210 protein-coding genes, 1 pseudogene and 2 riboswitches (2 of these 213 only partly in view) are annotated in these 225,163 nt (G+C 74.2%); of the genes and pseudogenes, 96 read left to right on the top strand and 115 right to left on the bottom strand.

Annotation, left to right across the window (positions count from 1 at the left end):
• The 7 genes from V5D56_RS03580 to V5D56_RS03550 form a co-directional block, all read right to left on the bottom strand.
• On the bottom strand, positions 1–2,072 hold the 5' portion of the coding sequence (locus tag V5D56_RS03580) for a heavy metal translocating P-type ATPase (protein WP_435737697.1). Its footprint begins 286 nt before the window's first position; only the first 2,072 of its 2,358 coding nucleotides appear in the window; the start codon lies at positions 2,070–2,072; its stop codon lies beyond the left edge, outside the window.
• Positions 2,073–2,182: 110 nt separating this feature from the next.
• Positions 2,183–2,980 (bottom strand): C40 family peptidase, encoded by a 798-nt coding sequence (locus V5D56_RS03575; RefSeq protein WP_435737696.1) that lies wholly within the window; start codon positions 2,978–2,980, stop codon positions 2,183–2,185.
• A riboswitch (cyclic di-AMP (ydaO/yuaA leader) is annotated at positions 2,980–3,138 on the bottom strand. Its footprint overlaps the gene before it by 1 nt.
• A gap of 149 nt (positions 3,139–3,287) precedes the next feature.
• Positions 3,288–4,175: a F510_1955 family glycosylhydrolase gene (locus V5D56_RS03570; RefSeq protein WP_435737695.1), complete on the bottom strand. Its 888-nt coding sequence runs from the start codon at positions 4,173–4,175 to the stop codon at positions 3,288–3,290.
• A 118-nt stretch (positions 4,176–4,293) separates the two neighbouring features.
• Complete coding sequence (locus V5D56_RS03565; RefSeq protein ID WP_435737694.1) at positions 4,294–4,917, bottom strand: DUF305 domain-containing protein; 624 nt, start codon at positions 4,915–4,917, stop codon at positions 4,294–4,296.
• 98 nt (positions 4,918–5,015) lie between these two features.
• Positions 5,016–5,456: a DUF6153 family protein gene (locus V5D56_RS03560; RefSeq protein ID WP_435737693.1), complete on the bottom strand. Its 441-nt coding sequence runs from the start codon at positions 5,454–5,456 to the stop codon at positions 5,016–5,018.
• Positions 5,457–5,516: 60 nt separating this feature from the next.
• Positions 5,517–5,921: a four-helix bundle copper-binding protein gene (locus tag V5D56_RS03555; protein WP_435738943.1), complete on the bottom strand. Its 405-nt coding sequence runs from the start codon at positions 5,919–5,921 to the stop codon at positions 5,517–5,519.
• 209 nt (positions 5,922–6,130) lie between these two features.
• Positions 6,131–7,315 carry an FAD-dependent oxidoreductase gene (locus V5D56_RS03550; RefSeq protein ID WP_435737692.1) on the bottom strand — a complete coding sequence of 395 codons (1,185 nt, stop codon included), beginning with the start codon at positions 7,313–7,315 and terminating at the stop codon, positions 6,131–6,133.
• A 97-nt stretch (positions 7,316–7,412) separates the two neighbouring features.
• Here V5D56_RS03550 and V5D56_RS03545 point away from each other — a divergent pair, with 97 nt between their 5' ends.
• The 7 genes from V5D56_RS03545 (at position 7,413) to V5D56_RS03515 (ending at position 13,869) form a co-directional block, all read left to right on the top strand.
• A complete protein-coding gene (locus tag V5D56_RS03545; RefSeq protein WP_435737691.1) occupies positions 7,413–7,631 on the top strand; it encodes a heavy-metal-associated domain-containing protein in 219 nt (72 codons plus the stop codon).
• Positions 7,628–8,596, top strand: coding sequence for a heavy-metal-associated domain-containing protein (locus tag V5D56_RS03540; protein WP_435737690.1), 969 nt, complete (start codon positions 7,628–7,630; stop codon positions 8,594–8,596). Before V5D56_RS03545 ends, V5D56_RS03540 begins: the two co-directional genes overlap by 4 nt.
• Before the next feature lie 47 nt (positions 8,597–8,643).
• Complete coding sequence (locus V5D56_RS03535) at positions 8,644–10,962, top strand: heavy metal translocating P-type ATPase (protein WP_435737689.1); 2,319 nt, start codon at positions 8,644–8,646, stop codon at positions 10,960–10,962.
• 207 nt (positions 10,963–11,169) lie between these two features.
• Positions 11,170–11,313: a hypothetical protein gene (locus V5D56_RS03530; protein ID WP_435737688.1), complete on the top strand. Its 144-nt coding sequence runs from the start codon at positions 11,170–11,172 to the stop codon at positions 11,311–11,313.
• Between the two features lie 87 nt (positions 11,314–11,400).
• On the top strand, positions 11,401–11,721 hold the full coding sequence (locus V5D56_RS03525; RefSeq protein ID WP_435737687.1) for a metal-sensitive transcriptional regulator: 321 nt from the start codon (positions 11,401–11,403) through the stop codon (positions 11,719–11,721).
• 198 nt (positions 11,722–11,919) lie between these two features.
• Complete coding sequence (locus V5D56_RS03520; RefSeq protein ID WP_435737686.1) at positions 11,920–12,471, top strand: hypothetical protein; 552 nt, start codon at positions 11,920–11,922, stop codon at positions 12,469–12,471.
• A 120-nt stretch (positions 12,472–12,591) separates the two neighbouring features.
• Positions 12,592–13,869 carry a glycosyltransferase gene (locus tag V5D56_RS03515; protein ID WP_435737685.1) on the top strand — a complete coding sequence of 426 codons (1,278 nt, stop codon included), beginning with the start codon at positions 12,592–12,594 and terminating at the stop codon, positions 13,867–13,869.
• A gap of 44 nt (positions 13,870–13,913) precedes the next feature.
• Here the strand turns inward: V5D56_RS03515 and V5D56_RS03510 are convergent, their stop codons facing one another.
• Positions 13,914–14,540: a TetR/AcrR family transcriptional regulator gene (locus tag V5D56_RS03510; RefSeq protein ID WP_435737684.1), complete on the bottom strand. Its 627-nt coding sequence runs from the start codon at positions 14,538–14,540 to the stop codon at positions 13,914–13,916.
• A 337-nt stretch (positions 14,541–14,877) separates the two neighbouring features.
• Between V5D56_RS03510 and V5D56_RS03505 the strand changes: the two genes are divergently transcribed.
• Positions 14,878–15,282, top strand: a complete 405-nt coding sequence (locus V5D56_RS03505; RefSeq protein WP_435737683.1) for a hypothetical protein — start codon at positions 14,878–14,880, stop codon at positions 15,280–15,282.
• A gap of 6 nt (positions 15,283–15,288) precedes the next feature.
• Here the strand turns inward: V5D56_RS03505 and V5D56_RS03500 are convergent, their stop codons facing one another.
• Positions 15,289–15,984, bottom strand: a complete 696-nt coding sequence (locus V5D56_RS03500) for a M23 family metallopeptidase (protein WP_435737682.1) — start codon at positions 15,982–15,984, stop codon at positions 15,289–15,291.
• Positions 15,985–16,116: 132 nt separating this feature from the next.
• Between V5D56_RS03500 and V5D56_RS03495 the strand changes: the two genes are divergently transcribed.
• Positions 16,117–16,734 (top strand): dihydrofolate reductase family protein, encoded by a 618-nt coding sequence (locus V5D56_RS03495; RefSeq protein ID WP_435737681.1) that lies wholly within the window; start codon positions 16,117–16,119, stop codon positions 16,732–16,734.
• Between the two features lie 159 nt (positions 16,735–16,893).
• Here the strand turns inward: V5D56_RS03495 and V5D56_RS03490 are convergent, their stop codons facing one another.
• The gene (locus V5D56_RS03490; protein ID WP_435737680.1) at positions 16,894–17,556 is read right to left on the bottom strand and encodes a fasciclin domain-containing protein; all 663 of its coding nucleotides are present in this window, start codon (positions 17,554–17,556) and stop codon (positions 16,894–16,896) included.
• Between the two features lie 300 nt (positions 17,557–17,856).
• Between V5D56_RS03490 and V5D56_RS03485 the strand changes: the two genes are divergently transcribed.
• Complete coding sequence (locus tag V5D56_RS03485) at positions 17,857–18,408, top strand: hypothetical protein (protein ID WP_435737679.1); 552 nt, start codon at positions 17,857–17,859, stop codon at positions 18,406–18,408.
• On the opposite strand, the gene V5D56_RS03480 is transcribed toward V5D56_RS03485, so the two are convergent.
• Positions 18,405–19,205, bottom strand: coding sequence for an NADPH-dependent F420 reductase (locus tag V5D56_RS03480; protein ID WP_435737678.1), 801 nt, complete (start codon positions 19,203–19,205; stop codon positions 18,405–18,407). The genes V5D56_RS03485 and V5D56_RS03480 overlap by 4 nt on opposite strands.
• 80 nt (positions 19,206–19,285) lie before the next feature.
• On the opposite strand from V5D56_RS03480, the gene V5D56_RS03475 reads away from it, so the two are divergent.
• Together V5D56_RS03475 and V5D56_RS03470 are read left to right on the top strand one after the other, a co-directional pair.
• Complete coding sequence (locus V5D56_RS03475) at positions 19,286–20,278, top strand: metalloregulator ArsR/SmtB family transcription factor (protein ID WP_435737677.1); 993 nt, start codon at positions 19,286–19,288, stop codon at positions 20,276–20,278.
• Positions 20,279–20,294: 16 nt separating this feature from the next.
• Positions 20,295–20,735 (top strand): arsenate reductase ArsC, encoded by a 441-nt coding sequence (locus tag V5D56_RS03470; RefSeq protein ID WP_435737676.1) that lies wholly within the window; start codon positions 20,295–20,297, stop codon positions 20,733–20,735.
• On the opposite strand, the gene V5D56_RS03465 is transcribed toward V5D56_RS03470, so the two are convergent.
• A complete protein-coding gene (locus V5D56_RS03465) occupies positions 20,704–22,065 on the bottom strand; it encodes an FAD-dependent oxidoreductase (protein ID WP_435737675.1) in 1,362 nt (453 codons plus the stop codon). The two genes, V5D56_RS03470 and V5D56_RS03465, sit on opposite strands and share 32 nt — an antisense overlap.
• 60 nt (positions 22,066–22,125) lie before the next feature.
• Between V5D56_RS03465 and V5D56_RS03460 the strand changes: the two genes are divergently transcribed.
• Entirely contained in the window at positions 22,126–22,515 is a 390-nt protein-coding gene (locus V5D56_RS03460; RefSeq protein ID WP_435737674.1) for an ArsR/SmtB family transcription factor, read from the top strand.
• 56 nt (positions 22,516–22,571) lie between these two features.
• Here the strand turns inward: V5D56_RS03460 and V5D56_RS03455 are convergent, their stop codons facing one another.
• Positions 22,572–23,279, bottom strand: a complete 708-nt coding sequence (locus V5D56_RS03455; protein ID WP_435737673.1) for a cation diffusion facilitator family transporter — start codon at positions 23,277–23,279, stop codon at positions 22,572–22,574.
• On the bottom strand, positions 23,276–23,611 hold the full coding sequence (locus V5D56_RS03450; protein WP_251152887.1) for an ArsR/SmtB family transcription factor: 336 nt from the start codon (positions 23,609–23,611) through the stop codon (positions 23,276–23,278). Before V5D56_RS03450 ends, V5D56_RS03455 begins: the two co-directional genes overlap by 4 nt.
• A gap of 142 nt (positions 23,612–23,753) precedes the next feature.
• On the opposite strand from V5D56_RS03450, the gene V5D56_RS03445 reads away from it, so the two are divergent.
• Together V5D56_RS03445 and V5D56_RS03440 are read left to right on the top strand one after the other, a co-directional pair.
• Complete coding sequence (locus V5D56_RS03445; protein WP_435737672.1) at positions 23,754–24,242, top strand: SRPBCC domain-containing protein; 489 nt, start codon at positions 23,754–23,756, stop codon at positions 24,240–24,242.
• Entirely contained in the window at positions 24,239–24,577 is a 339-nt protein-coding gene (locus tag V5D56_RS03440; RefSeq protein WP_435737671.1) for an ArsR/SmtB family transcription factor, read from the top strand. Before V5D56_RS03445 ends, V5D56_RS03440 begins: the two co-directional genes overlap by 4 nt.
• An 87-nt stretch (positions 24,578–24,664) precedes the next feature.
• On the opposite strand, the gene V5D56_RS03435 is transcribed toward V5D56_RS03440, so the two are convergent.
• From V5D56_RS03435 to V5D56_RS03410, 6 genes are all read right to left on the bottom strand, one after another.
• Positions 24,665–25,423, bottom strand: a complete 759-nt coding sequence (locus V5D56_RS03435) for an anti-sigma factor (protein ID WP_435737670.1) — start codon at positions 25,421–25,423, stop codon at positions 24,665–24,667.
• Positions 25,407–25,985: an RNA polymerase sigma factor gene (locus V5D56_RS03430; protein ID WP_435738942.1), complete on the bottom strand. Its 579-nt coding sequence runs from the start codon at positions 25,983–25,985 to the stop codon at positions 25,407–25,409. Before V5D56_RS03430 ends, V5D56_RS03435 begins: the two co-directional genes overlap by 17 nt.
• Positions 25,986–26,050: 65 nt before the next feature.
• Positions 26,051–26,737 carry a class F sortase gene (locus tag V5D56_RS03425; protein ID WP_435737669.1) on the bottom strand — a complete coding sequence of 229 codons (687 nt, stop codon included), beginning with the start codon at positions 26,735–26,737 and terminating at the stop codon, positions 26,051–26,053.
• On the bottom strand, positions 26,734–27,624 hold the full coding sequence (locus V5D56_RS03420) for a DUF4397 domain-containing protein (protein ID WP_435737668.1): 891 nt from the start codon (positions 27,622–27,624) through the stop codon (positions 26,734–26,736). Before V5D56_RS03420 ends, V5D56_RS03425 begins: the two co-directional genes overlap by 4 nt.
• Before the next feature lie 58 nt (positions 27,625–27,682).
• Positions 27,683–28,558 carry a cytochrome c oxidase assembly protein gene (locus V5D56_RS03415; protein ID WP_435737667.1) on the bottom strand — a complete coding sequence of 292 codons (876 nt, stop codon included), beginning with the start codon at positions 28,556–28,558 and terminating at the stop codon, positions 27,683–27,685.
• Positions 28,555–29,091: a DUF2243 domain-containing protein gene (locus V5D56_RS03410; RefSeq protein WP_435737666.1), complete on the bottom strand. Its 537-nt coding sequence runs from the start codon at positions 29,089–29,091 to the stop codon at positions 28,555–28,557. The genes V5D56_RS03415 and V5D56_RS03410 overlap by 4 nt, the downstream gene beginning before the upstream one ends.
• 106 nt (positions 29,092–29,197) lie before the next feature.
• Between V5D56_RS03410 and V5D56_RS03405 the strand changes: the two genes are divergently transcribed.
• From V5D56_RS03405 to lhgO, 5 genes are all read left to right on the top strand, one after another.
• On the top strand, positions 29,198–30,343 hold the full coding sequence (locus V5D56_RS03405; RefSeq protein ID WP_435737665.1) for a winged helix DNA-binding domain-containing protein: 1,146 nt from the start codon (positions 29,198–29,200) through the stop codon (positions 30,341–30,343).
• Between the two features lie 53 nt (positions 30,344–30,396).
• Positions 30,397–31,026: a glyoxalase gene (locus tag V5D56_RS03400; protein ID WP_435737664.1), complete on the top strand. Its 630-nt coding sequence runs from the start codon at positions 30,397–30,399 to the stop codon at positions 31,024–31,026.
• Positions 31,027–31,057: 31 nt separating this feature from the next.
• Complete coding sequence (locus V5D56_RS03395) at positions 31,058–31,492, top strand: VOC family protein (protein WP_435737663.1); 435 nt, start codon at positions 31,058–31,060, stop codon at positions 31,490–31,492.
• 36 nt (positions 31,493–31,528) lie between these two features.
• Positions 31,529–32,194, top strand: coding sequence for a pentapeptide repeat-containing protein (locus tag V5D56_RS03390; RefSeq protein WP_435737662.1), 666 nt, complete (start codon positions 31,529–31,531; stop codon positions 32,192–32,194).
• A 72-nt stretch (positions 32,195–32,266) separates the two neighbouring features.
• Positions 32,267–33,478 (top strand): L-2-hydroxyglutarate oxidase, encoded by a 1,212-nt coding sequence (gene lhgO, locus V5D56_RS03385; protein ID WP_435737661.1) that lies wholly within the window; start codon positions 32,267–32,269, stop codon positions 33,476–33,478.
• Positions 33,479–33,502: 24 nt separating this feature from the next.
• Here the strand turns inward: lhgO and V5D56_RS03380 are convergent, their stop codons facing one another.
• On the bottom strand, positions 33,503–34,483 hold the full coding sequence (locus V5D56_RS03380; RefSeq protein WP_435737660.1) for a DMT family transporter: 981 nt from the start codon (positions 34,481–34,483) through the stop codon (positions 33,503–33,505).
• A gap of 40 nt (positions 34,484–34,523) precedes the next feature.
• Between V5D56_RS03380 and V5D56_RS03375 the strand changes: the two genes are divergently transcribed.
• The gene (locus tag V5D56_RS03375) at positions 34,524–35,006 is read left to right on the top strand and encodes a MarR family winged helix-turn-helix transcriptional regulator (protein WP_435737659.1); all 483 of its coding nucleotides are present in this window, start codon (positions 34,524–34,526) and stop codon (positions 35,004–35,006) included.
• Here V5D56_RS03375 and V5D56_RS03370 read toward each other — a convergent pair.
• On the bottom strand, positions 34,996–35,646 hold the full coding sequence (locus tag V5D56_RS03370) for an NUDIX domain-containing protein (RefSeq protein WP_435737658.1): 651 nt from the start codon (positions 35,644–35,646) through the stop codon (positions 34,996–34,998). The two genes, V5D56_RS03375 and V5D56_RS03370, sit on opposite strands and share 11 nt — an antisense overlap.
• Before the next feature lie 123 nt (positions 35,647–35,769).
• Between V5D56_RS03370 and V5D56_RS03365 the strand changes: the two genes are divergently transcribed.
• Positions 35,770–36,528: a DeoR/GlpR family DNA-binding transcription regulator gene (locus tag V5D56_RS03365; protein ID WP_435737657.1), complete on the top strand. Its 759-nt coding sequence runs from the start codon at positions 35,770–35,772 to the stop codon at positions 36,526–36,528.
• Positions 36,529–36,596: 68 nt separating this feature from the next.
• Here V5D56_RS03365 and V5D56_RS03360 read toward each other — a convergent pair whose 3' ends face one another.
• The 4 genes from V5D56_RS03360 to V5D56_RS03345 form a co-directional block, all read right to left on the bottom strand.
• Entirely contained in the window at positions 36,597–38,246 is a 1,650-nt protein-coding gene (locus tag V5D56_RS03360; RefSeq protein ID WP_435737656.1) for an ATP-dependent DNA ligase, read from the bottom strand.
• A gap of 57 nt (positions 38,247–38,303) precedes the next feature.
• Positions 38,304–38,972, bottom strand: coding sequence for a PAS and ANTAR domain-containing protein (locus tag V5D56_RS03355; RefSeq protein WP_435737655.1), 669 nt, complete (start codon positions 38,970–38,972; stop codon positions 38,304–38,306).
• Positions 38,973–39,074: 102 nt separating this feature from the next.
• Positions 39,075–39,776, bottom strand: coding sequence for a GAF and ANTAR domain-containing protein (locus tag V5D56_RS03350; RefSeq protein WP_435737654.1), 702 nt, complete (start codon positions 39,774–39,776; stop codon positions 39,075–39,077).
• Positions 39,773–40,504, bottom strand: a complete 732-nt coding sequence (locus V5D56_RS03345) for an ANTAR domain-containing protein (protein ID WP_435737653.1) — start codon at positions 40,502–40,504, stop codon at positions 39,773–39,775. The genes V5D56_RS03350 and V5D56_RS03345 overlap by 4 nt, the downstream gene beginning before the upstream one ends.
• Positions 40,505–40,735: 231 nt before the next feature.
• Here V5D56_RS03345 and V5D56_RS03340 point away from each other — a divergent pair, with 231 nt between their 5' ends.
• From V5D56_RS03340 to V5D56_RS03330, 3 genes are all read left to right on the top strand, one after another.
• Positions 40,736–41,338 carry a flavodoxin family protein gene (locus V5D56_RS03340; RefSeq protein WP_435737652.1) on the top strand — a complete coding sequence of 201 codons (603 nt, stop codon included), beginning with the start codon at positions 40,736–40,738 and terminating at the stop codon, positions 41,336–41,338.
• A gap of 103 nt (positions 41,339–41,441) precedes the next feature.
• Positions 41,442–41,729, top strand: coding sequence for a hypothetical protein (locus V5D56_RS03335; protein WP_435737651.1), 288 nt, complete (start codon positions 41,442–41,444; stop codon positions 41,727–41,729).
• Complete coding sequence (locus tag V5D56_RS03330) at positions 41,726–42,808, top strand: NAD-dependent epimerase/dehydratase family protein (RefSeq protein ID WP_435737650.1); 1,083 nt, start codon at positions 41,726–41,728, stop codon at positions 42,806–42,808. Before V5D56_RS03335 ends, V5D56_RS03330 begins: the two co-directional genes overlap by 4 nt.
• On the opposite strand, the gene V5D56_RS03325 is transcribed toward V5D56_RS03330, so the two are convergent.
• Positions 42,765–43,265: a GNAT family N-acetyltransferase gene (locus V5D56_RS03325; protein ID WP_435737649.1), complete on the bottom strand. Its 501-nt coding sequence runs from the start codon at positions 43,263–43,265 to the stop codon at positions 42,765–42,767. The genes V5D56_RS03330 and V5D56_RS03325 overlap by 44 nt on opposite strands.
• Before the next feature lie 107 nt (positions 43,266–43,372).
• Between V5D56_RS03325 and V5D56_RS03320 the strand changes: the two genes are divergently transcribed.
• Together V5D56_RS03320 and V5D56_RS03315 are read left to right on the top strand one after the other, a co-directional pair.
• Positions 43,373–43,882 carry a MarR family winged helix-turn-helix transcriptional regulator gene (locus tag V5D56_RS03320; RefSeq protein WP_435737648.1) on the top strand — a complete coding sequence of 170 codons (510 nt, stop codon included), beginning with the start codon at positions 43,373–43,375 and terminating at the stop codon, positions 43,880–43,882.
• A complete protein-coding gene (locus V5D56_RS03315; RefSeq protein WP_435737647.1) occupies positions 43,875–44,738 on the top strand; it encodes a haloalkane dehalogenase in 864 nt (287 codons plus the stop codon). The genes V5D56_RS03320 and V5D56_RS03315 overlap by 8 nt, the downstream gene beginning before the upstream one ends.
• Before the next feature lie 13 nt (positions 44,739–44,751).
• On the opposite strand, the gene V5D56_RS03310 is transcribed toward V5D56_RS03315, so the two are convergent.
• From V5D56_RS03310 to V5D56_RS03275, 8 genes are read right to left on the bottom strand one after another with little or no spacing between them, the layout of a single operon-like run.
• Positions 44,752–45,906, bottom strand: coding sequence for a glycosyltransferase family 9 protein (locus V5D56_RS03310; RefSeq protein ID WP_435737646.1), 1,155 nt, complete (start codon positions 45,904–45,906; stop codon positions 44,752–44,754).
• Positions 45,897–46,634: an SDR family oxidoreductase gene (locus V5D56_RS03305; RefSeq protein ID WP_435737645.1), complete on the bottom strand. Its 738-nt coding sequence runs from the start codon at positions 46,632–46,634 to the stop codon at positions 45,897–45,899. Before V5D56_RS03305 ends, V5D56_RS03310 begins: the two co-directional genes overlap by 10 nt.
• A complete protein-coding gene (locus tag V5D56_RS03300) occupies positions 46,631–48,715 on the bottom strand; it encodes a PfkB family carbohydrate kinase (protein ID WP_435737644.1) in 2,085 nt (694 codons plus the stop codon). Before V5D56_RS03300 ends, V5D56_RS03305 begins: the two co-directional genes overlap by 4 nt.
• Positions 48,712–50,001 (bottom strand): glycosyltransferase, encoded by a 1,290-nt coding sequence (locus tag V5D56_RS03295; RefSeq protein WP_435737643.1) that lies wholly within the window; start codon positions 49,999–50,001, stop codon positions 48,712–48,714. The genes V5D56_RS03300 and V5D56_RS03295 overlap by 4 nt, the downstream gene beginning before the upstream one ends.
• Positions 49,998–51,023: a glycosyltransferase gene (locus V5D56_RS03290; protein WP_435737642.1), complete on the bottom strand. Its 1,026-nt coding sequence runs from the start codon at positions 51,021–51,023 to the stop codon at positions 49,998–50,000. The genes V5D56_RS03295 and V5D56_RS03290 overlap by 4 nt, the downstream gene beginning before the upstream one ends.
• On the bottom strand, positions 51,020–52,291 hold the full coding sequence (locus V5D56_RS03285) for a glycosyltransferase family 9 protein (protein WP_435737641.1): 1,272 nt from the start codon (positions 52,289–52,291) through the stop codon (positions 51,020–51,022). The genes V5D56_RS03290 and V5D56_RS03285 overlap by 4 nt, the downstream gene beginning before the upstream one ends.
• Entirely contained in the window at positions 52,288–54,015 is a 1,728-nt protein-coding gene (locus V5D56_RS03280; RefSeq protein WP_435737640.1) for an HAD-IIIA family hydrolase, read from the bottom strand. The genes V5D56_RS03285 and V5D56_RS03280 overlap by 4 nt, the downstream gene beginning before the upstream one ends.
• A complete protein-coding gene (locus V5D56_RS03275) occupies positions 54,012–55,682 on the bottom strand; it encodes a carbamoyltransferase family protein (RefSeq protein WP_435737639.1) in 1,671 nt (556 codons plus the stop codon). Before V5D56_RS03275 ends, V5D56_RS03280 begins: the two co-directional genes overlap by 4 nt.
• Positions 55,683–55,867: 185 nt before the next feature.
• Between V5D56_RS03275 and V5D56_RS03270 the strand changes: the two genes are divergently transcribed.
• Entirely contained in the window at positions 55,868–57,334 is a 1,467-nt protein-coding gene (locus V5D56_RS03270; RefSeq protein ID WP_435737638.1) for an aldehyde dehydrogenase family protein, read from the top strand.
• 121 nt (positions 57,335–57,455) lie between these two features.
• On the opposite strand, the gene V5D56_RS03265 is transcribed toward V5D56_RS03270, so the two are convergent.
• From V5D56_RS03265 to V5D56_RS03235, 7 genes are all read right to left on the bottom strand, one after another.
• The gene (locus V5D56_RS03265; RefSeq protein ID WP_435737637.1) at positions 57,456–57,881 is read right to left on the bottom strand and encodes an Hsp20/alpha crystallin family protein; all 426 of its coding nucleotides are present in this window, start codon (positions 57,879–57,881) and stop codon (positions 57,456–57,458) included.
• 150 nt (positions 57,882–58,031) lie between these two features.
• Entirely contained in the window at positions 58,032–58,247 is a 216-nt protein-coding gene (locus V5D56_RS03260) for a CDGSH iron-sulfur domain-containing protein (protein ID WP_435737636.1), read from the bottom strand.
• Complete coding sequence (locus V5D56_RS03255; protein WP_435737635.1) at positions 58,244–59,254, bottom strand: glycosyltransferase; 1,011 nt, start codon at positions 59,252–59,254, stop codon at positions 58,244–58,246. Before V5D56_RS03255 ends, V5D56_RS03260 begins: the two co-directional genes overlap by 4 nt.
• Positions 59,241–60,407, bottom strand: coding sequence for an iron-containing redox enzyme family protein (locus V5D56_RS03250; RefSeq protein WP_435737634.1), 1,167 nt, complete (start codon positions 60,405–60,407; stop codon positions 59,241–59,243). The genes V5D56_RS03255 and V5D56_RS03250 overlap by 14 nt, the downstream gene beginning before the upstream one ends.
• Positions 60,408–60,575: 168 nt before the next feature.
• A complete protein-coding gene (locus tag V5D56_RS03245; protein ID WP_435737633.1) occupies positions 60,576–61,199 on the bottom strand; it encodes a DUF3618 domain-containing protein in 624 nt (207 codons plus the stop codon).
• Positions 61,196–61,714 (bottom strand): phage holin family protein, encoded by a 519-nt coding sequence (locus V5D56_RS03240; RefSeq protein WP_435737632.1) that lies wholly within the window; start codon positions 61,712–61,714, stop codon positions 61,196–61,198. The genes V5D56_RS03245 and V5D56_RS03240 overlap by 4 nt, the downstream gene beginning before the upstream one ends.
• Positions 61,698–62,621 carry a hypothetical protein gene (locus V5D56_RS03235; protein ID WP_435737631.1) on the bottom strand — a complete coding sequence of 308 codons (924 nt, stop codon included), beginning with the start codon at positions 62,619–62,621 and terminating at the stop codon, positions 61,698–61,700. The genes V5D56_RS03240 and V5D56_RS03235 overlap by 17 nt, the downstream gene beginning before the upstream one ends.
• Before the next feature lie 334 nt (positions 62,622–62,955).
• Here V5D56_RS03235 and V5D56_RS03230 point away from each other — a divergent pair, with 334 nt between their 5' ends.
• From V5D56_RS03230 to lgt, 3 genes are all read left to right on the top strand, one after another.
• Positions 62,956–63,213, top strand: a complete 258-nt coding sequence (locus V5D56_RS03230) for an acyl carrier protein (protein ID WP_251152845.1) — start codon at positions 62,956–62,958, stop codon at positions 63,211–63,213.
• A gap of 23 nt (positions 63,214–63,236) precedes the next feature.
• Positions 63,237–63,479: a hypothetical protein gene (locus V5D56_RS03225; protein WP_435737630.1), complete on the top strand. Its 243-nt coding sequence runs from the start codon at positions 63,237–63,239 to the stop codon at positions 63,477–63,479.
• A gap of 107 nt (positions 63,480–63,586) precedes the next feature.
• Positions 63,587–64,558: a prolipoprotein diacylglyceryl transferase gene (gene lgt, locus V5D56_RS03220; protein ID WP_435737629.1), complete on the top strand. Its 972-nt coding sequence runs from the start codon at positions 63,587–63,589 to the stop codon at positions 64,556–64,558.
• Positions 64,559–64,584: 26 nt separating this feature from the next.
• On the opposite strand, the gene V5D56_RS03215 is transcribed toward lgt, so the two are convergent.
• Positions 64,585–64,773: a hypothetical protein gene (locus V5D56_RS03215; protein ID WP_435737628.1), complete on the bottom strand. Its 189-nt coding sequence runs from the start codon at positions 64,771–64,773 to the stop codon at positions 64,585–64,587.
• 218 nt (positions 64,774–64,991) lie between these two features.
• On the opposite strand from V5D56_RS03215, the gene V5D56_RS03210 reads away from it, so the two are divergent.
• Together V5D56_RS03210 and V5D56_RS03205 are read left to right on the top strand one after the other, a co-directional pair.
• Positions 64,992–65,429, top strand: coding sequence for a DUF6098 family protein (locus V5D56_RS03210; RefSeq protein WP_435737627.1), 438 nt, complete (start codon positions 64,992–64,994; stop codon positions 65,427–65,429).
• Positions 65,430–65,542: 113 nt separating this feature from the next.
• On the top strand, positions 65,543–66,229 hold the full coding sequence (locus V5D56_RS03205; RefSeq protein ID WP_435737626.1) for a hypothetical protein: 687 nt from the start codon (positions 65,543–65,545) through the stop codon (positions 66,227–66,229).
• Between the two features lie 28 nt (positions 66,230–66,257).
• Here V5D56_RS03205 and ctaD read toward each other — a convergent pair whose 3' ends face one another.
• A complete protein-coding gene (gene ctaD / locus V5D56_RS03200) occupies positions 66,258–68,072 on the bottom strand; it encodes an aa3-type cytochrome oxidase subunit I (protein WP_435738941.1) in 1,815 nt (604 codons plus the stop codon).
• 231 nt (positions 68,073–68,303) lie between these two features.
• Here ctaD and V5D56_RS03195 point away from each other — a divergent pair, with 231 nt between their 5' ends.
• Positions 68,304–68,729, top strand: a complete 426-nt coding sequence (locus V5D56_RS03195; RefSeq protein ID WP_435737625.1) for an STAS domain-containing protein — start codon at positions 68,304–68,306, stop codon at positions 68,727–68,729.
• Here the strand turns inward: V5D56_RS03195 and V5D56_RS03190 are convergent.
• The 4 genes from V5D56_RS03190 to V5D56_RS03175 all read right to left on the bottom strand — a co-directional run bounded on the left by V5D56_RS03190 (position 68,710) and on the right by V5D56_RS03175 (position 71,632).
• On the bottom strand, positions 68,710–68,862 hold the full coding sequence (locus V5D56_RS03190; protein WP_435737624.1) for a hypothetical protein: 153 nt from the start codon (positions 68,860–68,862) through the stop codon (positions 68,710–68,712). The genes V5D56_RS03195 and V5D56_RS03190 overlap by 20 nt on opposite strands.
• Positions 68,863–69,398: 536 nt before the next feature.
• A complete protein-coding gene (locus tag V5D56_RS03185) occupies positions 69,399–70,199 on the bottom strand; it encodes an SDR family NAD(P)-dependent oxidoreductase (protein WP_435737623.1) in 801 nt (266 codons plus the stop codon).
• Positions 70,196–70,828, bottom strand: a complete 633-nt coding sequence (locus V5D56_RS03180; protein WP_435737622.1) for a DUF2231 domain-containing protein — start codon at positions 70,826–70,828, stop codon at positions 70,196–70,198. Before V5D56_RS03180 ends, V5D56_RS03185 begins: the two co-directional genes overlap by 4 nt.
• A gap of 141 nt (positions 70,829–70,969) precedes the next feature.
• A complete protein-coding gene (locus tag V5D56_RS03175; protein ID WP_435737621.1) occupies positions 70,970–71,632 on the bottom strand; it encodes an ANTAR domain-containing protein in 663 nt (220 codons plus the stop codon).
• 164 nt (positions 71,633–71,796) lie between these two features.
• On the opposite strand from V5D56_RS03175, the gene V5D56_RS03170 reads away from it, so the two are divergent.
• The 4 genes from V5D56_RS03170 to V5D56_RS03155 all read left to right on the top strand — a co-directional run bounded on the left by V5D56_RS03170 (position 71,797) and on the right by V5D56_RS03155 (position 75,607).
• Positions 71,797–72,687 (top strand): SDR family oxidoreductase, encoded by an 891-nt coding sequence (locus V5D56_RS03170; protein ID WP_435737620.1) that lies wholly within the window; start codon positions 71,797–71,799, stop codon positions 72,685–72,687.
• A 184-nt stretch (positions 72,688–72,871) separates the two neighbouring features.
• Positions 72,872–73,753, top strand: coding sequence for a manganese catalase family protein (locus tag V5D56_RS03165; protein ID WP_435737619.1), 882 nt, complete (start codon positions 72,872–72,874; stop codon positions 73,751–73,753).
• 10 nt (positions 73,754–73,763) lie between these two features.
• Positions 73,764–74,252 (top strand): DUF4383 domain-containing protein, encoded by a 489-nt coding sequence (locus tag V5D56_RS03160; RefSeq protein WP_435737618.1) that lies wholly within the window; start codon positions 73,764–73,766, stop codon positions 74,250–74,252.
• Positions 74,249–75,607, top strand: a complete 1,359-nt coding sequence (locus V5D56_RS03155) for a cytochrome P450 (RefSeq protein WP_435737617.1) — start codon at positions 74,249–74,251, stop codon at positions 75,605–75,607. The genes V5D56_RS03160 and V5D56_RS03155 overlap by 4 nt, the downstream gene beginning before the upstream one ends.
• A 9-nt stretch (positions 75,608–75,616) precedes the next feature.
• On the opposite strand, the gene V5D56_RS03150 is transcribed toward V5D56_RS03155, so the two are convergent.
• The 3 genes from V5D56_RS03150 to V5D56_RS03140 form a co-directional block, all read right to left on the bottom strand.
• Positions 75,617–76,312 (bottom strand): GAF and ANTAR domain-containing protein, encoded by a 696-nt coding sequence (locus tag V5D56_RS03150; RefSeq protein ID WP_435737616.1) that lies wholly within the window; start codon positions 76,310–76,312, stop codon positions 75,617–75,619.
• Positions 76,309–77,019 (bottom strand): ANTAR domain-containing protein, encoded by a 711-nt coding sequence (locus V5D56_RS03145; protein WP_435737615.1) that lies wholly within the window; start codon positions 77,017–77,019, stop codon positions 76,309–76,311. Before V5D56_RS03145 ends, V5D56_RS03150 begins: the two co-directional genes overlap by 4 nt.
• A 91-nt stretch (positions 77,020–77,110) precedes the next feature.
• Complete coding sequence (locus tag V5D56_RS03140; RefSeq protein ID WP_435737614.1) at positions 77,111–77,782, bottom strand: ANTAR domain-containing protein; 672 nt, start codon at positions 77,780–77,782, stop codon at positions 77,111–77,113.
• A 158-nt stretch (positions 77,783–77,940) separates the two neighbouring features.
• Between V5D56_RS03140 and V5D56_RS03135 the strand changes: the two genes are divergently transcribed.
• A complete protein-coding gene (locus tag V5D56_RS03135) occupies positions 77,941–78,381 on the top strand; it encodes an SRPBCC family protein (protein WP_435737613.1) in 441 nt (146 codons plus the stop codon).
• A gap of 4 nt (positions 78,382–78,385) precedes the next feature.
• Here V5D56_RS03135 and V5D56_RS03130 read toward each other — a convergent pair whose 3' ends face one another.
• From V5D56_RS03130 to V5D56_RS03110, 5 genes are all read right to left on the bottom strand, one after another.
• Complete coding sequence (locus tag V5D56_RS03130; protein WP_435737612.1) at positions 78,386–79,978, bottom strand: phytoene desaturase family protein; 1,593 nt, start codon at positions 79,976–79,978, stop codon at positions 78,386–78,388.
• A 52-nt stretch (positions 79,979–80,030) separates the two neighbouring features.
• Positions 80,031–81,236 carry a zinc-dependent alcohol dehydrogenase gene (locus tag V5D56_RS03125; RefSeq protein ID WP_435737611.1) on the bottom strand — a complete coding sequence of 402 codons (1,206 nt, stop codon included), beginning with the start codon at positions 81,234–81,236 and terminating at the stop codon, positions 80,031–80,033.
• Between the two features lie 73 nt (positions 81,237–81,309).
• Positions 81,310–82,269, bottom strand: a complete 960-nt coding sequence (locus V5D56_RS03120) for a carbohydrate ABC transporter permease (protein ID WP_435737610.1) — start codon at positions 82,267–82,269, stop codon at positions 81,310–81,312.
• A 13-nt stretch (positions 82,270–82,282) separates the two neighbouring features.
• Positions 82,283–83,263, bottom strand: coding sequence for a carbohydrate ABC transporter permease (locus tag V5D56_RS03115; protein WP_435737609.1), 981 nt, complete (start codon positions 83,261–83,263; stop codon positions 82,283–82,285).
• 1 nt (position 83,264) lies between these two features.
• Complete coding sequence (locus V5D56_RS03110) at positions 83,265–84,650, bottom strand: extracellular solute-binding protein (protein ID WP_435737608.1); 1,386 nt, start codon at positions 84,648–84,650, stop codon at positions 83,265–83,267.
• 234 nt (positions 84,651–84,884) lie between these two features.
• Here V5D56_RS03110 and V5D56_RS03105 point away from each other — a divergent pair, with 234 nt between their 5' ends.
• Positions 84,885–86,606: an alpha/beta hydrolase gene (locus V5D56_RS03105; protein ID WP_435737607.1), complete on the top strand. Its 1,722-nt coding sequence runs from the start codon at positions 84,885–84,887 to the stop codon at positions 86,604–86,606.
• A gap of 25 nt (positions 86,607–86,631) precedes the next feature.
• Here V5D56_RS03105 and V5D56_RS03100 read toward each other — a convergent pair whose 3' ends face one another.
• The 3 genes from V5D56_RS03100 to V5D56_RS03090 all read right to left on the bottom strand — a co-directional run bounded on the left by V5D56_RS03100 (position 86,632) and on the right by V5D56_RS03090 (position 90,493).
• Positions 86,632–87,891: a tetratricopeptide repeat protein gene (locus V5D56_RS03100; RefSeq protein WP_435737606.1), complete on the bottom strand. Its 1,260-nt coding sequence runs from the start codon at positions 87,889–87,891 to the stop codon at positions 86,632–86,634.
• Between the two features lie 59 nt (positions 87,892–87,950).
• On the bottom strand, positions 87,951–89,135 hold the full coding sequence (locus V5D56_RS03095) for an ATP-binding protein (RefSeq protein ID WP_435737605.1): 1,185 nt from the start codon (positions 89,133–89,135) through the stop codon (positions 87,951–87,953).
• Between the two features lie 107 nt (positions 89,136–89,242).
• The gene (locus V5D56_RS03090; protein ID WP_435737604.1) at positions 89,243–90,493 is read right to left on the bottom strand and encodes an MFS transporter; all 1,251 of its coding nucleotides are present in this window, start codon (positions 90,491–90,493) and stop codon (positions 89,243–89,245) included.
• Between the two features lie 74 nt (positions 90,494–90,567).
• Between V5D56_RS03090 and V5D56_RS03085 the strand changes: the two genes are divergently transcribed.
• The gene (locus V5D56_RS03085) at positions 90,568–91,215 is read left to right on the top strand and encodes a FadR/GntR family transcriptional regulator (protein ID WP_435737603.1); all 648 of its coding nucleotides are present in this window, start codon (positions 90,568–90,570) and stop codon (positions 91,213–91,215) included.
• 10 nt (positions 91,216–91,225) lie between these two features.
• Here V5D56_RS03085 and V5D56_RS03080 read toward each other — a convergent pair whose 3' ends face one another.
• Positions 91,226–92,425 carry an MFS transporter gene (locus tag V5D56_RS03080; protein ID WP_435737602.1) on the bottom strand — a complete coding sequence of 400 codons (1,200 nt, stop codon included), beginning with the start codon at positions 92,423–92,425 and terminating at the stop codon, positions 91,226–91,228.
• Positions 92,426–92,432: 7 nt separating this feature from the next.
• Positions 92,433–92,915, bottom strand: a complete 483-nt coding sequence (locus V5D56_RS03075; protein WP_435737601.1) for a glutathione peroxidase — start codon at positions 92,913–92,915, stop codon at positions 92,433–92,435.
• 160 nt (positions 92,916–93,075) lie between these two features.
• Here V5D56_RS03075 and V5D56_RS03070 point away from each other — a divergent pair, with 160 nt between their 5' ends.
• Together V5D56_RS03070 and V5D56_RS03065 are read left to right on the top strand one after the other, a co-directional pair.
• Positions 93,076–93,858 carry an SDR family NAD(P)-dependent oxidoreductase gene (locus tag V5D56_RS03070; protein WP_435737600.1) on the top strand — a complete coding sequence of 261 codons (783 nt, stop codon included), beginning with the start codon at positions 93,076–93,078 and terminating at the stop codon, positions 93,856–93,858.
• Position 93,859: 1 nt separating this feature from the next.
• Complete coding sequence (locus V5D56_RS03065) at positions 93,860–94,576, top strand: DNA alkylation repair protein (RefSeq protein WP_435737599.1); 717 nt, start codon at positions 93,860–93,862, stop codon at positions 94,574–94,576.
• 46 nt (positions 94,577–94,622) lie between these two features.
• Here V5D56_RS03065 and V5D56_RS03060 read toward each other — a convergent pair whose 3' ends face one another.
• Positions 94,623–95,414 (bottom strand): CPBP family glutamic-type intramembrane protease, encoded by a 792-nt coding sequence (locus V5D56_RS03060; protein ID WP_435737598.1) that lies wholly within the window; start codon positions 95,412–95,414, stop codon positions 94,623–94,625.
• A 148-nt stretch (positions 95,415–95,562) separates the two neighbouring features.
• On the opposite strand from V5D56_RS03060, the gene V5D56_RS03055 reads away from it, so the two are divergent.
• The 10 genes from V5D56_RS03055 (at position 95,563) to V5D56_RS03010 (ending at position 110,951) form a co-directional block, all read left to right on the top strand.
• Complete coding sequence (locus tag V5D56_RS03055) at positions 95,563–96,192, top strand: uridine kinase (RefSeq protein ID WP_435737597.1); 630 nt, start codon at positions 95,563–95,565, stop codon at positions 96,190–96,192.
• 77 nt (positions 96,193–96,269) lie between these two features.
• Positions 96,270–96,770, top strand: coding sequence for an ATP-binding protein (locus V5D56_RS03050; RefSeq protein WP_435737596.1), 501 nt, complete (start codon positions 96,270–96,272; stop codon positions 96,768–96,770).
• Between the two features lie 78 nt (positions 96,771–96,848).
• Positions 96,849–97,964 (top strand): N-acetylglucosamine kinase, encoded by a 1,116-nt coding sequence (locus V5D56_RS03045; protein WP_435737595.1) that lies wholly within the window; start codon positions 96,849–96,851, stop codon positions 97,962–97,964.
• Entirely contained in the window at positions 97,954–98,841 is an 888-nt protein-coding gene (locus V5D56_RS03040; protein WP_435737594.1) for a MurR/RpiR family transcriptional regulator, read from the top strand. The genes V5D56_RS03045 and V5D56_RS03040 overlap by 11 nt, the downstream gene beginning before the upstream one ends.
• A complete protein-coding gene (locus V5D56_RS03035; protein ID WP_435737593.1) occupies positions 98,838–101,843 on the top strand; it encodes an FAD-binding and (Fe-S)-binding domain-containing protein in 3,006 nt (1,001 codons plus the stop codon). Before V5D56_RS03040 ends, V5D56_RS03035 begins: the two co-directional genes overlap by 4 nt.
• A gap of 225 nt (positions 101,844–102,068) precedes the next feature.
• Entirely contained in the window at positions 102,069–103,049 is a 981-nt protein-coding gene (locus tag V5D56_RS03030; RefSeq protein ID WP_435737592.1) for a sugar phosphate isomerase/epimerase family protein, read from the top strand.
• 473 nt (positions 103,050–103,522) lie between these two features.
• On the top strand, positions 103,523–107,200 hold the full coding sequence (locus tag V5D56_RS03025) for a PQQ-dependent sugar dehydrogenase (protein ID WP_435737591.1): 3,678 nt from the start codon (positions 103,523–103,525) through the stop codon (positions 107,198–107,200).
• A 93-nt stretch (positions 107,201–107,293) separates the two neighbouring features.
• The gene (locus tag V5D56_RS03020; protein ID WP_435737590.1) at positions 107,294–108,322 is read left to right on the top strand and encodes a TIM barrel protein; all 1,029 of its coding nucleotides are present in this window, start codon (positions 107,294–107,296) and stop codon (positions 108,320–108,322) included.
• A 38-nt stretch (positions 108,323–108,360) separates the two neighbouring features.
• On the top strand, positions 108,361–109,635 hold the full coding sequence (locus V5D56_RS03015) for a hypothetical protein (protein WP_435737589.1): 1,275 nt from the start codon (positions 108,361–108,363) through the stop codon (positions 109,633–109,635).
• Positions 109,636–109,814: 179 nt separating this feature from the next.
• The gene (locus V5D56_RS03010; protein WP_435737588.1) at positions 109,815–110,951 is read left to right on the top strand and encodes a WxL protein peptidoglycan domain-containing protein; all 1,137 of its coding nucleotides are present in this window, start codon (positions 109,815–109,817) and stop codon (positions 110,949–110,951) included.
• Positions 110,952–110,972: 21 nt separating this feature from the next.
• Here the strand turns inward: V5D56_RS03010 and V5D56_RS03005 are convergent, their stop codons facing one another.
• From V5D56_RS03005 to V5D56_RS02995, 3 genes are all read right to left on the bottom strand, one after another.
• Positions 110,973–111,824, bottom strand: a complete 852-nt coding sequence (locus V5D56_RS03005; protein WP_435737587.1) for an LPXTG cell wall anchor domain-containing protein — start codon at positions 111,822–111,824, stop codon at positions 110,973–110,975.
• 217 nt (positions 111,825–112,041) lie between these two features.
• Positions 112,042–113,310 (bottom strand): MFS transporter, encoded by a 1,269-nt coding sequence (locus V5D56_RS03000; RefSeq protein WP_435737586.1) that lies wholly within the window; start codon positions 113,308–113,310, stop codon positions 112,042–112,044.
• A 145-nt stretch (positions 113,311–113,455) separates the two neighbouring features.
• Entirely contained in the window at positions 113,456–114,418 is a 963-nt protein-coding gene (locus V5D56_RS02995) for a PhzF family phenazine biosynthesis protein (protein ID WP_435737585.1), read from the bottom strand.
• A 162-nt stretch (positions 114,419–114,580) separates the two neighbouring features.
• Between V5D56_RS02995 and V5D56_RS02990 the strand changes: the two genes are divergently transcribed.
• Together V5D56_RS02990 and V5D56_RS02985 are read left to right on the top strand one after the other, a co-directional pair.
• Positions 114,581–117,913 (top strand): family 16 glycoside hydrolase, encoded by a 3,333-nt coding sequence (locus V5D56_RS02990; RefSeq protein WP_435737584.1) that lies wholly within the window; start codon positions 114,581–114,583, stop codon positions 117,911–117,913.
• 179 nt (positions 117,914–118,092) lie between these two features.
• Positions 118,093–120,579 carry an MMPL family transporter gene (locus tag V5D56_RS02985; RefSeq protein ID WP_435737583.1) on the top strand — a complete coding sequence of 829 codons (2,487 nt, stop codon included), beginning with the start codon at positions 118,093–118,095 and terminating at the stop codon, positions 120,577–120,579.
• Between the two features lie 132 nt (positions 120,580–120,711).
• On the opposite strand, the gene V5D56_RS02980 is transcribed toward V5D56_RS02985, so the two are convergent.
• Together V5D56_RS02980 and V5D56_RS02975 are read right to left on the bottom strand one after the other, a co-directional pair.
• Positions 120,712–121,218: an FBP domain-containing protein gene (locus tag V5D56_RS02980; RefSeq protein ID WP_435737582.1), complete on the bottom strand. Its 507-nt coding sequence runs from the start codon at positions 121,216–121,218 to the stop codon at positions 120,712–120,714.
• Positions 121,219–121,687: 469 nt separating this feature from the next.
• Positions 121,688–122,083, bottom strand: coding sequence for a VOC family protein (locus V5D56_RS02975; protein WP_435737581.1), 396 nt, complete (start codon positions 122,081–122,083; stop codon positions 121,688–121,690).
• A gap of 162 nt (positions 122,084–122,245) precedes the next feature.
• On the opposite strand from V5D56_RS02975, the gene V5D56_RS02970 reads away from it, so the two are divergent.
• Positions 122,246–122,497, top strand: a complete 252-nt coding sequence (locus tag V5D56_RS02970; protein WP_435737580.1) for a hypothetical protein — start codon at positions 122,246–122,248, stop codon at positions 122,495–122,497.
• Between the two features lie 93 nt (positions 122,498–122,590).
• On the opposite strand, the gene metE is transcribed toward V5D56_RS02970, so the two are convergent.
• The 9 genes from metE to V5D56_RS02925 form a co-directional block, all read right to left on the bottom strand.
• Positions 122,591–125,113 (bottom strand): 5-methyltetrahydropteroyltriglutamate--homocysteine S-methyltransferase, encoded by a 2,523-nt coding sequence (metE, locus tag V5D56_RS02965; protein WP_435737579.1) that lies wholly within the window; start codon positions 125,111–125,113, stop codon positions 122,591–122,593.
• Positions 125,114–125,154: 41 nt separating this feature from the next.
• The gene (locus V5D56_RS02960) at positions 125,155–126,216 is read right to left on the bottom strand and encodes a methylenetetrahydrofolate reductase (RefSeq protein WP_435737578.1); all 1,062 of its coding nucleotides are present in this window, start codon (positions 126,214–126,216) and stop codon (positions 125,155–125,157) included.
• A gap of 117 nt (positions 126,217–126,333) precedes the next feature.
• Positions 126,334–126,436: riboswitch (SAM riboswitch) on the bottom strand.
• Positions 126,437–126,534: 98 nt separating this feature from the next.
• Positions 126,535–128,055 (bottom strand): cation acetate symporter, encoded by a 1,521-nt coding sequence (locus V5D56_RS02955; protein WP_435737577.1) that lies wholly within the window; start codon positions 128,053–128,055, stop codon positions 126,535–126,537.
• Complete coding sequence (locus tag V5D56_RS02950; protein ID WP_435737576.1) at positions 128,052–128,525, bottom strand: hypothetical protein; 474 nt, start codon at positions 128,523–128,525, stop codon at positions 128,052–128,054. The genes V5D56_RS02955 and V5D56_RS02950 overlap by 4 nt, the downstream gene beginning before the upstream one ends.
• Positions 128,526–128,575: 50 nt before the next feature.
• Positions 128,576–129,469, bottom strand: a complete 894-nt coding sequence (locus V5D56_RS02945; protein WP_435737575.1) for a LytR/AlgR family response regulator transcription factor — start codon at positions 129,467–129,469, stop codon at positions 128,576–128,578.
• The gene (locus tag V5D56_RS02940; protein ID WP_435737574.1) at positions 129,466–130,692 is read right to left on the bottom strand and encodes a sensor histidine kinase; all 1,227 of its coding nucleotides are present in this window, start codon (positions 130,690–130,692) and stop codon (positions 129,466–129,468) included. Before V5D56_RS02940 ends, V5D56_RS02945 begins: the two co-directional genes overlap by 4 nt.
• Before the next feature lie 44 nt (positions 130,693–130,736).
• The gene (locus V5D56_RS02935; RefSeq protein WP_435737573.1) at positions 130,737–131,381 is read right to left on the bottom strand and encodes a hypothetical protein; all 645 of its coding nucleotides are present in this window, start codon (positions 131,379–131,381) and stop codon (positions 130,737–130,739) included.
• 44 nt (positions 131,382–131,425) lie between these two features.
• Entirely contained in the window at positions 131,426–131,692 is a 267-nt protein-coding gene (locus V5D56_RS02930) for a YbdD/YjiX family protein (protein WP_435737572.1), read from the bottom strand.
• On the bottom strand, positions 131,689–133,974 hold the full coding sequence (locus tag V5D56_RS02925) for a carbon starvation CstA family protein (protein ID WP_435737571.1): 2,286 nt from the start codon (positions 133,972–133,974) through the stop codon (positions 131,689–131,691). The genes V5D56_RS02930 and V5D56_RS02925 overlap by 4 nt, the downstream gene beginning before the upstream one ends.
• A 176-nt stretch (positions 133,975–134,150) precedes the next feature.
• Here V5D56_RS02925 and V5D56_RS02920 point away from each other — a divergent pair, with 176 nt between their 5' ends.
• From V5D56_RS02920 to V5D56_RS02910, 3 genes are all read left to right on the top strand, one after another.
• On the top strand, positions 134,151–134,690 hold the full coding sequence (locus V5D56_RS02920) for a GNAT family N-acetyltransferase (RefSeq protein ID WP_435737570.1): 540 nt from the start codon (positions 134,151–134,153) through the stop codon (positions 134,688–134,690).
• Between the two features lie 81 nt (positions 134,691–134,771).
• Positions 134,772–137,522: a hypothetical protein gene (locus V5D56_RS02915; protein ID WP_435737569.1), complete on the top strand. Its 2,751-nt coding sequence runs from the start codon at positions 134,772–134,774 to the stop codon at positions 137,520–137,522.
• Positions 137,523–137,604: 82 nt separating this feature from the next.
• Positions 137,605–138,276, top strand: a complete 672-nt coding sequence (locus V5D56_RS02910) for a hypothetical protein (RefSeq protein WP_435737568.1) — start codon at positions 137,605–137,607, stop codon at positions 138,274–138,276.
• Positions 138,277–138,320: 44 nt separating this feature from the next.
• Here V5D56_RS02910 and V5D56_RS02905 read toward each other — a convergent pair whose 3' ends face one another.
• The 4 genes from V5D56_RS02905 to V5D56_RS02890 form a co-directional block, all read right to left on the bottom strand.
• On the bottom strand, positions 138,321–139,169 hold the full coding sequence (locus V5D56_RS02905; RefSeq protein WP_435737567.1) for an alpha/beta fold hydrolase: 849 nt from the start codon (positions 139,167–139,169) through the stop codon (positions 138,321–138,323).
• 186 nt (positions 139,170–139,355) lie between these two features.
• On the bottom strand, positions 139,356–139,934 hold the full coding sequence (locus tag V5D56_RS02900; RefSeq protein WP_435737566.1) for a TetR/AcrR family transcriptional regulator: 579 nt from the start codon (positions 139,932–139,934) through the stop codon (positions 139,356–139,358).
• 3 nt (positions 139,935–139,937) lie between these two features.
• Complete coding sequence (locus V5D56_RS02895; RefSeq protein ID WP_435737565.1) at positions 139,938–140,534, bottom strand: sugar O-acetyltransferase; 597 nt, start codon at positions 140,532–140,534, stop codon at positions 139,938–139,940.
• Positions 140,531–141,880: an MFS transporter gene (locus V5D56_RS02890; protein WP_435737564.1), complete on the bottom strand. Its 1,350-nt coding sequence runs from the start codon at positions 141,878–141,880 to the stop codon at positions 140,531–140,533. The genes V5D56_RS02895 and V5D56_RS02890 overlap by 4 nt, the downstream gene beginning before the upstream one ends.
• A 99-nt stretch (positions 141,881–141,979) precedes the next feature.
• Here V5D56_RS02890 and V5D56_RS02885 point away from each other — a divergent pair, with 99 nt between their 5' ends.
• The gene (locus V5D56_RS02885) at positions 141,980–143,299 is read left to right on the top strand and encodes an NYN domain-containing protein (protein ID WP_435737563.1); all 1,320 of its coding nucleotides are present in this window, start codon (positions 141,980–141,982) and stop codon (positions 143,297–143,299) included.
• A gap of 2 nt (positions 143,300–143,301) precedes the next feature.
• Positions 143,302–144,228: a formylglycine-generating enzyme family protein gene (locus V5D56_RS02880; protein ID WP_435737562.1), complete on the top strand. Its 927-nt coding sequence runs from the start codon at positions 143,302–143,304 to the stop codon at positions 144,226–144,228.
• Between the two features lie 19 nt (positions 144,229–144,247).
• Here V5D56_RS02880 and V5D56_RS02875 read toward each other — a convergent pair whose 3' ends face one another.
• Positions 144,248–145,459: a cation:proton antiporter gene (locus V5D56_RS02875; RefSeq protein ID WP_435737561.1), complete on the bottom strand. Its 1,212-nt coding sequence runs from the start codon at positions 145,457–145,459 to the stop codon at positions 144,248–144,250.
• A gap of 257 nt (positions 145,460–145,716) precedes the next feature.
• Here V5D56_RS02875 and V5D56_RS02870 point away from each other — a divergent pair, with 257 nt between their 5' ends.
• The 5 genes from V5D56_RS02870 to V5D56_RS02850 all read left to right on the top strand — a co-directional run bounded on the left by V5D56_RS02870 (position 145,717) and on the right by V5D56_RS02850 (position 152,045).
• Positions 145,717–147,075 (top strand): 8-oxoguanine deaminase, encoded by a 1,359-nt coding sequence (locus tag V5D56_RS02870; protein WP_435737560.1) that lies wholly within the window; start codon positions 145,717–145,719, stop codon positions 147,073–147,075.
• Between the two features lie 398 nt (positions 147,076–147,473).
• Positions 147,474–149,084, top strand: coding sequence for a nucleobase:cation symporter-2 family protein (locus V5D56_RS02865; RefSeq protein WP_435737559.1), 1,611 nt, complete (start codon positions 147,474–147,476; stop codon positions 149,082–149,084).
• Between the two features lie 176 nt (positions 149,085–149,260).
• On the top strand, positions 149,261–150,736 hold the full coding sequence (locus V5D56_RS02860; protein WP_435737558.1) for an amino acid permease: 1,476 nt from the start codon (positions 149,261–149,263) through the stop codon (positions 150,734–150,736).
• Between the two features lie 96 nt (positions 150,737–150,832).
• Complete coding sequence (locus V5D56_RS02855) at positions 150,833–151,477, top strand: lysophospholipid acyltransferase family protein (protein WP_435737557.1); 645 nt, start codon at positions 150,833–150,835, stop codon at positions 151,475–151,477.
• 199 nt (positions 151,478–151,676) lie between these two features.
• A complete protein-coding gene (locus V5D56_RS02850; RefSeq protein WP_435737556.1) occupies positions 151,677–152,045 on the top strand; it encodes a hypothetical protein in 369 nt (122 codons plus the stop codon).
• Here V5D56_RS02850 and V5D56_RS02845 read toward each other — a convergent pair.
• Positions 152,029–152,775, bottom strand: coding sequence for a ZIP family metal transporter (locus V5D56_RS02845; protein WP_435737555.1), 747 nt, complete (start codon positions 152,773–152,775; stop codon positions 152,029–152,031). The two genes, V5D56_RS02850 and V5D56_RS02845, sit on opposite strands and share 17 nt — an antisense overlap.
• A gap of 127 nt (positions 152,776–152,902) precedes the next feature.
• Between V5D56_RS02845 and V5D56_RS02840 the strand changes: the two genes are divergently transcribed.
• The 4 genes from V5D56_RS02840 (at position 152,903) to V5D56_RS02825 (ending at position 156,788) form a co-directional block, all read left to right on the top strand.
• Positions 152,903–154,252 (top strand): sensor histidine kinase, encoded by a 1,350-nt coding sequence (locus V5D56_RS02840; RefSeq protein WP_435737554.1) that lies wholly within the window; start codon positions 152,903–152,905, stop codon positions 154,250–154,252.
• Between the two features lie 54 nt (positions 154,253–154,306).
• Positions 154,307–154,969, top strand: coding sequence for a response regulator (locus V5D56_RS02835; RefSeq protein ID WP_435737553.1), 663 nt, complete (start codon positions 154,307–154,309; stop codon positions 154,967–154,969).
• Positions 154,970–155,069: 100 nt separating this feature from the next.
• On the top strand, positions 155,070–155,507 hold the full coding sequence (locus tag V5D56_RS02830; RefSeq protein WP_435737552.1) for a DoxX family protein: 438 nt from the start codon (positions 155,070–155,072) through the stop codon (positions 155,505–155,507).
• 75 nt (positions 155,508–155,582) lie between these two features.
• The gene (locus V5D56_RS02825; RefSeq protein ID WP_435737551.1) at positions 155,583–156,788 is read left to right on the top strand and encodes a hypothetical protein; all 1,206 of its coding nucleotides are present in this window, start codon (positions 155,583–155,585) and stop codon (positions 156,786–156,788) included.
• Between the two features lies 1 nt (position 156,789).
• On the opposite strand, the gene V5D56_RS02820 is transcribed toward V5D56_RS02825, so the two are convergent.
• The 4 genes from V5D56_RS02820 to V5D56_RS02805 all read right to left on the bottom strand — a co-directional run bounded on the left by V5D56_RS02820 (position 156,790) and on the right by V5D56_RS02805 (position 160,165).
• Positions 156,790–157,359, bottom strand: coding sequence for a dihydrofolate reductase family protein (locus V5D56_RS02820; RefSeq protein WP_435737550.1), 570 nt, complete (start codon positions 157,357–157,359; stop codon positions 156,790–156,792).
• A gap of 86 nt (positions 157,360–157,445) precedes the next feature.
• Complete coding sequence (locus V5D56_RS02815) at positions 157,446–158,312, bottom strand: hypothetical protein (RefSeq protein ID WP_435737549.1); 867 nt, start codon at positions 158,310–158,312, stop codon at positions 157,446–157,448.
• 90 nt (positions 158,313–158,402) lie between these two features.
• Complete coding sequence (locus tag V5D56_RS02810; protein ID WP_435737548.1) at positions 158,403–159,050, bottom strand: hypothetical protein; 648 nt, start codon at positions 159,048–159,050, stop codon at positions 158,403–158,405.
• Between the two features lie 38 nt (positions 159,051–159,088).
• Positions 159,089–160,165: an App1 family protein gene (locus V5D56_RS02805; RefSeq protein WP_435737547.1), complete on the bottom strand. Its 1,077-nt coding sequence runs from the start codon at positions 160,163–160,165 to the stop codon at positions 159,089–159,091.
• Positions 160,166–160,318: 153 nt separating this feature from the next.
• On the opposite strand from V5D56_RS02805, the gene V5D56_RS02800 reads away from it, so the two are divergent.
• Both V5D56_RS02800 and V5D56_RS02795 read left to right on the top strand, forming a co-directional pair.
• A complete protein-coding gene (locus V5D56_RS02800; RefSeq protein ID WP_435738940.1) occupies positions 160,319–160,777 on the top strand; it encodes a hypothetical protein in 459 nt (152 codons plus the stop codon).
• A gap of 116 nt (positions 160,778–160,893) precedes the next feature.
• Positions 160,894–161,790, top strand: coding sequence for a LysR family transcriptional regulator (locus tag V5D56_RS02795; RefSeq protein WP_435737546.1), 897 nt, complete (start codon positions 160,894–160,896; stop codon positions 161,788–161,790).
• A gap of 3 nt (positions 161,791–161,793) precedes the next feature.
• Here V5D56_RS02795 and V5D56_RS02790 read toward each other — a convergent pair whose 3' ends face one another.
• Positions 161,794–162,495, bottom strand: coding sequence for a type 1 glutamine amidotransferase domain-containing protein (locus V5D56_RS02790; protein ID WP_435737545.1), 702 nt, complete (start codon positions 162,493–162,495; stop codon positions 161,794–161,796).
• Between the two features lie 222 nt (positions 162,496–162,717).
• Here V5D56_RS02790 and V5D56_RS02785 point away from each other — a divergent pair, with 222 nt between their 5' ends.
• Both V5D56_RS02785 and V5D56_RS02780 read left to right on the top strand, forming a co-directional pair.
• Positions 162,718–163,272: a pyridoxamine 5'-phosphate oxidase family protein gene (locus V5D56_RS02785; protein WP_435737544.1), complete on the top strand. Its 555-nt coding sequence runs from the start codon at positions 162,718–162,720 to the stop codon at positions 163,270–163,272.
• Entirely contained in the window at positions 163,269–163,637 is a 369-nt protein-coding gene (locus V5D56_RS02780; protein ID WP_435737543.1) for a TfoX/Sxy family protein, read from the top strand. The genes V5D56_RS02785 and V5D56_RS02780 overlap by 4 nt, the downstream gene beginning before the upstream one ends.
• On the opposite strand, the gene V5D56_RS02775 is transcribed toward V5D56_RS02780, so the two are convergent.
• The 3 genes from V5D56_RS02775 to V5D56_RS02765 all read right to left on the bottom strand — a co-directional run bounded on the left by V5D56_RS02775 (position 163,634) and on the right by V5D56_RS02765 (position 169,269).
• Positions 163,634–164,299, bottom strand: a complete 666-nt coding sequence (locus tag V5D56_RS02775) for a nucleoside/nucleotide kinase family protein (RefSeq protein WP_435737542.1) — start codon at positions 164,297–164,299, stop codon at positions 163,634–163,636. The two genes, V5D56_RS02780 and V5D56_RS02775, sit on opposite strands and share 4 nt — an antisense overlap.
• 58 nt (positions 164,300–164,357) lie before the next feature.
• Positions 164,358–167,744, bottom strand: a complete 3,387-nt coding sequence (locus tag V5D56_RS02770) for a discoidin domain-containing protein (RefSeq protein WP_435737541.1) — start codon at positions 167,742–167,744, stop codon at positions 164,358–164,360.
• A gap of 199 nt (positions 167,745–167,943) precedes the next feature.
• The gene (locus V5D56_RS02765) at positions 167,944–169,269 is read right to left on the bottom strand and encodes a serpin family protein (protein ID WP_435737540.1); all 1,326 of its coding nucleotides are present in this window, start codon (positions 169,267–169,269) and stop codon (positions 167,944–167,946) included.
• 155 nt (positions 169,270–169,424) lie between these two features.
• Between V5D56_RS02765 and V5D56_RS02760 the strand changes: the two genes are divergently transcribed.
• The gene (locus V5D56_RS02760; protein ID WP_435737539.1) at positions 169,425–169,619 is read left to right on the top strand and encodes a hypothetical protein; all 195 of its coding nucleotides are present in this window, start codon (positions 169,425–169,427) and stop codon (positions 169,617–169,619) included.
• Positions 169,620–169,668: 49 nt separating this feature from the next.
• Here V5D56_RS02760 and V5D56_RS02755 read toward each other — a convergent pair whose 3' ends face one another.
• The 3 genes from V5D56_RS02755 to V5D56_RS02745 are packed head-to-tail and all read right to left on the bottom strand — an operon-like array spanning position 169,669 to position 171,747.
• A complete protein-coding gene (locus tag V5D56_RS02755; RefSeq protein ID WP_435737538.1) occupies positions 169,669–170,454 on the bottom strand; it encodes a ferredoxin reductase in 786 nt (261 codons plus the stop codon).
• Positions 170,455–170,458: 4 nt separating this feature from the next.
• Positions 170,459–171,058 carry a sulfite oxidase-like oxidoreductase gene (locus V5D56_RS02750; RefSeq protein ID WP_435737537.1) on the bottom strand — a complete coding sequence of 200 codons (600 nt, stop codon included), beginning with the start codon at positions 171,056–171,058 and terminating at the stop codon, positions 170,459–170,461.
• 38 nt (positions 171,059–171,096) lie between these two features.
• The gene (locus V5D56_RS02745; protein ID WP_435737536.1) at positions 171,097–171,747 is read right to left on the bottom strand and encodes a TetR/AcrR family transcriptional regulator; all 651 of its coding nucleotides are present in this window, start codon (positions 171,745–171,747) and stop codon (positions 171,097–171,099) included.
• 127 nt (positions 171,748–171,874) lie between these two features.
• On the opposite strand from V5D56_RS02745, the gene V5D56_RS02740 reads away from it, so the two are divergent.
• The 5 genes from V5D56_RS02740 to V5D56_RS02720 all read left to right on the top strand — a co-directional run bounded on the left by V5D56_RS02740 (position 171,875) and on the right by V5D56_RS02720 (position 176,981).
• On the top strand, positions 171,875–173,233 hold the full coding sequence (locus tag V5D56_RS02740) for a glycosyltransferase (RefSeq protein ID WP_435737535.1): 1,359 nt from the start codon (positions 171,875–171,877) through the stop codon (positions 173,231–173,233).
• Positions 173,234–173,365: 132 nt separating this feature from the next.
• Positions 173,366–174,727 (top strand): glycerophosphodiester phosphodiesterase family protein, encoded by a 1,362-nt coding sequence (locus V5D56_RS02735; RefSeq protein ID WP_435737534.1) that lies wholly within the window; start codon positions 173,366–173,368, stop codon positions 174,725–174,727.
• Between the two features lie 125 nt (positions 174,728–174,852).
• Complete coding sequence (locus tag V5D56_RS02730) at positions 174,853–175,455, top strand: carboxymuconolactone decarboxylase family protein (protein ID WP_435737533.1); 603 nt, start codon at positions 174,853–174,855, stop codon at positions 175,453–175,455.
• 4 nt (positions 175,456–175,459) lie between these two features.
• Positions 175,460–176,332, top strand: coding sequence for an RNA polymerase sigma-70 factor (locus V5D56_RS02725; protein WP_435737532.1), 873 nt, complete (start codon positions 175,460–175,462; stop codon positions 176,330–176,332).
• A gap of 160 nt (positions 176,333–176,492) precedes the next feature.
• On the top strand, positions 176,493–176,981 hold the full coding sequence (locus tag V5D56_RS02720; protein WP_435737531.1) for an AraC family transcriptional regulator: 489 nt from the start codon (positions 176,493–176,495) through the stop codon (positions 176,979–176,981).
• On the opposite strand, the gene V5D56_RS02715 is transcribed toward V5D56_RS02720, so the two are convergent.
• The 3 genes from V5D56_RS02715 to V5D56_RS02705 form a co-directional block, all read right to left on the bottom strand.
• Positions 176,921–177,568 carry a shikimate kinase gene (locus V5D56_RS02715; protein WP_435737530.1) on the bottom strand — a complete coding sequence of 216 codons (648 nt, stop codon included), beginning with the start codon at positions 177,566–177,568 and terminating at the stop codon, positions 176,921–176,923. The genes V5D56_RS02720 and V5D56_RS02715 overlap by 61 nt on opposite strands.
• A 241-nt stretch (positions 177,569–177,809) precedes the next feature.
• Positions 177,810–179,261, bottom strand: coding sequence for an L-serine ammonia-lyase (locus tag V5D56_RS02710; protein ID WP_435737529.1), 1,452 nt, complete (start codon positions 179,259–179,261; stop codon positions 177,810–177,812).
• A 46-nt stretch (positions 179,262–179,307) separates the two neighbouring features.
• Positions 179,308–179,961 carry a DNA-3-methyladenine glycosylase I gene (locus tag V5D56_RS02705; protein ID WP_435737528.1) on the bottom strand — a complete coding sequence of 218 codons (654 nt, stop codon included), beginning with the start codon at positions 179,959–179,961 and terminating at the stop codon, positions 179,308–179,310.
• A gap of 151 nt (positions 179,962–180,112) precedes the next feature.
• Here V5D56_RS02705 and V5D56_RS02700 point away from each other — a divergent pair, with 151 nt between their 5' ends.
• Entirely contained in the window at positions 180,113–181,723 is a 1,611-nt protein-coding gene (locus V5D56_RS02700) for an AAA family ATPase (protein ID WP_435737527.1), read from the top strand.
• Positions 181,724–181,730: 7 nt separating this feature from the next.
• Entirely contained in the window at positions 181,731–183,440 is a 1,710-nt protein-coding gene (locus V5D56_RS02695; RefSeq protein ID WP_435737526.1) for a tetratricopeptide repeat protein, read from the top strand.
• Between the two features lie 18 nt (positions 183,441–183,458).
• Here the strand turns inward: V5D56_RS02695 and V5D56_RS02690 are convergent, their stop codons facing one another.
• The gene (locus tag V5D56_RS02690) at positions 183,459–184,319 is read right to left on the bottom strand and encodes a TetR/AcrR family transcriptional regulator (protein WP_435737525.1); all 861 of its coding nucleotides are present in this window, start codon (positions 184,317–184,319) and stop codon (positions 183,459–183,461) included.
• A gap of 104 nt (positions 184,320–184,423) precedes the next feature.
• Here V5D56_RS02690 and V5D56_RS02685 point away from each other — a divergent pair, with 104 nt between their 5' ends.
• The 3 genes from V5D56_RS02685 to V5D56_RS02675 are packed head-to-tail and all read left to right on the top strand — an operon-like array spanning position 184,424 to position 187,049.
• Positions 184,424–185,548: an ATP-binding cassette domain-containing protein gene (locus tag V5D56_RS02685; RefSeq protein ID WP_435737524.1), complete on the top strand. Its 1,125-nt coding sequence runs from the start codon at positions 184,424–184,426 to the stop codon at positions 185,546–185,548.
• Positions 185,545–186,396 carry an ABC transporter permease gene (locus tag V5D56_RS02680; RefSeq protein WP_435737523.1) on the top strand — a complete coding sequence of 284 codons (852 nt, stop codon included), beginning with the start codon at positions 185,545–185,547 and terminating at the stop codon, positions 186,394–186,396. The genes V5D56_RS02685 and V5D56_RS02680 overlap by 4 nt, the downstream gene beginning before the upstream one ends.
• A 56-nt stretch (positions 186,397–186,452) precedes the next feature.
• On the top strand, positions 186,453–187,049 hold the full coding sequence (locus tag V5D56_RS02675) for a GNAT family N-acetyltransferase (protein WP_435737522.1): 597 nt from the start codon (positions 186,453–186,455) through the stop codon (positions 187,047–187,049).
• Between the two features lie 19 nt (positions 187,050–187,068).
• Here the strand turns inward: V5D56_RS02675 and V5D56_RS02670 are convergent, their stop codons facing one another.
• A complete protein-coding gene (locus V5D56_RS02670) occupies positions 187,069–188,076 on the bottom strand; it encodes a LacI family DNA-binding transcriptional regulator (protein ID WP_435737521.1) in 1,008 nt (335 codons plus the stop codon).
• On the opposite strand from V5D56_RS02670, the pseudogene V5D56_RS02665 reads away from it, so the two are divergent.
• From V5D56_RS02665 to V5D56_RS02640, 6 genes and pseudogenes are all read left to right on the top strand, one after another.
• Positions 187,958–189,013 (top strand): annotated as a pseudogene (locus V5D56_RS02665) (HAD family hydrolase); the annotation flags it as partial. The gene V5D56_RS02670 and the pseudogene V5D56_RS02665 overlap by 119 nt on opposite strands.
• A 384-nt stretch (positions 189,014–189,397) precedes the next feature.
• Positions 189,398–190,201, top strand: coding sequence for an HAD family hydrolase (locus tag V5D56_RS02660; protein ID WP_435738939.1), 804 nt, complete (start codon positions 189,398–189,400; stop codon positions 190,199–190,201).
• Between the two features lie 161 nt (positions 190,202–190,362).
• Positions 190,363–191,367: a hypothetical protein gene (locus tag V5D56_RS02655; RefSeq protein WP_435737520.1), complete on the top strand. Its 1,005-nt coding sequence runs from the start codon at positions 190,363–190,365 to the stop codon at positions 191,365–191,367.
• Positions 191,367–193,133 carry an ABC transporter ATP-binding protein gene (locus V5D56_RS02650; RefSeq protein ID WP_435737519.1) on the top strand — a complete coding sequence of 589 codons (1,767 nt, stop codon included), beginning with the start codon at positions 191,367–191,369 and terminating at the stop codon, positions 193,131–193,133. The genes V5D56_RS02655 and V5D56_RS02650 overlap by 1 nt, the downstream gene beginning before the upstream one ends.
• Positions 193,130–193,987, top strand: coding sequence for an energy-coupling factor transporter transmembrane component T family protein (locus tag V5D56_RS02645; RefSeq protein WP_435737518.1), 858 nt, complete (start codon positions 193,130–193,132; stop codon positions 193,985–193,987). Before V5D56_RS02650 ends, V5D56_RS02645 begins: the two co-directional genes overlap by 4 nt.
• Positions 193,988–194,083: 96 nt before the next feature.
• Positions 194,084–194,776: a hypothetical protein gene (locus V5D56_RS02640; protein ID WP_435737517.1), complete on the top strand. Its 693-nt coding sequence runs from the start codon at positions 194,084–194,086 to the stop codon at positions 194,774–194,776.
• Here V5D56_RS02640 and V5D56_RS02635 read toward each other — a convergent pair.
• On the bottom strand, positions 194,767–195,573 hold the full coding sequence (locus tag V5D56_RS02635) for an SDR family NAD(P)-dependent oxidoreductase (protein WP_435737516.1): 807 nt from the start codon (positions 195,571–195,573) through the stop codon (positions 194,767–194,769). The genes V5D56_RS02640 and V5D56_RS02635 overlap by 10 nt on opposite strands.
• Before the next feature lie 153 nt (positions 195,574–195,726).
• A complete protein-coding gene (locus V5D56_RS02630) occupies positions 195,727–197,547 on the bottom strand; it encodes a hypothetical protein (protein WP_435737515.1) in 1,821 nt (606 codons plus the stop codon).
• A gap of 392 nt (positions 197,548–197,939) precedes the next feature.
• Between V5D56_RS02630 and V5D56_RS02625 the strand changes: the two genes are divergently transcribed.
• On the top strand, positions 197,940–200,954 hold the full coding sequence (locus V5D56_RS02625; RefSeq protein ID WP_435737514.1) for an esterase-like activity of phytase family protein: 3,015 nt from the start codon (positions 197,940–197,942) through the stop codon (positions 200,952–200,954).
• A gap of 218 nt (positions 200,955–201,172) precedes the next feature.
• Here the strand turns inward: V5D56_RS02625 and V5D56_RS02620 are convergent, their stop codons facing one another.
• Positions 201,173–202,276 carry a pectinesterase family protein gene (locus V5D56_RS02620; RefSeq protein WP_435737513.1) on the bottom strand — a complete coding sequence of 368 codons (1,104 nt, stop codon included), beginning with the start codon at positions 202,274–202,276 and terminating at the stop codon, positions 201,173–201,175.
• A gap of 157 nt (positions 202,277–202,433) precedes the next feature.
• Entirely contained in the window at positions 202,434–202,649 is a 216-nt protein-coding gene (locus tag V5D56_RS02615; protein ID WP_435737512.1) for a PspC domain-containing protein, read from the bottom strand.
• A 119-nt stretch (positions 202,650–202,768) separates the two neighbouring features.
• Here V5D56_RS02615 and V5D56_RS02610 point away from each other — a divergent pair, with 119 nt between their 5' ends.
• On the top strand, positions 202,769–204,121 hold the full coding sequence (locus V5D56_RS02610; protein WP_435737511.1) for an APC family permease: 1,353 nt from the start codon (positions 202,769–202,771) through the stop codon (positions 204,119–204,121).
• 2 nt (positions 204,122–204,123) lie between these two features.
• Here the strand turns inward: V5D56_RS02610 and V5D56_RS02605 are convergent, their stop codons facing one another.
• From V5D56_RS02605 to V5D56_RS02595, 3 genes are all read right to left on the bottom strand, one after another.
• Positions 204,124–205,332 (bottom strand): beta-ketoacyl-[acyl-carrier-protein] synthase family protein, encoded by a 1,209-nt coding sequence (locus tag V5D56_RS02605; protein WP_435737510.1) that lies wholly within the window; start codon positions 205,330–205,332, stop codon positions 204,124–204,126.
• Positions 205,333–205,505: 173 nt separating this feature from the next.
• Positions 205,506–210,404, bottom strand: coding sequence for an ATP-dependent RNA helicase HrpA (gene hrpA / locus V5D56_RS02600; protein WP_435737509.1), 4,899 nt, complete (start codon positions 210,402–210,404; stop codon positions 205,506–205,508).
• Positions 210,405–210,532: 128 nt separating this feature from the next.
• Entirely contained in the window at positions 210,533–211,009 is a 477-nt protein-coding gene (locus V5D56_RS02595) for a hypothetical protein (RefSeq protein WP_435737508.1), read from the bottom strand.
• Positions 211,010–211,077: 68 nt separating this feature from the next.
• On the opposite strand from V5D56_RS02595, the gene V5D56_RS02590 reads away from it, so the two are divergent.
• Positions 211,078–211,539 (top strand): VOC family protein, encoded by a 462-nt coding sequence (locus V5D56_RS02590; RefSeq protein ID WP_435737507.1) that lies wholly within the window; start codon positions 211,078–211,080, stop codon positions 211,537–211,539.
• Positions 211,540–211,626: 87 nt separating this feature from the next.
• Here V5D56_RS02590 and V5D56_RS02585 read toward each other — a convergent pair whose 3' ends face one another.
• The 3 genes from V5D56_RS02585 to V5D56_RS02575 form a co-directional block, all read right to left on the bottom strand.
• Complete coding sequence (locus tag V5D56_RS02585) at positions 211,627–216,243, bottom strand: metallophosphoesterase (protein WP_435737506.1); 4,617 nt, start codon at positions 216,241–216,243, stop codon at positions 211,627–211,629.
• Positions 216,244–216,381: 138 nt separating this feature from the next.
• Positions 216,382–216,945, bottom strand: a complete 564-nt coding sequence (locus tag V5D56_RS02580) for an N-acetyltransferase family protein (protein ID WP_435737505.1) — start codon at positions 216,943–216,945, stop codon at positions 216,382–216,384.
• Between the two features lie 46 nt (positions 216,946–216,991).
• Positions 216,992–217,603 carry a hypothetical protein gene (locus V5D56_RS02575; protein ID WP_435737504.1) on the bottom strand — a complete coding sequence of 204 codons (612 nt, stop codon included), beginning with the start codon at positions 217,601–217,603 and terminating at the stop codon, positions 216,992–216,994.
• Between the two features lie 52 nt (positions 217,604–217,655).
• Between V5D56_RS02575 and V5D56_RS02570 the strand changes: the two genes are divergently transcribed.
• Positions 217,656–218,546, top strand: a complete 891-nt coding sequence (locus V5D56_RS02570) for a siderophore-interacting protein (RefSeq protein WP_435737503.1) — start codon at positions 217,656–217,658, stop codon at positions 218,544–218,546.
• Positions 218,547–218,576: 30 nt separating this feature from the next.
• Here V5D56_RS02570 and V5D56_RS02565 read toward each other — a convergent pair whose 3' ends face one another.
• Positions 218,577–218,972, bottom strand: coding sequence for a type II toxin-antitoxin system VapC family toxin (locus tag V5D56_RS02565; RefSeq protein ID WP_435737502.1), 396 nt, complete (start codon positions 218,970–218,972; stop codon positions 218,577–218,579).
• Positions 218,969–219,223: a type II toxin-antitoxin system Phd/YefM family antitoxin gene (locus tag V5D56_RS02560; protein ID WP_435737501.1), complete on the bottom strand. Its 255-nt coding sequence runs from the start codon at positions 219,221–219,223 to the stop codon at positions 218,969–218,971. Before V5D56_RS02560 ends, V5D56_RS02565 begins: the two co-directional genes overlap by 4 nt.
• A gap of 137 nt (positions 219,224–219,360) precedes the next feature.
• On the opposite strand from V5D56_RS02560, the gene V5D56_RS02555 reads away from it, so the two are divergent.
• Entirely contained in the window at positions 219,361–220,470 is a 1,110-nt protein-coding gene (locus V5D56_RS02555) for an NAD-dependent epimerase/dehydratase family protein (RefSeq protein WP_435737500.1), read from the top strand.
• Between the two features lie 92 nt (positions 220,471–220,562).
• On the opposite strand, the gene V5D56_RS02550 is transcribed toward V5D56_RS02555, so the two are convergent.
• The 5 genes from V5D56_RS02550 to V5D56_RS02530 form a co-directional block, all read right to left on the bottom strand.
• Positions 220,563–221,636: an LLM class flavin-dependent oxidoreductase gene (locus tag V5D56_RS02550; RefSeq protein ID WP_435737499.1), complete on the bottom strand. Its 1,074-nt coding sequence runs from the start codon at positions 221,634–221,636 to the stop codon at positions 220,563–220,565.
• A 49-nt stretch (positions 221,637–221,685) separates the two neighbouring features.
• Entirely contained in the window at positions 221,686–223,368 is a 1,683-nt protein-coding gene (locus V5D56_RS02545) for a bifunctional phosphatase PAP2/diacylglycerol kinase family protein (protein WP_435737498.1), read from the bottom strand.
• Between the two features lie 9 nt (positions 223,369–223,377).
• Complete coding sequence (locus V5D56_RS02540; RefSeq protein ID WP_435737497.1) at positions 223,378–223,878, bottom strand: hypothetical protein; 501 nt, start codon at positions 223,876–223,878, stop codon at positions 223,378–223,380.
• Positions 223,879–223,968: 90 nt separating this feature from the next.
• Entirely contained in the window at positions 223,969–224,853 is an 885-nt protein-coding gene (locus V5D56_RS02535) for a metal ABC transporter permease (protein ID WP_435737496.1), read from the bottom strand.
• On the bottom strand, positions 224,850–225,163 hold the final stretch of the coding sequence (locus V5D56_RS02530) for a metal ABC transporter ATP-binding protein (RefSeq protein ID WP_435737495.1). 457 nt of this gene lie beyond the right edge of the window; 314 of the gene's 771 nt are visible here — the last part of the coding sequence; its start codon lies beyond the right edge, outside the window; it ends in the stop codon at positions 224,850–224,852. Before V5D56_RS02530 ends, V5D56_RS02535 begins: the two co-directional genes overlap by 4 nt.

Genomic DNA, 225,163 nt, shown 5'->3' with positions numbered 1-225,163 from the left:
AGCACGGATCGAGGGTCGTCGCTGGCGAGGATGACTCCGGCCGAGGCGATCGCGACGTCGGTGCCAGCACCGATCGCGATGCCGACGTCCGCCTGAGCCAATGCCGGGGCGTCGTTCACGCCGTCTCCGATCATCGCGACCTTGCGGCCTTCGCGCTGCAGCTGCTGGACCTTGGCTGACTTGTCTTCGGGCCGCACGCCGGCGAAGTACCGCTCGATGCCGAGCTCGTTGGCGACGGACGCCGCCACAGCCTCGGCGTCGCCGGTGATCATCACGACCTGCACGCCACGCTGGTTCAGCGCGGCAACCGCCTCGCGGGACTCGGTGCGTATCTCGTCGGCCAGGCGCAGAGCTCCCGCGACCTGCCCGTCGATGAGGACGTGCAAGATGATCGCTCCCGACTCGCGCCACCGATCGGCGCTCGCCAGCTCCTGGACGGACCGCTCGTGCAGGAGGTTGGGCCCGCCGACCTCCACGCTGCGGCCCGAGACGGTCGCGCGCACTCCCACCGCCGGGGACGACTGGAAGTCCTGAGCGGACGCCACGGGCAGGCCCTTGTCACGGGCGGCGCGGACGATGGCCCGGGCGAGCGGGTGCTCGGAGTCGGACTCCGCGGCTGCCGCCAGCGCGAGAACGGTGTCCCCGTCGTGGTCGTCAGTCACCTCGACGCCGGTCACAGTGGGCTCGCCCTTGGTCAGGGTGCCGGTCTTGTCGAACAGCACCGCGTCGACGGTGCGCATGCTCTCCAGCGCGAGCCGGTCCTTGATCAGGACGCCGCCGCGCGCCGCGCGCTCGGTCGCGATGGAGACCACGAGGGGGATCGCCAGGCCCAGGGCGTGAGGGCAGGCGATGACGAGGACGGTCACCGTGCGGATCACGGCGTCGTCCGGCATCCCGAGGACGGTCCATGCCGCAGCGGTGAGCACCGCGGCACCGAGGGCGAACCAGAACAGCCACCCAGCTGCGGTGTCCGCCAGACGCTGGGCGCGCGAGCTGGAGTTCTGCGCCTCGGTGACCAGGCGCTGGATGCCGGCCAGTGCCGTGTCCTGCCCGACCGCGGTGACCTGCACCCGCAGCCCCGAGTCGGTCGCGACGGTGCCGGCCACGACCACGTCACCGTTGCTGCGGCGCACGGTGCGCGACTCACCGGTGATCATCGACTCGTCCATGCTCGCGGCGCCGTCCACGACCTTGCCGTCGGCCGGGACCCGGCCACCGGGGCGGACCACGACCACGTCTCCCACGCGCAGGTCGCCAGGCGCCACGGTGACGAAGTCATCGCCCTCGACCCGCTCAGCCTCGTCCGGCAGCAACGCGGCCAGGGAGTCCAGGGCGGAGGTCGTCTGCGCCAGGGACCGCATCTCGATCCAGTGGCCGAGCAGCATGATCACGATCAGCAGCGCGAGCTCCCACCAGAAGTCGAGCTGGTGGTCGAGCAGGCCCAGGCTCGCGCCCCACGAGGCGACGAACGCGACGGTGATCGCCAGGCCGATGAGCAGCATCATCCCGGGCTTGCGCGAGCGGACCTCCGAGACCGCGCCCGTCAGGAACGGGCGCCCGCCCCACACGTACATCACCGTGCCGAGCACCGGAGAGACCAGACCAAGACCTGGCACGTCGGGCAGCTCGTACCCGAGGATCATCGCGAACATGCTCGACGTCGCAACCACCGGGACCGCCAGGACGAGCATGATCCAAAACAGCCGGCGGAACTGCCCGACGTGATCACCATGCCCACCATGCCCACCATGCCCACCATGCCCACCATGCCCACCGTGGCTCTGGTGGCCCTCGTGGCCCTCGTGGCCCTCGTGGCTCTCGTGGCCCTCGTGGCTCTCGTGGCCCTCGTGGCCGGCGGGCTCAGGGTGCCCGCCGTGGCTGCCGTGCTGCGCATGCTCGTGGCCCTGGCTGTGCCGATCGGCGCGTCCAGGGTGCACCTCGCCGTGGTGGCCCGGGTCGGGCGCACCACCCGAGGGGGCCCGGTCGTCGCCGTCGGCGTCGACGGAGGCTGGTGCGGGGTGGTGATGATGGGCCGTGCTCGGTCCATGCTCGTCGTGACCGTGAGGCTTCATGATCGACCTTCCTCTCCTGACAGTGCGACCGGGTACGACAGCACACTATACCCCCTAGGGGTATTCCCCGCGACGAAGGGCCCCACCTGGCTGGTGGGGCCCTTCACGCGTCAGCCGACGCGGATGTACGTCGGGTTGGACTGCCAGATCTGCCCGTAACGGACGGTCTTGCCAGGTGAGGGTGCCTCGATCTGCATGTTGTCCCCGGCGTAGATGCCGATGTGGCCCGGGCTCCAGATCAGGTCACCGGGTTGTGCCTGGTCGCGGGAGATGACGGTGCCGGCATACCGCTGCTCGGAGGACGTGCGGGGCAGGTTGATGCCGACCTGGGCGTACACGTAGGACGTGAACCCGGAGCAGTCGAACCCTGCCGGTGTGGTGCCGCCCCACTGGTAGGGCACGCCGAGGTACTGCATCGCGACGCTGACCACGCTCGAGCCCGCCGCGGACGGCGGAGCTTCGACGGGGGCCTGGGCCGCACCGGTGCCTGCCTGCTCTTGCGGAGCGGGAGCGCGCTCCTGGCTGCGGGACGAGCGGTCCTGGCGTTCCGGCTCCGGCTCCGGCTCAGGTTCGGGCTCGGGGGCGGGGGTGACCGCGACCGGTGCCTGTTCGATCACGAACGCGGCGTCGGCTGAGACGGTGACCGCTGGGGCGGCGCTGAGCGCCTGGCGGGCCGGCTCGGTCAGCGCGCTCAGGTCGACGCTGGAGACGGCCTTGGGGCGGTCGGTGTTCGGTGCGGCGCTGGCCGGTGCCGCGAACACCGACACGAGCAGGCCAGATCCGGCCGCGAGCAGGGCGCCCTTGCGGGCGGTGTTTGCTGCTCCTTCCTGGGCTGCGCGGGCTATCGGGGTCAGGGGTGTGATGGGTCGGTGGGAGGCGCGGTGGCGTCCCGGCTTTCGTGCGGTCATGGTGTTCTCCTTCGCGCCTGCGGGGTGAGCTGTCGGGTTCGGATCGGAGAGTGACCCGGCCTCACCGCTGGGTGCGGTGCGACTTCACCCCGAGGACACCGTGGTGCCCGGTTGAGTGGTTCCCCCGTCCCTGTCATGGGTGTTGGAGGTGTGGTCCAAGAGGTGACAGGGTTCGGCGCTCTCTTGGATCCCTCGCGGATGTCCCGCGAGGAGCATGGGGTGGTTCGCCGCGCGCGACCGTGCGGGCACGGGCGGATCGCGGCAGGTGGGACAGTTCTGGTCTCTCGGCGCGCGGCCGGCCGGCGTCTCACCCGGTCTCCTGGCCGAGCACCGGGTCCCAGCTCGCGCCGAGGTCGCGGCTGGTGAACAGGCCGGTGTCGGTGACGATGACAATCCACGGCTGGTTCCCGGGGCTGTCGTCGGGCACGTAGGTCATGGCCTGCACCTGGCCGGGAGCGGTTCCGTGCGCGGTCCAAGGCTCCAGGCCAGGGGTGCTGGTCCACACGGTGCCGTTGGGGTCCAGGCCGATCAGCTCGGCCCCGAGCCCTGCCTCGACGAGCGCGAGGGTGGGTGCGTCCCGGTCCGGGGTGAACGTCTGTCCCCCGTCGTGGCTGAGCTGCAGGCCGGCCGGTGTGGTGACCAGGACGGTGTCCGGGTCGCCGTCCATGACGTGCACGTCGCGAGCCGGCACGGTTGCCCCCGGTGTCCAGGTCGCTCCGGAGTCGTCGCTGATCAGCAGGCGGGAGGTAGCCGAGTCCAGCCCGACGACGCGCACGGCGCCCGCGTCGGTGGTCGCGGTGCTCAGCGCATGGAAGTCGACCTCCCCAGTCAAGGAGACCTGCTCCCAGGTCGCGGCACCGTCGGCGCTGCGGATCAGGCCCAGGTTGGGTGCCTTCAGGTCGGTCTGCTCCCCCGGCGCGGGATGGCCGGAGGCGTAGATGGTGCCGTCGACCGCGAGGGTCATGCCCATCGTGTCCTGTCGGCCTTCTCCGGCCCGCTCCGGTCGTGCTGGTTCGTCGCTGAACGGGTCCGGCACGGTCCACACCCCGGTGTGGGTCGCGACCAGGATGGTGTGGTCGACCGGGTCGACCTGCACGTCGTGCACGTGGCCGAACTCGGCCACGTCCTGCGGCGTCTGGCTCGTGGGGGTGTTGGCAGGCGGCGGGGACGGGGTGCAGGCAGCCAGCAGCAGCACGCTTCCTGCTGCTGCCCACTCGCTCGCCCATCTCTTCAGGGCAGGGTTCATCGAGGCAGTCCTTCGGCAAAGGACCCGCGGTGCGTGCGCGACGCAGTGCACGCCCCGCGGGCGAGGGTCACAACGAGGCGAGCAGGTCTTCCATGGTGGAGATCTCGGCCTGCTGGGTGTCGACGATCTGCTGCGCCATCGCGACAGCGTCCTCGTTCTTGCCCTCGTCCACCTCGGTCTGAGCCATCTCGATGGCGCCCTGGTGGTGGACGATCATCTGCTCGAGGTACAGGCGCCCTGCCTCGGCGCCCTGCGCGTCCTGCAGGGCCTGCATGTCCTCGTCGCTCATCATCCCGTCCATGGACCCGTGGTCCATGGAGCCCATCGAGTCGGACTCCGGCAGCGGCGAGCCCCACTCCTCGAGCCAGGTCGTCAGCTGCGCGATCTCGGGTCCCTGGGCGTCCTTGATCTGGTTCGCCAGGTCGGTGATCTGAGGGTCGACGCCCTCCTTGGCCACGATGACGTCGGACATCTCGATCGCCTGCTCGTGGTGAGGAATCATCATCTGGGCGAAGTCAACATCCTGCTGGTTGAACCAGTCGCCCTCTGCCGGGCTCTCCTGATCCCCGGCCTCGGTCGAGGGGGACATCGACGCCATGTCGTGCCCAGGCTCCTCGTCGTTCGAGCACGCCGCAAGACTCGCGGCGGTCACCAGCGCGATCGCTGGAACAAGCACACGCTTGAAGTTCATGGGAAAGGACCTCTCAACTCAGCACCTAGAAACCACACACGGGCCCCACAAGAAGGGGGCGTGAAACGGTCGACGCGCGCGTCGACAGCGTGCAGTTCCTACGTCCGAGAGATCCCCAGGACGTGCAGCGACGGTGCGCCGCCGGCGACCATCGGTGTCCGGCCAGCCTCGACCAGGGGCGACCACACCGGAGCAAGACGCGCCAGCAGGCTCGCTCCCGGGCGCGTGAAGGCCAGCAGCGCGACCAGCACCATCAAGCACATGGCCGACGCCATCTCGTGGCCCCCGCAGTCGGTGCACCCGCCCGGCGCGTCGTGCGCGTGCGCCCCGTCCTCCTGCGTCCCGACCTCGGGGGCGGAGGCGTCGTGGTGATCGGGGCTGGCCATGATCGCCGCCGCCGGGCCCACGTGGGCGTTCGCCGACCCGCTCATCGCGTGCATCGTCACGACGCCCAGCAGGAGCGCCGCGATCAGCAGGGCACCCGAAAGCCCTCGCCGACGACCGGCGAGCAGCGAACGGAACGTGGCCATGAGGTTCATGTCCCGGTCAGCCTAACCACTGCCCCCGCAGTTCTTCCAAGACCAGCCCTCGCCGCGGGCTCATCCGAGGGCGGAAAGCAGCTCTCGGCACGCCTGCTCGCACGCCCGGCACGAGCGGGCGCACACCGCGCAGTGCTCGTGCATCTGCGCGTGCTTCCCGCACTCGGCCCCGCACGCGGCGCACGCCGCCACGCACGCCTGCAGCACCGCGCGCAGGACCTGCACGTCCGCTGCCGTCTGACGAGTCAGCACCGCTGCGGTCGTGGCGCACACGTCGGCGCAGTCGGCGTTCAGCCGGATGCACCGGCGCAGCTCGCCCACGTGCTCCTCGCTCAAGCACGCGTCCGCGCAGGCGGTACACGCCTGGGCGCACTCGACACACGCGTCGATGCAGGTCACCAGCTCCGTTATCGAAGCGGCCCCTTGGCCTGGGAACGTCTCGATCATCTCTCGCGTCACGCTCATGACGATCTCCTCGACCCACCGCGGCCGGCCTGCCCGACCCTGGACGGTGAGCATCGATCCACCGTACGAACGGTGCGCGTTACTCGCCCCTCGCATTCTCGGTGTCTGTCGACGGCGGGGTACGGCGGGAAGGCGTGCTGCGGCCGCCCGTGCCCGGATCCGTCCACGACCTGACTCCGCACCGCCGCGCGAGGGTGGCCGCGTGGGGGTCAGGGACGTCGCAGGCCCGTGCGCAGGGCGGACACCTCGCGCGTCGCGCCGACCCCGGTGACCGCGACCAGGTCGCCGTCGAGCCGGAACTCGGTCAGGACCCCTCCCCCGTCGAGGCGGCGGTGCTGCTCGACCGCGCCGGGCACCGGCACCCCGAGACCGGCGACCTGGATGCCATGCAGTCTCAGGGAGAACCCGGCCTCGGGCACGTAGGGCCCCGGGTCCGCGGCGCCGACGAGGTCACGCAGCACGACGCGCGCCGCATGGGCTCCCTGCGCGACGGCCGCGTCCCAGTGGTCGGTCCGGTACGCACCACCGCGCCGATCCGCGTGGAGCGCGACCGCTCCCGCGGCGTAGCGGCCCGGGGCCGCGACGACGCCGAGCCGGTCGTCCACCGCGACGCCGCCCGGCTGGGCCCCCGCCCACGCAGCGTCCGGGACGGTGCCGTGCGCCACGACGACGAGGTCGGACTCCAGGACCGTGCCGTCGTCGAGCCGAACCGTGACCGACTCGCGGCGCTCCGTCACCGACTCGACGCGACGACCGAAGTAGGTCGCGATGCGGTCCCCTTGCTGGTGTGCGACGGCGGCGGCGACCGCGGAGCCCAGGGCCCGGGCCAACGGCAGCCGCGATCGCGCGACCAGGTGGACGCTCGCGCCGACGTCGGCGAGCCATGCCGCGGTCTCGGACCCGACGAACCCGGCACCGAGCACCGTGACCGTCCGTCCCGAAGGGGCCGGCCCGAGCAGCGCGCGCAGGTGGTCGGCGTCCTGCGCCGTGTGCAGGTGCACGACACGCGGCGCCCCGGCCGCCCCGACCCGCGCGGGCGGGCGGGCACCACGGTCGGCGGGGGCTGGGCGGGGCACCGCGCCCGTGGCCAGGACCAGTGCGCCGGCCTCGAGCTCGCGCCCGTCGTCGAGGACGAGCCCCGGCCGCGCCGGATGCAGGCCGACCGCACGTCCACGCACGACCTCGACGCCCTCCGGCGCCGGCAGCGCCGCCTGCTCCGCGGTCAGCAGGCCCTGCACGATCGCCTTGCTCACCAGGGTGCGCAGGTAGGGCTGCCCGTCCTCACCGTGCACGAGCACCACACGCCCGTCGAACCCCTGCGCCCGCAGCGTCCTCGCCGCCGCGTTCCCGGCCGCCCCGCCACCCACGACCACCACGTCCGCCCGTTCTCCCACGTCCCTCACCGCTCCCTCTTGACCTGTATACCCCCTGTGGGTATATTCACCACCCTAGTCATACCCCGTCGGGGTATCCAAGTCGAGGAGGAGCGCGATGAGCATCGTCGAGATCGAGTACCAGGTGACCGGCATGACGTGCGGCCACTGCGAGATGTCGGTGCGCGAGGAGGTCGAGCAGGTTCCCGGCGTGACCGCGATCGACGTCAGCGCCAGCACCGGTCGGCTCGTCGTCACGGCCGACCAGCCCCTCGACGACGCCACGGTCGTGGCCGCCGTCGACGAGGCCGGGTACCAGGCGGTGCGGGTGCGATGAGAGCCCCCGCCCGGATCGGGCTGTACGCCGCGGGGCTCGGCGTCGTGTTCGTCGCCTCGGCTGCGATCGCCGGGGCCGTGGTTCCGGAGGACGCCCCGCCGGCGCCGGCCGCCTCGCATGCGCCGGAGCAGCACGTCGCCACGGGCGACGTCCCCGAGCAGCAGAGCACGAGAGGAGCAGGCATGGTCCGCGGACTGTCCCTGGAACAGGACGGGTACACGCTGGGCGAGGTCACGGCTCCCCCGACCGTAGGCGAGGCCGGAGAGCTCGCCTTCACCCTGACCGACCCTGCGGGCGATCCCGTCACGGAGTTCGACGTCTCGCACGAACAGCAGCTGCACCTGATCGTCGTGCGCTCTGACGGCGCGCACTTCCGGCACGTCCATCCCGTGATGGACGCGGACGGGCGCTGGGCGCTGCCCTGGACGTGGGACGCCGCCGGGACCTACCGCGTGTACGCGGACGCGGCCCCCAGCGCGGGCAGCGCCGTCACGCTGTCCCGCACGGTCGACGTCGCGGGCGACCTCGACCCGGTCCGCGACACCGAGGTCTCCACCACGGCATCGGTCGACGGGTACGACGTCGCGCTCGACGGGCACCTCGAGGCCGGGACGACGTCTCGGTTGACCGTCGAGGTCACCCGCGACGGGGAGCTGGTCACGACGCTCGAGCCCTACCTCGGCGCCTACGGGCACCTCGTCGCGCTGCGCGACGGTGACCTCGCCTACCTGCACGCGCACCCCGAGGGCGACGAGCCGGAGGCCGGCCAGGTCTCGGGCCCGACCGTGTCGTTCGGCGTCGAGGCGCCGACCCCGGGCCGCTACCTGCTGTACCTCGACTTCCAGGTGGAGGGCCAGGTGCGCACCGCGGCGTTCGTCGTCGAGGCGACGCCCGACGGCGCACCAGCCCCCGTGCCCGAGGACGCCCCTGCGGCCGGTCACGACCCGGCGTCCCACGACCACTGATCACCCGTGTGCCCGGCAGCGTGCTGCCGGGCTGGAAGGAGGACCTCATGACGGCACCGGCCGCCCCGCCACCGGGGACGTTTGTCGAGCTCGAGATCGGCGGGATGACCTGCGCCTCGTGCGCGATGCGGATCGAGAAGAAGCTCAACCGCCTCGAGGGCGTCACCGCCACCGTGAACTATGCGACGGAGAAGGCGAAGGTTTCTGTCCCGGAGGGCGTCGACCCTGCGACGCTCATCGCCGAGGTGGAGAAGACCGGGTATACCGCCCAGCTCCCGCGCATCGAGGACCCCGACGCCCCGGCGGCAGGCGAGGCGGACGACACCGACCCCGAGCTCACCGCACTCCGTCACCGCCTGATCGGCGCCGCGGTGCTCTCGGTCCCGGTCATCGCGATGGCGATGCTCCCAGCGCTCCAGTTCACCTACTGGCAGTGGGCCAGCCTCGCGCTCGCCGCACCCGTCGTCGTGTGGGCCGCCTGGCCGTTCCACCGCGCCGCCTGGACCAACCTGCGCCACGGCGCGGCGACGATGGACACCCTCATCTCCGTGGGGACCAGCGCCGCGTTCCTGTGGTCCCTCTACGCGCTGTTCCTCGGCACTGCTGGCGAGCCGGGCATGACCCACCCGTTCACGCTGTCCGTCGCGCCCACCGACGGCGCCGGGAACATCTACCTCGAGGTCGCTGCTGGCGTCACGACCTTCATCCTCGCCGGCCGTTACTTCGAAAAGCGCTCCAAGCGGCAGGCCGGCGCCGCGCTGCGCGCCCTGCTCGAGCTCGGCGCCAAGGACGTGGCCGTGCTGCGCGACGGCGCCGAGACCCGCATCCCGATCTCCGAGCTCAGCGTGGGCGACGAGTTCGTCGTGCGCCCCGGCGAGAAGATCGCCACCGACGGCACCGTCGTCACCGGCACCTCCGCAGTCGACGCGTCCATGCTCACGGGCGAGTCCGTGCCCGTCGAGGTGAGCGAGGGCGACGGGGTCACGGGCGCAACCGTCAACGCGGGCGGGCGGCTCGTCGTGCGCGCGACGCGCGTCGGCGGCGACACGCAGCTCGCGCAGATGGCGCAGCTCGTCGAGGACGCCCAGTCCGGCAAGGCCCGCGTCCAGCGCCTCGCCGACCGGGTCTCCGCGATCTTCGTCCCGATCGCCATCGCGATCGCCATCGGCACCCTGGGCGCCTGGCTCGGGGCCGGCGCGCCGCCCTCAGCCGCGTTCACCGCGGCCGTCGCGGTGCTCATCATCGCGTGCCCGTGCGCGCTCGGCCTGGCCACCCCGACCGCGCTGCTGGTCGGCACGGGCAGGGGCGCGCAGATGGGCGTCCTCATCAAGGGCCCCGAGGTGCTGGAGTCCACGCGCGCCGTGGACACGGTCGTGCTCGACAAGACCGGCACCGTGACCACGGGCGTGATGACCCTGACCGATGTCATCACCGGCACCGGGGTCGACCGCGCCCAGCTCCTGCGTCTCGCCGGCGCGCTCGAGGACGCGTCCGAGCACCCCGTCGCCCGGGCGATCGCCCGCGGCGCCGCGCAGGAGGTCGGCACGCTGCCCGTGCCCGAGGACTTCACCAACGTCGAGGGCAAGGGCGTGCAGGGAGTCGTCGACGGGCACGCCGTGCTCGTCGGGCGCGAGTCGCTCCTCGCGGAGTGGGCACAGCACCTCCCCCGCGACCTCGCCGACGCGAAGGCCCGCGCCGAGGAGCAGGGCCGCACAGCCGTTGTCGTCGGCTGGGACGGGCACGCCCGCGGCGTGCTCGTCATCGCCGACGCCGTGAAGCCGACGAGCGCTCAGGCCATCGCCCAGCTCCGCGGGCTCGGCCTGACGCCGGTGCTGCTCACCGGCGACAACGCCACGGTCGCGCGGCAGATCGCAGCCGAGGTCGGCATCGACGAGGTGATCGCCGAGGTCATGCCCCGGGACAAGGTCGACGTCGTGGCCCGGCTGCAGGCCGAGGGCAAGGTCGTCGCGATGGTCGGCGACGGCGTCAACGACGCCGCGGCCCTGGCCCAGGCCGACCTCGGTCTCGCGATGGGCACGGGCACCGACGTCGCGATCGAGGCCGCCGACATCACCCTCGTGCGGGGCGACCTGCGCTCCGCGGCCGACGCGATCCGCCTGTCCCGGCGCACCCTCGGGACGATCAAGGTGAACCTGTTCTGGGCGTTCGCCTACAACGTCGCCGCGATCCCGCTGGCCGCCCTCGGCCTGCTCAACCCCATGCTCGCAGGCGCCGCGATGGCGTTCTCCAGCGTCTTCGTCGTGGGTAACAGCCTGCGCCTGCGGTCGTTCAGCAGCCGGGCAACCAGCCCAAACCCGTCCACCACCACGTCAACCGCCCCGGCCGCGCAGCTCGCCGGCGTGTGACCAGACCCACCAGCTCCAACGATCTCCAGGAGGACCACCATGTGCCATCAGCACGACCACGATGACGCCCACGAGCACCACCACCACCACGACGCCCACCACGGTCACGGCGACAACGACCAGCACAACGGGACGCACCACACCCACGCTGCAACCGCGGCTCCGAGCGGTACCTCGCAGGAGGATGACCTCGCAGAGTGCCCGGTCATGCCCGGCAGCATGAGCGTCAAGGCCGACGCGGAAGCGGCCGGACTCGTCCGCGACTACGAGGGTCAGCGCTACTGGCTGTGCTGCTCCTCCTGCGGCCCGCTCTTCGACGCCAACCCCAAGCAGTACGCCCGCACCGCCTAGACCCCTGCCCGGTGCCGTTCTCGTGCACGATGTGCACAGCGCGGCACCGGGCATCAGCGGTCGACCGCACCACAGGAGAGGACGACCATGACGGACAACCCCGAACCCGCAACGCACCAGGACGCACCCCACGGGTACATCACCGACAAGGCCCGCTACCTAGCACGCCTCAAGCGCATCGAAGGACAGGTGCGCGGCCTGCACCGCATGGTCGACGAGGAGCAGTACTGCATCGACATCCTCACCCAGGTCAGCGCCCTGACCAGCGCCCTGCAAGGAGTCGCGCTCGGACTCCTGGACGACCACCTCAAGCACTGCGTCGTGGACGCCGCCAAGACCGACGGCGACGACGCGGACATCAGGATCAAGGAAGCCTCCGACGCTATCGCCCGCCTCGTCCGCTCCTAGCGACCACCCAGCCTCGCCGATTCCTCGGCCGTACCCCAGGAGCCGGGCCCGAGCGCCGACGAGCCGCCGGACGACGCTCCGTCCGACGAGGAGACCGCGAGCGAGAGCCCGACGGACGAGACGCCTGCCGTCGAGGGCTCGGGGCCCGACGAGGCGGAACCGACCTGGCTCGAGGACGCGTACCGCGCGAGCACGGAGATGGACCCGGCGTCGGGGCCGGCTCTCGCGCCGACGTCCTGGGAGTTCTACGGGGACAACGACTGGACGGTGAACGGCTACCCCCTGTCCCTCGCGGCCCGCACGGACCTCGCGTGCGACGCTCTGCCGCCGGTGCCCGCGCTGACGGAGGGCGTCGCGGACGCGTGCGTGGAGGGGTTCGGGGTGCGTGCCGTGTCCCGGCAGGGCCCGGAGGTCGCGGCGGACCTCGTGGTGGTCGAGGTGGGTTCGGAGGAGGCGGCCGACGAGATCGTGGCGGCGCACGCCATCGCGGCAGCAGCGGGTGACGCGCTCGCCGACACGTCCGGCGCTGCCCCTTCCGCGCTGCGGGTCGCGGCCCCGCCCGGCTACGAGGAGTCGTACGCGGCGCTCGACGACGGGACCGGGACGGCGATCCTGCGGGCCACCGGGAGCGTCGTGGTGCTCGTCCGCGTCGGTGACACCACGACGGCGCACGGCGGCCCGGCGACGGACCTCGCGAGCGCGGCGCTGTTCGTCGTGGCGGACCACGAGGTGGCGCAGCTCTTCGGCTGAGGAGCCGGCGCCCCGACGAGATCCCGGACCCGCCCCGAGTCCTGAGGGGCGTCGTCGTCGGCGTGGTACCGGACGGGTCGCGCGGCGGTCCGCGGCCCGGCCACGGTCCATACTCGGCTCATGGCCTCGATCATGATGACGGCGATGCCGTTCGCCGGGCACGCCCGGCCCATCCGCGCCGTCGCCGCGGAGCTCGTGCGCCGCGGTCACGACGTCCGGGTCTACACCGGCAGGTCGTACGTCGCGCTGTTCGACGCCGTCGGTGCGCGCGGCGTGCCGTGGGACGCCGCGCCGGACTTCGACGAGCGCGACCTCTCGGCCACGTTCCCGCGGCTGCAGGACCGCAAGGGGTTCCGCCAGGTCCTCGTCAACCTCCAGGACCTCTTCCTCGGCACGGCGCCCGCCCAGGCGCAGGACCTCGTCGCGCTGCACGACGACGAACCGTGGGACCTCCTCGCCGGTGACCCCATGGCGCTCGGGACCCGGTTCGCGGCCGAGCGGCTGCGCTCGCCCTGGGCGACGGTCTCGCCGATCGCGGTGTGGCTCCCGGGCAAGGGGATCCCGCCGACCGGGCTGGGGCTCACCCCGGGGGAAGGGGTCCTGGGCAGGGCGCGCGACGCGCTGCTCGGCGCGACCTCCGGCGTGGGCACCGCCGCGCTGACCCGCCTCTACCAGCGCACGCGGCGCGACGCCGGGCTGCCTGCGGACACCGCGACCTTCGCGACCATGTGGTACTCGCCGTTCCTCGTCGTCGCGGCGGGGTCGCCGGGGCTCGACTACCCGCGCGACGACCTCCCCGGGCACATCTGCTTCGTGGGCGACCTCACCGACGACGGGACGGACGGCGCCGGGACCGCCGCGCTGCCCTCGTGGTGGGACGACGTCGTCGACGCCGAGGTCCCCGTGGTCCACGTGACGCAGGGCACCGCGAACGTCGACGCGCGCGACCTGATCCTCCCGGCGCTCGAGGCGCTCGCCGACGAGGACGTGCTGGTCGTCGTCGGCCTGGGGCACCGCACCGACCCGCTGCGCGGTCCCCTGCCCGCGAACGCTCGCGTCGCGCCGATGGTCCCGTACCCGCAGCTCCTGCCGCGGACGTCGGTGATGATCACGAACGGCGGCTACGGCGGCGTGCTCCAGGCGCTCCGGCACGACGTCCCCCTCGTGGTCGCCGGGGGAGACCTCGACAAGCCGGAGATCGCGGCCCGCATCGGCTGGCACGGGGCCGGCGTGAACCTGCGCACGGGGACGCCGCGTCCCGCCGCGGTCCGGGACGCCTACCGGGCGGTCGCGACGGAGCCGGGCTACCGCGAGACCGCCGCACGGCTCGGCGCGGAGCTCCGGTCGCTCGGCGGCACGCGCGCCGCCGCGGACCTGCTGGAGGCGCACCTGCCGTAGCCGGTGCCCGGTCGGTCGCAGGTCGCCGGCGTGCGGCCGGCGCCTCAGAGCGGCAGGTCGCCGACGTCGACCGGCTCGCCCGGGAGCGGATGGGCCGCGCGGGCACGCAGGCCGTCGAGCACGAGGGCGTGCGCCCGTGCGTAGGCGTTGTGCGCGTCCTCGGTGCCGCTGGGCAGCGAGCGGCTGACGGCCGCCATGAGCAGGACGACGTCGCCCGTCGAGACGTCGTCGCGCAGCGCGCCCTCGTCCTGCGCGGCCCGCACCAGCCCGCCGACGAGAGAGAGCAGCTCGTCGCGCACCCAGAGCGCGTCGGCGTCGTCGTGCAGCGGGCCGACGTCGGCGGGCGGCGCGACGGCGACCAGGCGCAGCGTGACGCGCAGCTCCGGGGACCACGCGAGCGCGCGCGCGAGGGCGTCCCACGCGGTGAGCGCGTCCTCGGTGGCCGCGCGGACGTCGGCGAGGACCGCCGCGACGGCGTCCTGCACGACGGCGCGCAGCAGGGCCTGGCGGTCGGGGAACCGGCGGTAGAGGGTCCCGATCCCGACGCCCGCGGCGCGCGCGACGGCGTCGAGCGCGACGTCGGCGCCCTGCTCGACGACGAGCGTCGTGGCCGCGGCGACGATCCGCTCGCGGTTGCGCTGCGCGTCGGCGCGCAGCCCTGTCTCCGTCATCGTCCGTGCCCCTGCCCGTCCGTGCGTCCCTGTGCGTCCCTGTGCCTGTGTCCGTTCCCGGTCTCCGGCGCGTCAGCCAGACGTCTTTCGCGGCAGCGTACCGCGGGCCACCGTGGAGACGGAGGGCCATCCTCCGCTTTGAGCTGCAGCACCCGACGGTGACCGGTGGTCGCGTGCGAGGCGCGGGGAAGGAGGCCGCGACGTCGACCACCGGCCTCCGCCGGCAGCATGCCGACCGTCCGGTCGAGTTCGTCCCTGCCCGCTCATGGGTCACACTGTTCGGGGCCCGGCTGGTCGGGTGCTCGGTGGTGAGGACGGACCGTCGGCGGGGGAAGTGATGAGCACGTTGCGCTGGACCGCGCTGGACGACGACACGTGGGGTGCTGCCTCCACGGAGCGCTCGTACACCGTCCGACCCGACGCCGCCCACGGCACGTGGGTGCTCGAGACGGACGACCGCACGTGGCACGAGCTCCCGACGCGCGAGGTCGCCCAGGAGGTCGCGCAGCACGCCCACGAGGTCTACGTGAGCGACACGGGCACCACGCGGTACCAGGTCGTCACCGCCGGCGGAGCGGTCCGCGGCGAGGTCTTCGGGGCCGTCGACGACGCCGCCGCGCTCGAGGTCCTGCGGTCCCGCCTGCGGGCGGGGAACCTGCCGCTGGCCCCGTTCCGGCTCGTGACCGACGACGGGCGCGAGGTCGGCTCGTGGCGGCGCGCGCACGAGCTGCGCCAGGCGTGAGCCTCGCTAGGAGATCGCCGGGCGCGCGGTGAGCGGCTCGACGACCGATCTCTCGTCCGGCACGCCGACGTCGCGCTCGACCGCCGGGCCACCCCGGTGCGGCCGCTCGCGGAAGTCGCGGAACGCCGTCGGGAGACCGCGCGCGGTGGCCAGCTCCGGGCTGTCGGTGACCTGGACGTGCACGTGCGGCTGCGTCGAGTTCCCCGAGTTCCCGCACTCGCCGAGCACCTGGCCCTCGGCGACCTCGTCCCCCGGGCGGACGCGCAGCGAGCCTGCCCGCAGGTGCACGAGCGTGACCCACGCGCGCTGCCCGGCGAGCGCCACGACGACGTGGTTGCCGGCGACCGCGTCTCGGCCCTGCCGCACGCGCCCGGCCTGACCGAGCGCGTAGGGGACCAGCGCGAGCGGTGAGCGTCGCGCCGCGTGGTCGGGCTCGCCGTCGTGCACGTGGACGACGACGCCCGCACCGGGCGCGAGGACCGGCCGCCCGAACGCGACGAACCGCTCGGGCGGCTCGGTGGCGAGCGCGGTCCGCCAGTCGCGGACCGGGCTCGTGCGGTGGCGTTCGTCGACGCCGACGAAGTCGATCGCGTAGCGCATGCCGTAGAGCTCGACGCCGTGGCTCGGGACCCGCCGGGCGGGGCTGTTCTGGACGAGCCACCGGCCGGCGAACGGCAGCGAGAGCACGACGGGCACAGACATCGGACCTCCGGGAGTCGGGTGGGTCGGACCCCACGGTAGCCCTGCCGATGAGTCGGCGACCTGCCGCCGGTCGGTCCTCGGGTGGGTCCGTGCACGAGCACGGGCCGTCGACGACGGACGGAGGCTGACGGCATGGGCATCGTGACAACGAGCGCGAGCGTGTCGCTGGACGGATTCATCGCAGGACCGCAGGGCACCGGCTTCGAGCACCTCTTCGCCTGGTACGACGGCGGGGCCGAGGAGTTCCCGAGCGCGAACCCGGACGTGCACTTCCGCCTGTCGCCGGCCGACCACCGCTATCTCAGCACCGTGATGCCGCAGATCGGGGTGCTCGTCGTCGGGCGGCGGCTGTTCGACATGACCGACGGCTGGGGAGGGACGCACCCGCTCGACAAGCCCGTCGTCGTGCTCACGCACTCCGTCCCGCAGGAGTGGGCCGACGCCCACCCGGACGCGCCCTTCCGGTTCGTGACCACCGGGATCCAGGACGCCGTCGCGGCGGGGCACGAGCTCGCCGGGGGGCTCGACGTCGCGGTCAACGCGGGCGAGATGGCGAGCCAGGCGCTCGCCGCAGGTCTGCTCGACGAGGTCGTGCTCGACGTCGTCCCCGTCCTCCTGGGCGACGGCGTGCGGTTCTTCGACGGGATCGGCGCCGCTCCGTACGTCCTCGACGGGCCGGACATCACCCCGGGCGAGCGGGTGACCCACCTGCGCTACCGCCTGCGCCGACCGGACCGCGGGGACGCCTAGCGCGTGGTGCTCGCCCCGCAGCCTCGTCGGCCGCGTCCGATGTCCGAGCACGACGGTTCGGCACCTCGTGCGCGTGTTCGGCAGCTGTAGACGCCGAAGCGCGCACGGGGTGCCGAACGGCGCACGAGGTGCCGAACCGTCGGGGCGAGGGAGTCGGGGTCAGAGGTCCAGCGGGCGCAGCACGGCCGAGATCCCGTGCGCGATCTGCACGTTGCCGGCGTTGAGGTCGAGCCTGCTCGTCACGAGGAAGGGGTTGAGATCGTTCCGGTCCTGGTCCACGAGCCGGACGAGGGCGAGCTTCTTGCTGAGGACGTCGACGCGGAACGTGCCGCCCTGCGCGGTGGTCAGCGCGGCGTCGTCGGACGCGAGCGCGGTGCGGGCGTCGATCGTCGCGCCGGGGACCACGTGGTACAGCAGGACCTGCTCGACCGCGTCGATGCCGGCGGCCTCCGCGATCGCCGTGAGCGTCCCGCTCTCAGTCCGCTGCCACCGGTGCGTGAGGTCGAGCGCGAGGAGCTGGAAGGCGCGGTCGTTCGGCAGGAACGCCGTGAGCGGGACGGTCCCGTCGGCCAGGACGGCGACCGGGCTGTCCGGCTTCGCAGCGAGCACGGCGGCGACGGCCTGGTCGACGATGTCGTAGTCGTACCAGTTGCGGTCGAACGTGTCGCCGTCAGCGGCGAGCACCGACGCGAGGCTGGTGGTGCCGGGTGCCGCGGAGGCGGACGTGGCGGCGACCGCGACGCCCGTCGAGGCGAGCAGGGCCGCCGTCACGGCGGCGGTCGTGCGTCGGAGCGTGAGTCGGGAGGTGCGTCGGAGGTTCATCGTCGAGTCCCTTCGTCGGAGCACGGACGACCACGGGGGTCGCCGGACGTCACGTCGGCGTCCACCCCCTCTTCCGGCCGAGCGGGCAGCGCGGATGCACCACCGGGCGACGTGTTCTGAGCCTGCGCCTCGTCTGAGGTCCTCAGTCCTCCGTCGAGGAGGCGCTGAGGAGGCGCTGAGGCGGTGACTTCCCCGGTCGAGCGCGGTCGCCCGATGCGGCGAGGGGTTCCTCAGGACGAGCGTGGTCGTGTCGGGCCCGGCGGCGGTCGCCGGCCCGCGGACCACGAGGAGGGACGCGCCATGACCCGGAACCCGGCCAGGACGATCCAGGAGCGCGAACCGGGCGGGTCGGCCCCGCCGTTCCGCCCGACCCCGCCGTTCCGCCCTACCCGGACCGCTCGCCGGCGGACGACGCGCGCCGCCGTCGGCGCGGCCGTCACCCTCGTGGCGGTCCTCGGGGTGACGGCGTGCGTCGCGGACCCCGCTGTCCACGTCCGGTCGGTCGCCGACGTGACCTACCGCGGGCTCCCGGCGGAGGGGGGCGAGCTCCGCCCGGCCGTCGACCCCGAGGAGCACGGGGTCGGGTTCGCCCGCGGCGGGGAGCCCGAGACGGTGAACGTCGTGACCGTCGGGTCGAGCTCGTGCCCGCTCACCCCGGTCGACGCCGAGTGGGACCCCGCCGAGCGCACGCTCGCGTTCACGTTCGGTCGCCGGTCGGCCACGGACACCCGGCCCTGCACGCTCGACGTCGCCCCGACCACGAGCGTCGTGCACGTCGACGGGCTGCCGGCGGGCGAGCCGGTCGTCGTGCTCACGAGCACGCGGGAGGTCGTCCTGCCGCCGACGCGCTAGGCCAGGTCTCCCGACATCCGCCGGGCGGACCGGTCGCGGGCCGTCTGCTCGCCCGCGTGCTCCGTCGGGAGCCGGCCGGTGGTCAGAACTGCCGGCCCGCGACGTCGACCCGGGTGGCGGCGGCGAGGTGGCGCGACAGGCGGGAGGGCGGGACGGGGGCTGCCGGGGCCTGCATCAGCTGTTCCGGCGGTGCTCGGGTCCGCCAGGTAGATCGGGGTGTACGCCGCCGACTCGGGCTCGAACCGCCACGCGTCGGCCAGGGTCCCGGCGTCCACCGTGAGGAACCCCAGCCGGTCGATCAGTGCTGCGGCCTCGGCCTTCGCCGTGTCGTCGTCGCCGGCGATCGGCAGGGCGGTGCGGTCGTCGGCGCCGGACGGGCGGGCCAGCTGCGGGACGTGCGGGGCGACGATGTTGCTGAACGCCTTGACCAGGCGCGCTGCCGGGAAGTGCTCCTGGACGAGCTCGCCGCAGGTGACGTCGCCGTCGTCGAGGCGCGGGACACGTCCGTCGCGGGAGGGGTAGTAGTTCGTGGTGTCCAGCACGACCTTGCCGTCGAGCAGGTGCGGGTCCAGCGTCTCGACCGCGGTCAGCGGGACCGAGAGCACGACGTGGTCACCGGCTGCTGCGGCCTGCTCCACGGTCCCGGCGGTGGCGAGAGGACCGAGCTCGTCCATGAGGCCCGTGAGGGTCTGCGGGCCGCGCGAGTTGGCCACGACGACGGGGATGCCCGCCGCGACGGCGAGTCGGGCGACCGCCGATCCGATGCTTCCGCTGCCGATGATCCCCAGGGTGCTCATGCGACCACCGTATGCCGCGTACGGGAGCAGCGACGAGCCGCCTCCTTGTCCGCGGCATCGACACGTGTCAACATAGACGGATGTCGATACAGGCTCCTTCGCTCCTGGACGCCGAGTCCCACGCGATGGGGACCGAGGTCGCCGGCGCCGTCGCCACCACGCTCAAGGCCCTCGCGGAGCCGCTCCGGCTGCGGATGCTGTCCTTCGTCGCGACCTCTCCCGCCGGCGAGGCGTGCGTGTGCGACCTGGCTGCCCTGACGGACGTGTCCCAGCCCACCGTGTCGCACCACCTCAAGGTGCTGCGCGACGTCGGCATGCTGACCTCCGAGCGGCGTGGCACCTGGGTCTGGTACCGCATCGCCCCTGGCTACAAGGGGGCGGTCTCGACCCTCCTCGAGTCCTTCGCCCCGGCGGCCCTGGAGGCGCTCGTCGCGCCCCAGGAGCTGACCGGGCTCGAGGACGTCGACGCGGCGCTCGGCGGGCTCGCCGCCGACCTGACCGCGCGGTTCCCGGCTGTGGAGAGGGGTCTCGTGGTGCAGACCGTGCGCGAGTCGTACACGGCCCTCGCCCGCTCGGCGACGGTCGCGGCGCACCTGCTCGCCCTGACCGACCGCTTCGCGCGCCAGCGCCTCGCGGACCTGGTTCGCGAGCCCGGCGCGCGTCCGCAGGTGCTCTTCGTCTGCGTCGCCAACGCCGGCCGGTCTCAGCTCGCCACCGCCCTGGTCCGCCGCTACGCCGGGGACCGCGTCGTCGTCCGCTCCGCGGGCTCGACGCCGGCCGCGGACGTGCACCCCGCGGTCCGGCCCGAGCTCGCGGCCCTCGGCACCGCGGACGGCGAGGCGTTCCCCAAGCCGCTGACCGACGACGCCGTCCGCGCCGCCGACGTCGTGGTCACCATGGGCTGCGGCGACGTCTGCCCGGTCCTTCCCGGGAAGCGGTACGAGGACTGGCTCGTCGGCGACCCTGCGCTGGCCTCCCCGGCCGGCGTCGCCGCGATCCGCGCCGAGCTCGACACCCGCGTGCGCGCCCTGCTCACCGACCTGCTGCCCGACCTCGACCTGCCCATCCCCTGAACCACCGGAGACCACCGTGACCGAGACCAGCACCGCCAAGCCGTCCGCCCTGTTCGTCTGCGTCCACAACGCCGGCCGCTCCCAGATGGCGGCCGGGTACCTGCGCGCCCTGTCGGGCGACGCCGTCGAGGTCCGCTCCGCCGGGTCCGCACCGGCCGACCAGATCAACCCCGTCGCCGTCGAGGCCATGCTCGAGGAGGGCATCGACCTCCGTGCCGAGCAGCCCAAGGTCCTCACGACCGACGCCGTGCAGGCGTCCGACGTCGTCATCACCATGGGCTGCGGCGACGCGTGCCCGATCTTCCCCGGCAAGCGCTACGAGGACTGGGCCCTGGAGGACCCGGCAGGTCAGGGCATCGAGTCGGTGCGCCCCATCCGCGACGAGATCCGCGCGCGTGTGCTGACCCTGCTCGACGAGCTGGGCGTCACGCCTGTCCTCCCGGCCGGCCGAGCGTGACGAGCTGCGGCTCCGCCGACGCCGTCCCGCAGCACGAGCCGGCGACGCTCTCGCCGTCGGCTGCCAGGGCCAGGTCGCTCGAGCAGACACCGGTGGCGGGCAGGTTGAGCTCGACAGCGTCCGCCGCTGCCCGGTCCCCGGCCAGCGCCGCGGCGATGGAGCGCACCTGCTCGTACCCCGTCGCGAGGAGGAACGTCGGAGCGCGCCCGTACGACTTCATGCCGGCGAGGTAGAACCCGTCGTCGGGGTGGGACAGCACCTGCTCCCCGTGCGGCGGCACGGTGCCGCACGAGTGCTGGTTCGGGTCGATCAGCGGGGCGAGGGCAGTGGGAGCCTCGACGACGGGGTCGAGGTCGAGGCGCACCTCGCGCAGCATGTCGAGGTCGGGACGGAAGCCGGTCGCGTCGACGATCTGGTGCACGTCGAGGTTCAGGGCGCCGTCGCGTGCGGTGCCCAGCACCTGGACGGTGTCCGGGCCCGGGACGAGGCGCTCGATCGAGACCCGCGTGAGCAGGGTCAGGCGCCCCGCCTCGACGGCGGAGCGCAGGCGCGTGCCGAGCAGCCCGCGCGCCGGGAGCTCGTCGTCGGTCCCGCCGCCGAACAGGCGCCGGGCCGAGCCGCCGCGGATCGCCCACGTGACCGTCGTGCCGGGCTCGGTCTCGGAGAGCTCGACGAGGCTCAGCAGCGTGTTCGCGGCCGAGTGGCCCATCCCGACCACGAGGGTGTCTCGGCCCGCGAACCGGTCGCGCTGCGTCCCGAGGACGTCGGGCAGCGGTCCCGTGACGAAGGCGGCCGACTCCGCCTCGCCCGCGGCCGGCAGCCCGGAGACGCCCAGCGGGTTCGACGTCCCGAAGGTGCCCGACGCGTCGATCACCGCGCGAGCCAGGACGTCCTGCACCCGCCCGTCCGGGCCGAGGGTGCGCACGCGATAGCCCTGCCGCTCGCGCCCGAGCGACCGGGTCTTGTCCGCGCCGTCGCGCGCCACCGCCAGCACGCGGGTCCCGGTGCGCAGTCGCGAGGCGATGGCCGGGGTCGCGGCGAGCGGGGCGAGGTACTGCCGGACGAGCTCCGCGCCGGTCGGCAGGGTGTCCTGGGCGGGCTCCACCCAGCCCGACGGTTCGAGCAGGCGCCGGGCCGCGGCGTCGACGTCGTACCGCCACGGCGAGAAGAGGCGCACGTGGCCCCACGACGCGATCGCCGCACCTGGCCCGTCACCTGCCTCGAGCACCAGCGGCTCCAGGTTGCGTTCCAGCAGGTGGGCCGCTGCGGCCAGCCCGACGGGACCGGCCCCGATCACCACGACCGGCAGCCCTGCACGCTCCACGCTCATCGCACTCTCCTCGCATCGACGAACTTCGATCAACCAAGGTCAACGTATCCATGTTTGTCGATGCGTGGCAAGATGGGCGTCATGACGACGACGGAGCTCTCGCTCACCACGCAGGCGGCACCGGCCGCGACGCGGTGCTGTGCACCGCTCGTCCGGGAGGCGGCGGACCCGGAGGTCGCGCGCGACCTCGCCCGGGTGTTCAAGGCGCTCGGCGACCCCACGCGCGTGCAGCTCCTGTCGATCGTCGCCGCGCACGACGGCGGAGAGGCGTGCGTCTGCGACCTCACCGAGCCGGTCGGTCTCGCGCAGCCGACCGTGAGCCACCACCTGAAGATCCTCGTCGAGGCAGGCCTGCTCTCCCGCGAGCAGCGTGGCCGCTGGGCGTACTACTCGGTGGTCCCCGGCGCCCTGACGGCGCTCGCGGGCGTCCTCACGGAGACTGCCCGCTGACGGGCACGACCCTCTGACCGGGGCCGCACGCTGAGGGAGGCGGCCCCACGGGTCGTCTACCGCGCGGGAGTCCCGGTGCAGCACCCGTCGTCGCACCCGTCCTCGTCGTCGTCGGCGAGGAGGACGCCGATCGGGGTGCAGCACGCGTCGCCGCGCCAGGCCTCGACGCCCTCGCGCACGGCGAACGCCGCGATGACCAGGGCGGCGACCGGGTCCGCCCAGGTCCAGCCGAACGTGCTGTTCAGCACCAGACCGACGAGGAGGACCGCCGAGAGATAGCTGCAGATCAGGGTCTGCTTCGAGTCGGCCACCGCCGACGCGGAACCGAGCTCGCGGCCGGTGCGCCGCTCGAACCACGACAGGAACGGCATCACGGCGAGGCTCACGGCGGCGAGGACGATGCCGACGGTCGAGTGGTCGGGCTCCGCGGCGCCGAGCAGGGTGCGCGTGGCGTCGACGGTGACGAAGGCCGCGAGGCCGAAGAACGAGACCGCGACCAGGCGCAGGGCGACGCGCTCGCGGCGGCGCGGGTCCGGGGCGGCGAACTGCCAGGCGACCGCTGCGGCGGAGAGCACCTCGACGACGGAGTCCAGCCCGAAGCCGACGAGCGCGGCGGACGAGGCGATCCGGCCGGCGGTGATGGCGACGACGGCCTCGACGACGTTGTAGGCGATGGTCGCGGTGACGACCCAGCGGATCCTCCGCTCGAGGACGTCCCGGCGAGCAGTCGGCAGGGGGCCGGGCCCGAGAGAGATCGACGTCATGAGCAGGTGCATCCCTCGGGCGCGCAGCACGTCGGGTCGACGGTCACGACGAGGCGCAGGAGGTCGTCGAGCGCGGGCACGAGGTGCGGGTCTGCGAGCCGGTACCAGGTGCGACGCCCGTCGGGGATCGCCTCGACGAGCCCGCAGCCGCGCAGGCACGCGAGCTGGTTGGACATGACCTGACGGGAGACGCCGAGCGCGTCGGCCAGGTCGGACGGGTACGCCGGCGCCTCGCGCAGGGTCAGCATGATGCGCGCGCGGGTCTCGTCGGAGAGTGCGTGGCCCAGCCGCGCGAGCGCGGCGGTGTGGGTCAGGGTGACGGTCTCGGCCATGGGTCGACAGTACACGGAACGCTGTATCAATAACAGGGTCGACCAGTGAGTTCATCTGCAACTGAGTGATTGCGCTATGCCTCAACTCGTGCAACTGTTGAGTTGCACGAGTTCGAGAACACCACCCGAGAGGAGCACGACCATGACCACGACCAACGAGCCGGCCGTCGTCGACCAGGAGACGTTCACGGTGACCCGCACGGTGCACGTCCGTGCGTCCGTGGACCGCGTCTGGGCGGCGCTCACGCAGGAGGACCTCATCAGCCAGTGGTTCGGGCAGCGCGCCTCGCTGCCGGACCTGCGCGTCGGCGGGGAAGGCGTCTTCGGCTGGGACGGCGAGACCGACGCGCCCGTCCGCATCGAGGAGTACGACGAGCCGTCCGTCTTCGCGCTGCGCTGGAGCGCTCCGGCCGGGGAGGCGCTGACGGAGGAGAACTCGACCGTCGCGCGCTTCACGCTCGTGCCCGACGGCGCGTCGACCGTCCTCACCGTCGTCGAGACCGGGTTCGAGCACCTCGCGGACGCGCGCGCGGCGCTCGAGGACCACCGCCAGGGCTGGACGAGCGAGCTCGACGAGCTCGTCGACCTGCTCGAGGGGGCGACCGTCCCCCCGTCGGGCGCGTCGGCGTGAGCAGCCCGCTCGCGGGGGAGACGCTGACGCCCGTCTTCGCCGCCCTCGCGGACGACACGCGCTGGCGCATCCTCACCGAGCTGGGCGGTGCCGAGCTCTCGGCGTCGGCGCTCGCGGAGCTCCTGCCCGTGAGCCGGCAGGCCATCGCGAAGCACCTCACGGTGCTCGCGGAGGCCGGTCTCGTCGAGGCGTCGCGCGCAGGGCGCGAGGTCCGGTACCGCGCGCTCGGCGCACGTCTCGCCGAGACCGCCCGCGCCCTCGACGCCATCGGCGCCGGGTGGGACCGCCGCCTCGCAGCGATCCGGCGCATCGCCGAGTCGCCGTCGTCGTCCTGACAGGCTTCGCGAGATCGACCCGTACGTCCCGAGATCGACCCTCAGAAGGTCGATCTCGGGACGTACGGGTCGATCTCGCGTTCGGGGTCAGACGTCGAGGGGGCCGCGCACGACGGAGTCGCCCGAGTGGGCCGGGTCGCCGTCGAAGTGCTCCTCCGAGACGTCGACCACGGGGAAGGCAGTGAGGTCGAGCCCGTCGGGGAGGTCGAACCGTCCCTCCGAGCCCTCCAGCACCCCGAGGCTCACGAGCCCGCTGACGTCCTCCGCGAGCAGCCACACCTCGCGGAACGTGCCGTCCGGCGCCGGGGCGTCGAGCGTGACGACGACCTGGCGCCGACCGTCCGCCGTCTCCTCGACCCGCGCCTCGCCGCTCGCGTCGTCCCAGCCGGGCAGCGGGGCGAGGTCGGCCGTCGCGACGGTGGTCTCGGTGGGCGTGAGCTCGCGCCGCTCCCACCAGACCCCGCCCGCGACACCGACGACGAGCGCGACGGACGCGGCCGCGGCGACCGGCAGCCACACACCGCGCCGCCGCCCCGCGAGCGGCGTCACGGTCGCGACGTCGCCTGCGCCGGTCGTGGCGTCGCCCGACCACCCGGTCGGACCGGCGCCGGCCGGGGACGTCGACGAGGCGCCGAGCCCGAGCTCCGCGTGGACGCGGTTCCAGACGTCGGGGTCGGGTGCGACGAGGTCCGGACCGCCGGCCCGCGCGTCGTCGACCACCGACCGGAGCCCGTCGACCTCCGCGGTGCAGGCGTCGCAGGAGCCGAGGTGGGCGCGCGCGGCGTCGTCGAGCACGTCCTCCCCGAGCGCGAGGAGCGCGAGGGTCTCGTCATCGATGTGCTGCACCGTCCACCTCCATTCGGTCGCGCAGCCGGATCAGGCTCCGTCGTACGTGGCTCTTGACCGTACCGAGCGGCAGGTCGAGCTCCTCGGCGATCTGCACGTGCGTCAGGTCGCGGAAGAACGCGAGCTCCAGGATCGTCCGCCCCGGGTCTCCGAGCCGTCTCAGCTCGTCGGCGACGAGCACGCGGTCGGCGACCCGGCGGACGTCGTCCTCCGTCGTCCCAGGGTTCGGAGCCGACGCCGCGACGGCTTGCTCGGAGCGCCGGGCCCGGGTCCGCGCCTCGTGCGCGTCGGCGACGCTGTGCCGCGTGATGCCGACGAGCCACGCCGGGAGCCGTGCGCGGTCCGGGTCGAACCGGTGCCTCCCGCGCCACGCCCCGACGAAGACCTGCTGGGTCACGTCCTCGGCGTCGGCCCGGTTCCCGAGCGACCGCAGCGCGATGGTGTGCACGAGCGTCGACCAGCGGCGGTACGCCTCCGCGAGCGCCTCCTCGTCGCCGCCGGCGAACCGACGCCCGAGCAGCGCGACGTCGGCGTCATCGACCGCGGTCTCGGGGGAGCTCAGCGGATGTCCTCCGTGCTCGGGGTCGGCGTCGTCGCCGACCGTCTTCGTGAGGCGATCGTAGACCGTCACGCCCCGCCCGCCCGCTCGGCCGTCACGACGACGTTCTCGGTGTACGAGCGTCGCTCGCGATCCCACTCGCCGCCGCAGGTCACGAGCACGAGCCGCGCCGGGCCGCCGCGGTCGAAGACGACGTCGAGCGGGAGGTCCGCCTTCGCGATGTCCTCCACGCCGGTCACTGTGTAGGTGTAGGTGGTGCCCGTCGCGTCGACGACGTCGACGGTCGTGCCGGCCGCGACGTCGGCCAGCCGGGCGAACGGTCCCGCTCCGTCGAGGTCGTCCACGTGCGCGGCGACGACGACCGCCCCCGCGGGGCTCGACGGGCCCGGCCCGAACCGGTACCACGCCGCCGAGCGCGCGTCGTCGGGCAGGGCCATCTGTCCGTCGTCGTCGACGCCCGCGGGTTCCACGGCCATGTCCAGGTCGAGCGACGGCACGACGACCCGGGTGGCCGCCGGTGGCGCCGCGGCGGGCTGGTCCCGCGCGGGACGGACGGGGACGTCGGGCACGGGGCCCGACGTCGCGCCGTCCGTCCCGGCGGTGCCCCCGCCCGGGGCGGGCCGGGCGGGGGCCTCCGCCGCCGGGACGTGACCTCCGGCGGCGGTCTCGTCGGCAGGGGCGGGGGTGCACCCGCCGACGAGGAAGGCGGCGCCCACGGCGAGGGTCGCGAGCGCCGTCGCGTGCCGTGACGTCATGCCGAGCGGTGCCCGCGCGTCGTCCGGTCGGCCGTGGCCACGTGCTGCTCGCGCCATGCCCGCGTGCCCATGACGACCGCCGCGACGAGCAGCAGACCGAACAGGCTCGCGCCGAACGCGATGGCGACCGTGGTGAACACCGACGAGGTCGACGGCTCCGCCGCGAGACCCGACTGCCCGCCCGGGACGCCGGCCGGCGCGGAGTGCAGGCCTTCGACGGTCTGCGTGGCGAGGGCGAGGTTGCCCGCCTCGAGGCTGCCCCACGCGTAGGCGATGGTGTTGACGCCCTCGGCGACGGTGACGTCGACCGGGCCCAGCACCGGCTCGGTGGTCCCGGCCGCGGCGACGGCCGCGGACACGGTGCTCGCCGGGAGGTTCAGCACGGACTCGTCGGGGTTCTCCAGCCCGGAGACCACGGCGGTGCCGCCCGCGAGGACGTCGACCGCGGGTGCGGCCGCGACGTGCCGGACCGTGAGCCGGCCCTCGCCCGCAGCGGTCGTGGACGTGTCGTTGGTGAACAGGGTCGCCGTGGGCTCCCCGGCGGCGTCGAGGTGCGCGGCCGCGGTGTAGTTCCCCCCGGCCTCGAGGGGCAGGTCGATCGGCCCGATGACGGGCGCGCTCGTGTCGGTCGCGTCCGGGGCGGTGATGGCGACGCTGTACGTCCCGGCGGGCAGGTCGAGCGGCCCGGCGAGGTCGCCCGGCTGGAAGTCGTCGAGGGTGAGCTCGTCGTTCACCCAGACGTCCACGGGCGTGTCCGGCACGCCGTGCAGGACGGAGAGGCTGGCGTTCTCCGCGGTGTCGGCCGAGGCCGGGGCGGCGAACGCGCCGAGGGCGACGAGTCCGACGGCGCCCGCGAGCGCGGCGCTGCGTCGTGCGGTGCGGTGCATGGTGTCCTCCAGGTGGCGGGCCCGGCGCTGCTGCCGGGCGCGAGTGCTGCTGACACCACTACTTCCCCTGGGAGGGCAGGTTCGGATGCACCGGTCGTGGACAGGATGTCGCCGAGGCCACCGGCTGGTCCGTGGCGGCGGTCGCGCGTGCCCGGACCGGGCGCCACGTCGAGACGAGGGCCAGCGCGAGCAGGAGCACCGCGAAGTCACCCGCGTAGTACATGAGCTCCGCGCCGGCCTGCCGGTCCGCCGTCGGGCCGGGCACGGCGACGAACGCCCCGGCGTACAGCAGCTGCGCGAGGACGGCGTGCGCGGCGATCGCGACGCCGAGCACGACGAGCCGGGCCGGGACCGACGGCCGGTGCGGGGCCGGGTCCGGGCCGGCGAGCGCGTACGCGAACAGGTAGCCCGCGGCGAGGAAGTGCACGTGGAGGAGGTGGTGCAGCGCCGGGGCCTGCGTCGTCGCGGCGTAGAGCGGGGTCAGGTAGAGCGCGTACAGGGTGCCGACGCTCAGCAGCAGGGCGGTCACCGGGTGCGCGAGGACCTGCACGGGACGACGGCGCAGCAGCCGCCCGACGCGGCGGCCGGCGCCCGGGCCCACGGACCGCAGGACGAGCGTCACCGGCGCGCCGAGCACGAGGGCGAGCGGCGCGTACATGCCGACGAGCAGGTGCCGGTACATGTGGTCCGCGAACGAGCCCGTGGGCAGTGGCGACAGCGCCGGCACGAGAGCGGCCGCGAGCAGCACCACGCCACCGAGGAAGCGCGCGGTGCGCCACGGGCTCCACCCGCGGGGATCGGCGTGCTGCCTCAGCGCGAGGACGAGGTACGTCCACGCGACGACACCGAGCACGGCGAGCACCAGCAGTGACTCCCCGTCGAGCACGAGCGTCCCGGACGACGCGCCACCGCCGTGGTCGTCGTGGCCGGTCACGGCTCGACGGCCCGGCCCGTGCGCTGCAGCAGCCAGCCCCCGAGCACGAGCAGGGCACCGAGGACGAGGAACGCGACGTCGGCGAGCGTCTGGTACCGGCCGCTGACGACGTGGTGGATCGCGAGGAGGTGGTGGTCGACCAGGCCCTCGACGAGGTTGAACACGCCCCAGCCCACGAGCATCCAGCCCCACAGCGTCCGGGACGTCCAGACCCGCCCGCGCGCCACGGTGACGCGCGAGTAGAGCAGCCCCAGACCGACGAGCACCGCGACCCAGGTCACGGTGTGGAACAGCCCGTCCCAGAGGGTGTTCATCTGCAGGCCGTGGACGGTCGTCGGCGGGTAGCTGCCGACGTCGATGTTCGCCGTGCCCGCGCTCGACAGCATGTGGTGCCACTGGAGGATCTGGTGCAGCAGGATGCCGTCGACGAAGCCGCCGAGCCCGACGCCCAGCACGATGCCGGGCAGGGCGATGCTGGGCGGGTCCGCGGTCGTGCGGCGGGTGTGGGCGCTGGAGCTGGTGCTGGTGCTCATGCAAGCCTCCTCGACGGAGGGGCACGGGGCTTCTTCCCGTGGACGAGCCACGCTACGCGGGCCGCCCGGGCTCGCCAGACGGGGCGTTCCGCGGCAGAGTCGGTGCGTGACGCCGCCGTCGCCACGCGCACTCAACCGCGCGACGCTCGCGCGTCAGCTCCTGCTCGAGCGCGCGGATCTCACCGTCCCCGAGGCGGTGCGGCGCGTCGTCGCGCTCCAGGCGCAGCACCCCGCGTCGCCGTACGTCGCGCTGTGGAACCGCGTCGCGCGCTTCGACCCGGCAGACCTCGACGCGGCGCTCGCGGACCGCGTGGTGGTCAAGGCCTCGCTCCTGCGCATCGCGCTCCACCTCGTGCACGCCGAGGACTACGAGACGGTGCACACCGCGATGCAGCCGTCCCTGCGCGCGGCGCGCCTGCACGACCCGCGCTTCGCGGTGAGCGGGATCTCGATCGACGAGGCGCACGCCCTCGTCCCGTACCTCCTCGCCTACGCCGCGGGCCCGCGCACGGGCGCCGAGCTCGAGGCGTGGGTCGACGCGCGCGTCCCCGAGACACCGCGAGGCGCGTGGTGGGCGCTGCGGACGTTCGCGCCGCTGCACCACGTGCCGACGGGCGGGCCGTGGTCGTTCGGCACCAGCGCGTCGTACGTCGCGGCCGGCACGGACGCGCTCCCGCGCGTCACGACGGCCTTCGACGACGCGCTCCCCACCCTCGTGCGGCGCTACCTCGAGGGCTTCGGTCCGGCGTCGGTCGCGGACGTGTCGCAGGTCGCGATGATCCCGCGCGCCCGGGTCCGTGCCGCCGTGAAGACGCTCGGCGACACGGTCGACCGGTTCGCCGGCCCCGACGGTGCGGAGCTGCTCGACGTCCCCGGCGCGCCGCGACCCGACGAGGACGTGCCCGCACCGCCCCGGCTCCTCGGCATGTGGGACGAGACGCTGCTCGCGTACGCGGACCGCTCGCGGGTCGTCCCGCCGGACGTGCGTCCGCTCGTCACGCGCTCGAACGGCGACGTCCTCCCGACCGTCCTCGTCGACGGGTACGTCGTCGGGGTGTGGCGCCCGGTCGCGGAGGGGGTCGAGGTCACCACGTACCGGTCCGTGCCCGACGAGGCGTGGCCGGCCCTGGAGGCCGAGGCCCGGTCGCTCGTCGCGTTCCTCGCGGGCCGTGACCCGGCGCCGTTCGCCCGCTACGGCCACTGGTGGGCCAAGCTCCCGGCCGGGGACGTCCGGACGATCGGGGCCGCGTGACCGGTCAGGAATCGAGAAGCGCGCGCCGTCCCGCCGCTCCTACCGTTCTGGGCATGGACACCACGAACCGCACCGCCATCGACCACGTCACCCTCGAGGTGACCGACGTCGCCACCGCCGAGGTCTTCTACGACCAGGCCTTCGGCCTCGGCGGCACCGTCCGCGTCCGGGAGTCGGACGCACCGACGTCCGGCTTCCGCGGCTTCACGCTGTCGCTCGTCGTCGCGCAGCCGAGCACCGTCGACAGCCTCGTCGGCACGGCTCTCGACGCCGGCGCGACCGTGCTCAAGCCGGTCGCGAAGAGCTTCTGGGGGTACGGCGGTGTCGTCCGCGCTCCTGACGGCACGATCTGGAAGGTCGCGTCGACGGCGAAGAAGGACAGCGGCCCGCCCACGCGCGAGGTGGACGACGTCGTGCTCCTTCTCGGCGTGCAGGACGTCAGGGCGACCAAGCAGTTCTACGTCGACCGCGGTCTCGCGGTGGGAAAGAGCTTCGGGAGCAGGTACGTCGAGCTCGACACCCCCGGGTCGGCCCTGAAGCTGGCGCTCTACACGCGCCGCGCGGCCGCGAAGGACGCCGGGGTGGACCCGGACGGGGCCGGCTCGCACCGCCTGGTCGTCCACGGCGACACCGGTACCTTCACCGACCCCGACGGCTTCCGCTGGGAGTCCGGGCCGCGCTGACCCGTCGAGCGGGCGCCGCTACGGTGGGCCGATGGCAGCGGTGAGGCAGGTACAGGTCACGTTCGACTGCGCGGCGCCCGAGCGGGTCGCGCGCTTCTGGTGCGAGGTGCTGGGGTACGTCGCGCCGCCGCCGCCCGAGGGGTTCGCCGGCTGGGACGACTACACCGCCTCGCTCCCGCCCGAGGACCGGGACGCGTGGTTCGTCGCGAGCGATCCCACCGGCGCGGGACCGCGGCTGTACTTCCAGCGAGTCCCCGAGGGCAAGGTCGTGAAGAACCGGGTGCACCTCGACGTGCGCGCCGGCAGCGGGCTCGTGGGCGAGGAGCGCCTGGCCACGCTCGAGGCCGAGTGCGCACGGCTGGTCGCGCTCGGCGCGGTCCACGTGCGCACGATGCTCGCGGACGGCGAGGAGGAGTCGTGCATCGTGATGCAGGACGTCGAGGGGAACGAGTTCTGCCTCGACTGAGCCCCGCTCGTGGGCGGCCCGGAGGATCATCGGGCCATGCCGCCGAAGAAGCCCACGACCGAGCCGCCCGTGCTCGACCCCGTCGTCCTCGCCGACCTGACGCCCGGAGACCGCTACGACCTCGAGGACGAGGCCGACCTCGAGGGGTTCGGGTTCGTGGACCTGGAGGTCGACGAGCTCGCCCTGAGCCACGCGAGCGTGTTCGGGTCGCGGTTCGAGGGAGTGCGCGCCGACCAGGCCGAGCTGCGCGGTGCGACCCTCACGGAGGTCGTCCTGGAACGCGTCGACGTCCCGGTGCTGCGCGGGGTCCGCAGCCGGTGGCGCGACGTCGAGGTGCGCGGGGCGCGCCTCGGGTCCGCGGAGCTGTACGAGTCGACGTGGGACGGCGTCCACCTCGTCGGGTGCAAGCTCGGCTTCGTCAACCTGCGCGGCACGGTGCTGCACGACGTCGCGTTCACGGACTGCACGATCGACGAGCTCGACCTCGTGCAGTCGAGCGCCACGCGCGTCTCCTTCACGGGCACGCGCGTCCGGCGCCTGGACGTGCAGTCGTCGACGCTCGCGCACGTGGACCTGCGCGGGGCGGACCTGCACGACCTCGCGGGCATCGGCTCGCTGCGGGGCGTGACGATCAGCCCGCCGCAGCTCGCGCAGCTCGCCGACCTCCTCGCGCGCGACCTGGGGATCACCGTCGAGGACTGAGACGCGTTTCATCCTCGCGCCGCGAGCCGGTCCGCGGGAGCATGAGCACGCACGACGGTCGGGAGGAGCAGCGTGGCCACGAGCAGTGACCTCGGCACGGTCGGTGTCGTCGGCGGGGGGATCGTCGGCCTCGCCGTGGCGCGCGAGGTGGTCCGACGACGGCCCGGGACGCGCGTCGTCGTGCTGGAGAAGGAGGACCGGCTCGGGGCGCACCAGACCGGCCACAACTCCGGCGTCGTGCACGCGGGCATCTACTACCGGCCCGGCAGCCTCAAGGCCCTGCTGTGCACGCGCGGGCGCGACCTGCTGCGCGACTACTGCGCCGAGCACGACGTGCCGTACGTCGAGTGCGGCAAGCTCGTGGTCGCCGTCGACCCGTCCGAGTCCGGGCGCTTCGACGCGCTCGAGCGGACCGCGACGGAGAACGGCGTGCCCGGCCTGCGGAGGCTCGACGGGCGGGAGATCGCCGAGGTGGAGCCGCACGCGGTCGGCATCGCGGCGCTGCACTCGCCGCGGACCGCGATCACGGACTACGTGGCCGTGTGCCGGGCGCTCGGCGCGGAGATCGCCGCCGCGGGTGGCGAGGTCCGGCTCTCGACGCCCGTCACGGGGGTCGCCCGGCGCGGCGGGCGCGTGGACGTGCTGAGCGGCGCTGAACGCGTCACGGTCGACGAGCTGGTCCTGTGCGGAGGTCTCCAGTCGGACCGCCTCGGCGCGCTCGTGGGCGGTGATCCCTCGCCGCGCATCGTCCCGTTCCGCGGCGAGTACATGTCGGTGCGCACCGACAAGCGTGAGCTCGTGCGCGGCATGGTGTACCCCGTGCCCGACCCGCGGTACCCGTTCCTCGGCGTGCACTTCACGCGCCGCGTGGGCGGCGGTCTCGAGGTGGGGCCGAACGCCGTCCTCTCCCTCGACCGCGAGGGCTACGGCCGTCTCGCGCTGTCCCCGCGCGACGTCGCGGGGATCGCCTCGTGGCCCGGGGCATGGCACATGGCCCGCGCGCACTGGCGGACCGGCGCGCGGGAGCTGCTGGGCTCCCTGTCCGTCCGGGCGTACATGCGCGCGGCGCAGCGGTACGTGCCGGCGATCGGCGCCGCGGACGTGCGCCGTGCGGGCTCCGGCATCCGCGCCCAGGCGGTCGAGCGCGACGGCACGCTCGTCGACGACTTCCGCATCGACCGGGCCGACGGCGTCACGAGCGTCCGCAACGCGCCGTCGCCCGCCGCGACGTCGAGCCTCGCGATCGCGGAGCACGTGGTCGACCGGATGCTGGGGACCCGCTGACGACCGCTGTCCGCCGGGGGAGCCTCACGGGGAGCGGTGTCGCGGTGGGACGGGGACGCGTGGCGCTGCGTCCGGCGGGCGCAGGGGTCCGAGGGGGCGGGAGCCGGGTCGATCGGACCTGCGCCGTGACGGCGACGGCTCCCGGCGTCGCAGGTTGACGAGCGCGATGCTGCTGAGCACCAGGCCGATCCCGAGCGCTTGCGTGACGGTGAGCGCCTCGCCCCCCACGGCGACGCCGAGGGCGACTCCCGTGACGGGGTTCAGCAGGCCGATCACCCCCACCGCCCCGGCGGGGAGGTGTCGGAAACCGCTGAACCAGCAGACGAACCCGAGCGCGGTCGCCACCAGGCTCACGTAGGCGAACGCGGCCGCCTCGGTCGGCGTCACCGACGGAGGCGCTCCTTCGACGACGGCTGCCGCGACCACCAGCTCGATCCCTCCGACGACGAGCTGCCAGGCGGTCACCGTGAGGACGGGCGTCCCGTCGTCCCACCGCTTCATCAGCACCGCGCCGATCGAGGACAGCACCATCGAGGCGACGGACGCTGCGACACCCCAGCCGTCGAGCGCTCCGGTCGCCGTCCCCACGATCAGGAGGACGCCCGCACCGCCCAGGACGGCCGCGAAGGCGACGCGAGCCGTGGGGCGTTCACGGACCAGCAACCAGGCAGCGCCGGCGATCGCGAACGGGCTCAGCGACATCAGCGAGGCCGCGACGCTCGACGGCAGCAGCTGGGCGGCGACGTACACGAGACAGAAGAACAGGCCCATGTTGAGAGTGCCGAGCACCGCCGACCGCCACCACCACCGACCGCGCGGCAGCCTGCGGGCGATCAGCAGCAGCACGACACCTGCCGGCAGCGCACGCATCGCCGATCCCCACAGCGGCGTGTCTCCGGGCAGGAACTCATGCGTCACGAAGTAGGTGGACCCGAACGCGACCGGCCCGATCGCGGCGAGGAGGGGCCACCGGACGCGCAGCCACGCCTGAGCCATAGTTTCCATGGAAACGACTATAACTTTCCGTGGAAAGTAGGATGGCGACATGGCTGAGGTCGATCGCGTCGGAACGTTCGTCGAGCAGTGGCGACGGGAGCGGCCCGACCTCGACCCGAGCCCGATGGCCGTGATCGGGCGGATGCGCCGGATCTCGGACGAGTTCACCGCCGTGCTCGTGGAGAACTACCGGCGCTTCGGGATCGGGGAGGGCGAGTTCGACGTCCTGTGCGCGCTCCGGCGGGCGGGTGCTCCGTACGCGCTCAACCACAGCGAGCTCGCGGACCACACCATGGTGACTGCCGGCGCGACCTCGAAGCGGGTCGATCGGCTGGAGGCTGCCGGGCTAGTGGTGCGACAACCGCAGACCGGAGACGGGCGCGCACGAGTTGTCACGCTGTCTCCCCAGGGGCGACGGCTCATCGACGAGGCCTACCCTGCGCACCTCCTGGTCGAGGACGAGCTTCTCGCTCCCCTCTCCCGCGACGAACGCGAGCAGCTCGAGGGGCTGCTCCGCAAGCTCATCGGCTGAGCGCCCACCACTGGAGCATCATGATGGTCTTCCCGTCGACGATGCGACCGTCGCGGACCATGGCCAGGGCGTCGTCGAGGGCGAGCTCGACGACCTCGATGTCCTCGCCCTCGTGGGAGACACCTCCCCCCGGCCCGGTGCGGTCGTGCGGGGTGTACGGGGCGGCGTAGAAGTGCACCTTCTCCGTCACCGAACCGGGGCTCATGTAGGCCGTGAGCACGTGCTCGACGGGGCCGACCGCGACCCCCAGCTCCTCGGCGACCTCGCGCCGGATCGCGGTCTCGGGGTCGTCGTCGTCGAGAAGGCCCGCGGCCGTCTCGATCAGCATCCCGTCGGGATGGTCGTTGACGTAGGCCGGGAACCGGAACTGACGCGTGAGCAGCACGGTCGATCGTGCAGAATCGTGCAGCAGGATGGTGGCGCCGTCCCCGCGGTCGTAGGTCTCGCGCTGCAGGGTCTGCCACCGCCCGTCGCGGCGCCGGTGGTCGAAGGTGGTGCGACGCAGCACGTGCCACCCGTCAGAGGTCAGCTCGACCTCCCGGACGACGACGTCCGGGTTGCGGTCCAGGTCCCGTCCTGCCTGTTCGAGCCCCGTGCGGCCGCGGTGGTCGGGGACGTCGATCCCGGGCCGCCCGCTCACCGGTCGCCCCCCGTCGACTCCTCGGGCAGCCGCACCACGGCGTCGCAGTTCTTGAGCAGTGGCCTCGTCATGTGTCGTAGACTATCCACAAACACGAAGAACCGCGAAGAAACGAGATGAACCATGCTGGCAGCCGAGAGGCGTGACCACCTCCTCGAGACCCTGCGTCGCGACGGGAAGATCGTGGCGAAGACGGTCGCGGCAGAGCTCGGTCTCTCGGAGGACAGCATCCGACGCGACCTGCGGGAGATGGCCGCCGAGGGCCTGTGCCAGCGCGTCTACGGCGGGGCGCTGCCGGTGTCCCCGGCGGTGGCCGGGTACGACGACCGCCGGAGCGTCGAGGTCGCCGGCAAGCAGCGCGTCGCCGAGGCCGCGGTGCGGCTGATCGACCCGGGCAGCACGATCATCCTCGACGGCGGTACCACCGCCCTCGCCGTCGCGTCCGCGCTGCCACCGGCTCTGCGGTGCACCGTGATCACCCACAGCCCGACCGTCGCGTCCGCGCTCGTCGAGCACCCCGGCGTCGAGGTGTTCATCCTCGGCGGCCGGCTCTTCAAGCACTCCGCCGTCGCGAGCGGGGCCGCCGCCGTCGAAGCGGCGCAACGGGTCTCGGCGGACGTGTTCTTCCTCGGCGTCACCGGGATCCATCCGGACGCCGGCCTGACCACGGGCGACGCCGACGAGGCCGCGATGAAGCGGGTCCTGGCCTCTCGCGCCGCCGAGACGTACGTGCTGGGGTCGTCGGAGAAGGTCGGGGCGGCGTCGCCGTACGGCGTGGTCGGGCTCGACGCCGTGGCCGGAGTCATCACCGACGCGGACGCCGCCTCCGACGGGGTGCGCCGGCTCGGCGAGCGCGTCCGTATCCTCCACGCGGACCAGTGATCCCGGCGCACCCGTGACCCGGGCACTCTCCCTCCTCCACACACCGCCCGGGTGAGGGCGCGCGCCGGTCAGCCGCCGACGAGCGCGCGGACGGTGTCGATGGTGTCGGCCTCGGACGCGGACTTGTCGTCGCGGTAGCGCACCACGCGGGCGAACCGTAGGGCGAGACCGCCGGGGTAGCGGGTCGAGCGTTGGAGCCCGTCGAACGCGATCTCCACGACCTGCTCGGGCCGGACATGGACCACGTAGCCGTCGTCCGAGGTCTGCAGCTCGCGGAACCGCTGCGTCTGCCACGCGAGCATCTCGTCGGTCATGCCCTTGAACGTCTTGCCGAGCATCACGAAGCCGCCGTCCGGGTCGCGCGCGCCGAGCCAGATGTTCGACAGCCACCCGCTCCGGCGTCCGGACCCCTGCTCCACCGCGAGCACCACGAGGTCGAGCGTGTGCCGCGGCTTGACCTTGACCCAGCCCGCGCCGCGACGTCCGGCCGCGTAGGGGGCGTCGAGCGACTTCACGACGACGCCCTCCTGCCCCTCGGCCACCGCACCCTCGAAGAATGCGGTCGCCTCCCTGGGGTCGGCGGTCGCGAGGCGCCGCACGAGGTGCGGGCCGGCGACGATGTCGAGCACCGCGAGGCGCTCGCGCAGCGGCTCGTCGAGCAGGTCGCGGCCGTCGGCGTGGAGCACGTCGAAGAAGAACGGCGTGAGCTGGAGCCCCGCGTCCCGCGCGGCCGCGAGCCCGGGCTCTCCGGGCTCGCGCGTCGCGGACCGCGCCGCCGTCTCCTGGAACGGTCGAGGGACACCGTCCTCCCCGACGACGAGCGCCTCCCCGTCGAGCACCAGCGCCCGGGACGGCAGCGCGCGCACGGCGGCGACGATCTCGGGCACCCGGGCGGTGATGTCGTCGAGAGAGCGCGTGAACACCCGCACGTCGTCGCCGTCCCGGTGCACCTGGACGCGGATGCCGTCGAGCTTGACGTCCACGGTGACGGGCGGCTCGTCGTCGTACCCCGGCAGCCCGTCCTCGTCCGCGGTGTCCGCACCGCCCGTGACCCCGAGCTTCGTGAACGCGTCCGCGACGTCGGGCGCGGACTGCGCGAGCATCGGCCGGACGGGTCGCCCCACCTCGAGCCGGAAGCCGCGGAGCGCGACGAGCGCCGCCTCGGGTCCGGGCGCGGCGAGGGCCGCGCGCGCGACGGGTCCGGTCGCGCCGCGCAGCATGACGGCGCGGCGCACGGCGTCCGCGGGGACGTCGGCGGCCTCGGCGACGGCGTCCACGACGACCGAGTCGAGCGCGCCCTGCCGCAGCTCGCCCGACACGAGGCCCGCGAGGAGCGCCTGCTCGCGCGCGGTCGCGGCCCCGAACAGCGCCGCGGCCTCGGCCTGGCGCGCGGTCGCCGAGCCGGGTCCGGACAGCGCGGCCATGCGCTCGAACGCGGCGTCGACGTCGTCGAGCGTGAGCGTCGGCTCCCCGGCGGGCGGGGGCAGCTCGCGCAGCGACCGCCAGCCGAGACCGGTGCGGCGCTGACGCAGCTCGCCCGCGAGATACGCGACGGCGATCTCCACCTCGTCCAGCGCAGGGCCGAGCGCGTGCGTCGGGCCGTGGAGCGCCTCGCCCGCGGCACGGCGCAGCAGGTCGGCGATCGCCGTGCGCTTGGCGAGCCGCGAACGGGTGGCGGCGACGGCGTCGGACGTGGCGGCGACCTCGGCGAGCAGCATGGTCCATCCTCGCGCCGACCACGGTGACGGCGCTCGCCGAGGCAGCGAGCCGGTGCGTCAGGCCGCGCGCGGGCCGAGGACCGCGTCGAGGTACTCCCGGCAGTGCTCACCGGACGCCGTGGCGGTCCGCACGACGAGCTGCGCCACCTCGCGCAGGCGCACGTTGCGGTCGTTGGAGGTGGCGCGCAGCAGGACGAACGCCTCTTCCGGGTCGATCGCGTACGTCGCGGCGATCACGCCCTTCGCCTGCTCGATCGTGCCGCGCGTCGCCGCCGCCGCCGCGATCTGCTCGGTCGCGCGCTCGTCGCTGCGCTCCGCGACGACGGCCGAGATGTCGACGAAGTAGCCGACGATCTCGACGAGGTCGCCCTCTTCGTCCCGGCGGCCCTGCCCGACGACCGCGATGGTCCGTTCACGCCCGCGCGCGTCCATGATGCGGTGGACGCTGCTGAACGGGGCGCCCGTCCGGCGCCCGGCGTCGAGGATGCGGCGGACGCGCTCACGGTCCTCGGGATGCTTGTGCGCGAGGACGAGCTCCGTGGTCGGGACGACCTCGCCCGGCGCGAAGCCGTGCACGAGGAACGCCTCGTCGGACCACCACCAGGTCCCCGTCGCGAGGTCGATGCGGTACTCGCCCGTGAGCTGCTGAGGACCGAGCGCCAGCGCGCGCTCCACGGCGGAGACGTCGGTCGCCGAGCGCTGGGCAGAAGAGTTTTCGACAGTCATCTCCGACACCTGTTCTGGGGGCGGGAAAATGAGCCGCGGCCTGACTCGTCCGTCTCACCGTACCCCGCGAGAGACGGTTCCGCAGGGGTGCGAGCAGTCGACTCAGCGCCCCCGTGCGGCCGCCGTGACGAGCTCGGCCGCGACCTCGTCGAGCGGGCGTCCTGCCGCCGACGCGAGGGCCAGCAGCCGGCGGTAGGCCTCCGCCGTGTCGACCTCGTCCCGGTACGCGATGACCCCCTTCGCCTGCTCCACCACGACACGTTCGTCCAGGGCGCGCGCGACGCGGGCGGCGAGCGCTCCGCCGTCCAGCTGGTCCGGGCTGACGATGGCGAGGGTCGCGAGGTCGGCGAAGGTGCGCAGCGTGGCGAGGTCGGCGGTGGTCAGCGCGCGCTCCGCGCTCGCGAAGACGTTGATGCCGGCGAACGCGGCACCCTGCCAGTGCATCGGGGTCGCGCAGACGGACCGGTAGCCGGTCGCGAGCATCCGCGTCCCGACGTCCGGCCAGCGCCGGGCCACCTCGTCCGCGGAGCTCGCCGAGACGACGCCGTCGCCGCGGATGGCGTCGACGCACGGGCCCTCGTGCCGCTGCGCCTGGTACACCTCGAGCGCGGTGGCCTCGTGCGACGTCGCGCTCAGGACGTCGAGGGCGCCGTCGGGCAGCGCGACGAGGACGGCGGCGGAGTCGACGTCGAAGAGCTCGACCACGTCGCCGAGCATCCGGGCCAGGAAGTCGGTGACGTTCAGTCCGCCGACGAGCGCCGACGTCGTGGAGGCCAGCGCGTGGGCGGCCGTGCGGTCGGTCATCGTCCCTCGTTCTCGTCGTGGTCTGAGGCGCCCGGCGTGTCGTCCGTGCGAGAGAAGTCGAACCGTCGCGCCAGGACGACGGACGCGAGCTCCTCCAGCGTGGTCCCGTCGGCGAAGGCGTGGGCGCGGAGGAGGACCAGAGCGTCCTCGGCGGAGAGCCCGAGCTGGGCCACGACCATGCCGGTCGCCTGGTGCACGCGGGCGCGGTCGGGCCAGGAGGAGGTGTCCGTCCCCTCGACGACGTCGGCGTCGCGCAGGAGGGCGGCGCCGACGGCGTCCGCGAGGAACTGGCGGTCGTCGGTGTTGAGGCCCAGCTCGACGTCGTCGTCCTGGTACACGACGACGACCCCGATCATGTGGGGTACGGGCAGCATGGGCAGCGCGTAGAGCGTGGCCGGGCCGGCGATGCGCCGCGCCTCGTGGACGTACTCGCCGAGACCGTCCGTGACGTCGTCGGCGAGACGCAGGACGACGGCGCGGCCGGACTCCGAGACCTGACGGCCCGGACCTGCGCCGAGGACCTCCTCGAGGTCCTCGAGCCGCGCCGCGACGCCGTCCGTCGCAGAGACGGTCCACCGCTCGGCGTCGGCGGGGGAGAGCGTGATCGCGCCGCCACGCGCACCGAGGATCTCGACGCAGGCGCGGCACAGGCGGAGCGACAGCGGCGCGTCCCGGTCGGTGCCGGCGATGCTCGACGCCAGCCGTGCGAGCACCTGGACCTTGTCCACAGCCCACACCTCCCTCGACCACTTCCCCGCAGACTTCCACCCTCCCACACCGGGACGACCTCGCAGCGCGCGGCGGGGCCCTCGACGGCGGCACGGACGTCGGTGCCGTTCCTCGTGCACCGGGTGCCTGCGGGCGCCTGCCGGTGCAAGCACCGACGCCCGTGGCTACCGTGTCGGGAGGGTCGAGCAGCGCGCCCACGACGTGACCGAGCACGTCCGGAGGTGGCCCTCGTGAAGGCCCTGTTCGTCAGCTGCACCCTCAAGAAGTCGCCGGAGCCGTCCAACACCGAGGCCCTCGCGCGGGTCGTGGCCGAGGCGCTGCAGGACCGGGGCGTCACCGTCGAGCACGTGCGGCTCGTCGACCACGCGATACCGCCCGGCGTCGTCACGGACCTCGGCGAGGGCGACGAGTGGCCGCAGGTCCACGAGAAGCTGCTCGACTCCGAGATCCTCGTCGTCGTGACGCCGACCTGGGTCGGCCGGCCGTCGTCGATCGCGCAGCGCATGATCGAGCGCATGGACGCGATGATCTCGGAGACCACCGACGACGGGACGCCCGTCGCGTACAGCCGCGTCGCAGGGGTCGTGGTGACGGGCAACGAGGACGGTGCCCACCACGTCATCTCCGAGATCAGCGGGGCGCTCGTCGACATCGGGTACACGATCCCGGGGCAGTCGTGGACCTACTGGAACCAGGGCCCCGGGCCCGGTCCCGACTACGTGCAGACCGGTCACGGGCACGAGTGGGCCCGCTCGACCGGCCAGCTCATGGCGCACAACCTGCACGCCGTCGCGACGGCGCTCGCCGAGCGTCCCGTCCCGCCGCAGGGCTGACCCGGGAGAACCGGTGCTCCGCGTGCAAGCGCTCGCGGCCCGTGCCAGCGTGAAAGGGCCGGGTCCAGCAGCGAGCCCGTCGTCCCTTCCGTGAGGAGCGACCATGGCCGAGAAGTCGGAGACCAGGACCACGACCGACCACGACGAGATCCGCGCGTGGGTCGAGGAGAACGGCGGGACGCCCGCGAACGTCCGCGGCACCGAGAGCGGGAGCGACGAGCTGGGTGTCCTGCGCGTCGACTTCCCCGGCGGGGCCGGCGAGGAGGAGCTGGAGCACGTCTCGTGGGACGACTGGTTCGCGAAGTTCGACGACGAGGGGCTCGCCTTCCTCTACCAGGCGCAACGCTCCGGGGGCGGCGGGAGCACCTTCTTCAAGCTCGTGCGCCGGTGAGCGCCCCGACGACGCCGCGGCCCGTGCGGCGGGCCGTGGTGACCGGAGGTGCGGGGTTCGTCGGCAGCCACGTGTGCGAGGCGCTGGTCGCGAGCGGCGTCGAGGTCGTGTGCGTCGACGACCTGTCGACCGGCCACGAGCGCAACGTCGCCGCCCTGCGCGACGACCCCCGGTTCGACCTCGTGGTGGCCGACGTGTCCGCCGGCCTCGACGTCCCGGAGCCGGACCGGGTGGACCTGGTCCTGCATCTCGCGTCCCCCGCCTCGCCCGCCGACTACCTGCGGCTGCCGGTCGAGACACTGCTCGTCGGGTCGGCCGGGACGCGGAACGCCCTGGAGCTCGCGGAGCGCGCCGGAGCCCGGTTCGTCCTCGCGTCGACGTCCGAGGTGTACGGAGACCCCGAGGTCCACCCGCAGCGCGAGGACTACTGGGGTCATGTGAACCCCGTCGGACCGCGCAGCGTGTACGACGAGTCCAAGCGGTTCGCCGAAGCCATCACGACGGCCTACCGTCGCAGCCGCGGCGTCGACGCCGGCATCGTCCGCATCTTCAACACCTACGGCCCGCGCATGCGCGGCCACGACGGACGGATGATCCCGACGTTCGTGCGGCAGGCGCTCGCGGGCGAGCCGCTCACCGTGGCGGGAGACGGCTCGCAGACGCGGTCCGTCTGCTACGTCGACGACCTCGTCGAGGGTCTGCTCGCCTTCGCGGCGAGCGGCCACACCGGCCCGATGAACCTCGGCAACCGCACCGAGCTCACGGTGGAGCGGGTCGCGCAGGACGTCCTCGCCGCGACCGGGTGCGACGCCGGGATCGTGCGCGTCGAGCTCCCCGAGGACGACCCGCGCCGACGGCGTCCCGACACCACGCTCGCGGAGCGCGAGCTCGGGTGGGTGGCGCGCACCTCGTGGCCCGACGGCCTCGCGCGCACGGTCGAGTGGTTCCGCTCGCGTCCGCAGGACCGGCCGGACGCGCCCGACGACACCGACCGCGAAGGCGCTGCGGTCGTGGGCGCCGCGGCGTTCGGGTCGGTCAGCGGGGAGGCTGCGGTGCGTGCGGGAGGACCCGCCGCATGACGTAGCGGTCGAGCGTGACGTCGCCGCGGTGCACCGTCTCGCGCTCCACGACCACGAACCCGGCGCGCTCGAACACCGGCCGCGCGACCTTGCTCGCGTGGGTGCTCAGCGCCGCGACGCCGTCGCGGACTGCCTCCTCGACCACGTGCTCGAGGAGGCGCGCGCCGATCCCGCGGCGCCCGTGGTCGGGCGAGACGAAGAGCATGTCGACGTAGCCGTCGTCGCGCAGGTCCGTGAACCCGGCGACCTCGCCGTCGACGACGGCCACGACGGTCCGCGCACCCGCGCGCCGCTCGTGCCACGCCGTCTCGTCCCGCGGGCCGCCCAGCCACGCCAGGACCTGCGCCTCGGAGTAGCGCGAGCGGGCCGTCTCGGTGACGGCCCGCTCGAAGATCCGCAGCGTCGCGGTGGCGTCGTCGGCTGTGTACGGGCGGAGCGTCACGTCGTCCTGGGTCACCGCAGGAGACTACCTACCGGGGCCGGCTCCGCGTCGGAGCACGAGCCCAGGCATGCGCCGAGAGGCAGATGCTTGTCATGTTTACTAAATGGGTCTAGCGTCGTCGCATGCCCATCCCGCCCGGCGCCCGGGCCGGCGCGCTCGTCTGGCGCCTGTCGACCCGGTGGCGCACCGCCGTCGACCGCGCCGTGGCACCCCACGGCCTGACGCACGCCACGTACGTCGTGCTCACCACGCTGTTCGCGATGCGCGGTGCCACCCCGTCGGGAGGAGATCCGGCCGCGCCGAGCCAGCGTGCCCTCGCCGAGACGTCGGGCCTCGAGCCCATGTACGTCTCGCGGCTCGTCCGGACGCTGGAGGCCGACGGACTGGTGGCCCGCACCCGCGACGGCCAGGACACGCGCGTGGTCCGCCTGGAGCTGACGGACCACGGTCTGGCCGTCGTCCACCCGGCGATGCGCACCGTCCAGGCGCTGCTCGACCAGCTCCTCGCGCCGCTCGGCGGCCGCGACAGCCCGCGCAGCGCCGAGCTCGTCACCATGCTCGCCGCACTGCTCGACGCCCCCCTCGACACACCACCCGACACGCCCCTCGACCCAGGAGCCACTGATGCCTGACGTCCACGTCCTCGGCTCGACCCTGCACGTCACGGAGTCCTCGTCCGGCACCTCCGGCGCGGTGCCGGTCGTGTTCCTCCACGGCAACCCGTCGTCGTCGTACACCTGGCGCCGGGTGCTGCCTGCCGTCGGGCACGGCCGGCTGCTGGCGCCGGACCTCATCGGCATGGGGGCGTCCGGCAAGCCGGACCTCGCGTACACGTTCGCCGACCACGCGCGCTACCTCGACGCCTGGTTCGACGCCGTGCTGGGGGACGAGCCGGCGGTCCTCGTCGGTCACGACTGGGGTGGAGCGCTGGCGATCGACCGCGCGGCCCGGTTCCCCGACCGGGTCCGAGGAGCCGTGCTCCTCGAGGCCGTGCTCCGGCCGGTGCGGGCCGAGCACCTGTCGCCACAGGCTCGTGCGCGACGCGAGCTCGTGGCGTCGCCGCAGGGCGAGGTGATGTTCCTGGACCAGGACACCGCGGTCCGCCAGGCCTACACGGGCGGCGTGCTGGACCCGGTCTCCGCGGAGGACCTCGCGGCATTCCTCGCGCCGTACCCCACGCGGGAGAGCAGACGCCCGCTGCTGGCCTGGGCGCGCCAGCTCGGTGCGCCGCCCCCGGAGCTCGTCGCACGGCTCGAGCAGGCAGGAGCCTGGATGAGGGACTCCTCCGACGTGCCGAAGCTCCTGCTCGCCTTCGCCGGCTCCCCGACCCTGCTGGTCGACGAGCCGGCGGTCGCGTGGGCGCGCGAGAACATCGCCGCGCTCGAGGTCGAGCACCTCGGTGCGGCAGGCCACCACGCGACCGAGGACAGGCCCGTCGAGATCGGCCGGGCGATCGGAGGCTGGCTGGACCGACACGCCCTGCGCTGATCGCGCCGGCTCGTCAGCGGCTGGCCCGTTCGTCCGCGAGCAGCGTGTCGGCCGCGGCCGTCACCTCCTCGACGGTCACGCGGTCGAGCGCCGGGTCGACGTCGTCGCCGTGCGGGTCGCCGCGGTAGGGCGCGGGCTCGCCGTCGGCGGCCGGGAGGAGGTCCTCGCCGTGCCAGAGCACGACGTGCCGTCCCGGCTCGACCGCCGGCCCCCACAGCGAGGGCGGCGTGGGGCCGAACAGCACGACGGACGGGATCCCGTACGCCGTCGCGAGGTGCGCGACCCCCGTGTCCCCGCTCACGACGAGCAGCGCGGTCGCGACGACGTCGGCGAGCGCGGGCAGGTCGAGCAGGCCCGCCGCATGGTCGATGGCACCGCGCGGAGCTCGCGCCCGATCGTCGGTCGCGTCCGTGCTCGTCGCCTCCGCGACGACCCGCTCGCACAGCTCGCGCTCGTCCGCGCTGCCCGTGACGACGACGTCGTGACCCGCGTCCGCGAGGTGTCGCACCACCGCGGCGAACCGGTCGGCGGGCCAGCGCCTCGACCGGGACGCGGCGCCCGGGTGCACGACGACGTGCGCGTCGCGGGGCGCAGGCGGCTCGAGCCGCAGGTCCTCACGCGCGCAGTCGCCCCCGGCGGAGGTGACGAGCCGGCACCAGCGGTCCACCTCGTGCTCGTCGGGGTCCCACACCGGTCCGTCGACCCCGGCCTCGCGCGACGCGAACGCCACGAGCCGGTCGGGCTCCGTCGCGAGCAGCACGCGGTGGCTCTCCGGCCCGCTGCCGTGGAGGTTCACCGCCACGTGCCCCGCTGCGGGCAGACCGGTCACGGTCTCGGCCTCGTCGACCCAGCGCAGGGGCTCGAGGCCCCGCGTCGGCACGACCCCGTCGACGAGCCCGAGACCCTCGAGCCACGAGCCGACCTCGGGCGGCGCGGCGAGGAGCACGCGCCGTCCCGGCCACGCGCGCCGGATCCCTCGCAGCGCGGGGATCGCCGTCACCGCGTCGCCGAGCCCGAGCGCACGCAGCACGAGGACCGTGCCCTCGTCCGCGCCGTCGACGACCGACGGCAGGTCGGGCGCGAGCTCGCTCGCCCCGTCGGTCCCGGGCAGGCCCTCGGCGGACACCGCGTCGTCGGGCAGCTCGTCCGCGCCCCCCGTCACGGCCACGACGTCTCGCCGGAGGCCATCACCAGCATCTCGCGGATCTCGCAGCCCACGGGCTGGCGCAGCGCGGTGACGACGGCGGCGGCCGTCGCGCGCGGGTCGTTGAGGTCCGCGTCGGGTCCGGGCTTGTACTGCTCGGTGCGGCCGTCGAAGAACGCGGTGCGCATGCCGCCCGGCACGAGGCACGTCACGCCGACCCGTCCCGCGAGCTCGGCGGCGAGCGCCTGCGAGAAGCCGCGGACCGCGAACTTCGACGCGCAGTAGGCGGTCGCGTCCGAGACGCCCTTGAGGGCGAGCGTCGAGGCGACCGTCACGACGGTGCCGCGCCGCTCCTCGAGGTACGGCAGCGCGGCACGCACGACGGCGACGGTCCCGAAGAGGTTGACGCGCACGACGCGCTCCCACGTCTCGACGTCGATCTCGTCGAGACGCCCGCACGCGTCGGTCCCGGCGGCGGTGACGACGGCGTCGGGCGGGCCCACCTCGACGGCGAGCCGCTCGACGGCTGCGGCAGCCGCGGCGGAGTCCGAGAGGTCCACGATCGCGTGCGGACCACCGTTCGCCGGGGCGACGCGGTCGAGCACGACGGGCTTGCCGCCGGCCGCGGTCACGGCCTCGACGAGCGCCGCACCGAGGCCGCTCGCCCCGCCCGTGACGTAGACGGTGCCGACCTCGCGGGGCACGGGGAGCGGTGAGTCGGCGGGCTGCTGGAACGTCGTGGGGGAGGTCATGCGGTGGTCTCCTTCGGGGTCGGGAGGGGGGTCGGGGAGTCGGCCGTCGAGGGCGCGTAGCGCCCGGACCGCTCGAGGATGGAGGTCGTGGAGCGGCCGGCGACGTAGGGCAGGACGACGACGCGTCCGCCGTGACGGCGCACGACCTCGGCCTCGGGCAGCGTCTTCTCGGTGTAGTCGCCGCCCTTGGCCCACACGTCCGGCCGCAGGGCGTCGAGCGCGGCGCGCGGGTCGTCCTCGTCGAAGACGACGACGGCGGACACGCAGTCGAGCGCGGCGAGGACCCGCGCCCGGTCGGCCTGCGCGACGACGGGGCGCTCGGGACCCTTGAGCCGCCGCACGGACGCATCGCCGTTGAGCAGGACGACGAGGTGGTCGCCGAGCCGGGCCGCGGCCTCGAGCGTCGCGACGTGCCCCGCGTGCAGGATGTCGAAGCACCCGCCGGTCGCGACGACCGTGCCGCCGAGCGCGCGCAGGCGCTCTCCGACCTGCTGGGGCGTCGGCGCGGCGCCGGACGGCCCGCTCCTGGGGGCGACGCCGACCTGCGCCGACGCCTCCGTGCGCCGCCGGTAGCCCTCCGCACCGCCCGTGGCGACCCACGTGGACGCGACGTCGACGCCGCGTGCCACGGCGTCGACGAGCCCGGTGCCGCGCGCGAGCTCGGTGGCGACGGTCGACGCGAAGCGGTCGCCCGCGCCGCACGGGTCGCCCGCGACGGCCGTCGCGGGGACGTACGCCGGCTCGCCGGTCGGCCGCGCGACGAACGCGCCGCGGTCCCCGGCGGTGACGCACACCGCGCCGACCTCCCAGGCGCGCGCGAGCGACTGCGCGAGGCCGCCGAGGTCGTCGGGGGACGCCTCGACCCCCAGCGAGTCCGCGGCGTCGAGCGCCTCGGCGAGGTTCGGCGTGACGAGCGCGGCACCGGGCACGGGCCGCCCGCCGCGCGGGTGCGGGTCCCACACGACCGGCGTCGACGCCGCCGCCTCGGCGAGCAGGTCGCGCACAGGACCGTCGTGCGTGGTGCCCGCGCCGTAGTCCGAGACGAGCACGACGTCGGCGTCGGCGAGCGCAGCGCGGACCCGCGCGGCGGGGACGTCGACCGGGCGGGCGGGGCCGCCGTCGTCGACGCGGACGACCGTCTGCCCGGCCGACCGCACACGCGTCTTGCGGCGCGTCGTGCCCTCCTGCGGGACGGCCACGACCTCGACGTGCCGGCGCAGGAGCCCGCGCAGGTCCGTGCCGGCGTCGTCGTCGGCGAGCGGCGCGACGAGGCGCACGCGCGCGCCGTCGGCCGCGAGGAGCGCGGTGAGTCCCGCCCCGCCCGGGCTGCGCCGGACCCCGAGGGTGTCGACGACGGGCACGGGCCCGTCGGGGGAGAAGCGCGTCACCTGGCCGTCGACGTCGCGGTCGAGCAGCACGTCGCCCACGACGACGACGCGCGGGCTGTCGTCCCGCACGGCGACGGGCGCCGGCTCGGGGACGGGCTCGCGGGCACCCGTGGCCTCGCGCTGCCGCACGTGCGCGTCGAGCGCGGCGCACAACGCGTGCGCGACGACGAGGTGCAGCTCCTGCACCGACGACGTCGAGGCGCCCTGCATCGCCAGCGTGTCGTCGCACGCGGCGGAGAGCCCGCACGGGCTCGGACCCGTGAGCGCCCACGTCGTGAGGCCGAGGTCGCGCCCTCGGTGGGCGGCCGCGACGACGTTCTCGCTGTTGCCCGACGTGGACAGCAGGAGCAGGACGTCGCCCGGCCGGCCGTGCGCGGCGACCTGCCGCGCGTACATTTCGCCGATCCCGTAGTCGTTGACGATCGCGGTGAGGCTCGACGTCTCGGCGTGCAGGCTGATCGCGGAGAGCGGCACGCGCTCGCCCTCGAACCGTCCGACGAGCTCCGCCGTGAGGTGCTGCGCCTCCGCGGCGCTGCCCCCGTTGCCCGCGACGAGCAGGCGGCCCCCGCCGAGCACGACGTCGGCGAGGTGCTCGCCCCACGCGTCGATGCGGTGCGCCTCGGCGAGCAGCAGGTCGAGGCCCTGGTGCAGGTCGTCGGCGTGCGCGCGCAGCCAGCGCTCGGCCGCGGTCATCGGGCGCTCACCGCCCGCGCGGGCGCGGCGGCGGATGCCGGCGCGAGCGCGCTCGGCGCCGCTCCCCGGGCCGCCGACCTCGGGCCCTCGGCGACGACGCGCTCGTACGACTCCAGCGTGCGCGCCGCGACGGTCGTCCAGCCGTACAGGCCTTCCGCGCGGACCCGCGCCGCCGACCCGAGCCGTTCGCCGAGCGCCGGGTCGTCGGCGATCCGGCGCAGCGCCGCGGCCAGCGCGCCCGGGTCGCGCGGCGGCACGAGGAGTCCCGTGCGGCCGTCGACGACCGAGTCCAGCAGACCGCCGACGGCGGCCCCCACCACCGGGCGGCCGCACGCCGCGGCCTCGAGCGGCACGATGCCGAACGGCTCGTACCAGGGGTCGCACACCACGACGTCTGCCGCGTGCATGAGCCCGCGGACGTCGTCCTGGGTCACGCTGCCGACCAGCGTCACGCGGTCCAGCACGCCCAGCGTGTCCGCGAGCTTCACGAGGCGGCGGGCCTCCTCGTCGTCCTCGAGGTGGTCGGCCGGGGGACCGCCCGCGACGACGAGCTCCGCGCCCGGCAGCTCCGGCAGCGCCTCGATCACCGTGTCGACGCCCTTGCGCTCGACGAGGCGACCGATCGACAGGAGCCGCAGCGTCCCCGGTTCGCGATGCAGGTGCGCGGACCGTCCCGGGTCCGGCCGGAAGCGCCCGATGTCGACGCCGCACGGCACGACGTCCACACGTTCCGGGTCGGCGCCGAGAGCGACGAGCTCGGCGACCTCGTCGCTGCACGTCGCGACGATGCGGTCCACGCCGCGGCACAGCAGGCGCTCGCGCGCCACGCGCTCGCGCGGGCTCGTGTCGCGCGCTCCCTGGTGGCGTCTCTTCACGGAGCCCAGCGCGTGGAACGTCTGCACGAGCGGGACGCCGAGGGGCGGTGCGGACAGCAGACCCGCGATCCCGGACATCCAGAAGTGGGCGTGCACGACGTCCGGTGTCGCACCCGGCGCGATCCACCGCCGCAGCAGGTCGGCGCCGAACGCGTCCATGTGGGGGAGCAGCTCGTCCTTGGGCACGGGGACCGGGGGACCCGCGTCCACGTGGACGACCTCGACGCGCGGCGCGAGGGGCACCCGCTCGGGCAGCGCGACGTCGTCGCGGCGGGTGTAGACCTCCACGTCGTGCCCCTGCGCGCCGAGCCGCGTCGCGAGCGACGCGACGTGGACGTTCTGGCCACCGGCGTCGACGCCGCCGAGGGCGGCGAGCGGGCTGGCGTGCTCGGAGATCATGGCGATCTTCATGAGGTCACCTCCTGGAGGACCGTGTCCCAGCGGTGCAGGAACGTGGCGTGGGAGTAGTGCTCGAGGACGTGGGCGCGCGCGGCGGTGCCGCGCTCGCGCGCCTCGTCCGGGTCGGCGAGCCAGCGGCGCGCGGTGGCGACGAGCTCGTCGGGGTGGGAGCTGAGCGTCCCGGCGGTGGGCGGCACCGCGACGGGTGCCTCGGTGGTCGGCAGCGCGAGGACGGGCATCCCGAGGGCCATCGCCTCGAGGAGCGACAGGCCGAGGCTCGTCCAGCGGTAGGGGTGCAGGTAGGCGCGCGACGTCGCGAGGCGCGCGTGCATCGCGGCCTGCGGGACGTCGTCGTGCAGGCCGTGCGCGAGGTGAGGTCCGGTGCCTGACGGAGCGGGGGCCGTGACGGGCTCGGTCAGGTGCTCCGCGAGCTTGCCGACACCCATGCCGTACACGTCGAGCGGCACGTGGCGTCCGAGCTCGACGACGACGTCCGTGCCCGCGACGCGCCAGCGCCGTACCGGCTCGTTGACGACGACGCCGACGCTCGCGCGCTCGCCCGTGTACCGGTGGCCGGGGTCCGGGATGCCGTGGTCGACGACGAGCGTGCGCGCGTCGCCCGTGTCCCACATGAGCTGGTTGAACGCCGTGACGTGGACGATCGGGACGAGCCCCTCCTCGACGACGTCGAGGTCGGCGAGCGGGTGGCGCGTCGAGGCGGCGTGCCCGGTCGGCGCGTTGTGCTCGACGTAGACGGCGGGGACGTCCCGGCCGGGGACGAGCCCGGTCCAGCGCCGCAGCAGCTCGACCTCCTCGGGTCGCTGCAGCACGACGACGTCGAGCCCGCCGTCGGCCGCGAGGGCGGCGAGCTGCTCGGGGGTCGCCTCCCGCACTGACGCGGGCCAGTCCCACGTCTCCGCGCGACCGCGACCTTCGGGACCGCGACCCGGGACGACGGGGACGACGTACTCGTGCGCGCCGGCGACGAAGGCCGTGGCCCACGAGCCGTGCACGTGCCAGACGAGGATCCTCATGCGACCACCTCCGCGGTCTCGGGCGCCGGCCCGCGAGCGGACGGCGCGTCGGTCGGGTGGGGCTGGGTCGGGCGGGGCTGGGTCGGGCCGGGCTGGTGCGACGGGTGGGATCGACTGGTCGCCAGGGCCGGTGGGCGGGCGAGCCGCTCGACGGCGTCGACGACGTCCTGCGGGTCGATGCCGGTCAGGCACGGGTGCCCCGGGAGGGGGCACTCGCGGGCGCGCGATCCGCGGCACGCGGCGGACTGGTCGCCGAGCACCGCCGTCGGCACGCCCCACGGTGCCCAGCGGTCCGCGGGCACGACGGGCGCGAAGAGCGACACGACCGGCGTCCCGACCGCTGCGGCGAGGTGCGCGGGACCGGTGTTGCCCACGACGACGCACCGCGCTCCCGCGAGCACCGCCGCGAGGCCGGGGAGGTCCGTCCGGCCGGAGAGGTCGACGACGCGTGCGGCACCGTGTCCGGCGACAGGCCCGGCGCCGTGTCCGGTGACAGGTCCCGCGAAAGGTCCGGCGACGGGTCCGTCGGCGACGTGCGCGGCGAGCGCGGTCTCGCCCGGGCCGCCGGTGACGACGACGCGGTGTCCCCGCTCGACCAGCGCCGCGACGATCGCGCGCGCGTGGTCGGGCGCCGGGGCACGAGCGGGCACCGACGCACCGGGGTGCACGACGACGTACGGCACGTCGCCGTCCGCACCGTCCGCGCCGTCCGCGCCGGCAGGTTCGGTCGGGAAGGGCAGGAGGTGGCGCACGTCGGGCAGCGGCCCGCGCACGCGCAGCCGGTCGTCGCCCGGGTCGGCGGGGAACCCGACGGCCCGGGCGAGGTCCAGGGCGGCCTCGACCTCGTGCAGACCGTCGGGGCGGCGGTGCCGCACGTCGAGCAGCGAGCCGGGGTAGTCGTCGCTCGTCCCGGCGACGTGGCCGATCCCGGCGAGCCGGGCGAGCAGCGCCATGGGCAGAGGGCTCTGGTGGAAGGACGTGAAGACCACCGCGGCGGCGTAGCGGCGCGCGGCGAGCGTCTCGACGAGGCGGAGGACCTCGGCGCGGTCCAGCGGCGGCGGGGCGTACCCGGACCACGGCGCGTCGAACGTCAGCACGTCCCGCACGCCGGGCAGGAGGCGCGCGGCCGCGCGCCCGGCGGACGACGCGAGCACGTCGACGTGGCCGCCCGTCCTCGCGGCACCCGCCGCGAGAGCACGGATCGCCGGGCCGCTGAGCAGGACGTCGCCGTCGCTGTCGAGGCGCACGGCCAGCACGTCTGCGCTCATGAGCCGTGCCCCCCGAGACCGGTAGGTCGGCGCGAGATCGGCGTTCGCGGGCTGCCGATCTGAGGCGATCCTGCCGATCTCGACGTCACGCCCTCAGGCGACGAGACCTCAGGCGACGTGCCCTCGTGCGACGCGCCCTCGTGCGACGCGGCGGGGAGCCGGTCGCCGAGCATCTTGACCGCGGCGGCGAGGTCGGGGGCGACGCGCGGGGCGGCGTCCACCTCCTCGGGGCGCGTGACCGGCGTCGGGACGAGGACCGGCACGGCTCCGGCGGCGAGCGCGGCCGCGACGTCGGCCCCGATGTCCCCGACCACCGCGCAGCGCCACGGCGGCACGCCGAGCTCCGCGGCGGCGGCGAGGACCATCCCGGGCGCGGGCTTGCGGCACGCGCACGCATCGTGGGGACCGTGCGGGCACACCTGCCACGCGTCGAACGGGCCGAGAAGCTCCTCGACGCGCGCGTTCACGGCGTCGACCTGGCCGCGAGTGAGCAGGCCCCGCGCGACGCCCGACTGGTTCGAGACCACGCCGACGCGCACGCCGCGCGACCGGAGGTCGTCGAGGACCTCGCGCGCGCCGTCGACCGGGCGGACGGCGTCCGGGTCGCCGTTGTAGGGGACGTCGTGGACCAGGGTGCCGTCGCGGTCGAAGAGCACGGCGGCGAGGGGCGGCGGCCAGGGGTCCAGGCCGCGCCGGGCCGCGACCGTCCCGGCCACGCGGTGACGCACGGCCGCGAACGGGATCGCGGCGCTCGTCCAGACCATGCGGCGCAGCTCGGTGCCGAACACGTCGTCGCCGGGGCGCGGCCCGGGCACGAGGCGGCGCCGCGCGAAGTCGAGCGTGAGCCCGGCCCAGGCGACGGTGCCGAGCACGGCGACGCGCGGGCGGCGCGCCAGCACCCCGACGACGCCGACGCCCGCCGCCGCGACCGTCGCGACGTGCCAGGCCAGCCGGCCGCGGCCCGTCTCGGCGCGCTCGCGCCAACGGGGCCCGTGCAGCGCGCGCATCGTGGCGTCGTCGCGCGTCCCGGCCTGCACGCGCAGGCTCACGCCGTCGTCGGTCGGACGCACGGGGTGCGTCGTGGTGCGCGTCCCGCGCGTCAGCTCCCAGCCGGCGTCGCGCACGCGCAGCGCGAGGTCGGCGTCCTCGCGGTAGGCGCGGGGGAACCGCTCGTCGAACCCGTCGACCTGCTCGAGCGCCGCGCGCCGGTACGCCATGTCGGCGGTCGGCCACAGCGCGTCCTGCAGGCCCGCGGTCCCGCGCTCCCAGTCGGTGGGACGGCGGTCCGTCGGCAGCGGCACGTGCAGCCGACCCTGGACCCCACCCGTCCGCTCGTCCGCGGCGGCGAGGTCGGCGGCGAGGAGGCCCGCCCACCCGTCGGGCAGCTCGACGTCGTCGTCGAGGAAGACGACCCACGGCGCCGACGTCGAGCGCCACCCGGCGTTGCGCGCCGCCGCGGGACCACGGCCACCCGTGCGGACGACCCGCGCGCCCAGCCCGGCGCCGACCTCCCCGAGGTCGAGCGGCTCGGACGCGGGTGCGCGTCCCGCGTCGTCGCGCGACACGGGCGTCACGAGGCGACGGTCGTCGGCGACGACCACCTCGACCGGCAGCGGCGCGCCGGGGGAGGAGTCGGCCTGCGCGGCGAGCGTCTCGAGCAGCCGCAGGAGCGAGGGGCGCCCGATCGACGGGATGACCACGGCGTACAGGTCGGGGGCCGTCACGAGCGTTCCTCGGTGGCGAAGACGTCGGCGCGCCGCACGAGGTGCGGGCCGAGCACGAGCAGGTCGACCGGTGCGGACCCGAAGAGCTCGAGCGCGTCGCGGGGGTCGTCGACCATCGGGCGGCCCGCGGTGTTGAGGCTCGTGTTGACGACGACCGGCAGCCCCGTGCGCTGCTTGAAAGCGCGGATCATCGCCTGCAGGCGCGGCGTGGAGTCGTCGATCGTCTGGATCCGCGCGGTGTTGTCCACGTGCACGACCGTCGCGATGCGGTCCCGCCACTGCGGCGCGACCTCGTGGACGAAGAGCATGTACGGGCTGGGGATCGGACCGCCGCTGAAGATCTCCGCGGCGTCCTCGAGCAGCACCATCGGCGCGACGGGGCGGAACTGCTCGCGGCCCTTCACGTCGTTGAGCCGCTCGAGGTTCTCGACCGGGCCCGGGTTGGCGATGAGCGAGCGGTGCCCGAGAGCGCGCGGCCCGAACTCGGCGCGGCCGTCGAACCACGCGACGACCCCGTTGTCGGCGAGGACCTGTGCGACCTCGCCGGGCAGGTCGTCGGGCGTCGTGAACGGCACCTTCGCCGTGCGCAGCCAGCCGGCGAGCTCGTCGTCGGTCCACGACCGCCCCAGGGCGGCGGACCCCATGGGCTCGACCGTGTCGCCGGCCTCGGCGGCGAGCTGCATCGCCGCGCCGAGCGCGGTGCCGGAGTCGCCCGCGGCGGGCTGGACCCACACCTCCTCGAACGGCGTCTCGCGCCAGATGCGCGAGTTCGCGACGCAGTTCAGCGCCGTGCCGCCGCCCATCGCGAGCACGCGGTCGCCGGTCTGCCCGTGCAGCCACGTCGCGAGGTCGACCAGCACCTCCTCGAGCCGCGCCTGGACCGACGCCGCGAGGTCGGCGTGCTCCGCGAGGCCGCCGTGCTCGGTGCCCCACGTGCCGTCGTCGACGCGGCGCGGCGCCCAGCGCGTCCAGTCCGGGGCCTCGGCGACGAACCCGCCGTCGTCGGTGGCGTAGAGGATCTCGCGCAGGTCGTCGAGGAAGCGCGGCTCGCCGTACGACGCGAGCGCCATGACCTTGTACTCGTCGCTCGACCGCAGGAACCCGAGGTGCTCGGTGAGCGACTCGTAGACCAGGCCGAGGGAGTGGGGGAGCTCCTGGCTCGCGAGCACCTCGAGGCGGCCGTGGTCGTAGCGGCCCGCGAGGTGCGACGAGCGCTCGCCGCGACCGTCGAGCGACAGGACGCTCGCCACCGGGAAGGGGGAGGCCAGAGCGGCCGACGCCGCGTGCGCCACCTCGTGGGGCACGAACCGGACCGCCGCGGGGGACAGGCCGGGCAGCGCCGTCGCGATGAACTGGGGCGCGCGCTCGGCGTACTGCACGCGCAGCCAGTCCCACGGGTCGGGCAGGCCCATCTCCTCGGCGGGCTTCGCGAGCGCCGGGTCGAACGAGTACGCGACGGCGTCGAGGTCCTGCGGCCGCAGCCCGCCGGCCTCGAGGCACCAGGCCATCGCCTTCTCGGGCAGCTCCCACGCCGCGAACGGCACGGGCCGCTTGCCGTGCTTGCGCCGCGAGAAGCGTTCCTCCTCCGCGGCGGCGACCACGCGGCCGTCGACGACGAGGGCGGCGGACGGGTCGTGGAACAGGGCGTTGACACCGAGGACGCGCATGGATGGCGAGCCTTCCGGGATCGGGTCAGGCTCGGGGCATGCCTCGAGAAACGGGGCGACCGCCTGACGCGTACGGATCGGCTCTGCTGCAATCCGACTTCACCCTCACCCCGAGAAGCGCTTCTCGCACCTCGACTCTCCACGCGCAGGTACTTCTCTTCGTGTCATTCCCTCTGGAGGACCGCATGACGACGACCTCGACCGCCCGTCCTGCCGCCGAACCGGCCGACCAGCCGACCGCCGGGCGGACCGACGAGCCGACCACCGCGCCGTCGGGCCCGCGGCGGCTCGAGCGCTCGGACCCGACGACCGGGCGGCCGGGGACGCCGGTGCGGTGCGCCGGGCCGGACGAGGTCGACGCGGCGGTGCGCGCCGCCGCCGCCGCGTGGCCCGCGTGGCGCGCGACGCCCCCCGGCGAGAGAGCCGGTGCGCTGCGCGAGGCCGCGCGCGCGGTCCGCGAGGCCGCCGACGAGCTCGGCGCGCTCCTGCGCGCGACGACCGGGCGCCTCGAGAACGAGGCGCGCGCGTCGGCCGAGGTCGCCGCCGAGCTGTTCGAGGAGGCGGCGGTCGCCGGGCTGGGGCGCGCGGGCCGCGTGCTCGCCGGGGACCCGGCGGCGCTCGACGTCGTGCGCCGCGAGCCGCGCGGCGTCGTCGCCGTGATCACGCCGTGGAACGACCCGTACCCGGCCGCCGCGGGGCTGATCGCCGCGGCGCTGGTCACGGGCAACGTCGTCGTCCACAAGCCGTCGGAGCGCAGCGACGCCCCGGGCGTGCGGCTCGCGGAGCTCGTGGCGAGCGCCCTGCCGGCCGACGTGCTGCGCGTCGTCAGCGGCGACGGTGCGACGGGCGAGGCGATCGTCGCGCACGACGACGTGGCGCTCGTCGCGCACGTCGGCTCCACGGCAGCGGGACGCCGGATCGCCGCCACCGCGGGGGCGCGCGGCGCGAAGGTCCTGCTGGAGAACGGCGGGAAGGACCCGATCGTGGTGGACGCCGGGGTCGACCCGGCGCTCGCGGCCCGGCAGATCGCGACGGGCGCGTTCACCAACGGGGGCCAGCTCTGCACGGCGGTCGAGCGCGCGTACGTCGTGGAGGACGTCGCGGACGCCGTCGTCGCGGAGCTCGCGCGCATCGCGCAGGACCTGCGCGTCGGCGACCCGGGCGACGACGCGACGACGATGGGGCCGCTCGTCGACGAGGACCAGCTCGCCGTCGTCGAGGAGCACGTGCGCGGCGCGGTCGCTGCGGGCGCCGAGGTGGTGACCGGCGCCGACCGGCTCGACCGGCCCGGGTCGTTCTACGCGCCCACGGTGCTCGACCGCTGCCCCGACGACGTCGCCCTCCTCACCGAGGAGACGTTCGGCCCGGTGGTGCCGGTCGTGCGGGTCGCGGACTTCGAGGAAGGGCTGCGCCGGGCGTCGGCGTCGGCGTACGGGCTCGCGGCGACCGTGCTCACGCCGTCGCTCGACCACGCCCTGCGCGCGGCCGACGCCCTCGACGTCGGGACGGTGAAGATCAACGCCGTGTTCGGCGGCGCACCGGGCGGGTCCGCGGACCCCCGCCGGGGGAGCGGCGGCGGTGCCGGGTACGGGCCGGACCTGCTCGACGAGCTCACCGTCCGCAAGGCGATCCACCTCGAAGGACTCGCCTGAGTCGTGCCGGGCGGCCCGGCCCGGCCGAACCCCGGGTGTCGAACCCCGGGTTGTGCGGCTCTCACCGGGCTGATGACCGCGTAACCCGGGGTTCGGCAGGTGACTTCGACGGACTGAGGCGTCAGCTGCTGGCCTCGATCGCCGTCGGGGTGGCGGAGTGGCTCACCTCGATGCGGCGCGGCTTCGCCTCCTCCGACACCGGGATGGTGAGGGTCAGGACGCCGTCGGCGTACGACGCGCCGATCTGGTCGAGCGCGAGCCCGCGGCCCAGCGTGACCTGCCGTGCGACGGTGCCGGTCGAGCGCTCGCGCAGCAGCCACTGGCCCTCGGCCGAACGGGGCGTCCGCTCGGCGCGGATCGTCAGCGTCCGGTCCTCGCACGAGACGTCGATGCTGCCGGGGTCGATGCCGGGCAGGTCCACGGCGAGGACGTAGTGGTCACCCTCGCGGAACAGGTCCATCGGCATCGCGGGGGCGTTCCGCGAGCTCAGGGCGAGCGAACCGAACAGACGGTCCATCTCCTGGAACGGGTCCCAGTAGGTAGCCATCGCGCATCACCTCCTCGACGAGGCCGCGCACCGCGACCTCGACCGCGATCAGTGCGCCGGGCCCTCCGGCGTCACCTGGCTACAGCACCACTATTAGCACTCGTGGGTGCCGAGTGCCAAGAGGTGTCGCCGGGGTTTTTCGGGAGCTCGTCAGGCGGGATCGCCGCTGCGGTACCCGTTGACCTTGTGCGTCCCGTCGCACCACGGAGGGATCGCCGTGCCGCCGCACCGGCACAGCGCGACGGTCGCCCGGTTCCGCTCGATCTCCTGCCCGTCGCCGTCCACGAGGCGCGCGGGGCCGCGCACGAGCAGGGGCCCGTCCGGGCACGCGGTGACCGTGACGTCGTCCTGCTCGGGGCGCGTCACGAGGCACCCCGCTCGGGAGCCGCCGGGCGGAGTGCGCGGACCGGGTGCGCCGCGCGGCGCAGCCGTGTCCCCGAGTAGGGGACGCCGCCGAGCGCCCACCACCCGAGCGCGAGCCACGCGCACAGCGCGCGCTCGACGACCCATGCGGGCGCCCACAGCGCGGCGGTGGCGGAGAAGACGGCCGTCCCGCCCGCGCGTCGTCGGCCCGCCTCCGCGAGCACGACGGCGGCCGTCACCAGCATGAGGACGGCGCCCCACCCCGCGGACCGGGTGCGGCCCCGGCTGCCGACGCCGACGAGCACGCCACCGACCAGCACCGGTGCCACGGCGAGCTCGACGGCGAGGCGCGCGGGCTGCGCGAGCGAGTCGTAGGCCTGGCGCACCCGCTGCTCGGCGAAACGGCGCGCGTCCGGCGGGCGGCGGGGGACCACGAGGTCGAGCGCGTGCACCACGCGTCCCCCGCGCGCGACCACGGTGCGCTCGAGCTCCAGGTTCTCGAACAGCACCCCGGCGTCGTAGCCCTCGGGGCCGACCGCGTCGCGCCGCAGCACCACCGTGCCGGAGTAGTCGTGGCCGAGCGCCCGGTTGACGAGCGACCGGGCCGTGTCCCAGCGCGCGTGCCACGGAGCGGGGTCGAACACGTTCTGCGGCACGACCAGGTCCACCTCGTCGAGCAGCCGGAGCGCGCGGTCCAGCGACGGGCCGTCCCACCGGACGTCGTCGTCCGCGACGACGACGCGCGGCTGGGCGGTCGCGGCGAGCCCGGCCAGGACCCCGACGACCTTCCCGTTGGTGCCGGGCGGGGCCGGCGGGACGGCCACCAGCCGCGCCGAACCTGCCCACGATGCCGCGTGCCGAGCCCGGACGTCCGGGGGCGAGCCGTCGGCGACGACGACCGGCAGCTCGGGCGCGAGGCGGAGCAGGTAGGAGGACAGCTCCGCGAGCTCGCCCTCGTCCACCGCGGAGCGCCGGATCGGGAGGAGGTACACCGCGTCACCCCTGGGCACGCACGGCCTCCCGGGGCTGTCGGGGCTCCGTCGCGAGCGGCGTGCGCAGCGCGGACAGGCCCTCCTGCCAGCGTTCCAGCGCGTACGCGGCGACGTCGCCCTCGACGGCGAGGCAGGCCGCCGCGCCGAGGAGGACGTCGTCGCACAGCGCCGGCTCCTGCTCGACGAGCCGGCCCGCGAGGTCGCGTGCCGCGATCTGCTCGTGGACCGCGTCCGCCTCGACGTGCTCGTCGAAATACCACGTGGTGCCCTCGTCGTGGCCGAGGCGCCGGAACCCGTTCCCGTACAGCCGGCTGGGCACGGACGACGTCATCTCGAACGCCGCGAGGTGCCCGACGATCGCCCCCCGCAGTCGACGGTGCAGGCCGAACAGCGACATCGTGTTGAGCGCGACGAGGACGACGGTGGGCACCGCGTCGACGTAGCGACCGTAGGTGTCGTCCAGCCCGACGCCGCGCATCGTGCGCGCGAACAGCTCGGCGTGCATGCGGCCGGGCCGTCCGCCGCCGTACTCGTCCGCCTGGATCTCGACGAGCGCCGCCTTCGGCGCGCCGGCGAGCCGCGGGACCGCCCACGTGTGCGGGTCGGCCTCCTTGAGCTGGTAGAGCGACTTCAGCGCGAGCAGCTCGCGCACCTGCTCGGCGTCGGCGCGCTTGGCGACGTAGCGCGACAGGCTTGGACCGTCGTCCTGCGCGGCGAGCTCGAAGAGCCGCCGGGCCACCGTCGCGGCGTCGGTCCCCGGGCAGCCCGGGCTGCCGGCGCGCTCGCGCACCGCCGCCTCGAACGGCCGCTCGATCGTCGCGCGCACGGCGAGCAGCGACGGCTCCCACTCCCACGCGTCGTCCACGCCGTCGACGCCCCGGTAGTGCAGCTCGTAAAGGACCATGAGCGTGAGCTGGAGGTCCTCGTCGTCGAGCACGTCACGGCCCGACGCCGCGCGGGCGAGCCGGTCGGCGACGGCGGCCCGGACCGCCTCGAGGCGCGCGTCCGGCGTGCCGTCCGGCGGGCCGTCCGGCGGGCCGGCCGTGAGCGCGGCGAGCAGCGCGGCGCTCGCCGGGCCGCGCGAGGCCGGGAGGGGCAGGCGCGCCGCAGCGTCGGTCACGGCGGCGTCGAGAGCGGCGGTGGCGTCGGTGCGTACCGGGGTCGAGGTCATCGAGGCGCTCCAGGGTCGCGGGAGAGGCGCCCCTGCTCGACACCACCGTCATCCTGTGCCCCGCGCGCGCTGCTCGCTCGCCGGGACGTGGGCCGCTCGGGACGTCACCGGGCCGCCGCGGGCGCGCGAAGGCCCGGGCGACCGTCGTCGCCCGGGCCTTCGCGGTGCTCAGCCCTCCTTGACCTGCGAGCGGACGTCCTGGGCGGCGTCGCGCCCGTGCTCGCCGACCGAGCGGGCCGCGTCCTTCGCGGAGTCCGCGACGGCCTGAGCGCTCTCCTTCGCCGGCTCCTTGAGGTCCTCGACCATCTCCGTGGCTGTCGACCTCACGTCGTCGACGAGCGGCGCGGCCTTCTCCTTGACGGTCGACGCCGCGCGCTGCTCCGCCCGGCTCGCCGGGATGAGCGAGGCCGCGACGAGGCCGAGGCCGAAGGCCACGAGGCCCACCGCGAGCGGGTTGCCCTGCGTCTGCTCGCGGACCGCCCGGGGCGCCGAGCGCGCGGTGTCGGCGACCGACGACGCGGCGCCGCGCGCGGAGTCCGCGACGGACGAGGCCGCTCCGCGACCGCGGTCAGCGAGGTCGTGCGTCGTGCCGCGCGCGGAGTCCGCGGTGTCGTGGGCGCTGCCCATGACGCGGTCCTTCACGGAGCCGACTCCCGACCTCACGCGGTCGACCTGACGCCGCGCCACGTTGCCGGGGCTGACCTTGTCGCCCAGCGCGTCGACGTCACGGCTCAGCTCGCTGCGCGTGCGCTCGATGTCGGCGCGGATCTCCTCCGGGTCGCTGGTGCTCATGAGTTCTTCTCCTCGTGTCCTCGGACGGCGTTGGGGATCTTCTTGATCGTGTCGGCGGTCTCGGGCATGCCCTCGACGGTCTTCAGCTCCTTGCGACCCATCGCGGCGAGGATCGCCGCGACCACGGCCCACAGGACCGCGACGACGAGCGCGGACCAGCCGCGGCCCATGACCGCACCGAGCGCCCACCAGAGGGCGATCGACAGGAACAGCAGGATCATGTGCCCCGCCACGCCCGCGCCGGCGAGCATGCCGGCGCCCTTCCCGGCGCGCTGCGCCGACTGCTTGGCCTCGGCCTTGGCGAGCTCGACCTCCTGCCGCATGAGCGTGGACAGGTCGCGGCTCACCTCGGCGACCAGCTCGCCGACGCTCTGCTGCTCGGGCGTGCGGAGCGGTTCCGTGCCCGGGACCGCGCCCGCGCCGAGGCCAGGGCCACCGGTCCCGAGGTCCGGCCCCGTGGTGGCCGCGTGCCGCGACGTGTTCGCCGCGGCGAAGGGGTCAGGTGCGCTCGACATCGGCCTCACCCCCGAGCGTGGAGGTCCCCGTGGCGCCGCCCGTGGGCGTCGGCGGGAACGACGGCGGCGGCGTCGGCTCCACGGCGCCCGGACGCTCCGGGTCCGGAACGAGCGGGTCGTCGTCGGCGTAGGCGCCCGTCCGCCCGGCGAGCGGGTCTCCGCTCGCCACGCCGCCCGTCGTCGACCCCGTGACGGCGGCCGAGCCGGTGCCGGTCGAGTAGCCGGCCCCCGTGGTGCCATAGCCCGCGGACTCGTAGCCCGTGGTGCCGTAGCCCGTGCTGCTGTAGGCCGTCGGCGCGCCCGTGGCGCCGTAGCCTCCGGTCCCGTAACCGGTCGACTCGGTGCCACCGCCGGAGCCGTCGTCGGATCCTGCGTCCTTCGCGCCCCGCAGGAGTCGGCCGACGATCAGGCCGGCACCCGCTGCGATCGCGATGAACATCCCGGGGCGCCGGCGCGCGAAGTCCTCGACCTCGCGCAGGACCGACGAGGGGTCACGGTCCTCGAACCAGTCGGCGACCCGACCGGTCGCGTCGCCCGCGCGCTGGACGAGGTCGGTCGCATAGCCGGGGTCCTGCGTGTTGTCGGCCATCTGCCGCAGCTCGTCGCCCAGGGTGCGCAGACCGCCCGCGAGGCGCTGCTGCTGCGAGGACGCCTGCGAGCTCAGCTCGTCGCGCGTCTGCTCGACGAGTCCGCGGGCACGGTCCTTCGCCTCGTGCGCGACGTCGCGCGCCTTCTCCTTCGCGTCCCCGGCGACCTCACGTCCGGCGTCGCCCGCGTGGGACGCCGCGTCGCCGACCCGGTCCTTGATCCCGGTCGCGTGCTTGCCCCCCGTGCCCCCGCCGTCGTCCGTCGTCGCGGAGCCCGGCGATCCGGGTCCGGAGCCGTAGGGAATCTGCGTGTCGCTCATGGTGGACTCCTGTCGTCGTCCCCGCCCGTGGTCGGGCGCTGGCACTGACGGCGGAGCACGAGACCGCAAGAGGGCTCGTGCGCCACCGGTGACGGCCTCTTGCTGGACCTGTTCCCTCACGGTAGGGCGGCTCGCCCCGCTCACAACTGGACGGGCCCGCTGCGTCCGACCGGTGCCCGATCGGCCCCCGACCACCGGTCGACGACCGCTGCGGTTGCGAGCGCCACGAGCCTTGCGACGGTGGACGTGGTCCAGCAGGAGGCCGTCGCACGCGCCGGGCCGCGGCTCGGCACCACGACCACGCACCGACGTCGGTGCGCCGGAGGAGCAGATCATGGCCACAGGAGAGACCGGGTTCGACGACGTCACGTTCGACCTCATCTCGGTGCAGTACCACTCGCTCAAGGCCGGGCACGACTACGGCCAGTACGTCCGCGACGCACGCAACGCGGGCAAGGAGGAGATCGCGTCCTTCTTCGAGAAGGTCATGCAGGAGGACTCGGAGCGCGCGCAGCAGTGCCACCGCTTCCTGGCGGAGCTGACGCAGCACGGCACGTCCGCCACCTCGCCCCAGGGCTCCCAGCAGGGCTGACGCCGACCACGGAGGGAGCCGTCATGGCTACCTGCGACATGTGCGGGAACGACTACGACCGCACCTTCACGATCACGCGGCACGACGGTTCGAGCGGCGTCTTCGACTCCTTCGAGTGCGCGGTGCACGCGATGGCGGTCCGGTGCGAGCACTGCGGCTGTGCGGTCCTGGGCCACGGCGTCGACGTCGGGGACCGGACCTTCTGCTGCAGCCACTGCGCGCGCGAGACCACCGGGGCGGACGTCACCGACAGCGTGAGCGGGTGATCCGACGGGGGCCGCGGTGCACGGCGCACCGCGGCCCCCGTCGTCGCGGCCGGTTGGCCGACCCGGCGGTGCGGTAGGGTCGCGGGCAGTCGACCCAGGAGTCCCGCATGCGCCTCGGAATCCCGAGCCCCGACCTCTCCTGGGCGTCTCTGAGCCTGGGCCCCCTGACGCTCCACGTCTACGCGCTCTGCCTGCTCGCGGGCATCGTCGCCGCGGTCTGGCTCACGTCACGACGACTCACCGAGCGCGGCGGCCACCCCGGCGCGGTGCTCGACATCACGCTGTGGGCGGTGCCGTTCGGGATCGTCGGCGCCCGGATCTACCACGTGCTCACGCACTACGGCGACTACTTCGGCTCGGGCCTGGACCCGCTGCGCGTGCTGTACGTGTGGGAGGGCGGCATCGCGATCCTGGGCTCGCTCCTGGGCGGGGCGCTCGGCGCCTGGATCGGGTGCCGGCGCGCCGGCATCCGCTTCTGGTCGTTCGCGGACGCGCTCGCCCCCGCGATGCTCCTGGCGCAGGCGATCGGACGGCTCGGCAACTGGTTCAACAACGAGCTCTTCGGCGCGGCCACGACGCTTCCGTGGGGGCTCGAGATCCCGGCGAGCAACCCCGCGTTCCCGGACGGACTACCGGCGGGCACGCTGTTCCATCCGCTGTTCCTGTACGAGCTGCTGTGGAACGTCCTGGGGATCGGGGTGATCCTTCTCCTCGAGAAGCGGTTCGGGCTGCGGTGGGGCAGGGCCTTCGGGGTCTACCTCGTCTGGTACGGGTCCGCCCGCGTGTGGCTCGAGGCCCTGCGCATCGACCCCACGAGCGTCACCCCGCTCGGCCTGCCCGCCAACATCTGGGGCGCGCTGCTCGCCGTCGCGCTGGGCGTCGCGATCGTCGTGGTCCGGGGTCGCCAGCACCCTGAGCCCGAGACGTCCGTGTACGTCCCCGGACGCGAGCCGGCGGAGCATGGCGCGTCGTCGACGACCCCGGCGGAGCCGGGCGGGTCGGCGGCGACCGACGCCGGGCCGCGACCCGCTCCCGTCGGAGACGGCCGCGCGCCCGGCGAGGATCCGCAGCCAGGGTAGAGGTCGACGACCCCGGGTCGTCTGCGTCAGTCGCCGTCGTCGCCCGACGCCTCGCCGCCCGAGCGCGGGTTGAGGTTCGCCGGGTCGGCGTCGGGGTCGCCCCCGCTGCCGGCGCCCTCGGCTCCCTCGCCCTCCCGCGGGTTCAGGGAGCGCGGGTCCGCGTCCGGGTCCTCGCTCGGGTCGTAGCCGCCGCCCTGCTGGTCGCTCTCGCTCATGCCGGCCTCCTCCGTCAGACGTCGTCGCGCGCCCTCGCGCGCGCCGGTCCGGTCACCGTCGCACGCGCCGCTGGCGCTCGCAGCCCTGGGGTGCCCGCGGGAGCGAACGCTCGTAACCTGGCGGGGGCGGTCGCCCTCGTGCGGCCGTCACGGCGTCGAGAACTGGCCCGCACCGGTCGCGCGGCACGAGCAGTGCCCGCGGACGCCAGGAGGTCCGGATGCCGACCGAGGAGAAGATGACGCTCGACGGGCTCCCGCGCCTGCGGAGCCTCGCGGAGGTCGCCGAGCTGGTCCGGGTGGTCGACCCGTTGTACGTCCGGTTCAGCGCCGGCCCCGAGGAGGACCGGCAGAGCGTGAGCCGTGACCACGAGAGCGGTTGCCTCCTGCCGGGACTGAGCGTCAACCCGATGAACCCCGAGCCGTGGTGGGACCGGCCGGTCGAGCACTGGGTGGCGCGGCAGCTCTGCCAGTACGCCCACCTCATGACGTCCGACCGCTTCCCGTGGCTCCTCACGGGCGAGGTCTCGGGCCGCGGTCCGGACTGCGAGCCGCTTCTCGTGCGGGTCGTGCCCGCCGCCTCGCTCGACCCCGGCGTGGTGGACGCGGCGCGGAACCTCTACCGCGAGGTGTTCGACGCCGGGGACGACGGCACCTGAGGCGACCACGCCCCGGCGCTTCCCGGGGCGCTCGAGGAGCTCGACGCTCCGCCGGTCGGGGGAGGCGAGCAGGATCGACGGCGACGAGACTGGGCGCGGAAGGAGCGATGCCCGTGGTCGAACCACCGCAGCCGGCGCGCCTCGCGCGCCTGCTCGCCCGGGTTGATCCGGGAGTTCCCCTCGCGAGCGGGCTGTGCGACGCGTGCGTGCAGCTCCTGGGTGCGACGGGCGGCGCGCTGACGCTCCTGCCGACCGCTTTCGAGCGGCTGAGCGCCACCACGTCCGACGAGACGACGCTCCGGCTCGAGGACCTGCAGGAAGTGCTCGGCGAAGGACCGGGCCGGCTGGCCTACGTCGAGAACCACGGCATCGAGCTGTCGTTCGCGAGCGACGCGGAGGGTCCGTCGGCGCTCTCGGTGTTCGCGTCGGCGGCCACGGCGACGGGGACGTCGGCGACCGTCGTCGCGGTGCCCATGCGCCTGGAGGGACGCCCGCTGGGGTCGCTGACGCTGTACCAGGACGCGGGCGACCCACCGATCGCCGACCACGAGGCGCAGCCGGTCGCCGACACGGCGTGCGCCGTGCTGCTCGGGTCCCGCGCCCCGCTCGAGCAGCAGTGGCCCGACCAGACGAGACGGCACCGCGCGATCGGGATGGTCATCGCCCAGCTGCGGGTCGGGCCCGACGACGCCCTGGCGGTCCTCCGTGCTCGCGCGCTGGCGCGCGCCTCCTCCCTGGGGTCCGTGATCGACGACGTCCTGGAGCGTCGCCTGAGCTTCGGGACGGCCACGAGCGCCTGAGCCTCCGGCACGTGCGCGGTCGTGGCCGCTAGGAGCTCTCCGTCGGCCGCTCCCGAGGTGGCCCGCCGTCGTCGTCGATCCGGGTGCTGGTCGAGTCCTGGCGGGGAGGCTGACGCACGACGTGCTCCCGGGCGAGCCCCGTCTCGCCGCGGCGGTCGGCCTCTCCGTACACCTGCTCGCCGGGCCCGGGCTCGGTCTCGACGTGCTCCATGGACACCACCTCGGGGTGGTGGAGGTCGAACGCCGGGGACTCCGAGCGGATGCGGGGCAGGGACTCGAAGTTGTGGCGTGGCGGCGGGCAGGACGTGGCCCACTCGAGGGAGCGGCCGTACCCCCACGGGTCGTCCACGGTGACCCTCGGTGCGTTGCGCCACGTGGTGTAGACGTTCCACAGGAACGGCAGGGTGGACGCGCCGAGGAGGAACGCTCCGACCGTCGAGACCTGGTGCTCCCAGGTGAAGCCGTCGTTCGGGGCGTAGTCGGCGTAGCGGCGTGGCATGCCCTCGACGCCCAGCCAGTGGTGGACGAGGAACGTCGTGTGGAAGCCGACGAAGAGCAGCCAGAAATGGATCGTGCCGAGTCGCTCGTCGAGCATCCGGCCGGTGAGCTTCGGCCACCAGAAGTAGAAGCCGGCGAACATCGCGAACACGACCGTGCCGAAGACGACGTAGTGGAAGTGCGCCACGACGAAGTAGGAGTCGTGGACCTGGAAGTCGAGGGCGGGGCTCGCCAGCACGATGCCCGTGAGGCCGCCGAACAGGAAGGTGACGAGGAAGCCGACCGCCCAGAGCATGGGCGTCTCGAACGTCAGCTTGCCTCGCCACATCGTGCCGATCCAGTTGAAGAACTTCACGCCCGTCGGGACGGCGATGAGCATCGTCATGAAGGCGAAGAACGGCAGCAGGACCGCGCCCGTGGCGAACATGTGGTGCGCCCACACGGTCATCGACAGACCCGCGATGGCGATGGTCGCGTAGACGATGCCCTTGTACCCGAAGAGGGGCTTGCGGCTGAACACCGGCAGGATCTCGGTGACGATCCCGAAGAACGGCAGCGCGATGACGTAGACCTCGGGGTGGCCGAAGAACCAGAACAGGTGCTGCCACAGCAGGGCTCCGCCGTTCTCGGGGTCGTAGATCTGCGCCCCGAGCCGACGGTCGGCGCCCAGGGCGAGCAGCGCGGCCGCCAGCACGGGGAACGCCATGAGCACGAGCAGGCTCGTGACGAGGGTGTTCCACGTGAACACCGGCATCCGGAACATCGTCATGCCCGGGGCGCGCATCGTGATGATCGTCGTGATGAAGTTGACGGCACCCAGGATGGTGCCGAACCCGGCGAGCGCCAGGCCGAAGACCCACAGGTCGCCGCCCACCCCCGGGCTGAACGGCTCGCGGGACAGCGGGGTGTACGCGGTCCACCCGAAGGACGCCGCGCCGTGGCTCGTGAAGAACCCGGCGACGGTGATGATCCCGCCGAAGAGGAACAGCCAGAACGAGAGCATGTTGAGCCGGGGGAAGGCGACGTCCGGCGCGCCGATCTGCAGGGGCATGAGCACGTTGGCGAACCCGGCGAACAGGGGGGTGGCGAACAGCAGCATCATGATCGTGCCGTGCATCGTGAACAGCTGGTTGTACTGCTCCTTGCTCTGCACGAGCTGGATCCCCGGCTCGAACAGCTCGGCGCGGATCACGAGCGCCATGAGCCCGCCGACGCAGAAGAAGAGGAACGAGGCGACGAGGTACATCCGACCGACGGTCTTGTGGTCGGTGGTCGTCACCCAGTGCAGCACGGCGCGGCCGAGACCAGGTCTTGGGGCGGCGGCGGGCCGGGTGGTCGTGGGGATGCCGGTGTCCAGCACGAGCGCCTCCGAGCGGTCCTCGGTCGGGGCGCGGCATCCTTCACGCGAGGGGCGACGGGTCGTCCCTGGTCCGAGTCTAGGACCGTGGCCCGCGACGCGCTCCGTCGCGCCTGGCCGCGCCCCGTGCACCGCCACGAGCGGCGTCCACCCCGCGGTCGGAGTACGGTTGAGGAGGGTCGAGGCGCGGCCCGTCGGAGCGACGACGGAGGCGCTGCGATGGCGATGGAGCTTTCGTGGGGACCCGACACCTCGACCACGGCCCGGGCCGACTCCCGTCCACGCACGCATCGATCGTGCGTTCGGGGTGTCACCTACTGCCTCGAAGGGCCGTGGGCTCTGCGAGGCGCTCTGGACCGGACGGCCCTGGAGTCGTTCTGCGCCGAGGTCGAGGCCATGGCTCGGCGCGTGCCGGGCTCGATCGTCGTCGACCTGTCGGGCGTGCGGTCCTGCGACGCGGCGGGGCTCGAGCTCCTGAGCCGGCTCGGACGCGCCGCGCGGCACCCGGTCGTGCTGCGCGGCGCACCGGCCTGCGTGCGAGAGGCGCTGGCCGGGGGGATCGTGCCGGCCGTGAGCGTCGAGCCCGACCCCGCCCACGACGCGACCGCCGACACCGGCGGACCGCTCAGAGGCTGCGGGCCGTGATGCTGCCCTGGGTGGTCGTCGCTCGGATCTCGAGGGTGGCCGCGCCGTCGTTCCGCAGGGCGTTGCTGACCCGGCCGTAGCTCGTGCCGGCGTCGAGGGAGGCGGACACGCCGGGGGCGGCGTCGACCGACACGTCGCCCAGCCGCGTGCTCAGGACGGGAGCTCCGCGCAGAGCCTCGGCGATGCGGATGTCGCCCTTCGTGGAGGTGCACGCTCTCGGCCTCGTCGAGCGTGATCGCGCCGTACGCGCTCTCCACCGTGACGTCGCCGAGCCGGCCGACGCCTCGCAGCTCGACGCTGCCGGTGACCTGTAAACGAGAGCCGGCGGGCAGCTGGAGCGTCACCTCGAGGGCTCCCGAGGGGCCGAAGGCGTCGTCCTGTGGCGGGGTCGCGACGTGGAGCGTCCCGTCGTGGAACGCGACCGTCGTACGCTCTGCGGCCTTCACGTCGCGGGGTTCCAGCGCGGGATCAGGCCGCTCCCGGCATGCTCGAGGCCCTGCTGCGCGGTGGAGAGAAGTCCGTGCAGAACCAGCTCCGCAACGTCCTCGACCACGCGCTGCGCATCACCGAACGCGGGGATATCCCTTCGCCCTGGTGATGATCGTCGTCCTGGGCATCGCCCTGTGGTCGGTGTTCAAGCGGCGCGGCTGGCTCTGACCCGGCTGCGGTTCACGCTCCGGGCCCGTAGAACCAGCCGTGGAACGCGCTGCGCGCGCGCTGCGGGAGCACGCCGGAGATCGCGAGCATCGACTTCCCGGCCGCGCCCGTGGTGACCTCGGGACGTCCCTCCTCCAGCGCGTCGACGGCCTTGCGCGCCACCATCACCGCGGAGGGCTTCGGCAGTCGTCCCACGCGCGTGCGACGCATCCCGGCCTCGGCGAAGAACGGGGTCCGCGTCGGGCCGGGCAGGAGCGTCGTCACGGAGACGCCCGTACCGGTCAGCTCACCCCGGAGCGACCAGGCGAACGAGCGGAGGAACGCCTTCGACGCCGCATAGGTGCTGAACAGCGGGGCCGGCATGGTCGCCGCGACGGACGACGTGACGAGCAGCCGCCCGTCGCCCTGCGCCAGCAGCTCCGGCAGCAGCAGGTGGGTGAGGTGCACGACGGACCGGACGTTGAGGTCGACAAGCCCCAGCTCGGCGGCGAGGGGCGTGCGGAAGAACGGCCCGTGGACCCCGACGCCGGCGTTGAGCACGACTGTCCGTACGCCGAGCGAGCGGGCACGGGCCGCGGCCGCCTCGACCCCCGACGGGACCGTCAGGTCGACCTCCAGCCCGGTCACGCGGACGCCGCCGCGGCCGTCCAGGTGCCGCACCGCGTCGTCGACGTCCCGATCGGCGACGACCAGCACGTCGTGACCGCGGTCGACGAGCTCGCGCGCGATCGCGAGCCCGATGCCGCTCGACGCGCCGGTGACCAGCGCGACGTCGCGGTCTGCCGGGTCTGCGGGCGGGCGCCGGGACCTCACGCCGACCCCGAGGCGTCGCCTGTGGAACGGAGCGGGGCGTCGTCCGCGGAGCCCAGCGCGTCGTCGTCCTCCGCGCCCAGCGCGACGTCGGCCGGGGGCTCGCGCAGGGCTTGCGCGAGGTGGCCCCCGAGATACGCGCTCGCCCCTGCGACGCCGTAGGCGAGCATCGCGACGGCGACGCCCGCGCGTCGTCGGCCCGCACGCCGCAGGAGCCACGACGCTCCGTACAGGACCGACACCCCGCCGTTCAGCGTCGCGTGGACCGAGCCCACGCGGCGGGCCCGGGCGTCGACCGCGAGGTAGTCCGCCAGCCCGGAGAGCGCCGTGGGGACCGCGGCGAGGAGACCGAGACCCACGAGACGCTGGGCCGCGGGGGCGCTGCGCTCGCCGCCCGCGACGTCGAGCACCGCGGCGCTCGTCCAGAGGCCGACCGGGACGTCGGTCAGGGACGAGTGCAGCGCGTGGCCCAGCGAGCGCCCGTGGAGCTCCTCGCGGAGCCTGCCGTGGGCAGGCACGACGGCGAGGGCGACGCCGCGGACGATGCCGGAGAGGCCGTCGACGCTCGGCGACTCCTCGAGCCGTCGCACGGCCCTCAGCAGGACGGGGGTGTCGGTCGGTTCGGTGGACATGGCGCCTCCTCGGTCGGGTGCGCACAGGTCTCGACGCCTCGTCGTCGACCGTAGGCAGGATCCCCGCCGCACGCTCGCCCGCCGGGGCGGGATCCCGGGGGAGCCGGTGGAGCTCGACGGCCCACGGTGCCGGTGGGGTGCTCAGCTCCCGTGGACGGGGTCGTCGTCGGAGACGACGAGGGCTCGCAGGACGGTCTCGGCCACCTCTCGCCCGCTCACGTTGCGGTGCTGCGAGGCGGACTCCAGGATGCGCCGCGCCTCCGCCTCGCTGCAGCCGTTCGTGTGCATGATCGCGCCGACGGCGCGTTCGACGGCGACGACGTCGGACATCTCGCGGTAGAGGCCGGCCGTGCGGTCCTCCAGCTCGGCGAGCTCGAGGTGCAGCCGGACGGCGGACGCGACGAGCTGCGCGTACGAGTCGGCCGCCGCGAGGAGGCGGTCGTCCCAGGGATCGGGCTTCCGGGAGTAGAGGTTGAGCGCGACGCCGACGTCCGGGCCCACCAGAGCCGGGACGCCCAGCGAGGAGACGAAGCCCTCGCGCACGGCCTGGTCGCGCCACGCCTCCCAGCGGTCGTCCGCGGCGATGGCGGGGACGAGGACGGCCGTCCTGCTCCCGATCGCGTCGATGCACGGCCCGGAGTCGGCGAGCGCCTCCGCCTGGTCGCACCGTGCCGCCGCCGCCGTGCTGCTCCCTGCGCGCAGGCTCAGTCCGTGCTCGCGCAGCGTGATGCTGACCTCGAGGTCGGACCCGAGGACTGCTGCAGCCCGCTGGGCGAACTCGGACGGGTAGCGGGAGATGCTCATGGCGTCCGTCCTGTCGTGTCGGCGTGCGACGGTCCGCGACCGTCCTGACCTCCACCGTACGCAGCGTGCCGCGTCTCGCACCGTGGGCACGGGCGTGCCGCTGCGAGCCGGCGCGGTCGTGCCCATGCTGGACGGGAACCACCCGACCGAGACGGGAGCACTCGATGACGGACCAGACCACGCCGCAGGACCCGACCACGCAGCACCCCGAGCCGGAGCAGCCGGCCGACGACCTCGAGCCCCCCGGCCGCACGGGCGACATGTCGCAGGAGCCCGACCACGGCGAGGAGTCCTACGAGGGATCCGGCCGCCTCGACGGCAAGCGGGCGCTCATCACGGGCGGCGACTCCGGCATCGGGCGCGCGGTCGCGATCGCGTTCGCGCGCGAGGGTGCCGACGTCGCGATCTCGTACCTGCCCGAGGAGGAGGAGGACGCCCGCACGACGGCACGCTGGGTCGAGCAGGCGGGTCGCACGGCTGTCCTGCTGCCGGGCGACATCCGGGAGGAGTCCTTCTGCCGGCAGCTCGTGCAGGACGCGGTCGCGGGCCTCGGCGGCCTCGACGTGCTCGTCAACAACGCCGCGTACCAGATGGCCCAGGACGAGGGGCTGCGCGGCATCACGACCGAGCAGCTCGACCGCGTGCTCAAGACCAACGTCTACGCGCTGTTCTGGATCACGAAGGCGGCGCTCGACCACCTGCCGCGCGGCGGCTCGATCATCAACACCACATCGATCCAGGCGTCGGAGCCCAGCCCGCAGCTCCTCGACTACGCGTCCACCAAGGCGGCGATCCTCAACTTCACGCGGGGCCTGTCGCAGCAGCTCGCCGAGGAGGGCATCCGCGTCAACGCGGTCGCGCCGGGCCCGATCTGGACGCCGCTCATCCCGTCGACCATGCCCGCGGAGAAGGTCGAGCAGTTCGGCGGCGACACGCCGCTGGGGCGCGCCGGCCAGCCGGCGGAGCTGGCGCCCGCGTACGTCTTCTTCGCCTCCCAGGAGTCCAGCTACATCACCGGCGACCGCCTCGGCGTCACGGGCGGCAAGCTGCTCTGAGGCGTCCCGTCGGCCGGCGTCGGCCTTCCCGGACGCCTCTCGGGAGCCGTCCCGAGATGCGACCGGGCGGACGCCGGTCGACGCTGGACGCACGTTCGACGCGTCGAGAACGAGGCGCGTGCCGGGGTCGTCCGGGCACGCGGTGCCGTGCCGTGGCGGCCGACTCTCTCTCGAAGGAGAGACCATGTTCTTCCACCGTCAAGAGCTGCAGCACAGCGCGAAGCCCGACAAGCCGGACGCCGTCTACGCCCGCAAGCTCCAAGAGGTGCTGGGCGGGCAGTACGGCGAGATCACCGTCGCCATGCAGTACGGCTTCCAGTCGTGGAACGCGCACCTCCCCGGCAAGTACCGGGACCTCCTCTACGGCATCGGCGCGGAGGAGATGGGCCACGTCGAGATGCTCGCGACGATGATCGCGCAGCTGCTTGAGAAGGCGCCGGTCGGGGTCGTCGAGGGCGCCATGCAGGACGACCCGACGGTCGCGGCGATCGTCGGGGGGACCGATCCGCAGCACGCCATCGTCGCGGGCGCGGGCGCGCGACCGGTCGACTCGAACGGGAACCCGTGGACGGCCGGCTACATCACGGCGAGCGGCAACATGCTGGCCGACTTCACGGCCAACGCGAACGCCGAGATGCAGGGCCGGCTCCAGGTCGCCCGGCTCTACCACATGACCGACGACGCGGGCGTGAAGGACCTCCTCGCGTTCCTCCTCGCGCGCGACACGATGCACCAGAACCAGTGGCTCGCGGCGGCCCAGGAGCTGCGCGACGAGGGCATCGAGGAGCTCCCCGTGCCGAGCACGTTCCCGCTGAAGCAGGAGGACCGGTCGGTGTCGTACCAGTACATCAACTTCTCGGACGGCGAGCACGCGTCCGAGGGCCGCTGGGCGAGCGGTCCCACCCCGGACGGCAAGGGCGAGTTCGAGTACGTGCCGACGCCGCCGGCCGGCGTCCCGATGCCGCCGCCCACCCAGCCCGACGAGCGGTTCCACGGCACCACGCCGAAGCCGTCCGGGCTCGAGAAGGCCGCAGGGGTCGTCAAGGACGCCCTGCACAAGGACTGAGGAGGACGTCATGACTGCCGCATCCACCTCCGGCGCCTCGGGCGCGGCTGCCCGTCCGGCACGCGCCCACCGGGGTGTCCACCAGTACCTCGCCCTCGTGATCGGCGTCGTCTACCTCCTCGTGGGAGCGGTGGGGTTCGCGATCACCGGGTTCGACGACTGGACGATGCACGACCACTCGCAGACCCTCCTCGGGTTCGCGATCAACCCGCTGCACAACGTCGTCCACCTCGTCATCGGCCTGCTCGGCGTCCTGATGTGGAGCCGATCGGGCAGCGCACGCACCTACGGGTGGATCCTCGCGATCGGGTACGGGGCGGCGTTCGTCTACGGCCTGATCGTCGTGAACGACCCCGAGGCGAACCTGCTCAACATCAACGGTGCCGACAACGTCCTGCACGCGGTGAGCGCCGTCGCCGGTCTCGCCATCGCGCTCTGGCCCGTCCGGAAGGACACGACCGCGACCACGGGTACGACGACGACGGCTCGTCGCCCGTGACGGACACCCCCGTCGACCTGACGACGAGCGAGACCGGGCGCGTCCTGCGGGACGTGCTCGGTCCGCTCGTCGCCCAGGGCGCCATCGTCCGACGGCCTGCGGTGACGGCGTGGGCGGAGCGCCGGCAGGTCGACCGGCGCGCGCGCCGGCTGCTGCGCGAGCTGCGCGACCGGTACGACGGCGCGCCGCTCGTCGTCCGGCTCGGCGCGCGACGCCTCGTGCTCGCCGTGCACCCCGAGCACGTCGAGCGGATCCTCGACGGCTCTCCCGACCCGTACACGCCCGCCTCGTGGGAGAAGCGCGGCGCGCTCGCGCACTTCCAGCCGGACGGCGTCCTGATCTCCTCGACCGCGGACCGCCGCACGCGACGTCCGTTCAACGAGGCGCTCCTCGACATGCGCCAGCCCGTGCACGCCGACGGTGACACGTTCACGGCGGTCGTCGACCGCGAGGCGCGCGACCTCGCGGACGGCGTCGAGAGGAGCGGCCGCCTCGACTGGGACACGTTCGCGGCGGCGTGGTGGCGCGCGGTGCGGACGCTCGTCCTGGGGAGCTCCGCGCGCGACGACGAGCACCTCAGCGCGCTGCTCGACGCGCTGCGCCGGGACGGCAACTGGTCGTGGTTCCGCCCGCGCCGCCCGTGGCTGCAGGCGGGCCTGGAGCGGCGCATCGCCGAGCACGTCGCGGTCGCCGAGCCGGGAACGCTGGCGGCGCGCGGCCGTGACGTCGGCGGGGCGGACGCCGTGCGGGGACAGATCCCGCACTGGCTGTTCGCGTTCGACGCCGCGGGCGCCGCGACGTTCCGCGCGCTGGCCGTCGCCTCCGCGCGCCCGGAGGTGCGGGAACGGATCGTGACCGAGCTCGCGACGTCCGGGCGGGGACCGAGCGTCCTGCCCTACGGGCGCGGGTGCGTGCTCGAGGCGGTCCGCCTCTGGCCGACGACGCTCGCGGTCCTGCGGGACACGACCCGGGAGGTGCGCTGGGGGACGCGCGCGTTCCCGGCCGGGACGGGGTTCGTCGTCCTCAGCGCCTTCTTCCACCGCGACGGCGACCGGCTGGCCTTCGCGGACGCGTTCGAGCCCGAGGCGTGGCTCGACGGGCGCGCGGACGCCGACTGGGGGATCGTGCCGTTCAGCGCCGGCCCGGTCTCGTGCCCGGGGCGCAACGTCGTCCTGCTGGTCGCGTCGCACGCGCTCGCCCGGCTGGCGACGCTCGACCTGACCGTGAGCCGGGGACGCTACCTCGCGGACGACCCGCTGCCCTGCACGGTCGACCACCTCGGCCTGCGGTTCGGGTTCCGGTCCGGCGCGCTCGCGCGCGGCGACGTCGGGGTCGCGCGGGCGCGGGCGGCCTGACGGACCGGCTCAGCGTCGCTGGGCCTCGGCGAGGACGGCGCGCGCGGTGTCGGTCAGCGTGACGCCCTCGCGCTCCGATCGGGTGATCAGCTCGTCGTAGGCGGCGGAGACGTCGACGCCGAGCTGGTGGGCGAGCGCGCCCTTCGCCTGCTCCACCACGACCCGGTCGCGGAGGGCCCGCGTGATGCTCCGGCTGAAGTCCAGACCGCTGAGGCGGAAGGGCTGACCCGCGACGAGGGTGAGCATGTCCGCGCACGCCTGCACGGCACGGCGCTGCCCCTCCTCGAGAGCCCGTGGCTCGCGACCGAAGAGGTTGAGCCCGCCGACGACGCCCCCTTGCCACGCGAGCGGCGCCGCGTGCACGGCGCGGAAGCCCGCCGCGACGATCGCGGGCCCCACGGTCGGCCAGCGGCCCACGATCTCCTGGTGGCCGACCGCCTCGACGGTCTGCCCGGTCTCGACCACGTCGACGCAGGGCCCCTCGTCGCGCTGGGACTGGAAGGCCTCGAGATGCTCGGCGGTGTGGGACGTCGTGGTCAGCGTCTCCAGGCGTCCGTCCGCGCGCACGAGGAGCCCGGCGGCGTCCGCGTCGGCGAACTGCACGGCGTCCCGGGTGAGGCGCACGAGCAGGTCGGTGACGTCGTGCTCGCCGAGGAGCGCCCGGGCCGCGTCGGCGAGGGAGTCGGTGGGGGTGCGCGGCGTCATGGCTCCTCGGTCCTCTCTGTCGTGACCGCGTCGGTCTCGTCGTCGGTGAAAGCGATGCGCCGCGCGAGCACGTCCTGCGCGACGTCCTCCAGCGTGGCGGAGTCCGCGAACGCGTGCGCGCGCAGGACCGTGAGCGCGTCGCGCGGCGAGATGTGCAGCTGCGCGGTGACCATGCCGGTCGCCTGGTGGATCCGGGACCTCGCCGACCAGTCGATCGACTCGATCTCGCCGAGCAGGGCCGTCCCGACCGCGTCGGCGAGGAACTGGACGTCCTCGGCGTCGCGCGCGAGCCCGCCGGACGTGACGTAGAGGCTGAGCACGCCGATGGGACGACCTCCGACGCGCATGGGGACCGCGTACGCGGTCGCCGGGCCGCTGAGAGAAGCCACGAGGTGCGAGAACACGGGGAACTTCGCGTCCGTGGGACTGCCGCCGTCGAGCTCGGTGACGACGATGCGGTCCTCGTCCAGCGCGAGCTGGCCCGGCCCTTCGCCGAGCAGCTCCTCGAGGTTCTCGATCTCCGCCGACATGCCGTCGGAGGAGCTGACCGTCACCCGGTCCTCGGGCGTGGCGCGCACCGTCAGCGCGCCGCTCTGCGCCCCGAGGATCTCGACGCACGCCCGGCACAGCCTCGACGGCATCGCCATGTCGGCGTCGATGCCGGCGAGCGACCGCGCGAGCAGTCCGAGCAGCGCCGAAGCGTCCACCTGTCCTCCATCCCCTGTCGACCCGACCCGACCCAGTTTTCCATCGATCGGCCCGCCCGCTCGACGACGGCCGAGGTCTCGCGGACCGGTGTCAGCGCTCGCGCTCGTCGACGATGTCGCCTCCGCTGCCTGGCGCGAGCGAGCGCAGGATCGACTCCGCGATCGCGCGCCGGCTCACGCCGCGGTGCTCCGACGCGGACCGGAGCACGTCCCGGGCCTCGTCCGGGGAGCAGCCGTTGGTCTCCATGATCGCGCCGACGGCGCGCTCGACGGCGACGCCGTCCGACATGGTGCGGTACAGCCCTGCGGCCGCGTCCTCCACGTCGGCGAACCGCAGCTGCAGACGCACGCCCGCGGCGATCAGGCGGGCGCAGGCGTCTGCGGTCTCGATCAGCGCATCCGGCCAGGTCTCCGGGGACCGGGAGTACAGGTTGAGCGCGACCGACACGCCGGGCGTGACCTGGGAGGGGACGGCGACCGCCTTGACGAAGCCCTCGCGGGTCGACTGCTCGCGCCAGTCGTCCCACCGCTCCTCCCGCGCCACGTCGGCGACGACGAGGACCGCGTCCCCGATCATGGCGTCGATGCAGGGCCCGGCGTCGGCCCTGGCCTCCGCCTGGTCGCACCGTGCGGCGCCGTCCCCGCTGCTCCCTGCGCGCAGCGTCACGCCGTGCTCGCGCACGGTGATGGACGCCTCGACGTCGCCGCCGAGGGCGCCCGCGGCGCGGGCCGCGTACTCGTCGAGATAGCGGGAGAGAACCATGGTGCGCGTCCCGTCTGGCGGCCGACGCCAGGAGCGAGTCCGCCGCGCTGGTGGGCCCATCACGGTCTCTCGGTGCCGGGGGGACGTGGAGTCTCCCCGAACTTCCACCGTACGCCCTCCGCGGTTGCCAGTGGGCGGGTCGTGGCTACCGTCGGACCATGGTGACCGTGACGCGGACCGCGCGCTGCTCGAAGGACGCGGTGCTGGCCGTGCTCGCCGACGGCTGGAGCTACTCGACCTGGGTCGTCGGCACTGCCCGCATCCGCGCTGTCGACGCCGGCTGGCCCGCGCCCGGATCGCGCATCCTCCACTCCGTGGGCCTGTGGCCGGCGCTGCTCGACGACGAGACCGTCGTCCGCGCCTGGGACCCGGCCGGCTCCCTCGACATCCAGGCGCGCGGCTGGCCCGCGGGAGAGGCGCGCGTCCGGATCGACGTCGTGGAGGCGGGTGCCGACGGGTGCCGGATCCGGATCGTCGAGGACGCCGACCGAGGCCCGGGCACGCTCGTGCCGAAGCCCGTGCGCAGCGCCGCCATCGCGCCGCGCAACCGCGAGACCCTGCGCCGTCTGGCGCTCCTCGCGGAGCGACGCACCCCCTGACCCGTCAGGGGTCGCGGAGCAGGCGGCCCCACGCGGAGCGTGCGAGCGCGCGCGGGACGGCCTGCCACCGGCTCGCCGCGCCGAGCGCCGCGCGGGCGGCGTTCCAGCCGCACGCGCCGTGCACGCCGCCGCCGGGGTGCGCGGACGCGCTCGCGAGGTAGAGCCCGGCGACCGGCGTCTCGGGCCGCCCGAGGCCGGGGGTCGGGCGCAGGAACAGCTGCTGGTGGATGGCCGAGGTGCCGCCGTTGACCGCGCCGCCGACGAGGTTCGCGTCGGCGTGCTCGAGGTCGGCCGGGCTCTGGACGAACCGGCCGACGACGGTGTCGCGGAAGCCGGGAGCGACGCGCTCCACGGCGTCCTCCATGCGGACCACCTCCTCCTCGACGGCGTCGGGGGTCCACGTGATCCCGTGCGGGACGTGGGTGTAGGCCCACGCCGACTCGGTCCCGCGCGGCGAGCGGGAGGGGTCGGACGTCGTCATCTGGCCGAGGACGAGGAACGGCCGCCCGGGCACCCGGCCCTTCGACAGGTCGGCGGCGACGTCGACGAAGCCGAGCCGGTCCACGCCGAGGTGCACGGTCCCGGCACCGACGGCTCCCTCGGCGGTCCACGGCAGGGGCCGGTCGAGGGCCCAGTTGAGCTTGAACGTCGGGTGGTCCCACTGGAACCGCTCGAGGTCGCGCACGAGGCGCGGGGGCAGGTGCTCCGCGCCCACGAGATCGCGGTAGAGCGCGGGCGCGGTGACGTCGGCGAGCACGGCCCGGCGGGCGCGCACGTGCTCGCCCCGCGCCGTGCGCACTCCGACTGCGCGGCCGCCCGCGACGTGCACCCGGTCGACGCGCGTCCCCGTGACGAGCTCACCGCCCCCCGCGGCGAGCCGCGACGCGAGCGCCCCGGCGAGCATCCCCGCCCCGCCGACGGGCACCGGGAAGCCGACGTCCTGACCGAGCATCGCGAGCAACCAGCCGAACACGCCGCTTCCGCCGGCGTCGGGCGGGACGTCGGCGTGCATCGCGTTGCCCGTGAGGAGCAGGCCGCCGCCCTCGCCGTGGAACGTCTCGTCCGCGAGGCGCCGGACGGGCAGCGTGGCGAGGCGCGCCAGATCGAGGGCGCCGGGCACGCCGAGCCGACGGAGCAGCCGCACGACCGGGCCGGCGGCGGGCAGCGGGCTGAACAGCGCGTCGAGCAGCGGGTCGCGCACGCGCGTCCAGGACGCGAACATCCGGAGCCAGGCCTCGCCGTCGCCCGGGGCGAAGTCCTCGAGCCCGGCTGCCGTGTCCTCGGGGTCGTCATGGAGCACGGCGGCGCGGCCGTCGTCGAGCGCGTGCGCGAGGACCGACGGCGCGCGCGACCACGCGAGGCCGTGGTCCTCGAGGTGCAGGCCGCGGATCACGGACGAGCCGGCGGCGAGCGGGTAGAACGCGCTGAACAGGTCGGTCCGGAAGCCGGGCGCGGCCACCTCGGCCGTGCGGACGGCGCCGCCGGGCGCGTCCTGCTCCTCCAGCACGAGGACGTCCCACCCCGCGTCGACGAGCGCGTTCGCGGCGACGAGGCCGTTGGGCCCCGCGCCGACGACGACGGCGTCTACCGTGCGCACGTGCGGTCGCCCTCGCTCGTCCGTGGGCCGTCGCCCGCCCGACCGGCCGCGCTCACCCGGTGGTCTCCGCCCACGGGTCGAGCACGACCTTGATGCACCCGTCCTCCTTGCGCTGGAACGTCCGGTACGCCTCGGGCGCCTGCTCGAGGGGCACACGGTGGGTGCGCAGGTCGAGCGCGCCGAGGGGGTCTGCGTCGTCCTGGACGAGGGGCAGGATGTCGTCGGTCCAGCGCCGCACGTTGGCCTGGCCCATGCGCAGCGTGACCTGCTTGTCGAAGAGCTGCATCATCGGCAGCGGGTCCTTCGCCCCGCCGTAGACGCCGGAGATCGACACGGTCCCGCCGCGCCTCACGACGTCGAACGCCGTGTAGAGCGCGGCGAGGCGGTCGGTCGCCGCCCGCTCCGTGAGCGGCGCCGCGATCGCGTCGGGCAGCATGCCGACGACCTTCTGCGTCGCCTCCGCGACGGGCGACCCGTGCGCCTCCATCCCCACCGCGTCGATCACGGAGTCGGCCCCGCGACCGCCGGTCAGGTCCCGGATCGCCGAGGCGAGGTCGTCGACCGTGGTCGGGTCGACCGTCCGCACGCCGTGCCGGTGGGCCATCGCGCGGCGCTCGGGCACCAGGTCGACGCCGACGACGAGGCCGGCACCGCGGTGGAGCGCGACGCGTGCGGCCATCTGCCCGATGGGTCCGAGGCCCAGCACGACGACGCTGCCGCCCTCCGGGACGTGGGCGTACTCGACGGCCTGCCAGGCCGTGGGGAGCACGTCCGAGAGGTAGAGGTAGCGCTCGTCGGGAGTGCCGTCGTCGGGCACGACGACCGGCCCGTACTGCGCCTGCGGGACGCGCAGGTACTGCGCCTGGCCGCCGGGGACCTGGCCGTAGAGCTTCGTGTACCCGAACAGGGCTGCGCCCTTGTCCTGCGCGTGGACCTGCGTCGTCTCGCACTGGGTCTGCAGTCCGCGGCTGCACATCCAGCAGTGCCCGCACGCGATGTTGAACGGCACGACGACGCGGTCGCCGACCTTGAGGTCGCCCGCCGCGGACCCCACCTCCTCGACGACGCCCATGGCCTCGTGCCCGAGCACGTCGCCGCTGTCGAGGAACATCCCCAGCACGCCGTACAGGTGCAGGTCGGAGCCGCAGATCGCCGTCGACGTCACGCGCACGACGGCGTCCGTCGGCTCCTCGATCCGGGGGTCGGGGACGTCCTCGACGCTCACGTTCTCGCGTCCCTGCCAGGTCAGTGCTCGCATCGTGCTGCCTCTCGGTCGTGGTGCGTCGTGCGCGGTGCGGGACCGCCTCGCCCCCGTGGTGGCGGCGCCCGTGTCAGCCCTTGCTGCCGGTCGTGGCCACCCCCTCGACGAAGTGCCGCTGGCCCAGGAAGAACAGCAGGATCATGGGGATCGTGGTGATGACGGACGCCGTGACGACGATCTCCCACTGCGACTCGCCGCCCGGGCCGAACTGGTCGATGAGGGCCTTGAGCCCGCGGGGGATCGTGAACGTCGACGAGTCCTGCAGGTAGATGAGCGGGCGCATCAGGTCCGTCCACGACGCCTGCGCCTCGAAGAGGAACGTGAGGATGAGCGCGGGCCGGCACAGCGGGACGGCGAGGCGCCAGAACTGCTGCCAGTTGTTCGCGCCGTCGAGCTTCGCCGCCTCGAACGGCTCGCGCGGCAGGCCGAGGAAGAACTGGCGCAGCAGGAAGATGTAGAACGCGCTGCCGAACAGGTTGCCCGCCCACAGCGGCACGTTGGTCCCGACGAACCCGAGCTGGTTCCAGATGAGGAACGTGGGGATCATCGTCACCGCGCCCGGGAGCATCATCGTCGCGAGCACGAGGCCGAACAGCGGCCCGCGACCGCGGAAGCGGAAGAACGCGAAGCCCCATGCGACGAGCGCGCTCGACAGCGTCACGAGCCCGGCCGCGAGCACGGTGACCACGACCGTGTTGCCCAGCCAGAGCGCGAGCGGCGCCTCCTGCCAGACGGTGGCGTAGTTGTCGAGCGTGAAGGTGCTCGGGATCAGACGGTTGTCGAACACGTCGGCCCGCGGCTTGAACGAGGCGGAGAGCAGCCACAGCAGCGGGTAGACGAACGCGACCGTCGCGAGGACGAGCGCCAGCAGCACGACGACGCGCAGCACGCGGCGTCGGGGGCTACGGCTCCGCGTCCGGTCGCGCGGGGGCGGGGGAGGCAGGACGGCGTTCGCGTCCCCGGTCGTGGGGTCCGGTGCGGCGCCCGGGCCGGAGACGGCGGGGCGCGGGAAGGACGGGGCGGTCGTCATCGCTGTGCCCCTCTCATCGCTGTTCCCCCTCGTAGTAGACGAGGCGTCTCGACACGAGGAGCTGGACGACCGTCACGAGCATGATGACGACGAACAGCAACCACGCGAGAGCGGACGCGTACCCCATGTGCAGCTCCTGGAAGCCCTCCTGGAACAGGTAGATCACGTAGAACAGCGCGGCGTCGTTGCTGTACGTCGAGTTGCCGGCACCGAAGTACGCCGAGTACGCCTCGGTGAACATCTGGAAGGCCGCGATCGTGTTGACCACCACGACGAAGAAGATGGCCCCGCTGATCATCGGGATCGTCACGGTGCGGGTGCGGCGCCAGAAGCCGGCGCCGTCGACCCGGGCGGCGTCGTACAGGTCGTTGGGCACGTTGCGCAGCGCTGCGAGGAGGATGATCACGGCCGCGCCCACGGTCCACAGGCTGATGAGGACGAGCCCCGGCTTGATCCAGTCCTGGTCGGTGGTCCACGACGGCCCCTGGATGCCGAACCAGGACAGCACCTCGTTGACGATGCCGTACTGCCCGTTGAACAGCAGCAGGAGCAGGACGCCCACGGCGACCGGCGGGGTCATCTTGGGGATGAAGAACGCCGTGCGGAAGAACCCGGCCGAGCGTCCCGCCTGGTTGAGCAGCAGCGCGAGCCCGAGCCCGACGACCGTGTAGAGCGGCACCTGGAGCACCGTGTACACGAGCGTGTTCCACAGGGCGAGGGAGACCTTCGGGTCCTGCACCATCTCCTGGTAGTTCTCCAGGCCCACGAACGTCGGGTCGTTGATGACGTCGTAGTCGGTGAACGAGAGGTAGGCGCTGTAGACGATCGGCCACGCCGTGAAGACGAGGAAGCCGACGATCCACGGGCTGATGAACCGCAGCGCCGCGTTGCGCTCCCGGCGCGCGCCAGGGCTCAGGCGTCCTCGACGGCGGGTACCGGTGCCCGCCGGCGACGCGGCACCGGAACCCGGGGTCGCGACGTCGACCGCGGTCACCTCACTCCTCCTCGTCCCACTGCGCCCACGCGTCGTCGAGGGCGCTCTGAGCCTCCTCCTGCGCCTGGGCCATGGCCTCCGCCGGCTCCTGCTGCCCGTTGAGCACGCGGTTCACGGCGTCCTGCCACGCGGTCTCGAACTCGTTGTCGGCCGGGTTGGCCGGGAGCGCGAAGGTGGCGTCGTTCGCCGCGTACATCGCGTCGATCGCGTCCTGCCACGGCTGGGGGGCGTCGTCCGGGACCAGCTCGGAGCGGATCTGCTCGTCCGCCTCCTCGTTGCCCGTGAGCACGCCCGTGAACACCAGACCGTCCTGCTCGCGCGCGTCGGCTCGGGCCTGCGCCGCCTCGACCCACGCGTCCGTCTCGGTCATGAGCCGGGCGAACCGGCACGCGGCGCCCGCGTTCTCGCTCCCGCGCGGCACGGCCCAGGCCGAGCCCGACGCGAAGGCGATCGGGTCGCCGTCGGTCGTGCGGACGGCGTCGAACGCCATCGGGGCGTCCGGCGACGACTCGTTGAGCACGTTGATGTACCACTGCTCCATGGGCATCGCGCCGAGCACGTCCGTCGCGAACTGGTTGCCGGCGCCGAAGAAGTCGGCCGAGTCGCGGTACGTCTTCACCGCGGGGAAGCCGCCCTGGGTGTCGTAGATCCCCACGGCCCACTCGAGCGACTCGACGACCTCGGGGCTGTCGAGCTGCGCGGTCCGCCCGTCCTCGGACAGCAGGTCGGCGCCCACGGACTTCGCCCACAGCGGGAGGAACTCGGGCAGCTTCGAGTCGTAGCCGATGACGCTCAGCGTGCCGCCGTCAGCCTTCATCAGCGCCTCGTTGGCCGCGGTGACCGCGTCGCGGTCCGACCCGTTGACGTCCTCGATCGTCAGCCCCGCCGCGTCGAGGAGGTCCGCGTTCGCCATGGTCACCTGGACCTGGTTGAACTCCGGGATGCCGTAGACGCTGCCGTCGAACGTCACCTGCTCGACCGCGGTGTCGACGAACGCGTCCATGTCGACGTCCTCGGCCTCGACGCACTCGTCGAGCGGCAGGATCGCGTCGCGCGACGCGAACGTGCCGATCTGGTCGCGGTTCGCGTAGACGAGGTCGGGCGGGTTGCCGGACGCGACCGACGAGAGGAACGCCTGGATGTCGAGCTCCCCCTCGGAGAGCTTCACGTCGGCGCCGAGCTCCTCGACCGCGCGGTCGTAGCGGACCTCACCGATCTCGTCGCCGGTCCCGAAGCCCATGACCGAGATCTCTCCCGGGGTCTCCTCGACCGAGAAGTCGGCGTCGGTCTCGGTGTCGCCCGTGCCCTGCGCGCACGCGGCGAGGGCCAGTGCCCCGACCGCCAGCATGCCTGTCCGTGCGGCTGCGGTGCCGCGTCCTCGTCGCATCTCCGGCCTCCTCGTGGGGTCCACGGGGGCGGACGCAGGGGTCGACGACGCCACCGTGCTGCTCGACGGCGTCGGCGAGTCTCTGCACCGACGCCGTCAGTGAAGCACCGCCCACCGGTGCTCACACCCCGAACCGCTTCTCCCGCCGCCAGCCCCACCACGCGCGCGGGGACGGGACCGGGGTGGCGACGCTCCGAGGTGCACGACCGGTACTTCCGTGGTCGGGTGGTGGCGATGACTTCGCGATCGACGACGACACGAGTCCGCGCCGCAGCGTCCACGCTGGCGGCGGTCCTCCTCCTCGGCGGCCTGCCCGCCGCGGCCGTGGCCGCACCCGGAGGTGACCCGCCCCCGGAGGCCGGCCGGACGGCGTCGGGCACCGGCGGTGCAGGACCGACGGCGGCGGGCCAGGTCGACGCGCCCGCGCCGGAGATCCCGTGGGGTCCGTGCGACGGCGCAGGGCTCGAGGCGTTCGACTGCGCGAGCGTCGAGGTGCCCACCGACTACGACCGGCCGCACGGGCGCACGACGACGATCGCCCTGACGCGCCTGCCCGCGACCGATCCCGGGGCGCGGGTCGGGAGCCTGTTCACGAACTTCGGCGGCCCCGGCGGGCCGGGCGTGGAGACCCTGCACCTGCTCGGCGGGTCGCTCGTCGCGCCCGACGTCCTCGCCCGGTACGACGTCGTCGGGTTCGACCCGCGCGCCGTCGGGACGTCGGACCCCGCGACGTGCTTCCGGGACGCGGAACGCGAGAACGCGTTCTTCGCCGACCTGCCGGCGTTCCCCGTCACGGGGCGCGAGGAGGCGCGCTTCCTCGGGCAGATGGCCGTGCTCGGCGCGAGCTGCTCGGTGTTCTCGGCCGACCGCATCTCGTCGTCGTCGACGGCGAACGTCGCGCGCGACATGGACCTCCTGCGCCAGTCCGTCGGCGACGAGAAGCTCACCTACCTCGGGTACTCCTACGGGACGGTGCTCGGCGCGACGTACGCGGCGCTGTTCCCGGACCGGGTCGGCGCGATGGTGCTCGACGGCACGATGGACGTCGAGGCGTGGTCGGGCGTGGGCTCGAAGGAGCTGCTCGGCGCGCGCATCGGGCAGGCCGCGGGCGCGACGGAGACGTTCGGGGAGTTCGCACGGCTGTGCGCCGAGGCCGGTCCGGCCTCCTGCGCGCTCGCGTCGCTCGGCGACCCCGCCGAGGTCGTCGAGGCGACGTACGCCGCCCTCCAGGCCCGGCCGGTCTCCGTGCCGATGCCCGACGGCAGCACCGTCGAGATCGGTTACGACGACACCGTCGCGCTCGTGTTCTCCTACCTCTACGAGCCCGTCGCCTGGGGCGACCTCGACCTGACGCTCGCGCAGCTCGCGGTGCTGAGCGGCGCCGTCGAGCCGCCGCCCGCCGCCCGTCAGCCGCGGGCTCTGGGCGCCGCGCCCTCGCTCGGAGAGCTCCTGCGGCGCGCCGGCTACGCCGAGGACTACGCCTCGATCGGCGGGTCGCTCGCGAGCCTGTGCGTCGACACGACGACGCCCGGCCGCCCCTGGCAGTACCCCGCCAAGGTCGACGCCCTCGACGCCCAGTACCCGCACTTCGGGCGGCTCCGCGGCTGGGTGGGCGTGCAGTGCGAGTTCGTCGCCGCGCACGACGAGGACGCCTTCACCGGGCCGTGGGACCAGACGACGCAGACGCCCGTCCTCGTGATCGGGACCCGCTTCGACCCGGCGACGCCGTACGGCTTCACGCAGCCGTACGCCGACCGGTGGCCGGACGCCCGCGTGCTCACCGTCGAGGGCTGGGGCCACACGATCCTCGGCAAGAGCGCGTGCGCGGACGAGGCGGTGGCCCGCTACCTCGTGGACGGCGAGGCGACCGACGGTGCCACGTGCGCGCAGGACGTCGTGCCGTTCGAGACCCCGACGGTCCCACTGGGCGAGGTGACGACCCTCCCGGTGTCGTAACGGGTCGTGCGCCGCCCGCAGGGCTCTAGGCCCCGGTTCCGTCCTGCGGGCGCGCGCGGGGACGCGGGTCGGGGCCGCCGAACGCTGCCACCCGGTCCCAGAACCAGGCGGCCAGGGTCGGGGCGACCACCACGTCGTCGGAACCCGGACGCCGGAGCACGAGCCCGCGGTACATCGAGACGAGGTAGCCCCCGCGGTCGTCGGTCAGCACCTGGGCGTAGTCGTCGGCCAGACCGTCGTGCTTCCACTCGGGGTAGGCGGCGGGGTCCGCCTCGATCGCCGCGTCCAGCGCCTCGCTCTCCGCGCTCGACAGCAGCCGGAAGTCGCCGTCCGCCCGCCAGAGCGCCCCGGAGCCGGGCTCCTGGCCGTCGTGCCAGGCCAGGATCGCCCGATCACCCATCGTGGACTCACCGGCCGCGTCCCCGAGCCCCGTTCGCAGCGCGGCGCGCAGGTCGTCGGGCAGCACGTCGTCGAGAGCGGTGAACGCCGAGGGCAGGTCGATCCCGAGCATCCGCTCGCGCCGCTCCGTCCAGACGTTGCGGACCACCCCGGACGCGTGGACCTCGGCCAGCGTGATGCCCAGCCTCTCGGCGCTCGCCCGCACCTCGCGGACGACGGTGACCGCGCTCCGCGCGATCGCGTGCGTCGGGTCGAGCCGCAGCAGGCCCAGCGACACCTCCTCCGCGTCGTCGTAGCGGCCCGCGTGCACGTGAGCCCAGACGAGCGCCGTGCTCACGTACTCGTTGGACGGGTCGGCGCGCACCGCCTCCTCGGCCGCCGGGATGACCAGCTCGGCCGGGGCGACGCTCTCGAAGTGCGCGATCGTCCGTTCGGCGAGCGCGCCGGCCAGCTCGTCGGGGGCCGTGCGCGCACAGAGCGCGACCGCGTCGTCGAGCAGCCGCCAGCCGAGCTCCGGATCGCCCGCCATCGCCGTCGTGACGCCCAGCCGCATCAGGTTCGTCCAGGACTCCTGGTCCTCCTGGACGGCCGTCTCGGCCCACCGGCGGGCCTCGTCGTAGTTGCACGCGTACTTCTCGAGCTCGCACAGCGCCTCGACGGCGGCGAGGTGCGAGCCGTCGCGCGCACCGACCACGGTCAGCAGGATCGCGCGTGCCTCGTCGAGCTCGCCGCACGCCATGAGGTGCATGGCCAGAAGGCGCCGGGTCTCGCTGCGCCACGGCTCCTGGGCCAGGACGCGCCGGGCGATCCGCCCGACCTCGGGATGCGTCGGCTGGGCGTCGAAGAGCTCCCACGCCACGTCGTCGTCCCGCTCGACCAAGTCCACGCGGGGCTCGCCATGCCTGCCGGGACCGCCGTCTCGCCCGCCCGGGCCCGGCGCGCCGCTCACAGGCCGCGCTTCACGCGGTAGGCGCGCAGCTGGTCGAACGTGCCGTCGTCGACGCCGTACTCCAGGACCGGCGCGACCTGGTCGAACCACGACGTCGTCGACGGTGTGACGGCGCTCGCGGCGGCGAGCAGCGACTGCGTCGTCACCGGCACGACGGCGCCCGCCGCCATCGACGCGCTGAGCGCCTGCTGCAGCGCGGACTTCACCACGTGCGCGATGTCGGCGCCCGAGAACCCCTCGGTCGCCGCGGCGACGCGGATGACGTCGACGCCGTCGGACGGCTTGCCCTCGAGGTCGCCCTGGAGGATCGCGGCGCGCGCCACGGTGTCGGGCGGCAGGACCAGCACGGTCTTGTCGATGCGGCCGGGGCGGCGCAGCGCGGGGTCGATGTCCCAGGGCCGGTTCGTCGCGGCCAGGAAGTAGACGCCGTCGTTGGCGCTCGAGACGCCGTCGAGCTCTTCGAGCAGCTGGGTGACGATCATCCGCATCGACTGGGACCCGCCCCCGCCGGACGTCCGCCGGCCCCCGAGCGCGTCGAACTCGTCGAAGAAGATCACGCACGGCGCGGCGGAGCGCGCGTCGCGGAACACGCTGCGGATCGCCTTCTCGCTGTCGCCGATGTACTTGCTGATCAGGTCGGCCAGCGTGACGTGGATGAACGACGCCCCGAGGTCGCCGGCGATCGCGCGGGCGATGAACGTCTTGCCGCACCCGGGCGGGCCGTACATGAGGAGCGAGCCGCCGGGCTTCTGGCCGAACGCGGCGGCCAGGTCGGGGTTGCGCAGCGGGGCGAGGAACGTCAGGTCCAGGTGCTGCTTGACCTCGGCGAGCCCCGCGACGTCGGCGAGGGTCACGGCCGGCCGTTCCGCGTCCCACTCACCGCGCGCCGGTGCCCTGTCGTCGTCGACGTCGGTGTCGGCAGGCGCCGGGACCGGGGCGGGGGTCGGCTCGCTGGGCGGGGCGGCGGAGTCGCCGCGGAGCCGCGCGGCGACGAGGCGTGCCCGCAGCACGCGGACCCGGGCGGGGTCGCCGCCCCCTGCCTCGAACGTGTCCAGCTCCGCCGCGGCGCGGTCCGGGTCAGCCTGCAGCAGCAGCGTGATGAAGTCCTCGCGCAGCGCGAGGTTCTGCGGGTCGCGGCCCACCTCGGTCGCGATCATCTCGAGGAAGTCGTCGTCTGCCATCTGCTGCCTTCCGTCGTTCGGCGGCAGCAGGGCACAGTCCCCGCACTGCGGCGGCCGGTCGTCACCCCGACGCCCGGCGGAACGTCGAGGACCTTGCCCCCGACATCCTAGGTGGCTGCCCGGACCGAGTCGCGAGGCGACCCTGGCGCGGTGTCCTCCACGAACCGAGGGCGGCAGGCGAACCAGCCCGCGACGAGCCCGGGGACGGCGGTGGCGGCAAGCGCCAGGAGGGGGACCGACCACGATCCGGTCGCCTCGCGCAGCAGGCCCAGGCCGATCGGGCCGAGGCACGCGAGCCCGTAGCCGATCCCCTGGACGAAGCCCGACACCGCCGAGGCGGAGTGCGGCGTCCTCGTCCGACGGTTGATGAGGGTCATGCAGAGCGGGAAGGTGCTGACCCCGATCCCCAGCGCGCACACCCAGAGCACGGTCCCGTCGAGCGGTGAGAGCAGCAGGCCCAGGTACCCGGCCACCAGGACGACGGCGCACACCACCACCACGACGAAGGGGTTCGCCATCCGGGTGGCCAGGTGCGGGACCACCAGGGCCGCCACGACGCCCCAAACCGAGTACAGGCCGACCATGGAGCCGCCCAGGGCGACGCTGCCCCCCGCGTCGGTGAGGACGGCCGGGAGCCACGTGATGATCCCGTAGTTGGACAGCGAGATCATCGCGAACAGGACGACCAGGCCCCAGACGGTCGACGACCGGCCCACCCTCGGTCGCGTGCCGACGGCGGTCGACGCCACGGGCGCGTGGTGGTCGGCGGGGAGTTTGGTCGCCAGCACGAGCCAGACCACGGCGGCGAGGGCCGCCGGCCCCGCCCAGATCCCGACCGAGAACCGCCAGGACGACGCCTCCGCGACCGGCACCGCCAGGAACGGCGCGACGAACTGACCCGTCTGCAGGAGGAGCAGGTAGAGCGACGTCCACAGCGCGATGCGGTCGGGGAACCAGGACTTCACCAGGGGGACGATGACGACGTTCGCCGCTCCGATCCCGGCCAGCGCCAGCACGGTCGACGCCACCAGCAGGGCGGGCGTCAGGGACAGGGCGCGCAGCAGGAGCGACACAGCCGTCAGCCCCAGCGCCACGGTGGCCGTGCGCTCGAGCCCGAACCTCCGCGTCACCGCCGGGGCGAGGAACCCGAAGACGGCGAACGACGCCGCGGGAACCGTGCCGAGCAGGCCGGCCAGCGCCACCCCGAAACCGAGGTCCGCTCCGATGATCTCGAGGAGCGGCGTGAACCCGGTCACCGCCGTCCGCAGGTTCAGCGCCGTGAGCGCGACGGCGAGCCCGGCCCACACGGTCAGGCGTCCGGGGCGCGCCGGAGCGCGCGAGGGTGAGAGGGTCGTCACGCTACGCTCCACGATGAGTCGGCGGATGATGGGATCATGGGATGAATCGCGAGAAGTCTGGCACAGGGGAGCCGGTGCGTCGAGTAGGCCTCATCGACCAGGCGGCCGCCCGGTTCCGCGACGAGGTGGTCTCGGAACGCTGGCCGGTCGGCGAGCGCATCCCGACCGAGGCCGCGCTCGTCGCCGAGTTCGGGATCGGCCGGAACACCGTCCGCGAGGCGCTCCAGTCGCTGGTGCACGCCGGTCTGCTGCGCCGCGAGCAGGGACGGGGGACGTTCGTCATCTCCCGCTCCGAGCTGAACGGCACGCTCGGACGACAGCTCGCCGGGGGCAGCCGTCGCCACTACCTCGAGCTGCGCCTCGCACTGGACCTGACCGCAGCGGCGCTCGCCGCCGAGAGCCGCACGGACGCCGACGTCGAGCTCTTGCGCGAGCTGTGCGACAGTCGGGGGGCGGCGTGGTCGGCCGAGGACCGTGACGCGCTCACGAGCGCGGACCTGGCCCTGCACCGCGCGATCGTGGCGGCGACGCACAACCCTCTCTACGTCACGCTGTACTCGAGCATGCTCGACGTCTTCGCCGTCCACATGCGCGACGAGGAGGTCGAGGACGAGGAGTCGGCGCACCGCCGCCACCGCGAGCTGGTCGAGGCGATCGCCGACGGCGACGCCGACCGCGCCGCGGCGTCGGTGGCCTCCATCTTCGACCCGTTCATGCGCTGACCGCGCCGCGTCAGCGCGCGTCCGCCACGTCCGCCGGGGGACCTGCCGGGAACGCGCGCCGCGCGACGAGCACCATGACCAGCGCCGCGAGGATCATCGCCGCCCCGACGAACGGGACGACGTCGAGCCCGGCCCCGGCGAGGACGAGAGCACCGATCGCGGCCCCGCCGCCGATGCCGAGGTTCGCCGTCGTGTTGACGAGCGCGCCGGTCATGTCCGGAGAGGCGCCGTGGGCCTTGATGGCCGCCGACTGGAAGACCGAGGCGACGCCACCGAACCCGGCGCTCCACACCGCCGTCGCGACCAGGACCCCGACGAGACCGGGGAAGGTCAGGCCGAGCGCGAGCAGCCCGCCCCCGACGGCCACGAGCATGACGACCGTGGTGCGCCGCGGCCAGCGGTCGAGCCGGGCCGCGGCGAACGCGGTGCCCACGAGCCCGAGCGCCCCGAGGACGAGCAGCGCCGGCCCGAGCGCGGACTCGGTGAGACCGGCCGCGAGCAGCAGCACGGACACGTACGTGTACACCGTGTACTGGCCGAGGTACGTCAGGGCGTTGGTCGTCACCACCACGGCGAGCGCCGCGCGCCGGGCCGACCGCGCGGCGTCGGCGGGCGGCGCACCGCCACCCGGGACGGGCGGGAGCAGCCACGCGATGAGGAGCGTCGTCACCGCGCAGACGCCGGCGAGGACCACGAACGACGCGCGCCAGCCGACGGCGGCACCGAGCGCCGTCGACAGGGGGACGCCGAGCACGAACCCGGCGCTCGCTCCCGACGTCACGAGCGCGAGCGCGCGACCCGTCAGGTGCGGCCGGACCAGTCGCGACGCGTAGCCGATGCTCACCGAGAAGAACACGGCGTGCGACGCGCCGCCGAGCGCCCGCGCTGCCGCCACCACGGCGAACGTCGGCGCGACGGCGACGAGCACGTTGCTCAACGTGTAGACCCCGAGCGTCGTGAGCAGCAGGCCCTTGCGCGGGAGCCGGCGGGTGCCGAGCGTCAGCGGCACGGCGAGCGCGGCGACCATGAGCGCGTAGGCCGTCACGAGCAGGCCCGCCACGGACTCCGTGACGTCCAGGTCCGTGCTGATCAGCGGGAGGAGGCCGATGGGCACGAGCTCGGTCGTGATCGCGACGAACGTCGCGAGGCTCAGCGCGACGATCCCCCCGGCTGCCTCGCGGATCCCCGCGCGGACGGCTGGCCGTGTCATCGGGCGGTCAGCGCGGCAGGTGCGTCTCGACCAGCTCGACGATCGCCGGGTCGTCGGGCTCGGTGCGCGGCCGGAACCGGTGCACCGCGCCGCCCGGGACGACGACGAACTTCTCGAAGTTCCACGTCACGCGCCCGGCCTTGCCGTCGGCGTCGGGCGTCTTCTTGAGCTCGGTGTACAGCGGGTGCTCGTGCCGCCCGTTGACGCGCACGCGGTCGACGACGGGGAACGTCACGCCATACGTCAGGGAGCAGAACTCCTGGACCGCCTCGTTGCTGCCGAGCTCCTGGAGGAACTGGTTGCTCGGGAAGCCGATGACCTGGAAGCCGCGCTCGCCGTACTCCTTCTGCATCCGCTCGAGCGTCGCGTACTGGGGCGCGAGCCCGCACCGCGAGGCGACGTTGACGACGAGGACCACGTCGTCGCGGTGCTCGCCGAGGGTGTGGGTCGAGCCGTCCATCGCCTGGAACGGGATGTCGTAGAGGGTCATACGGCCCATCCTGCACCGTCGTGGCCCGAGCCCCGTCGCGAGATCGACCCGCACGTCGTGAGATCGACCTTCAGAGGGTCGACGTCGCGACGGGCGGGTCGATCTCGGTACGGTCGACACAGACGGGCGACGTGGCCCGGCGAGTGGTGGAGGAGACGGCATGCGGATCGACGGCACGGTGGCGCTCGTGACGGGAGGAGCGTCCGGGCTGGGACGTGCGACGGTCGAAGGGCTGGTCGACGCCGGGGCGCGCGTCGTCGTGGCCGACCTCGCGTCGTCGGACGGCGCCGCGGTCGCCGGCGCGCTGGGCGACGCCGTGCGCTTCGTCCCCACCGACGTCACGAGCGAGGACGACGTCGCCCGCGCACTCGACGCCGCCGACGACCTGGGCGGGGCTCGCGTCGTGGTGAGCTGCGCCGGCATCGTCCTCGCGCAGCGCGTGCTCGGCAAGCAGGGCGTGCACGCGCTCGACGCGTTCCGGCGGGTCGTCGACGTCAACCTCGTGGGGACGTTCAACGTCGTGCGCCTCGCCGCCGAGCGCATGCTGGCGCTCGACCCGCTCCCCGACGCGCCCGACGGCGCGGGGGAGGAGCGTGGCGTCGTCGTGCAGACCGCCTCGGTCGCCGCGACCGACGGCCAGGTCGGCCAGGCCGCGTACGCGGCGTCGAAGGCGGGCGTCGCGGGACTCACCCTCCCGCTCGCCCGCGACCTCGCGCAGCACCGCATCCGCGCCATGACGATCGCGCCCGGCATCTTCCGGACCCCGATGATGGCGTCGCTGCCCCCGGAGGCCCAGGACTCCCTCGCGGCGCAGGTACCGCACCCGAGCCGGCTCGGACGCCCGGAGGAGTACGCGCGGCTCGTGCGCGCGATCGTGGAGAACCCCATGCTCAACGGCGAGGTGATCCGCCTCGACGGCGCGATCCGGATGGCGCCGCGCTGACATGCGACCCGACCCGACGGCCACCGCCCCGCCGCTCGACGCCGCGACCTTCCGCGCCGAGCTGCTCGCTCTCGCGACGCGCGAGCAGAAGCGGCAGTACGCGCGGTTCTTCCCCGGCGACGCCTCGTTCGCGGGCGTCCGCATGGGCGACGTCTTCACGCTCGCGAAGCGCTCGCTCGCGATGCCGGTCGGCGAGATCGAGCGGCTCCTCGAGGACCAGGTCCACGAGGTCCGCGCCGGTGCGTGCTCGATCATGGGCAAGGCGTCGACGGCGCGCCGCGTCGAGCCGGCGCGGCACGCCGAGCTCGTCGGGCTCCTGCTGCGTCGTCACGACCGCGTCGACGCGTGGGACCTCGTCGACCTCACGGCGCACCAGGTGCTCGGTACGTGGCTGCTCGACCGGCCGCGCGACCCGCTCTACGAGCTCGCGCGCGCCGCGGACTGGCCGCGGCGGCGCACGGCGGTCGTCGCCACGGCCGCGTTCCTGCGCAAGGGCCAGGTCGACGACACGCTCGCGCTCGCGGAGGTCCTGCGTGACGATCCCGAGCCGTTCGTCCAGAAGGGCGTCGGCTGGATGCTGCGCGTGGTGGGCGACGTCGAGCCGGAACGGTTCCGTGCGTTCCTCGACGAGCACGCCGGCGCGATGCCCCGGGCGACGTTGCGCGCCGCCGTCGAGAAGCTGCCTCCTGCCGAGCGCAAGGCGTGGGCGGCGTCGTGACCGCCGCCCGGCCGGCACCGAGAGGTCGGCCGGGGTCCGGCGCGGCTCAGCCGACCGCCGCGGCGCCGAGGAGGCCGAGGCCGAAGAGCGTCCAGTCGTTGATGATGTGCGCCCCTGCGGAGACAGCGAGGTTCTTGGTGAGCAGGTACGGGACGAACAGGACGACGCGCGCCACGCCGATGATCAGCAGGCACTGCGGCAGGTTCCAGTCGTACGTCGGCAGGTGGATCAGCGCGAAGAGCACGGCGGCGACGGCGACGGCGACCGTGACCGAGGCGCGCCGGCCCAGCCGCCACGCGACGGTCGCCAGGGTCAGCACGGCCAGGAACGGCACGACCGTGAAGACCTCCTCGCCGACCAGCTGCGGGACCATGCTGAGGAAGTACGCGATCCGGTCGCCCGTCCCGAGGTCGGCGAGCGCCGCGCCCGTCGGGTTGGGGGTGGCCTCGAACAGGGACGACACGAGCACGCCCACCAGGAACGTCACGACGACGTTGAGCACCGCGAACCCGACCATGAGGCCGACGTCGCGACCGCGCACCCGGCGGAAGAGCGTGCCCCACGCCGCGCGCAGGCCCCCCAGTGCCCACGCGAGGGCGAGCAGCGGCAGGCCGGCGAACAGGACGCCGCGCACCACGATGCTCAGCCAGGGCGGTCCCGGCACGCCGACGAGCAGGTCGCACGCGGCGGCCACGAGCCACGCTCCGAGGAGCACCGCCCACTGGACGCCCGTGAGCCGCCGCGGGTCACCGGCGTAGAGGGGGAAGTCGCGACCGCGGGCGGGGGTGCCGATCGCGGCGAGGGTCGTGCCGTCGCCGGTCGGTGCCGCACTGCTCATGGTGGTTCTCCTGGGTGACGGTGGGCGCACTGCGGCGCGGCCGGTGCGGGCGCCCCGAGCAGTATGGGCCGCCGACGCCCCGACCGCTCGCCGGTCGCTCACCCGGCCCTGCGACGCCTCCCACCGCGCGCGGTGCGATGCTGGCCGGGTGCGCGTCGAACCGGTGTCCGAGGAGGTCCTCGTCCGACGCGTGGTCGACGTCGTGCTCGCCCGCCCGGTCGGGCCCGGCGCCCTGCGCGTGCTCGTCGACGGGCATCCCTCGACCCGCCCGGAGGCGCTCGCCGACGCGCTCGCCGACCCGTTGCGCGCCGCGGGCAGGCCGGTCGCCCGGCTGCACGTGGCGGACTTCTGGCGGGCCGCGTCGCTGCGGCTCGAGCGGGGACGCCAGGACCCGGACGCGCTGCTCGAGGACCGGATCGACGTCGCCGGTCTCAATCGCGAGGTGCTCGACGCCGTCGGGCCGGGCGGCCGGGGACGGTACCTGCCGAGCCTGCGCGACCCGGTGACGGACCGCGCGACGCGCGCGGCGTACGTCGAGGTGGAGCCGGGGCTCGTCGTCGTGCTCGACGGGTCGCTCGCGCTCGGGCGGGGACTCGCGACGGACCTCACGGTGCACCTCGCGCTCCGCCCGGCGACGCTCGAGCGCCGGACCGCGATCGCCGACGCCTGGACGATCCCGGCCTACGAGCGGTACGCGGCGGAGGTCTCGCCGGAGGTGGTCGCGGACCTCGTGGTGCGGGTCGACGACGCTCGGCACCCCGCGCTCGTGGAGCGGTGACGTCCCTGGTCCTCGCCGTGCGGGACGTCGCCGCGCGTGGAACTCTCGAACCCTGCCCGCCGAGCGAAGGAGTCCTCATGACCCGTCCTGCTGTCGAGCCGCTCGCCGTCCCCACGACCGATGCCGGCCTGCCGGTGTCCCGCCCGCCCGCCAACTTCGTGCCCGTCCGCAGCTGGCGCCTCGACTCGCTCGACGGGCTGTCGGCGCTGCGCCGCGAGCTCGGGGCGGTGCTCGGTCAGGCGGAGCCCGGAGCGGACGCCGGGCTCGCGCAGACGCCGGAGAAGGTCGTGCTCGTCGCGTCCGAGCTGGCGACGAACGCGCTGGAGCACGGACTGCCCCCGACGGTGGTGAGCCTCTCGCGGGACGACGACCTGTGGCTCCTGGACATCGCCGACCACGAGCGCGGCGTTCCTCCGGTGTACGCCGGCGAGCGGATCCCGGGGGCGGGCGGCATGGGCCTGCACCTGGCGCGGCAGCTGGCTCTCGACGTGGGCTGGTACACGACCGGGACGACGAAGAACGTGTGGGTGACGTTTCCCGTCGACCGGCATCACGGGGGCGACGCGCCGCTACGCTGACGAGAGCAGCGCCTCGCAGGGTTGGCGAAATTCTCCATATTCTGACTTTGTGGTGAAACTTTATGCCACAATGACGGCGTGCCCACCCCTGCTCGTGACGCCGCCTGGATCGTCGCGCTCGACGTGGGCGGCTCCGGGAGCCGGCTCGTCGCGCGCCGGCCGACCGCTGCGCTCGCCGGGGCGGGGGCGAGCCCCGACGACGTCGTCCTCGCCGGCCGTCCGGTCGCGATCCGGCCCGACGGGAGCGACGCGGTCGACGTCGTGCGCGAGCTGCTGGCACGTCTGCGCGACGACGCGCCGCACGTGACCGGGGTCGTCGCCGCGGTCGCCGGGGTGACGGGACTCGCGACGCTCGTGCGCGACCCGGCGGAGCTGCACGCCGCGCTCCGCGAGAACCTCGCGGCGTCCGGCGCGGCAACGGCCCCCGCGCCGTTCCGGTCGGCCGTCGCGGCCGACGCGCTCACCGCGCACCTCGGGGCGCTGGGTGGGCGCGGTGGAGCAGTCGTGGCCGTCGGGACGGGAGCGATCGCGCTCGGCACGGACCTGCGCACGACGTGGCAGCGGGTCGACGGCTGGGGGCACCTCCTCGGCGACCTCGGCGCGGGCTCGTGGATCGGCGCCCAGGGTCTGCGCGCCGCGGTCGCCGCGCACGACGGCCGGGCGAACGGCGCGTCCGCCGGCCTGCTGGACGCCGCCACCGCGCGGTTCGGGCCTGTACAGGAGTGGCCGGTGCAGCTGTACACCCGCGCGGACCGTGCGCAGGTCCTCGCCTCGTTCACGCCGGACGTCGCGGGCGCCGCAGGAGCGGGCGACGCCGTCGCCCGGCAGATCCTCGCGGGCGCGGGCACCCACCTCGCGACGACGCTGGCCGCGGCGGTGGTCGACGGCGTCCCGCCCCTCGCTGCGGCGACGGGCGGCGTTCTCACGATCGGGCCGCTCCTCACCGGGCCGTTCCGCGCCCGCCTCGCCGTGCTGCGGCCGGACGTCGAGCTCGTCGAGCCGTCGGGCACGCCGCTGGACGGTGCGCTGCTCCTGGCCGGGCGCCTCGTGCGGGACCCGGGGGACGTCGTCGGGCACGCGCCGTGGCTCACCGTCTCCGGCGTGGCTCGCGCCGCACCGCCGCCCGAGCCGCCGGCCGCACCTCGCACCGCTCCGCACGCCGACCTCACCGAGGAGGAACCCGATGGCCGCTGACGGTCTCGTCCGCATCCGCCAGGCCCTGCCCACGCTGCGCCCCGCCGAGGTGCGCATCGCGGAGGCCGTGCTCGACGACCCGGCGTCCGTGGTCGGCAAGACGATCACGGAGCTCGCGGCGCACGTCGGCACGTCGCAGGCGACGGTCGTCCGGTTCTGCCGCGCCGTGGGGTACGCCGGGTACCCCGAGTTCCGCATCGATCTCGCGCAGGCCACGAGCCGGCGCGCCGTCGAGCAGGAGCGGGCGAACGTCGCGCACGGCGAGATCGACCCGGACGACACCGTGCAGGACGTCGTCGAGAAGATCGCGTTCCACGAGGCGCGGACCATCGAGGAGACGGCGCGCGCGCTCGACCTGGAGGCGCTCGAGGCCGTCGCGGCAGCGGTGGCCGCGGCGCCGCGCATCGACCTGTTCGGCGTGGGGTCGAGCGGCCTCACCGCGCAGGACCTCGCGCAGAAGCTCCAGCGCATCGGGCTCGTGTGCTTCGCGTCGCAGGACCCGCACGTGCAGCTCCAGTCGGCGGCGCTGCTCGGGCCGGGCGCGGTGGCGCTCGGCGTCTCGCACAGCGGCCTCACGGTCGAGACCAACCACGCGCTGCGCATCGCGCACGAGCGGGGTGCGACGACCGTCGCCGTCACCAACTTCCCCGAGTCGCCGCTGGTGGAGCACGCCGACCTCGTCCTCACGACGACGGCACGCGAGACCCAGTTCCGCTCGGGCGCGCTGTCGAGCCGCATCGCTCAGCTCGCGCTCGTCGACTTCCTCTTCGTGCGCGTGGCGCAGCGCCTGTTCGACCGCACGACGGAGAACCTGCGTGCGACCTACGAGGCGGTGCAACCCCACCGGCTCGGCTACGAGCGTCGGGCCCGGCCGTGACGTCCCGCCGGCCGCGCGCCGCCGAGACGGGAGAATCGACCCCGGTTCCGCGCGATTCCGGGGCGTCTTCTCACGTCTCGGCCGGCGGCGGTCGGGGTTTCGAGCTCCGCGCCGACCTCCTGACCCGGGTCGCGCACGCGCACGACGCCTCGCACTACCTGCTGCGGCCTGAGCTGGTCGTGCGGGCGCACGACCGGGACGGCGTCGTCGGCGCGCTGCGCGAGGCGCACCGGCGCGGTCTGCCCGTGACGTTCCGCTCGGGCGGGACGAGCCTGTCGGGGCAGGCGTCGGGCGGCGGCATGCTCGTCGACACGCGTACGCGGTTCACGCGCGTCGAGGTGCTCGACGGCGGCGCGCGCGTGCGGTGCGAGCCCGGCGCCACGCTGCGGCTCGTCAACGCGCACCTGCTCCGGTACGGGCGCCGGCTCGGCCCGGACCCCGCGAGCGAGATCGCGTGCACGATCGGCGGGGTCGTCGCGAACAACTCGAGCGGGATGTCCTCGGGCACGGCGCGCACCGCGTACCGGACCGTCGAGTCGATGACGGTCGTGCTCGCCGACGGGACGGTGCTCGACACGGGTGCCCCGGACGCCGACGCGCGTCTGCGCGCCGTCCGCCCCGACGTCCACGCGGGCCTCGCGGCGCTGCGCGACCGCGTGCGGTCGAGCGTGACCGCGCGCGCCGAGATCGAGCGCCAGTTCGCGATGAAGAACACCATGGGCTACTCGGTCAACGCGCTGCTCGACCACGACGAGCCGGTGCGGATCCTCGAGCACCTGATGATCGGGTCCGAGGGGACGCTCGGCTGGGTCGCCGACGTCACGTTCCGCACCGTTCCGCTGCTCACCCACGCCGCGACCACGCTCCTCGTGCTCGACTCGATCGAGCGCGCGACCGACGCCCTCGTCCCGCTCGCGGCGTCGGGCGCCGAGGCCGTCGAGCTGCTCGACGCCGCGTCGCTGCGGGTGGCCGCCGCCGACCCGGCCGCGGACCCCTCGATGCGCGCGCTCGCCGCGGGACCCGGCATCACGGAGCAGACCGCGCTGCTCGTCGAGTACCGCGCCGCCACGGCCGAGGCGCTGGCGCCGCTGCAGGAGGCGGCCCGTGACGTCGTCGGCTCCCTCGCTGCCTCGCTCGATCCCGCCGCAGTGCCCACGGTGACGACCGACGGCGCGACGCGCGAGCGCCTGTGGCGCGTGCGCAAGGGCCTGTACACCGCGGTCGCCGGCGCGCGGCCCGCGGGCAGCACGGCGCTGCTCGAGGACGTCGCCGTTCCCGTCGCCGACCTCACTGCGACGGTGCGCGACCTCTCCGGGGTCTTCGCCCGCCACGGGTACGACGACGCCGTGACGTTCGGGCACGCGAAGGACGGCAACCTGCACTTCATGATCACGCCGCGCCTCGGCGACCGCGCGGAGCTCGCTCGCTACGCCGCCTTCAGCGAGGACCTCGTGGACCTCGTCCTCGACCACGGCGGGACGCTCAAGGCGGAGCACGGCACGGGCCGCATCATGGCGCCGTTCGTGCGACGCCAGTACGGCGACGAGCTCTACGACGTCATGCGCGAGGTCAAGCGGCTGCTCGACCCGCTGGGCCTGCTCAACCCGGGCGTCGTGCTCAGCGACGACCCCGAGGAGCACCTGCGGAACCTCAAGGTCGAGGCGTCGGCGGGCGGCGAGGACGCCCCGCTCGTGGACCGCTGCGTCGAGTGCGGCTACTGCGAGCCGGGCTGCCCGTCGCGCACCGTCACGACGACGCCCCGCCAGCGCATCGCGCTGCTCAAGGAGATGTCGTCCGCGAGCCCGGCGGAGCGCGCCGAGCTCGAGCGCGACTACGGGTACCAGGCCGTGCAGACGTGCGCCGTCGACTCGCTGTGCGTCGAGGCGTGCCCGGTCGGCATCGACACCGGCACCGTGATGAAGGGTCACCGCGCCCGGGCTCACGGTCCGCTCGTGCGCCGCGGGGGAGAGGTCGCCGCCGAGCACTGGGGCGGCGTCCTCACGGGCGTGCGCGGCGTGCTCGCCGTCGCCGACGCGCTGCCGACGCCGCTCGTGCGCGGGGCGTCGCAGGTCGGCCGCGCGCTCCTCGGTGCCGACGCCGTGCCGCTCGCCGACGACGACCTCCCCGGCCCGGGCCCGCGCCGCGAGCCGAGGTCAGAGGTTCCCGGGGCGTCCGCGCGCCCGGACCCCGAGGTGCGCGCGGTGCTGTTCGCGTCCTGCACGGGCGAGATGTTCGCGCCCGCGGCGGGTGGCCTCGGCGCCGCGGCCGCGCTGCGGGCGCTGTGCGAGCGCGCAGGTGTCGGGCTCGCCGTCCCCGCCGGGGTGGGCGGCCTGTGCTGCGGCACGCCGTGGTCGTCCAAGGGCCTGCCCGACGGCGCGGCGACCATGGCGCGTCGGGTGCTGGACACGCTGTGGGTCGCCACGCGCCAGGGCGAGCTGCCCGTCGTGTGCGACGCGTCGAGCTGCACGCACGGTCTCGTCGAGTCGGGGCACCGGCTGGCGGACGACCCCGAGGCCTACGCGCGGTGGGCGAGGCTCCCGTTCGTCGACGCCGTGACGTTCGTGCGCACCGACGTGCTGCCGGCCCTCGCGGACCGGGGCGTGGAGATCGCGAGGGTGGGGGACGTCGTCGTGCACCCCACGTGCGCGAGCGTGCACCTGGGCGTCGTGGACGACCTGCGGGCGGTGGCCGAGGCCGTCGCGGAGCGCGCCGAGGTGCCGTCCGCGTGGGGCTGCTGCGGCTTCGCGGGCGACCGCGGGATGCTGCACCCCGAGCTGACGGCGGCGGCCACGCACGCGGAGAGCGCCGAGGTCGCGCGACGTGCCGCGGCGCTGCCGGGCGGCCGCTTCGACGCGTTCGTGTCGAGCAACCGCACGTGCGAGACGGGGATGTCCCGCGCCACGGGCCACGACTACGTCCACGTCCTCGAGCTCCTGGAGGCCGCGACGCGTCCGACGCCGCCCACGGGAGCCTTCATCGGCGAGGCTGCGACTTTTGATTGACAGCCGATTAAAGGCTCGTAGGATGACGACCGGGCGGTAGGTCGACCTCCGCCGCACACGGTTCGATCCGGCCACCGAGCGCGCAGCACGGCGTGCGGTGGCCGCTCCTCTCGCACGACGGCGTGCGAGGGATCCCGCTCGACGGCGAGACGAGGAGGATCAGGCGCGGGGCGTGATGCCCTGACCAGCAAGGACCCAGATCGATCATCCCTCGAAGGAGAGACGATGAGCACGTCCCAGATGACACGTCGCAGCCTCATCAAGGCGCTCGCGGCGTCGACCGTGGCCGTCGGCCTCGGTGCCGCCGCCGCCCCCGCGGCGAGCGCGGCGACACCCACCGCCGGCCCCCTCGCGGCAGCGGGCAACGGGCGCCTGCTGCCCCCCGGCAAGATCGGCATCCAGCTCTACTCGATCCGCGACAAGGTCTCGAGCCTGGGCTTCCGCGCGGTGTTCGAGCAGCTCGCGGACATCGGGTACTCCGAGATCGAGTTCGCGGGCTACAACCAGGGCCAGGTCGGGCCCATCACGCCGGAGGAGATCCGCCAGCTCCTCGACGACAACGGGCTCAGCGCCGTCGGTTCGCACGTGGGCCTCAACGCGCTGCGCAACGACCTCCCGCGCCAGCTCGAGATCGCGAACATCCTCGGGATGCCGCACGTGGGCACGGCCAACGCGCCGACGAACGTCAACACCGTCGACGGCTACCGCGCGGCGGCCGACGAGTTCAACGCGTGGGGCGAGCAGGCGCGCGCGGCGGGGCTCAAGCTCTACCAGCACAACCACGCGGGCGAGTTCGCGTTCGCGACGGACCAGCCGGACGTGCGCCTCTACGACGTCTTCTTCGACAACACGGACCCGCGGACGGTGTTCCTCGAGATGGACGTCTACTGGGCGTTCGTCGGCCAGTACCGCTTCCCGGGCTTCGAGCCGATCGACTACGTGCGGAACAACCCGCACCGGTACCCGCTCCTGCACCTGAAGGACGGCGCACGCAACGCCGCGAACCCCAACGGCTTCGACATCATCGAGTTCGACGCCGGCGACCTGCCGTACCGCGAGTTCCTCCGGGCCACGAAGGCCCGCGGGACCCGCTACGGCATCTGGGAGCAGGACAACGCCCCCACGACGGCGGTCCCGCCGAACCCGGTCGACTCGCTCGGCAACGCGGAGCGCAGCTACGGGGCGCTGCTCGGCCTGCGCGGCTGACGTCCCGCACCGACCGGTCCGGCCGGCCCGGTCCCCTCGATCCCCGCAACGCCCTGGAAGCAGGGCGTTGCGGGGATCGCTGCGTGCTGGGGAGGGGCTCGCCAATAAACAACGATCACCTTGCAACTTTTGATTGACACCTGACAGAAGGTCCGTAAGGATGTCGACCGGGTGGTAGGTGTAGGTTCTAGGCTCCCCACGACCGCCCGCTCCGGCACCGGCAGAGGTGCTCGGAGGGCACTTCTCCTGCACGCCGACGTGCGGGAGCTTCGCTCGACGACGAGACGAGGAGGACACGACGCAGGGCGCCCATCCGCGCCCCCCACGAGCAGACACACAGACCGGGCCACCCGATTCCGTCGTTGGCGCGACGGGGGCGACCCGGTCCGGATGACCCCTCACAGGCGACTGAAACCTCACAGGAGTGGCATCACATGAAGGATATCCGCAGGCGGTCACGCCTGAGCAGAGGGATGACGGCCGCTCTCGCCGCCGGCGCCCTCGCGCTGACAGGCGTCGGCCTGGCGGTCGCTCCCGCGACCGCGCACGACGGTGTCGACCACGGGGCAGAGCCCGGTGCCGACGCCGCGCTCGACTGGTCCAACTACGAGAAGGTGCTGCTGACGAAGAACGTCGGCGAACCCCTCGACATGGCGATCCTGCCGGACTCGCGCGTGCTGCACACCGCGCGCAACGGCGACATCCGGCTCACCGACCCGGCGACGGGCACCACGCGCACGATCACCCAGGTCCCCGTCTACGCGAACTCCGAGGACGGGCTCCAGGGCATCGCCCTCGACCCTGCGTTCGAGGAGAACGGCTGGGTCTACCTCGTCTACGCGCCGATCGACGCCGACGGCGACGGGCAGCCGGACACCCCCACGGGCAACGCCCCCAACTCCCTGCCCGCCGGCGCCGACGAGAGCTACTGGGACCAGTGGGTCGGCGTCAACCGCCTCTCGCGCTTCCAGTGGACCGACGACGCGCTCGACCTGTCGAGCGAGCAGGTCATCCTCGACGTCGAGGTCCAGCGCGGTCAGTGCTGCCACGTCGGGGCCGACATCGACTTCGACGGCGAGGGCAACCTCTACCTCACGACGGGCGACAACACGCCGGCGAGCACGCCCGGCGCCAACGGCTTCGCGCCCAACAACGACGCGCCGGGGATGAACCCGGGCTTCGACTCGCGCCGCGGCGCGGGGAACACCAACGACCTGCGCGGCAAGATCCTCCGGATCCACGTCGAGGAGGACGGGACGTACACGATCCCCGAGGGCAACCTGTTCGCCCCGGGCACCGAGAACACCCGGCCCGAGATCTTCATCATGGGCGTGCGGAACCCGTTCCGGTTCGAGGTCGATCCCGAGACGAACTCGATCTCCTGGGGCGACTACGGGCCGGACGCGACGAAGGCTGTCGCCGACGCGAACGACCGCGGCCCGATGGGCTACGTCGAGTGGAACGTCGCGAGCCTCGACGACCCGCACAACGCGGGCTGGCCGTACATGACGGGCGACAACTTCGCCTACAACGACTGGGACTTCGAGACCTCGACCCCGGGCGAGTTCTTCGACCCGGAGAACCTCCAGAACACGTCCCGCTGGAACACGGGTCTCGTCGACCTCCCGGCGCCGCGCCCCGCGACGCTGTACTACGGCGACGAGCCGGGCGACCAGCCGTGGGACGAGCTCGTGAGCTTCGGGACGAGCAACGGCCAGGCGCCGATGGGCGGCCCGGTCTACCACTACGACGCCGAGAACCCCTCGACGACCAAGCTCCCCGAGTACTGGGACGGCAAGGCGTTCATGGGCGAGTTCTCGCAGGACTACATCGCGGCGATCACCGTCGACTGGTCGACGTTCGACGTCACGCACATCGAGGACTTCCTGCCGAACTCGGCCCTGACGAGCGCCGCCCAGCCGATCCACGACAACCCGATGGACATCGAGATCGGTCCGGACGGCTCGATGTACGTGCTCGACTACGGCGACGGCTTCTTCCGCGCCAACCCCGACGCGGGCCTGTACCGCATCGACTACGTCGAGGGGAACAAGTCCCCGCAGGCGCGGTTCACCGCCACGCCGAGCTCGTCGTCCGAGGCTCCGCTCGAGGTCACGTTCGACGCCTCGACGTCGTCCGACCCCGACGGCGACGCGCTCACCTACGAGTGGGACGTCGACGGCGACGGCACGTACGACTACACGGGCGCGCAGGCGACGCACACCTACACCGAGATCGGCGCCTACACGGCACGGCTCCGGGCGACGGACGACGGCGGCCGGCGTGGCCTCACCTCGCGCGTCATCTCGGTCGGCAACCAGGCGCCCGAGGTCACGGTCGAGTACCCGGGCAACGGCTCGTTCTTCGACTGGGGCAACGCGATCCCCTACCGGGTCACGACGACCGACGCGGAGGACGACGCCTCCGTCGAGGCGCCGGAGCCGCACCTCACCGCGGACTCCCCGATCAGCGCGTGGCTCGCCGACCAGATCGGTCACGACGTCCTCGTCGAGAGCCTCGGGATCGACGCCGAGACGCTCGGTGAGATCAGCGGGTACAGCCTCAACGAGCTCGTCGCGATCTCCGGCGGTGCCCTCACGGCGGAGATGGTGCAGGGCGTCATCACGGCCTACGCGGCCGCGTTCGAGGAGGCGCCGAGCGGCGGCGGCACCGTGTGCTCGCGCGTCGCGTGGACGTACGGCCTCGGCCACGACGAGCACGCCCACCCGGAGAACACGGGCACGGGCTGCACGGGCGCGTGGCAGACCGACCCGAACTCGCCCGAGCACGGGCCGGGCGCCCAGCTCTACGGCGCGGTCGTCGTCACGTACACGGACGCCGGTCACAACGGGCTGCCCCCGGCGCAGGGCGAGGCGACCGTCCGCCTGAACCCGAAGCTCCAGCAGCCGGAGCACGCGGCGCAGCGTCAGGGCGTCGTCGTGTACGCCGACGAGACGGCGTCGGGCGGCACGGCCGTCCGCGGCCTCGGCTCGGGCGGCGACTTCCTGCGGTTCGACCCGGTGAACTTCGCCGGGATCGACGGGGCGGTCGTCCGGGCGAACGGCGCCGGCCAGGTCCAGCTGCGCTGGGGCGCCGCCGACGCGGAGCCCTTCGCGACGGCGACGGTCCCGGGCGGCGCGGGCTGGCAGGACGTCGAGATCACGTTCGACGCCCCCGAGGGCAGCGGTCAGCTCTTCGTCACCTCGGCCGACGACCTCGCGCTCGACGCCGTCACGATGGTCGGAGCCGGCGTCGCCGACGTCACGGCCCCGACCGTGGTCCACACCCTCGCGCCGGCCGAGCCGACGGGCGTGGGCGGGGTCTTCAACGAGCCGGTCACGTTCTCGGTCGGTGCCACCGACGACGGGGCGCTCCGGAGCGTGGAGTACTCGAGTGACGCCGGGGCGACGTGGCAGGCGCTCTCGTCGCGCCAGCAGTACTCCGTCGCGTTCTCGGAGGATGGCACGTACGACCTGCAGTACCGGGCGACCGACACCGGGGGCAACGTCTCCGAGCTCGGGAGCGCCTCGTTCACGATCGACCTCGACGCGCCGGACGAGCCGACCGTCGAGTCGTCGACGACCGTCACGCTCGACAAGCCACGCGTCACGTTCGGCGCCCCGGGCGAGGCGGTCGTGACGGTGACGGGTGAGGGCGGGACCCCCACGGGCGACGTCGTGCTCACCGCCGGCGACACCGAGATCGGCCGCGGGAGCCTCGCCGAGGGCACCGCGACGATCGCGATCGACCCCTCGCTCGCCGTCGGGACGCACGTCGTCAAGGCCACGTACCAGGCGGACGGCACGTTCAAGGCGTCGTCGGCCGGGGCACGGCTCACCGTCGCCCAGGCGCGGTCGACCCTGACCGGCTCGGTCATGCCGAACCCGGTCAAGCCGGCGGTCGCCGCCAAGGCGACGCTGCACGTCGAGCCGTCGACCGGCGTCGTCGCCACGGGCGACGTCGTCCTGACCATCACGAAGAACAACGTCACCGTCGCGACCCGTACCGGGACGCTCGACGCGGCCGGCGACGTCGTCGTGACGCTGCCCCGGCTCGGGGAGACCGGCACCTACCAGGTGCAGGCCCAGTACGCCGGCTCCGCCGGCGTCGCGAAGAGCTCGGCGACGTTCAACCTCACGGTCCGCAGCTGACCGTCCGCCGGTGGCCCGGGCCTCGAGCCCGGGCCACCGGCCCACCGGACGTCCCCGGGCCGGTCCCGGGACGGCTCACCTCGAAGGAGAGACATGAGTTCACAGCACCACCACCACCCGACGGTCCCGGCCAAGCCGATGAGCCGTCGCAACCTGCTCAAGGCGCTCGCCGCGTCGTCGGTCGCCGTGGGGGCAGGCGCGCTCCTCGGCCCGACGGCGGCCAGCGCGCTCGGCGGCGCAGGCCTGGCCGCGGCGCCCGCCCCCTCGGGCGGACGCGGCCGCCTGGTCCCGGTCAACCGCATCGGCATCCAGCTCTACACCGTCCGCGACAAGGTCAGCTCGCTCGGCTTCCGCCAGGTGTTCGAGGAGCTCGCGGACATCGGCTACTCCGAGATCGAGTTCGCCGGGTACACGCAGGGCAGCGTCGGCGCGATCACCGTGCAGGAGATCCGCCAGCTCCTCGACGACAACGGCCTGCGCGCCGCGGGAGCCCACGTCAACCTCAACCTCAACAACATCGACGCCGAGATCGAGAAGGCGCTCGTGCTCGGCATGCCGCACCTCGGACAGGGCGGCCCGATCGCGGGCGGCTACGGCGGCCCGGTGCCGAAGGACGCGTGGCTCCAGGCGACCGACGTGTGGAACCAGATGGGCGAGAAGGCGCGGGCCGCGGGGCTGAAGCTGTACTCCCACAACCACGCACAGGAGTTCAACTTCACGAGCGACGACCCGAGCACGCGCGTCTACGACCTGCTGTGGGAGAACCTCGACCGCGACCTCGTCTTCTTCGAGATGGACGTCTACTGGGCGTACGTGGGCCGGCACCTGTACCCGGGGTTCGAGCCGATCGAGTACGTCAAGGCCGACCCGCGCCGCTTCCCGATCCTGCACCTCAAGGACGGCAAGGCCAACGAGGCGAGCACCAACGGCTACGACATCATCGAGTTCGGTGCCGGGAACATCCCGTACGCCGCCTTCCTCTCGGAGCTGCGCGACCGCGGCCAGCGCTTCGGCATGTACGAGCAGGACAACGCCGCGACCGTGGCGGAGCCCGGCAACGCGCTCAACTCCCTGGGCAACGCCCGGCGCAGCTACGGCGAGATCTCCTCGCTCCGCGGCTGACGCGACCGACCACACGCTCTTTCGAAGGAGAAGCACGCATGACATGGAAGTGGAAGGTCCCGTCCGCCGCGCTGCTCGCGCTGGCGACGGCCACGGTGGTCGCCCCGGCGGCGCACGCCGCGGACGTCGAGTGCACGGGCGACCTCGGTGACCAGACGATCAGCGGGGACCTCGTGGTCCCCGGCGGCGTCGACTGCGTCCTGGGCGGCGCGACCGTAGAGGGCGACGTCGTCGTCGACCCCGACGGCTGGCTCGACGCGACGTCCGTGACGGTCGGGGGCGACGTCGTCGCGACCGACGCGTACGGCGTCTCGCTCGACGGCACGAGCGTCGGGGGCGACGTGAGCGCCTACTCGGCGGACACGCGGGTCGGGTTCCTGTACCTCAACGACCTCACCGTCGGCGGCGACGTCGCGGCCGGGGGCGTCGACGTCGAGATCAACGACTCGACGATCTCCGGGACGCTGCTCACGCAGGAGGCGAGCTACGTCGACCTGCTCCGCACGTCGGTGCACGGCGACGCGACGCTCGACGGCTCGGCGTACGGCGTGTCCGTCGCCGGTGCGGTCGTCGGTGGCTCGCTCACGGTGAGCAACGGTCAGCGCGACCTGCTGGTCGGGGCGACCTCGGACGGTGCTGCCGACGAGTGGGGCAACGCGGTCGCGGGCGATCTCGTGCTCACGGACAACTCCGGCAACCTCCAGGTGGCCGGCACGGCCGTGCAGGGCACGATCCGCACGTCGGGCAACGACCCCGCGGCGGCGTTCGGTCCCGGAAACACCGCGGGCGGCATCGACGGCGACCACTCGGGAGAGGTTCCCGGACCGGCGCCCGAGGGCGACCAGGCCGTGGCCGTCACCGTCCCGGCGCAGTCGGGCGGCGAGCTCACGTGGCAGCTCGAGGGCTCGTCCAGCCTCGTCGACCTCGGTGTCGCCACCGAGGAGCTGAACTACTACCAGGCGACGGGCCAGCTCGTCCCGGTGCGCGTGCAGGACACGCGTGCCGGCGACCCGGAGTGGTCGATCACCGGCCAGGTGTCCGACTTCGTCGCGGGCGGGCAGACCGTGGACGGGAAGTACCTCGGCTGGACGCCGGGCGTGCTCGAGAACGGGGGCGACGCCGTCGGCGGCGACCACGTGGCGTCCGGGTTCGAGGAGGGCGAGGGCCTCGCGCAGGCGCGGACCCTCGCGCACGCCGAGGAGGGGCACGCGCGCGGATCGTCGCTCGTGGGCGCCGAGCTCGACCTCAAGCTGCCGCTGGACACCCCGCGCGGCACGTACACCGCGACGATCACGCTCACCGCGCTGGGCTGATCCGCACCCCGGGTGCCCGGCAGCACCCGGGGTGGACGCCCCGCCCCTCGGGCCGAGAGGAGCGGGGCACGGTCGGCCGCCACGAGCGCCGTGGCGGCCGGCCACGCCGCCGTCCACCGGCGGCCACCGTCTCCACGAGGCCTCCCACCTCGCGCTCCACCGACGAAGGACCGAGCACCATGACCCACCGACGGACCCGTCCGACCGCCCCCGTGAGGCGACGCCTCCGGCGGGCCCTCGCCGTGCTCGCTGCTCCTGTCCTGATGCTCGCGCCGCTCGTCGCGCCCGCGGCCGTCGCCTCGGCAGACGTCGGGCCGGCGCCCGAGGAGTCCTCGACCACCGTCCAGTGGGGCTTCCGGCCCGCCGACACCGCGCAGGGCACTGACCGTCCCAACTTCGCGTACTCGCTCGCGCCGGGCGGCTCTGTCCAGGACGCCGTCGTGGTGACGAACCACGGCGACGAGCCGCTCGCCCTCGGGGTCTACGCGGCCGACGGCTTCCTCACCGACGACGGCACCCTGGACCTCCTCCCGACCGGCGAGGAGTCGACGGTGCTCGGGTCGTGGATCGTGCTCGCCCAGCCGGAGATCGAGGTGCCGCCACAGGAGAGCGTCGAGGTCCCCTTCACGCTGACCGTCCCTGACGACGCGACGCCCGGCGACTACGCGGCAGGCGTGGTGTCGTCCCTGGTCGTCGCCGCAGACGACGGCGTGACGACCGACCGGCGGCTCGGATCCCGCGTCCACCTGCGGGTCCAGGGCGAGCTCGCCCCTGCGCTCGCCGTCGAGGACGTGCGCCTGGAGTACGACGGCACCCTCAACCCGTTCGCGGCCGGGACCGCGACCATGAGCTTCACGGTGCGCAACGAGGGCAACACGCGGGTCGCTCCCGCGACGTCCGTGCGCGTGACCGGCCCGTTCGGCCTCGCGGGAGGCGGCGCCACCGTGGACGTGCCCGAGCTCCTGCCCGGCTCGTCGGTCGAGCGCACGGTCGTGGTCGACGGCGTGCGGCCGCTCGTGCGACTCGACGGGACGCTCACCGTCGGCGGCGAGGTCGTGCCCGTGCCGGGCACCGTCCCCGATCCCGAGGTCGTCGTGCCCGGCGTCACCGCCTCCGCGAGCGCCTGGGCCGTCCCGTGGGCCGCCCTGGGGTTGGTCGTGGTCGTCGTGACGCTCGTGGTGTGGCGGGTCCGGGCGCGGCGCCGGGCGAGGGCCGCGCAGCAGCGCGCGGTCGACGCCGCGGTCGCCGCCGCCCTCGCCGAGCGCGAGGCCGCCGGCGTCACCGCGGGTGACGGCGACCCGCGCCCCGGCGCCTGAGCCCGCTTCGGACGAGCGCGCTCAGACGAGCCGCCGCCGCCGCGCGACCAGCAGGCCCGCGCCGCCGAGCGCGAGAGCCACGCCCACGGCGAGGAGCGCGACGACCGAACCGCCGGTCGTCGCGAGCTCGTCCTCGGTGGCCGGCGAGCCCTGGTCCGCCGACGCGACGACGTTCCCGACCAGCGTCGCGGAACCCGGCGCGCCGGTGCCCGACGGCGCGGGCGCGCCCTCGGCGTCGTCGGTCCCGACGGGCGTCGTGCCCTCGGGCAGCTCCTGCGCCGGGACGTCGACGGGGGTCTCGCCGCCCTCCGGTGTCGACGGCGTCCCGTTCTCGGGGACCTCGACGGGCGGCACGGGGACGGTCGGCTCGTCCGTCCCGGGCTCGGTGGGGGTCTCGGGCTCCGCCGGGGTCTCGGGGGAGACGGGAGTCTCCGGGGTCTCGGGGACGCCCGGGGTGAGCGGCGTCGTCGTGCAGAGGGGGGCCTGGCCGCCCTCGCCGTAGTGCTCGTCGAAGCCGTCGACCTGGACCCAGGTCACGCAGTAGCCCTCGGGGAAGGCCTGAGCTGCCTGGTAGAAGTCGAAGGTGCTGCTGCCGATGTAGACGCGGCCGGGGTGGCCGACGTTCGGGTCGAAGTGCAGGCCGAGCCCCGTCTCGCCGGTCCCGTCGAGCGCCGTGACCCGGTAGTTCACGTGGTTGCTCTCGCGGAAGACCGTGCCCGCCGGCAGGGTCACGCCGGCGGCCGTGACGGTGTACGGCGTCGGGGCGTCGGAACCGCCCGCGACGGCGGTGGCGGCCGGTCCCGCGAGGACGAGGGCCGTGGCCGTGGCGGTCGTGAGGGCTGTCGTGACGAGGGTCGCCGGAGCGAGACGCATGGACGCGGGCCTTTCGGACGTTCGAGGCAGGGGGCGGGCCCAACGTACGGTCCTGGACGCTCGTCCAGGACCGTGGGTACGCTCCCACGTCGCATCGCGCCTGGTCACGGCGTTGCGCTGTGCCGCGTTGTGAGGGGAATCACACAGGAAATTCACCCGTCGCACCGCCGCCGCGGGTGGCCTGCGACGCCGCGTCGAGGGGCGTGCCGCGCCGGCCTCAGACGGCTGAGCCGTCGCGCGCCGGGCGCTGCTCCGCGACCGGACGGACGGCCCCGGCGACGGCGAGGCTCAGCACGGTGGCCGCGCAGAGGACGAGCAGCGCGTGGCGCGCGCCGATGCCGTCGACGAGCAGCCCCAGCAGGGGCGGCGCGGTGAGCATCGCGACGGTGGAGAACGACGTCGCGACGGCGACCCGCGGGCCGGCGTGCGCCGGGTCGTCGGACGCGGCGGCGATCGCGACGGGGTTCGCGAGGGCGGCGCCGCACCCCCAGAGCACGATCCCGACCCAGGCGAGCGGGAGGTTCGGTGCGAGGCCGAACGCGAGGAGTCCCACGAGCGCCGACGCCCCGGAGGCGCGCAGCACCGTGACGCGGCCGAACCGGTCGATGAGCCCGGTCCCCGCGAGACGGAACACCGTCATCGCCCCCACGAACGTGCCGTACGCGACCGCGCCGAGCGCCTCGCGCACCTCGAACCCGTCGACGACGGCGATCGACAGCCAGTTCCCGGCCGACCCCTCCGACAGCGACGACGCGAGGAGCACGAGCCCGATGAGCAGCGTGCGCGGTTCGCGCCAGGCGGAGAGCGCCGCACGCATGCCGGCCCCGCGGCGAGGCGACGCCGTCCCGCCTGTGTGCTCCGGCGCGAGCGCCGTCGCCGGGCGGATCAGCGCGGCGCGCGCGAGGGCGACGGCGATGCTCACGACGACGAGCTGGGCGGTGATCCCGACGTGCGCCCAGGAGAATCCGGCGGCGACGAGCGCGCCGCACGCCGCGCCGATGGAGAACGCGGCGTGGAAGTGGGGGAGGATCGCCCGGCCGACGTGCTGCTCGACGGACGCCGCGCAGATGTTGATGGGGACGTTGGTCAGGGCGCCGCACGCGCCGTTGACGAACGCACCCACCGCGAAGAGCCCGACGCTCCCCGTCCCCGTGCCGGCCGCGACGAGCGAGAACCCGACGACGTTGCCCGCCGTCGCGACGACGAGCGTGGCGCGGCTGCCGAACCGCGCGACGACCGCCCCCGTCACGACCACCGCGGAGAGCGTGCCCAGACCGCCCACGACGAGGAGCGCCCCGAGCTGCCCGGAGCTCAGGCTGAGCGCCTCACGCACCGACGGGAGGCGGCTCATCCATGACGTGCCGACGACCCCGAAGAGCGCGAACTGCACCATGAGCGCCCAGCGCGCACGGGCAACGACGGCGGCGTCGGCGGCGTCGGCGGCGTGGGGTAGGGCGTTCCCGGAAACCGTTGGGAGTCTTGACACTTGCCGCAGTCTACGGAGCGTCACGCTGCCGAACCCCGGGTTGCGCGCTCCTGAATCCCTTCAGCGACGCACAACCCGGGGTTCGGCGGGGGTGGTGACGCACAACCCGGGGTTCGGCGGCCGGCCCGCGGTGGCGACCGGGGCGTCAGAGGCGGACGGTGCCCGCGACGACGGTGACGCAGTCGCCGCCCACCCAGACCGTTCCCGCCTCGTCGCGCTCGACGCGCACCCGGCCCGCACGGCCGAGGGCAGCGCCCTGTGCGGCGACGTACCGGTCCGGCAGGCGCCCATCGCGCGTCAGCCACTGCCCGACGACCGCGTTGAGCGACCCGGTCACCGGGTCCTCGGGGATGCCCATCGAGAGGGCGAACCCGCGCACCTCGGCGGCTGCGCCGTCGGGCCCGGACGCGCCGTCCGGACCGGGGCCGTAGAGCCCGACGACGCCCACGGACAGGTCCGGGTGCTCCACCCGGAGGGCTGTGAAGTCGGGCGCGAGCGCCGCGACGCGCTCCGCCGAGTCGAGCAGCACGACGCGCCAGCCGGGCCCGTTGTCGAGGAGGCGGTGGTCCACGACGGCGTCGTCGGGGACGCCGAGCGCCGCGACGATCGCGCCGAGCTCGGCGTCCTGGACCGGAGCGTCGGTGAGAAGGTCCGGCGCGGCGAAGGCGAGGAGGTCGGAGCCGGCGTTTCCGTCGGTGTGCCCGGTGCGCTCCGGCGTCGGATCGCCTGGCGTGGCCCGGCGGATCGTCACGAGGCCCACGCCGCACTCCTGCACGACGGCGCCGCTCGCCCGGGGGGTGCCGCCCGCCTCGAGCCAGGCGTGGCACGAGCCGAGCGTCGGGTGTCCGGCGAACGGCAGCTCGCCGGCGGGGGTGAAGATCCGCAGCCGGTAGTCCGCGCCGTCCGCGGCGCCCTCCGCGCTGGGCGGCAGGACGAACGTCGTCTCCGAGAGGTTGGTCCACCGCGCGAAGGCGGCCATCTCCTCGTCGCTCAGCCCGTCGCCGTCGAGCACGACGGCCACCGGGTTGCCGCGGGTGGGGACGGCCGTGAAGACGTCGACCTGCGCGAACGGTCGCGACGGGCTGACGTCGCCGTGGCGTGCACTCATGCGGGCGAGCCTACGCGCGGCGACCGGCGGGTGACTTTTGTCGATCGTTTGACAGAAGTTGTCGACAGGACGCCTGAACCGGGGTTACATTGTCCAGCGTTGTCATCGACGGTGAGCCAACGCTGGTCCCCGTCGGTCCGGTCGGCCTCACGAGGAGCGAAGATGCTCGTACGCACGTCACCCCCACCACCTCGGAACGGCGTCGCCAGACGACGGCGCGGCATCGCCGCCCTCGCCCTCGGCGCCGTCGCCGTGACCGGTCTTGCCGCTCCCTCGGGAGCCGCGGACCTGCCCGAGCAGGAGCCCGGCGTCACGCTGCGGACCTTCCAGCTCGCCCAGAACCCCGGGGCCGTGTGCACCCTCAAGTCCGGCCAGACGCCGAACGTCGACAAGCTCATGCCGACGATCGACTGGTCCACCGCCGAGCAGTTCGGCGCGGAGGACAACTTCATCTCCCAGGTGACCGCCAACCTGACGGTCCCCGCCGACGGGCAGTACCAGTTCCGCGTCACGAACGACGACGGCGCGCTCGTCTACGTCGACGGGCAGCTCGTCGTCGAGAACGACGGCCCGAACGACTCGACCTCCGTCGAAGGTTCCGCGACCCTCACGGCGGGCGTGCACGACCTGCGGGTCGACTACTACGAGGGCAGCGACAAGCAGCGCCTCACGCTGGCCTGGAAGACGCCGGGCAGCACGGAGTTCGTGACGGTCCCCACGTCGGCGCTGAGCACCGAGGCGGGCGTCGTGCGCGTCACCGCGCCCGGTTACAAGTACTGCGAGGGCGCGACCGACACCGCCGGTGACGGCCTGCGCCTCGACTCGGTGAACCCGAACTACGACCTCGTCGACCTGCGCCCCGAGGGCTTCGAGCCCAAGGTCTCGGGTCTCGCCTTCACGCCGGACGAGAAGCTCGCCGTCGTGACGACCGGCGAGGTGAGCTCCGGGGGCTGGCGCCCCGACCCGACGTCGGGCGAGGTGTACTTCCTCGACGGCGTCGTCGGTGCCGACGGGCCGGAGGACGTCACGGCGACCAAGGTCGCGGACGAGCTGCTCAACCCCATGGGCATCGAGGTCATCGAGGACTCGATCTTCGTCTCGGAGCGCAACCAGCTCACGCAGCTCACCGACCCCGACGGCGACGGCTTCTACGACCTCCACACGAAGATCGCGGAGTGGCCCGACGGCGGCAACTTCCACGAGTTCGCGTTCGGTCTCGTCCACGACGAGGACTACTTCTACGTGAACCTGTCCGTCGCCATCAACAACGGTGGCGCGACGACCAACCCGCAGCCGGCCCAGAACCGCGGCACGTCGATCAAGATCGACCGCGAGACCGGTGAGGTCACCTACGTCGCGGGCGGTCTGCGGACCCCCAACGGCATCGGGTTCGGCCCCGAGGGCGAGCTGTTCGCCACGGACAACCAGGGTGCCTGGCTCCCGTCGAACAAGCTCGTGCACATCCAGCAGGACCGGTTCTTCAACCACTTCACGAACCCGGCCGGGCCGTTCGACTCCAACCCCGTGACGCCGCCCGCCGTGTGGCTCCCGCAGAACGAGATCGCCAACTCCCCGGGCAACCCGATCCTCGTCCAGGAGGGTGAGTTCGCCGGTCAGATGCTGCTCGGCGACGTCACCTACGGCGGCATCCAGCGCGCGTTCCTCGAGAGGGTCGACGGCGAGTTCCAGGGCGCGGTCTTCCGCCACACCGCGGGCCTCGAGGTCGGCGTCAACCGCGTCATCACCGGGCCCGACGGCGCGCTGTACGTCGGCGGCACCGGCGAGGGCGGCAACTGGGGCGAGTCCGGCAAGCTGCGGTTCGGCCTCCAGAAGCTCGTCCCGGTGAACGAGGACTCCTTCGACATGAAGGAGATGCGCGTCGTCGAGGGCGGCTTCCAGATCGAGTACACCGACCCCGTCTCCGACGAGGTCGTCGCGAAGCTCGCCGACGCCTACCAGGTCAAGCAGTGGCGCTACGTGCCGACGCAGCAGTACGGCGGCCCGAAGGTCGACGAGGAGCCCCTCTTCGTCACCGACGCGACCGTGTCCGAGGACCGCACGACCGTCACGCTGGCGATCGACGGCCTCAAGCCCGGCCACGTCGTCTACCTGCGCTCGCCGCGCCCGTTCGCGTCCGCGAGCGGTGCCGAGCTCCTCAGCACCGAGGCGTGGTACACGCTCAACTCGCTGCCCGGTTACGTCGCCCCGGCGGACCGCGGCTGGTACGAGGCGGAGCTCGCGCAGCCGCTCGGCGGGTCGAGCATCGGTTCGGACCACAGCAACTACTCCGGCTCCGGCTTCGCGGCCGGCATGACGAGCGTCGGCTCGGGCCGCACCTTCGCCGTGACCGTCCCCGAGGCGGGCACCTACCCGGTGAACGTCCGGTTCGCCAACGGCATCCACCCCTACACCGAGCTGCGCTCCAAGAACGTGTCGCTGCACGTGAACGGCCAGGACCTCGGCCAGTGGAACTTCCCCACCACCGGAAGCTGGAAGGACTGGGGCGTGCAGACGCGCGACCTCGAGCTCCAGGCCGGTGCGAACACCATCACGCTGAAGTACGAGACCGGCGACGAGGGCAACATCAACCTCGACGTGCTGTCGCTCGGCGAGAACCCGGACATCTGCACGCCGGGCGAGGTCGAGGACGGCTACACCGCGATCTACGACGGCACCCTCGCGAGCCTCCAGGAAGGCTGGCGCATGGCCGGTCCGGGCGGCTTCGGCCGCCAGGAGGACTGCTCGATCCGTGGCGCGGGCGGCATGGGCCTGCTCTGGTACGACCAGGAGCTCGGTGACAGCTACAGCCTGAAGCTCGACTGGAAGCTCACGAAGGACGACAACGGCGGCGTGTTCGTCGGGTTCCCGAACCCGGGCGACGACCCGTGGGTGGCCGTCAACAAGGGCTACGAGATCCAGGTCGACGCGACCGACGCCCCCGACCGCACCACGGGCGCCGTCTACACCTTCCAGGGTGCCGACCCGGAGGCCGTCGAGGCCGCGCTCAAGCCGGTCGGCCAGTGGAACGCGTACGACATCCGCGTCGAGGGGGACCGCATCCGCATCTACCTCAACGACGTGCTCGTCAACGACTTCACGAGCACCGACCCGGCACGGCTGGTCAACAGCTTCGTGGGGATCCAGAACCACGGGAACGGCGAGATGGTCGGCTACCGGAACATCCGGTTCAAGGCGCTGACCGACGAGCCGGCCGAGGACCTCACGATCTCGACGACGGCCCAGACCCGCTGCCTCGCGGGCAAGGTCTACGTGGCCGTCCGTGCCACGAACGACGACACGGTGCCGGCAGACATCACGCTGACGACGCCGTTCGGGACGAAGACGGTGACCGGCGTCCAGCCGGGCGCGTCGGCGTACCAGTCGTTCGCGACGCGCGCGTCGTCGGTCGAGGCCGGCACGGCGCAGGTGTCCGCGACCGGTGACGGCCGCACGGCCCAGCACGACGTCGCGTACGACGCGGCGAGCTGCGGCTGACGCACCACCCCGGGGCCTCGCGCCCGGCGACACGCCGGGCGCGAGGCCCCGCCGTCCGCAGGTGCCAGGGCCGGTGCTGGTGAGCGGTGCAGAAGCCGCACGTGACGGGAGCGCAGTCCGACGACGCTCCCGTCACGACGTACGCTGCACGGGCTGTCGCTGTGCACGAGGAGGAACCCATGCTCGAACGGCTCGGCCGTGCCGTGGCCCGACGACGCGGGCTCGTCCTCGCGCTGTGGGCGGTGCTGCTCGTGGCCGGGGCCGTGCTGGGCGGGGCGGTCTTCGACCGCACCCAACCGATCGCCGACGCTCCGGTCGGCAGCGAGTCGGCGCTCGCGGACGCCTGGCTCACCGAGGTCACGACACCGGCCGGCGAGGAGCCCGAGGGCGAGCTCGTCAGCGCGGTGATCAGCGGCCGAGACTTCTTCGACCCGGCGCTCGTCGAGAGCGCGACCGCCGTCATGGCCGAGCTCCGCGCGATCCCCGGGGTCGTGGACGTCTACGACGCCTACACGGCCGGCGGGCTCATGAGCGACGACGGGCAGAGCTCGCTCGTCACCGTCGAGCTCGACCCCGCGCTGGACGACGAGGAGGCGCTGGCCGTCGCGGACCAGGTCGCCGCCACCCTCGACACCGTCGACGCACCCGAGGTGCTCGTGGGCGGCGAGCTGCTCGCCGAGCGCGCCTTCGTCGACCGCTCGCTCACCGACGCGGCCGTCGGCGAGAGCATCGCGCTCGCCGTGCTCCTCGTCGTGCTCGTCGTCGTGCTGGGCGGGCTGCGCGTCGGTGCCCTGCCGGTCCTCGCGGCCCTCGCGACGATCGCCGTCGCGCTGCTCGTGCTGTCGGGGCTGCTCGGCGTGGTCCCCGTGAACGAGTTCGCGGTGAACGTCGTGACGCTCCTCGGCCTCGGCCTCGCGGTCGACTACGCGCTCCTCGTCGTCGCGCGGTTCCGCGAGGAGCGCGCGCTCACGCCCGACGCGGCGGTCGAGGACCTCGTCGGCCGGTCCGTGGCCACGGCCGGGCGGGCCGTGCTCGTCTCCGGGGTCGCCGTCGGCATCGCGCTCACCGGCCTGCTGCTGCTCGGCGACCCGCTGCTGTCCGGCATGGCCGTCGGCGGCGCGGTCGTGGTGCTCGTCGCGACCGTCGCCGGGCTCACGCTCGTGCCGGCGCTCGTCGCGACGTGGCACCGGCACGTCCCCGCGACCGGTGTCCGCACGTGGTCCCGGCCGTGGGGCCGCCGCGCGGGAACGGCCGCCGGCACCGGGGCTGCCGCCGGGACCGGGGCCACCCGGGGCGACCGGACAGGCGGGGGTGACCGGACCGCCGGGGGCGAGCACCCGACGTCGGGCCGGGCGGGGCTGCTGGGGCGCCTCGCGGGCTTCGCGCAGCGGCACGCGGTGCTCGTGACCCTCGGTGCGACCGCCGCGCTGCTCGTGCTGGCCGCGCCGCTCGGCTCGCTCACGCTCGGCAGCTCGGAGGTGCGGTCGCTGCCCGCCGACGCCGAGGAGCGCCGCGCGTACGAGGCGCTCACCACGGACTTCTCCGACCTCGGCGTCGAGCCGGTCACCGTGATCCTCGGCGCGCCGGTCGACGACCCGCGGGTCCCCGACTTCCTCGACGAGGCCGCCGCGCTGCCCGGCGTCGCCGACGCGGGCCTCAACCTCGACGCCGTCGACCCCGACGTCACCGTCGCCGAGCTCACGCCCGCCGGCGACGCGACCGGTGCCGAGGCGCAGCAGATCGTGCGCGACGTGCGCGAGCTGCGGGACGCCCGGTTCGGCGTCGGCGACGCGCAGAGCCTCGCCGTGCAGGTGACCGGGCCTGCGGCAGACGTCGTCGACACGCAGGCGCAGCTCGTGCAGCGCCTGCCGCTCGCGCTCGGCGTCGTCGTCCTCGCGACGTTCCTCCTCCTGCTCGCTCTCACGCGGTCGGTCGTCGTCCCGGTCAAGGCGCTGCTGCTCAACGGGCTGACCATCGCCGCGACGCTCGGTGCGCTCACCGCGATCTTCGGGTGGGGCTGGGGCGAGGGCGTGCTCGGCTTCGACTCCTGGGGCGCGCTCGACGTCACGACGCCGCTGCTGCTGTGCCTGCTCGTCTTCGGCCTGTCGATGGACTACGAGGTCTTCCTCCTCGCGCGCATCACCGAGGAGTGGCGACGCCGCGACCCCGCCGAGGACCCGCGGGTCGCGAACGACCGCGCCGTCCTGCGCGGGATCACCGCGACCGGTCCCGTCGTGACGACGGCCGCCGTCGCGATCACCATCGTGTTCCTGGGGTTCGCGATCGGCGACGTCGTCGCGATGAAGGAGGTCGGCGTCGGGATGGCGATCGCCGTGGTGCTGGACGTGACCGTCGTGCGCGGGCTGCTCCTGCCCGCGACGATGACGCTGCTGGGGCGGTGGAATTGGTGGCCTGGGCGCGCGGGTTCGTCCGGCGGCGCCGGGGTTGTTTCCGGGTCCGGGGTTGCGTCCGGTGACGATGCCCGGGTTGCGTCCGCTGACGATGCTGGGGTTGCGTCCGCCGGCGTCTCCGCGGGGGCGGGGCGGGTCTACCATCCGCGCGCTCGTTCCTCGCGCGCTCCCGCCAGACCCGCCACGACCCGCCCCACCCCCGCGGAGACGCCGGCTCCCGGAGCGGCGTCACCTTCCGGGTCGTCGCCGAGGTAGTACCCCGGTCGGTCGACGTCGTCACCCGGTCGGTCGACGTCGTCACCCGGCCGCGGCCGAGGCCGTAGCCCGGTCGGCGGAGGGAGGACCCCGGTCGGGGCCGACCGGGGTCCTCGCCTCGTGGTGGACGCGTCAGACGTCGCGCAGGACCTCGGTGACGAAGCGGGCCGATCGTTCGCGCAGGCCCTGGATGCGCAGCTCGATGAAGAGGTCGCGCATCTCCTGGTCGTCGCCCATCTCGGTCCGGGTCGGGGTGCGGCGGACGTTCGCGGAGCAGAGGAACTCGGTGCAGATGAGCGTGCCGACCGTGTTGCCCCGGCGGCCGGCGGCGCCGGTGCGCCGCGCGACGTAGAGGCTCACGTCCTCGGTGACGACGACGTCCTCGCACCACGCGCACACGGCGCGCTTGCGGGGGCCGCCGGTCTTCGCGTCGGACGAGCGCAGCAGGATGCCGGTGGGCTCGCCGGCGAGCGGGACGACGGCGTACGACGCGAGCGGCGCCTTGCGGTCGCGCCACCCGAGGTAGTCGAGACGCTCCCAGTCGAGGGTGTCGAGGTCGGGGAGCGTCGCCTGCGCGGCCTCGCGCTTCGAGGCGTTGACGAAGGACGAGCGGATCTGCTTCTCGGTCAGGGGGTTCATGGGTTCACGGCTTCCGGTGCGGTCGGGTACCGCCGGCGGTCGGGACGGCTCGGGCGGCCGCGCACGGTGGTGCACGGTGCACGACGGCGATCCAGGCCCGGGCGACAGAGAGGTCGCCCGGCGGCGGCGTGGGCAAGGAGAGCCCGACGTCAGGACCGGCCGAGGGAGCAGGGAGCGCTCAGCGGCGGACGGGAGACGTACGGGTCGACGCGCCGCCCGAGCAGGCCGACGCGGCCACCTCGCAGCCTGCGGTGACGCCGTGCATCCGCTGTCTCCTCGTACCCGTGTCCGTTCCGGCGCGAGCCGTTCTCGGCCCGCGAGGCCGGTCTTCGATGGTTGACCGACCCAACCATGGTGCCCCAACGATCGCGGCGAGTCCACCTACCGTCCCGCCGAACCCCGGTTTATGGGCCACAAACGTCGAGATCTGCCGCACAACCCAGGGTTCGGCGGAGGGGTCGTGGAACCGTCAGCCGGCCGCGGCGTCTCCGAGCTGCACGACGACGATCCGGTGCCCGTCGGGGTCCTCGACGTGCGCGAACCGGTCGCCCGTCTCGTCGTCGCTCCCCGGGCCGACGGTGGGCTCCACCTCGATCGCCGCGAGCCGCGCGAGCGCCGCGTCGAGGTCGTCGACGTACAGCACGAGGTTCGGGAGGCCGAAGCGCACGAGCGGGGTCGCGCCGTCGGGCAGGGGGACGAGCCACAGGCCGGGCTCGTCGACCCGGCCCGGACCGACGTGGAGCAGGGGGAAGCCTTCGGTCTCGCCCCGGAACAGCGTCTCGAAGCCGAACCCGCCCGCCCAGAACGCGGCGCTCGTGTCGAGGTCCTGGCACAGCAGGACGGTGCGGCCGATCGTCGTCGTCATGCCGGGGAGCCTAGCGGCGGCGCACTGCGCTGGTGCGCGTGCTTGGCTGGGACGACCGGCATACCGTGGGACGACGCCGGTCCCGGTACCGTGGAGCGCTACCTGGAGTGACCGGATGTTCGTCGCCGGACGCTCCACGAGACCTCAGAAGGAGTCACCGACATGACCACGAGCAGCGAGCAGGCGGCCCGCAGCCCTCTCCCGACCGGCACCGAGGGCCGCGACATCCCGGGCCACGCCGGTGCGTTCGCGCGTTTCGTCGTCTCGCTCGTCCTGTTCGTGGGCGGCATCGTCCTCATGGGTGCGGGGATGTCCCGCCCCGACGACGGGGTGTGGCTGTTCGTCGGCGGCATCGCCGCGTGCACCATCGCGTTCATGTGGCCGATGACGTTCACGGGCAACACCGAGCGCTGACGTCGCGCACCCTCGCCGAGGTAGAACCGCAGGTCGCGAGGTAGAAGCCCAGGGGCTCTATCTCGCGACCTGCAGTTCTACCTCGCGGTCTGCTTACTGCTGCGCGGACCGTGCCAGCGTCGCGCGGACCGCCTTCGCCGCCTCGACCAGGTGCTCGAGCGACGGGACCGTCTCCTCGTAGCGGCGCGTCTTGAGCCCGCAGTCGGGGTTGACCCACACGACCCGCGGGTCGATCGCCTTCACCGCGAGCTCGAGCAGCTCGGTGACCTCCTCGGTCCCCGGCACGCGCGGGCTGTGGATGTCGTAGACGCCCGGCCCGATGCCGCGCGCGTACCCGGCGTCGCGCAGCTCCGGCACGATCTCCATGCGCGAGCGCGCCGCTTCGACCGACGTCACGTCGGCGTCGAGGCCGTCGATCGCCCCGATGACCTCACCGAACTCCGAGTAGCACAGGTGCGTGTGGATCTGCGTCGCCGCCTCCACCCCGGAGGTCGCGAGCCGGAACGACCCCACGGACCAGTCGAGGTACGCCGGCTGGTCCGCTCTCCGCAGGGGGAGGAGCTCGCGCAGCGCGGGCTCGTCGACCTGCACGATCCCGATGCCCGCGGCCTCGAGGTCTGCGATCTCGTCGCGCAGCGCGAGCCCCACCTGGTTCGCGGTGTCGCCGAGCGGCTGGTCGTCGCGCACGAACGACCACGCGAGGATCGTCACCGGCCCGGTGAGCATGCCCTTGACCGGCTTGTCGGTGAGCGACGCGGTGTACGCGGACCACTCGACCGTGATCGGTGCCGGGCGCTGCACGTCGCCCCACAGCAGCGGCGGGCGCACGCAGCGCGACCCGTAGGACTGCACCCAGCCGTTCGCGGTGACGGCGAACCCGTCGAGGTGCTCCGCGAAGTACTGGACCATGTCGTTGCGCTCCGGCTCGCCGTGCACGAGCACGTCGAGTCCCAGCTCCTCCTGGAGCGCGACGACGCGCGCGATCTCGTCGCGCATCGCCGCCGTGTAGTCGGCGTCCGACAGCTCGCCCTTCGTCCACAGCGCACGGGCGCGGCGGATCTCCGGGGTCTGCGGGAACGACCCGATGGTCGTCGTCGGCAGGGGCGGCAGGTCGAGGCGCTCCTGCTGCGCGGCCGCACGCTCCGCGTACGGGCCACGGGCGAAGTCCGCGTCGGTCAGGGCGGCAGCGCGCTCTCGGACGGCGGGCACGACGACGCCGCTCGCCTCGGCCCGCGACGCGACGGCCGCGCTCGACGCGGCGAGGGCGTCGGCCACCGCCTCACGACCCTCGGTGAGAGCACGGGCGAGCGTCGCGACCTCCCCGACCTTCTGGTCGGCGAACGCGAGCCACTCGCGCAGGCGCGGGTCGAGCACCGTACCGGGCGTCTCCGGCCCGCCGTACACCTCGTCCTCGACGTCGTGCGGCACGTGCAGCAGCGACGTCGACGTCCCGACGGCGAGAACGCCGGCGCCGAGACGACCGGCGGCGTCGAGCAGGTCCAGCTTCGCCGCGAGGTCGGCGCGCCACACGTTGTGTCCGTCGATCACGCCGGCGACGAGCGTCTTCGTCGAGAGCCCGGGGACCGTCCCGTCCGAGGCGGAGCCCACCGGGAGCGCACCCTTGACGAGGTCGATCGCGATGGCGTCGACGTCCGTGCCCGCGAGAAGGGCGAGCGCGTCACGCGATGCCGCGCCCGCGCCGTCGGACACCGACGCCTGGAGCCCGCCGAACGGTGCCGCGACGAGGATCGCGGGCCGTGCGTCGCCCGCCGAACCCGGGGTTGCGACGCCGTCAGCCGCCCGATCGCCGTGCAACCCGGGGTTCGGCACCGTGCCGGCGGACGGGACCACCGGGAGGTCCGTCGCCAGCGAGCGGTACGCGGACTCGACGGCTGAGGCCAGCTCCGCGAACGGCACGTCGACGTTGTCCGTCACGAGGATCGGCTCGTCGAGCTGGACCCACGGCGCTCCCGCCGCGGCGAGCGCGCGCAGCAGGTCGGCGTAGGCGGCGACGACGTCGTCGAGGCGGTCGAGCGGCGAGTACCCGGCGGGGGCGTCGTCGGCGGCCTTGGACAGCGCGAGGAACGTCACGGGCCCGACGACGACGGGACGCGTCACGACCCCGGCCCCCTTGGCCTCGACGAACTCGCGCACGATGCGGTCGTCGACGAACCGGATCGGGGTGTCCGGGCCGATCTCGGGCACGAGGTAGTGGTAGTTCGTGTCGAACCACTTGGTCATCTCGAGCGGCGCGTCCTCGCCGGCGCCGCGGGCCACGGTGAAGTAGCCCTCCAGGTCGAGACGCCCGTCGGCGTCGGTGAGCCCGGCGAAGCGGGACGGCACGGCACCGAGCGTCGCGACGACGTCGAGCACCTGGTCGTAGAAGGAGAACGAGCCGGGGACGGACGCGTCGTCGGCGCCGAGGCCGAGCTCGACGAGCCGCCGCACGGTCGCGAGCCGCAGCTCGCGCGCCGTCGTCTCGAGCTCGTCCGCGCTCGTGCGCCCGGCCCAGAACGCCTCGACGGCCTTCTTGAGCTCGCGCCGGCGTCCGATGCGCGGGTAGCCGAGCACCGTGCCGGCCGGGAAGTGGGTAGGGGAGGGTAGGGAAGTGTCCATGTCGATACCTCTAGCTGGTCCGGGAGGACCGGTCAGACGGGCTAGCCGTGCGTGGCGGCGCTCGTCGTGGGCAGGGAGGTGCCGGTGACCCACGGCCCGCTGGCCAGGTCCGGGCCGCCCGGGAGGTCGACGCCGGCGCTCGAGTCGCCGCCGTCGGTCCCGCGCGCCCCACCGCCGAGGTGGACACCCTCGAGCAGGTCAAGTGCGGCGTGGTGCTTGTTGAACGTGTACACGTGCAGGCCCGGCGCACCGGCGTCGAGGACGCGCTGCGCGAGGTCGACCGAGTACGCGATCCCGTAGGCGTGCTGCGCCTCCGGGTCGGGCAGGGCGTCGAGCGCGTCCAGCAGGTGCTGGGGAGCGGGGACGCCCGTGAGCTCCTCGACGCGGCGGAGCCGGCGCGGCTCCGTCGTGGGCAGCAGCCCGGCGAGGATGGGGATCGTCACGCCGGCCGCACGGGCCTCGGCGACGAAGTCGGTGTACGACGACGCGTCGTAGAACAGCTGCGTGATCGCGAAGCTCGCACCGGCCTCCTGCTTCTGCAGGAGCCGGTGCACCTCCTGCGAGCGCGTGGTGCCGGCGTCGCGGTTCCCGTCGACGAACGTCGCGACGGCGATCGTCAACGGGCGGGCCGCCCCGCGCAGGGCGAGCGACGGGTTCGCCGCGCAGCGCGACGCCTCGACCTCGCGCAGGAGCGCGACGAGCTCGATGCTCGAACCCACCCCGTCCGGGGCGGGACGCCAGTCGGGCTGGTCCTTGGGCGGGTCGCCCCGCAGCGCGAGGAAGCTCCGCACACCCGCGTCAAGGAAGTCGGTGATGACGTCCTGCACGTGCTCGCGGGACGCGCCCACGCACGTGAGGTGCGCGATCGCGTGCACGGGCGTGCCGTGCAGGAGCCGGCCGATGACGTCGAGCGACGTCTGGCGGTCGGTGCCCGCCGCGCCGTAGGTCACGGACAGGAAGTCGGGCTGCGTCGCGACGAGCCGGCGCGCGGTCTCCCAGAACTTCGGTGCGGCGTCCGGGCGCCGCGGCGGCATGAGCTCGAACGAGATCGTGGGCCGGGCCGTCTCGGCGTGGGCGCGGCGGACGGCGTCCGCGACGCTCACGGCGCGACCTCGCCCGGGTGCTGCGCGGCCGGGTAGGCCGACGTGCGGACGGGAGCGCTCGCCGTCGGGCACGGCGGGCCCGGACGGTGCGCGAAGGATGCCTCGTTGACCATAGTCACTCCATCGACCCTGGCGTTAGCACCTTTGTCCTCGGGAGGCTTCCGTCGGCGGGTTGCTGCGGTGTCGTCGAGCCAGGACTCTCGACCGCTCTGGATGGTTCACCCGATCCTAAGCGCTATCCGGCATGCGGTCGAGAGCGCTCGTCAGGTGAGACACGCGTGTCGGGGACGAACGGTCCGACGGCGGTCGCTGCGCGGCTCACCGCCGAGGGCGTTCCGGGACGTGCAGACGACGCAGGATCCGGTCGGCCCGCAGCGGGGGGCCGCGGCGGTCGAGCAGCGACACGACGACGACGGTCGCGGTCGCGAGCGGGATCGTCCACGCCGCCGGCTGGGCGAGGAGGGCGCGCACCCACCCCGGCACCGCGCCGTCCCCGCCCGACGGCGCCACTCCGTACCCGGTGACGAGCGCGGAGGACGCGAGCAGCGCCGTCGCGCACAGCACCGCACCCACGACCATCCCCGCGACCGCACCGCGGGCCGTGAGGCCTCGCCACCACACGCCGAGCAGGATGACGGGCGACAGCGCGGACGCGGCGAACACGAACACCGTGCCCACGCTCGTCACGAGACCCTGCGGGATGGTGACGAGCGCGACCGCGAGCGGCACGAGGGTGCACGCGACGGCCGACCACCGGAACGAGCGGACCGTGCCGCCGAACAGGTCCTGGCTGACCACGCCCGCGAGCGCCACGACGAGGCCCGACGACGTGCCGAGGAACGCCGCGAACGCGCCCGCGACGACGAGCGCCCCGAGCAGCTCGCCGCCGACGCCGGGCACGACGCGCGTCGGGAGCGTGAGCACGACGGTGTCGGCGAGCCCGGGCTCGGCGAGGTCCGGTGCGACGACCCGGGCGACGAGTCCCAGGGTGCTCGACACCATGTAGAACACGCTGATCATGACGATGACGACGACGGTCGTGCGCCGCGCGGACCCGCCGTCGGGGCTCGTGTAGAAGCGCACGAGCACGTGCGGGAGGCCGATCGTGCCCAGCAGGAGGGCGAGGAGGAGCGACGTCGTCGCGTACAGGTCCGACCCGGCGGGGCCCTGCGCGTGGGGGAACACGACGGCGGGGTCGTGCGCGGGCGAGTCGGCGAGCGGGCCGCCGTCGGCGCCGAGCGCGAGGAGCAGGACCACCACGGGCACGGTGAGAGCCGTGAGCTTGACCCAGTACTGGAACGCCTGGACGTAGGTGATGGACCGCATGCCGCCCGCCGCGACGACGACGCACACGACCGCGGCCACGCCCACGGACCCGACCCAGGGCGGGACGGGCGCGACGGCCGCGATGACGAGCGCCGCGCCGTGGAGCTGGGGCACGACGTACAGCCACCCGATGACGAGCACGAGGACGCTCGTCACGCGGCGCGCGGTCACCGAGTCGAGGCGCGCCTGGACGAAGTCGGGGATCGTGTAGGCGCCGCTGCGGCGCAGCGGTCCGGCGACGAAGAGCAGGACGAGCAGGTAGCCCGCGGCGTACCCGACGGGGAACCAGAACGCCTCGGAGCCCGCGAGCAGCGCGAGGCCGGACAGCCCGAGGAACGTCCCGGCCGACAGGTACTCGCCGCTGATCGCCGACGCGTTCCACACGGGCCGCACGGTGCGCGACGCGACGAAGAAGTCGCTCGTCGTGCGCGAGATCCGCAGGCCGTAGACGCCGATGAGGACCGTCGCGAGCAGGAGCAGCCCGACGGCGACGAGCGGCAGGGCGGTGCTCACGCGTCCTCCGCGGGCTGGTCGGTGGTCGCGTCGTCCGACCCGGCGAGCGCTCGGAACCGGCGCTCGTTGCGGGCCGCGGCGAGCGCGAAGACCACGGCGAACGCGACGATCACGGGATAGAACCCGTAGGCGTGGACGAGCCAGGGGAGCGGGACGCCGGCGACCACGACGTCGTCGAGCGCGCCGGTCGTCGTGACGAGCAGGGCGAGCAGCAGGAGCGCGACGAGGAACGTCCCCGCGCACGCGAGCGCGAGCCGCAGCTGCGCGCGCGCGAGGCTGCGGGCGTAGACCGTCGCGTCGTCGCCGGTGTCCACGGCGCGGGGCGGCCGGGCTCCGGTGCCCGACGGCGCGGCGTCGGGAGCGAGGGCGGGCGCACCGGGGCCGGCGGTCGGTGCCGGGTCGGTCGAGCGGACGAGCACGCGCCGCGCGGGCCGGTCGCCGAGCGATGCACCCTCGTCCGAGTGATGCACGGGCGAGTGCATCTCTCGGCCGGAGGTGCATCTCTCGTCGCGCGGGTCGCTCACGACGGCCGCCGGTGGGGGCGCAGGAGCGCGTCGCGAACTGCCGGGAGCATGCGCCGGCTCACCGGCACCTCCTGCCCCGCGACGACGAGGACGGGCCGCGGGCCGCCGAACCGTGCCGCCGTGACGGCGCCGCGCTGCACGAGGTACGAGCGGTGGACGCGCAGGAAGCCGGCCCCGGCCCAGCGCTCCTCGAGGTCGGTGATCGGCTCGCGCACGAGGTAGGAGTCGGCGTCCGTGACGAGCCGCGAGTAGTCGCCCTGCGCCTGGACCCAGCGCACGGCGCTGCGCCGCACGACCCGGGTCGTCTGGCCGACGGTCACCGCGAGGGTCTCGTCGTCAGGGGTCGTGTCGCCGGCCGGGGCGCGCGCCGCGCCGTCCGCGGCCGGTCGGCGCACCTCGTCCGGCACGGCCGGCCCGTCCGACGACGGCTCGGCGCGCGGCGCGGGGCGGTCGGCCTCGACGCGGGCGACGACCCGCTCGACGGCGCGCGCGAGCCGCTGCCGCCGCACCGGCTTGAGGACGTAGTCGACGACCTCGAGGTCGAACGCCTCGAGCGCGCGGGCCTCGTCCGCGGTGACGAGCACGACGGCGGGCCGGTGCGCGAAGCGCGACAGCGCCCGGGCGAGGTCGAGGCCGCTGAGGCCGGGCATGTGGATGTCGAGGAACGCGGCGTCGAGCCGTTCCTCGGCGAGCACGCGCAGAGCCTCCGAGCCGATGGACGCCGTGCGCACCGACCGCACGTGCGGGTCGCGCCCGAGCATGGCGGCGAGCTCGTCGAGCACGGGTCGCTCGTCGTCGGCGACGAGGACGTCGAGCGCCTGCCAACCCGTCGTGCCCGGGGTCGTCTCGAGGCCCGTCGCACCGGGACCCGTCGCACCGGGGCCCGTCACGGGCGGGCCTCGGTGTCGTGCAGGGGCTGCGAGAGGGGGATGCGCATCCGCACCATGGTGCCGGACCCGGGAGCGGTCTCGATCTCGAGGGCGTGGTCGTCGCCGTAGAGCTGGCGCACGCGCGTGTCGACGTTGCGCAGCCCGACGTGCCCCGCGCGGTCGCCGACGAGCACGGCGTGCAGCGTCGCGGGGTCCGTGCCGACGCCGTCGTCCTCGACCGTGATCTCGGTCTGCGTCCCCTCCGCGCGGGCGGTGATGACGATGGTCCCGCCCTCCTCGCGCGGCTCGAGCCCGTGCCGCACCGCGTTCTCGACGAGCGGCTGGACCGAGAGGAACGGGATCGTCGTGGCCAGCACCTCGGGCGCGATCCGCAGCGTCACGGTGAGGCGCTCGCCGAAGCGCGCGCGCTCCAGCTCGACGTACGAGTGGATGCTGCGGAGCTCGTCGGCGAGCGTCGTGAAGTCGCCGCGGTCCCGGAACGAGTAGCGCGTGAAGTCGGCGAAGTCGAGCACGAGGTCACGGGCCCGCTCGGGGTCCGTGCTGATGAACGCGGCGATCGCGCCGAGCGCGTTGTAGACGAAGTGCGGGCTGATCTGCGCGCGCAGCGCCCGCAGCTCGGCCTCGGCGAGCGCGGTGCGCGACGCCTCGAGCTCCCCGAGCTCGAGCTGGGCGGCGCACCACTGGGCGACCTCCTCCGTGGCGCGCACGAGCGGCGGCCTCACGCGGTCGGCGAACGCGACCACGGCGCCGACGACCTCGTCGCGCGCGACGACCGGCGCCCCCACGGCCTCGCGCTGCGCGTACGTGCCGACGTCCACCGTGCCGGACGGCGCGTCACGCGCCGGGCGGTCGACCCGACCTTCGGAGACCTGGCGCCGTCCGGTCGAGACGACCTGCTCGGCGACGCGCCGCGCGTCGGGCACGAGGTGCGACGGCCCGTCGAGGGCGAGGACGCCGTCGCGGGTCACGATCGCCAGCGCGTCGCACCCGAGGAGCGTCCGCAGCGACCGCGCGGCGCGGCGGACGTCGTCGCCGTCGAGCCCGTCGCGCAGGTGGGTCGCGGCGCGGGAGGCGAGGTGGAGCGTGCGGAACGTGGCCTGCTCGGAGTCGCTCCCGAGCTCGCGCGTCCCGCGCGCGAACCGCAGGGCGAGCACGAGGCCCGCGGTGAGCAGGACGCCCACGACGAGACCGGCGGCGACGCCGGCGAGCACGGGCCCGGACATGCAGCGATCGTATCGAGGCGCGCCGTGACCCGGCGCCGCGCAGGTCAGAGGAGGATCGTGACGACGACGACGAGCACCGCGACGAGGACCACGAGCACGCCGAGCCCGACCAGCAGGCCGAGGGCGACGGGGTGGGCCTGGGCCCACGGCACGAGGCGAGGGTCGAGCGCGCGCAGCTGGACGGGCGTGATCGGCTGGTGGATCGGCGTGAGCGGGACGCCCCGGTGGGCGAGGTCGAGCGCGAGGGCGGAGAGCTGCTCGCGGTCCCACATCTGTCCCACGAGCACGAGCAGGCGCTTCGTCGGCCCGACCACGAAGAGATGATGGGTCGGCGCGGTGCCCGCGAAGCCCATGCTGTCGACCGTGACGACGCGCTCCACGTCGGCGGCCGTGAACCTCTTCGGCCGGCCCCACCCCTGTGCGGTGACGGTGCCGTCGCCGAACGTGACGCACGACCGGTCGGCCAGACGGCGCGCGAGCACGTACGTGGCCGGGACCATGGCGAGCACGAGGCACAGCAGTCCGATCGCGAGCGCGACGCCCCACGTGCTCGTCGAGGTCACGATCGCCGTCGACCAGAGGAGCAGGACCGCCGACAGCCCGAGGAGCGGGACGAAGATCGCGACGTACGTCATGTTGACGCGCAGGACGCGGCGCTTCGCGTCGTCGTGCAGGGTCAGCCGGGTCACGAGCGGAATGGTCCCACGTCGCGGTGGCGCGGCGCGCTCGGCGGTCAGCAGCAGCGCGACCCCGGGTTGGCGTCCTGGTCCGCCATGCGGCCGCGCCAGAACTCGCGCTCGGAGACGACGTCGCACCCGGGGTGCGCCGCGCGCTGGTGGGCGACGTAGGTCGGGTACGCGTCGTCGCCCATGAGCTGCCGGACGTACCAGCGGACGGCGGCTGCGGCGTCGTGCACCCGCCCGCCCGCGGAGCGGAGCCCCGCCACGACGGTCGCGCGGACCGTCGTGGCGGAGCCCTGCGGGTCCTGTCGCACCGTCACCGGTGCCCCGTCGCGACAGGACGCCTGTCGGACGGCAGCGCCGCCCACTCCTTCTCGAGGGCCTTCTCCGCCGGGGTGGCGGCGAGCCCTGCGGGCGCGAACCGGCGCGACGCGACCGGCGGGTCCTCGTGGTTCTCGCCGCCGCCGGCGCGCAGCGCCTTCACGGTCGTCACGACCGAGGCGATCATGACGACGATCGCGAGGACCACGAACACGATCGAGAGCGTGCCCTGGACGAACGTGTTGCGGACGACGGCCTCCATCGCCTCGACCGACCCCGCCGTGCCGAACGACGTCTCGCCCGCGTCGAGCGCGTCCTGGAACGCGTCGTGCTGCGCCCAGTACCCGACGGCCGGGACGGGGGAGAAGATCTTTTCGAACGACGCCGTGATCGTCACGACCGCCGTGAACGCGAGCGGCAGCGCGATGATCCACAGCCAGCGGAAGTAGCTGCGGCCGCGCTTGGTCACGATCGCGAGCACGACGGCGAGCGCGATGGCCGCCAGCAGCTGGTTGGCGATCCCGAACAGCGGGAAGAACGTGTTGATGCCGCCGAGCGGGTCGGTGACGCCGAGGTACAGGATCGACCCCCACCCGGCGACCATGATCGCCGTGCACAGCCACACGCCCGGCCGCCACGTCACGTCCCGGAACCTCGGCGCGACGTTGCCGATCGTGTCCTGGAGCATGAAGCGCGCGACGCGCGTGCCGGCGTCCACCGCGGTGAGGATGAACAGCGCCTCGAACATGATCGCGAAGTGGTACCAGAAGCCCATCATCGCGGTGCCGCCCACGAGCTGCTGCATGATCGTCGCGAGGCCGAGCGCGAGCGTCGGGGCGCCGCCGGTGCGCGACACGATGGACGGCTCGCCGACGGCCTCGGCGGTCGAGGTCAGCACGTCCGGGGTGAGGTTCACGCCCATGAGGCCGAGCCCGTTGACGAACGCGACCGCGCCCTCGACCGTGCCGCCCGTCGCGGCGGCCGAGGAGTTCATCGCGAAGTAGATGCCGCGGTCGATCGAGATCGCGGCGACGAGCGCCATGATCGCGACGAAGGACTCCATGAGCATGCCGCCGTAGCCGATGAAGCGCGTCTGGCGCTCCTTCTCGACGAGCTTCGGCGTGGTGCCCGACGCGATGAGCGCGTGGAACCCGGACAGCGCACCGCACGCGATGGTGACGAACAGGAACGGGAAGAGGGACCCGGAGACCACCGGCCCGGTCTCGCCGCTCGCGAACTCGGAGATCGCGGGGACCGTGATCTCGGGCCGCACGACGATCACCGCCACGGCGAGCACGACGATGACGCCGATCTTCATGAACGTCGACAGGTAGTCGCGCGGCGCGAGGAGCAGCCACACGGGCAGCACTGCCGCGACGAAGCCGTAGACGATGACGCCGATCGCGATCGTCGTGCGGTCGAGGTGGAACATCTCCGCGCCCCACGCCGTGTCCGCGACCCAGCCGCCGCCGATGATCGCGGCCATGAGGAGCACGAACCCGATGATCGACACCTCGGTGATGCGGCCCGGGCGCAGGTAGCGCAGGTAGACGCCCATGAACAGCGCGATGGGGATCGTCATGGAGACGCTGAAGACACCCCAGGGGCTCTCGCCGAGCGCGTTGACGACCACGAGCGCGAGGATCGCGACGATGATGATCATGATGAGCAGCGACGCGACGATCGCGGCGGTGCCGCCCACGCGACCGAGCTCCTGGCGCGCCATCTGACCGATGGTCCGGCCGCCACGACGCATGGAGAAGAAGAGGACGAGGTAGTCCTGCACCGCTCCCGCGAGCACCACGCCGACGATGATCCAGATCGTGCCGGGCAGGTAGCCCATCTGCGCGGCGAGCACGGGCCCGACGAGCGGCCCGGCGCCGGCGATCGCGGCGAAGTGGTGGCCGTAGAGCACGCGGCGGTCGGTCGGGACGTAGTCCTTGCCGTCCTCGCGCACCTCGGCGGGCGTCGCGCGGCGGTCATCAGGTCGCGTGATGTACCGCTCGATGACCTTCGAGTAGAAGCGGTACGCGATGAAGTAGGTGCAGACCGCGGCGAACACGAACCAGATCGCGTTGACCGTCTCGCCGCGCACGACGGCGAGCATCACCCAGGCGATCCCGCCGAGCAGCGCGACCGCCGACCAGATCGCGATCCGCGTCGGGGTCCAGCGCGGGGTGAGCTCGTCCTCGGGGACGGCTGTCAGGGGGAGCGAGGGATCGGGGACGATCTCCGGCTCGGGGGCCGCGGGTCCTTCCGCGGTCCGGGTGGACGATGACACAGGAGCCTCCCAGGGCGTCGCGTCGTTGCGTTCGACACGAGCAGGCTAGAGACGCAGGTCACACTGCGAGGAGCCTGTCGGGACGGGCGGTCCGGGGGTGCGACGAACGGTGGTCGGCGTGCGACGAGCGGTGCGTCGCGGCCGCCGTGGGCGACGGTCCGCGCGAGGATGACGCCGTGGACGACGACCGGACCCCGACCCTCGACGCGCCGCCCGTCCGGCTCCGCGCCTGGCGACCCGACGACGCGCACGTCGTCGTCGAGGCGTCGCAGGACCCGCTGATCCCTCTCGTCACCACCGTCCCGCGCACGCCGGACGCCGCGGCGGTGGACGCGTACGTCGCGCGGCAGCGACGGCGCCTGGCAGACGGCGTCGGCTACTCGTTCGTCGTCGCGACGGCCGACGACGACCGCGCCGTCGGGCAGCTCTCCGTCCTCCTCCGCGACGCCGACCACGGCCGCGTCAGCATCGGGTACTGGGTCGCGGGGAGCCGGCGACGGCGCGGCTACGCCGGCGCGGCGCTGCGGGCCGCCGCGGAATGGGCGCTGACCCTGCCGGGCATCGAGCGTGCGGACCTCTTCGTGGAGCCGTGGAACGAGGGCTCGTGGCGCGCCGCGGAGGGCGCCGGCTTCGTCCGGGAAGGGCTGCTGAGGGGGTGGCAGCGCGTCGGCGGGGAGCGTCGCGACATGTTCGTCTACGGGCGCCTGACCGACTGAGAGCGTGTCGGCCCGTCGCCGGGCGCGCGCGAGGGTCGGGGGATAGGTTCGTGCCGTCCCCTGTGACGGAGGTCTCGACCCGTGCACCATCGCTCGTCCCCGGCGGTCCGCGCCGCCCACCCCCTCGCCACGGCCGGTGCCGCGCTCCTCGCGCTCGCCCTCGTCCTGGCGCTCGCGGTCCCCGCGGCTCTCACGGCGGCGGCGCAGACGGGCACGGGCACGCTCTCGCTCTTCAAGCGCATCGAGAATCTCGACACCGGCTCCTCGGAGGGCCGGCGCGAGCTGTGGACGATGCACGCGCAGAACGTCGCCACGGGCGAGGTCATCGAGGGTGACGGGCTCAACGGGGTGCAGTCGCGCCAGGTGCCCGCGGGGACGTACCGGATCTGGGAGAGCGGCGGCGTCGCCGGCTACCGGTTCCAGAACTGGAACTGCGGTGGCGACGACATCCTCGACCCGACGCCGGAGATCGTCGTGCCACCGGGCGGCACGCTCACGTGCACGGTCGACAACGAGGCCATCTACCCCACCCTGACGCTCGTCAAGGAGGTCGTCGGAGGCACGGCCTCGCCCGAGGACTGGACGCTGCGCGCGCAAGGTCCGTCGTCGATCGGCGGGCCGTCCGGCTCTGACGAGGTGACGAACCAGGAGGTCCGGATCGGGCAGTACACGTTGTCCGAGGAGGGCGGACCGGACGGCTACCGCAACGACGGCTGGTCGTGCGAGGGCGCGGAGGTCGAGGGGTCGACCGTGACGATCGACCTCGCCGACTCGGTGACGTGCACCGTGACGAACGTCGGGCCGGTGACACCCACGGTCCCGACGCTGACCCTCGTCAAGGAGGTCGTCGGCGGCCCGGCCACGGCTGCGGACTGGGAGCTCACGGCGACGGGTCCCACGACGGTCTCGGGGGCGACAGGCGCCCCGGCGGTGACGGCGGCCGAGGTGGAGCCGGGGGCGTACGGGCTCTCCGAGAGCGGGCCCGCGGGGTACGCCGGCGCCTGGTCGTGCACCGGGGCCGCGTCGGGTGACGGGTCGGGCGGCTCCGTGACGGTCGCGCCCGGCGAGGACGTCGTCTGCACGGCCACGAACACGTGGACGGGTGCGACGCTCACGCTCACCAAGCTGCTCGAGGGCGAGCTGTTCGCGCAGCCCGAGCACTGGACGCTCACCGCGACCGGGGGCCCTGACCCCGAGGATCCGGTGACGGTCAGCGGACCGTCCGGGTCCGACGCCGTGACGGACGTCTTCGTCCCGGCCGGGGCCTACACGCTGAGCGAGGACGGGTGGAGCGGCTTCGAGGCCGGACCGTGGGTGTGCACGGGCGCCCCCGTCGCCGGCGACGTCGTGACGATCGGCACGGGCGCCGACGTCGAGTGCTCGATCACGAACACCCCGCTGCCGTCGCGCCTCACGCTCGTCAAGGTGGTCGACGGCGGCCCGGCGGCACCCGAGGACTGGACCCTCTCCGCGACGGGTCCCCAGGCCGACGGCGAGCCCGGGACGATCTCGGGACCGTCGGGCAGCGTCGCGGTGACGCAGGTCGACGTGGGCGAGGGCGTGCACTCTCTCGCGGAGTCGGGCGGCCCACCGGGGTACGAGTCCGAGGGCTGGGTGTGCGAGGGCGCCCTGGTCCAGGAGGGCTCGAGCGTCGTCGTCGGGGCGGACGAGGACGTCGTGTGCACGGTGACGAACACCTACGTGGAGTCGACGCTCACGCTCGTCAAGGTGGTCGTCGGCGGCTCGGCGGACCCGGCGGCGTGGACGCTCAGCGCGGCGGACGCGTCCGGCGCGACGGTGGCGCAGGGCTCCGTCGGCAGCCCGGAGGTCACGAACGTGCCGCTGGCGCCAGGGACGTACACGCTCGCGGAGTCGGGCGGGTACGGCGGCTACGAGTCGGAGGGATGGAGCTGCGGTCCCACGACCGTCGAGGGCTCCACCGTGACGCTCGGAGCCGGCGACGACGTCACGTGCGTGGTCACCAACCGTGCCCGGCTGCCGCACCTCACGCTCGTCAAGGCGCTCGACGACCGGGGGTACACCGGCGACGTCGAACCGACCGACTGGACCCTCACCGCCGTCGGTGACGGGACGTCGATCTCGGGCGTCACCGGGAGCACGGAGGTCTCCCACGTCGCCGTCGCGCCGGGCCGGTACGTCCTCGGTGAGACGGGCGGCCCCGACGGGTGGACGGCGCTGCGCTGGGTGTGCAACGACGCGCGAGTGGTCCAGTCCCCGGGGGACGGCGGCGCGCTGTTCTCCACCGTCGTGGTCGAGCCGGGCGACGACGTGACCTGCACGGTCACGAACCACTGGCTGGCCGGGAGCCTGACGCTCCACAAGCAGGTGGTCGACGACGTCGCCCCCGTCGACGACTGGGAGCTCACCGCGGCGGGGCCGACGGCGATCTCGGGCTTCGACGGCAGCGAGGACGTCACTGCCGTGCCCGTCGCGCAGGGCACGTACGACCTGTCCGAGTCGGGAAGCGACTGGGACTACACCCAGGAGGAGTGGGTGTGCGACGGCGGCACGCTCGTCGACGCGGACACCGTGCAGGTGGACGACGGCGCAGACGTCGAGTGCACCGTCGTCAACACCGTCGAGGTCCCCCCGACGCCCAACCCGACCCCGACGCCCACGCCTCCTCCCACGCCGCCCGACCCGACCGTCCCGCCCACTGACGGTCCGACGACGGACGTCCCCACGTCGGATGCCGACGGCGACGACGACCTGGCCGCGACGGGCGCGCAGGTCGGGGCGCTCCTCGCCGTCGCCCTCGCCGCGCTCCTCCTCGGCGGAGTGCTGCTCGCCGTCCGTCGGCGTCAGGGCTGACGCGGCGAGGGCCGTCCGCGCGTGCGGCTGACGGTGCGCCGTCCGCCGCGCGCCGTCCTGCCTCCCGGGCTACTGTCCTGCCGTGAGCGACGGCGGCGAGCAGGGCGGGGAGCGGGGCGGCGCGCGGGAGGCCGGCCACGAGGGCAGGTCGCTGCGCGAGACCGTGACCGTGGTCGTGCTGTCGATCACAGCGGTGCTCACCGCGTGGAGCGGGTTCGAGGCCAGCAAGTGGGGCGGCGAGATGTCGATCGCGTTCTCGCGCGCGTCCTCCCAGCGCATCGAGGCGTCGACCGAGCGGACCCGCGCGGAGGCGGCGCGAGCGATCGACCTCCAGGTCTTCAGCCTCTGGCTCGAGGCGTACGCGACAGACGACACCGAGCTGGAGGACTTCGCGCGCGAGCGCTTCACGCCGCACTTCGAGCCGGCGTTCGAGGAGTGGCTCGCGTCGCGCCCGCTGCAGAACCCCGACGCCGCCCTGAGCCCGTTCGCGCTCGACACCTACGTGCCGCCCGGCGAGGTCGAGGCCGCCGATGCGGACGCCCGTGCCGACGAGTACTTCGACCAGGCTCTCCGCAACAACCAGCGCGGCGACGACTACACGCTCGTGACCGTCCTCTTCGCCCTCGTCCTGTTCTTCGGCGCGTTCGCTGGACGGTTCCGCTCGGAGCGCGCGTCGTGGGGCATGGTCGGCGCGGGCGGCGTCCTCTTCGTCGTCGGGATCGGTCTGCTGCTGAGCTTCCCCAAGATCATCTGACGGCCGCCTGGGCATCCGGCCCGCACTCTCGTCGCGCGGCAGGCCTAGAGCGCGAGCATCGCGGCCGAGACCTCGCCGACGGCTGCGTCGGGGATCGCGGTCGAGGCCGACTCGAGCACGAGCAGGCTCGCGCCGGGGATCTCGCGCGCCAGGGCTCGGGCGTTGCCGATCGGGAAGAACGGGTCGCGCGCGCCGTGCACGACCAGCGTGGGGACCGCGAGCCCGGCGAGCCGCTCGCGCCAGCGCGGCGTGCAGTCGAGCCCGGCGAACACCGTGCCCAGCTGGTCGGCCATCTTCAGGGCGGGCTCCGTGCTCGTGGTGCGGTCCCAGGTGCGCTCGGCGATCGCCCGCGCGGCAGCCGGATCGTCGCCGAGGATCTGGGCGCTGCCGGCGGCGAACTCCGCCACCGCGGCGCGGTCGGACCAGTCGGGCATCGGGCGCGAGAACAGTCGGCCCATGGTCGACGCATCGTGGTCGGGCAGGTCGTCGTCGACCGGTCCGGGAGCGACGGGCCGCGTCCCCGCGAGGGTGAGCGCACGGAACGCGGCGGGGTGGTCGAGCGCAGCGACCTGGGCGACCATCCCGCCCACGCCGATACCTGCGAGGTGCGCCGCCCGGTCGTCGAGCTCGCGGGCGAGCGCCGCGGCGTCGGCAGCGAGGTCGCGCAGCGTGTACGCCGGAGCCGCGGGATCGACGGTGGTCGACGCGCCGGAGTCTCGCAGGTCGTACCGCACCACGTGGCGTCCGCCACGCGCGAGCGCGTCGCAGAGCGCATCGGGCCAGGAGAGCATCGTCGTCCCGCCCGCGAGCAGCACGAGCGGTGCCGCCTCGTTGCCGAAGTGCTCGACGCCGAGCGCGACATCGTTCGCCCGGACGGTCGTCGTCGCGTCCATGCCTCTCCGTCCTTCGGGTCCTGTCGGCCGCAGGTCCCGGGAGCGAGACGATGCGCGACAGGACTGACGCTCTTCGACCCTGGAACTCATCGCCGCCCCGAGCGAGCGGTCCGCGCTGTCGGCGGACGACGTGGGCGGCCCACGCCCCGGCGGGGCCAGCTCCTGCGGAGAGCGCGTCGGCCGGGGTCAGGGGACCTGTGCGAGGCGACGGACCGCGTCCAGGACGTCGACGTCGTCGTGCGGCTCGGTGTCGAGCGCGCGGTGGATGGTCATGCCCTCGACGAACGCGTCGAGGACGCGGCACGTCGCGGGGTCGAAGTGGCGGCCGAGGGCGTCGCGGCTGCGGCGCATCCAGTCGTTCGTCAGCGTGCGGTAGGCGGGGTCGCGCGCTGCGAGCGTGTAGAGCTCGTGGCTGAGCACGAGGTCGCGCTGGGTGGCGAAGACGTCGTGCGTGATGAGCGTCGTCACCGCCTGCACGGCCTCCCCGGGGGTCCGGGCGCCGGCCATGCGGCGCTCGAACTGCGCGGCGGCGCCGCGCGCGAAGCTCCCGAACGCCTCGCGCAGCAGCTCGTCCATGCCGTCGAAGTGGTACGTCATCGAGCCGAGCGGCACGTCCGCCGCGGCGGCGACCCGCCGGTGGGACGTGCCCGCGACGCCGTGCTCGGCGATCACGTCGAGGCACGCGGCCACGATGCGCTCGCGGCGGTCGGGGTCGTGACGCCGGGGGCGCTGCGTCCGGGTGCGCGGGGAGTCCGGTGCGCTCACGGCTCAGATGTTCTCGCGGATCACGCGCGCCGGGTTGCCCACGGCCACGACGTTCGCGGGCAGGTCGCGCGTCACCACGGAGCCCGCCCCCACGACCGTGTTGTCACCGATGGTCACGCCGGGGCACACGATCACCCCGCCGCCGAGCCACACGTTGTCGCCGAGCGTGATGGGCTCGGCCGCCTCGAGCTTGTCGCGCCGGGGCTGGGGGTCGACGGGGTGGGTCGGGGTGAGGAGCTGCACGTTCGGGCCGATCAGGCAGTCGTCGCCGACGGTGATGCGCGCGACGTCGAGCGCGGTCAGGCCCGAGTTCACGAACGTGCGGTCACCGAGGTGCACGTTGCTGCCGAAGTCCACGGCGAGCGGCGGCTTGATCCAGGAGCCCGCGCCGAGCGAGCCGAGCAGGTCGGTGAGGATCTCGTGGGCACGGGTGTTGTCGCCGTCGCCGTCGAGCACGGCCCGGTGGAACGCGTCGACGAGGCGCAGCCCGCGCTGGACTCCCGCGGCGATGGCCGGGTCGTCGGCGACGTAGAGGTCGCCTGCGGCCATGCGCTCGTAGCTCGTCCGGTCGTCCCCGGCGAAGTAGTCGGTGGTGGTCATGCGGTGGCCTCCTCGGGCTCGGGGGTGCGGTGGTCGGGGTTGTCGTGGCGCTCGCGGGCGAGGTCGTCGTGGCCGACGGCGTCCGGCCGGCCCGCGGGGACCCGTCGCGGCGCGAGCACGCCCGCCAGGAGCACGACGACGACGCCCGTCACCGGCAGCACGAGCAGGCCGGCGCGCAGGCTCGTCGCGTCGGCGACGAGCCCGACGACCGGCGGCGACAGCAGGAACCCGAGCCGCATGAGCCAGGAGACGAGGGTGAGCCCCGTCCCGGCACGCAGCCCGGGGAGCTCGTCCGCCTGCTGCATCGCTGCGGGGACGAGCGTCGCGACGCCGAACCCCGCAGCGGCGAACCCCGCGATCGTCCCGGGGACGGAGGGGAACGCGAGGGCGAGCCCCGTCCCGACCGCGACGAGGGCACCGCCGGTGCGTGCGACCGCGCGCTGCCCGAACCGGTCGACGAGCCGGTCCCCGACGAGACGCCCGACGAACTGCGCGCCGACGAGCGCGACGAACCCGGCGGCCGCGAGCGTCGCGGGTGCGCCGAGCGACCCGGACAGGTAGACCGCCGCCCACGTGCTGCCGGCGTCCTCGACCAGCGTGCCGGCCACGGCGACCAGGACGAGCGCGGCCAGGACCGCCGTCGTCCGGCCCCGGGACGGTGGGGGCGGCGCGTCGGGCCCGTCCGCGACCACGCCGCCCGCGGAGGCACCTGTGGCCGAGGCCGTCCGTGGGTCTGTGGCCGCGGCGTCGGGCAGGTCGCCGTCCCGCCCCGGGAGGCACCAGCGCAGCGCGACGAGCGCGACGACGGAGAACAGCACGCCGGTGAGGCCGAGGTGGACGCCGAGCGGCAGGTCGAGGGCGATCGCGGCGGCGGCCATGGCCCCGCCCAGCACCGCGCCCACGGACCACAGGGCGTGGAAGCCGTTGATGATCGAGCGCCCGTACCGTCGTTGGACGCGCAGGCCGTGGGCGTTCTGCGCGACGTCGGTGAACGCGTCCGTCGCCCCCGCCGCGAAGAGCGCCACGACGAGGAGCGGGAGGGCAGGTGCGAGGCCCGCCAGGAGGATGCCCGTCGCCGTGAGGATCGTGCCCGCGACGGCGACGCGTGCCGAGCCGAACCGCCGGACGAGCGACGCGGCCGCGAGACCGGCGGCGATGGCGCCCGCGGGCAGCGCCGCCACGGTCAGCCCGTACGTCGCGTTGCCCAGCTCGAGGCCGGCCTTGATCTCCGGGTAGCGCGGCACGAGGTTGGCGATCAGCGCGCCGTTCGTGAGGAACAGCACGCCGACGGCGCGTCGCGCGCGCAGGACCTCGGGTGTCGGGCGCGGGAGGACGTGCGAGGGCATATGGACGATCGTACACAACGGCCGGAGGGCTCCGATGCCGCAGGTCCCGGACCGGGGGGCGACCCGGCACCTGGCGCACCGGAGCCCTAGGCTCGGGGCATGGACACCGAGGAACGCCTGGCCGTCTTCATCGACTACGAGAACCTCGCGCTCGGCGCGCGCGAGCACCTGGGCGGGATGTCGTTCGACTTCGGGCCGATCGCCGACGCGCTCGCGGTGCGCGGCCGCGTCGTCGTGCGGCGCGCCTACGCGGACTGGTCCTACTTCGACGAGGACCGGCGCTCGCTGACCCGTCACCAGGTCGAGCTCATCGAGATGCCGCAGCGGATGGGCGCGTCGCGCAAGAACGCGGCCGACATCAAGATGGTCGTCGACGCGATCGAGATGGCGTTCGAGCGCGACTACATCTCGACGTTCGTCATGTGCACCGGAGACTCCGACTTCTCCCCGCTCGTCCACAAGCTGCGCGAGCTGAACAAGCGCGTCATCGGCGTGGGGGTCGAGAAGTCGACGTCGCGCCTCCTGCCGCCCGCGTGCGACGAGTTCCTGTTCTACGACCGCCTCGAGGGCGTGGACGTCCCCGACGAGCCGGCGCCCCGCAGCGTGCGGTCACGGGCCGGCGCCGACAAGCCCGCCGCGGCGGGCAGCGGGGCCAAGGCGCGCCGCGGCGGTCGTGCGACCACGCGGAGGAAGGCTGCGGACGAGGGCGGGACCACCGCCGGGACGCTGACCGAGACCGCCGAGCCCGCCGCCGAGACCCCCGCGACGACGAGCACCGAGCTCGCGGAGCTCGGCGAGGCCGTCGGCCGTGCCGCGCGCCGGGGCGAGCCCACGACGACGCGCCCCGAGGAGGTCGATGGCGAGGCGACGTCCCTCGAGGAGGCGGCGCCGTCGTCCGGGGACGGCGCACGCGTCACGCAGGCCGACGACGACGCCCCGGCGGGCGAGGACGTCCCGATGGAGGTGCGCGTCGCGCAGACGCTCGCCGACCTCGAGGCCTCGACGAGCGGTGCCGTGACGGCGTCGGTCCTCAAGCGGACCTTGCTGCGCAAGGACCCGACGTTCAGCGAGGCGGACTACGGCTTCCGCACGTTCGGCGAGTTCCTGCGGTTCCTCGCGGACCGCGGGTTCGTCGAGCTCGCGCCCGGGCCCGCCACGGGCGACCCCGAGGTGTCGTTGCCCGCGCAGGGTGACTCCGGCACGACGTTCGAGCTCCTGCGCTCGGTCGTGCAGGAGGAGGGCGGGTCCGCGGTGCTGTCCGGGCTGAAGAACGCCATCCGCAAGAAGCGGCCCGACTTCAGCGAGAAGGCGCTCGGGTACCGCGGCTTCCTGCAGTTCTGCAAGGCCGCGCAGGCCGCGGGCGCGGTGACGCTCGCGTGGGACGACGAGGCGGACGACTATCTCGTGACGACCCCCTGACCGTGACCCCGCGACCGATCGGCCCCGACCGCGTGCTCGTGACCGGCGGGACGTTCCGGATGGGCAGCGTGAGCTTCTACCCGGACGAGCGTCCCGTCCACGAGCGGGTCGTGGAGCCGTTCTGGATCGACCGCCGCGAGGTGACGAACGCGGACTTCGCACGGTTCGTCGCCGACACGGGGTACGTGACGGTCGCGGAGCGGCCCCTCGGCGTGGCGGACTACCCGGGTGTCACCGCTGCGGAGCGGGCGCCCGGTGCGCTCGTGTTCACGCCGACACCGGGGCCCGTCGACCTGAGCGACTGGAGCCGGTGGTGGCGCTGGCAACCGGGGGCGCAGTGGCGCCGTCCCGAGGGTCCGGGGTCGTCGATCGAGGACCGCATGGACCATCCCGTCGTCCAGGTGGCGTACGAGGACGCCTCCGCGTACGCGCGCTGGGCGGGCGCTCGCCTGCCGACCGAGGCGGAGCACGAGTACGCCGCGCGGGGCGGGGGCGACGACCGTGCCGCGTTCGCGTGGGGTGACGAGCCGTACCCGGACGGCACCGCACGGGCGAACACGTGGATCGGCCGGTTCCCGTACGACGACCGTGGGCGGTTCGGCGCGTCCACCGCCCCGGTGGGCTCGTACCCCGCCAACGGGTACGGGCTCCTCGACATGGTCGGCAACGTCTGGGAGTGGACGAGCGACTACTACACGCCGCGCCACCACCCGCCGGGGGTCGCGCCCGTGGACGCGCAGCAGCGACCGAACCTCCTGGCCGCGGCCAGCGCGGAGCCCGGCTCGCGCATCCCGCGGCGGGTCCTCAAGGGTGGGTCGTACCTGTGCTCGCCGGACTACTGCCTGCGCTTCCGCCCCGCGGCGCGCTCGCCCCAGGCGGACGACACGTCGACCACGCACATCGGGTTCCGCTGCGCGCGCGACGCCTGACAGCTCCCGCCGGGCGAGCTCAGACCGTCTCCACGACGCCGTCGGCAGGGCCCTCGTCCGCGGCCGTGCCCGACGGCTCGCGGTCTCCGGACCGCCGGCCCAGCCGGCCCGCGATCAGCGGCAGCGCGACGACCGAGAGCACGCCCGCGCCGACGAGCGCGGCGCCGGTCCGCGAGCTCATCGCACCGTCGTCCACGGCGAGCTCGGTGAGCGCGACGAGGACGGGCAGCGCCGTCGCCGAGTAGAGCGCCGTCTGCACGCGCTCGCGCGCGGGCAGGTCCCGACGGAAGAAGAAGAGCACCGGACCGCCACGGACGAGGAGCATCAGCACCAGCAGGAGGACGGGCAGGGCCGGCGCGGCGACGATCGAGTCGACGTCGAGGCCCATGCCGGAGCTGACGAAGAACACGGGGATGAAGACGCCCCACGCGACGACGTCGAGCTTCTCCTCGAGCCGTCGGACGTCACCGGGAGCCCACCGCCGCAGGACCATGCCGCCGACGAACGCCCCGAGCACCGCGTCGAAGCCCATCGCCGCCGCGGTCGCGAGAAGGGCGACCAGCAGCAGGACGGTCAGGCGCAGCGTGCTCTGCCCGGTGCCGTGCTCCGACGCCTCGAGGAGCCGGGACCCCGCGGACGCGTGGACCCGCGCCGGGAGCGCCGCGAGGCCGATCGCGACGGCTCCGAAGAGCACGAGCAGGACGGCGGCGGCCCCCGTCTGGCGCGTCCCGAGGAGCAGGGCCATGGCGACGATCGGAGCGAGCTCGCCCACCGCGCCGTTGACGAGCACGGTCCGCCCCAGGCGCGTGCCGAGCCATCCCGCGTCGCGCAGGATCGGCAGCACGATCCCGAGCGCGGTCGTCGTCAGGGCGATCGCGCCCGCGGCGAGCGCGTGGACCGTGTCGTGCTCGAGGAGCAGGAAGGCGACCAGCGCGCCGAGCACGAGAGACGTCAGCCAGGCGCTGCCGGCGCGTCGGCCCTCGCGCTCGCGCAGCACGCTCGGCTCCAGCTCGTACCCGGCGAGGAGGAAGAGGAAGCCCATGCCGAGGTCGGAGAGCAGGACCACGTCGTCCGGGCCGGCGACGTCGAGCAGCTGGGGCCCGATGACGACGCCCCCGAGCAGCAGGAGCACGACCTGGGGGAGCCGGGCGCGGGCCGGCATCAGTCCCGAGAGCAACGGGGCCAGGAGCGCGACGACGAACACGGGGACGAGCGGCGCGTACTCGTTCACGGAGACCCCCTCGACGGCTGGACGGCGGCACCAGCATGGCGCACCGGTGCAGGTGGCGCGCGGGAGAGCACGGCGCGCGGCGGGCCCCGCGCGGTTGACCACGCGCCCCGTCCGGTCCTACCGTCCTGAGGAGCCGCGGCGCACCGCCGTCGGCCCCTGGATCGGCAGACAGGACCACTGAGCCGGCGCCTGTGGCGTCGCTGTGGCGCCGCCCGACCCGCCACCGGTGACGCGACGACCAGCCACCAGGAGCCCTCATGACCCGTCTCTGGATCCGCGACCCGCTCGGGGTCTTCACCGCCGACGACACCCCTGACGCTCCCGACGCGCGCGGCGGGATCGTCGTCGAGGACGGCGTGGTCGCCGAACTCGTCCCGGCGGGCGGTGCACCCGCGACGCCCGCCGACGAGACGTTCGACGCGTCGCAGCACGTGCTCACGCCCGGCCTGATCAACACGCACCACCACTTCTACCAGACCCTCACGCGCGCCTGGGGGCCCGTCGCCGACGCCCCGCTGTTCCCGTGGCTCCAGCGCCTCTACCCGGTGTGGGCGCGCCTCACGCCGCGCGACCACGAGCTCGCCACGACCGTCGCGCTCGCCGAGCTGCTCCTGTCCGGCTGCACGACGGCGGCCGACCACCACTACGTCTTCCCCGACGGCCTCGACGACGCGATCGACATCCAGGTCGAGGCCGTCCGGCGCCTCGGGATGCGCGCGACCCTCACCCGGGGGTCCATGACGCTCGGCGAGGACGACGGCGGCCTGCCGCCGCAGTCCGTCGTGCAGACCCTCGACGTCATCCTCGAGGACTCGCGCCGGCTCGTGGAGACGTACCACGAGCGCGGCGCCGGGGCGCAGGTGCAGATCGCGCTCGCCCCGTGCTCGCCGTTCTCCGTGACCACCGAGGCCATGCGCGAGAGCGCGGCGCTCGCCGAGGCGCTCGACGTGCGCCTGCACACCCACCTCGCCGAGACGATCGACGAGGAGGACTTCTGCCGCGAGCGGTTCGGCCTGCGCACCGTCGACTACCTCGAGTCGGTCGGCTGGCTCACCGACCGCGCCTGGCTCGGCCACGGCATCCACTTCGACGACGACGAGGTGCGCCGGCTCGGAGCCGCCGGGACCGGCGTCGCGCACTGCCCGACGTCGAACATGCGCCTCGCGTCCGGCATCGCCCGGGCCGTGGAGCTCGAGGACGCGGGCGCGCCCGTCGGGCTGGGGGTGGACGGGTCGGCGTCGAACGACGCGTCGACGATGATCCTCGAGGCGCGCCAGGCGCTCTACCTGCAGCGGCTCAAGTACGGCGCCGACATCCCCGTGACGCGCGCGCTCGGGTGGGGGACCCGCGGGTCCGCCCGGGTGCTCGGCCGGGACGACGTCGGCGTGCTCGCCGTGGGCAAGCAGGCCGACCTCGCGCTGTGGCGCCTCGACGAGCTGCGCTTCTCCGGCACGCACGACCCCGTCGCCGCGCTGCTGCTGTGCGGCGCGGACCGCGCGGACCGCGTCATGGTGGGCGGCGCGTGGCGGGTCGTCGACGGCGCGATCCCTGGGCTGGACCTCGGCGCGCTGGCCGCCGAGCACTCCGCCGCGGCGCGCCGCCTCGTCGCGGGCTGACTCCGAACCCCGGGTTGTGCGCCACGGTGCCTGCCGAACCCCGGGTTACGGGCCGTTCGAGGGCTCGATCGCCGCACAACCCGGGGTTCGCCACCGCCACGTGCCGAACCCGGGGTTACGGGTCGTCGTGTGCCGAACCCGGGGCCATGCGCGCTTCGGCGGCTCGATCGCCGCACAACCCGGGGTTCGGCGCCCCAACCCATCGGTCGCGCAGTCGGGTCCGATCCCAGACGGGTGACCCGACGGATCGACGCCCCGAAGGTCGGGCGGATCCGGATCGCGTCGCCGCAGGCCACGGACGAGTTGGTGATCGGGACTTGACACGCGTCACACTTGGGGTTCGAATGGTGGAAGTACTTTTCCGCTGAGCGGAACGATAGCTGACGAGGAGGTCCGCTATGAACGCGCGAGCCCAGAAGGTCGCGGACGACGCCGAACGCCGTCCCGTACGCCCCGAGGACCAGCGTCTGCCCCTCGGGGCGACGTTCGGTTACGGCTTCCAGCACGTCCTGACGATGTACGGCGGCATCATCGCCCCGCCGCTGATCGTCGGCTCCGCCGCGGGCCTCACCCCCGCCGAGATCGGCACGCTCGTCGCCGCGTCGCTCTTCATGGGCGGCCTGGCGACGATCCTGCAGACGATCGGCATCCCGTTCTTCGGCTCGCAGCTTCCGCTGGTGCAGGGCGTGTCGTTCGCGGGCGTGTCGACGATGGTCGCGATCGTCGGCGGCGGGGGAGGGATGCAGGCCGTGCTGGGCGCCGTGCTCGTGGCGTCGGCGGTCGGCTTCCTCATCACGCCGTTCTTCGCGCAGATCATCCGGTTCTTCCCACCGGTGGTCACGGGCGTCGTGATCACGACGATCGGCCTCACGCTCATGCCCGTCGCCGCGAACTGGGCGATGGGCGGCAACGCGGACTCGCCGGACTACGGCTCGGTGAGCAACATCGGGCTCGCGGCGCTGACCTTCGCCATCGTCATCCTGCTCTCCAAGGTCGGCAGCGGGACCGTCTCGCGCCTGTCGATCCTCCTCGCGATCGTCCTGGGCACGGTCGTCGCGCTCTTCACGGGCCAGGCCGACTTCTCGGGCGTGGGCGACGGTCCCGTCGCGGCGTTCCCCGCGTTCCTGGGCTTCGGCGCCCCGACGTTCGAGATCGCCGCGATCGTCTCCATGCTCATCGTGATCCTCGTGACGCTCACCGAGACGACGGCGGACATCATCGCCGTCGGTGAGATCGTCGAGACCAAGGTGGACCGCAAGCGCATCGCCAACGGCCTGCGCGCCGACATGGCGTCGTCGGTGGTGTCGCCGTTCTTCGGGTCGTTCACGCAGTCCGCGTTCGCGCAGAACGTCGGCCTGGTGGCCATCACGGGCATCAAGTCGCGGTTCGTCGTCTCGGCGGGCGGCGCGATCCTCGTGGTCCTGGGTCTGCTGCCGATCCTGGGGCGCGTCGTGGCCGCCGTCCCGACGCCGGTCCTCGGCGGTGCCGGTGTCGTGCTGTTCGGCTCGGTCGCGGCGTCGGGAATCCGCACGCTCGCGAAGGTCGACTACTCGAACTCGGTGAACCTCATCATCGTCGCCGCGTCGATCTCGTTCGGCATGATCCCCATCGCGAAGCCCGACTTCTACGACCAGTTCCCCACGTGGTTCGGCATCATCTTCCACTCGGGGATCAGCTCGGCCGCGATCATGGCGATCCTGCTGAACATCCTGTTCAACCACATCAAGGCCGGGACGCCGCCGGACCCGTCGGTGTTCGCGGAGGGCGCCGAGCGGGGCGCGAGCGCGGTGGACGACGACGACCTCGAGGACCTCGAGGACGACGGCGTGCTCAACGGCTCGACCGGACGTCCCGCGCCGGCGTCGTCGACCCCGGCAGGCACCACCCCGGACGGCACCACCCCGCCCGTCGGCCCGGCTCACGAGGACGACCCCGCTGCGCGTCCGGCCACGGAACCGCGCCGGGAGGCGAGGCACGTGGCCCCGGCGCCGCGCACGGCGACGCCCTAGGGGCCGAGGCACAAGGGCGTGCCCGACGACGCCCCGCACCTGCGCGACGACACGCGCCCGGGTGCGGGGCGCCGTCGTGCCCGGACCTGTCGGGGCGAGGGATCACCGGGCCTGACGGCGGTCAGGTAGCGTCGGACGTCGGCCGACCGGCCGGACCCCTCCCACCGCAGGACCTCATGAGCACCTCCACGCCCCCCTCCCACCGGACGCCCCGCCCTGGCCCGGCCGCCACCGGCCCGACGTCCCCCGACCGGCTCAGCCACGGCCTGCGCGCCCGGCACCTGACGATGATGGGTCTCGGCTCGGCGATCGGTGCCGGGCTCTTCCTCGGCTCGGGCGTCGGGATCGCGACCGCCGGGCCCGCGGTGCTCGTGTCGTACGCCATCGCCGGGGTCCTCGTCATCCTCGTCATGCGGATGCTCGCCGAGATGGCGAGCGCGCGGCCCGCGAGCGGGTCGTTCTCCGTGTACGCGGAGGAGGCGCTGGGCCCGTGGGCCGGGTTCGTCCTCGGCTGGCTCTACTGGTTCATGCTCGTCATGGTGCTCGGCGCGGAGATCACGGGTGCCGCCGTGATCGTCACCGGCTGGTTCCCGGGCGTGCCGCAGTGGGGCGTGGCGCTCGCCGTCGTGACGGTGTTCGCCGTCGTGAACCTGTGGGGTGTGCGGCAGTTCGGCGAGTTCGAGTTCTGGTTCGCGTTCGTCAAGGTCGCGGCGATCGTCGGGTTCCTGGTGGTCGGCGTGCTGCTCGTTCTCGGCCTCCTGCCCGGCACGGATCCCGTGGGGACGAGCAACCTCCTCGGGCACGGCGGCTTCGCGCCCGAGGGCCTGGCCGGCGTGGCGGCGGGGCTGCTCGTCGTGGTCTTCGCGTTCGGCGGCATCGAGATCGTCACAATCGCCGCCGCCGAGGCCCGCGACCCGCGCACGGCCGTCGCGCGCGCCACGCGGTCCATCGTGTGGCGCATCCTCCTGTTCTACCTGGGCTCGGTCGCGATCATGGTGCTCGTGCTGCCGTGGGACTCCCCGCTCCTCGCGGAGAGCCCGTTCGTCGCGGTGCTGGACCTCGCGGGCCTCCCGGGCGCCGCGCGGCTCATGGAGGTCGTCGTGGTCGTCGCGCTGCTGTCGGCGTTCAACGCGAACGTCTACGGCACGTCGCGCATGGCGTACTCGCTCGCCGGTCGGGGCGACGGCCCGACGGCGCTGCGCCGCGTCTCGCGCCGCGACGTCCCGTGGGTCTCGGTGCTGGTGTCGGTGTTCTTCTCGCTCGTCGCCGTGGGCCTCAACTGGCTCGCGCCCGACGCGCTCCTCGGCGTCCTCCTCAACGCCGTCGGTGCGGCGCTGCTCGTCGTGTGGGTGCTCGTCGCGGTGTCACAGCTGCGCCTGCGACGCCGGCTCGAGGCCGAGGCGCGGGCCGCCGGCGAGCCCCTGACGCTGCGCATGTGGGGCTACCCGTGGCTCACGTGGGCGGTCCTCGTCGGTCTCGCGGCGCTCGCCGTGCTCATGCTCACGGACGACACCGCGCGCGCCCAGCTCGCCTCGACGGCGGGGCTCGTCGTCGTGCTCCTCGCCCTGTACGCGCTCACGCGCGGAGGCCGCGCGCGGCGGCTGGCGGCGGCGCCGGCGCCGACCCGTGACCGGCCCGAGGCCACCGACTGAGCACGGTGCCGCCGTCGTGCACCGGCGTGCACGACGTCGTCGCAGGTCACCCCGCGCGTGCACGGGCGTGCGCGGACGACGGTGCACAATGAGCGGATGACCTACCGCGTCCTCAGGCTCATCCTGTCGCTGCTCGCGTACGTGCTGCTGCGACCCCAGGTGACCGGACGCAACAACATCCCGCGCAACGGTGCGGTCATCCTGGCGAGCAACCACCTGTCGTTCATCGACTCGCTCCTCATCCCGATCGTCGCGCCGCGGCACGTGACGTTCCTCGCGAAGGCCGAATACTTCGAGGGCCGCGGCATCAAGGGGCGGCTGTCGCGGTGGTTCTTCACGACGATCGGCATGATCCCCGTCCAGCGCGACGACCCGCGCGCCGGCCAGCGCTCCCTCGAGGACGCGCTCGAGGTGCTGCAGCGCGGCGGCGCGTTCGGCATCTACCCGGAGGGGACCCGCTCGCGCGACGGCAAGCTGCACCAGGGCCGGACCGGTGTCGCGTGGCTCGCGCTCGCCGGGCACGCGCCCGTCGTCCCGGTCGCGGTGCGCGGCACGGACAAGGTTCAGCCGATCGGCGCGCGGCTCCCGCGCATCCACCGGGTGCAGGTGCACTTCGGCAAGCCCATCGACCCGCAGCGCCAGCTCACGGCGGGGACGAAGCCGGCACAGGCACGCCGCGAGCTGACCGACGAGGTCATGGCGTCGATCCACCGCATGAGCGGCCAGGAGCTCGCGGCCTGACCTGGGCCCTGCCGAACACGACCTGACAGTCGTTCTGCGGCCCTTCGCGACCGTCAGGTCTTGTTCGACGGCGCGCGAGGTCGTGCTCGACGGCGACGCCGTCGCTCCACCTGTTGACACCGGTCGCGTTCCCCCAAACACTGGCGGCAGAGTTCGCCCGCAGGGGGGCTGACCAGGGTCAGGATGGACGGCGACGAGGATGACCGCAGGCACGCACGGGTCGACGGGTGCCACCGCGGCTCGCGAGACGGACGCGGTGCGCGCCCTGAGACCGGTGGACGAGCACGCGTACCTCGAGCGCGGCACAGCGCCGCGGCGTCCGGGTCTCCTCGGGAACTCACCGTGGGCGGTCGCCTTCTGGTGGGGAGTCGGTGCTGCCTTCTTCGCAGCAGGGGTCCTCTGGCCCGGCGCACGTGTTGCGTTCGTCGTCGCGTTCGTCGTCGTCTCGCTCACGCTCGTGGCCGTCGCTGTCCGTCAGTCCCACCGACGCGAGCCGTCGGACGGGTCGACGACACCCGCCCCGCGCTCCGCAGCGATCACGACGTCGCGCGTCAGCCGATCGAGCTGAGCCCGAACGCCGTCGCGAAGCCCAGCACGGTGACCAGGCCCGTCACCGGTCCGCCGAACTCCGTGGCCTCCGGGATCATCGTGTCGACGAGCATCGTGAGCAGCGCGCCCGCGGCGAACGCCTGGGTGACCGCGACGACGGCCGGTGACGCGCCGTCGAGCGCGAGGTAGCCGAACCCTGCGGCGAGGGCCGACACGACCGTCGTCGACCCCCACAGCATCCACAGCCGCGACGGTCGCGTGCCGGACTTGAGCAGGCCCGACGTCGCCGCCATCGCCTCCGGCAGGTTGGACAGGAACACGGCGGCGAGCATCGCGACGCTCACACCGCCGCCACCGATGAGGGTCGCGCCGAGCACGACCGACTCGGGGATCCCGTCGAGCACGGTGCCGAGCGCGATCGCGGCGCCGCCCGTCCCGCCCGCGGCCTGGACGGTGCGACCCTGCACGCCGGTCGAGCGCTTGCGGCCCTCGCCACCGAGGTTGTCGATCACCCGGTCGCCCACGAAGAACGTCAGCGCACCGCCCGCGAGCCCGGCGAGCAGCAGCCATCCGCTCACGCTGCGCGACGCGTCCTCCACGAGGTCGTACGCGACGGCGCTGATGAGCACGCCCGCGCCGAAGGCCATGACCAGACCGACCGCGCGCTGCCCGGGCGGGCGCCACAGGACCACCGCCGCGCCGATCAGCAGCGACGAGCTCGCGAGCAGCCCCCACCAGAAGCCCTCCATGGGACCAGTGGACCAGCGCGGCGCACGGACCGCGCGGCGGGTGCCCGACGGCGTCGCTCACCCCGACGGCGTCGCTCACCCGGGCGGGGGAGGCGGGCCGGGTGGCGCCCGGGGGAGGATGGGGCGCATGACGCAGGGGACGCGCCGGGGCAGCCGCGACACGGCGCGGTGGCTGACCGCGCCGCTGCGCAGCGCGTCGACCGTGCGCGCGGGCGTGTACCTCGTGATCGGCGGGGTCGTCGCGGGCGCCTACCTCGTCCTCGTGACCGGGTTCGTGCAGATGTTCACGTCCACGCAGACGCCGCGCGTCGCCGCGGGGGTGCTGGCCGCCCTCTCGGCGGTGATCGCGGCGACGCCGCCGTTCCTCGCGCCGGTGCGGGCCCTGGAGATCGCGGCGGTACGGACGTTCCTCGACGTCGACCTCCCGACGCCGGCCGGCGACGCGAACCCGAGCGCCGCGACCCGGTGGCGGGCAGCGGCCTGGTACGCGCTGCACCTCGCGCTCGGGGCGGCCGTGCTCGTCGTGGTGCTGCTGGCGATCCCGGTCGCGACGCAGCTCGTCCTGTCGGCCCTCGGGATCGAGCCGGTGCTGCTCACCGACTGGCGGCCGTGGGAGCTCGTGCCGTCCTGGGCCGACACCTGGGCGCTGGCCGTGGTCGCGCTCGTGCTGCTGCTCGTCCTGCCGTACGTGGCCGCTGCCGCGCGGGCGCTGCTGCGCCAGGCGGCATGGCCGCTGCTCGGGCCGGACCAGTCCGAGCGCATCGCCGAGCTCGAGGCCGCGGCCGACCGCGACGCCGAGCGCGGGCGGCTCGCGCGCGAGCTGCACGACTCCGTCGGCCACGCGCTCACCGTCACGACGCTCCAGGCCGCGGCCGCCTCGCGGCTGCTGGCCACGGACCCCGAGGCGGCGCGGCGCGCGCTCGTCGCGATCGAGGAGACGGGACGCACGGCGATGGCCGACCTCGACCACGTCCTCGGTCTGCTGCGGTCCGACGGCGCCGGCGCCGCGCGGTCGCCCGCCCGCACCCTCACGGACCTGCCCGCGCTGCTCGACGACGCCCGGCGCACGGGGGCCGACGTCGCTCTCGACGACGTGCCCGGGCACCGGCGCGGGACCGGTCGCGGGTCGGCCGACGCCGGGCTCGCCGACGTGCCGCGCGCGACGTCGCAGGAGGCATACCGCGTGGTGCAGGAGGCGCTCACCAACGCGCTGCGCCACGCGCCGGGAGCCGCGGTGACGGTCGCCGTCGGGATCGAGGACCCGGAGGTGCTGCGCGTCGAGGTGCGCAACCCGCTCCCGGTGGACGGCGCGCCGTCGGTCGACGGTTCGCGCCCCGCGCGTCCCGGAGGGCGCGGCGTCGCGGGCATACGCGAGCGCGCCCGCCTGCTGCGCGGGGAGGTGGTCGCCGGTCCCGCGGCCGACGGCGGCACGTGGGTCGTGCGCGCGACGTTCCCGCTGCGGAGGACCGGTGCGTGACCTCCCCGCGGGGACGACCGAGCGCACGACGCCGCCGCTGACAGGATCGAGCACATGACGAGCACCGCGCCCGACGGGACCATCCGCGTCGTCCTGGTCGACGACGAGCCGCTCGTGCGCGCGGGGCTGCGCGTCATCCTCGACGCGGAGCCGGACCTCGAGGTCGTGGGAGAGGCCGGTGACGGCGTCGACGTGCCGCACGTCGTCGCCACCACCCGGCCCGACGTCGTGCTCATGGACGTGCGCATGCCGCGCGTCGACGGCATCGCGGCGACGACGGCGCTCCTCGCGCGCGCCCCGGCGCCCCGCGTGCTCGTCGTCACGACGTTCGAGAACGACGACCACGTGCTCGACGCCCTGCGCGCCGGGGCCCACGGGTTCCTGCTCAAGCGGGCCCGGCCCGAGGAGGTCGTGCAGGCGGTGCGCGTCGTCGCGCGCGGCGAGTCGCTGCTGTTCCCGGACGCCGTGCGTCGGCTCGCGACCGCGCGGCCCCCTGCCGGCGACGAGCTGCGCGGCGCACGGCTCACCGAGCGCGAGGGCGAGGTGCTGCGGCTCATGGCGGCCGGCCTGTCGAACGCCGAGATCGCGGGCGAGCTCTACCTCGGCGTCGAGACCGTGCGCACGCACGTGGGCAACGTGCTCGCGAAGCTGGGCGTCCGGGACCGCACCCAGGCCGTGGTGCGCGCCTACGAGTCGGGATTCGTCCGGGCCGGATGACCCGCGGGCACGCGGCACGGCCACGCGGGGCTGCCGGCCCGGTGGCCGTCAGATCCGGCCGCCGCCTGCGAGACGCCCCGGACGGTGCGAGCATCGGGCGATGGACCTCTCCGCGCTCACGAAGCCGACCCGCACGTCCCTCCCCGCCACGGTCGCGCGCATCGCGCTCGGTGTCGCGCTCGTCGGGGCGGGCGTCAGCCACCTCACCGTCGCGCGCGAGGAGTTCCAGGCGCAGGTGCCCGACTGGTTCCCGGTCGACGAGGACGTGACCGTGCTCGCGTCGGGGGTGGTGGAGATCGTCCTCGGCGGCTCGCTCGTCGTGCTGTCGCGGTGGAAGGTGGCCGTCGGGCTCGTCGCGGCGGCGTTCTTCGTCGTGATCTTCCCCGGCAACGTCGCGCAGTGGCTGGAGGGCAAGGACGGGTTCGGGCTGGACACGGACGCCAAGCGCTTCGGCAGGCTGTTCTTCCAGCCGGTGCTCGTCGCGTGGGCGCTGTGGTCCACGGGCGCGCTGCGCGCCCTGCGTCGCGCGCGCGACTGACGGTCCCCCGGACGGGGGAGGCGCGTCACCGCGGCGGGTGATCCCCGGGGTCCCGTGCGGGACGAGGGTCGAGTCATGAACACACCACACCCCGACACCCGACCTCTCCACGCCGAGAACGCCCCGACCGCTCCCGATCGTCCGCCGACCCCGGACCGGTCGCGGCCGCGCCGCGCCGAACCCGCCGGGGGCATCGAGTCCCCTCACCGCGCCGATCGCGCCCGCCGGGCGCGCGGCACCTGGATCGGTCCCACCGCCGCGCTGTGGTGGGCCCTGGGTGCCGTCGCCGCACTCGTCGTCACGCTCACGGGCGGCACCCTGCCGGTCGGTGACGCCGACGCCACCGGGTTCAGCGCGCTGAGCGCCGTCCGCGGCGAAGCCCTCACGCCGTGGGTCGCCGTCCTCGCGCTCGCGGGCGCGGCGCTCGCCGCATGGACCTGGCGCGGTGGCCGGACCGGGCCCACGCCGCGGGGCGTGCGGATCGCGACCTGCGCCGCCGTGGGCGTCGTCCTCGCGGGGTCCGTCGTCCTCGTCGACGCCTCGATCCTCGCCCGGATCGGCTACCTCCCGGTCACCGCGATCATGGCGCCGTTCGACGCGGACCTGCGTGCCGCGTTCGCCGACTTCCTCACCCCCGGTGTGCTGCTGCAGCTCGCGGTGCTCCTCGGCGCGGGTCTCCTCGCGGCGTCGACCACCCGGTTCGCGCGCCGAGCGGTCGGCGCGTGCGAGTCGTGCGGCCGTCGGCACGACGGCGCCGACCCCGCCTGGACCACGCCCGCGTCGGCAGCCCGCTGGGGCCGTGCCGCCGCCCTCGTCGCCGCCGCGGCCCCGCTGTTCTACGCCGTGACCCGGATCGCCTGGGTGCTCGGCATCCCGCTCGGCTTCTCGCCCGACGACGTCGCCGCCCTCGCCGGGGACGACGGCTGGATCGCGGCGCTCGGCCTGGGCGCGTTCGCGCTCGTCGGCGCGGTGCTCACGCTGGGCCTGTTCCAGCGCTGGGGCGAGGTCTTCCCGCGCTGGATGCTCGGCCTCGCCGGCCGTCGCGTCCCCGTCAACCTCGCGGTGATCCCCGCGACGATCGTCGCCGTCGCGGTCCTCCCGGCCGGGCTGTCGCTCGTCGCCCTGGGCCTGGGCGACGAGAAGCTCGCGATCACCGCCGACTCCTGGGGCGCCGTCGGCCCGACGCTCCTGTGGCCCCTGTGGTCGGTCGCCCTCGGCGCCGCGACCTACGCCTACTGGCTCCGCCGCCGGGGCACGTGCGTCGTGTGCGGCCGGGGCTAGGTCACGCCGGAGCGTGCGCCGGTCGGTATCGCTGGGCGACGGCCCCCGACCGGAGCTCGCGCCGGTCCACGGGCTCGAGCCGGATGCGCTCGCGCAGACCGGAGAGCAACGTCGGCCCGTGCCCGGCGAGGACCGGCTGCACGACGAGCTCGTACTCGTCGATCAGTCCCAGGTCTGCCAGGGCCAGGGGCAGCGTCACGCCGCCGACCCACAGGCCCTCGCCGGGCTCCTGCTTGAGCCGCTCGACCGCCGTTCCCAGGTCGCCGCGCAGCAGCTCCGCGTTCCAGTCGACCGCGCTCAGCGTGCTCGACACGACGTACTTCTTCGCCCGGTCGATGGCCTCGGCGAACGGGACCTGCCACTCGTCCATCCAGTCGGGCCACGAGCCCGTGGCCGGTTTCCGCCACGCCGACTCCATCATCTGGTAGGTCACCCGACCGAACAGCAGGGCGTCGGCGCGCTCCATCTCGGCGGTCCAGTAGCGCATCGACTCCTCGTCCGGGGGCAGCCCGGCCTCGTGATGGCAGCAGCCGTCGAGCGTGACGTTGATCGAGTAGCGGAGTGGTCTCATCTGTTCGCTCTCCCTTGATGCGCGCAAGCGTGCTCTCACCGGACCTTGCTCAGACGGTTGGCGGCGTCCTTTCTCATCGGCGGGCGCTACCGCGGCTCGACGGGTCCGTCCTCGCCGGCGACGAGGTCGCCGCAGCTCGTCTCCTGGGCCGTCGTGACGACCGGGTCGTCCGGGCCGGCGTCCGTCGCGACGGTCTCCTCCTCGCCGTTCGTCGCGGTGCGGGCGTCGGCGTCGAGGTCCACGAAGGTGCGGTCGACGGTGAAGGAGGTGCCGTCGTCGGACACGGCGTTCAGCCCGGCGAGCCGCAGCTCGCCGTCCTGCTCCGTGCAGCCGACGCCCGTGCCGAAGCCGGTGAAGCCCTTGTCGAACGTGTAGGGCGCGCCCTGGGCGTCCTGCGTCGGCGTCACGGCGCAACCGGCGGCCGAGAGCAGCAGCACCTCCCGGCCCGTGTCGACGAGCGCGATCGGCGCGGTCCCGTCCCCGGCCGCGACGAGCTGGACGACGGCGCTCGCGGGCTGCGGGCTCGCCGACCCGATCGGTGCGGAGAACGTCGCGCCCGACGCCGTCGTGATGCCGAACGCCCGGTCGGGCCCGCCGGTGAGCCAGGCGGTGTCGGGACGGCCGTCGCCGTCCACGTCGACGACCTCGTCCGTGTCCGCGCCTGCCGGCGGACCGTCGCCCTCGGCCGGGCATCCCTCGGCGGCCGGTGTCGTCGGGTCCTCGCTCGGCGACGAGGTCTCGGTGGGGGTCGCCGATCCGCTCGCGGTGCCCGACGGCGCGGGCGACGCCGCGGGGTCGGTCCCGGAGGGCCGGTTCACGAGCCACACGACGAGCCCGACGACGAGCACCGCGACGACGGTCAGCACGATCCAGGGCCACGTCCGTCGGGTCTGCTCGCCCGTCTCCGACGGGCCCTGGCCGGCGGGTGGTGGGGCGGGGCGCGGCGTCGTCATGTCCTCAGGCAACCACCCGCGTGGCGCGGCGGCATCCGGGCGGCGGCGGTATCGGGACTCGCCACCGCGCCCGGTACCTCCTCCGGTCGCCTACCCCGCCGAGCGCGCCTGCTCGGCGAGCTCGGCGAGGGTGGTGAGCCGCGCGGCCCAGAAGGCCTTGAGGGGCGCGGCGTCGTCGGCCGAGCGCAGCCCGCCGTGCTGGACGCCGACCCGGACCTTGCCCGCCGGGGTGCCGTCGGCCGCGCGCGGCTGGTACAGCCCGATCGTCACGCGACCGGGCCGGTCCGGCGGCGCGCCCAGCGCACCGACCGGCCACGCGAGGCGCACGGACGACGTCGGCGTGGCCCCGAGGACCTCCAGCCGCTCGCCCGCGCCCACCTCGCCGAGAGCCGCGTCGAGCCACCGCGCGCGCGAGGCGTCGTCGGCCACGAGGGCGTACACCTCGTCGAGCGTCCCGACGACCGACCGGCTGGGAGAGACCTCGTACGTGCCGTCGGACCGCTGGCCGGGCGCGCGCATCCCGCGCTCCTGCTCGTACGCGACCGTGAGCGACTGCGCCCACCAGCCGTCGACGCCCTGCTCCTCGACGAGCCAGGCGGCGATGTCCCGGTGGGTCCACGTCGTCGCGTCCTGGGCGTCGAGCAGCGCGAACCACGTCGCTCGCGGCTGACCGGTCGCGGTGGCGACGGCGTCGTCGCCCAGGGCCTCGGTGTGTCGGCGGACACCTTCGGTGCTCATGGTCCCAGCGTCCCACCACCCCCTGGCGGGTGCATCACTCAGCGTCGGTAGGCCGCCAGGGCCTGCGCGAGCGAGCGGGCGAGCGCGGAGCCGTCCGGCCCCTGCGCCGCCGGGACGGGGGCCTCGTGCTCGGGGCGGTGGGCGTCGTCGCCCGGCGTGGGCAGGGGCGAGCCGTGGGAGAGCACCTGCTGCGTGGGCGTGAGCTGACGGATCGCGATCGCGGCGACGTGGTCGGGGTGCTGGCGCGCCGCGCGCGTGTAGATCTCCGGGTCGTGCTGGCCGTCGTCGCCGATCAGGAGCCAGTCGACGTCCGGGAGCTCCTGCACGAGCCGGTCGATCGAGGTGTTCTTGTGCTCGCGTCCGCTGCGGAACCACCCCGTGTTGGTCGGTCCCCAGTCCGTGAGCAGCAGCGGGCCCGGCGGGTACGCGTTGCGCTGCAGGAAGCGGCGCAGGTTCGCCGCGGTGTTCCAGGCGCCCGTGGACACGTACACGAACGGGGTGCCGGGGTTCGCCGAGGCGATGCCCTGGTAGAGCACCGCCATGCCGGGCACCGGGACGCGCGCGCTCGAGTGCCGGACGAACGTGTTCCACGCGGCGAGCAGAGGACGCGGGACCGCGGTCACCATCGTGGTGTCGTCGATGTCGGAGACGACGCCGAGCCGTCGGCCGTCCGCGACGACCAGCACCCGGCCCGTCACGAGCTCGCCCGACGCGGGCCGGAACGTCACGTCGTGCCAGCCCGGGGGGAGCTCGACGTCGACCGTCACGTCCAGGTAGCCGGAACGGTCGGACCAGACGTCGACGACGGCGTCGCCCACGTGCACGCGCACCTCCTCGCGCGAAGCGGGCGCGGTGAAGAAGTAGCGCCAGCCGCGCCGGTCCGCCGTGGCAGTCGGGTCGTACGCGGGGCTCGCGAGCAGCACGCGGCCCAGGACCCGCACGCGGCGCGTGCTCCCGTACCCCGTGAACGGCTCGACTCGCGGTCGCCACCCACGTGCTTTCTGGAACCGGGAGACGACGGCGCGCCACCGGTCCTCGAGACGCGCCGCGCGGTGCGGGCGCTGGCTCGAGGTGGTCTGGGTCGTGACGGACGGTGGCGGTGCGGTCTGCGGCATGGGGGCGTCGGGTTCTCCGGTCGAGGGCGGCCGGGACAACCCTGTCACAGGCCGGTGACGCGCGCGGCCGGGGCGGAGGACCGCCGTCGGACCGGTGGTGCTCGCGTGCGGGAGGGTCGTGCGGGTCCTAGCGTGGCCGACGTGGCAGACGACGTGACGGACGAAGGGCAGGGCCGGCCGGGGGACCTGCCGGGGCGCGCGACGCCCGACGGCGTGAGCGATGGGACGGTCGAGGCGCTGGGCGCGCTGAGCGAGGCGCTCGAGACGACCGAGCGCGCGCGAGGCCACCTCTACACGTTCCACCAGCTCACCGGCGAGGCGGACCTCGCGCTCGGTGACGCGGTGGAGAAGCTGCGCGCGGCCGGTCACGACGACGTCGCCGACCGGATCGCGGCGGACCTCGTCGGGCGCAACGTAGTGTCGGGCCGGTGGACCTTCCAGCTCGTCGAGGACTACGACGACGGCTACTGGTCCGCGTTCCGCGAGCACGAGCGCCGGGCGCGCGACGAGCTCGCGGGGGGCGTGCGGCACCTGTTCGAGGCACGGATGAAGCAGGACCGGCGGTCGGCGGGCCGCCGAGGTCATGAGGCGGGACCGGTGGCTCCGGCCTGACCGGCGGCCCGATGCCGCACCCGCCATGCACCCGGTCGTCGCCCTGACCGCGGTATGCACAGGCGGCACCGCGCTCGGCGCGATGCCCGTGGGCCGATCCGTGCGAGCATGCGACCGTGGCAGCCCATCACCTGGAGCACCTGCGGACGTTCCTGACGGCCTACCGGGCCGGCTCGGTGAGCGATGCCGCACGGCTGCTGGGCATCTCTCAGCCCACCGCCTCGGGTCATGTGCGGGCGCTCGAGAGCGAGCTCGGTTACGCGTTGTTCGATCGCACGCCAGCCGGGGTGGTGGCTACGGCGCGTGCCGCGACCCTCGCGCAGCAGGCCGCCCGTCATCTGGACGCTCTGGAGGACCTCGTCGAGCTGTCGGGCGAGGGGAGCGCCGTCGTGCACGTCGGGGGTGCTGCCGAGCTGGTGGGCGAGGTGCTGGCGCCGCGTCTGCCGGAGCTGGTCGCGGCGGCGGGCGGCCCGCTGCGCCTGCACCTCGGGATGGCCGACGAGCTGCTCGAGGACCTGCGGCGCGGGGATCTCGACGCGGTCGTCAGCTCGGTGCGTCCGCGGGTCCAGGGGCTGAGCGGCGCACCGGTCGCCGACGAGGAGTTCGTCCTGGTCGGCGCGCCTCGCTGGGCGCAGGAGACCGGGGACGATGAGGGCACCGTCGGCGCGCTCGAGCGCATCCCGGTCGTGGCGTACGCCGAGAACCTGCCCATCGTGCGGCGCTACTGGCGGTCGGTGTTCGGGCATCGGCCCGACGCGGTGACGACGGCTGCCGTCGTGCCGGACCTGCGTGCCGTGCGTGCGGCGGTCGTCGCGGGCGCCGGGCTGTCGGTGCTCCCACGGTATCTGGTGAGGGAGCAGCTCGCGGTCGGGTCGCTCGTCGAGCTGCACCGGCCGGAGGTCGCCCCGCTCAACACCCTGTACGTCGTCACGCGGTCGGGGCGGCTCGAGGCGAGCCGGAGCCTTCGCGACCTGGCCGCCGTGATCGCGCGGATCACGGCGGCCGGGGTGTGACGCTCAGGCGGCGAGGAGCGCGAGGACGGCGGTCGCGACCTCGTCGCTCGACTGCGGGTTCTGCCCGCTGACGAGGTTGCCGTCGACGACGACGTGGCTGCTCCAGGGGGCGGCGGACTCGACGACGGCGCCGCGCTCGGCCAGCGCGTCCGCGACGAACCAGGGAGTGTTGGCACCGAGGCCACCCGAGGTCTCCTCCTCGTTGGTGAAGACCGTCACCCGGCGGCCCGCGAACGCGAAGGTCCCGTCGGGGCGGGTCGCGCTCAGCAGTGCCGCAGGGCCGTGGCAGAACGGTGCGACGACGCGGCCGGCGTCGTGGGCCGCGACGAGCGTCGCACCCACCACCGGGTCGCCGGCGAGGTCGGCCATGGGCCCGTGGCCGCCCGGCAGGACGACGGCGTCGAACTGCGTGACGTCGAGCGCGGAGAGGTCGGCGGGGTGCTCGAGCACCGGCTCGACGGTGTCCAGGTAGGCGGCGAGGTCGCGGACCTTGTCCTCGTCGCCCACGACGGTCACCTCGAGCGAACCCGGGTCGACGGGCGCGCGGCGCCCGCCCGGCGTCGCGACGACGACCTCGTGACCCGCGGCCGACAGCGTGCGGTGGGCGACCACCAGCTCCTCGGCCCAGAACCCGGTGGGATGGGTCGAGCCGTCGGCCAGTGTGAGCGAGTCTGCTGCCGTGACGATCATCAGGATGCGTGCCATGTGTCCTAGCGTGCGCGTCCGGCCCCGTCGAGGGCCATCGGCAAACTTGCGGGCCGTCATCACAGGACGAGACCGGCGCCGTCGGGTATACCGTCGTGCCCGTCGGCGCCCGACGACACGTCCGGCGTGGGCAGAGGGCCGGTTCTTCTCCTCCGGCGGCCGCAGGCCGATGAGTCTGCGCGGGCGCGCCGGTCGGAGGGAAGACCGACGAGAGGACCCGACGTGACCACCATCCTTGACGACAGCCCCGACGGGACGCTGATCCCCGGCTACAGCTCGCCCGGTGCGCGGCCCGTGCCCTGGGAGACCGTGCGGGGTGTGCTCGAGCGCGCCGAGATCTCGTGGATCTCGACCGTGCGCCCTGACGGGCGTCCGCACGTCACGCCCCTCATGACCGTCGTCGCCGACGGCTGCCTGCACGTGACGACCGGCCCCGACGAGCGCAAGGCGCGGAACCTCGCGCAGAACTCCCGGGTCGTGCTCACGACCGGCACGAACGCGTACGTCGACGCGCTCGACGTCGTGGTCGAGGGCGAGGCGCAGCGCGTGACGGACGACGGCGCGCTGCACCGCCTCGCCGAGCGGTGGCGGTGCAAGTACGGCGACGAGTGGGCGTTCACGGTGCAGGACGGGGCGTTCCGGCATCCCGACAGCGGCGAGTCGCTCGTCTTCGCGGTCCGCCCCGAGGTCGTCTTCGCGTACGAGCGCACGGCGGAGCACGCCGCGATGCGCTGGCGGTTCGACGGCGACGGCCCCGGCTCGGCCGGTGCCTCGTGACGAGCGACGCCGCGAGGGCCGCGCGGGACGAGCTGGTCGAACGGCTCCGGACGTTGCTCGCGGACGAGCCGTCGGTGCGCGAGGTGTCCATGTTCGGCGGTCGGTCGTTCATGGTCGACGACAAGATGGTCGTCAGCGCGCTCCCGGGCGGGGGCCTGCTCGTCCGCGTCGACGCCCGCCGCCACGACGAGCTCGTCGCGCGCCCGGGTGCCGCGCAGGCCGAGATGGGCGCGGGCCGGGACATGGGCCCGGGCTGGGTCGCGGTGGACGCCGCGGCCGTCGGCGGCGACGACGGGCTGTCGTCCTGGCTCGGTGTCGCCCTGGAGCACCACCGGGCAGCGACGGGACGGTCGGTCGAGACCTAGGAGGGGATCGCGCCGGAGACCACGAGGTCGGCGCGGGACCGCGTCGCCTCGACCACGCGCGCGTTGCGACCGTCGACCTCGGCCGCCCAGGCCGTGGCCGCCTCGACCGTGCGGCCGTGCCGCGTGTGGCGGTCGACGAGCCGTCGCTCGCGCTCCTCGCCGGTGGTGGAGCAGAACCACGCCTCGTCGAGCAGGTCGTGCACGCGGCCCCACGGCTCGTCGGGCACGAGGAGGTAGTTGCCCTCCACCACGACGACCCGGTGCCCGGGCTCCACGGCGATCTCGCCGGCCACGGGCTCGTCGACCTCGCGGTGGAACGACGGCGCGTACACGGTGTGGTCGACCTCGCCGCGCACGCGGCGCAGCAGGGCGACGAAGCCCCAGCCGTCGAACGTGTCCGGCGCGCCCTTGCGGTCGTGCCGACCGAGCCGGTCGAGCGTCGAGTTCGCGAGGTGGAACCCGTCCATCGGCAGGTGGACGGCGCCGGGGCCGAGCTCGTCGACGAGCCGGACGGCGAGCGTCGTCTTGCCCGCGCCGGGGCTGCCGGTGATCCCCACGACGACCCGGCCGCCGTCGGCCCGGTCCTGGAGCGACCGCACCCTCGCGGTGAGCGTGGCGAGGTCGGCCAGCTCGGTCGGCACGGCGCGCGTCGCGGTGTTCATGTCCCCAGTGTCCCGGCCGACGCCGGACCGAGGAACCCCGGTCCGGCGTCGGGCACGGTCAGTTGCGCGTGATCGTGAAGGTCGACGTCGGGTTCTCGATGTCCCGGAAGTTGCCCGAGAGCGTGAGGTTCGTGAACGTCGCCGAGCCGACCGCGGGGCCCTGACCCTGCTCCGGCATGGGGTTGACCCAGATGCCGTAGCCGGACCGCGCGTCGTGCTGGTCCCCGCTCTTCTCCGCGCCCGTGATGGACACGTTGGTGAAGACGGTGTCCTGGAACGTGTTCTGCGGCTGGGACCCGACGTAGTTCGTCTGGAACATGATCCCGGAGTACGTCGGGTCGATGATGTCGAGGTTGTTCACGCGGATGTTCGTGAACGTCTTCGACGCGGAGAACATCCACACCGCGGGGAACACCTGGTTGCCCCAGAAGTGGCCGCCGGAGCGCACGACGGTGAGCCCGTCGAACGTCGTGGGCCCGGGTCCGAAGCCCTCCATCGCGATGCCGAAGTCCAGCGAGCTGATGGTGACGCCCGAGTAGACGAGGGTGTCCGCGACGTAGATGTTCCGGAAGGTGTTGTTCTGGCCGCCGTAGACCGCGAGACCGGCTGCGCGCCACGTGTTCGTCGAGGTGAGGTTCTCGAACACGTTGCCGCTCTGCCCGCTGCCGCCGTTGTCGGTCGCCGCGAAGAGCGCGAACGAGTCGTCGCCGGTGCCGCGCGCCTGGTTGTCGTGCACGTGGTTGTTCGAGCTGCCGTTGGTCATGTTGATCGCGTCCGCGAACGTGTTGCGGATGCGCGAGCTCTTGACCTCGGAGTCGTCCATGTTGGACGCCCAGAACATGCAGATCATGTGCTCGACCCAGATGTCGTCGATCGTCATGTCCTTGACGTTGGTGAAGTCGAAGACCTTGCCGGGTCCGTCGATGCGCGACGTGTAGTTGCCGAAGTACGCGAAGCCGCGGAACGACGAGCCGTTCGCGCTCGCCTCGCCCCGGAAGCCGACGTCGGTGTTCTCCTGGCTCTGCGGCGCGAAGAACCGCGTGAACCACGGGCCCGCGCCGACGACGTCGACGGCCTTGCCGTAGACCTGGAACTTGTTCGAGGTCTGGTAGTCGCCGGCGGGGAGGTAGACGCCCTTGAGCGTGCCGGTCGAGTCCATGCGGACCCGGTCGAGCGCGGCCTGGACGTCCTGGTGGGTGAACCCGGCGGGCTGGGTGTACTGCGCGGGGTTCGGGTTGGCCCGGGGCGTCGCCAGCTCGAGGTCGACGAAGTCGATCGCGTACTGGCTCGTGCTGCTCGCCGTCTTCTGGAGGCGGATCCTCGAGCCCGCGGGGACCGTGGTGCCGAGCATCGTGCTCGCCTCGTCGTAGACGTGGCGCGGGCCGCCCGCCCCCGGCTGGTTGCCGGGGTTGGTCTCGTTGCCGTAGAGCCACGCGTAGCGCGAGGTGAGGTCGAGGTTCTTGAGGAACTGGCCGTCGACGTAGATCGCGAGCGTCGCGTTCGTCCCGCCGCCGCCCGGGGAGTCGGGGATGGAGAAGCGGGTCACGAGCGTGTTCGTCGGGGCCTTGGTGGTCCACTCGACGTACGCGCCCGTGGTGTTCAGCGTGACGGCCTCGCGGCCGGACGCCTCGCCCGCGAGGTCGCCGACGACGCGGTTGGGCGCGAGCACGGTCGCGCCCCCGCCCGTGACGCCGTCCTCGGCCTCGTACGTGTCGAACGGCATGTTCGCGCCACGGCCCACGAACAGCGGCCGCGTCGCGGTGTTGTTCGCCTGCTTGGCGGAGACCTCGGTCGCGTCCGGCGCCGCCACGATCTTCACGTCGTAGCTGCCGTTCGCCGCCGTCCAGGTGCCGAGGTTCACGCTCGCGCTCGTCGCGCCCGCGGCGATCGCCCCGGAGACGGACCCGGTCAGCGTCTTCACGACGGCGCCCGTGCCCTTGTTCGTCACCGTGGCGGTGAGGCCGTGGGCGGCGGTCGACGTCGCGACGTTGCCCTGGTTGGCGATCGTCGCCGAGAACGTGACGGTGTTGCCCGCGGCCGGTGTGCTCGGCGACCAGGAGACGGTCGGGACGAGGTCTGAGCTCGGGACCGCCGTGACGACGACGGCCGTCGGGTTCGCGTACGCGTTGTTGCCCTCGTTCTGCTCGGCGATGCCGCCGGCGGCGTCGGCCGCCGCGCCGACCGTGTAGGAGCCCGCAGGACGGGCGCCGATGTCGGCGGTGACGACCGCCTGGGCGCCCGCGGCGAGGCCGCCGACCGGTTTTGTGGCGACGGTCTGGCCGCCCAGGGTGAACGCGACGTCGGTCGCTGCGGACGCCTGCGTGCCGATGTTCTTCACGACGGCGGAGAGCGTGATCGCCTGAGACTCGAGCGGTGATGCCGGGGTCGCCGTGACGCCCGTGACGACGAGGTCGGGGTTGGGGGCAGCCGTGCCGAACACCTGCAGCTCGCCGACCTGCCCGTTGCCCGACCCGGTGTTGCCGGTGAAGCGCAGCCGGACGTCCTTGGCGGTGCCGGAGACCGGGACCGTCACCGTGTTCCCGCTGCTCGGGGAGAACGCGTAGGCGGCGGACGCCTTGAGCGTCTGCCAGGCGGCGCCCGCGCTCGCTCGGCCCTGCACCTCGAACGTCTGGGTCCGGTCGCCCCAGGCGCTCGCGGGCGGCAGCTTGACCACGACGTTCGTCAGCTGCGTCGGCGCGTCGAGCGAGACGGCGAGGGTGCTGGGGTACTGGCCTCCCGCGCCCTCCCAGTAGGTCGACGTGCTGTCGTCGTTCGCGTTCTTCGCGACGAACTGCCACTCGGTCGAGGACGCCTCGATCGGCTTGCCCAGCGCGAGGTTCGCGCCCGTGGGCGGGTCGCCGGGGTCGGTCGACCCGGCGGTCCCGCGGACCTCGAGCTCGGAGAGCTGTCCGGCGGGCCAGCCCGAGTTCGCGGTGATCGCGACGCGGACGTACCGGGCGGAGGTGTCGGGGACGTCGACGGTGACGGTGTTCCCCGACGACGGGTCGAACGTGTACGCCTGCGGCGCCTTGAGCGTCGTGAACGCAGACCCGTCGGTGCTGGCCTGGACGCTGAGGGTCTGGTTCCGCGTCTCCCAGCCGGTGGGGAGCTTGAGCACGAGGTCCTCGACCGTCGCAGCGGTGCCGAGGTCGACCTGGGCCCACTGCGGGAAGCTGCTGTTGGTCGACTCCCAGTAGGTGCCCTGGTTGCCGTCCGTGAGGTTGCCGGACAGGTAGGGAGAGTTGTTGCTGCTGGCGGCGGTCGCCCTGCCCGTGGACAGGACGGTGGGTGCGGCGGTGGCCGACGTGGCGAGGCCGAGCGGGGCGAGCAGCGCGCTCGCTGCCGTGGTCGCCGCGAGGACCCGGAGGCTGCGTCGGGGTGGACGGGACGGAGCGCTTCCTCTGCCGGACGAGGTGCGGTGCGACGTGCTGGGTCGATGACTCATCGGTTGTCCTCGATCTCCCGTCGTCGTCGACGGGCGTTGGGTCAGTACCTTCGAGAATTGCTAGATCGCTGCGCCGCACCGCACAGCAAAGTGTCAGGTTCTTGCTACGACACGCAAGAAAAGTACTCACGGCGGGGGCGAGGCGTCAAGAGATGAGCCGTCAGGCTCTCCGTGTCGACCGGACGGGCTCGCCGGCCGGTCAGTGGCGCGGGTCGCGGATCGCGGACGTGAAGAGGGTCCACCCCGTCTCGGCGTGGGCCACGGAGAAGACGTACGGGCGGTCGACGCGCAGGACGACGGGCTCGATCGGCACCTCCGCCGACACGGCCCCGACGCCGATCTCCGTGACCGCAGCGGCGACGGTCCCCTCGGCGTCCACCTGGAGGACCGACTGCTGCACGGCCTGGGAGACGACGAGCTCCTCGTCGCTGATCCCGCTCAGGTCGGGAGCGGGGTGTGCGACGAAGAGCCCGCCGAGCCCGGCTGCCGTCAGCGCCGGCTCGAGGTCCAGCGGCTCGTCGGCGGGCACGTCGAGCGTCGGCATCGTCAGGTCGACCGGGACGTCATCCGCCGCGTCGAGCGCGTCCCGCAGCGCGGCGCTCGTCCCGGCGGTGAGGGACGCGGGGTCGGTGCCGTCGGGCGGGAGCAGCACGTCGGCGTGGAACGCCTCGACGTAGGGAAGGCGGACGGCGCGCCAGCCGTCGACCTCGGCGTACCGTGCGGCGTTCGTCTGCCGGAGCGACTCGGCCCGGACCTCCTGGCCCGACCCCAGGAAGAACGGGCGGTCCGTCGTCTCGGAGTCCTCGAACGGTTCCTGCCAGCGCGCCGCGAAGAGCGTCGCGTTCTGCAGCACGAGGCGCAGGTCGGGGTCGGGCTCGATCGCCGAGCCGTCGACCAGCCCACCGGTGTGGTACCGCGCCCAGTCGCTCAGCGGCTCGATCCCGGCCGACGAGCCGAGGTCCGTGGGGAGCACGCCCGCGCCGTACCCGGCGCCGAGCGCCTCGACGTAGGAGTCGCGGACCCGCGCCTCGTCGTCGACCACGACCTGGTTCGCGACGTGCGCCAGAGGTTTCTTCGGCAGCTCCGCCGCCCGGACGGTCGCGGGGTCGCCGTCGTGCAGGCCGACCGTGGCGAGGAGCGCGCCGACCGCCTCGGTGCGCGCGGCCCCGGACGCGCCCAGCGCGTCGTCGAGCGCCACGGACGTCTCGCCCGCCGCACCTTCCGCGAGCATCGACAGCGCGACGACGACGCTCGCCGGGGACACGACGACGTTCCCCGCGGAGGGGGCGGTCGCGAGCATCGTCGTCCCGAGCCGGTCGGTCGCCGCGACGACGTCGGGGACGGCACCGGCGTCCGCGACCCCCACGATCTCGTGGGGCACGTCCGCCGTCACGAGCGGCAGGTCCGGCGGTGCCGAGCGCGGCGCCCCGCACCCGGCGAGCAGGACGAGCAGCGCCGTCGCTCCCGCGCCCCATCGAGCCGGTGCGGACCGTGGCCCGCTGGTGCCGCGCCTCGTGGCTCCCATGCCGTCCCCCCAGACGTGCCGGTCGGCGCAGCGCAGGCCCTTGCCCGCGGACGCGCCTCGCAGGGACTGTGTGGCGGTGGACCCGCACCTTGCAGCGAGGCGACGATCCCGTCGGGGGAGCGCCACCCGGGACCGGGCACCGCTAGGGTGCGCCCATGTCTGGCGTCGGAATCATCTACCCGTTGCTCGTCCTCGTGTACGTCCTCGTGATCGGGGCGGTCGCCGTCCTCGTGGTGTGGGCCCTCGTGCTGACGATCAAGCTGCTGCGCAGCGTGCTCGCCGAACGTGAGGCGCGCGCGAGGGGCTGGACGCCGCCCGCGGGGGAGGGCACACATGGCTACCCCGAGTAGCGGGAACCGTCCCGGACCGTCGCAGGGACGGTCGTGGGTCCGCTGCGGCTCAGTCGACCGCCGGGCCGAAACGCTCCGTCTTCACCCGCGCCGGGTCGTGCCCCAGCGCGACGAGCGAGCGCGAGACGGCCTCGACGAACCCCGTCGGTCCGCACACGAAGCACGCGGGCCCGAGCTCGGGCGGCCACCCCCAGGCGCCGAGCTCCGCGAGCGTGAGCCGACCGGGCCCGCGCCGGGAGTCGAGCGGCGCCGCGCGCGTGAACGCGACGCTCACGTCCAGGCCGTCGCCCGCCCGGGCGAGCCGGGCCAGCTCGTCCGCATAGAGGCGGTCCTCGGGCCGGCGCACGGAGTACACGAGGCGGAACGGCGTGCGGTCGCCGTCGTCGCGCCGGGTGCGGAGCATCGCCATGAGCGGCGCGATCCCGGACCCGCCGGCCGCCAGGAGGACCGGGGTGCCGGCGTCGCGCTCCGGCGACCACACGAACCAGCCGCCGACCGGGCCGCGGACCTCGATCGCGTCCCCCACGGTGAACGCGTCGGTGAGGTACCCGGAGACCTCGCCGTCGGGGACCCGCTGGACGGTCACCTCGACGCGCGCGGACGCCGCGGCGTCGCTCGCCGGGCCGGCGATCGAGTAGCTGCGCTCGGCCGTGTAGCCGTCGGCGGCGGTGAGGCGCAGGTCGAGGTGCTGCCCCGCGAGGTGCCCCGGCCAGTCGGGGACCTCGAGGACGAGGGTGCGTGCCGTCGGGCTCTCCGCCCACGCGTCGACGAGCGTGGCGACGCGCCAGCCCGACGGCATGGCGTAGCGCGCCCCGAGCCGGGTGCCGTCGGTCACCTCCTCAGTCACCCTGGTACCTCTGCTCGCGCCACGGGTCGCCGAGGTCGTGGTAGCCGAGCCGCTCCCAGAAGCCCTGCTCGTCCATGGGCATGAGTGTGATGCGGTTGACCCACTTCGCGGACTTCCAGAAGTACAGGTGCGGCACGATCAGCCGCGCCGGACCGCCGTGCACCGGGTGCAGCGGCGCGCCGTCGAACGTGTGGGCGATCCACGCCTTGCCGCCGAGCAGCTCGGCGACGGGCAGGTTGGTCGTGTACCCGCCGTAGCAGCCGACCATCGCGAAGTCGGCCGTCGACTCCACGTCCGCGAGGAGCGTGTCGAGCGAGACGCCGCGCCACGTCGTGCCGAACTTCGACCAGCGCGTGACGCAGTGGATGTCGACGGTCGGCTCCTCCTGGGGGAGCCGCATGAGGTCGGCCCACGTCCACGTGTGCGTGGCGCCGGTCTCGGTGACGACGTCGAGCCGCCACGTGCTCGTGTCGACGTTCGGGGTCGGCCCCGCGGAGAGGACGGGGAAGCCGTCCTCGACGTACTGCCCGGGCGGCAGGGCGACGCCCTGCGGCCTCGGCCGGCCCTGGAAGCCGGGGGTCAGGGTGCTCATGCCCCACGGTAGGCCCGTGCCGGACGGCGCGTCATCCGTCAGGTGACCGGCACGGTGCCCGGGGGCGACGCCACGAGCCGCACGACGGCGTCGCGCAGCCAGGCCCGATAGCGCTCGTCCGACCATCCCGCGCCGGAGACGAAGTGTGCCCGACCCTCCGGCGCGAACACGTACGACAGCGTCTCGGCCGCCTGGTCGCGCGGGGTGCGGAGCGTGAAGCCGTGCGCGACGAGGAGGTCGACGCTCGCGCGCACGGTGTCCCGCCGGCGTCCGAGCAGCGCCTCGAGCTCGGCCGCCACCTGGTCGTCGCCGTGGGCGGCCGCGGTGAACGCCGGCCACAGCCCGGCGACGCGCGCGTTGGCGTCGGCGACGAGGGCGACCATCCCGTCGAGGAAGGCGTCGGGATCCGTCAGGGCCACGACGTCGCGGGCCTCGGGCCGGTCGGCGAGCGACTGCGGGCCCACGGAGCCCCCGAACGTCAGCTCGAAGGCGGCGAGCAGCAGGGCGCGCTTGGGACCGTGGGACTTGACGGTCTCGAGCGAGACGCCGGCGCGCTCGGCGACGCGCGCGAGGGTCGTGCGGTCGTAGCCGCGCTCGGCGAGCTCGGTGGCGGCGGCCCTCACCACGCGCTCCCGGGTGAGCGCGGCCTGCTCGGCGCGCAGGTCGGACGAGTAGGCACGAGGGACCACTATTGACTACCCCCTGAGGGTGATGAATACTTCGGACGGTTGATCGATCTTTCCACACGCCCGGACGGCCCGGTCCGCGCGTCGCAGGCTCTCTCCCCTGTAGCGCTCCCTACGAAAGGCACGACCGATGGCTTCCGTCCTGCTGTGCTCGACACCCGTCCACGCCCACGTCACCCCGCTGCTCGCCGTCACGCGCAGCCTCGTCGCGCGCGGCCACGACGTCCGCTTCCTCACCGGCGCGCGCTTCGCCGACGCCGTCACGGCCGCCGGGGCGCAGCACCTGCCGCTGCCCGCCGAGGCCGACTTCGACGACCGCGACCTCGCCGGCCGCTTCCCCGGGCGGGCGGGACGGACGGGCCTTGACGCCATCCGGTACGACATGCTGCAGATCTTCGTCGGACCCGGGCTCGCCCAGCACCGCGCGGTGCTCGCCGCCCTCGCCGACCGGCCGGCCGACGCGGTGCTCGTCGAGCCCCTGTTCCTCGGCGCGACGGCGCTCGCGGCCACCCCCGCGGACCGACGCCCGCCGCTGGTCGCGATCGGCATCTTCCCGCTGGGGCTGACGAGCGCGCACACCGCGCCGTTCGGCCTGGGCCTGCTCCCGGCATCGGGCCCGCTCGGCGTCGCGCGCAACCGGGTGCTGCAGCGGGTCGTGGAGCGCTCCCTCGCGCCCGCCCAGGACGCCGCCGCGGACCTGGTCCGGGTGGCGGGGGAGCAGCCGCTGGACGGGTTCTTCCTCGGCTGGCCCGCGCACGCCGACGCGATCGCCCAGCTCACCGTCCAGGAGTTCGAGTACCCGCGCCCCGACGTGTCGACGCCGGTGCACTACGTGGGCCCGCCCGCGGCGACGGGTACCGCAGCGTCGGGTGACCCGGGGCTGCCCGCCTGGTGGAGCGACCTCGACGGGTCGCGACCGGTCGTCCACGTGACGCAGGGGACCGTCGCGAACGACGACCCGGGTCAGCTCCTCCTGCCCACGATCCGCGCTCTCGCGGACGAGGACGTCCTCGTCGTCGCGGCGACGGGCGGGCGTCCGGTCGAGGACCTCGGCCCGCTGCCGGAGAACGCCCGCGCGGCCGGGTACCTGCCGTACGACGCCCTGCTCCCGCGGACGTCGGTCTATGTGACGAACGGCGGGTACGGCGGCGTCCACCACGCGCTGCGCCACGGCGTGCCGATCGTCGTCGCGGGGAAGACCGAGGACAAGGCCGAGGTCGCCGCGCGCGTCGCGTGGTCCGGGGCGGGCGTCCGGCTGCGGACCAACGAACCGCGACCGGCCCAGGTGCGGCGCGCGGTCCGGCGCGTGCTCGACGACACCGCCTACGCGGCCGCGAGCGCGCGGATCGGCGAGCGCATCGCTGCGGCGCCGGGGACGGACGGTGTGGTCGATGTCGTCGAGGGGCTCCTGGCGAGCAGCGCAGAGGACCGGCGGCGACGCGCGCGACCTGTCAGCGGCCCACCGACCGGGAGGCTCGTACGCGGCTGACAGGTCCCGGGGCGATGCGGCCACGCGGTGTTCACCCGGCCGTCGGCTCCTGCTCGACACGGTGCCACCTGCCGTCCCTAGCGTCAGGTGGCGGCCCGCTGCCGCGTGACCGTCGAAGAAGGGGATGAACCCGTGAGCCGTCGTACACCGCTCCTCGCCGCCGCCCTCGCGGCGGTGCTCGCCTGCGGCACCGGGGCCGCCGCGGTCGCCGCGCCCGCCGTCCCTCCGCCCGGCTCGGACCTGCCGTCGTTCGACGTCCAGGCGCACCGCGGCGGTGTCGGCCTGAACGTCGAGAGCTCGGTCGCTTCGTTCTCCGAGGCGCTGCGGACGGGCGTCACGACCCTCGAGCTCGACGTGCAGATCACCGAGGACGGGCAGGCGGTCGTGACGCACGACCGGCGGACGAACGCCGCCGTCTGCCGCGACACCCGACCCGCCACGGCGGGCGACCCGGAGTTCCCCTACGTCGGGCGGTACGTCAAGGACCTCACGCTGGCCCAGCTGCGCACGCTCGACTGCGGGTCGGTGACGAAGCCGCAGTTCCCGGACCAGAAGCCGTCGCCGGGCGCGCGCATGATGCTGCTCACCGAGGTCTTCCAGCTCGTGCGCGACCACGGCGCCGACGACGTCGTGCTCAACGTCGAGACCAAGGTCGAGGCAGGCGCGCCGCACGAGACGGCGCCGCGCGAGCAGTTCGTCCAGGTCGTGACCGGGCTCGTCCGCGCGTGGGCCATGGCCGACCAGGTGACGATCCAGAGCTTCGACTGGGGTTCCCTCATGCGCGTGCGCGAGGTGATGCCGGAGCTGCCGATCGTCGCGCTCACCAACGGGCAGCAGTTCCTCCAGGTGGGGATGCCGGGTGCGTCACCCTGGCTCGGGGGCCTCGACATCGACGACTTCGACGGCGACCTCGTCGCCGCGGTCGACTCGTTCGGTGCCGACGCGCTCTCGCCGGTCCACGGCGACCCGCAGAACGGCTCGATCGACGACCCCGGCTACGTGCCCTTCACGACGCAGGAGCTCGTCGACGACGCGCACGCCGCCGGGATCCGCGTCGTCCCCTGGACGATCGACGACCGCCCGACGCTCGAGCACCTCGTCGACCTCGGGGTGGACGGGATCATCACCGACCGCCCCGACGTGCTGCGCGACGTCCTCGCCGACCGTGGCTACGACCTCCCGGACGGGCACGCCTGGGAGGGCGACCCGCGCCTGGTGGACCTCACGGCGCGTGCACAGTGCGTGAACGGCCGCGCCTACGTCGCCGTCCACGCGGTCAACGGCGAGCAGGCCCCGATCGACGTCCGCCTGACGACGCCCTACGGCGACGCGAAGCGCAGCGCGGTGCAGCCGGGCGCGGGCGCCTACGCGCTCGTCAGCTCGCGCGCGACGAGCGTGCCCGCGGGGACGGCGACCGTCGCCGGGTACCTGTGGGACGGCGTCGGGCACCACGAGGTGCGGACCGTCCCGTACGCGGGCATCGCCTGCGGCTGACCGGAGGGCCGGCCCCGGACGGCGGCCTCGGACGCCGGTCCGGACACCGGTCGTGCGGCGACCGTCACAGGCGTCGCACGGCCGGTGTCTCCATGTCGACACCACGAGACACCTCTGGAGGAGACATGGTCAGCAACGCACGGGTGCCCGCCGCCGAGATCACCGGCGTCTACGGGGCCCTGGCCAAGGCGATGTGCCGCAGGATGCTGGGCGACGTCCCGGAGTCGCTCGGCGTGATGTGGCACCACCGGACGCTGCTGCGGGACGTGCTGGGCTTCTCTCGCAAGGCCGAGAAGTGGGACCGCCTGGACAGGAACCTCGGGACGTTCGCCGTCATGGCCGCGGCTGCGACGGTCGGGTGCGGCGCGTGCCTCGACCTCAACTACTTCCTCGCCCACGACCGGGGCCTCGACGAGGCGAGGGCGCGCGAGGTCCCGCGGTGGCGCGAGTCCACCGTCTTCTCGCCGGTCGAGCGGCGCGCCATGGAGTACGCCGAGGCGATGAGCCAGACGCCACCCGCGGTCACGGACGAGCTGTCCGCCGCGCTCCTCGACGACCTGGGTGCCGCGGGCCTGCTGGAGCTCACCGCGCGCGTGGGTGTCATGAACCTGAGCGCGCGCACCAACATCGCGCTCGGCATCAGGTCGCAGGAGTTCGCGCAGGCGTGCGGGCTGCCGCCCCTCGCGCCCCGCGCGACGGACACGTCCTCCGCCGCCGTGGCAGGCTGACCGCATGGGCGAGGACCCGTTCGTCGTGCACCGGCGCCTGCTGTTCACGGTGGCGTACGAGATGCTCGGCTCCGCCGCCGACGCCGAGGACGTCGTGCAGGACTCCTGGCTGCGGTGGGCCGACGTCGACCAGGACGAGGTGCGCGACCCGCGCGCGTACCTCGTCCGCACCGTCACCCGGCTGGCGCTCAACCGGATGCGGACCGTCTCGCGCCGCCGCGAGGACTACGTCGGTGAGTGGCTGCCCGAGCCGTTGCTGACCAGCCCGGACGTGGCGGACGACGTCGAGCTGGCCGAGAGCGTCTCGCTCGCGATGCTCACGGTGCTCGAGACGCTCCGGCCGGCCGAACGGGCCGTGTTCGTCCTCCGCGAGGTGTTCGACGTGCCGTACGACGAGATCGCCGAGGCCGTGGACCGCTCGCCCGCGGCGGTGCGGCAGATCGCGCACCGGGCGCGGCACCATGTCGCGGCGCGACGGCCGCGCGTCGCCGTCGACCGGGACGAGCAGCGGCGGGTGGTCGAGCGGTTCCTCGCCGCCCTCTCCACGGGCGACGTGCAGGGACTGCTCGACGTGCTCGCCCCCGACGTCGTGCTCGTGTCCGACGGCGGCGGCGTCGTCTCGGCCGCTCGGCGTCCCGTCGTCGGGGCGGACCGGCTCGCCCGGTACCTGCTGGGCGGGCTCCAGAAGGCCGCGGGGACCGTCACGGCGAGCCCCGCCTGGATCAACGGTGCGGCAGGCCTGCGGATCGAGCTGGACGGCGAGCTGGCGAGCGCCGTCGCCGTCGTCGTCGAGAACGGCAGGATCACGCGCCTCTTCGGCGTCGCGAACCCCGAGAAGCTGGCGTGGCTCGACGACGAGGCCACCCTCGCGCGGTAGTGCCGCACGTCGGGGAGCGCGGCGAGCACGAGCAGCACGGCGTTGAGCACCGTCTGATGGACCAGTTCCGCGTGCCCGTCGACCCGTCGGGCGAAGCCTGCGCTCTCGCTGTCCGGCCAGCAGGCGACGAGGAGCACAACATCCGGTAAGCACTCCTGTCATGACCAGCTACCCCACGCACCACGACCTGGGTCGGATCGACGTCACCTCGTTCGACGACATCCCGGCTCTCAGTCGCGACGTCGTGCTCGACATCGCCACGATCCGCGCTGCGTGGCCCGACTTCGAGGGCTCTTTCGACTCGCTGCAGGGCCGCCGGATGATGGGGCTCGTCTACGGCGGCAACGGCTTGTACCGGATGGCCTCCGCACGCCTGGACCGGGACCACGGCAGCCCGACGGGCCACGACGAGACCATGATCCCCGGCGGCGACTACCTGCGCCTGCGTCTCCGCGGCGACGCACCCGCCGTCTACGGCCAGATCGGCCGAGCGTTCGACGTGCTCTTCGAGCATGCCGAGCACGACCCGGGCCGGCCGCACATCGAGTACTACCGCCGTGAGGGCGAGGTCGACTGCCTCGTCCCGATCTACCCCCCGCGAGGTGATCGTTCGGCCGTCCCGGGCCCGGGGTCGCAGACCGCACCGTGAGCTTCGCCCGCCGGTTCGCCGCCGAGGAGTGCCGCGAGCCGTGCGGCCGCGGCGTCCGGGGCCTCCGTGCCGGTGACCAGGACCGTGGTCGCGAGCGCTCGGGTGCCGGCGTCGTCGAGCCAGCCGGCGAGGAGGTCGTGGCCGTCCCGGACCCAGTCGGTGCCCTTGCTCGCGACAGACCGGCGTCGTAGCTCGGTCAGCGCCGTGTCGCGATCGGCGGCGGGCACGACGAGGACGACGTGCGGGACGTCGGCCAGGGCGGTGCGCACCGTGGACCGGTGCTCGCCGACGGTGTACGCGGTATGCCCAGCCCCGAGCGCGACGACGGCTCCGGGGCTCTCGGCCACCACGCGCCGGACCGCGTGCGCTCGCGCCGGCTCCCACTCCCTCTCCGCCGCGACGCGGCCGACGACCGCGATGCGCTCGACGAGGCGCTCGACGCTCCAGCCGACCTCGCCGTAGTAGCGGTCGCCGACGGCGTCCAGGTCCACGAACGGCGCACCCGTCCGCTCCGCGACGAGCTCGCCGAGCGTCGACTTCCCCGCGGCGGGCGGGCCGACGAGGACGAGGCGAGGAGCGGCGGGCACGCCCGTGATGCTCTCACGCCAGTTCGAGACCTGACGGAAAGAGGGTGCGCTTGCTCCGCTGCGCTCCGGCTCAGCACTGGGGCTGGTGGTCGTGCTGGAGCCTGCGCTTGCTCCGCTGCGCTCCGGCTCAGCACCGGCGCTCGTGGTCGTGCTGGAGCCTGCGCTTGCTCCGCTGCGCTCCGGCTCAGCACTCGGGCTGCTGGTCGTGCTGGAGCCTGCGCTTGCTCCGCTGCGCTCCGGCTCAGCACTCGATGACGTTGACCGCCAGGCCACCCGTCGACGTCTCCTTGTACTTCGTCGACATGTCGACGCCGGTCTGGCGCATCGTCTCGATGACGGTGTCGAGGGACACGACGTGCGAGCCGTCACCCTGGAGCGCGAGGCGGGCCGCGGAGACGGCGGTGCACGCCGCGATGGCGTTGCGCTCGATGCACGGGACCTGCACGAGACCGCCGACGGGGTCGCACGTCAGGCCGAGGTTGTGCTCCATCGCGATCTCCGCCGCGTTCTCGACCTGCGCCGGTGTGCCGCCGAGCACGGCGCACAGGGCTCCCGCGGCCATCGAGCACGCGGACCCGACCTCGCCCTGGCACCCGGCCTCCGCGCCCGAGATGGACGCGTTGCGCTTGTAGAGCGCGCCGATGGCGGCCGCGGTGAGCAGGTAGGTCCGCATCGTCCGACGGCGCCGCTCGCCGTCCGCGGCGACCTCCGGGTGGGTGCGCAGGAAGTGGCGCCCCACCGCGGGGATGATCCCGGCAGCCCCGTTCGTCGGGGCGGTCACGACGCGGCGGCCGTCGGCGTTCTCCTCGTTCACCGCCATCGCGTACGCCTGGAGCCACTCGATCGAGTGGTCGACCGGGCCCGGCCGCTCCGACGCGAGACGCTCCAGCCGCTCGCGCTGCGCCCGTGCCCGACGCCGCACCCCCAGCCGGCCGGGCAGCACGCCCTGGCGGTCCAGGCCGGCGTCCACGCACGCGCTCATCGCGTCCCAGATCCGGTCGATCCCGGCCCCGACCTCCTCGGCAGGGCGCAGCGACGTCTCGTTGTCCCACGCAACGGCGGCGATCGTCGTCGCGCGCGCGGCGCACGTCGCGAGCAGCTCGGCGGCGTTCGCGAAGGGGAACGGCACGTCGGCCGGCTCGGTCGTCCGGTCGACGGGCTCGCCCGAGAGCTCTGCCCCGATCTGCGCCGCCTCGTTCGCCGACGCCGCCGCGAGCTGCGCCGCCGTGAGGACGAACCCGCCGCCGACCGAGTAGTACGCCTCCTCGGCGAGGACGTCGCCCGCAGCGGACAGCGCGGTGAAGCGCATCCCGTTCGGGTGCCCGGGCATCCGCGTCAGCGGGGCGAGCCGCACGTCGTCCTGGCGCACGGTCACGTCGTGACGACCGAGGAGCGACAGCCGCGCGCCGTCGCCGAGCTTCTCCCACCCGCCCGGCACACGGTCCGGGTCGCACGTCTCCGGGTCGAGGCCCACGAGGCCGGCCACCACCGCGTCGGGCGTCCCGTGCCCCACCCCCGTCGCGCCGAGGGAGCCGCACAGCACCACGCGTACGCCCGCGACGTCGTCGAGCACTCCGTTCGCGACGAGGGAGCGTGCGAACGCTCGCGCGGCACGCATGGGTCCGACCGTGTGCGAGCTGGACGGACCCACGCCGATCGAGAACAGGTCCAGCACGGACACGTAGGAGCTCATGCCTCCATCGTCGCACCTCGTCTCAGGATGCGGACACGGTGCGAGGTCAGGGTGTGCGCGCGAGCACGACCGGGCACGTCGCGAGGTGGTCGTCGACGAGGCCGCACGCTTGCATCGCGGCGTACGCCGTCGTGGGGCCGATGAACCGGAACCCGAGCTTCTTGAACGCCTTCGCGAGGGCGACGGACTCGGGCGAGAAGGACGGGACGTCCGCCCACGTCCGTGGCCGAGCAGCCTCTGCGCGGGCCTCGGGGGCGAACGACCAGAACAGCTCCTCGAGGGTGCCACCCTGCTCGTGCAGCGCGAGGACGGCGCGCGCGTTGGAGATCGTGGCCTCGATCTTCTGGCGGTTGCGGATGATGCCCGCGTCGCCGAGCAGGCGCGCCACGTCGTCCTCGCCGAACCGGGCGACCGCCTCCGGGTCGAAGTCCGCGAACGCCGCGCGGAACGCGGGGCGCTTGCGCAGCACCGTGAGCCACGACAATCCCGACTGGAACCCCTCGAGCGCGATGCGCTCCAGCAGCGCCGCCTCGCCGCGGACCGGGACGCCCCACTCCGTGTCGTGGTAGCTCTCGTAGAGCGGGTCCCCGTCGCCGAAGCACCGGGCCCCGTCCGGAGGCCGCACGGGTGCGTCGTCGGGTGCCGCGAGGGGAGTCGTGGCCCGCTCGGGGGTCTCGGTGTCGGGTGCGTCGGTCGTCATGAGCCCACTGTGCCGCGCCGCGCCGACATCTCGGGGCCCCGGACACGGATCTGTGGACAGGAGCCCGTCGACCGGGACTGTGAACGGCGGGGAACGGTGTCGCCCGGACAGGGCACACTAGGTGCGGTCCACCCCTTCCCGAGGAGCTCGCATGTCCGACGCCGCTCTCTCCGCGCTCGCCGCCGCCGTCCAGGCAGCGCCCGACAGCGCACCGCTCCGGCTGCACTACGCGGCCTTGCTCCTCGACGCGGGCCGTGCCGTGGAGGCCACGGAGCACGCGAGCGCCGCACTGCGCATCGAACCAGCGAACGCTGAGGCGCTCGCGGTGCTCCAGCGCTCCGCCGCAGCCATCGGCGCGAGCCAGACCGGCGGTCCCGCGACCGGTCGAGCGCCCTCTGCTCCGGCGGCGCCCGACCGCACGACCCCCGCGACGGAAGCGCCCCCGGCTGCCGCGGCACCGCCATCGACCGCTGCCCCCTCGACCGACGACCCGCCGTCGACCGTGCCCCGACCGACGTCGTCCTCGCTCATCACCGGCATCCCGGACGACCTGACCGTCCCTCGGCGTCCCGCCGTCGGCGACGCCCGGCCCGCCGCACCTGTCGACCCCGGCACCCCGGGCGACCCGACCACGCAGGGAGACGCCGCGGCGTCGGGCATCGACTGGCGGCGCCTCGAGAAAGAGATGGGGCTGGACGTCCCGCCGCCCTTCGTCGAGGGGAGCACGCCAGGGACGCGCGCCGAGGCGGCGGCGTCGGGCGTCACGCCGCAGTCACCGGCGCTCGCGCCGCCTCCGCAGGCGCCCACCCCTCCGCCGGCCCCCACGTCACCCGGGCTCGTCCCCGCACGGGACGACGACGAGGCCTCGGACGACCCGTCGCTCGTCGAGATCTCGCGCGAGACCATCACGCTCGCGGACGTCGGCGGTCTCGAGCCGGTGAAGAAGCGCATCCGCGAGGCGTTCCTCGAGCCGATGCGCAACCAGGCCATCGCGCGCGCGTTCGGCAAGTCGCTGCGCGGCGGCCTGCTGCTCTACGGCCCGCCCGGCACGGGCAAGACGTTCATGGCGCGCGCGGTCGCGGGCGAGCTGGGGGCGCGGTTCCTCACGGTGACGCTCGCGGACATCCTCAACCGGTGGCAGGGCGAGTCGGAGAAGAGCCTGCACGAGATCTTCCAGAAGGCACGGCGTCTCGCGCCCGCGGTGCTGTTCCTCGACGAGGTCGACGCGATCGGCGGCAAGCGGGCCCAGTACTCGGGGTCGTCGGGGATGCGGACGATCGTCAACCAGCTCCTCCAGGAGATGGACGGCATCGGCTCCGACAACGACGGCCTCTTCGTGCTCGGCGCGACGAACCACCCGTGGGACGTCGACACCGCGCTGCTGCGGCCGGGCCGCTTCGACCGTGTCGTCCTCGTCCTGCCGCCCGACGAGCCCGCGCGCGAGGCGATCCTGCGCCACCACCTCGCCGGTCGACCGGTCGCCGGGATCGACCTGCGCGCGATCGCCGCGCAGACCGACGGCTTCTCGGGCGCCGACCTCGAGCACCTGTGCGCGACCGCCGCGGAGAAGGCGATGATGGACTCGATCGCGTCCGGCGAGGTCCGGCCGATCAGCATGGCCGACGTGCGGGCGGCGCTCGCCGAGCTCCGGCCCTCGACGACGGCGTGGCTCCAGTCCGCGCGCAACGTCGTGACGTTCGCCAACAACGACGGCCGCTACGACGACCTCGCCGCGTACCTGCGCGCGCGGCGCATGCTCTGAGCGACCGGTGAGCACCACGACCGACCCGGCGGCCGTCGTCTCGCGCGTCGAGCTGCTCGTCCAGATGGGGCGGCCCGAGCGTGCCCTCGACGAGGTCGACGCCGCGCTCGCCACGACGCCCGACGACCCGCATCTCCTCGTCGCGGCCGGCTGGGTGCGGCTGCGCCTGCAGCGCTCGGCGGAGGCGGTCCCGCTGCTCGAGCAGGTCGTCGCCTCGCAGCCTGCGGCGCACGGCGCCCTCCACCTCCTGTCGATCGCGCAGCAGAACACCGGCGACGTCGCGTCGGCGCGGGACAGCGCCGCTCGCGCGCTCGAGCTCGACCCTGACGACGCGCGGTACCACCTGCAGGTCGCCGACGCGCACCTCGCCGGCAAGGTCCGACGGCAGGACCGGGCGCTCGCGCGCGAGCGCATCGCGTCGGCTCTCGAGCTCGCGCCCGACGACCCCGACAGGCTTCTCCAGGCCGCGCGGCTCTGGTCGCGGCTGGGGGACGACGACACCGCGCGCGCCCTCGTGCGGCAAGGCCTCGCCGTCGCGCCGGAGCATGCGGACCTGCTCTACCTCGACGCGGCGCTCGCGGTCGACGCGAGCCGCAGCGCCCAGGGGATGGGCGCCGTCCTCGCGCAGAACCCCGAGCACGCCGAGGCCGGCTACGTGCTGCACCTCGGCGTGTGGCAGCAGGTGCTGCGGCTCGCCGAGATGCCCGTGCTGCTCATCGGCGCGGTCCTGCTCGTCGTGACCTTCTCGATGAGCGACGCCCACGTCGGCGGCGTGCCGGTCTGGGGGATCGTCGTCCTGCTCTGGGTCGCGATCACCGCGATGCGCGTCCTGCCCGTCCTCCTGCGCGCCCCCCGCGGTCTCGTGCGTCGCACCCTGCGCTGGACACCGCTGCGGGGCGGCACGGTCGTCGCGCTCGCCGTGGTCTGGGCCGGGGTCCTGGCCGGCCTGGCCCTCCTCTACCTGGTGCGCGACGCCGTGGTCGTGCGCTGGTTCCTCGTGGGCCTCGGCGCGGTGCTCGTCGTGGCCGCCGTGACGTCGACGACGCTCTACCGCTCGGTGCTCGTCCAGGCGCGCGACCTCGGTCACCTCCCGCCCGGCCCGGTCGGTGCGGCGCGCATCGCCGCGCTGCGCTCGTGGCTGCGTGCCGCCGCGGTGCGGCGCGCCGTCGCCATGGGGATCGTCGCGACGGTGGTCGCCGCCGTCGGGTCCGGGGCTCTCGCGCGCGAGGACGGCCGACCGGTCGCCGCGCTCGCCGCGGTCGCGTGGGTGCTGCCCGTGACCCTCGGCGTGTGGGTCGCGTGGCGGCTCGCCGCCCGCCAGCGCGCGGAGTCCGAGGACCGCCCGCCCGTCAGCTCCGCCGCTGCCGTGCGTGCGGGGCTCGGCGCGGCGGTGCTCGTCGTCACGACGGCGGTCCTCGCCCTCGCGGCCGTCGTCGCCCTCGCGGCCGTACCCGTGACCGCGAACGAGCACGACGCCGACGGCCGCTACGTGCAGGAGGTCCGCGACCCCTCGGACGGGACGACGTCGTCGTGCACCGGCCGACCGGTCACGCGCCTCGGGTGCCTGCAGCGCGAGCGCGAGGAGCGCATGGACGAGATGCGGGAGCAGATGGGGGACGTGGAGGTGCCGACGTTCGACGTCCCGGACGTCGAGATCCCCGACCTCGACCTGCCCGACCTCGAGGTGCCCGAGGTCCCGGCGGTGCCGACGCCCTGATCGGCGCGGGGCGTCGGCTCAGCGACGCAGCGCGGTCCGCTGCTCGACGAACGCCTCGATGCCGTCGAGGACGATCTGCAACCCGACGTCGAAGCCGTCCTCCCACGCGTCGTCGTGCCGGGGGGCGTCGGACGTCGACGGCGGGAGGTCGGCGAGCGCCGCGAACAGGTCGGGGTACTCCGCCGGGTTCGCGAGGTGCTGCAGGACGGCCTCGAAGTCGTAGTAGGGGTTCGCGCGCTCCAGCGCGGCGGGGTCGAGCTCGGACTCCGGGGTGTCGTCGGGCAAGCCCTGCTCGCGGCGGACGGCGAGCGCCGCCGCGCGCTCGGTCTCGACGGTCACGCGCCCCTCCCCGAGCACGTGCTGCGCCAGCAGGCCGACGATCTGCAGCTTCTCGTCCGTCGTGAGGCCCAGGTCGCGCAGGATCGAGAACGCGCGGTCGATCCAGCGCAGCCGGTGCGGTCCGAGCCGTACGGTCGTCAGCGGCAGGTCGAGGTACCAGGGGCGGGCGACGATGCCCTCGATCTGCGCGCGCGTCCAGGCCTCGAGGCGGGAGCGCCAGTCGCCCTCGGCCTCCGGGGGGAGCGCGAGGTCCGCGGAGGCGGCGTCGGCCATGAGCGACAACAGCTCGTCCTTGCTCGCGACGTACCGGTACAGCGCCATCGACGAGTAGCCGAGCGACTCCGCGACGCGAGCCATGGAGACGGCGTCGAGCCCTTCCGCGTCCGCGAGGTCGACGGCGGCGCGCGCGATCTGGTCGACGCTCAAGGCGGGCTTCGGCCCGCGCCGGCGCGGCGCGTCGCGACCCCACAGCCGCTGCAACGTGGGGGAGACCGCGGGCTCGCGAGCCACCGTCGCCTCACCGGGCGCGTCGTCGTCCATGCGGTCATCCTCTCGCGGGTGTTGACCCGTCGCGAAACTGTGTCTACCGTACGCATTACTGATACCGCCATAAACAGTTTCCGTCGCCACCGTCAGGAGTCGCCATGTCAGGGCCGCTCGTCCACGCCGTCGGGCTCCGCAAGAGCTTCGGCAGCGCTCGCAGACCCGTCCCCGTGCTCGACGGGGTCGACGTCACGCTCGCCGAGGGCGAGGTCGTCGCCCTCCTCGGTCCCAACGGGGCAGGCAAGACCACGACGGTCCGCATCCTGTCGACGCTCCTGCTGCCGGACGGCGGCACGGCGACGGTCGCGGGCCACGACGTGGTGCACGACGCCGCCCGCGTGCGCGAGGTCATCAGCCTCACCGGGCAGTACGCGGCGGTCGACGAGAAGCAGACCGGACGCGAGAACCTCGCGATGATGGGTCGTCTCGCGCACCTCCCGCGCCGCGCCGTCCGCGGTCGCGTCGACGACCTGCTCGACGCGTTCGACCTCGCCGCCGCCGCCGACCGCCGCGTCGTCACCTACTCCGGCGGCATGCGCCGCCGCCTCGACCTCGCCGCCGGGCTCCTCGCCCGACCCCGCGTCATGTTCCTCGACGAACCCACGACCGGCCTGGACCCGCGCAGCCGCCAGACCATGTGGGAGGTGGTGCGGCAGGTCGTCGCCGACGGCACGAGCCTGTTCCTCACGACGCAGTACCTCGAGGAGGCCGACCAGCTCGCCGACCGCGTCGCGCTGATCGACGACGGGCGCGTGGTGGCGGAGGGGGCGCCGTCCGAGCTCAAGCGCCGCGTCGGCGACGCCGCCGTCGAGCTGACGTTCGCGACGCCTGAGGATGCTGCCGTGGTCGGGTCCGCGGGCGTGGGGCCGGAGGTGCTCGGGCTGGCCGCGCCGTCGCCTGCCGCGTCCGGCCGTCCGTTCGCGAGCGCGGCTTCTACGCCCTTCGCATCCTCCGCCCCCACGCCCGCTCGTCCGGTCGCAGCGGCCGTCGCGACGCTGCGGGTGCCGACCGACGGGTCGGTCGCGCACGTGCGGGACGTGCTCGACGCCGTCGCGGCGACGGGCGTCGAGCCGGAGCGGTGGGAGGTGCGCGAGCCGACGCTCGACGACGTGTTCCTCACGCTGACGGGTCACGCCGCCCGGACGCGCGACCGGTCCGCCGACGGCGGCGGCTCGCCAGGCGGCGAGAGCTCCGACCAGTCCCACGCCGAGGAGGCCGCAGCATGAGCACCCAGACCCTGCCCGCGCCGTCGGGCACCGGGCTGCCTGCCCCCGCCGCGGTGCCGCGGCCCGGGCGGCACGTGCTCACGGACACGTCCGCGATGATCGGGCGGTCGTTGCGGCTCGTGCGCCGCGAGCCGGACGAGCTGCTGCTCGCGCTCGTGCTGCCCGTGATGATCATGGTGCTGTTCGTGTACGTGTTCGGCGGCGCGATCTCGGTCGGCGTCGACTACGTCACCTACGCGACGCCCGGGATCATCCTGCTGTGCGCGGGGTACGGGGCGTCGAACACGGCGATCACGATCGAGCAGGACATGTCCGGCGGCATCATGGACCGCTTCCGCTCGATGCCGATCGCGAGCGCGACGGTGCTCGTGGGGCACGTCGTCGCGAGCGTCGTGAAGAACCTCGTGACGACGGCCGTCGTGCTGGGGGTCGCGTACCTCATCGGGTTCCGCGCGGACGCGTCGGCGCTCGAGTGGCTCGGGGCGGTGGGGATGATCGTGGCCTACGTCGTCGCCATCACCTGCGTCGCGACGTTCGTCGGCGTGCTCGTGCGCTCGGCCGCGGCGGCCGGGGGGTTCGGCTTCTTCATGCTGTTCCTGCCGTACGTGTCCAGCGCGTTCGTGCCGCCCGAGACCATGCCGGCGTGGCTGCGTGGCTTCGCGGAGCACCAGCCCGTCACGCCCGTCATCGAGACGATCCGCGGTCTGCTCGTGGGCCTCGGCACCGACGGCGCCCCGGTCACGGACCTGGGCCCGACGGCGGCGGTCGCCCTCGCGTGGTGCGCGGGCCTCATCGTGGTGTTCCTCGGCGGCGCCGCGTGGGCGTTCGCGCGACGGCGGCGGCAGTAGACCCCGTGACGTCCGGCGGTGATCGCCGCCGGCGACCTCCTGGAAGGACGGACCGAATGATCGAGATCGTGCGGGGCGACGTGCTCGGCGACACGTACCGGCGACGGATCACCGAGGTGCTCGTGCAGGGTTTCGCCGAGGACTTCGCGTACTTCTCCTCCGATCCGCGCGTCCTCGCCGACGCGTTCGAGCACATGCTCGTCCTCGACCGGTTCTACGTGGCGCTCGTGGACGGCGAGCCGGCCGCCGTCGCCTCCTTCACGGAGGGGGCGCAGGAGTGCTTCGCGCCGGAGAAGCGTCCCTTCCGGGAGGTGCTCGGTCGCGTGCACGGTGCGATCAGCTATCGGATCGTCCGCAGCCAGTTCCTCGGCGCGTACGACGGCGCCCGGGAGGGGCTCGCGGAGGTCGGGTTCGTCACCACCGCGCCGGAGCAGCAGGGCAAGGGTGTGGCGACCGCGCTCGTGCGCCACCTGATGGACCTGCCGTACGACGAGCTCGTGCTGCGCGACATCAAGGACACCAACGCGCCGGCGCTCGGCCTCTACCGCAAGCTCGGGTTCACGGAGTCCCGCCGCCGCCCGGTGCGGTTCGCCCGGCGGGCGGGGTTCTCGGCGTACGTCTCCATGCACCGCACCCGCGACGCCGCGTCCTGAGCCCTCTGGCGCGCAGGGCTCAGTCGGCCTCGGCCGGTCGAGCGCTCGAGCCGCGCACGACGAGCGTGGGCGCGAGCACCTCGTGCACGTCGCCGTGGCGTCCCTCCGCGCGCTCGCGGAGCAGCTCGACCGCGCGCCGGCCCATGAGCTCGCGCTGCTGCTGGACGCTCGTCAGCCGCGGGCGGGCGCGCGTCGCGAGCGCGGTGTCGTCGTAGCCGACCACGGCGAGGTCCTCCGGCACACGCAGCCCCAGGTCGTGCGCCCGGTCGAGGACGTCGAACGCCTCGACGTCGTTGCGGGCGAAGACGGCGTCGTACCCCGCCGCGAGGACCGGGTCGAGCGCGGGGACGGCGCCGTCGTGCTCGACGACGCGCACCCGGTCGTCGAGGCCGTGGTCGCGCATCGCCGCCTCGTACCCACGGCGGCGCGCGAGCCCCGCGGGGCGTCGTGAGCCGGTGACGTGCGCGATCCGGGTGCGACCGGCGGCGACGAGGTGGTCGACGACGAGAGCCGCGCCGCGCTCGTCGTCGTTGTTGACGAGGTCGACGCCCGCCACGGGGGCGGCCGGGCGGCCCACCATGACGACGGGCGCGCGGCGGGCCGCCGTCGTCAGCACCTCGGGCTCGACCCACGACGACACCACGACGAGCCCGTCGACCGCGAGGTCGAGGAGCTGCTGGACCCGCCCGGCGAGGTGGCCGCGGTCGCGCGAGCCGTGCGCGAGCAGCACGGACAGCCCCTCCGCCTCCGCCGCCGCCTCGACCGACGCGACGATCTCCGTGTGGTACGGGTTGTCGAGGCTCGACAGCACCACGCCGAGGAGCATGCTGCGGCCCTGCTTGAGCGCGCGGGCGAGCGTGTTGGACCGGTAGCCCAGGGCGTCAGCCGACGCGAGGATCCGCTCGCGCGTGCGCTCGCTCACGCCCGCGTCGCCGCGCAGGGCCAGCGATGCGAGCGACTTGGAGACGCCGGCGTGTGCCGCGACGTCGAGCAGGGTGGGTCGGCGCGAGCCGGTGGTGAGGGTCACGGGTCCATCCTCGCGCCTCGGTTGGCTCCTGTTCCTGGGCGGATCTGGAACGTTCCAGAAGTTCCGGTGCCGTTCACCGTCGCGCCACCTGCCGGACGACGGCGGTTGGGCGGCCGTCCCTACCGTCGCCGTCGTGACCCTCACCACTCCTGTCCCGCCGGCCCGGGCCGATCGCCCCGCGTCGGGCTCGCGTACGGACCCGAGCCCTGACCCGAGCGCTGCACCGAGCGCGGTGGTGAGCACGGCAGCGGTGGCGGCGTCGTCGGCCGAGGGGCTGACGACCCGGCCGACCGCCCTGCTGCTCGACTTCGGCGGCGTCGTCTTCGCCACGCGCAAGCACCCGGACGGCATGGCCACGATGGCCGCGCACGTCGCGGACGTCCTGGCCCGCGGCGGGCAGCACGTCAGCGCCGAGGAGCTGCTGCCCGTGCTGCAGGGCGGCCAGGTCGCGCTCAAGCACTGGAAGCACGCGCAGTCCCGGCGCCTCGAACCCACCGAGCTCGACCACCGGACGATCTGGCGCGAGTTCTACGGAGGCCCGCTGCCCGAGCCGGCACGCGAGATCCTCGCCGGGAGCGCGGGCGCGCTGCAGGAGCTCCTGACCGCGACGCTCGCGGAGCACGTCGTACGACCCGGGATCCCCGAGCTGCTGGACCTCGCCGACGACCTGGGCATCCCGGTCGGCATCGTCTCCAACGCGCACAGCGGACGAGCGCACCGTGCGCTGCTCGCCCGGCACGGGCTCGAGGACCGGTTCGCCGTGCAGGTGTACTCGGACGAGGTCGGGATCCGCAAGCCGCACCCGGGCATCGTCGAGCTCGCCGCACGAGCCCTCGGCACCACGGCGTCCCGGTGCTGGTACGTCGGCGACACGCAGGACCGCGACGTCGTCGCCGGCCGTCGGGCGGGCGTCGCCGCCGTCGTGCTCACGCGGCACACGCACACCGACCACCCGCCGTTCCCCGTCCGTGAGACCGCCGACGCCGTCCTCGACACCCCCGCGGAGCTGGTCCCGCTGCTCCGCGACGCGGCGGACCACTCGGTGCCGAACCCCGGGTTACGTGGCGTAGAGGCCGCGGATCGCCGCACAACCCAGGGTTCGGCACAGGGCGGTGCGGCGCGGGGCGGTGCGGCGCGGGGCAGCGTCGCACAGCGCGGTGCGGCGCGGGGCGGTGCGGCTTTGACGGGTCAGCGCTCCGGCCTGCCGTCGGCGATCCTGCTCGACCACGGCGGGGTCATCGCGGTCTCGACGCCCGACGAGACCGTCCGCCGTCGGTTCGCCGCACACCTCGCGGAGCGGCTGACCCGCGCCGGGTACCCGGTGTCGACCGACGGCGCGGCGTCCGCCCTGGAGGAGGCCCGCGGCCGGCACCGCGCGTGGAAGACCGCCCACGAGTCCCCGCGGCACGCCGCGCTCACCGAGACCGCGCTCAGCGAGACGGCGCTCACCGAGACCGCGCTCACCGAGACGGCGCTCACCGACAGCGCGCGGACGACGACCGTCCCCGAGATCGACGCCGCGACGTTCTGGGTCGAGCTCGTCGGGCCGTGCCTCGACAACGTCGTCGCCGCGGACCTGCGTGCCGGGATGCGCGACTGGCTGCGCGCCGAGTGCCACGACCTCATGGTCCGGTACGCGCGCAGCAAGTCGGTGCCGACCGTGCGTCCCGGGGTCCGCGCGCTGCTCGAGCGGGCACGCGACCTCGGCGTGCCGGTGGCGGTCGTGTCCAACACCGTGTGCGGCCGGGCGGTCCGCGACGAGCTCGCCGAGGAAGGGCTCGACGAGCTCGTCGGCGCGCACGTCTACTCCGACGAGCTGGGCGTCCGCAAGCCCGACCCGACGACGGCGCGCACGGCTCTCGTCGCTCTCGACGCGGACCCGGCGCGGGCCTGGTTCGTCGGCGACAAGCCGGGTCGCGACGTTCCTGCCGCGCGCGGTGCCGGGGTGGGCACGGTCGTGCTCGTCCGGGGCGGCTCCACGCCCGACGCCGAGCTCGACGTCCTCGGGCTGCGAGACACGACCGGCGCCGGCACGACCAGCGCCGCCGCGCCCGGTGTCGACGCGACGATCCCCGACCTCGTCGTCGACGGCATCGACGACCTCGTCCCGCTCGTCCTGCCCTGAACCGGCCCACCCGGACCACCGCCTGACGACGGTCCACGCGGGACGACCGCCGTCGCCCGCCCCCAGCCGCCACACCCCCGGCGTCACGACCACCATCACGTCACGACAGCACGTCACGACCACCAGCACCGACGAGCACCACCGACCCGAGGAAGGCCCTCATGACCGGCTCGCCGACCACCACGCCCCCCACGACCCCGACGTCGACCTCCCGCCCGTCCGTCCGCCGCCTCGTGCACGACCCGGACGGCATCTCCGGCTCGCAGAAGCTCATGATCCTCGTGCTGTCCATGACGCTGTACGGCGTCGCCGACATCGTCGCGGACATGCTCCCGTCGTTCGAGGTCGGGTCCTTCGAGGTCGAGATCGCCTACTTCGCCTTCATCCCCGTCGTCCTCGCGGCCCTGCTCACCCCGCTGTGGGTCGCGCTCGGCGTCGCGATCGGCGAGGCGATGATCGCCGACATGCTGCTCGGCAGCTTCGGCGGCTTCGGCGAGATCGAGGGCTTCCTCCAGATCTTCGTCGGCACGTACGTCGCGGGGTGCATCGTCCGCGACCCGCGCAACCGGCGTCAGCTCTTCTGGGCGGCGATCGCGCTCGTCTCGATCGACAAGGTGAGCTCCGCGGCCATCGACGTCGTGAAGGTCGTGGTCGGCGTCGACCCCGACGCGCTCGACGAGTCCGGCGGCACGCTGGGTGCCGTGGTCGTCGCGGAGAGCCTCGAGCTGCTCGGTGCGCTGCTCGTCACCGGCGTCCTGTTCGGCGGGCTCGCCGCGATGTGGCTGGCGCCGCGCCTCTACGGGAAGATCGAGCCGCTCATGGGGCTGCGACCGCGCGACCCGCAGAACCCGCCGCGCCTCGTCGGGCCGTGGGGCGTGAGCTTCTGGCTCGTCGCGGCGCTCGGCGTCGCCGCCGCGGCCGCCGTGGGCGTGCTGAGCCAGTGGGAGGACCACGCGGGTCGTGAGGATGCCGTGACGACGATCGGCTCGTTCGACGCGGAGCTCGTCGACACGTACGGCGACAACCTGCCGTGGGTCGCCGCCGTCGTGGGCCTGGTCGTCGGGCTGGCCGTGGTCGTGGCGATCGCCGCCGTCGTGAACCGACGACGCGACCGGGCCGCTGCGGGCGAGCGTGCGGACGACCAGACCCCGGGCGCCGGCCGCTGATGGGCACGCCGACCGCGGCCGTCGAGGTCGAGGGGCTGACGTTCCGGTACCCGGGAGCGGCGGACGACTCGCTGCGCGGCGTCGACCTGCGGATCGAGGCGGGCGACTTCGTGGCCGTGGTCGGCGGCAACGGCTCGGGCAAGACGACGCTGTGCAAGGCGTTCAACGGGCTCGTGCCGCACTTCTGGAACGGCGACCTGGCCGGGACGGTCCGCGTCTTCGGGCGAGAGACCGCGTCGCTGACCGTCGCCGACCTCGCGGACGACGTCGGGTACGTCTTCCAGGACTTCGGGAACCAGCTCGTGCGCCCCACCGTGCGCGACGACGTCGCGTTCGCGCCCCTGAACCTCGGCCGCGCCGACTGGGCGGCCCGCGCCGACGCCGCGCTGGACGTCCTCGGCCTGGGCCCGATCGCCGACCGCTACACGTGGCAGCTCTCCGGCGGGCAGCAGCACCTCGTGGCGCTCGCCGGCGCGATGGCGCTCGCGCCGCGCCTGCTCGTCGTCGACGAGCCCGCCGCCGAGGTCGACCCGGGCCGCGCCGCGGCGATCTACGACCACCTCGCGCTGCTCAACGAGCGCGGCGTGACCGTCGTCGTCGTCGAGCACCACGCCGAGCTCGTCGCCCGGTACGCGCGGTCGGTCGTGCTCATGGCCGACGGCGTGCCCCGGTGGCACCTGCCCGTCGCGGAGGCGATGAGCCGGACCGACGACCTCGCGGCGGCCGACATCCCCGCGCCGCAGGTGGTCGCGCTCGCCCGCGCGCTGGACCCCGCCGTCCGTGCGGGCGGGCCTCCGCCGCTCACGGTCACGGCGTGCGCCGCCGCGCTGGCGTCCGTCGCCGGCCCACCGGCGTCGAGCACGGGACCAGCCACCGCCGAGCACGGGATAGGCCACCGATCCACCGAGAATCCGGTGGCCGACCCCGTGCTCGGCAGCGAGGCCGCCGTCGTCGCGGAGCTCCGCGGCGTCACCCACGGCTACCGCACCGTCGCCGGGCCACGCTCCACCGTCCTCGACGGGCTCGACCTCACGCTGCACGACGGCGAGCGGGTCGCCCTCGTGGGGTCGAACGGCGCGGGGAAGTCGACGCTCCTGAGCCTGATGTCCGGGATCGCGCTGCCCCAGAGCGGGTCGATCACCGTCGACGGCCGCGACACCCGCACCACGACCGCGGCGGAGCTGTCCGACGCCGTGTGCTACCTGGTCCAGCGACCCGAGGAGATGTTCCTCCAGGACTCGGTCCGCGGCGACGTCGCGATGCACCCGCGCGGCCGGGGCGTCCCGGACGCCGACGAGCTCGTCGACCGCGTGCTCGAGCAGGTGCAGCTCACGGCGCTCGCCGACCGTGACGGTCGCCTGCTGTCCGGCGGGCAGCAGCGCCGCGCGGCGCTCGCCGTCGCCCTGGCCATGCGGCCTCGGCTGCTGCTCCTCGACGAGCCGACGTCCAGCCTCGACCTGCGCTCGCGCGACGACGTCATCGCGATGCTCGCGGCCCTCTCCGCGCACATCCGCTGCACCGTGGTCGCGACGCACGACATGCACCTCGTCGCCGAGTGGGCCGACCGCGTCGTCGTGCTGCACGAGGGCCGCGTGCTCGCCGACACCGACCCCGCGACCCTGTTCGCCTCACCCGTCGTGCTCGCCGCCGCCCGCCTCGTCCCGCCGCAGGTGTCGCAGGTGGGTGCCGCGCTGGGGGTCGTCCCCGTGCCGATGACCGTCGACGAGCTGGTCCGCCGGCTCGCCCCCGTGGAGGTGCCCGCATGACCGCCGCACCGCTCGTCGTCGCCCCGGGAGGTACGGAGGCGCGGGAGGGCCGGCGCAGGACCGGGTTCGACCGCGCGTCGGTCGAGTGGGTCGTGCTCGAGCTCATGCGCGTCGCGTACGCCACGCGCGGCGGGTTCCTCGCCCGGCGCGACCCGCGCGCCGTCGTGCTCTGGTACGCGGTGTGCGCCGTCGTGCCGTGGTTCACCTACGACCTGCGGGTGCTGGGCGCGTTCTTCGTCCTCGCGCTGGGCTGCGCGCTCGCGGCGCGGATCGGACCGCTGCTGCTCGGCCTGTTCGTGCTCGGGACGGTCGGTGAGCTCGTCTACGTCCTCGTGCTGGCGTTCGTGCTCGACGGCGACCTGGGCGCCCTCGTCGGTCTCGCCCAGGCGTTCCTCAAGCTGAGCACCGTGTCGCTGGTGAGCATGGCGGCGTTCGTCTCGCTCGACCCGGAGAAGATCTCGGACGCCCTGCTCGCCCTGCGGCTGCCCGCCATCCTCGGGTTCGCCGTGAGCTACGGGTACCGCATGGTGCCCGTGCTGGTCGAGGAGTTCCGCACGATCGTCGATGGCCACCGGATGCGCGGCGCCCCGCCGCGCGGCCACGGCTTCCTCGGGTGGCGCACGGTCGTGCGCGGCGCCTCCATCGCCGTGCAGGCGTTCTACCCGCTCGTCCTCAACACCGCGAAGCGCACGCGCACCACGGTGGAGGCGCTGGAGACGCGCGGCTTCACGTCCGCGTCGCGCGACGGCGCGGGTCGCCGCCTGCGGTTGGCCCACCTGCGGTACACGGCGGGCGACGCGGTCCTGATCGGCGTCACGGTCGCCGTCGTCGTGGCGGTGCTCGTGCTCCTGTGACGCCCGGCCGGACGGCCGAGCTGCTCACGACGGCGCTCTCGTCCCGGACCTGTTCTCGACCGTGCGGGCGGGCGAGGGTGGTGCGACCGTGGCGGCGTGGCAGGAGCGATCGAGGAAGCCGTCGTCCGACCGGTCGGGACGGCGCTCGCGGCGGCGACCGGCGCGATGGCCCGTGCGCTGGGCCGTCGGCCGCTCCACCCCCGGGGCGTGCTGCTGCGCGCCACCCTCGTCGTCGCCGAGGACGAGGCCGGAGCGGTCGCCGTGCCGCAGGGACGGACGGACGCCCTGGTGCGGGTGTCCCTCGCGGTGGGCCTGCCGCGGGGCTGTCCGGACGTCGTCGGACTCGCCGTGCGGTGGACCGACGGCGGTGCGCCCCAGGACGTGCTGTTCTCGTCCGCGGGGAGCGGGCGCGTCACGCGCTACGTCCTCGCGCCGCGACGACGCCTCATGCACGGCGCCTTCTCCACGCTCATGCCGCTGCGCTCGCCGCACGGCCCCGTCGTGCTCGGGCTGCGCCCGGACCCGGGCGCCACGCGGGCACGGGGGACACCCGTCCTCGAGGTCCTCGAGGCGTCACCGATCGGGCCGTGGCGGCGGTTCGGCGCGATCGAGCTGCACGGTCCGCCGGCCGGGACGACGCGCGACGGCGACGACCCCGCGGTCCGGTTCGACCCCACCCGCAACGCACCTCGCCTCCTGGGCACGTACGCGTGGGAGGACGCCCTGCGCGCGCCGGTGTACGCCGCGGCCCGCCGCGGGTCCCTCGTCCGGGACGACGGTCAGTCGTAGGCCGTCCACGGGTCCGACCGGACGCGCTCGTCCACCGCCGTCGCGTCCGTGCCGATGACGACCCGCCACTCGCCGCGCCCCACCGCCTCGACGATCGCCGTCGCCGCGGCCGCGCTCGTCACGGGCTGGTAGTCCGCGAACAGCGCGCCGAGCGCGCGCCGCCACGTCCGCGGTGGGGACGGCATCCGGGTGCGGACGTGACCGGGCAGGACGAGCACGGCGGACAGGTGCGGCGCGTTCGCGCGGAAGTCGACGAGCAGTGACTCGGTGAAGCCCCGCACGGCGAACTTCGCCGTCGAGTAGGCGCTGTGCGGGGTCCTCGGCCCGAGGCTCGCCCACAGCCCGCTGACCGACGACATGTTGACGACGACGCCCTGGTCGGCCGCCAGCAGCATCGGCAGGAACGCCCGTGTGCAGTGGTACGTCCCGAGCCAGGAGACGTCGAACGTCCGCTCCCACTCCGCCTGCGGGCTCCTGACGAACGACGTCCCGCCCACGACCCCGGCGTTGTTCACCACGAGGTGGACCGTGTCGGTCGCGTGCTGCGTCGCCACCTCGTCGCGGAAGCGGTCGACCGCCCCCACGTCGGAGACGTCCACCTCGTGGCTCGTCACCCGGACGGCCGGGTCGAGGGACCGTGCCCGCCGCACGGTCGCCGCCAGCCGCTCGCCGTCGACGTCGCAGACCGCGACGTGCGCGCCACGACGGACGAGCTCGAGCGCCACGTCGCGCCCGATCCCCGACGCGCCCCCCGTCACGACGGCGAGGCGGTTCTCGAAGCTCTCGAAGGCGGCCACGGCGCCCACTCTGCCAACCGCGTGGTGAGCCGTCGCGCACGACACGGCGACGAGGGAAAGGGGCGGTGGTCCCGGTGCCCTGTCGCACCGCGACCACCGCCCCGCGAGGGCGGCACCGTCGACGTGAAGCCGCCCTCGGGCTCTGACGGTGCGTCAGGCCTGGAGACGACGCCGCAGGCCGAGGCCGATCCCGGCGACGCCCGCGAGGACGCTCCCGCCGAGCAGCGCCGACGCGCCGACCGAGAGCTTGCCGGCGGGGGAGTCCTCGACCTCGGTCCTGAGCTCCGTCGTCCCGGCCTGGAGCGTGCCCGTGCCGTCGGACAGCGTCTTCGCGCCGTCGGCGATCTTCGTGCTGCCGTCGCTCAGGTCCGACGCGCCGTCGGCGAGCGTCGTCGTGCCATCGTGGAGGGTCGCGGAGCCGTCGGCGAGCGCCGCATTGCCCTCGGCGAGCGTCGTCGCGCCGGTCGAGAGGGTCAGGAGGCCGCCCTGGAGCCGCAGCGTCCCGTCCTCGAGGCGCGTGGTCCCGGCGAACAGGTCGCCGGTGCCCGTGGCGAGCCTCGCCGCGCCGTCGCGGAGGTCGCCCGCACCGTCAGCGGCACGGAGGGTCCCCGCCTTGAGCTCGACGGCGCCGTCGGAGAGCTGACCGGTCCCCTCGGCCACCCGAGCCGCCCCGGCGCTGAGCTCGCCCGTCTTCGCATCGAGCGTCGCGGCGCCGGCCTCGAGCTCGCCGATCTTCGCGTCGAGGGTCGCCGCACCGCCCGAGAGCCTCTGGACGCCCGCCGCGAGGTCGGTGTCGATCCCCGCGCGCAGCTGCCGGACGCCGGCACCGAGTCCCGGTGACTTCGCCGTGCCCTCGCCCAGCCCGGCCTCCAGCCGGGCCAGCCCGACCGACAGGCCGGGCTTCTCCTCCGTCCCTGCGCCGAGACCGGCGGTGAGCTGGTCGATCCCGCCGCCGACCTGGCGCGCACCCGCGGCGATCGCGCCGGCACCGCCCGCGATCTGCGCCGTATACCCGGGATTCTCGGTCGTGCCGTTGCCCAGCGCACGGACCGTGCCGGCGAGCGTCGCGAGGGTCTCGGGCGTCGCCGCGACCTTCCCGCTCGCGAGCGCGTCGAGCGTCGCGGCGACGTCGTCCATGCCCTTCCCGACGCCCTGCGCCGACGTCTGGAGCGTCGTCGCGGAGGTGTCGAGCGACGTGGCGCCGTCCCGGACCGCGCCGGCACCTGCGATCAGCTGCCCGACGCCGGCCTGCAGCTGGTCGACGCCGCCCTGGGCCTGCGCGACACCGCCGGCGAGGCGCTCGGCGCCGTCCGAGAGCCGGCCCTGACCCGCCGCGAGGTCCCCGACGCCGCCGCCGAGCTGGTCCCGGACGCCCGCACGGAGAGCGGTCGTCCCGGCAGCGAGGGTGCCCGCACCGTCGGAGATCTTGCCCGCGCCGTCCGCCAGCACCGACGCACCGTCCGCGGCGGTGACGGCACCCGCGCTGAGCCGACCGGCACCGGCGTCGAGGTCGGCGGCGCCCGCAGCGAGCCGGGACGCCCCGGCGGCGGCGTCCCCGGCACCGGCGGCCAGCTGTGCCGCGCCGTCGTTCAGCTCGTCCGCTCCGGCGGCGAGCTCGGTCGCGCCGTCGAGCGCGGTGGTGCCACCGGCGGCGAGCTGGGCCGCACCGTCCGAGGCCTTCTGGGCCCCGGCGGTGAGCTCGGCGGCCCCGTCCTCCAGGTCGCCCGCCCCCGTCGCGAGGCGGACGGCTCCGGCCTGGGCCGTGGCGGTGCCGTCGGCGAGCTCGGCGGCGCCGCTGTCGAGGCGGGAGGCGCCGTCGTCGAGCCGGGTGGCGCCGTCGGCGACCCGGCCGTTGAAGACGAGGAGGTAGGCGACGAGACCGCCCACCAGCAGCGCCAGCACCACGAGGGCGACGGACGTGAGGACGGTGTGGGCGCGGGACGGTCGGGTGGCGGCGTGCAGCGTGGTCGGCATGGTCGTCCTTCCTCGCGCCCGGCGTCGTCGCCGGGCGGTCGGGAGCGGGGAGGGAGGCCCGGGGAGGTGGGCCACCGGACGTCCGCCCCCTTTGGCGGGACGCCGGGTATCAGGTAAATCTCGATCGACGCTAGCAACGCGACCGCCACCGAGGACAGCCAGTAGCAGATAGATCGGCCTACACAACCCGTCACGATTCGGTCACGGGGGCGGAGTATCCAGTACTTGGTCGGCGACGACGTCGCCCGCGGCAACCGACGTCGTCCACCGGCGGTGGACGGTGCCGTGGATTGTTCACCACGACGTCACCCGCAGGTCCCGCACCGGACGCCCGGGCGCCACGCGACGCCAGGACGCTCTGCTCGGCCCGTACGACCCGCCGAAGGAGACCCATGCCACCGACCACCGCGCGCACCGGCACCCGCCGCTCGCGCCTCGCCGCGCTCGTCGCCACCGGCGCCGCGCTCACCCTGGGGCTGGGCGCGGTCCCCGCCCTGGCCGCCGCGCCGTCGGGCACGGGGACGCAGGGGGCGCAGCAGGCACGGCTGCCCCTCGCCCGCGCGGTCGCTTCCACCTGGACGCCCCCCGCCGCGGACGAGACGTTCCACCGCCTCGCCACGTACCCGGTCTTCGAGAACCGCCCGAGCGGCGCCGCGGTCGAGGACGCGACGGTCGCGGAGATCTCGGCGGTGAGCGAGGACGGGAAGACGGTCGTGCACACCGACGCCGCCGCGCGCCGCATCGGGTTCCTCGACATCTCCGACCCGAGCGCGCCGCGGGGCCTCGGCACGCTGAGCCTCGCCGAGCTCGGCTCCGAGCACGACGAGCCCACCTCCGTGGCGATCGTGGGCGGCTACGTGCTCGTCGTGGTCGACACCTCGGAGAGCTTCGTCGACGCGAGCGGTCGACTCGACGTCGTGGACCTCGAGACCCGGACGAAGGTGACGTCCTTCGAGCTCGGCGGGCAGCCGGACTCGATCGTCGTCACGCCCGACGGGAAGCACGCGGTCGTCGCGATGGAGAACCAGCGCGACGAGGAGGCGACGCCCGAGGGCGCGGACGAGGGCGACCTGCCGCAGCTTCCCGCCGGGTTCCTGCAGATCCTCGACCTGCCGGGCGACGACCCGGCCGACTGGTCGACGCGCCCCGTGCCGCTCGTCGCCGAGGACGGTTCGGCCCTGCCGCTGCTCGTCGAGGCAGGCCTCGACACGCCGCAGGACCCGGAGCCCGAGTACGTCGCGGTCGACCCTGCGGGGACGACGGTCGCGGTGACGCTCCAGGAGAACAACGGGGTCGTGCTCGTCGACGTCGCGTCGGGCGAGCTCGAGGGCGCGTTCTCGGCGGGCACCGCGTCGGTCGAGGGCATCGACACGGTGGAGGACGACGTCATCGACCTCACCGGCTCGATCACCGACGTCCCGCGCGAGCCCGACGCGATCGGCTGGATCGACGACACGCACGTGGCGACCGCCGACGAGGGCGACTGGAAGGGCGGCTCGCGCGGCTGGACCGTGTTCGACACGACGTCCGGCGAGGTCGTGTGGGAGGCCGGTGCCGAGATGGAGCACCTCGCCGCGCGCGTCGGCGTGCACGACGAGAGCCGCACGGAGAACAAGGGCACGGAGCCCGAGGGCCTGACGGTCGCGACGTTCGGCGGGACGCGCTACGCGTTCGTCGGGTCGGAGCGCTCGAACGTCGTCGCCGTCTACGACGTCACGGATGCCACCGCGCCCCGGTTCGTGCAGGTGCTCGCGACGACGAACGGGCCGGAGGGCCTGCTCGTCGTGCCGGAGCGCGACCTGCTCGTCGTGTCGAGCGAGGAGGACGACGCCGAGGCGGGCGTGCGGTCGGCCGTCACCGTGTTCGGCTTCGGCGAGCGGTGGGCCGACGCCGCGGGGTCGCCGCAGTTCCCGAGCGTCGTCTCGGCGGACGCGACCGAGGGTGACGCCGCGGGCACGCCGATCGGGTGGGGCGCGCTCGGCGCGCTCACCGCCGACCCGGCCGATCCCCAGCGCCTGTGGACGGCGACCGACGCCGCGTACGCGGTGACGCAGCTCCTGTCGCTCGACGTCAGCGCCTACGGCGACGGGTCGCCCGCGGTGATCGACCGGTCCGTGACGCTCACGGCCGACGGCGAGCCCGTCGGCCTGGACGTCGAGGGCCTCGCGGCACGTCCCGGCGGCGGGTTCTGGCTCGCCGTCGAGGGCGCGTCGGGCGCGGAGAACGCGCTGGTCCTGGCGGACGCCGACGGGGCTGTTGCCGAGACCGTCGCGCTGCCCGACGACGTCGCCGCAGGCCTCGGCAAGCAGGGCCTGGAAGGCGTCGCGGTCCAGGGCTCGGGCGATACGGAGCAGGTGTGGGTCGCGCTCCAGCGCGGCCTGACGACCGACGAGGGCGGCACGGCGGGCACCGCGCGCCTCGGCCGGTACGACGTCGCGACCGGCACGTGGGACTGGTTCGCCTACCCGCTCGAGAAGACCGCGACGTCGGGCGACTGGATGGGCCTCAGCGAGGTCGCGGCCGTCGACGACGACACCCTCGCCGTGATCGAGCGCGACAAGCTCAACGGTCCGGCCGCTGCGGTGAAGCGCGTCTACGCGGTCGACGTCCCCCAGACGGCGGTGGGCGCGGCGTCGTCCACCCCGGTCGCGGTGACGAAGGAGCTCGCGCACGATGTGCTGCCCGACCTGCGCGCCACCAACGGCTGGACGCAGGAGAAGCTCGAGGGCCTGACGGTCGCGGGCGACGGCACGGTCTACGCCGTCACCGACAACGACGGGCTGTCCGACGCGACGGGCGAGACCGTGCTCCTCGGCCTCGGTGACGCGGCCGACGTGTTCGCGGGTCACCTCGACCCGACCGACCCGGGCGGGCCCGGGCCCGGCGAGCCCGGTGGCGAGACGCCGGGTGCGGGCGAGGAGCCGCCGTCGCCCCCGCTGCACACGGTCGACGCCGACGACCTCACCGACGCCAACCACGGCGGCGTGACGCTCTCGCCGAGCACCGCGCGCCCGGGCCAGCAGGTCACGGCCACCGCCGAGGGCTTCGCACCGGGGGAGTGGGTCTCCGCGACGCTGTTCTCCACGCCCTCCGAGCTCGGGACGTTCCGCGCGGACGCCGACGGCGTGCTCACCGCGACGGTGACGGTCCCGGCCGACGTCACGGCGGGCACGCACCGGTTCGCGATCGTCGGCCAGGTCGACGGCCGCGTCCTGTGGACGGAGCTCGAGGTGCTGGCCGACGCCTCCGCAGGCGGCTCGGGCGGGGACGACGGCGCCGGGTCGCCGGGCGGTCTCGCCACGACGGGCGCGCACGTGGGCGCCCTGGTCGGCCTCGCGATCGTCCTGGTCGCGGGCGGCGTCACCATCGTCGTCGCCCGCCGCCGCATGCGCCGCATCCCCGGGTAGGCCACGCGATCGGAGCGGGACGGGCGCCCTGGTGGTACGCCGTCGGTGCTCGGGCTGGCCGCGCCGTCACCCTGGTCTTTCGGCCATGGGTGGCCGCGCGCGGCTTCTACGCCCTTCGCATCCGACGTCGCCCCACCAGGGCTCGCTCCCTCGCACCGACGGCGCACCACCAGGGCGGGGCGGGGGCGGCGACCCGAGGGCGGTCGCGGTTCCGAGGCTCAGCGGTCGTACGGCGCCCAGCCGTCGTCGCCCGCGAGGTACGCCTCGGGCGTGTGCGCACGGGCCTCGGCGCGGGAGAGCTGGGGTCGCCCGGCCCCGGTGAGCGCTCCGGGGCCCCGGTTGCCGTGCTCGGCGTTGCTGCCCGGGACCCAGTCGAACCCGGACATGGTGGTCCACACGTCGTCGCGCTTCAGGTGAGCGCCGAGCCAGGAGTCGCGGACCACGACCCGCGGGTCGGTGTCGGGGTTGCTGCTCGGGTGCCACGGCCGGCCGAGGAAGTACGAGCCGCGGTCGGCGTCGGTGTCGAACCGCGACCCGACCACGAGGAACCCGTGGGAGAACCCGGACGACGTGCTCGGCGCGAACACGTAGCCCGACGGCGTGCTGGCGCGGCGCAGCGCCTTGATGCGTGAGTCCTCGATGACGGCGGTCGCGCGGCCGAAGATGAAGTCGACGTCGCCCTCCACGTACGAGCCGGTGATGTAGACGCGTGCCGCGACGTCGACGCTCGGGGTGTCCAGGTAGAGCGTGTCCTGGTTGCCGAGGAACCGGACGTCGTCGAAGACCACCCGGTCGGCGCGGGTCTTCACCGCGACGGCCTGGTGGCCGGAGAGCTCCGGGTGCGCGGCCTCGTCGAACGCGTTCTCGAACGTGACGTGCCGCGCCTCGAAGCCCGCTCCGGAGACGGTCACGGTCGCACTGCCGGTCGTGCCCCACGTGCCGCCCTCGGGCTTCGGGGTCCCTGCGGCGCGGTCGTCGGTGATGACGACGTCCTCGGGGTCGCCGGTCGACCCGACGAGCAGCAGGTTGGTCCGGTCGGCGGGGATGTCGACGCGCCCGTGGTAGGTCCCCGGCCGGACCAGGATCCTGACCGGCTCCGTGGAGTGCGCGGGCGCGAGGTCGACGGCGCCCTGGATCGTCGTGACGTCCCCGGACCCGTCGGCGGCGATGGCGATCCGGGGTGCGGGCTCGGGGGGTCGCGGCGCGGCCGCAGCGGCCGACGCGGGCACGAGGAGGAGGGCTCCTGCGGCGAGCGCCACGGGCAGCGGGAAGCGGCGGCCACGGGCGCTGCGGCGGGACGAGGACGGGTGCGGGCTGGGCAAGGCTGTGCCTCCTGGGATCAGCGGGTCAGCATCGACCCGGGCGGCTCCTCGGCGGTGAGAAACCGGTTCCCCAGATAGTGGCACCCGCCCCGACGCGGGACAAGTCGCGCGTCGGGGCGCGCCGTCGGACGTGGCGGCCGGGCTCGATCGCCGTCGTTCAGTCGCGGTCGTTCGGCATGAGGAGCCACAGCACGAGGTACGCCAGGACCTGGGGCCCCGGCAGCAGGAGCGACACGACCGTCACGACGCGCACGGCCGTCGTGCTCCAGCCGAAGCGGCGCGCGACCCCCGCGCACACGCCGGCGATCATGCGGCCCTGGCGCGGGCGCGAGAGCGTGGCGGAGTTTCCGGAGGAGGCTGCAGGAGTGCTCATGCCCTCGACGCTACGACCGCTCGCCCGCGAGCGACATCCGGAGGACCCCCGACCCGACCCTGGTCTCTCGAGAACCGGTTCGGGCCGCGAGCAACGGGAGTCGGTGCCACATTGGCCCGATGAGCAGCACCGACACCTCGCAGAGCCCCCGGAGCACGGACCCTGACACGCGGCTGTCCCGGTCCGTCGGGGGCCGTCTCCTGTACCTGTTCATCCTCGGCGACGTCCTCGGCGCAGGCGTGTACGCGCTCGTCGGGGAGATGGCCGGAGAGGTCGGCGGCGCCGTCTGGCTCCCGCTGCTCGTCGCGCTGGGGCTCGCGCTGCTCACCGCCGGGTCGTACGCCGAGCTCGTCACCAAGTACCCGCGCGCCGGCGGCGCCGCGGTCTTCGCCGACCGGGCGTTCCGCAGCCCGCTCGTGTCGTTCCTCGTGGGCTTCTCGATGCTCGCGGCGGGCGTCACGAGCGCGGCCGGGCTGTCCCTGGCCTTCGCGGGCGACTACTTCGCGACGTTCGTCGACGCGCCCGACCGGCTCGTCGCCGTGCTGTTCCTCGCGGCCGTCGCGGCGCTCAACGCGCGCGGCATCAAGGAGTCGCTGCGCGCGAACGTCGCCATGACCGCGATCGAGCTGTCCGGGCTCGTGCTCGTGGTCGTGCTGGCGGCGGTGGTGCTGGGCCGGGGTGACGGCGAGCCGGCGCGCGTCACGCAGTTCACGGAGGGCACGACGCCGGCTCTCGCCGTCCTCGCGGGCGCCATCCTCGCGTACTACTCGTTCGTCGGCTTCGAGACGTCGGCGAACCTCGCCGAGGAGGTGCGCGACGTCCGCCGCACGTACCCCCGCGCTCTCTTCGGGGCGCTGATCACCGCGGGCGTCGTGTACGTGGCGGTCGGGCTCGCGGCGGTCGCGGTCGTCGACCCGGAGACGCTCGCGGGCTCGTCCGGGCCGCTGCTCGAGGTCGTCGACGCGGAGGGCTCCGTCCCGGCGTGGGTGTTCTCGCTCGTCGCGCTCATCGCCGTCGCGAACGGTGCGCTGCTCACGATGATCATGGCGAGCCGCCTCGCCTACGGCATGGCGGAGCAGGGCATCCTGCCGTCGGTGCTCGGGCGCGTGCTGCCCCGGCGGCGCACGCCGTGGGTCGCGATCGTCGTCACGACGCTCGTCGCCATGGGCCTCGTCTTCACGGGCGACGTCGCGGCGCTCGCCGAGACCGTCGTCCTCCTGCTGCTGCTCGTCTTCGCCTCGACGAACGTCGCGGTGCTCGTGCTGCGGCGCGACCACGTCGACCAGCCGCACTTCCGCGTCGCGACGGTCGTGCCGGTGCTCGGCGTCGCGTCGTGCGTGCTGCTCCTCACGCAGCAGGACGGCGTGACGTGGCTCCGCGCGGGCGCGCTGCTCGCCGTCGGCGTGGTGCTCTACCTCGTCATGCGGTGGACGGGCGGCGTCGGGCGCGACCGTCGTGCCACCGAGGTGTGAGCTCAGTCGCGCGACACCACCACGCTCGCGCTGTGCCCGCCGAACCCGAACGCGTTGACCAGCGCGTGCCGCGCCGTCGTCGCCCGCGCCGGGCCGCTGACGACATCGAGGTCGATCGCCGGGTCCTGCGTGTCGAGGTTGAGCGTGGGCGGCACGACGCCGTCGCGCAGCGCGAGGACCGCGACGAGCACGCCGAGCGCCCCCGACGCGCCGAGCAGGTGCCCGGTCGCGCCCTTGGTGGAGGTGACGGCGGGCGGGGTGCCGAGCGCGGTGCGGATCGCGGTGGCCTCGTTGGCGTCGCCCGCCGGGGTCGACGTCGCGTGCGCGTGCACCAGACCGACGTCGCCCGGCGTGAGGCCTGCGGACCGGACGGCCTGCGTGATCGTGCGCGCCTGGTTCTGCGGGTCGCCGCCGACGATGTCGAACGCGTCCGACGTCAGGGCCGCCCCGGCGACGACGCCGTGGACCGTCGCGCCCCGTGCCCGCGCGTGCTCCTCGCTCTCGAGCACCAGCACGGTCGACCCCTCGGCCATGACGAACCCGTCACGACCGACGTCGAACGGCCGTGACGCGCGCTCGGGATGGTCGTTGCGCGTGGACAGAGCGCGCGCCTGCGCGAACGCCGCGATCGAGAACGGCAGCACGCCCGCCTCGACCCCTCCGCAGACGACGACGTCCGCCGAGCCCGCGAGGATCATCTCCCGGCCCATCGCGATGGCCTCCGTACCCGCCGCGCACGCGCTGATCGGCGCCCGGGCCCCGGCCTTGGCGCCGAGCACGATCGACAGCCACGCCGCCGGCCCGTTGGCCATGAGCATCGTCACGGTGTGGGGGGAGACCCGGCGGTAGCCCTGCTCGTCGAGCACCTTCGCCTGCGCGAGCGTCGTCGCGATGCCCCCGTTCGCCGACCCGATCGCGACCGCGAGGCGTGTCGGGTCGACGTCGGGCACGCCGGCCGACTCCCACGCCTCGCGGCCCGCGACGAGCGTGAGCTGCTCCGCGCGGTCGGTGCGGCGCGACTCCCGGACGCTCAGCGACGCGGCGAACGCGTCGTCGACCCGGGCCGCGATCCGCACCGGGAGGTCCTGCGCCCAGTCGTCCTCGATCGGCCCGATCCCCGAGCGGCCGGCGACCAGCCCCTCCCACGTCGCCGCGGCGGTGGTCCCCAAGGGGGTCGCCGCGCCGAACCCCGTGACCACTGCGCGCGTCATGGATGCCCCCCGATCCTGAGCCCTCGCGGTCAGCGCCGCGACGAGTGCCGTGCCGATGGCACCCATTCCAGGGCATGGTCGCGGGTCTGTCCTGTCGAAGCGCTACGACCCTCGTTCCCGGCACCGACGCGCCGCCGTCGCAGGGTGCGAACCCGGACGTGACGTCCGGCCGGTCACCAGCCGCCGGGAGCGAGGATCTTGCGGATCCGCTTCTCGCTCACCGGGCCGTCGGTCCCGAGCTGCTGCGCGAACAACGACACGCGCAGCTCTTCCACCAGCCACCGCACGTCGGCCAGCTCCTGCGCCCGCACCGGGTCGCTCGGGCCGGCCGCGTACGCGGCGCGGGCCTTCGCGAACGCCTCCTCGACGTCGTGCACGCGCCACGCCAGCTCGGCGTCCCGGTTCGGGTTCGCCTGCGCCTTCTCCAGCCGGTACGACGCCGCACGCAGGTACCGCGTCAGATGCGGCAGACGCTCGGGCGGGGTCGCCGAGACGAAGCCGTCGTGGACCAGCCCCGCGACCTGGTCGCGCAGGTCCGTGAGCGTGTTGAGCAGCGCCAGGCTGTTCGCCGACCGGATCTCGCCGTCCAGCGTCCGCGCCGCCGACAGCGCCGCCACCACGTGCCCGACGACGCGGTGCACCTGGTCCTCGAGGTGCTGCCGGACGAAGCCTCGCGCCGCCGCGTACGCGTCGGCGGCCCGGATCGCCGCCGCGTCCGGCTGCGGCCCGTACGACCCGGCGCCCCCGCTCGTCAGCGCGACCACCGACGCGAGCTGCAGGTCGGTCACCAGCGCGTCGGTGCTGCGGTACGGGCTCGCCGCGAGCGTCAACGACTGCGTGCCGCTCCACCGGCTCGTGATCCGACCCGTCGCGAGCGCCGCCTCGCTGAGCAGCAACCGCCGGACGCCGCGCGGGTGCTCCCGCGACTGCACGTTCCGGTCGGCGAGCACCCGCAGCGCGACGCTCGGCCTCCCCTTGGCGTCCTGCTCCTCCACGAGCGCCGGATACCCGCGCACCACGACCCCGCCCCCGAGGTCCGTCGACACCGTCTCCGGGATCGCGCCCCCGGGCAGGTCGACCGGCCACGTCGTGAGCCCGGTCTGCTCGGTGACGAGCGAGTCTGCGGTGGTCGGGTTCGCGGTGGTGGCCGGGTTCGCGGCGGCTGCCCCCGAGGTGCTCGGGCTACCATCCGGAGCCCTCGTCCCTCGGGCTCCTCCCGCCAGGCCCGCCACGCCCTTCGCATCCTCGGGCGCAGCCGCCGCTCCGCGGTCCCGTTGCCCAGATGCGCCGGACGATGCGGGGGAGCCTGCGCCGTCGGGCCCGCCGCGGGTACCGCCGGACGGTGAGCCGGACGGTGAGCCGGACGCGTGAGGCGACCCGGCGCCGTCGGGCACCGTGGAGCCACCGCCGGAGGGTGAGCCGGACGCGGAGGCGGCGGAGGGGGCGTCGGTGGCGAAGGGCGTGGTGGGCCTGGCGGGAGCATCGCGAGGAACGAGCGATGCGGATGGTAGCCCGAGCGCCGACGCCCCCTCCGCCGCCGTGCTCGACCCAGACCCCGAGGCGGCCTCACGCAACGCCGCACCGACCGCACCCTTCACGGCCGCGCGGACCGCCGCCTGGTTCTGGGCGGCGAGGCGGCGCTGCAGCGCGAGGAGGTCCTTCGACTCGTCGAGGACCACCTCGCCCTGGCGACGCGGGTCGGTCACGCGGAAGGTCATGCGCAGGTGCGCCGGGAGGCGGGCCTCCTGCTCGGGTCCCCACGCGTCGTCGGGGATCACGACGTCGCGCAGGGCGCGGACCGCGCGCGTGAACGCCACGTGGAACGGCTCCGCCATGTCGCCGGCGCGGGCCATGTCCTCCCACGCGGGGGTGTTGTCGCGCAGCCAGGCGACGACGTCGCGCGCGACGTCCGGGGCGGGCACGAGCTGGACGCGGACCGGCTTGGGCAGCGAGCGGATCGTCGCCGTCGCGAGCTCGTCGAGGAGGCCGGGGACCATCCAGTCGAAGCCGTCGGGCACGACGCGGTTGAGGACGGAGATCGGCACGTGGACGGTGACGCCGTCGGCCTCCGTGCCGGGCTGGAACTGGTACGTCAGCGGGAGCGTGAGCTCGCCCTGCTGCCAGGTCTCGGGGAACTGCGACGTGTCGATCTGCTCGGCGTCGGGCACGAGCTGCTCGAGCGTGAAGGTGAGCAGGTCGGGGTCGCGGCGCCGCGCCGTCTTCCACCAGCGGTCGAAGTGCGCCGCGGAGACGACGTCGTCCGGGATCCGCTCGTCGTAGAAGGCGAACAGGGCCTCGTCGTCGATCACGAGACCGCGCTGGCGCGAGCGCGCCTCGAGCTCCTCCGCCTCCTCCAGGAGACGCCGGTTCTCGTGGAAGAACTCGTGGTGCGTCGTCCACTCGCCCTGCACGAGAGCGTGCCGCACGAACAGCTCGCGCGCGCCCTCCGGGTCGACCTTGGCGTAGAGCACCTTGCGGTCGGCGACGATCGGGACGCCGTACAGCAGCACCTTCTCGACCGCGATCGCGGCGCCGCGCTTCGTCGACCAGTGCGGCTCGGAGTAGGTGCGCCGCGCGAGGTCGCCCGCGAGGTCTTCCGCCCACTCCGGCTGGATGCGTGCGACGTCGCGCGCCCACAGGCGGCTCGTCTCCACGAGCTCGCCCGCCATGATCCACGCCGGCGGCTTCTTGCTCAGCGGCGAGCCCGGGAAGATCGCGAACCGCGCGCCGCGCGCACCCGTGTACTCGTTGCGCGCCTGCTTCTGCGCGCGGCGCAGCGCCTTGGCGCGCGCCTCGCCCTTGAGATGAGCGGCCGACGACGCCTTCACGTCGCCCGTGTCCTGCATCCCGATCTGCGAGAGCAGCCCGGCGAGCAGCGCGCGGTGGATCGTGTCGCCGTCCCAGGCGCGCTTGTACGCCCCGTCCCCGTTGAGTGCTGGGGATTTGTCGTCCGATGGTGCTCCGGACGACAAATCCCCAGCACTCAACGTCTTGCGCGGGCGGTACGACATGTCGATGCCGAGGGGCTTGGCCATGTCGCGGAGCTGGGCGACGACGTCCTGCCACTCGCGGATGCGCAGGAAGTTGAGGTACTCGGCCTTGCACAGGCGGCGGAAGGCCGAGGAGGAGAGGTCGTGCTGCTGCTCGCGGACGTGCTCCCAGAGGTTGAGGTACGTGAGGAAGTCGGAGTGCGGGTCGGTGAAGCGGGCGTGGAGCTGGTCGGCCTGCGGGCGCTGCTCGGCGGGGCGCTCGCGCGGGTCCTGGATCGACATGACGGCCGCGATGATCGCGACCTCGCGCGCCACGCCGAGCGTCGAGCCCTCCCAGATCATGCGGGCGAGGCGCGGGTCCATGGGGAGCTGCGCGAGGACGCGGCCGACCTCGGTGAGCCGCGTGGTCTGCTGAGCGCCGTCGGCCGCCGCGACGGTCTCCAGGGCGCCGAGCTCGGTGAGGAGCTGGACGCCGTCGCGCACGGCGCGCGTGTCCGGGGGCTCGACGAAGGGGAAGCGCGCGACGTCGTCGGGCGAGCCGACGACGCCCACGGAGATCATCTGGAGGAGCACCGACGCGAGGGACGTGCGCAGGATCTCGGGCTCGGTGAACTCGGGGCGGGAACCGAAGTCGTCCTCGGAGTAGAGGCGGATCGCGATGCCGTCGGCGACGCGGCCGGAGCGGCCCGAGCGCTGGTTGGCGCTCGCCTGCGAGACCGGCTCGATCGGTAGCCGCTGGACCTTCGTCGCCTTGGAGTAGCGCGAGATCCGGGCGGTGCCCGGGTCGACGACGTAGTGGATGCCCGGGACCGTGAGCGACGTCTCGGCGACGTTCGTCGCGAGCACGATGCGGCGCGACGCGTGCTGCTGGAACACGCGGTGCTGCTCCGCCGACGACAGGCGCGCGTAGAGCGGGAGGATCTCGACGTGCTGCGGGTGCTTCGGGTCGCGCACGCGGTCCTTGAGGTGGCCTTCGAGCGCGTCGGCGGCGTCGTGGATCTCCCGCTCGCCGGAGAGGAACACGAGGATGTCGCCGGAGCCCTCGCGCATCAGCTCGTCGCACGCGTCGACGATGCCCGTGACGAGGTCCTTCTCCTCGGTCCTGGCCTTCCCGACGCTCTTCCCGCTCTGGGGGTCGACGTCCGGGGAGAGCGGGCGGTAGCGGATCTCGACCGGGAAGGTGCGGCCGGAGACCTCGACGACGGGTGCGGCGTCGGGCAGCGCGTCGACGACGTAGTCCGGCGCGCCGCCGAGCGTGGCGAGGTGCGCGGGCGAGAAGTGCGCGGCGAACCGCTCGGAGTCGATCGTCGCGGACGTGATGACGAGCTTGAGGTCCGGGCGCTGCGGGAGCAGCCGCGCGAGGTACCCGAGGAGGAAATCGATGTTGAGCGACCGCTCGTGCGCCTCGTCGATGACGATCGTGTCGTACGCGAGGAGCCGCGGGTCGCGCTGGATCTGGGCGAGCAGGATGCCGTCGGTCATGACCTTGACGAGCGTGTCCTCGCTCGACGTGTCGGTGAACCGGACCTGGTACCCGACGACACCGCCGAGCGGCACCTGGAGCTCCTCGGCGATGCGCTCGGCGACCGTGCGCGCCGCGATCCGGCGGGGCTGCGTGTGCCCGATCTGCCCGGCGCGCCCGCGACCGAGGTCGAGGAGGATCTTCGGGAGCTGTGTCGTCTTGCCGGAACCCGTCTCGCCCGCGACCACCACGACCTGGTGGTCGCGGATCGCGGCGGCGATGTCGTCGCGCCGCGCGCTGACCGGCAGCTGCTCGGGGTAGACGATGGGCGGGACCTCGACGGCCGCGCGCTTCTCGGCGGCCCGCTCGAGCTGCGCGCGGCTCACCTGACGCGTGCCCGACGCCGCCCGGTCGCGCCGGTCCGGCCGGGTTCCCGGTCCGGTGCCCTGGGTCTCGTTGGGCGCCTGGCCGGCGGCCTGCGGCCCGCGGCCCCGGCGACGGTTGCCGCGCCGCCTGCCCGCCGCACGCGGTGCGCCGTCCGCACGCGGGGTGCCGTCGGTGGCGCCGCCCTGCTGGGGAGGGCGCACGTCAGGCTGGGGCTGCGGGGACTCGGGACTCACGACGACCCATTCTCTCAACCCGTGGCAACCGCATATCGCCATCGCGCTCCGCTCAGCGAGAACGGGCTCGGCTCGGGACGTCGACGATGCACGGGCCGCCGGTCACACCCGGTCGGCATCGACAGGAGTCAGCGCGTCGCGTTCCACACGTCGGCGGTGTCGCACGTGGTGGGGACGTGGAGCCCGGCTGGTGCCTCCCAGCCGTCGGGGGCGTCCTCGACGAGCACGCCGCCCGCGAGCGCGACGGCGTCGCCGTCGACGAACGACCCGCCCGCGCCGCTCAGCGCCGTCCCGTCCCAGGCGACGAGGTCCTCGCTGAAGACCGGCAGCCAGCGGGTGCCGAAGCCGTCGGTGACGTAGACGCACCCGCCCTCGACGGTCAGGTGACCTTCGAGGAGCGCGGCGTCGCCGGCACCGACGCTCTCGCCCCACACCGCGACCTCGTCGACCGTGACCCCCTCCGAGCCCGTCCACAGGGAGGCGCAGCCGCCCGCCGCACCCGCGCCGAGCACGAGGAGGGCCGCAGTGGTGACGGCGCGTCGCCGTCGTTGCCCGGACGCCGGGTGCCGGGAGCGCGGGCGCGCCGTCGCGCCGGTGCGTGTCATGTCGCGACCGTAGCGGGTGTCGGTGGGCGGTGGGACGCTCGGACGACATCGCCGAGCGGGGAGGAACCATGAGCAGCACGGTCCAGGTGACGTTCGACGCGCGGGACCCGCGCGCCCTGTCGACGTTCTGGAAGGAGGTGCTGGGCTACGTCCACCCGGGGCCGCCGGGCGTGGAGCTGCCGGAGGGCGCGGACCCGCTCGCGGCGTGGGACGAGTTCCTGGAGCGGTCGGGCGTGCCCGAGGACCAGCGCAACAGCGCGTCGGCGCTCGAGGACCCGGACGGCAAGGGCCCGCGGGTCTTCTTCCAGCAGGTGCCCGAGGAGAAGGTGGCCAAGAACCGCGTGCACCTCGACGTGCGGACGGCGCCGGAGCTGCGCGGCGACGAGCGGATGGCGGCCCTGGAGGCCCGGTGCGCCGAGCTCGTCGCGCTCGGTGCCTCGCGGCTGCGGCGCTTCGAGCCGGAGCCGCCGACGAGCATCGGGTTCATCGTCATGGCCGATCCCGAGGGCAACGAGTTCTGCCTGGACTGAGGCCGTCGGCCAGGTCGTGCGGTGGGGACGGCGTGACCCGCCCGCCCGGGGACGGGCGAGCGGGTCACGGGTGTGAGGTGCGGGTCGTCAGCCGCAGGCGACGCCCTCGAACGGGACGATGACGCTCTCCTCGGGGCCGGTGCCGTCCGTCGCGGATGCGGTGACGGTCACCTCGCCGTCCTCGACCGTGCCGGACCTGGTCGAGAACGACGCGTATGCGAACCTGCCCGGTGCGACCGCGGCGAAGTCCCTCGCCCCGAAGGGCGTGTCGAACCGCACGTCGAGCGCGGCGTCGTCGGCGTTCCCCACGCGGACCGCGACGTACGCCCGGCCGGCGAGGCAGCGGGCCTGGGCCGTGACGTCCGAGAGCGACGGCCCGGTGGTCCCGACGGCGGTGAAGGTGTGCACCGGCGAGATCGCGGTGCCGCCGTGCGGGCCGGTGACCACCGCGTACCACCCGTGCTCACCGGGCTCGACGCCGACCCACGTCCCCGACGCGACGGTCCCGGACGGCACGCCGGACACCTCGTCGATCGTCTCCGTGGTAAGCACGTCGACCGTCAGGCCGTCGGTCGCCAGCCGCTTCGTGGTCGGCTCCAGCCCGAGCGCGGCGTAGGGGATCTCGAAGTCCTGCATGCCGGCCGGGTCGTTGAGCGCGGCGTCGTCGGAGTCGAAGTCGTCGAGCGACGGCGAGTACGTCCGCACGACGATCCGACCGCTCCCGTCGGCGCCACCGTCGTTGTCGAAGTGCAGCAGCCGCAGGTATCCGAGCCCACCCTCCGGCAGGCCCTGGTAGTCGAACAGCATCGAGTACACCGTGCGGTCGGCGACGCCGTCACCGTCGTCGTCGAAGTCGTCGGTGCGCGTGTAGGCGTCGTGGTAGTGGCCGGAGCTCACGAGCGCGACGTTCGGGTTCGGCGCGACGACCTCGTCGAGGATGCGCTGCGGGATCGGCCCGAGCCCCCCGGTGGTGAGCATGTACTCGTGCAGGTTGATCCAGACCGTGCGCTCCGGGTACCTCGCGATGACGTCGTTCATCCACTCGATGTGCTCGCCGCCGGGGGCCCACCCCATGGACAGCAGGAGCAGGTCGACGCCGTTCGCGCTCACGAGGTCGTAGTGGCCCCGGTTGTCCTGGATGTCGCCTCCCCACCACGGGTTGGCCGAGAACCGGTCGGCACCGAAGTACTCGGAGTACGTCGAGTAGTCGGCCAGAGCACCGCCGACGTCGTGGTTGCCCGCCAGCACGCCGTACGGCAGCCCGGCGTCGTCGAGCTTCCGGTACGTCGGGTCGGCGTTGAGCCACTGGTGCTCCTGGTCCCAGTCGTCGACGATGTCACCGGTGTGGATCAGGTACTGCAGGTTCACCTCGTCGCGGACGTCCAGGACGAAGTCGTGGATGGCCTCCTGGTGCGCGTACCACTCGTCGCCCGAGCCGTCCGTCGGCTGCCCCTGGTTGTCGTTGTAGTACTGCGTGTCCGACTCCCAGGCGATCGTGAAGTCGTACCCGGACCGCGGCGTGGCGTCGGGGTGGAACGGCGTGGCGACGTCCTCACGGCCGGAGCGCGGCGTCCCGGCGAACCCCTCGGAGTGCTGCACGAGCACCGTCACCTGACCGTCGCGGACATGACCCTCCACGGGCACGGTGCCGCCGAGCTCGAACTCGGTGGCCGCCCCGTCGGTCGTGACGTGGCGGTCGACCTCCTGCCAGGTGTCGCCGGCCACGTCGAGGACGGACAGCAGCACCTTCGCGTCGGCGTTCGCCGACCCGGACCAGGCGATGCGCACCTCGCTGTCGGCTGCGGCGTCCTCGGGGACGTCCACCGTGAACAGCTGGTACGGGAGCTCGGTGTCGGAGGAGACCTCGGCGGAGAGGCCGTCGGTGCCGACGATCTTCTCGAGCTCGTCGGCGCTCAGGACGGTGCGGCCGTCCCGGTCGGTGGACGAGGCGTCCGTCGTGGTGCCCGAGAACGCCTCGACCTGCGGGTCCGCGGCGTCGACGGTGTGCCCGACCCGGAACTCCACGTCGAGGTCGTCCCCCGTCGCCGAGCCCGGGGTCGCGGACAGCGTCAGGTCGCCGGCCTCGACGGTGGCGCCGTCGGCCGGCGCACCGAGCTCGACCGTCGGGACCTCGTCGGGCGTGATGAGCCCGAGCGTCCGCTCGGCGGTGTTCCCCAGGGCGTCCGTCGCCGTCAGGACCACGGTGTGGTCGCCGGCGGAGAGCTCGAGCGACGACGTCGTGTACGGCAGGTCGATCTCCTCGCCGTCGAGCGTGGCCGTGACGGAGTCGACCCCGGAGCCCGCGTCGGACGCCTTCGCGTCGATCGTGAAGCTCCCGCGGTACGTCTCACCGTCGACCAGCGCCGTGCTGAGCTCGGGGGCCGTGTTGTCGACGACGACGGTGCGCGTCACGGACCCGGCGCCCGCGTCACCGGCGCGGCTCGCGGAGACGGTGTGCTCGCCGTCGTCCACCGCGGTGGTGTCCCAGGTGTGGGCGAGCGAGTCGAACGCGTCCTGCGGCACCGAGAAGGTGGCGGTGAAGTAGACCTGGTTGGCGTCGTTGAAGCCGATCCGCGTGGTGGGGTCGGGGCACTCGCGGACCGTCTCCTCCTGGCCCTCGCCCGCGCCGCCGCACACCTCGGGGCGCAGCACGCGGCCGTCGGGCAGGGCGAGCCGCAGGTTCATGGCGGTGAAGTCGTCGTTGTTCTCGTCCGGGTCCGGCTCGGGCCACGCCTTGGTGCCGGCGTAGATGCCCAGGGTCAGCCCCTCCCCGGCGACGACGCGCTCGACCGGCACCTCGCTGGTGACCGTCTCGACGCGCGAGTAGAAGCCCTCGTCGAAGATCGTCAGGACGTCGTCGCCGAGCCTGACGCCGTTGCGGAAGAAGGCGTCGGTGCTCGTGGCCTCGAACGCGAACAGCGCCGGGGCCTCGATCGCCGGGGTGAGCTCGTCGACCGCGGACCCGTCGATCGACAGGCGCAGGTCCGCGGGGTCGCCGGTCGTCGTGGCCGCGACCCGCGTCGCGCCGCCGACGTACTGTCCCTCGGTCACGTTGAGCCGCACGGGGTCGTCACCGGTGTCGTCCAGGTCGACCCGGACCGGGCCGAGCGTGGTCGCGTTCTGCCCGTCGGACGCCCTGACGGTGTACTCGGCCCAGGACTTGCCGTAGAGGTCGACGGCGGGGACGGCGTAGGAGAACCGGTCGGCAGCCTCGACGCGGAGCAGCTGGGTGACCGGCTCGCCGACGTCGGAGGTCAGGGTGAGCTCCACGGTGCTGACCAGCCGGTCGTCCGTCACCTCGAACAGCAGGGCGAGCCCGTCCGTCCCCGGGGCGTCGTCGCTCCCCGTGAGGTCGGTGATCACCGGCTCCTCGACGTCCTGCGGCGTGACGACGAGCGCGGCGGGCACCTGGTCCGGCGTCACCGAGCCGGGGGTCGCCTCGCCGGTGCCGACGAGCGTCTGGCTCGTGCCCTCGTCCCAGCGGTACTGGATCGGCTGGTCGACGACCGTCTGGTCGTTGTTCATGTAGTCGGCCCGCGAGACCGGATGACCGGTGTTGGTCTCGACCTGCAGCCCGCGCAGGCCGCCGTTGGCCATGCCTCCGGAGAAGATCTCGACGAGGTCGACGCCGCCGGTCAGCGTGCTGCCGAAGTGGGCGTTGAAGTCGGCGGCCGTGAGGTGGTCGTTCGCACCGTTCTTGACCCACAGCACCAGCGTGCGCCCGGGTTCGATCACCGGGTCGGACGGCGTCGCCGGCCACAGCGTGCTGCTGGTGACGGTGTGGTTCGCGTCGAGGTAGAGGTAGCTGATCGTGTGCTCCGAGAACGGCACCGGAGCGTCGGAGGCGTTGTAGACCTCGATGAACTCGTAGGCGTCGGCCCCGCCGACGTTCGCGGTGTCCGGCGCCACCTCGGTCACCTGCAGCACGGGGGCGCCGAGGGCCGGGTCGCTCGGGGTCGGGTCCGGGGTCTCGGTCGGCGTGGGTACCGGGGTCTCGGTCGGCGTGGGATCGGGCGTCTCGGTCGGTTCCGGCGTGGGCTCCGGGTCGACAGGACCGAGCTGCGCGTCGTCGACGACCCCCGGCGTGTACGGGCCGGTGGAGTGCTCCACCAGGGCCGTCGATCCGTCGCCGGGGACGGCGAAGTGGGTCGAGACGCCCGGTGCGGCGGAGGGGCGGGCGTAGACCGACCAGCTCAGCGCGCGCCCCGCCGGGTCGTCGACGCGGATGCCGCGCGGCCCGCTGTTGGCCATGCCGGGCTGCCCGGTGACGTGGAAGAGCGGGACGTCGGCGCCGGCGCCGACGGCGGCGCGGAACTCGTCGTCGGTCCTCGCGAGGCTGTCGACGGTGGACGAGGTGTACTGCAACCAGAGCACCGCGCTGCCGTGCGCGGGGATCGTCGCCGTCTCCTCGGCGAGCATGAGCGGCTTGTCGCTGCCCGACGTGCCGGCGTCCGTGTAGACGTAGGTGAAGCCGTGGTCGGCGACGTCGACGGCCTCGTCCGTCGTGTTCGTCACCTCGAAGAACTCGAAGTCGTCGTACCCGTCGTTGTCGGGAGCGATCTCGGTGACCACCAGCGGCGGGCGCAGGGGCGCGTCGGTGGCCCCGGCTGCTGCCGCCGGGACGGTGACGAGCGATCCGCCGGCGACGGCGAGCGCGGTGAGGCCCGCGACCCGTCTGCTGAGGGCATGTCGTGTCAGAGGCATGCGAAGAGGACCCTTCCTTCGTGGATGACGGTCGAACGTTGCCCGCAGCACGTGAACGGATCCGTTCCCGCAGGTGAACCCGCGGCGACCGGCAGCGGTCGAGGCGGGGTGCACGGAGACCTGGGTCTCAGGGAGTGCTCAGCCGAGCATCCTGCGCATGACGACACGCGGCGTCCCGCCGCTGACGCCGGTCGTCGGCGCGGCACGCACGAACCCGGCCCGCTCGAAGAGCGCGACGCTCCCGACGTACCCGGAGATGACGTCGACACGCTCGGGCCCCGAGTCCACCGGGTACCCCTCGACCGCGGGAGCGCCGTGCGCGGCGGCGTGCTCGACGGCGCCCGCGAGCAGGTCGTGCATGAGCCCGCGGCGCCGGTACCCGGCCCGCACCACGAAGCACACGGCGCTCCAGGCGTCGAGCTCGTCGACGAACGGGATCGTGCGCGAGCGCATGAGACGTCGGTAGGTGCTGCGTGGTGCGACGGAGCACCAGCCCGCGACCTCGCCGTCGACGTAGGCGAGCACGCCGGGGCCGGGTTCGACGGCGCACAGGTCGGCCATGTAGGCAGGCCGGTCGTCGTTGCCGACGCGGCTGTCCCGGTACGACATGCACCAGCAGCCCGGCACCCCGGGGCTCTTCGGGCCGACCACGGTCGCGAAGTCGGTGAAGCGGCCGACGGCGGGGCGCACCTCGACGTCCATCACGTCACCGTAGCCGGTGGCCCGGCCGGGCGAGAGGCGGTGCCGCTCAGGGGAGCGGCACGTCGGTGACGTCCTCGGGGTCGGCGCCGGCCGTGACGGTGGCCGACGGCGGCGTGTCGCCGTCGACGCACGTCGGTCCGTCGAGCGGGTCGAGACCCCAGGGGTCGGGCTCCTCGGTGTGGTACGGCACGACGAGCGTGCCGCGGCGCGCGTCGGTGTCGACGGTGACGCGGGCGACCGCCACGACGTCGGCCACGTCCCGCGTCGCGACCACGACGACCGTGTCCACGGCGTCGCCGCCGTCGGCCACCTGGCAGGACGCACCGACCACCGTCCAGCCCTCCGTGCGCAGTGCCGCTGCCGTCGTGACGCCCTCGGTCCACACCGCCTGGTCGGCACGCCCGTCGGGCGGTGCCGTGCGTTCCTCGGTGAACGACACCTGCCCGCGGTACGCGAGGACGGCCGCACTGCGGAACGCGCCCCGGGCCGGGTCCGCCTGCCAGTCCGCGTCGAACGGCGCGGCGTCCTCGAGGGCGGCGAGCCGGGCCGTGTCGACGTCGTCGGGCTCGCTGCGGACGCCTGCGCAGGCTCCCGTCCCGAGGACGGCGGCGGCCACGGCGCACGCGATGACGGCGCGGGACAACAGGGCGCGGACCATGGTGGCGGAGCCTATCGGGACGCCCGGGCGCCCCGTGTGATGGGATCGACGGGTGTTCACGCGCTCCCGCACCCACCTCGACCTCGTCCCGCGTCGCGTCCGTGTCCACGCCGTCGCCGAGACCTCGACCGCGCTGCGCCGCATCACCTTCCGCGCCGCGGTCGACGCCGGGGCCGAACCCCTCGGACCGGGCGACCCGGCGGAGCGCGCGCTGCTCCGAGCGCCTGGACCCGACGACCACGTGAAGGTGTTCCTCCCCGACCCGGCGACCGGTGTGCTGCACCCCCCGACGCTCACCGCCGACGGCGCGCTCCAGCGCCCGGCCGGCGTCGTGTCGATCTCCCGGGAGATGACGGTCCGCTCGACCCGGACGGTCGGCGAGGTCGGCGAGGTCGACGTCGACTGGGTGCTCCACGGCGACGACGTTCCCGGTGCGCCGCCCGGCGAACCGGGCGGTCCGGCGTCCGCGTGGGCGGCGCGCGCGACGGCCGGTGACGAGGTCGTCCTCGTCGGACCGACGTCGAGCGGCGGCGTGCCCGAGGGGATCGGGCGGCTCCTGGTCGTCGGGGACGAGACGGGTCTGCCCGCGCTCGCGCGGTGGGTGGCCGCCGTCGGGCCGGACGTCCCCGTGACCGCGATCGTCGAGATCGGCGACGACGTCGACGAGGCGTTCGTCGAGGACGAGCTGGGGCGCGCGTCCGTCGAGATCCTCTACCGCACGGACGGCCCGGGCCAGCTCGCCGAGGCGGTGCGCGCGCTCGGGCCGATCGACGCGGACGAGTACGCGGTCGGGGCGGGGGAGGCCACCGATCTGGCCGTGGTGCGTCGCGACCTGCGCCGCTCAGGTGCGCGCCCGGACCAGCTCGCGATCCGGGGCTACTGGCGGCGCGGCGTCGTGAACCTCGACCCCGACGCGCCGCTCGACCCGACGGATCCGGACTGACCCGACCGAACCAGGAGCCGAGCCGGTCCGCTAGGCACCGGCGACGACGTCGACCGCGAGGCCCCTGCTCGCGGCGTGCAGGCGCTGATCGTTCGTCCACAGCGCGGAGCACCCGTGCACCTGAGCGGTGGCGAGGTGGAGCGCGTCCGGGGTGCGCAGGCCGTGCGTCGCCCGGAGGCGGGCGGCACGCTCGAAGACGTCCGCGGGGACGGCGAGCTGGTGGAAGAGGTCGAGGACCGTGCGGTACCGCGACTCGAGCTCGAGGTCACCCCGGCGCAGCGGTCCGACCAGGCACTCCATCGCGACGAGCGGGCTCACGGCGACCGGCTCGTCGCCGGCCCGCGCGAGCCGCTTCCGCACCGCCTCGCCCCGTGGGCCTGGATCCTCGACCGCGTAGATGACGACGCACGAGTCGAGGTAGATCACTCCCAGCCCTCGCGCTCCGCAGCGACGTCGGCGTCGACCTCCTCGGTGCTGCGGACGGATCGCGACGGCACCGGGTGAGCCTCCAGCCACTCGAGGATCGCAGGCCCGGTCCCGTGCGAGAGGTCGGCTCGGACGGGGACGAGTCGCACGAGGGGGACGTCGCGCTTGGCGATGACCACCTCCTCGCCCGCCACAGCGCGGGCGATCAACGCGGACAGGTTGTTCTTGGCCTCGAGCACGTTCATCTGCATGCGTCCTCCTCGTCCTGGCCAGGTTACCTGGCCAGCAGAGCGGCATGTCAAGGCCTCGGAGGGGCGAGGCGGTGAGACGCGTCTGCCGACCGCGTAAGAGGCTGCGGGCGGGCGCGGGCTGCGCGACGCTGGGGCGCATGACGACACGGCTCCTGGTCCTCGGCGGTTCGGACTTCGTCGGCCGCGCGGTGGTCGACGACGCCCTCGCGCGCGGGTGGGACGTCACGGTCCTCAACCGCGGCACCCACCCCGCGCCCGACGGCGCCCGGCAGCTCGTCGGCGACCGCTCCCGCCCCGACGGGCTGGACGCGCTGCGGTCGGACGACGTCGCGCAGAAGTGGGACGTCGTCGTCGACACGTGGTCGTGGGCGCCCGCCGCCGTGCGCGACGCCGCGGGTCTCCTGGCGGGCCGCATCCCCGGCGACAGCCGGTACGTCTACGTGTCGTCCCGCTCGGTCTACAGGCCGTGGCCGCCGCGCGGCGCGGACGAGTCGGCGCCGCTCGTCGACGCCGACCCCGACGAGACGACGCACGACGACTACGCGCGCGCCAAGCGTGGCGCCGAGATCGCCGCCGTCGACGCGCTCGGAGACCGCGCGCTCCTGCTGCGTGCCGGCCTCATCCTCGGGCCGCGCGAGAACGTCGGCCGGCTCCCGTGGTGGTTGCGCCGCGTCGCGCAGGGCGGTCCGGTCCTCGCGCCGGGCCCGGCCGAGCTCCCGCTCCAGCACGTCGACGCACGCGACCTCGCGGCGTTCGCGCTCGACGCGGCGCTCACGGGCGCCTCGGGTCCGGTCGACGTGGTGAGCGCACCCGGGCACGCGACGATGCGCGACGTGCTCTCGGCGTGCGTCGCGGTCACCGCCGACGCCGTCTCGGCGGCCGGGCGCCCGCCCGCCGAGCTCGTCTGGGTCGAGCCGGAGGTCGTGGAGCGGGCGGGGATCGAGCCGTGGTCGCAGCTGCCCATCTGGATCCCACCGGGCGAGCTGTACGACGCGCTCCACGGCTCCGACGTGTCGCGCGCGTTCTCCCTCGGGCTGCGCACGCGCGACGTGCGCGAGACGGTCCGCGACACGTGGGACTGGATGCAGGCCCTGGACGCGGACGGAGAGGCGACGCCGCAGCGCGCGGACCGGCCCGGCGTCGGGCTCCCGCGCGAGCTGGAGGACGAGGCGCTCCGCCTCGCGGGGGCGGACCCGACCGGCGGAAGCGACGGCCCTGGCCGGCGGACGGCCGGCTTCAGCGCCTGACACGCCGTGCCGAACACGGGATCGTCCACCGGATCCCGCGCGATCCGGTGGACGATCCCGTGCTCGACGGTCGTGATCGCGTGGTCGGCGGCTCAGCCCTCGGCGAGCAGCTCGCGCACCCGGGGGATCACCTGGGTCCCGTAGAGCTCGATGCTGCGCATCATCGCGTCGTGCGGCAGCGTGCCGGACGAGTACTTGAGGTCGAACCGCCCGGCCCCGAGCAGGCGCACGGTCGAGGCGATCTTGCGCGCCACCGTCTCCGGCGACCCGACGTACAGCGACCCGTCCCGGATGTCGTGCGCGAACCGTCCGCGGTGGTAGGCGGGCCAGCCGCGCTCTCGGCCGATGCGGTTGTTCATGGCCGCGAAGTGCTCGTAGACCTCCTCCTGCGCCTGCTCGTCGGTCTCGGCGACGTGCCCGGGGGAGTGCACGCCGACCGGCAGCACGGGCTGCCCGAGCTCGTCGACCGCGCGGTGGTACAGGTCGACGTACGGGCGGAACCGCTCGGGCTCGCCGCCGATGATCGCGAGCATGAGCCCCAGGCCGTGGCGCGCGGTGCGGACCACCGACTCCGGCGACCCGCCCACGCCGACCCAGGTGCGCAGGCGCCCGGACTCCGTCTTGGGGAAGACCTCCAGACCGCTCAGCGCCGCACGCGTCGTCCCCGACCACGACACCGGTCCCTCGTCGAGCAGGTGCACGAACAGGTCGAGCTTCTCCTCGAACAGCACCTCGTAGTCGGAGAGGTCGTAGCCGAACAGCGGGAACGACTCGATGAACGACCCGCGCCCGAGGATCACCTCGGCGCGGCCGTCGGACAGGGCGTCGAGCGTCGCGAAGCGCTCGAACACGCGCACGGGGTCGTCCGAGCTGAGCACCGTGACGGCCGACCCGAGCCGGATCCGCGACGTGCGCGTCGCGATGCCCGCGAGCACGACCTCGGGCGCGCTCACGGCGAAGTCCTCGCGGTGGTGCTCGCCGACCCCGAAGAAGTCGACGCCCACCTGGTCCGCGAGCACGGCCTCGTCGACGACCTCGCGGATCGTGCGCGCCGCGGTGACCGGCGCACCGTCCGGCCCGGCCGTGACGTCGCCGAACGTGTCGAGACCCAGCTCGACCTGCTCGGGAGCGGTCCTCTCCGCGGCGGCGGTGGTGGGCTCGGTCATGGTCTCTCCTCGGTCGTCGTGCGCCGTCGGGGCCGACGGGTGCGTCCGGTCAACGGTTCCGGGGCGCGGGATCTTCCGCGAGCGCCTCGCCCGCCGGGACGTAGAGGCGCAGCGCCGCGCGGCGGACCGTGAGCCGCACACGGACCGCGCCCGACGCCGCGTGGTCCCCCACGGTCAGCACCTCGCCGTCGTGCGCGAGGACGACGTGCGGGTCGCCCGGCTCGCGCGCGGGGAACCGCAGGTCGAGCCGCTCGACCGCCGTGGCCCCGACGACGAGGTGCCGGCGCACCCCGGGCACGCGGCGCGCGAGCCGGGTCCCGGTGTCGCCGGCCGCCACCTCGAGGAACGTGCGCAGACGGCTCGCGCGGCGCTCGGCACGGGCGGTGCGGACGTCGAGCACCCCGTCGTCCAGGCGGCGGCGCTCGACGGGCGCGAGGCTCTGCGGGTAGTACCGGTTCACGCCGGCGAAGAGCGACCAGTAGTCGCCGCTCCTGACCTCGTGGCCGTCGATGTCGAGCCGCACGGGCCGTGCGCTGGCCAGGACGCGAGCGGCGGCGAGCACCGCCGCGGGCCACTTCCCGAGCCGGTGCTCGTAGCGCTCCCGCTCGGTGACGAGCTCCGGGTACACCCCGACCGAGAACGTGTTGAGGACGGTGCGGGCTCCGCCGCCCGGGTCGCCGTCGACGCCCGGACCGGTGACCTCCAGGTCCGCGACGTCGACCACCGCACCCGTCCCCTCGCGCACCGCGGCGAGGGAGGCCGTGATCGACCCGAGGCCGGCGGTCCGTGCGAAGTGGTTGAGCGTCCCGCCGGGCAGCACCACGAGGGGCAGGTCGTGCGCGCGAGCCGCCGCGGCCGCCGTCGACACCGTGCCGTCACCACCGCTTACCCCCAGCGCCCTCGCGCCGCGCGCCGCCGCGTCGTCGTACAGGGCGCGCAGGTCGTCGCCGTCGGACAGGAGGTGGAGCTCCGCCGCGGGGAGTCCGTCCCGGACGGCCGCGGCCGGGTCCTCCGCGAGGGCCCGGCCCGAGCCGGCGGCGGGGTTGACCACGACGAAGAGCCCGGCGCCGTCGGGCAGCGCGGGGACGTCGGCGGCCGGACCCGCCGGCGCCGCGGCGCGGCGGCGGTGGGACCCGGGCGCGACCGCCCGCCCCACGAGCGCGACGGTGGTGCCCACCGCGACACCGGCCGCGACGTCCGAGAACCAGTGCGACCCGGTGTGCAGGCGCGAGTAGGCCACGGCCGTCGCGAGCGGCACCAGCGCGACGCCGAGCACGGGCCACTCCACGGCCACGCCGGTGACGAACGCCGCCGCCGACGCGGAGTGGCCGGAGGGGAACGACGGCGACGTCGGGGGGTGGGCGAGCCGCCGCCACGCGGGGAGGCTCTCGGGCGAGGGCCGCTCGCCGCCGAACAGGGTCTTGCCCACGAGGTTCGCGACGGCGCTCGCGGCGAGGAGCGAGCCGTAGCCGCGCACGGCGGCACGCCGGCCGCGCGGCCCCGTCACGGCGGCGGCGAGCGCGAGGCCGCCCCACAGCACGCCGTGGTCGGCGACGGTGGACAGGCCCGCGAGGGCGGCGTCCGCCCGCGGCCCCAGCCGACGGCGGTTCGTGCGGCCGTTGATCGACCGGTCGGCGCGGGCCACGGCCGGGAACGCCTCGTGCGGCTTGACGAGGCCCGTCACGCGCAGCGCGGGACGGGGCAGCGGCCGACGCGGAGCCTGGGACGCCATGCTCGAAGGCTAGACGCTCGCGCGCGTCGTCTCTCCCCGGAGCTCGTCGATGTGCGCCTGGAGCCGCTCGAGCGCGACGGCGACGCCCTCACCGGCGTCGTGCGCGAGGTCGGTGACGTACCGGAGCTGGGCGGACGCGGCGTCGAGCGCCACCTGGGCGTCGGCCAGGGCGATCGTGGCACGACCGTCGGCCGCGTGGTCGGCGTCCTTGGCGTGGTCGAGGGCCGTGCGCGCCTCGTCGGTCGCGGCCTGGACCGACTCGGTCGCGTCGACGACGTCGTTGCGGAGCACGGCGTCCAGGGCGGGCAGGTGGGTCCCGACGCGTTCGAGGTCGTCGCCGATGGTCTCGGTCTGGACCTGCGCGTCGGCGATGAGCTGCTCGACCTCGGCGGCGCTCGCCGTGGCGCAGAGAGGGAGCATCATCGACAGCGCGAGCAGGCTGGCGGCGGCGAACCGGGCAGACGTCCTCGTCCGCGGCGTCGCCGGCTGATCGCTCGTCCTCGCTGACATGGTGAACAGTCTGGGGGGCGTTCCTGGGAAGAGCCAGGGAATCGGGGCTTCAGGTGTGGAGATTTCGCACACAGCGCAGGCCGGGCCCGCTCAGGATCGGGTCGCGGCGACGGCGCGCCGCCGCCGGGCCTGCGCGACGCGCGTCGTCAGCAGCCCGTGCCGCGGGCTGAAGAGGTACGCGAGCGCGAACACGGCGCCCAGCGTCACGACGACCGCCCCGCCCGACGACGTGTCGAGCCAGTAGCTGCCGAAGATCCCCACGACCCCGCTCACCGACGCCACGAGCGGCGAGATCCACAGCATGCGCGAGAACCGGTCGGTGAGCAGGTACGCCGTCGCGCCCGGCGTGATGAGCAGCGCGACGACGAGCACGACGCCCACGGCCTGGAGCGCGACGACGACGGTCAGCGCCAGCAGCCCCAGCAGCAGCGCCCCGAGCCGGCGGGGCGAGAGCCCGATGGCGTGCGCGTGCACAGGGTCGAACGCGTAGAGCGTGAGGTCGCGCCGCTTGAGCACGACGACCGTGAGCGTCACGGCGCCGAGCACCAGCACCTGCAGGAGGTCGGTGGGCGACACGCCGAGCAGGTTGCCGAACAGGATGTGGTTGAGGTCGGTCTGGCTCGGCGTGACGGAGATGAGCACGAGGCCGAGGGCGAAGAGGGTCGTGAACACCACCCCGATCGCCGCGTCCTCCTTGACGCGGCTCGTGTCCCGGACCGCGCCGATGAGCAGCACCGCGAGCAGGCCGAAGAGGAGGGCGCCGAGCGCGAACGGCGCGCCGACGACGTACGCGAGCACGACGCCCGGCAGCACCGCGTGCGACACCGCATCACCCATGAGCGACCAGCCGACGAGCACGAGCCAGCAGGACAGCACCCCGCACACGATCCCCGCCGTGAGCGTGACGGCGAGCGCCGTCCGCACGAACTCGAACGACAGCGGCTCGACGAGAAGGTCCCAGATCCCCGGGCTCACGGCGCGACCTCGAGCCCGAACGCGAGCGCCAGGTTCTCCGGGCGCAGCACCTCCTCGGGCGTCGCGTGCAGCAGGACGCGGCGCATGAGCAGGACGGCCTCGTCGGCGAGCGCGGGCAGCCCGTGCAGGTCGTGCGTCGAGACGAGGACGGTCGCGCCGCCGCCCGCGAGCTCGCGCAGGAGCGCGGTGATCGTCGCCTCGGACCGCTTGTCGACCCCGGCGAACGGCTCGTCGAGCAGGAGGATCGTGGCGCCCTGCGCGAGCCCGCGCGCGACGAACGCGCGCTTGCGCTGCCCGCCGGAGAGCGCGC

The organism is Cellulosimicrobium sp. PMB13 (assembly GCF_051294865.1).
Taxonomy (GTDB): Bacteria; Actinomycetota; Actinomycetes; order Actinomycetales; family Cellulomonadaceae; genus Cellulosimicrobium.
Note: the sequence above shows the minus strand (reverse complement) of the source record. Positions and strands in the feature narration are given on the sequence as shown.

Coding starts and splice junctions, on each gene's coding strand:
- V5D56_RS02835 (WP_435737553.1), top strand. CDS start 154,307: ATGACGAGCACCGCGCCCGACGGGACCATCCGCGTCGTCCTGGTCGAC.
- V5D56_RS03315 (WP_435737647.1), top strand. CDS start 43,875: ATGCCTGACGTCCACGTCCTCGGCTCGACCCTGCACGTCACGGAGTCC.
- V5D56_RS03240 (WP_435737632.1), bottom strand. CDS start 61,714: ATGTCGAGCGCACCTGACCCCTTCGCCGCGGCGAACACGTCGCGGCAC.
- V5D56_RS02700 (WP_435737527.1), top strand. CDS start 180,113: ATGTCCGACGCCGCTCTCTCCGCGCTCGCCGCCGCCGTCCAGGCAGCG.
- V5D56_RS02970 (WP_435737580.1), top strand. CDS start 122,246: ATGACCACGAGCAGCGAGCAGGCGGCCCGCAGCCCTCTCCCGACCGGC.
- V5D56_RS03050 (WP_435737596.1), top strand. CDS start 96,270: ATGACCCGTCCTGCTGTCGAGCCGCTCGCCGTCCCCACGACCGATGCC.
- V5D56_RS02655 (WP_435737520.1), top strand. CDS start 190,363: ATGACCGGCTCGCCGACCACCACGCCCCCCACGACCCCGACGTCGACC.
- V5D56_RS03500 (WP_435737682.1), bottom strand. CDS start 15,984: ATGTCTGTGCCCGTCGTGCTCTCGCTGCCGTTCGCCGGCCGGTGGCTC.
- V5D56_RS03420 (WP_435737668.1), bottom strand. CDS start 27,624: ATGCACCGCACCGCACGACGCAGCGCCGCGCTCGCGGGCGCCGTCGGA.
- V5D56_RS03290 (WP_435737642.1), bottom strand. CDS start 51,023: ATGAGGATCCTCGTCTGGCACGTGCACGGCTCGTGGGCCACGGCCTTC.
- V5D56_RS02830 (WP_435737552.1), top strand. CDS start 155,070: ATGGACCTCTCCGCGCTCACGAAGCCGACCCGCACGTCCCTCCCCGCC.
- V5D56_RS03285 (WP_435737641.1), bottom strand. CDS start 52,291: ATGAGCGCAGACGTGCTGGCCGTGCGCCTCGACAGCGACGGCGACGTC.
- V5D56_RS03245 (WP_435737633.1), bottom strand. CDS start 61,199: ATGAGCACCAGCGACCCGGAGGAGATCCGCGCCGACATCGAGCGCACG.
- V5D56_RS02980 (WP_435737582.1), bottom strand. CDS start 121,218: ATGAACCCCCTGACCGAGAAGCAGATCCGCTCGTCCTTCGTCAACGCC.
- V5D56_RS02790 (WP_435737545.1), bottom strand. CDS start 162,495: ATGGCACGCATCCTGATGATCGTCACGGCAGCAGACTCGCTCACACTG.
- V5D56_RS02645 (WP_435737518.1), top strand. CDS start 193,130: ATGACCGCCGCACCGCTCGTCGTCGCCCCGGGAGGTACGGAGGCGCGG.
- V5D56_RS03545 (WP_435737691.1), top strand. CDS start 7,413: ATGAGCATCGTCGAGATCGAGTACCAGGTGACCGGCATGACGTGCGGC.
- V5D56_RS03505 (WP_435737683.1), top strand. CDS start 14,878: ATGAGCACGTTGCGCTGGACCGCGCTGGACGACGACACGTGGGGTGCT.
- V5D56_RS02885 (WP_435737563.1), top strand. CDS start 141,980: ATGGACACCGAGGAACGCCTGGCCGTCTTCATCGACTACGAGAACCTC.
- V5D56_RS03365 (WP_435737657.1), top strand. CDS start 35,770: ATGCTGGCAGCCGAGAGGCGTGACCACCTCCTCGAGACCCTGCGTCGC.
- V5D56_RS03195 (WP_435737625.1), top strand. CDS start 68,304: ATGGCGATGGAGCTTTCGTGGGGACCCGACACCTCGACCACGGCCCGG.
- V5D56_RS02595 (WP_435737508.1), bottom strand. CDS start 211,009: ATGACACGCACCGGCGCGACGGCGCGCCCGCGCTCCCGGCACCCGGCG.
- V5D56_RS03250 (WP_435737634.1), bottom strand. CDS start 60,407: ATGACCTCGACCCCGGTACGCACCGACGCCACCGCCGCTCTCGACGCC.
- V5D56_RS02615 (WP_435737512.1), bottom strand. CDS start 202,649: ATGAGCACTCCTGCAGCCTCCTCCGGAAACTCCGCCACGCTCTCGCGC.
- V5D56_RS03080 (WP_435737602.1), bottom strand. CDS start 92,425: ATGACACGGCCAGCCGTCCGCGCGGGGATCCGCGAGGCAGCCGGGGGG.
- V5D56_RS03225 (WP_435737630.1), top strand. CDS start 63,237: ATGGCTACCTGCGACATGTGCGGGAACGACTACGACCGCACCTTCACG.
- V5D56_RS03540 (WP_435737690.1), top strand. CDS start 7,628: ATGAGAGCCCCCGCCCGGATCGGGCTGTACGCCGCGGGGCTCGGCGTC.
- V5D56_RS03390 (WP_435737662.1), top strand. CDS start 31,529: ATGCCGCCGAAGAAGCCCACGACCGAGCCGCCCGTGCTCGACCCCGTC.
- V5D56_RS03515 (WP_435737685.1), top strand. CDS start 12,592: ATGGCCTCGATCATGATGACGGCGATGCCGTTCGCCGGGCACGCCCGG.
- V5D56_RS03275 (WP_435737639.1), bottom strand. CDS start 55,682: ATGCGCGTCCTCGGTGTCAACGCCCTGTTCCACGACCCGTCCGCCGCC.
- V5D56_RS02870 (WP_435737560.1), top strand. CDS start 145,717: ATGACCCGTCTCTGGATCCGCGACCCGCTCGGGGTCTTCACCGCCGAC.
- V5D56_RS02625 (WP_435737514.1), top strand. CDS start 197,940: ATGCCACCGACCACCGCGCGCACCGGCACCCGCCGCTCGCGCCTCGCC.
- V5D56_RS03490 (WP_435737680.1), bottom strand. CDS start 17,556: ATGAACCTCCGACGCACCTCCCGACTCACGCTCCGACGCACGACCGCC.
- V5D56_RS03360 (WP_435737656.1), bottom strand. CDS start 38,246: ATGCTGCTCGCCGAGGTCGCCGCCACGTCCGACGCCGTCGCCGCCACC.
- V5D56_RS03270 (WP_435737638.1), top strand. CDS start 55,868: ATGACGACGACCTCGACCGCCCGTCCTGCCGCCGAACCGGCCGACCAG.
- V5D56_RS02555 (WP_435737500.1), top strand. CDS start 219,361: ATGACGACACGGCTCCTGGTCCTCGGCGGTTCGGACTTCGTCGGCCGC.
- V5D56_RS03215 (WP_435737628.1), bottom strand. CDS start 64,773: ATGAGCGAGAGCGACCAGCAGGGCGGCGGCTACGACCCGAGCGAGGAC.
- V5D56_RS02995 (WP_435737585.1), bottom strand. CDS start 114,418: ATGAGTGCACGCCACGGCGACGTCAGCCCGTCGCGACCGTTCGCGCAG.
- V5D56_RS03065 (WP_435737599.1), top strand. CDS start 93,860: ATGCGACCCGACCCGACGGCCACCGCCCCGCCGCTCGACGCCGCGACC.
- V5D56_RS02990 (WP_435737584.1), top strand. CDS start 114,581: ATGCTCGTACGCACGTCACCCCCACCACCTCGGAACGGCGTCGCCAGA.
- V5D56_RS03165 (WP_435737619.1), top strand. CDS start 72,872: ATGTTCTTCCACCGTCAAGAGCTGCAGCACAGCGCGAAGCCCGACAAG.
- V5D56_RS03175 (WP_435737621.1), bottom strand. CDS start 71,632: ATGAGCATCTCCCGCTACCCGTCCGAGTTCGCCCAGCGGGCTGCAGCA.
- V5D56_RS03535 (WP_435737689.1), top strand. CDS start 8,644: ATGACGGCACCGGCCGCCCCGCCACCGGGGACGTTTGTCGAGCTCGAG.
- V5D56_RS02845 (WP_435737555.1), bottom strand. CDS start 152,775: ATGGAGGGCTTCTGGTGGGGGCTGCTCGCGAGCTCGTCGCTGCTGATC.
- V5D56_RS03150 (WP_435737616.1), bottom strand. CDS start 76,312: ATGACGCCGCGCACCCCCACCGACTCCCTCGCCGACGCGGCCCGGGCG.
- V5D56_RS02545 (WP_435737498.1), bottom strand. CDS start 223,368: ATGGCGTCCCAGGCTCCGCGTCGGCCGCTGCCCCGTCCCGCGCTGCGC.
- V5D56_RS03410 (WP_435737666.1), bottom strand. CDS start 29,091: ATGAGCACCAGCACCAGCTCCAGCGCCCACACCCGCCGCACGACCGCG.
- V5D56_RS02705 (WP_435737528.1), bottom strand. CDS start 179,961: ATGACGACCGACGCACCCGACACCGAGACCCCCGAGCGGGCCACGACT.
- V5D56_RS03210 (WP_435737627.1), top strand. CDS start 64,992: ATGCCGACCGAGGAGAAGATGACGCTCGACGGGCTCCCGCGCCTGCGG.
- V5D56_RS02560 (WP_435737501.1), bottom strand. CDS start 219,223: ATGCAGATGAACGTGCTCGAGGCCAAGAACAACCTGTCCGCGTTGATC.
- V5D56_RS03075 (WP_435737601.1), bottom strand. CDS start 92,915: ATGACCCTCTACGACATCCCGTTCCAGGCGATGGACGGCTCGACCCAC.
- V5D56_RS02575 (WP_435737504.1), bottom strand. CDS start 217,603: ATGGTCCGCGCCCTGTTGTCCCGCGCCGTCATCGCGTGCGCCGTGGCC.
- V5D56_RS02760 (WP_435737539.1), top strand. CDS start 169,425: ATGTCTGGCGTCGGAATCATCTACCCGTTGCTCGTCCTCGTGTACGTC.
- V5D56_RS03295 (WP_435737643.1), bottom strand. CDS start 50,001: ATGAAGATCGCCATGATCTCCGAGCACGCCAGCCCGCTCGCCGCCCTC.
- V5D56_RS03235 (WP_435737631.1), bottom strand. CDS start 62,621: ATGAGCGACACGCAGATTCCCTACGGCTCCGGACCCGGATCGCCGGGC.
- V5D56_RS02630 (WP_435737515.1), bottom strand. CDS start 197,547: ATGCCGACCACGCTGCACGCCGCCACCCGACCGTCCCGCGCCCACACC.
- V5D56_RS03135 (WP_435737613.1), top strand. CDS start 77,941: ATGGTGACCGTGACGCGGACCGCGCGCTGCTCGAAGGACGCGGTGCTG.
- V5D56_RS03015 (WP_435737589.1), top strand. CDS start 108,361: ATGACATGGAAGTGGAAGGTCCCGTCCGCCGCGCTGCTCGCGCTGGCG.
- V5D56_RS02605 (WP_435737510.1), bottom strand. CDS start 205,332: ATGACGCGCGCAGTGGTCACGGGGTTCGGCGCGGCGACCCCCTTGGGG.
- V5D56_RS03180 (WP_435737622.1), bottom strand. CDS start 70,828: ATGTCCACCGAACCGACCGACACCCCCGTCCTGCTGAGGGCCGTGCGA.
- V5D56_RS03110 (WP_435737608.1), bottom strand. CDS start 84,650: ATGCGACGAGGACGCGGCACCGCAGCCGCACGGACAGGCATGCTGGCG.
- V5D56_RS02775 (WP_435737542.1), bottom strand. CDS start 164,299: ATGAACACCGCGACGCGCGCCGTGCCGACCGAGCTGGCCGACCTCGCC.
- V5D56_RS02710 (WP_435737529.1), bottom strand. CDS start 179,261: ATGAGCTCCTACGTGTCCGTGCTGGACCTGTTCTCGATCGGCGTGGGT.
- V5D56_RS02825 (WP_435737551.1), top strand. CDS start 155,583: ATGAACACACCACACCCCGACACCCGACCTCTCCACGCCGAGAACGCC.
- V5D56_RS03460 (WP_435737674.1), top strand. CDS start 22,126: ATGCGTGGCAAGATGGGCGTCATGACGACGACGGAGCTCTCGCTCACC.
- V5D56_RS03555 (WP_435738943.1), bottom strand. CDS start 5,921: ATGAGCGTGACGCGAGAGATGATCGAGACGTTCCCAGGCCAAGGGGCC.
- V5D56_RS03485 (WP_435737679.1), top strand. CDS start 17,857: ATGACCCGGAACCCGGCCAGGACGATCCAGGAGCGCGAACCGGGCGGG.
- V5D56_RS02650 (WP_435737519.1), top strand. CDS start 191,367: ATGGGCACGCCGACCGCGGCCGTCGAGGTCGAGGGGCTGACGTTCCGG.
- V5D56_RS02895 (WP_435737565.1), bottom strand. CDS start 140,534: ATGACCACCACCGACTACTTCGCCGGGGACGACCGGACGAGCTACGAG.
- V5D56_RS02750 (WP_435737537.1), bottom strand. CDS start 171,058: ATGAGCACCCTGACCCCCGGCTTCCAGGGCCGGCCGAGGCCGCAGGGC.
- V5D56_RS02540 (WP_435737497.1), bottom strand. CDS start 223,878: ATGTCAGCGAGGACGAGCGATCAGCCGGCGACGCCGCGGACGAGGACG.
- V5D56_RS02855 (WP_435737557.1), top strand. CDS start 150,833: ATGACCTACCGCGTCCTCAGGCTCATCCTGTCGCTGCTCGCGTACGTG.
- V5D56_RS03455 (WP_435737673.1), bottom strand. CDS start 23,279: ATGACGTCGATCTCTCTCGGGCCCGGCCCCCTGCCGACTGCTCGCCGG.
- V5D56_RS03020 (WP_435737590.1), top strand. CDS start 107,294: ATGAGTTCACAGCACCACCACCACCCGACGGTCCCGGCCAAGCCGATG.
- V5D56_RS02820 (WP_435737550.1), bottom strand. CDS start 157,359: ATGAGACCACTCCGCTACTCGATCAACGTCACGCTCGACGGCTGCTGC.
- V5D56_RS03170 (WP_435737620.1), top strand. CDS start 71,797: ATGACGGACCAGACCACGCCGCAGGACCCGACCACGCAGCACCCCGAG.
- V5D56_RS02890 (WP_435737564.1), bottom strand. CDS start 141,880: ATGCCCTCGCACGTCCTCCCGCGCCCGACACCCGAGGTCCTGCGCGCG.
- V5D56_RS02860 (WP_435737558.1), top strand. CDS start 149,261: ATGAGCACCTCCACGCCCCCCTCCCACCGGACGCCCCGCCCTGGCCCG.
- V5D56_RS03530 (WP_435737688.1), top strand. CDS start 11,170: ATGCCCGGCAGCATGAGCGTCAAGGCCGACGCGGAAGCGGCCGGACTC.
- V5D56_RS02815 (WP_435737549.1), bottom strand. CDS start 158,312: ATGACGACGCCGCGCCCCGCCCCACCACCCGCCGGCCAGGGCCCGTCG.
- V5D56_RS03030 (WP_435737592.1), top strand. CDS start 102,069: ATGAGCACGTCCCAGATGACACGTCGCAGCCTCATCAAGGCGCTCGCG.
- V5D56_RS03300 (WP_435737644.1), bottom strand. CDS start 48,715: ATGACCGCGGCCGAGCGCTGGCTGCGCGCGCACGCCGACGACCTGCAC.
- V5D56_RS02940 (WP_435737574.1), bottom strand. CDS start 130,692: ATGTCCGGGCCCGTGCTCGCCGGCGTCGCCGCCGGTCTCGTCGTGGGC.
- V5D56_RS02690 (WP_435737525.1), bottom strand. CDS start 184,319: ATGGACGACGACGCGCCCGGTGAGGCGACGGTGGCTCGCGAGCCCGCG.
- V5D56_RS03475 (WP_435737677.1), top strand. CDS start 19,286: ATGTCGATACAGGCTCCTTCGCTCCTGGACGCCGAGTCCCACGCGATG.
- V5D56_RS03005 (WP_435737587.1), bottom strand. CDS start 111,824: ATGCGTCTCGCTCCGGCGACCCTCGTCACGACAGCCCTCACGACCGCC.
- V5D56_RS02550 (WP_435737499.1), bottom strand. CDS start 221,636: ATGACCGAGCCCACCACCGCCGCCGCGGAGAGGACCGCTCCCGAGCAG.
- V5D56_RS02805 (WP_435737547.1), bottom strand. CDS start 160,165: ATGCCGCAGACCGCACCGCCACCGTCCGTCACGACCCAGACCACCTCG.
- V5D56_RS02905 (WP_435737567.1), bottom strand. CDS start 139,169: ATGGACGCGACGACGACCGTCCGGGCGAACGATGTCGCGCTCGGCGTC.
- V5D56_RS02765 (WP_435737540.1), bottom strand. CDS start 169,269: ATGGGAGCCACGAGGCGCGGCACCAGCGGGCCACGGTCCGCACCGGCT.
- V5D56_RS02840 (WP_435737554.1), top strand. CDS start 152,903: ATGACGCAGGGGACGCGCCGGGGCAGCCGCGACACGGCGCGGTGGCTG.
- V5D56_RS03070 (WP_435737600.1), top strand. CDS start 93,076: ATGCGGATCGACGGCACGGTGGCGCTCGTGACGGGAGGAGCGTCCGGG.
- V5D56_RS03400 (WP_435737664.1), top strand. CDS start 30,397: ATGGACACCACGAACCGCACCGCCATCGACCACGTCACCCTCGAGGTG.
- V5D56_RS03320 (WP_435737648.1), top strand. CDS start 43,373: ATGCCCATCCCGCCCGGCGCCCGGGCCGGCGCGCTCGTCTGGCGCCTG.
- V5D56_RS03040 (WP_435737594.1), top strand. CDS start 97,954: ATGGCCGCTGACGGTCTCGTCCGCATCCGCCAGGCCCTGCCCACGCTG.
- V5D56_RS03480 (WP_435737678.1), bottom strand. CDS start 19,205: ATGAGCACCCTGGGGATCATCGGCAGCGGAAGCATCGGATCGGCGGTC.
- V5D56_RS02580 (WP_435737505.1), bottom strand. CDS start 216,945: ATGGACGTCGAGGTGCGCCCCGCCGTCGGCCGCTTCACCGACTTCGCG.
- V5D56_RS03120 (WP_435737610.1), bottom strand. CDS start 82,269: ATGACGACCGCCCCGTCCTTCCCGCGCCCCGCCGTCTCCGGCCCGGGC.
- V5D56_RS02850 (WP_435737556.1), top strand. CDS start 151,677: ATGACCGCAGGCACGCACGGGTCGACGGGTGCCACCGCGGCTCGCGAG.
- V5D56_RS03265 (WP_435737637.1), bottom strand. CDS start 57,881: ATGGCTACCTACTGGGACCCGTTCCAGGAGATGGACCGTCTGTTCGGT.
- V5D56_RS02975 (WP_435737581.1), bottom strand. CDS start 122,083: ATGACGACGACGATCGGCCGCACCGTCCTGCTGTGCCAGGACCTCGAC.
- V5D56_RS03350 (WP_435737654.1), bottom strand. CDS start 39,776: ATGACCGACCGCACGGCCGCCCACGCGCTGGCCTCCACGACGTCGGCG.
- V5D56_RS02810 (WP_435737548.1), bottom strand. CDS start 159,050: ATGAGCACCGAAGGTGTCCGCCGACACACCGAGGCCCTGGGCGACGAC.
- V5D56_RS03575 (WP_435737696.1), bottom strand. CDS start 2,980: ATGACCGCACGAAAGCCGGGACGCCACCGCGCCTCCCACCGACCCATC.
- V5D56_RS03565 (WP_435737694.1), bottom strand. CDS start 4,917: ATGAACTTCAAGCGTGTGCTTGTTCCAGCGATCGCGCTGGTGACCGCC.
- V5D56_RS03380 (WP_435737660.1), bottom strand. CDS start 34,483: ATGGAAACTATGGCTCAGGCGTGGCTGCGCGTCCGGTGGCCCCTCCTC.
- V5D56_RS03465 (WP_435737675.1), bottom strand. CDS start 22,065: ATGAGCGTGGAGCGTGCAGGGCTGCCGGTCGTGGTGATCGGGGCCGGT.
- V5D56_RS03520 (WP_435737686.1), top strand. CDS start 11,920: ATGGACCCGGCGTCGGGGCCGGCTCTCGCGCCGACGTCCTGGGAGTTC.
- V5D56_RS02720 (WP_435737531.1), top strand. CDS start 176,493: ATGACCAGCTACCCCACGCACCACGACCTGGGTCGGATCGACGTCACC.
- V5D56_RS03425 (WP_435737669.1), bottom strand. CDS start 26,737: ATGACGTCACGGCACGCGACGGCGCTCGCGACCCTCGCCGTGGGCGCC.
- V5D56_RS03140 (WP_435737614.1), bottom strand. CDS start 77,782: ATGGTTCTCTCCCGCTATCTCGACGAGTACGCGGCCCGCGCCGCGGGC.
- V5D56_RS02865 (WP_435737559.1), top strand. CDS start 147,474: ATGAACGCGCGAGCCCAGAAGGTCGCGGACGACGCCGAACGCCGTCCC.
- V5D56_RS02675 (WP_435737522.1), top strand. CDS start 186,453: ATGATCGAGATCGTGCGGGGCGACGTGCTCGGCGACACGTACCGGCGA.
- V5D56_RS03095 (WP_435737605.1), bottom strand. CDS start 89,135: ATGGCAGACGACGACTTCCTCGAGATGATCGCGACCGAGGTGGGCCGC.
- V5D56_RS03375 (WP_435737659.1), top strand. CDS start 34,524: ATGGCTGAGGTCGATCGCGTCGGAACGTTCGTCGAGCAGTGGCGACGG.
- V5D56_RS03525 (WP_435737687.1), top strand. CDS start 11,401: ATGACGGACAACCCCGAACCCGCAACGCACCAGGACGCACCCCACGGG.
- V5D56_RS03335 (WP_435737651.1), top strand. CDS start 41,442: ATGGCCGAGAAGTCGGAGACCAGGACCACGACCGACCACGACGAGATC.
- V5D56_RS03450 (WP_251152887.1), bottom strand. CDS start 23,611: ATGGCCGAGACCGTCACCCTGACCCACACCGCCGCGCTCGCGCGGCTG.
- V5D56_RS02590 (WP_435737507.1), top strand. CDS start 211,078: ATGAGCAGCACGGTCCAGGTGACGTTCGACGCGCGGGACCCGCGCGCC.
- V5D56_RS03560 (WP_435737693.1), bottom strand. CDS start 5,456: ATGAACCTCATGGCCACGTTCCGTTCGCTGCTCGCCGGTCGTCGGCGA.
- V5D56_RS03160 (WP_435737618.1), top strand. CDS start 73,764: ATGACTGCCGCATCCACCTCCGGCGCCTCGGGCGCGGCTGCCCGTCCG.
- V5D56_RS03510 (WP_435737684.1), bottom strand. CDS start 14,540: ATGACGGAGACAGGGCTGCGCGCCGACGCGCAGCGCAACCGCGAGCGG.
- V5D56_RS03060 (WP_435737598.1), bottom strand. CDS start 95,414: ATGAGCAGTGCGGCACCGACCGGCGACGGCACGACCCTCGCCGCGATC.
- V5D56_RS02770 (WP_435737541.1), bottom strand. CDS start 167,744: ATGAGTCATCGACCCAGCACGTCGCACCGCACCTCGTCCGGCAGAGGA.
- V5D56_RS03105 (WP_435737607.1), top strand. CDS start 84,885: ATGACTTCGCGATCGACGACGACACGAGTCCGCGCCGCAGCGTCCACG.
- lgt (WP_435737629.1), top strand. CDS start 63,587: ATGCGCCTCGGAATCCCGAGCCCCGACCTCTCCTGGGCGTCTCTGAGC.
- V5D56_RS02680 (WP_435737523.1), top strand. CDS start 185,545: ATGAGCACCCAGACCCTGCCCGCGCCGTCGGGCACCGGGCTGCCTGCC.
- V5D56_RS02610 (WP_435737511.1), top strand. CDS start 202,769: ATGAGCAGCACCGACACCTCGCAGAGCCCCCGGAGCACGGACCCTGAC.
- V5D56_RS02985 (WP_435737583.1), top strand. CDS start 118,093: ATGCTCGAACGGCTCGGCCGTGCCGTGGCCCGACGACGCGGGCTCGTC.
- V5D56_RS02585 (WP_435737506.1), bottom strand. CDS start 216,243: ATGCCTCTGACACGACATGCCCTCAGCAGACGGGTCGCGGGCCTCACC.
- V5D56_RS03305 (WP_435737645.1), bottom strand. CDS start 46,634: ATGACCTCCCCCACGACGTTCCAGCAGCCCGCCGACTCACCGCTCCCC.
- V5D56_RS03445 (WP_435737672.1), top strand. CDS start 23,754: ATGACCACGACCAACGAGCCGGCCGTCGTCGACCAGGAGACGTTCACG.
- V5D56_RS03395 (WP_435737663.1), top strand. CDS start 31,058: ATGGCAGCGGTGAGGCAGGTACAGGTCACGTTCGACTGCGCGGCGCCC.
- metE (WP_435737579.1), bottom strand. CDS start 125,113: ATGGACACTTCCCTACCCTCCCCTACCCACTTCCCGGCCGGCACGGTG.
- V5D56_RS03355 (WP_435737655.1), bottom strand. CDS start 38,972: ATGACTGTCGAAAACTCTTCTGCCCAGCGCTCGGCGACCGACGTCTCC.
- V5D56_RS02740 (WP_435737535.1), top strand. CDS start 171,875: ATGGCTTCCGTCCTGCTGTGCTCGACACCCGTCCACGCCCACGTCACC.
- V5D56_RS03125 (WP_435737611.1), bottom strand. CDS start 81,236: ATGCGAGCACTGACCTGGCAGGGACGCGAGAACGTGAGCGTCGAGGAC.
- V5D56_RS02730 (WP_435737533.1), top strand. CDS start 174,853: ATGGTCAGCAACGCACGGGTGCCCGCCGCCGAGATCACCGGCGTCTAC.
- V5D56_RS02725 (WP_435737532.1), top strand. CDS start 175,460: ATGGGCGAGGACCCGTTCGTCGTGCACCGGCGCCTGCTGTTCACGGTG.
- V5D56_RS03010 (WP_435737588.1), top strand. CDS start 109,815: ATGACCCACCGACGGACCCGTCCGACCGCCCCCGTGAGGCGACGCCTC.
- V5D56_RS02685 (WP_435737524.1), top strand. CDS start 184,424: ATGTCAGGGCCGCTCGTCCACGCCGTCGGGCTCCGCAAGAGCTTCGGC.
- V5D56_RS03495 (WP_435737681.1), top strand. CDS start 16,117: ATGGGCATCGTGACAACGAGCGCGAGCGTGTCGCTGGACGGATTCATC.
- V5D56_RS03025 (WP_435737591.1), top strand. CDS start 103,523: ATGACGGCCGCTCTCGCCGCCGGCGCCCTCGCGCTGACAGGCGTCGGC.
- V5D56_RS03230 (WP_251152845.1), top strand. CDS start 62,956: ATGGCCACAGGAGAGACCGGGTTCGACGACGTCACGTTCGACCTCATC.